The sequence below is a fragment of the Mycobacterium paraintracellulare genome (genome assembly GCF_000276825.1).
Classification (GTDB): domain Bacteria; phylum Actinomycetota; class Actinomycetes; order Mycobacteriales; family Mycobacteriaceae; genus Mycobacterium; species Mycobacterium intracellulare.
Genome location: NC_016948.1, coordinates 2226859 through 2457544, shown reverse-complemented (window position 1 = coordinate 2457544; position 230686 = coordinate 2226859). Strand labels below are relative to the sequence as shown.

The 230686-nt window shown below is 69.0% G+C and carries 173 protein-coding genes, 1 tRNA gene and 5 pseudogenes (1 of these 179 cut by a window edge); 65 read left to right on the top strand and 114 right to left on the bottom strand.

The window, feature by feature from the left end:
• The 6 genes from OCQ_RS11335 to OCQ_RS11310 all read left to right on the top strand — a co-directional run.
• Positions 1-50, top strand: the end of a protein-coding gene (locus tag OCQ_RS11335) for a hypothetical protein (RefSeq protein WP_009956407.1). The gene continues 676 nt to the left of window position 1, outside the view; 50 of the gene's 726 nt are visible here — the last part of the coding sequence; its start codon lies off the left edge, out of view; its stop codon occupies positions 48-50.
• Positions 51-63: 13 nt separating this feature from the next.
• Positions 64-495 (top strand): hypothetical protein, encoded by a 432-nt coding sequence (locus OCQ_RS11330; protein ID WP_014380057.1) that lies wholly within the window; start codon positions 64-66, stop codon positions 493-495.
• Between the two features lie 13 nt (positions 496-508).
• Entirely contained in the window at positions 509-1558 is a 1050-nt protein-coding gene (locus tag OCQ_RS11325; protein WP_009956409.1) for an NAD(P)H-dependent amine dehydrogenase family protein, read from the top strand.
• The gene (locus tag OCQ_RS11320; protein WP_008256385.1) at positions 1555-1977 is read left to right on the top strand and encodes a hypothetical protein; all 423 of its coding nucleotides are present in this window, start codon (positions 1555-1557) and stop codon (positions 1975-1977) included. The genes OCQ_RS11325 and OCQ_RS11320 overlap by 4 nt, the downstream gene beginning before the upstream one ends.
• A gap of 211 nt (positions 1978-2188) precedes the next feature.
• A complete protein-coding gene (locus OCQ_RS11315; protein WP_014384628.1) occupies positions 2189-3148 on the top strand; it encodes an SDR family NAD(P)-dependent oxidoreductase in 960 nt (319 codons plus the stop codon).
• Positions 3149-3167: 19 nt separating this feature from the next.
• On the top strand, positions 3168-4394 hold the full coding sequence (locus OCQ_RS11310) for a cytochrome P450 (protein ID WP_014384627.1): 1227 nt from the start codon (positions 3168-3170) through the stop codon (positions 4392-4394).
• On the opposite strand, the gene OCQ_RS11305 is transcribed toward OCQ_RS11310, so the two are convergent.
• The 3 genes from OCQ_RS11305 to OCQ_RS26885 form a co-directional block, all read right to left on the bottom strand.
• Positions 4391-7000: a sugar epimerase family protein gene (locus OCQ_RS11305; protein ID WP_041784970.1), complete on the bottom strand. Its 2610-nt coding sequence runs from the start codon at positions 6998-7000 to the stop codon at positions 4391-4393. The genes OCQ_RS11310 and OCQ_RS11305 overlap by 4 nt on opposite strands.
• Positions 7001-7026: 26 nt before the next feature.
• Positions 7027-19569: a type I polyketide synthase gene (locus OCQ_RS11300; protein WP_041785585.1), complete on the bottom strand. Its 12543-nt coding sequence runs from the start codon at positions 19567-19569 to the stop codon at positions 7027-7029.
• A gap of 361 nt (positions 19570-19930) precedes the next feature.
• On the bottom strand, positions 19931-20281 hold the full coding sequence (locus OCQ_RS26885; protein ID WP_026071594.1) for a hypothetical protein: 351 nt from the start codon (positions 20279-20281) through the stop codon (positions 19931-19933).
• A gap of 172 nt (positions 20282-20453) precedes the next feature.
• On the opposite strand from OCQ_RS26885, the gene OCQ_RS11290 reads away from it, so the two are divergent.
• Positions 20454-20789 (top strand): RNA polymerase-binding protein RbpA, encoded by a 336-nt coding sequence (locus tag OCQ_RS11290; RefSeq protein ID WP_007770897.1) that lies wholly within the window; start codon positions 20454-20456, stop codon positions 20787-20789.
• A 9-nt stretch (positions 20790-20798) separates the two neighbouring features.
• Here the strand turns inward: OCQ_RS11290 and lnt are convergent.
• The 3 genes and pseudogenes from lnt to OCQ_RS11270 all read right to left on the bottom strand — a co-directional run bounded on the left by lnt (position 20799) and on the right by OCQ_RS11270 (position 26059).
• Positions 20799-23658: pseudogene (lnt, locus tag OCQ_RS11280) on the bottom strand (apolipoprotein N-acyltransferase).
• Positions 23651-25183, bottom strand: coding sequence for an amidohydrolase (locus OCQ_RS11275; RefSeq protein WP_085976846.1), 1533 nt, complete (start codon positions 25181-25183; stop codon positions 23651-23653). Before OCQ_RS11275 ends, lnt begins: the two are co-directional and overlap by 8 nt.
• Before the next feature lie 354 nt (positions 25184-25537).
• Positions 25538-26059, bottom strand: a complete 522-nt coding sequence (locus OCQ_RS11270) for an FxsA family protein (protein ID WP_008256375.1) — start codon at positions 26057-26059, stop codon at positions 25538-25540.
• A gap of 73 nt (positions 26060-26132) precedes the next feature.
• Here OCQ_RS11270 and OCQ_RS11265 point away from each other — a divergent pair, with 73 nt between their 5' ends.
• Entirely contained in the window at positions 26133-26840 is a 708-nt protein-coding gene (locus OCQ_RS11265; protein WP_008256373.1) for a dienelactone hydrolase family protein, read from the top strand.
• Between the two features lie 3 nt (positions 26841-26843).
• Here OCQ_RS11265 and OCQ_RS11260 read toward each other — a convergent pair whose 3' ends face one another.
• Both OCQ_RS11260 and cobN read right to left on the bottom strand, forming a co-directional pair.
• A complete protein-coding gene (locus OCQ_RS11260) occupies positions 26844-27224 on the bottom strand; it encodes a PPOX class F420-dependent oxidoreductase (RefSeq protein ID WP_008256371.1) in 381 nt (126 codons plus the stop codon).
• Positions 27225-27458: 234 nt separating this feature from the next.
• Positions 27459-31034 (bottom strand): cobaltochelatase subunit CobN, encoded by a 3576-nt coding sequence (gene cobN / locus OCQ_RS11255; RefSeq protein ID WP_014384622.1) that lies wholly within the window; start codon positions 31032-31034, stop codon positions 27459-27461.
• Positions 31035-31090: 56 nt separating this feature from the next.
• Between cobN and OCQ_RS11250 the strand changes: the two genes are divergently transcribed.
• A complete protein-coding gene (locus OCQ_RS11250) occupies positions 31091-31291 on the top strand; it encodes a hypothetical protein (protein ID WP_014941854.1) in 201 nt (66 codons plus the stop codon).
• 4 nt (positions 31292-31295) lie between these two features.
• Here OCQ_RS11250 and OCQ_RS11245 read toward each other — a convergent pair whose 3' ends face one another.
• From OCQ_RS11245 to OCQ_RS11230, 4 genes are all read right to left on the bottom strand, one after another.
• Positions 31296-32846, bottom strand: a complete 1551-nt coding sequence (locus tag OCQ_RS11245) for a molybdopterin-dependent oxidoreductase (RefSeq protein WP_014384620.1) — start codon at positions 32844-32846, stop codon at positions 31296-31298.
• A gap of 100 nt (positions 32847-32946) precedes the next feature.
• Positions 32947-33621: an alpha/beta hydrolase family protein gene (locus OCQ_RS11240; RefSeq protein WP_041785582.1), complete on the bottom strand. Its 675-nt coding sequence runs from the start codon at positions 33619-33621 to the stop codon at positions 32947-32949.
• A 103-nt stretch (positions 33622-33724) separates the two neighbouring features.
• Positions 33725-34480: an ABC transporter ATP-binding protein gene (locus tag OCQ_RS11235; protein ID WP_041784969.1), complete on the bottom strand. Its 756-nt coding sequence runs from the start codon at positions 34478-34480 to the stop codon at positions 33725-33727.
• 11 nt (positions 34481-34491) lie between these two features.
• Positions 34492-35319: an ABC transporter permease gene (locus OCQ_RS11230; RefSeq protein ID WP_014384617.1), complete on the bottom strand. Its 828-nt coding sequence runs from the start codon at positions 35317-35319 to the stop codon at positions 34492-34494.
• A gap of 102 nt (positions 35320-35421) precedes the next feature.
• Between OCQ_RS11230 and cobG the strand changes: the two genes are divergently transcribed.
• The 3 genes from cobG to OCQ_RS11215 are packed head-to-tail and all read left to right on the top strand — an operon-like array spanning position 35422 to position 38658.
• Positions 35422-36522, top strand: a complete 1101-nt coding sequence (gene cobG / locus OCQ_RS11225; RefSeq protein WP_014384616.1) for a precorrin-3B synthase — start codon at positions 35422-35424, stop codon at positions 36520-36522.
• Between the two features lie 19 nt (positions 36523-36541).
• Positions 36542-37168 (top strand): precorrin-8X methylmutase, encoded by a 627-nt coding sequence (locus OCQ_RS11220; RefSeq protein WP_014384615.1) that lies wholly within the window; start codon positions 36542-36544, stop codon positions 37166-37168.
• Positions 37165-38658, top strand: a complete 1494-nt coding sequence (locus OCQ_RS11215; protein ID WP_014384614.1) for a precorrin-2 C(20)-methyltransferase — start codon at positions 37165-37167, stop codon at positions 38656-38658. Before OCQ_RS11220 ends, OCQ_RS11215 begins: the two co-directional genes overlap by 4 nt.
• 67 nt (positions 38659-38725) lie before the next feature.
• On the opposite strand, the gene OCQ_RS11210 is transcribed toward OCQ_RS11215, so the two are convergent.
• Positions 38726-40378 carry a PPE domain-containing protein gene (locus tag OCQ_RS11210; RefSeq protein ID WP_014384613.1) on the bottom strand — a complete coding sequence of 551 codons (1653 nt, stop codon included), beginning with the start codon at positions 40376-40378 and terminating at the stop codon, positions 38726-38728.
• A gap of 173 nt (positions 40379-40551) precedes the next feature.
• Between OCQ_RS11210 and OCQ_RS27050 the strand changes: the two are divergent.
• Positions 40552-41196 (top strand): annotated as a pseudogene (locus OCQ_RS27050) (DUF2275 domain-containing protein); the annotation flags it as partial.
• A 162-nt stretch (positions 41197-41358) separates the two neighbouring features.
• On the top strand, positions 41359-41913 hold the full coding sequence (gene sigC / locus OCQ_RS27045; protein WP_225324108.1) for an RNA polymerase sigma factor SigC: 555 nt from the start codon (positions 41359-41361) through the stop codon (positions 41911-41913).
• Here sigC and OCQ_RS11200 read toward each other — a convergent pair.
• The 4 genes from OCQ_RS11200 to OCQ_RS11185 are packed head-to-tail and all read right to left on the bottom strand — an operon-like array spanning position 41902 to position 45329.
• Positions 41902-42630, bottom strand: coding sequence for a cobalt-precorrin-6A reductase (locus OCQ_RS11200; RefSeq protein WP_014384611.1), 729 nt, complete (start codon positions 42628-42630; stop codon positions 41902-41904). The two genes, sigC and OCQ_RS11200, sit on opposite strands and share 12 nt — an antisense overlap.
• The gene (gene cobM, locus OCQ_RS11195; protein WP_014384610.1) at positions 42630-43385 is read right to left on the bottom strand and encodes a precorrin-4 C(11)-methyltransferase; all 756 of its coding nucleotides are present in this window, start codon (positions 43383-43385) and stop codon (positions 42630-42632) included. The genes OCQ_RS11200 and cobM overlap by 1 nt, the downstream gene beginning before the upstream one ends.
• Complete coding sequence (locus OCQ_RS11190; protein ID WP_014384609.1) at positions 43382-44548, bottom strand: bifunctional cobalt-precorrin-7 (C(5))-methyltransferase/cobalt-precorrin-6B (C(15))-methyltransferase; 1167 nt, start codon at positions 44546-44548, stop codon at positions 43382-43384. Before OCQ_RS11190 ends, cobM begins: the two co-directional genes overlap by 4 nt.
• Positions 44549-44579: 31 nt before the next feature.
• On the bottom strand, positions 44580-45329 hold the full coding sequence (locus OCQ_RS11185) for an SDR family NAD(P)-dependent oxidoreductase (protein ID WP_014384608.1): 750 nt from the start codon (positions 45327-45329) through the stop codon (positions 44580-44582).
• Between the two features lie 35 nt (positions 45330-45364).
• Here OCQ_RS11185 and OCQ_RS11180 point away from each other — a divergent pair, with 35 nt between their 5' ends.
• Positions 45365-45775: a F420-dependent biliverdin reductase gene (locus OCQ_RS11180; protein ID WP_008256343.1), complete on the top strand. Its 411-nt coding sequence runs from the start codon at positions 45365-45367 to the stop codon at positions 45773-45775.
• Positions 45776-45807: 32 nt separating this feature from the next.
• Here the strand turns inward: OCQ_RS11180 and OCQ_RS26010 are convergent, their stop codons facing one another.
• The 3 genes from OCQ_RS26010 to OCQ_RS11160 form a co-directional block, all read right to left on the bottom strand.
• Positions 45808-46344, bottom strand: a complete 537-nt coding sequence (locus OCQ_RS26010) for a TNT antitoxin family protein (protein ID WP_080588013.1) — start codon at positions 46342-46344, stop codon at positions 45808-45810.
• Positions 46341-49400, bottom strand: a complete 3060-nt coding sequence (locus OCQ_RS26005; protein ID WP_014384606.1) for a glycohydrolase toxin TNT-related protein — start codon at positions 49398-49400, stop codon at positions 46341-46343. Before OCQ_RS26005 ends, OCQ_RS26010 begins: the two co-directional genes overlap by 4 nt.
• 106 nt (positions 49401-49506) lie before the next feature.
• Positions 49507-50634: a M24 family metallopeptidase gene (locus tag OCQ_RS11160; protein WP_014384605.1), complete on the bottom strand. Its 1128-nt coding sequence runs from the start codon at positions 50632-50634 to the stop codon at positions 49507-49509.
• A 163-nt stretch (positions 50635-50797) separates the two neighbouring features.
• Here OCQ_RS11160 and OCQ_RS11155 point away from each other — a divergent pair, with 163 nt between their 5' ends.
• On the top strand, positions 50798-51754 hold the full coding sequence (locus OCQ_RS11155) for a 5'-3' exonuclease (protein WP_020188912.1): 957 nt from the start codon (positions 50798-50800) through the stop codon (positions 51752-51754).
• A 7-nt stretch (positions 51755-51761) separates the two neighbouring features.
• Here the strand turns inward: OCQ_RS11155 and OCQ_RS11150 are convergent, their stop codons facing one another.
• The 11 genes from OCQ_RS11150 to dop form a co-directional block, all read right to left on the bottom strand.
• Positions 51762-52541 carry a DUF4333 domain-containing protein gene (locus tag OCQ_RS11150; RefSeq protein WP_014384604.1) on the bottom strand — a complete coding sequence of 260 codons (780 nt, stop codon included), beginning with the start codon at positions 52539-52541 and terminating at the stop codon, positions 51762-51764.
• Between the two features lie 65 nt (positions 52542-52606).
• The gene (locus OCQ_RS11145) at positions 52607-55387 is read right to left on the bottom strand and encodes a DEAD/DEAH box helicase (RefSeq protein ID WP_014384603.1); all 2781 of its coding nucleotides are present in this window, start codon (positions 55385-55387) and stop codon (positions 52607-52609) included.
• 19 nt (positions 55388-55406) lie between these two features.
• A complete protein-coding gene (gene tatC / locus OCQ_RS11140) occupies positions 55407-56363 on the bottom strand; it encodes a twin-arginine translocase subunit TatC (RefSeq protein WP_008256322.1) in 957 nt (318 codons plus the stop codon).
• 55 nt (positions 56364-56418) lie between these two features.
• Positions 56419-56697: a Sec-independent protein translocase subunit TatA gene (tatA, locus tag OCQ_RS11135; protein WP_009953370.1), complete on the bottom strand. Its 279-nt coding sequence runs from the start codon at positions 56695-56697 to the stop codon at positions 56419-56421.
• A 94-nt stretch (positions 56698-56791) separates the two neighbouring features.
• Positions 56792-57763 (bottom strand): helix-turn-helix transcriptional regulator, encoded by a 972-nt coding sequence (locus tag OCQ_RS11130; protein ID WP_014384602.1) that lies wholly within the window; start codon positions 57761-57763, stop codon positions 56792-56794.
• Positions 57760-58758, bottom strand: a complete 999-nt coding sequence (locus OCQ_RS11125) for a helix-turn-helix transcriptional regulator (RefSeq protein WP_014382456.1) — start codon at positions 58756-58758, stop codon at positions 57760-57762. The genes OCQ_RS11130 and OCQ_RS11125 overlap by 4 nt, the downstream gene beginning before the upstream one ends.
• A gap of 75 nt (positions 58759-58833) precedes the next feature.
• Positions 58834-60192, bottom strand: coding sequence for a Pup--protein ligase (gene pafA / locus OCQ_RS11120; protein ID WP_008256314.1), 1359 nt, complete (start codon positions 60190-60192; stop codon positions 58834-58836).
• A gap of 216 nt (positions 60193-60408) precedes the next feature.
• The gene (gene prcA / locus OCQ_RS11115; protein ID WP_014382455.1) at positions 60409-61188 is read right to left on the bottom strand and encodes a proteasome subunit alpha; all 780 of its coding nucleotides are present in this window, start codon (positions 61186-61188) and stop codon (positions 60409-60411) included.
• Positions 61185-62060 (bottom strand): proteasome subunit beta, encoded by an 876-nt coding sequence (gene prcB / locus OCQ_RS11110; protein WP_014380035.1) that lies wholly within the window; start codon positions 62058-62060, stop codon positions 61185-61187. The genes prcA and prcB overlap by 4 nt, the downstream gene beginning before the upstream one ends.
• Positions 62057-62251 carry a ubiquitin-like protein Pup gene (locus OCQ_RS11105; protein ID WP_009953377.1) on the bottom strand — a complete coding sequence of 65 codons (195 nt, stop codon included), beginning with the start codon at positions 62249-62251 and terminating at the stop codon, positions 62057-62059. Before OCQ_RS11105 ends, prcB begins: the two co-directional genes overlap by 4 nt.
• A gap of 117 nt (positions 62252-62368) precedes the next feature.
• Positions 62369-63877: a pup deamidase/depupylase gene (dop, locus tag OCQ_RS11100; RefSeq protein ID WP_008256308.1), complete on the bottom strand. Its 1509-nt coding sequence runs from the start codon at positions 63875-63877 to the stop codon at positions 62369-62371.
• Positions 63878-64000: 123 nt separating this feature from the next.
• On the opposite strand from dop, the gene OCQ_RS11095 reads away from it, so the two are divergent.
• Positions 64001-64606 carry a hypothetical protein gene (locus OCQ_RS11095; protein ID WP_009953378.1) on the top strand — a complete coding sequence of 202 codons (606 nt, stop codon included), beginning with the start codon at positions 64001-64003 and terminating at the stop codon, positions 64604-64606.
• Positions 64607-64613: 7 nt separating this feature from the next.
• Here OCQ_RS11095 and OCQ_RS11090 read toward each other — a convergent pair whose 3' ends face one another.
• Positions 64614-66419, bottom strand: a complete 1806-nt coding sequence (locus OCQ_RS11090; RefSeq protein WP_014384599.1) for a hypothetical protein — start codon at positions 66417-66419, stop codon at positions 64614-64616.
• 34 nt (positions 66420-66453) lie between these two features.
• Positions 66454-68283, bottom strand: coding sequence for a proteasome ATPase (gene arc, locus OCQ_RS11085; RefSeq protein ID WP_008256304.1), 1830 nt, complete (start codon positions 68281-68283; stop codon positions 66454-66456).
• 309 nt (positions 68284-68592) lie between these two features.
• On the opposite strand from arc, the gene OCQ_RS11080 reads away from it, so the two are divergent.
• Both OCQ_RS11080 and OCQ_RS11075 read left to right on the top strand, forming a co-directional pair.
• Positions 68593-69204 (top strand): hypothetical protein, encoded by a 612-nt coding sequence (locus OCQ_RS11080; RefSeq protein ID WP_014384598.1) that lies wholly within the window; start codon positions 68593-68595, stop codon positions 69202-69204.
• An 8-nt stretch (positions 69205-69212) separates the two neighbouring features.
• On the top strand, positions 69213-69512 hold the full coding sequence (locus OCQ_RS11075; RefSeq protein ID WP_008256301.1) for a DUF503 domain-containing protein: 300 nt from the start codon (positions 69213-69215) through the stop codon (positions 69510-69512).
• A gap of 187 nt (positions 69513-69699) precedes the next feature.
• On the opposite strand, the gene trmI is transcribed toward OCQ_RS11075, so the two are convergent.
• A complete protein-coding gene (gene trmI / locus OCQ_RS11070; RefSeq protein WP_041784964.1) occupies positions 69700-70545 on the bottom strand; it encodes a tRNA (adenine(58)-N(1))-methyltransferase TrmI in 846 nt (281 codons plus the stop codon).
• A 73-nt stretch (positions 70546-70618) separates the two neighbouring features.
• On the opposite strand from trmI, the gene OCQ_RS11065 reads away from it, so the two are divergent.
• Positions 70619-71515 carry a RecB family exonuclease gene (locus tag OCQ_RS11065; RefSeq protein WP_014384596.1) on the top strand — a complete coding sequence of 299 codons (897 nt, stop codon included), beginning with the start codon at positions 70619-70621 and terminating at the stop codon, positions 71513-71515.
• 3 nt (positions 71516-71518) lie between these two features.
• Here OCQ_RS11065 and OCQ_RS11060 read toward each other — a convergent pair whose 3' ends face one another.
• From OCQ_RS11060 to OCQ_RS11040, 5 genes are all read right to left on the bottom strand, one after another.
• Positions 71519-72889, bottom strand: coding sequence for an FAD-containing oxidoreductase (locus OCQ_RS11060; RefSeq protein WP_014384595.1), 1371 nt, complete (start codon positions 72887-72889; stop codon positions 71519-71521).
• Entirely contained in the window at positions 72886-73404 is a 519-nt protein-coding gene (locus OCQ_RS11055) for a membrane protein (protein WP_026071592.1), read from the bottom strand. Before OCQ_RS11055 ends, OCQ_RS11060 begins: the two co-directional genes overlap by 4 nt.
• Positions 73405-73523: 119 nt before the next feature.
• Positions 73524-74378 carry an ATP phosphoribosyltransferase gene (gene hisG / locus OCQ_RS11050; RefSeq protein WP_026071591.1) on the bottom strand — a complete coding sequence of 285 codons (855 nt, stop codon included), beginning with the start codon at positions 74376-74378 and terminating at the stop codon, positions 73524-73526.
• 2 nt (positions 74379-74380) lie between these two features.
• The gene (locus tag OCQ_RS11045; protein WP_009953388.1) at positions 74381-74662 is read right to left on the bottom strand and encodes a phosphoribosyl-ATP diphosphatase; all 282 of its coding nucleotides are present in this window, start codon (positions 74660-74662) and stop codon (positions 74381-74383) included.
• Positions 74663-74708: 46 nt separating this feature from the next.
• Positions 74709-75311 (bottom strand): TetR family transcriptional regulator, encoded by a 603-nt coding sequence (locus OCQ_RS11040; RefSeq protein WP_014382447.1) that lies wholly within the window; start codon positions 75309-75311, stop codon positions 74709-74711.
• A gap of 304 nt (positions 75312-75615) precedes the next feature.
• Here OCQ_RS11040 and OCQ_RS11035 point away from each other — a divergent pair, with 304 nt between their 5' ends.
• From OCQ_RS11035 to OCQ_RS10990, 10 genes are read left to right on the top strand one after another with little or no spacing between them, the layout of a single operon-like run.
• Complete coding sequence (locus tag OCQ_RS11035; protein ID WP_008256279.1) at positions 75616-76458, top strand: MlaE family ABC transporter permease; 843 nt, start codon at positions 75616-75618, stop codon at positions 76456-76458.
• Between the two features lies 1 nt (position 76459).
• Positions 76460-77323, top strand: a complete 864-nt coding sequence (locus tag OCQ_RS11030) for an ABC transporter permease (protein WP_014380031.1) — start codon at positions 76460-76462, stop codon at positions 77321-77323.
• 23 nt (positions 77324-77346) lie between these two features.
• Entirely contained in the window at positions 77347-78930 is a 1584-nt protein-coding gene (locus OCQ_RS11025; protein WP_014384594.1) for an MlaD family protein, read from the top strand.
• Positions 78927-79982 carry an MlaD family protein gene (locus tag OCQ_RS11020; RefSeq protein ID WP_014384593.1) on the top strand — a complete coding sequence of 352 codons (1056 nt, stop codon included), beginning with the start codon at positions 78927-78929 and terminating at the stop codon, positions 79980-79982. The genes OCQ_RS11025 and OCQ_RS11020 overlap by 4 nt, the downstream gene beginning before the upstream one ends.
• The gene (locus tag OCQ_RS11015) at positions 79975-81030 is read left to right on the top strand and encodes an MCE family protein (protein ID WP_029384402.1); all 1056 of its coding nucleotides are present in this window, start codon (positions 79975-79977) and stop codon (positions 81028-81030) included. Before OCQ_RS11020 ends, OCQ_RS11015 begins: the two co-directional genes overlap by 8 nt.
• Positions 81027-82166: an MCE family protein gene (locus OCQ_RS11010; protein WP_009953396.1), complete on the top strand. Its 1140-nt coding sequence runs from the start codon at positions 81027-81029 to the stop codon at positions 82164-82166. Before OCQ_RS11015 ends, OCQ_RS11010 begins: the two co-directional genes overlap by 4 nt.
• A complete protein-coding gene (locus tag OCQ_RS11005) occupies positions 82163-83404 on the top strand; it encodes an MlaD family protein (protein ID WP_014384591.1) in 1242 nt (413 codons plus the stop codon). Before OCQ_RS11010 ends, OCQ_RS11005 begins: the two co-directional genes overlap by 4 nt.
• On the top strand, positions 83401-84660 hold the full coding sequence (locus tag OCQ_RS11000; protein ID WP_014384590.1) for an MlaD family protein: 1260 nt from the start codon (positions 83401-83403) through the stop codon (positions 84658-84660). The genes OCQ_RS11005 and OCQ_RS11000 overlap by 4 nt, the downstream gene beginning before the upstream one ends.
• A gap of 30 nt (positions 84661-84690) precedes the next feature.
• The gene (locus OCQ_RS10995; protein WP_009953402.1) at positions 84691-85365 is read left to right on the top strand and encodes a YfgM family protein; all 675 of its coding nucleotides are present in this window, start codon (positions 84691-84693) and stop codon (positions 85363-85365) included.
• Entirely contained in the window at positions 85362-86129 is a 768-nt protein-coding gene (locus OCQ_RS10990; protein ID WP_009953403.1) for a mannan-binding family protein, read from the top strand. Before OCQ_RS10995 ends, OCQ_RS10990 begins: the two co-directional genes overlap by 4 nt.
• Before the next feature lie 248 nt (positions 86130-86377).
• On the opposite strand, the gene metH is transcribed toward OCQ_RS10990, so the two are convergent.
• A complete protein-coding gene (gene metH, locus OCQ_RS10985; protein WP_009953405.1) occupies positions 86378-90172 on the bottom strand; it encodes a methionine synthase in 3795 nt (1264 codons plus the stop codon).
• Positions 90173-90651: 479 nt separating this feature from the next.
• Here metH and OCQ_RS10980 point away from each other — a divergent pair, with 479 nt between their 5' ends.
• On the top strand, positions 90652-91554 hold the full coding sequence (locus OCQ_RS10980) for a PAC2 family protein (RefSeq protein ID WP_014380025.1): 903 nt from the start codon (positions 90652-90654) through the stop codon (positions 91552-91554).
• A 75-nt stretch (positions 91555-91629) separates the two neighbouring features.
• On the top strand, positions 91630-93075 hold the full coding sequence (locus OCQ_RS10975) for an amino acid permease (protein WP_009953407.1): 1446 nt from the start codon (positions 91630-91632) through the stop codon (positions 93073-93075).
• Here OCQ_RS10975 and OCQ_RS10970 read toward each other — a convergent pair.
• The 17 genes from OCQ_RS10970 to OCQ_RS10890 all read right to left on the bottom strand — a co-directional run bounded on the left by OCQ_RS10970 (position 93072) and on the right by OCQ_RS10890 (position 136902).
• Complete coding sequence (locus OCQ_RS10970) at positions 93072-93950, bottom strand: SDR family oxidoreductase (protein ID WP_008256256.1); 879 nt, start codon at positions 93948-93950, stop codon at positions 93072-93074. The two genes, OCQ_RS10975 and OCQ_RS10970, sit on opposite strands and share 4 nt — an antisense overlap.
• Before the next feature lie 808 nt (positions 93951-94758).
• Positions 94759-96498, bottom strand: a complete 1740-nt coding sequence (locus OCQ_RS10965) for an AMP-binding protein (RefSeq protein WP_008256254.1) — start codon at positions 96496-96498, stop codon at positions 94759-94761.
• A 2-nt stretch (positions 96499-96500) separates the two neighbouring features.
• The gene (locus OCQ_RS10960; RefSeq protein ID WP_029384411.1) at positions 96501-97268 is read right to left on the bottom strand and encodes a siderophore-interacting protein; all 768 of its coding nucleotides are present in this window, start codon (positions 97266-97268) and stop codon (positions 96501-96503) included.
• Between the two features lie 48 nt (positions 97269-97316).
• Positions 97317-97646 (bottom strand): hemophore-related protein, encoded by a 330-nt coding sequence (locus OCQ_RS10955; RefSeq protein WP_176476793.1) that lies wholly within the window; start codon positions 97644-97646, stop codon positions 97317-97319.
• On the bottom strand, positions 97643-98941 hold the full coding sequence (locus tag OCQ_RS10950; RefSeq protein ID WP_014384588.1) for a cytochrome P450: 1299 nt from the start codon (positions 98939-98941) through the stop codon (positions 97643-97645). Before OCQ_RS10950 ends, OCQ_RS10955 begins: the two co-directional genes overlap by 4 nt.
• Positions 98942-98959: 18 nt before the next feature.
• On the bottom strand, positions 98960-105310 hold the full coding sequence (gene pks2 / locus OCQ_RS10945; RefSeq protein WP_041784962.1) for a sulfolipid-1 biosynthesis phthioceranic/hydroxyphthioceranic acid synthase: 6351 nt from the start codon (positions 105308-105310) through the stop codon (positions 98960-98962).
• A 380-nt stretch (positions 105311-105690) separates the two neighbouring features.
• On the bottom strand, positions 105691-107199 hold the full coding sequence (locus tag OCQ_RS10940) for an MFS transporter (RefSeq protein WP_139826522.1): 1509 nt from the start codon (positions 107197-107199) through the stop codon (positions 105691-105693).
• Positions 107199-125042, bottom strand: coding sequence for a non-ribosomal peptide synthetase (locus OCQ_RS10935; RefSeq protein ID WP_167324039.1), 17844 nt, complete (start codon positions 125040-125042; stop codon positions 107199-107201). Before OCQ_RS10935 ends, OCQ_RS10940 begins: the two co-directional genes overlap by 1 nt.
• Before the next feature lie 17 nt (positions 125043-125059).
• Positions 125060-125293, bottom strand: a complete 234-nt coding sequence (locus OCQ_RS10930) for an MbtH family protein (protein WP_008256233.1) — start codon at positions 125291-125293, stop codon at positions 125060-125062.
• Between the two features lie 486 nt (positions 125294-125779).
• Positions 125780-128395, bottom strand: a complete 2616-nt coding sequence (locus tag OCQ_RS10925; RefSeq protein WP_014380013.1) for a helix-turn-helix transcriptional regulator — start codon at positions 128393-128395, stop codon at positions 125780-125782.
• A 480-nt stretch (positions 128396-128875) separates the two neighbouring features.
• Positions 128876-131533, bottom strand: coding sequence for a helix-turn-helix transcriptional regulator (locus tag OCQ_RS10920; RefSeq protein ID WP_014384582.1), 2658 nt, complete (start codon positions 131531-131533; stop codon positions 128876-128878).
• A 549-nt stretch (positions 131534-132082) separates the two neighbouring features.
• Complete coding sequence (gene mshC / locus OCQ_RS10915) at positions 132083-133318, bottom strand: cysteine--1-D-myo-inosityl 2-amino-2-deoxy-alpha-D-glucopyranoside ligase (protein ID WP_008256229.1); 1236 nt, start codon at positions 133316-133318, stop codon at positions 132083-132085.
• A gap of 163 nt (positions 133319-133481) precedes the next feature.
• Entirely contained in the window at positions 133482-134249 is a 768-nt protein-coding gene (locus tag OCQ_RS10910; RefSeq protein WP_085976493.1) for a 3'(2'),5'-bisphosphate nucleotidase CysQ, read from the bottom strand.
• A 75-nt stretch (positions 134250-134324) separates the two neighbouring features.
• On the bottom strand, positions 134325-135140 hold the full coding sequence (locus tag OCQ_RS10905; RefSeq protein WP_263646723.1) for an SCO1664 family protein: 816 nt from the start codon (positions 135138-135140) through the stop codon (positions 134325-134327).
• On the bottom strand, positions 135124-135711 hold the full coding sequence (locus tag OCQ_RS10900; RefSeq protein WP_008256222.1) for a DUF3090 domain-containing protein: 588 nt from the start codon (positions 135709-135711) through the stop codon (positions 135124-135126). The genes OCQ_RS10905 and OCQ_RS10900 overlap by 17 nt, the downstream gene beginning before the upstream one ends.
• Before the next feature lie 61 nt (positions 135712-135772).
• Positions 135773-136525, bottom strand: coding sequence for a histidine phosphatase family protein (locus OCQ_RS10895; protein ID WP_041784961.1), 753 nt, complete (start codon positions 136523-136525; stop codon positions 135773-135775).
• Between the two features lie 74 nt (positions 136526-136599).
• Positions 136600-136902 carry a hypothetical protein gene (locus OCQ_RS10890; protein ID WP_014384579.1) on the bottom strand — a complete coding sequence of 101 codons (303 nt, stop codon included), beginning with the start codon at positions 136900-136902 and terminating at the stop codon, positions 136600-136602.
• Between the two features lie 136 nt (positions 136903-137038).
• On the opposite strand from OCQ_RS10890, the gene OCQ_RS10885 reads away from it, so the two are divergent.
• The 3 genes from OCQ_RS10885 to OCQ_RS10875 are packed head-to-tail and all read left to right on the top strand — an operon-like array spanning position 137039 to position 139442.
• On the top strand, positions 137039-138079 hold the full coding sequence (locus tag OCQ_RS10885) for a YncE family protein (protein ID WP_225336872.1): 1041 nt from the start codon (positions 137039-137041) through the stop codon (positions 138077-138079).
• Positions 138076-138345, top strand: coding sequence for a DUF5703 family protein (locus OCQ_RS10880; protein WP_008256210.1), 270 nt, complete (start codon positions 138076-138078; stop codon positions 138343-138345). Before OCQ_RS10885 ends, OCQ_RS10880 begins: the two co-directional genes overlap by 4 nt.
• A gap of 32 nt (positions 138346-138377) precedes the next feature.
• A complete protein-coding gene (locus OCQ_RS10875) occupies positions 138378-139442 on the top strand; it encodes a quinone-dependent dihydroorotate dehydrogenase (protein ID WP_162130210.1) in 1065 nt (354 codons plus the stop codon).
• Positions 139443-139444: 2 nt separating this feature from the next.
• Here the strand turns inward: OCQ_RS10875 and OCQ_RS10870 are convergent, their stop codons facing one another.
• A complete protein-coding gene (locus tag OCQ_RS10870) occupies positions 139445-139975 on the bottom strand; it encodes a YbhB/YbcL family Raf kinase inhibitor-like protein (protein WP_008256205.1) in 531 nt (176 codons plus the stop codon).
• Between the two features lie 36 nt (positions 139976-140011).
• Positions 140012-141385 carry a M20/M25/M40 family metallo-hydrolase gene (locus OCQ_RS10865; RefSeq protein ID WP_263651575.1) on the bottom strand — a complete coding sequence of 458 codons (1374 nt, stop codon included), beginning with the start codon at positions 141383-141385 and terminating at the stop codon, positions 140012-140014.
• Between the two features lie 112 nt (positions 141386-141497).
• Here OCQ_RS10865 and OCQ_RS10860 point away from each other — a divergent pair.
• Together OCQ_RS10860 and OCQ_RS10855 are read left to right on the top strand one after the other, a co-directional pair.
• Positions 141498-141583 (top strand) — tRNA-Leu (locus OCQ_RS10860).
• 239 nt (positions 141584-141822) lie between these two features.
• Positions 141823-142506: pseudogene (locus tag OCQ_RS10855) on the top strand (phosphoribosyltransferase); the annotation flags it as partial.
• Between the two features lie 3 nt (positions 142507-142509).
• On the opposite strand, the gene OCQ_RS10850 reads toward OCQ_RS10855, so the two are convergent.
• From OCQ_RS10850 to OCQ_RS10775, 16 genes are all read right to left on the bottom strand, one after another.
• The gene (locus OCQ_RS10850) at positions 142510-142848 is read right to left on the bottom strand and encodes a phage holin family protein (RefSeq protein WP_014379976.1); all 339 of its coding nucleotides are present in this window, start codon (positions 142846-142848) and stop codon (positions 142510-142512) included.
• A 92-nt stretch (positions 142849-142940) separates the two neighbouring features.
• The gene (gene wag31, locus OCQ_RS10845; protein ID WP_008256153.1) at positions 142941-143738 is read right to left on the bottom strand and encodes a DivIVA-like cell division protein Wag31; all 798 of its coding nucleotides are present in this window, start codon (positions 143736-143738) and stop codon (positions 142941-142943) included.
• Positions 143739-144001: 263 nt separating this feature from the next.
• Entirely contained in the window at positions 144002-144292 is a 291-nt protein-coding gene (locus OCQ_RS10840) for a YggT family protein (protein WP_003878110.1), read from the bottom strand.
• 165 nt (positions 144293-144457) lie between these two features.
• Positions 144458-145102: a cell division protein SepF gene (locus OCQ_RS10835; protein WP_014384576.1), complete on the bottom strand. Its 645-nt coding sequence runs from the start codon at positions 145100-145102 to the stop codon at positions 144458-144460.
• A 66-nt stretch (positions 145103-145168) separates the two neighbouring features.
• On the bottom strand, positions 145169-145945 hold the full coding sequence (locus OCQ_RS10830) for a YggS family pyridoxal phosphate-dependent enzyme (RefSeq protein ID WP_041785576.1): 777 nt from the start codon (positions 145943-145945) through the stop codon (positions 145169-145171).
• A gap of 5 nt (positions 145946-145950) precedes the next feature.
• Entirely contained in the window at positions 145951-146658 is a 708-nt protein-coding gene (pgeF, locus tag OCQ_RS10825; RefSeq protein ID WP_036455209.1) for a peptidoglycan editing factor PgeF, read from the bottom strand.
• A gap of 100 nt (positions 146659-146758) precedes the next feature.
• The gene (ftsZ, locus tag OCQ_RS10820) at positions 146759-147916 is read right to left on the bottom strand and encodes a cell division protein FtsZ (RefSeq protein ID WP_041784960.1); all 1158 of its coding nucleotides are present in this window, start codon (positions 147914-147916) and stop codon (positions 146759-146761) included.
• Between the two features lie 268 nt (positions 147917-148184).
• On the bottom strand, positions 148185-149147 hold the full coding sequence (locus OCQ_RS10815) for a cell division protein FtsQ/DivIB (protein ID WP_036458811.1): 963 nt from the start codon (positions 149145-149147) through the stop codon (positions 148185-148187).
• Positions 149147-150625 (bottom strand): UDP-N-acetylmuramate--L-alanine ligase, encoded by a 1479-nt coding sequence (murC, locus tag OCQ_RS10810; protein ID WP_008256144.1) that lies wholly within the window; start codon positions 150623-150625, stop codon positions 149147-149149. The genes OCQ_RS10815 and murC overlap by 1 nt, the downstream gene beginning before the upstream one ends.
• On the bottom strand, positions 150622-151839 hold the full coding sequence (murG, locus tag OCQ_RS10805) for an undecaprenyldiphospho-muramoylpentapeptide beta-N-acetylglucosaminyltransferase (protein WP_008256143.1): 1218 nt from the start codon (positions 151837-151839) through the stop codon (positions 150622-150624). Before murG ends, murC begins: the two co-directional genes overlap by 4 nt.
• Positions 151836-153533, bottom strand: a complete 1698-nt coding sequence (gene ftsW / locus OCQ_RS10800) for a putative lipid II flippase FtsW (protein WP_014384572.1) — start codon at positions 153531-153533, stop codon at positions 151836-151838. Before ftsW ends, murG begins: the two co-directional genes overlap by 4 nt.
• Before the next feature lie 8 nt (positions 153534-153541).
• Positions 153542-154999 carry a UDP-N-acetylmuramoyl-L-alanine--D-glutamate ligase gene (gene murD / locus OCQ_RS10795; RefSeq protein ID WP_041784959.1) on the bottom strand — a complete coding sequence of 486 codons (1458 nt, stop codon included), beginning with the start codon at positions 154997-154999 and terminating at the stop codon, positions 153542-153544.
• On the bottom strand, positions 154999-156078 hold the full coding sequence (mraY, locus tag OCQ_RS10790; protein ID WP_009956117.1) for a phospho-N-acetylmuramoyl-pentapeptide-transferase: 1080 nt from the start codon (positions 156076-156078) through the stop codon (positions 154999-155001). The genes murD and mraY overlap by 1 nt, the downstream gene beginning before the upstream one ends.
• A complete protein-coding gene (locus tag OCQ_RS10785) occupies positions 156075-157622 on the bottom strand; it encodes a UDP-N-acetylmuramoyl-tripeptide--D-alanyl-D-alanine ligase (protein ID WP_014384570.1) in 1548 nt (515 codons plus the stop codon). Before OCQ_RS10785 ends, mraY begins: the two co-directional genes overlap by 4 nt.
• Entirely contained in the window at positions 157619-159187 is a 1569-nt protein-coding gene (locus OCQ_RS10780; protein WP_041784958.1) for a UDP-N-acetylmuramoyl-L-alanyl-D-glutamate--2,6-diaminopimelate ligase, read from the bottom strand. The genes OCQ_RS10785 and OCQ_RS10780 overlap by 4 nt, the downstream gene beginning before the upstream one ends.
• Before the next feature lie 65 nt (positions 159188-159252).
• A complete protein-coding gene (locus tag OCQ_RS10775; RefSeq protein ID WP_179960071.1) occupies positions 159253-159858 on the bottom strand; it encodes a TetR/AcrR family transcriptional regulator in 606 nt (201 codons plus the stop codon).
• Positions 159859-159921: 63 nt separating this feature from the next.
• On the opposite strand from OCQ_RS10775, the gene OCQ_RS10770 reads away from it, so the two are divergent.
• On the top strand, positions 159922-161052 hold the full coding sequence (locus OCQ_RS10770; RefSeq protein ID WP_008256133.1) for an FAD-dependent monooxygenase: 1131 nt from the start codon (positions 159922-159924) through the stop codon (positions 161050-161052).
• Here OCQ_RS10770 and OCQ_RS10765 read toward each other — a convergent pair.
• The 6 genes and pseudogenes from OCQ_RS10765 to OCQ_RS10745 all read right to left on the bottom strand — a co-directional run bounded on the left by OCQ_RS10765 (position 161049) and on the right by OCQ_RS10745 (position 166939).
• Entirely contained in the window at positions 161049-163052 is a 2004-nt protein-coding gene (locus OCQ_RS10765; protein WP_009956031.1) for a peptidoglycan D,D-transpeptidase FtsI family protein, read from the bottom strand. The two genes, OCQ_RS10770 and OCQ_RS10765, sit on opposite strands and share 4 nt — an antisense overlap.
• A gap of 68 nt (positions 163053-163120) precedes the next feature.
• A complete protein-coding gene (locus OCQ_RS10760) occupies positions 163121-164371 on the bottom strand; it encodes a hypothetical protein (RefSeq protein ID WP_014384567.1) in 1251 nt (416 codons plus the stop codon).
• Positions 164371-165348 carry a 16S rRNA (cytosine(1402)-N(4))-methyltransferase RsmH gene (gene rsmH / locus OCQ_RS10755; RefSeq protein ID WP_014384566.1) on the bottom strand — a complete coding sequence of 326 codons (978 nt, stop codon included), beginning with the start codon at positions 165346-165348 and terminating at the stop codon, positions 164371-164373. Before rsmH ends, OCQ_RS10760 begins: the two co-directional genes overlap by 1 nt.
• Before the next feature lie 215 nt (positions 165349-165563).
• Positions 165564-165690 (bottom strand): annotated as a pseudogene (locus tag OCQ_RS27335) (16S rRNA (cytosine(1402)-N(4))-methyltransferase RsmH); the annotation flags it as partial.
• The gene (gene mraZ, locus OCQ_RS10750; RefSeq protein ID WP_008256120.1) at positions 165665-166096 is read right to left on the bottom strand and encodes a division/cell wall cluster transcriptional repressor MraZ; all 432 of its coding nucleotides are present in this window, start codon (positions 166094-166096) and stop codon (positions 165665-165667) included. The gene mraZ and the pseudogene OCQ_RS27335, both read right to left, overlap by 26 nt.
• 438 nt (positions 166097-166534) lie before the next feature.
• Entirely contained in the window at positions 166535-166939 is a 405-nt protein-coding gene (locus OCQ_RS10745; RefSeq protein ID WP_008256119.1) for a DUF3040 domain-containing protein, read from the bottom strand.
• Between the two features lie 326 nt (positions 166940-167265).
• Here OCQ_RS10745 and OCQ_RS10740 point away from each other — a divergent pair, with 326 nt between their 5' ends.
• Positions 167266-167874, top strand: a complete 609-nt coding sequence (locus OCQ_RS10740; RefSeq protein WP_008256118.1) for a GNAT family N-acetyltransferase — start codon at positions 167266-167268, stop codon at positions 167872-167874.
• 166 nt (positions 167875-168040) lie between these two features.
• On the top strand, positions 168041-168691 hold the full coding sequence (gene lppM / locus OCQ_RS10735) for a lipoprotein LppM (RefSeq protein WP_009953480.1): 651 nt from the start codon (positions 168041-168043) through the stop codon (positions 168689-168691).
• A 10-nt stretch (positions 168692-168701) separates the two neighbouring features.
• Here the strand turns inward: lppM and OCQ_RS10730 are convergent, their stop codons facing one another.
• Positions 168702-169598 (bottom strand): mycobacterial-type methylenetetrahydrofolate reductase, encoded by an 897-nt coding sequence (locus tag OCQ_RS10730; protein WP_008256116.1) that lies wholly within the window; start codon positions 169596-169598, stop codon positions 168702-168704.
• 261 nt (positions 169599-169859) lie between these two features.
• On the opposite strand from OCQ_RS10730, the gene idsA2 reads away from it, so the two are divergent.
• Together idsA2 and OCQ_RS10720 are read left to right on the top strand one after the other, a co-directional pair.
• Positions 169860-170909, top strand: coding sequence for a bifunctional (2E,6E)-farnesyl/geranyl diphosphate synthase (idsA2, locus tag OCQ_RS10725; RefSeq protein ID WP_008256115.1), 1050 nt, complete (start codon positions 169860-169862; stop codon positions 170907-170909).
• 4 nt (positions 170910-170913) lie between these two features.
• Complete coding sequence (locus OCQ_RS10720) at positions 170914-172461, top strand: alpha-(1->6)-mannopyranosyltransferase A (RefSeq protein ID WP_008256114.1); 1548 nt, start codon at positions 170914-170916, stop codon at positions 172459-172461.
• Here the strand turns inward: OCQ_RS10720 and OCQ_RS10715 are convergent.
• Complete coding sequence (locus tag OCQ_RS10715; RefSeq protein WP_008256113.1) at positions 172455-172859, bottom strand: Rv2175c family DNA-binding protein; 405 nt, start codon at positions 172857-172859, stop codon at positions 172455-172457. The genes OCQ_RS10720 and OCQ_RS10715 overlap by 7 nt on opposite strands.
• A gap of 80 nt (positions 172860-172939) precedes the next feature.
• Between OCQ_RS10715 and OCQ_RS10710 the strand changes: the two genes are divergently transcribed.
• A complete protein-coding gene (locus tag OCQ_RS10710; protein WP_008256112.1) occupies positions 172940-174229 on the top strand; it encodes a protein kinase domain-containing protein in 1290 nt (429 codons plus the stop codon).
• Positions 174230-174235: 6 nt separating this feature from the next.
• Here OCQ_RS10710 and OCQ_RS10705 read toward each other — a convergent pair whose 3' ends face one another.
• From OCQ_RS10705 to OCQ_RS10695, 3 genes are all read right to left on the bottom strand, one after another.
• Positions 174236-175624: a class II 3-deoxy-7-phosphoheptulonate synthase gene (locus tag OCQ_RS10705; RefSeq protein ID WP_008256111.1), complete on the bottom strand. Its 1389-nt coding sequence runs from the start codon at positions 175622-175624 to the stop codon at positions 174236-174238.
• Between the two features lie 74 nt (positions 175625-175698).
• Positions 175699-176193: a polyadenylate-specific 3'-exoribonuclease AS gene (locus OCQ_RS10700; protein WP_008256110.1), complete on the bottom strand. Its 495-nt coding sequence runs from the start codon at positions 176191-176193 to the stop codon at positions 175699-175701.
• 9 nt (positions 176194-176202) lie between these two features.
• Entirely contained in the window at positions 176203-177063 is an 861-nt protein-coding gene (locus tag OCQ_RS10695) for a hypothetical protein (protein ID WP_172417573.1), read from the bottom strand.
• 117 nt (positions 177064-177180) lie between these two features.
• Between OCQ_RS10695 and OCQ_RS10690 the strand changes: the two genes are divergently transcribed.
• Positions 177181-178473, top strand: coding sequence for a glycosyltransferase 87 family protein (locus tag OCQ_RS10690; RefSeq protein WP_193375232.1), 1293 nt, complete (start codon positions 177181-177183; stop codon positions 178471-178473).
• Here OCQ_RS10690 and OCQ_RS10685 read toward each other — a convergent pair.
• From OCQ_RS10685 to OCQ_RS10665, 5 genes are all read right to left on the bottom strand, one after another.
• Positions 178470-179192 (bottom strand): lysophospholipid acyltransferase family protein, encoded by a 723-nt coding sequence (locus OCQ_RS10685; protein ID WP_008256099.1) that lies wholly within the window; start codon positions 179190-179192, stop codon positions 178470-178472. The two genes, OCQ_RS10690 and OCQ_RS10685, sit on opposite strands and share 4 nt — an antisense overlap.
• 87 nt (positions 179193-179279) lie before the next feature.
• A complete protein-coding gene (locus OCQ_RS10680; protein WP_014384562.1) occupies positions 179280-179663 on the bottom strand; it encodes a hypothetical protein in 384 nt (127 codons plus the stop codon).
• Positions 179660-180919: an ArsA family ATPase gene (locus OCQ_RS10675; RefSeq protein ID WP_193375027.1), complete on the bottom strand. Its 1260-nt coding sequence runs from the start codon at positions 180917-180919 to the stop codon at positions 179660-179662. Before OCQ_RS10675 ends, OCQ_RS10680 begins: the two co-directional genes overlap by 4 nt.
• The gene (locus OCQ_RS10670; protein ID WP_009953491.1) at positions 180912-181349 is read right to left on the bottom strand and encodes an SRPBCC family protein; all 438 of its coding nucleotides are present in this window, start codon (positions 181347-181349) and stop codon (positions 180912-180914) included. The genes OCQ_RS10675 and OCQ_RS10670 overlap by 8 nt, the downstream gene beginning before the upstream one ends.
• 116 nt (positions 181350-181465) lie before the next feature.
• Complete coding sequence (locus tag OCQ_RS10665; RefSeq protein ID WP_009953492.1) at positions 181466-181855, bottom strand: hypothetical protein; 390 nt, start codon at positions 181853-181855, stop codon at positions 181466-181468.
• Positions 181856-182002: 147 nt separating this feature from the next.
• Here OCQ_RS10665 and OCQ_RS10660 point away from each other — a divergent pair, with 147 nt between their 5' ends.
• Positions 182003-183805, top strand: coding sequence for an AMP-dependent synthetase/ligase (locus tag OCQ_RS10660; protein WP_014384560.1), 1803 nt, complete (start codon positions 182003-182005; stop codon positions 183803-183805).
• Between the two features lie 12 nt (positions 183806-183817).
• On the opposite strand, the gene pimB is transcribed toward OCQ_RS10660, so the two are convergent.
• The 4 genes from pimB to OCQ_RS25990 all read right to left on the bottom strand — a co-directional run bounded on the left by pimB (position 183818) and on the right by OCQ_RS25990 (position 187463).
• Entirely contained in the window at positions 183818-184948 is a 1131-nt protein-coding gene (gene pimB, locus OCQ_RS10655; RefSeq protein ID WP_014384559.1) for a GDP-mannose-dependent alpha-(1-6)-phosphatidylinositol monomannoside mannosyltransferase, read from the bottom strand.
• A 55-nt stretch (positions 184949-185003) separates the two neighbouring features.
• Entirely contained in the window at positions 185004-185819 is an 816-nt protein-coding gene (locus OCQ_RS10650) for a DUF4157 domain-containing protein (RefSeq protein WP_009953495.1), read from the bottom strand.
• A 58-nt stretch (positions 185820-185877) separates the two neighbouring features.
• Positions 185878-187029 (bottom strand): peptidoglycan hydrolase RipC, encoded by a 1152-nt coding sequence (ripC, locus tag OCQ_RS10645; RefSeq protein ID WP_041784956.1) that lies wholly within the window; start codon positions 187027-187029, stop codon positions 185878-185880.
• 179 nt (positions 187030-187208) lie between these two features.
• On the bottom strand, positions 187209-187463 hold the full coding sequence (locus OCQ_RS25990) for a hypothetical protein (protein ID WP_263646885.1): 255 nt from the start codon (positions 187461-187463) through the stop codon (positions 187209-187211).
• A 107-nt stretch (positions 187464-187570) separates the two neighbouring features.
• On the opposite strand from OCQ_RS25990, the pseudogene OCQ_RS10640 reads away from it, so the two are divergent.
• A pseudogene (locus OCQ_RS10640) lies at positions 187571-189439 on the top strand (DEDD exonuclease domain-containing protein); the annotation flags it as partial.
• Here OCQ_RS10640 and trpD read toward each other — a convergent pair.
• Positions 189377-190459: an anthranilate phosphoribosyltransferase gene (gene trpD / locus OCQ_RS27040; protein ID WP_162130197.1), complete on the bottom strand. Its 1083-nt coding sequence runs from the start codon at positions 190457-190459 to the stop codon at positions 189377-189379. The pseudogene OCQ_RS10640 and the gene trpD overlap by 63 nt on opposite strands.
• Positions 190460-190598: 139 nt before the next feature.
• Between trpD and ctaE the strand changes: the two genes are divergently transcribed.
• The 4 genes from ctaE to qcrB are packed head-to-tail and all read left to right on the top strand — an operon-like array spanning position 190599 to position 195026.
• Positions 190599-191210: an aa3-type cytochrome oxidase subunit III gene (gene ctaE, locus OCQ_RS10635; RefSeq protein ID WP_008256075.1), complete on the top strand. Its 612-nt coding sequence runs from the start codon at positions 190599-190601 to the stop codon at positions 191208-191210.
• A gap of 29 nt (positions 191211-191239) precedes the next feature.
• Positions 191240-192103, top strand: coding sequence for a cytochrome bc1 complex diheme cytochrome c subunit (qcrC, locus tag OCQ_RS10630; protein ID WP_026071573.1), 864 nt, complete (start codon positions 191240-191242; stop codon positions 192101-192103).
• Positions 192100-193326, top strand: coding sequence for a cytochrome bc1 complex Rieske iron-sulfur subunit (gene qcrA, locus OCQ_RS10625; protein ID WP_008256067.1), 1227 nt, complete (start codon positions 192100-192102; stop codon positions 193324-193326). Before qcrC ends, qcrA begins: the two co-directional genes overlap by 4 nt.
• Positions 193323-195026, top strand: a complete 1704-nt coding sequence (gene qcrB / locus OCQ_RS10620; protein ID WP_014384554.1) for a cytochrome bc1 complex cytochrome b subunit — start codon at positions 193323-193325, stop codon at positions 195024-195026. The genes qcrA and qcrB overlap by 4 nt, the downstream gene beginning before the upstream one ends.
• A 167-nt stretch (positions 195027-195193) precedes the next feature.
• Here the strand turns inward: qcrB and OCQ_RS10615 are convergent, their stop codons facing one another.
• The 4 genes from OCQ_RS10615 to ctaC form a co-directional block, all read right to left on the bottom strand.
• Positions 195194-195838, bottom strand: a complete 645-nt coding sequence (locus OCQ_RS10615; protein ID WP_008256063.1) for a DUF2561 family protein — start codon at positions 195836-195838, stop codon at positions 195194-195196.
• Complete coding sequence (locus tag OCQ_RS10610) at positions 195838-196770, bottom strand: MmpS family transport accessory protein (RefSeq protein WP_008256057.1); 933 nt, start codon at positions 196768-196770, stop codon at positions 195838-195840. Before OCQ_RS10610 ends, OCQ_RS10615 begins: the two co-directional genes overlap by 1 nt.
• A 188-nt stretch (positions 196771-196958) precedes the next feature.
• Complete coding sequence (locus OCQ_RS10605) at positions 196959-197378, bottom strand: cytochrome c oxidase subunit 4 (protein ID WP_008256055.1); 420 nt, start codon at positions 197376-197378, stop codon at positions 196959-196961.
• Positions 197379-197391: 13 nt separating this feature from the next.
• Positions 197392-198486, bottom strand: a complete 1095-nt coding sequence (gene ctaC, locus OCQ_RS10600; protein WP_026071572.1) for an aa3-type cytochrome oxidase subunit II — start codon at positions 198484-198486, stop codon at positions 197392-197394.
• Positions 198487-198631: 145 nt separating this feature from the next.
• Here ctaC and asnB point away from each other — a divergent pair, with 145 nt between their 5' ends.
• Positions 198632-200590 carry an asparagine synthase (glutamine-hydrolyzing) gene (gene asnB / locus OCQ_RS10595; protein WP_008256053.1) on the top strand — a complete coding sequence of 653 codons (1959 nt, stop codon included), beginning with the start codon at positions 198632-198634 and terminating at the stop codon, positions 200588-200590.
• A 150-nt stretch (positions 200591-200740) separates the two neighbouring features.
• Here the strand turns inward: asnB and OCQ_RS10590 are convergent, their stop codons facing one another.
• Positions 200741-201715, bottom strand: coding sequence for a carbohydrate kinase family protein (locus OCQ_RS10590; RefSeq protein ID WP_008256052.1), 975 nt, complete (start codon positions 201713-201715; stop codon positions 200741-200743).
• A gap of 183 nt (positions 201716-201898) precedes the next feature.
• Here OCQ_RS10590 and OCQ_RS10585 point away from each other — a divergent pair, with 183 nt between their 5' ends.
• Entirely contained in the window at positions 201899-202585 is a 687-nt protein-coding gene (locus tag OCQ_RS10585) for an Rv0361 family membrane protein (RefSeq protein WP_008256051.1), read from the top strand.
• 79 nt (positions 202586-202664) lie between these two features.
• Here the strand turns inward: OCQ_RS10585 and OCQ_RS10580 are convergent, their stop codons facing one another.
• Entirely contained in the window at positions 202665-203021 is a 357-nt protein-coding gene (locus tag OCQ_RS10580; RefSeq protein WP_008256050.1) for a HesB/IscA family protein, read from the bottom strand.
• A 79-nt stretch (positions 203022-203100) separates the two neighbouring features.
• Positions 203101-204177 (bottom strand): glycerate kinase family protein, encoded by a 1077-nt coding sequence (locus OCQ_RS10575; RefSeq protein ID WP_008256049.1) that lies wholly within the window; start codon positions 204175-204177, stop codon positions 203101-203103.
• Positions 204178-204419: 242 nt separating this feature from the next.
• Here OCQ_RS10575 and OCQ_RS10570 point away from each other — a divergent pair, with 242 nt between their 5' ends.
• From OCQ_RS10570 to OCQ_RS10555, 4 genes are read left to right on the top strand one after another with little or no spacing between them, the layout of a single operon-like run.
• Positions 204420-205052, top strand: a complete 633-nt coding sequence (locus OCQ_RS10570; protein ID WP_225331213.1) for a DUF3043 domain-containing protein — start codon at positions 204420-204422, stop codon at positions 205050-205052.
• Positions 205053-205079: 27 nt separating this feature from the next.
• The gene (locus OCQ_RS10565) at positions 205080-205616 is read left to right on the top strand and encodes a bifunctional adenosylcobinamide kinase/adenosylcobinamide-phosphate guanylyltransferase (protein WP_014382384.1); all 537 of its coding nucleotides are present in this window, start codon (positions 205080-205082) and stop codon (positions 205614-205616) included.
• Positions 205616-206677 (top strand): nicotinate-nucleotide--dimethylbenzimidazole phosphoribosyltransferase, encoded by a 1062-nt coding sequence (gene cobT, locus OCQ_RS10560; RefSeq protein ID WP_014384553.1) that lies wholly within the window; start codon positions 205616-205618, stop codon positions 206675-206677. Before OCQ_RS10565 ends, cobT begins: the two co-directional genes overlap by 1 nt.
• Complete coding sequence (locus tag OCQ_RS10555) at positions 206674-207435, top strand: adenosylcobinamide-GDP ribazoletransferase (RefSeq protein WP_014384552.1); 762 nt, start codon at positions 206674-206676, stop codon at positions 207433-207435. The genes cobT and OCQ_RS10555 overlap by 4 nt, the downstream gene beginning before the upstream one ends.
• A 79-nt stretch (positions 207436-207514) precedes the next feature.
• Here OCQ_RS10555 and OCQ_RS10550 read toward each other — a convergent pair whose 3' ends face one another.
• The gene (locus OCQ_RS10550; RefSeq protein WP_008256044.1) at positions 207515-208621 is read right to left on the bottom strand and encodes a branched-chain amino acid aminotransferase; all 1107 of its coding nucleotides are present in this window, start codon (positions 208619-208621) and stop codon (positions 207515-207517) included.
• 55 nt (positions 208622-208676) lie between these two features.
• On the bottom strand, positions 208677-209780 hold the full coding sequence (gene gcvT, locus OCQ_RS10545; RefSeq protein WP_014384551.1) for a glycine cleavage system aminomethyltransferase GcvT: 1104 nt from the start codon (positions 209778-209780) through the stop codon (positions 208677-208679).
• A gap of 50 nt (positions 209781-209830) precedes the next feature.
• Between gcvT and OCQ_RS10540 the strand changes: the two genes are divergently transcribed.
• Positions 209831-211378 carry a leucyl aminopeptidase gene (locus OCQ_RS10540; RefSeq protein ID WP_041784955.1) on the top strand — a complete coding sequence of 516 codons (1548 nt, stop codon included), beginning with the start codon at positions 209831-209833 and terminating at the stop codon, positions 211376-211378.
• An 8-nt stretch (positions 211379-211386) separates the two neighbouring features.
• Here the strand turns inward: OCQ_RS10540 and OCQ_RS10535 are convergent, their stop codons facing one another.
• Positions 211387-212982: a phytoene desaturase family protein gene (locus OCQ_RS10535; RefSeq protein ID WP_014384549.1), complete on the bottom strand. Its 1596-nt coding sequence runs from the start codon at positions 212980-212982 to the stop codon at positions 211387-211389.
• Entirely contained in the window at positions 212979-213428 is a 450-nt protein-coding gene (locus OCQ_RS10530) for an SRPBCC family protein (RefSeq protein ID WP_008256037.1), read from the bottom strand. Before OCQ_RS10530 ends, OCQ_RS10535 begins: the two co-directional genes overlap by 4 nt.
• Before the next feature lie 141 nt (positions 213429-213569).
• Here OCQ_RS10530 and OCQ_RS10525 point away from each other — a divergent pair, with 141 nt between their 5' ends.
• Positions 213570-213911 carry a hypothetical protein gene (locus OCQ_RS10525; RefSeq protein WP_008256029.1) on the top strand — a complete coding sequence of 114 codons (342 nt, stop codon included), beginning with the start codon at positions 213570-213572 and terminating at the stop codon, positions 213909-213911.
• A gap of 5 nt (positions 213912-213916) precedes the next feature.
• On the opposite strand, the gene OCQ_RS10520 is transcribed toward OCQ_RS10525, so the two are convergent.
• Positions 213917-215695 (bottom strand): SDR family oxidoreductase, encoded by a 1779-nt coding sequence (locus OCQ_RS10520; protein WP_014384548.1) that lies wholly within the window; start codon positions 215693-215695, stop codon positions 213917-213919.
• A gap of 195 nt (positions 215696-215890) precedes the next feature.
• Between OCQ_RS10520 and sucB the strand changes: the two genes are divergently transcribed.
• Genes sucB through OCQ_RS10495 form a run of 5 tightly spaced genes read left to right on the top strand, consistent with a single transcriptional unit; the run spans position 215891 to position 221079 of the window.
• Positions 215891-217684, top strand: a complete 1794-nt coding sequence (gene sucB, locus OCQ_RS10515) for a 2-oxoglutarate dehydrogenase, E2 component, dihydrolipoamide succinyltransferase (RefSeq protein WP_008256027.1) — start codon at positions 215891-215893, stop codon at positions 217682-217684.
• 8 nt (positions 217685-217692) lie between these two features.
• The gene (locus OCQ_RS10510; RefSeq protein ID WP_014384547.1) at positions 217693-218610 is read left to right on the top strand and encodes a TIGR01777 family oxidoreductase; all 918 of its coding nucleotides are present in this window, start codon (positions 217693-217695) and stop codon (positions 218608-218610) included.
• A gap of 48 nt (positions 218611-218658) precedes the next feature.
• Positions 218659-219360 (top strand): lipoyl(octanoyl) transferase LipB, encoded by a 702-nt coding sequence (lipB, locus tag OCQ_RS10505; protein WP_008256025.1) that lies wholly within the window; start codon positions 218659-218661, stop codon positions 219358-219360.
• Positions 219357-220298: a lipoyl synthase gene (lipA, locus tag OCQ_RS10500; RefSeq protein WP_008256024.1), complete on the top strand. Its 942-nt coding sequence runs from the start codon at positions 219357-219359 to the stop codon at positions 220296-220298. Before lipB ends, lipA begins: the two co-directional genes overlap by 4 nt.
• Before the next feature lie 28 nt (positions 220299-220326).
• Positions 220327-221079, top strand: coding sequence for a DUF4191 domain-containing protein (locus OCQ_RS10495; RefSeq protein WP_008256022.1), 753 nt, complete (start codon positions 220327-220329; stop codon positions 221077-221079).
• A gap of 23 nt (positions 221080-221102) precedes the next feature.
• On the opposite strand, the gene OCQ_RS10490 is transcribed toward OCQ_RS10495, so the two are convergent.
• Positions 221103-221525: an RDD family protein gene (locus OCQ_RS10490; RefSeq protein WP_008256021.1), complete on the bottom strand. Its 423-nt coding sequence runs from the start codon at positions 221523-221525 to the stop codon at positions 221103-221105.
• Between the two features lie 244 nt (positions 221526-221769).
• Here OCQ_RS10490 and glnA (OCQ_RS10485) point away from each other — a divergent pair, with 244 nt between their 5' ends.
• The gene (glnA, locus tag OCQ_RS10485) at positions 221770-223206 is read left to right on the top strand and encodes a type I glutamate--ammonia ligase (protein ID WP_008256020.1); all 1437 of its coding nucleotides are present in this window, start codon (positions 221770-221772) and stop codon (positions 223204-223206) included.
• Between the two features lie 128 nt (positions 223207-223334).
• Here glnA (OCQ_RS10485) and OCQ_RS10480 read toward each other — a convergent pair whose 3' ends face one another.
• Positions 223335-223967 (bottom strand): NAD(P)-dependent oxidoreductase, encoded by a 633-nt coding sequence (locus tag OCQ_RS10480; RefSeq protein ID WP_009954921.1) that lies wholly within the window; start codon positions 223965-223967, stop codon positions 223335-223337.
• 338 nt (positions 223968-224305) lie between these two features.
• Between OCQ_RS10480 and OCQ_RS10475 the strand changes: the two genes are divergently transcribed.
• Complete coding sequence (locus OCQ_RS10475; protein ID WP_008255975.1) at positions 224306-224749, top strand: MarR family winged helix-turn-helix transcriptional regulator; 444 nt, start codon at positions 224306-224308, stop codon at positions 224747-224749.
• 23 nt (positions 224750-224772) lie between these two features.
• Here the strand turns inward: OCQ_RS10475 and OCQ_RS10470 are convergent, their stop codons facing one another.
• Genes OCQ_RS10470 through glnA (OCQ_RS10455) form a run of 4 tightly spaced genes read right to left on the bottom strand, consistent with a single transcriptional unit; the run spans position 224773 to position 230646 of the window.
• A complete protein-coding gene (locus OCQ_RS10470; RefSeq protein WP_014384546.1) occupies positions 224773-225633 on the bottom strand; it encodes a TIGR03619 family F420-dependent LLM class oxidoreductase in 861 nt (286 codons plus the stop codon).
• Entirely contained in the window at positions 225630-226274 is a 645-nt protein-coding gene (locus tag OCQ_RS10465) for a PaaI family thioesterase (protein ID WP_008255971.1), read from the bottom strand. The genes OCQ_RS10470 and OCQ_RS10465 overlap by 4 nt, the downstream gene beginning before the upstream one ends.
• Positions 226271-229255, bottom strand: coding sequence for a bifunctional [glutamine synthetase] adenylyltransferase/[glutamine synthetase]-adenylyl-L-tyrosine phosphorylase (locus tag OCQ_RS10460; protein ID WP_014384545.1), 2985 nt, complete (start codon positions 229253-229255; stop codon positions 226271-226273). The genes OCQ_RS10465 and OCQ_RS10460 overlap by 4 nt, the downstream gene beginning before the upstream one ends.
• Positions 229256-229305: 50 nt before the next feature.
• Complete coding sequence (glnA, locus tag OCQ_RS10455) at positions 229306-230646, bottom strand: type I glutamate--ammonia ligase (RefSeq protein WP_008255967.1); 1341 nt, start codon at positions 230644-230646, stop codon at positions 229306-229308.
• Positions 230647-230686: the final 40 nt, after the last annotated feature.

Genomic DNA, 230686 nt, shown 5'->3' with positions numbered 1-230686 from the left:
TCGCGATCCCGTACCTGCACACCGTCAATCGCGAAATCTTCTCCGACTAAAAGGAGCAGTGCCATGACTAGTCCGTCCGTACCGTCCCCCACCGAAGACAAGGACCCGGCAGCCGATCTCGAGCCCGGGACGACGCCGTACTACGCGCGCATGCACACCTGGATCAAGCGCGCCGTGTTGGTGTGCCTGGTAGCGCTCGTGATCGAGGGCGCCTTCACGCTGCCGTTCATGGCGGTCTACTACGGGTACCCGACGCTGAGCCTCACCCAAATCTGCAGTGAGCTGCTTAAGATCCGGTACTCCAACGACACCTTGGAGTGTAAGTACCCCTACCCGCCGTTCGGGCCCCCGGAGGGCGCCGAGGGCAAAGCCACCGCGCAGGACGTCTGGGGCATCCAACCGATACCGAAGTACCACCGGCTGGGGTTCCGCGAACTCGTCAAGATCCACGACGAACGACTCGCCCGCCAAGCGCAGGCGGCGACGCACCCATGACGGGGCCGGCACGGTGACCTATCGGGTCGTCCAATGGACGACCGGTAACGTCGGCAAGAGCTCGGTCCGGGCGATCGCCGCGAACGCGACGCTGGAGCTGGTCGGATGCTATGCCTTCTCGCCGGAGAAGGCAGGGCGCGACGTCGGCGAGCTGTGCGGGATCGAGCCACTGAATATCAAGGCCACCAACGACATCGAGGCGCTGCTCGCGCTCAAGCCGGACTGCGTGGTCTACAACCCGATGTTCGCCGACGTCGACGAGCTGGTCCGCATCCTCAAGGCCGGCATCAATGTGGTGGGCACCGCCGAGTTCATCACCGGCCACTTTCTCGGCGCGGGACGCGAGCGCATCGCCGAGGCCTGCGAGGCGGGCGGATCGAGCATCTTCGGCACCGGCATCAACCCAGGCTTCGTCCAACTGTTCACCATCGTGTCGGCGGGACTCTCGGAGCGGGTGGACAAGGTGTCGGTGCTGGAGTCCTTTGATACCACGATCTACAACTCGCCGGCGACCGAAATCCCTATGGGCTTCGGCTATCCCATCGACCGTCCGGACCTGCCGGCTGTCACCGAGAAAGGATCCGGCATCTTCCGCGACGGCGTGTTGCTGCTCGCCGACGCCCTCGGCGTCGAGCTCGACGAGGTCCGTTGTGAAGCCGAGTACGCCCAGACCACAGAGGATCTGCACCTGCCCGGGGACTGGACCATCGCGACGGGCTGCGTGGCGGGCATCCACGTTCGCTGGAAAGGGATTGTTGCCGGCCGAGAGGTCATCGAAATCGGCGGGCAATGGCGGAAGGGGCAAGCGCTGGAACCGGATTGGCCGCTGGACATGGGCTACACCGTCGAGGTGCAGGGCCGACCGACGATCAAGACCACGCTGAGCTTCCTGCCACCGCCGGACTTCGAGGGCACCACCTTGGACGACTACATCATGTTGGGCCTCACTATCACCGCCGTGCCGGCGATCACCGCGATACCCGCCGTCGTCGCCGCACCTCCCGGCATCGTCACCTACAACGACCTGCCCCTGCTACTTCCCCGCGGAGTCCTGACGACATGACGACAACACAAGAACCCTCGCTCCATCACGTCGTGTTCGCCGTGGCACCGGAACGACATGCGGCCGTGACCCAGATGTTCAGCGATCTGGGGTTCGTCTTCGAGCCGCTGCAGCTGGCCGAGCTCGGTCTGGACATTCACCTCGACTGGAATCGGGGCATCGAGCTGATCAGCCCGATCCCGGGATCGACCGGGGAGGTCGCCGTTTCGGTGACCGAGTTCCTCGAGCGCCACGGCGACGGCGTGTTCACCGTGGTCATCGGGGTCCCGGAAGCTTCCAGGGCCGACGCCGTCGCCGAGCGCTACGGTGCGACAACGCGTTTCCGGCAACGCATGGAGGGCGAGGGCACCTTTCTCGACGAAAACGACGTGTCGATCCTGGGACTGCCACTGACATTCCTGGCGACCAACATTCCGTGATTGGAGACGGCATGGCCCAACATCGTGAGCCGAACGGAGTTTGCGAGCTCGCCTCGGACGAGCTGCCCATGGCTCTCGGCCGCGGCGTCGTGACCGAGTGGTCAAGGCGGATACCCCATTCCAAGCTGCCACCGGGACCCTGGAACACGTGGCCGTCCCCGACGTGCACCCTGCCGCTATTGCCGCTGCGGATACTCGCCACGGAGAGGTCATGACCGAGCTCCGGTTCGACGGGCGGGTCGCGATCGTCACCGGGGCCGGCGGCCAGGAGCCGAGCCTGGGGCGCTCGCACGCCAAGCTGCTCGCTCAGCGAGGGGCCAAGGTCGTGGTCAACGACCTCGGCGTCGGGCCCGACGGCCGAAACATCCTGCGGGCCAATGCGGAACAGGTGGCCGACGAGATCTGCGCGGCCGGTGGTGAGGCGGTTGCCGACCTGCACAGCGTCGCCGACGAGGACGGCGCGCGCCGGGTCGTCCAGACCGCGATGGACGTGTGGGGCCGCGTTGACATCCTGGTGAACAATGCCGGTGTCTGCTTCATGGCGCACTTCGACGAGATCTCCGACGCCGACATTCGCAATGTCATCGACGTGCACCTGATGGGGACCGTGTGGATGTGCCGGGCGGCGTGGCCCCACATGCGCGATGCGGGTTACGGCCGCATTGTGAACACCACCTCCGGGGCGATGTTCGGACTGGAAAATCTTTCCATCTACGGTGCGGCAAAGGGCGGAATCTTCGGGCTGACACGCGGTCTCGCCGTCGAAGGGGCACCGCTGGGCATCAAGGTCAATGCGTTGGGGCCTGCCGCCGACACGACCGCCGTGCGCCATTTCAACAACCCGTCCGCGTTCACCAGGCTGATGGAGGATCACTTTCCGACCGGCCTGGTGTCACCCGCGGTGGCGTTCCTGGTTCACGAGAGTTGCCCGGTATCCGGAGCCAACCTCGAGGCGGGTGGGGGAAACGTGGGCATCCGGGTGTTCGGTCAGACGACGGGTATATACGACGCCGATCTCACCATCGAGAAGGTGCGGGACACCTTCGCGGCGATCACCGACACGTCGACGGCCAGGTTGATACCGGATTTGCCCGACTCCGGTGAGTTAGCCCCGGGCGAGGCCATTTCGGCGCCTATCGAGGTACTACCGAAGCGCTACCAACCGAGTTGATTTCGGCCAAGGAGACATCATGACCGTCGACACCGCAGCACCCAGCGTCTTCGACGCAGGCCTGCCCACACTGCACTACGACATCGCCGACACCGTGCACCAGGTCGCCCCGCGGATCCACGAGGCGCGCAAGCGATCTCCGATCGCCCTCGGGCCGTTGGGACCCGAGGTGCTCGGCTACGAACTCGCCCGAGGGATACTTCGCGATCCCCGGTTCGTCTTCCCGCCCGGCATGCACATGACGGCTCGCGGGATAACCTCCGGCCCGCTCTATGACCGGGTGCTGGGCACCATCCTCGGCATGGAAGGCGAGGAACATCGGCGCCTGCGCGGTCTGGTGTCCAGGGCCTTCACGCCGCGGGCGTCCGCGCGCATGGAAGACACCATCGACAGGGTGATCAACGATTTGATCGATCAGGTCGCCGGGGCCGGCCGCTGCGACTTCGTCGCCGACATCGCCCGGCCCTACCCGATCCCGATCATCTGCGCGTTGTTGGGCGCACCACCTGAGGACTGGGAGCAGTTTTCCCTATGGGCGGAGGACATTTTCAAGATCGTGCGGTTCGACTCCGACCTGGCGAACGAGCAGCACATCGTGATGCGGGCGTGGGACGAGTTCGACGCCTACATCGACGACATGATCGCCGAACGGCGGAGCCGGTTGACCGACGACTTGATCTCCGAACTGATCCGCGCGCAGGACGACGGCGACCGGCTGAGCAACGCGGAGATGCGCATGCTGGCGTTCAGCATCCTGTCCGCCGGCACCGACACCACCCGCAATCAGCTGGCCGCGTGCATGCACGCGCTGTGCGATCACCCCGAGCAACTGGCGATGCTCCGCAAAAACCCCAACCTCGCGATGCCGGCCGTCGAGGAATGCATGCGCCATTCGCCCGCGGTCTGTACCACCCTGCGCACCGTCCTCGACGATGTCACATTCGCCGATTACACCTTTCCGGCCGGCACCTTCATTTCAGTGAATACCTTTGCCGCCAACTGCGATCCGGAGGTCTATGCGCACCCGGGCAGGTTCGACATCACCCGCGAGGACCCGCCGCCCATTCTGACGTTCGGCGGCGGTGCCCACTATTGCCTGGGCGCGAACCTCGCCCGAACGGAACTCGCCGGAGCGCTCAAAGTCCTCGCCCGGCGCATGACCAACCCGCGGCGCGTGGCGACGGCGCAGTGGAAACCGATGCTGGGACTGAGCGGGCCGGTCGGTCTGGAGATGGAATTCGACTAGCTCAGCGCGTCGTCCGCGGCCAGCTCCAGGACGTGGATTTCGCCCGTCGCGCCGTCGACCTCGACCAGGGCGCCCGGTGGCAACGACTTGGTCGCCCCCTGAACGTCGACGACACAGGGGAAGCCGAATTCGCGGGCCACCACCGCGGCGTGGGACATCGGGCCGCCCAGTTCGGTCACGACGGCGGCGGCGTAACAGAACGCCGCCGTGTATCCGACGTCGGTGACCTCGGCGACGAGGATCTCGCCGGGCTGCAGGTCGTCGATGGTGTCGGGGCGCACGATGCGTACCCGGCCGCGCACCCGCCCGCCGCACACCCCGACCCCGCGCAGGGTGTCCCCGCCGGCCAGGGCGGGCGACGAGGGCGCGGTTGGCTGCCAGCTTCCGCTGAACACCGTCGGCGGCGCCACCGCGACCAGCCGGCGTTGCTCGGCCCGGCGCCGGGCCACTAGCGCGCCCACATCCGCCGGCAGGGCATCCAGTTCGTCGACGAGCAGATAGAAGACATCATCGGCGGCTTCGAAGACGCCCGACTCGACCGCCCTGCGCCCGTACTCGCGCAGCAGCGTGCGCAGAACCCAGTTGGCCCGCACCACCTTGTCGCGGCGGACCTCACGGTCGCGCAGTTGCTGGGTGGCCAGCACCGCAATTGGCTTGGCGTGCAACGGAATCTGGGGGCGCTGGGGTTGCTGCGCCGACGGCGCGCTCATCGCCCTGGTCACCATCCGGACCAGCAGCTCGGGGTCGTCGGCGTAGCTGGTTGACAGCATCTCGAGCTCGGCGGGCCCACGGTGGCCGATGAGCGCCAGCTCGGCCAGCAGCGCGGCATGGAATTCCGGTGCCTCGACGGCCAGCTTGTCCAGCCGGTCCCCCGGTTCTGCCAGTAGCGCCGTCACTTTCGGATCGCGCTGCGCGGCAACCACCAACCGCTGCATCGCCTCGACCGAACGCGCGCTGACCAATTCGGGCCCACCGGGGGCGGCGACGTCCCGCCCGCACAGACCACGCAGCAGCACGTTGAACGCCGCGCACAGCAGGAATGAGCCGGCGGCCAGCACCCAGCCGTGCACCACCTGGTCCCGCGCCAGAAAGATCAGGCTCAGCAGGCGGCGATCGTCGATTCCGGCGAGGTCACCTTCGGTCAGGCGTTCCAGGCGATCGACGTCGGCAACGAATTCGCGGGTGTCCAGGGGCGCGCCGGCCGACAGGCCGATCAGGTTGACGCCGAATACCCCGATGTTGCGGACGGTGCGCAGTCGCTTGCGGATTCGATCGGTGTCGGAGTGCGGATGTTCCTCACCGAAGATCGGCAGGGCGGCCATGCTGGGGCCGAAAAATCCGCTGTTGCTCACCACCGTCGTGGGCTTCACGAAAGGCACCGTCTCGGCCATGAAATGCGCGGTCGTGATCGCGCCGTACAGGCGGTGGGCGAACACCGCGACCATGCGCATCGCGATTTCGCGCTGGATCGTGCCCCCCGGGCGCAACCGCTCGGCAACGCACACCGCGCTGGCCCGCAGTCCCCGGACCGTCGCCGACGCCGACGCCGGCGAGAACGGGCCGGGTAGTGCCTCCGACAGGTTCGTGGCCAAAAACGTCGGAAAGCGCGGGTCGATCGGTGTGTCGAATTCCCCGTTATCCCCCGCTGCGCCCGCCAAATTCGGCTTGACGCCGTCGTCGCTCGGCGCGTCGACCGAGGGTAGGTCCTGGATGGTGGCCAGGCGCCAGGGCAGCGATATCACCCGCTTGCCCACGGTGACCCGGCCGCGCACGGCCAGCGCGAAATCGTCGATGCATTCGGCGGATTCCCACGCGGGCCGAAATCCCCACTCGTGCTGCAATCGCGAGAGATCCATGAGCGGGGCGCAATGCGCCCGTTGCAGTTCGCCCGGCTCGAAGCCCAGCCTCACGACCGGGCGCCCGAGAGCGGCGGCGATCTGCCGCAAGGTCACCTGTCCGGCAGCGGCGAGATTGACCGGGCCGCTGTCGATTCCACCGTCCACGATTGCCTGGTTGAACAGCCGAAGCGCGTCGTCGAGATGGACGACTTGCATGCGGTGATCGCTGGACCGGGCGGGAAACACCGGTAGCGCCAGCATCCGGCGCACCCAGTTGTCGACGCTTCGGCCGAGAATCAGCGCGGAGCGGATCGCGACCCATTCCGTGCCCGCTCCCGCGACCATGCGTTCGACCTGGGCGTTGAGTTGGCCGTCGACGGTGACCGGGGTCAAGGCATCGTGTTCGGCCTTGGGCGCACCGCCGCCGCCGTAGACGTGCGCCGAAGACGCGAAAACGATTCTCCTGGACCCGGTCTCGACCATCGCGTCGAGCACGTTGCGGGCGCCGTCGATGTTGACCTCGTGACCGATCCGTTCGTCTGGTCCGGGAGTGTTCGCCCACGCGCAGTGCGCAACCACTTCCGCGCCCGCCAGGGCGCGCTTGACCGCGGCGGCATCACGGATGTCGGCGTCGACGAAGTCGGCTGCGCTCGGCCAGCTTTCGGGGCGGTGGCGGGCAAGGCCGACGACATCGTGGCCCTGGGTGAGCAGCCGCATGGCGAGTCCGCGGCCGAGCACTCCGCTGGCCCCGGTGACAGCAATTCTCACTGAATGCCTTTGGTGGTCATAGGTGGCTAGTCGTCGTCGTCCAGCAGCGCCGCGTTGACCAGGTCATCGAGGTCCATGTCGGCGATGTCCTTTTCGGTGGTCGCCGGCGCCGCGGACTGCGCGTTGCCGTTGGATTCGTCGGCCAGCGCCAGTAGCAGTTCCAACACGCCGGCCTGTCGGAGCCGCTTGACCGGAATCGACCCGACGACGCGCTGGATCTCGGCTTCGCCCGGCGCCGCGCCCCCCGGGGTTTGTTCCGACGCCCCCACGAGTTCTCGGTGCATGTAGCCCGCCAGCGCCGCGGAGTTCGGATAGTCGAAGATGAGCGTGGGTGAAAGCGCCAGCCCGGTCGCGGCTTTGAGCCGGTTGCGCATCTCGACTGCGGTCAGGGAGTCGAAGCCAAGCTCCTGGAACGCCCGGTCCGGGTGGATCGCCTCCGGGCTGGAGCTGCCGAGCACGGTGGCGATGTGCGAACGCACCAAGTCCAGCAGTATCGCCTGCTGCTCGTCCTCGGGGAGCCCCTCGAGGCGTTGCAGCAGAGCGGATTTCGACTTGGCGGCGGCCAGCGAGTCGTCGACCTGGCGTCGCGTCGGCGCGTTGATCAGATCGACGAACATGGGCGGCAGCGTGCCCGAGTCGAACTTGACCCGCAGCGCCGCGAGGTCGATGTGGGCGGGCAGCATGAACGGCTCGTCGACGATGAGCGCGGTGTCCATCAGCTCCAGCGCCTGCTCCGAGGACATCGCGACGATCCCGTCCCGGCCGAACCGGGCGAGGTCGGCGGCGCCCAGCCCGCCGGTCATGGCGCTGGCCTGATCCCACAGCCCCCAGCCCAACGAGATCGCCGGCAGGCCGTGGGCGCGTCGATGCGCGGCCAACCCGTCCAGGAACGAGTTGCCGGCGGCGTAGTTGGCCTGTCCCGAGGCGCCCGCCAGGCCGGCGATCGACGAAAACATCACGAAGGCCGACACATCCAGGTCGCGGGTCAACTCGTGCAAGTTCCATGCCGCATCGACCTTGGAACGCAGCACCGCGGCCATCCGCTCGGGATTCAGCGACGTCACCACCGCGTCGTCCAAGACGCCGGCGGCATGGATCACCCCCGTCAGCGGGCGTTGCATCGGGATGTCGGCGATCACCTTGGCCAAGGCCTCGCGGTCGGCGGCATCGCAGGCCACCGCCTCCGCGTGCGCGCCGGCCGCCCTCAGCTCGGCCACGAGCTCCGCCGCCCCCGGCGCATCAAGACCGCGCCGGCTGACCAACACCACGTTCCGCGCGCCGTGGCGGGTCACGACGTGCCGCGCGACCGCCGAACCGGCCATCCCGGTGGCGCCGGTGATCAACACGGTGCCCGCCGTCCACGCGTCCGGCATGGTCATGACGACCTTGCCGACGTGGCGGGCCTGGCTCAGATAGCGCAGCGCGGCGGGCGCACGGCGCACGTCGAATCGGGTCACCGGCAGCGGCCTCAACACGTCTTCGGCGAACATGGCGGCCAGCTCGTCGAGCATCTGGGCGATGCGGTCCGGTCCGGCTTCGAAGAGATCGAAGGCGCGGTAACGCACCCCGGAGTGGTCGCGCGCGACGACCTCGGGGTCGCGGATGTCGGTCTTGCCCATCTCCAGGAACACCCCGCCCGGCGCGACCAGCCGCAGGGAGGCGTCCACGAATTCGCCGGACAGCGAGTCGAGCACGATATCCATCCCGGCCGTGCCGGTCCTGCCGGTGACCGCGCGGAACTTGTCCTCGAACTCAAGGCTGCGCGAATCTCCGATGTGGTCGTCGTCGAACCCCATGGCCCGCAGCGTGTCCCACTTGCCACGGCTTGCCGTCGCGAACACTTCCAGCCCGATCTGGCGGGCCAGCTGGACCGCGGCCATTCCTACCCCGCCGGCGGCGGCGTGCACCAGCACCCGCTGACCGGGCTTCGCGGCGGCCAGATCCACCAGGGCGTAGCGCGCCGTGGCGAACACCACCGAAGCAGTCGCCGCGGCGGTGTGTGACCATCCCGCCGGCACCTTGACAAGCAGGCGCTCGTCGGTTTTGGCGATCGTTCCGGTGCCGTCAGGGAACAGCCCCATGACGCGGTCGCCGACCTCGAAACGCCCGTCCTGCGAGGCGGTTTCGGTGATCACGCCGGCTGCCTCGATGCCCATGATCGCGTCCGGGTCGGGATACAGGCCCAACGCGATCATGACGTCACGGAAGTTGGCGGCGATGGCCGACAGCGCCACCCGCACCTGCCCGGGTCCCAGCGGCGCGTCGGCGTCGGGAATCCGCTCTATCCGCAGATTCTCGATCGTGCCGTAGCTGCTCATGCCCAACCGCCACGGGCCCTGCTCGGGCGGCGTCAGCAGGCCGCCGACCGCGCGGCTGCCGAGCACCCGCGCGGTGTAGACCATCCCGTTGCGCCGCAACGCCTGCGGCTCGCCGACCGCCAACACGGCGGCGATCGCGTCGGGATCCAGCGGCGCGTCCGTGTCGACGAGCACGATGCGGCCGGGGTGTTCGGTCTGCGCCGACCGCACCAGGCCCCACACCGCCGCGCCGGCCAAATCGGTGACGTCCTCCCCGGGCAACGTCATCGCGCCCCGGGTCGCCACCACCAGCGTCCCCGTGACGTCGCGGGACAACCAGGACTGCAGCACCGGCAGCACCGCTCGCGTCGCCGCGTACACCTCGGTGATCACGTCGCCCGACACCGGCTCCGATTCGAACAGCACCACGGATAGTCCGGCCTCGCCGTTGTCGGATTCCGCGGATTCCGGTGCACCCCAAGCGCTTACCGACACCGGCTGCACCGTCGATGTCGGCTGAGCGGACCAAATCAGCTCGAAGAGCCGGTCCGGTCCCGAGTTAGACACCGCGGCCAGGAGCTGCTGATCGGTCACCGGACGGGCCACCATCGATGCCACCGAGAGCACCGGCAGTCCGAGCCCATCGGCCAGTTCGATCGATACCGCCGAGGCGCCCACGGGCATGATCCGGGCGCGCACCGCCGCCGCCCCCGCGGCGTGCAACGACACCTGCTGCCAGGAGAACGGCACCAGTATCGAACCCGGGGCGAGCTCGTCGCTCTCGGACGACAAGATGACCGCGTGCAGCGCCGCGTCCAGCAGCACCGGGTGGACCCCGAACCCGCTCACCGACACCCCGGCGTCGGACGGCAGGGTCACTTCGGCGAAGATTTCGTCGCCACGGCGCCACATCGAGGTCAGGCCACGGAACGCGGGCCCGTACCCGTAACCACGCTCGGCCAGTTGCTCGTACCCGTCGCCGACCTCCACCGGGACCGCACCCACGGGCGGCCACGCGGACAGGTCCGCGCCCGGCTCCACCGACCCCGCGCGCAGCACGCCTTCGGCGTGCAACGACCAGCCCGAGCCCGCTTCGGCGCGTGAGAACACCGACACCGCGCGCGCACCCGAGTCGTCCGGGCCACCGACCACGACCTGAACCGCGACCGAGCCACCGGCCGGGAGCACCAGCGGCGCGGCCAGATTCAACTCGTCGAGGATTCCGCAGCCCACCTCGTCGCCGGCGCGGATGGCCAACTCGACGAATCCCGCACCCGGGAACAGCACGACACCGCCGACGGCATGATCGGCCAGCCAGCCTTGCGTACCCGGCGACAACCGACCGGTCAACACCACCCCACCCGACGCCGGCAGTTCGACCACCGCGCCCAGCAGGGCGTGTTCGCCGGGGGCCAGGCCCAGACCCGCGGCATCGGCGGGGGCATCGTCGCGCGAGAGCCAAAAGCGCCGCCGATCAAAGGCATACGTGGGCAGTTCGACGAGATTCGCCGTGCCGATGGCGCCGCGCCAGTCCACCGCCATGCCGGCGACGAACCCGTGCGCGACGGCGTTGACCAGGGCCGTCGGCTCCGGCCGGTCCTTGCGGAGCGCGGACATCGTCGTCACCGGGTTGTCGGCCAGCGTTTCCTCGATCGACGCCGTCAGACCGCTGCTCGGGCCGACTTCGAGGAATCGGTTGCCGCCAGCCGCATGGACGAATCGGACGCTGTCGGCGAATCGCACCGCCTCGCGGACGTGCCGCTTCCAGTACGCCGCGGTTCCGAAGTCATCGGTGGCCAGCCCGCCGGTCACGTTGGACACGATCGGGATGGTCGGCTTGCCGATGGTCAGTCCCGCCGCCACGGTGCCGAATTCGTCGATCATGGCGTCCATCAACGGGGAGTGGAACGCGTGCGAGACGGCGAGTTGATGGACGCGGCGGCCCTCGGCGCGGAGCTGGTCCGCGATCGCGGTCACCGCGCCTTGCGTTCCCGAAATCACCACGGAGGCAGGCCCGTTGACGGCAGCGATGCCCACGCTGTCTTGTTCGGAGGGCACGAGCAGCGGCCGCACCTCGTCTTCGGTGGCCTGCACGGCGACCATCGCCCCGCCCGAAGGCAGCGCCTGCATGAATCGGCCGCGGGCGGCGACGAGGACGGCGGCGTTCTTCAGCGACAGGACGCCGGCGGCGTGGGCGGCGGACAGCTCGCCGATCGAATGGCCCATCACGAAGTCGGGGTGTATGCCCCAGGATTCGAGCAGCCGGAACAGCGCGACTTCCACCGCGAACAGCGCCGGCTGCGCGAATTCGGTGGTGTTCAGCAGGCTTTCGTCGCTGCCCCAGATGACGTCGCGCAGGGGGCGCAGCAGGTGCTGGTCCAGTTCGGCCAGGACGGCGTCGAAGGCCTCGGCGAACATCGGGTACGCGTCGTGCAATCCCCTACCCATGCCGAGTAGTTGGGAGCCCTGACCGGGGAAGACGAACACGGTCTTGCCGCCGGGCGCCGCCGTCCCGCGAATGATTGATTGGGCCAGTTCGTCTGCGGCCAGCTCGTCCAGCCCGGCCAGCAGGCGGTCACGGTCGTCGGCGACGATGACGGCCCGCTGTTCGAAGGTCGACCGGCCCGCCAGCGTCCAGCCCACATCGACGGCGTCCAGATCCGGGTGGGCGCGCAGATGGGTCGCCAGCCGGGCAGCCTGAGACCTCAACGCCGACGGCGATTTCGCCGACACCACCCACGGGAGGACCGGCACCTCGGGGCGCTCGGTGACCTGAACGGTTTCGGCGGGGGCGGCCTCGATGATCACGTGGGCGTTGGTGCCGCTGATGCCGAACGACGACACCCCGGCCCGCCGCGGACGATCCGCACCCCACGGCTGGGCCTCGGTGAGCAACGACACCGCACCCGCCGACCAGTCGACATGCGGGCTGGGCTCATCGACATGCAGTGTCGCGGGCAGCGTTTCATGGCGCATGGCCTGCACCATCTTGATCACACCCGCCACACCCGCGGCGGCCTGCGTGTGACCCATGTTCGACTTGATCGACCCCAACCACAACGGCCCGCTAGTACCCCGATCCTGCCCGTACGTGGCCAACAACGCCTGCGCCTCGATCGGATCACCCAGCGTGGTCCCAGTGCCGTGCCCTTCCACGACGTCGACCTCCGACGCGGCCAGGCCCGCGTTGGCCAGCGCCGCACGCACCACCCGCTGCTGCGAGGGACCGTTGGGCGCAGTCAGCCCATTGGAGGCACCGTCCTGATTGATCGCCGAGCCCCGCACCACCGCCAACACCGGATGACCCAACCGCTGCGCATCCGACAGCCGCTCCACCACGAGCATGCCGCCGCCCTCGGAGAATCCGGTGCCGTCGGCCGCGCCGGCGTACGCCTTGCACCGGCCGTCGACGGACAACCCGCGCATGCGGCTGAACTCGACGAAGATGTCGGGCGTCGCGTTGACCGTGACGCCGCCGGCCAGCGCCAGATCGCACTCCCCCGAACGCAGCGACTGCACCGCCATGTGCAACGCCACCAACGACGACGAGCACGCCGTGTCCACCGACACCGCCGGACCCTCCAGCCCCAGCACATACGACACCCGCCCCGAGGCCACACTCGAGGACTGACCGGTCAGCCGGAAGCCCTCCGCGGTGGGCGCGGCGTCGATGCCGTAGCCCTGCGTGTACACGCCGGCGAACATGCCGGTGGCGCTGCCACGCAGCGCGCCGGGTTCAATTCCCGCCCGCTCCAAGGCTTCCCAGGACAGCTCGAGGAACATGCGTTGCTGCGGATCCATCGCCAGGGCCTCACTCGGCGCGATGCCGAAGAAGGCCGGATCGAAATCCGCGACACCGTCGACGAAACCGCCGGTCCGGGTGTAGCAGGTGCCCGGGACGTCGGGATCCGGGTTGTACACGCCGGCCAGATCCCAACCGCGATCGGTCGGGAAATCGGAGAGGACGTCGCGGCGCTCGGTGAGCATCTGCCACAGATCCTCGGGGGAATTCACCCCGCCGGGATAGCGGCACGCCATGCCGACGATCACGATCGGATCGTCCTCGGTGGCGCGCGCGACCGGGGCGTGCTTGATCTCCTGCGGGGCCCCGGCGAGTTCGGTGCGGATGTAGCCGGCCAGGCCGTTGGGTGTCGGGTAGTCGAATATCAGCGTGGGCGAAAGCGCCAGTCCCGTCGCGGTTTTGAGCCGGTTGCGCATTTCGACCGCGGTCAGCGAGTCGAAGCCCAACTCCTGGAACGCCTTGTCCGGGTCGATCGCCTCGGCGGAGGTGTTGCCCAGCACGGTGGCGATGTGGGAGCGCACGAGGTCCAGCAGCACGGCGTGCTGCTCGGCCTCGGACAGGCCGTCGAGGCGATGCGCCAGAGCCGATTTGGACTTCGCGGCCGCGAGCGAGTCGTCGACCCGGCGCCGCGTGGGCGCGTTGACCAGGTCGGTGAACATCGGCGGCACCGCGACCGCGTGGGCGCGCAGCGCGCCGAGATCGATGCGGGCGGGCGCCAGGAAGGGTTCGTCGACGATCAATGCCGTGTCGAACAGTTCCATGGCCTCGTCCGAGGACAGCGCCAGGATCCCGTCGCGGCCCAGCCGGGCGAGGTCGGCGGCGTCGAGCCCGCCGGTCATGGCGCTGGCCTGGTCCCACAGGCCCCAGCCCAGCGAGATCGCCGGCAGCCGGTGCGCGCGCCGATGCGCCGCCAGCGCGTCGAGGAACGAGTTCGCGGCGCCGTAGTTGCCCTGGCCCGACGAGCCCACCAGCCCGGCCATCGAGGAAAACATCACGAACGCCGACAGATTCAGGTCGCGGGTCAGTTCGTGCAAATTCCAGGCCGCGTCGATCTTGGCCCGCAGCACCGCGTCGATCCGCTCGGGTGTCAGCGAGGTGAGCATCGCGTCGTCGAGCACGCCGGCCGCGTGGATCACGCCGGACAGGGGCCGAGTCGCCGAGAGTTCGGTGATCACCGCGGCCAGCGCCGTCCGGTCGGCCGCGTCGCAGGCGATCACTCGCGCCCGGGCGCCGGCCGCTTCCAGCTCGGCGATCAGCTCGGCGGCTCCCGGCGCGTCCGGTCCGCGCCGGCTCAGCAGCGCCAGGTCCTCGACGCCGTGGTGCGCCACCAGGTGACGCGCCAGCGTCGATCCCGCCATGCCGGTCCCGCCGGTGATCAGCACGGTGCCCGAGGCCAGGCCGGCACCCGGTCCGGTAGGCACAGTCATGACGACCTTGCCGATGTGGCGGGCCTGGCTCAGATACCGCAAGGCCGCGCGACCGCGCCGCACGTCAAAGGTGGTCACCGGCAACGGTTTCAGGACCCCGGCGTCGAACAGGCCGGCGAGCTCGATCATCCACTGATGCATGCGGGGACGTCCGGGCTCGAACAGGTCGAAGGCGCGGTAGCGGACGCCCGGGTATTCCTGGGCCACTGCGCCCGGGTCGCGGATGTCGGTCTTGCCCATTTCCAGGAACATGCCGCCGGGGGCGACCAGGCGCAGGGAGGCGTCGACGAATTCGCCGGCCAGCGAGTCCAGCACCACGTCCATGCCGGCCCCGCCGGTGACCGAGCGGAACTTGTCCTCGAACTCGAGGCTGCGGGAGTCCGAGATGTGGTCGTCGTCGAAGCCCATGGCCCGCAACGTGTCCCATTTGCCGCGGCTCGCGGTGGCGAACACCTCCAGGCCGAGGTGCCGGGCGAGCTGGACGGCGGCCATCCCGACCCCACCCGCGGCGGCGTGCACCAACACTCGCTGCCCGGGCTGGACCTCGGCCAGGTGGATGAACGCCATGTAGGCGGTGGTGAAAACCGCTGAGATGCCGGCGGCTTCGGCGTAGGACCAGTCGGCCGGCTTGCGCTGCAGCAGACGGACGTCGCCGGGCACCAGGGTGCCGCTGCCGTCGGGGAAGAAGCCGTACACCGAATCGCCGACCTCGAATTCGGTGACTCCCGGTCCGACCTCGACCACGACTCCGGCGCCTTCGCCGCCGAGCAGCGCCTCGTGGGTGAACATGCCCAGGGTGATCATGACGTCGCGGAAGTTGGTGGCGATCGCGCGCAGGGCCACCCGAACCTGACCCGGCTCCAGCGGAGCGTCGGCGTTGGGAACCGGCTCGAGTTGCAGGTTTTCGAAGGTGCCCGCGCTGCTGATGCCCAGCCGCCAGGGGCCGCTTTCCGGGGGTGTCATGATGCCGTCGACCGCACGGCTGCCCCGCACCCGTGCGGTGTGGGCCTTGCCGTCGCGCAGCAGCACCTGCGGCTCGCCGACGGCGAGAGCGGTCGCTATCGCGCTATCGTCCAGCGCGACATCGGAATCCACCAGCACGATCCGGCCGGGATGCTCGGTCTGCGCCGACCGGACCAGCCCCCACACCGCCGCGCCGGCCAGGTCGGGGACGTCCTCCCCCGCCAGTCCCATCGCGCCGCGCGTCGCGACGACCAGCACCCCGGAGTCGTGCTCGGACAGCCACGACCGCACGGCGGCCAGGGCCTCATGCGTGCGACGATACGATCCCGTGACCGGGTCTTCCTCGGCCGCAAGGGATTCGAAGACTTCGTGCGGGGGCGTCTCGCCCGCGCCGGCGGTCGCCGGCGACCACTCCACCTCGAAGAGCCGGTCGGGACCCGAGGCCGACACCGCCGCGCGCAGCTGCCGCTCGCTCACCGAGCGCGCCACCATCGCGCGCACCGACAGCACCGGCAATCCGAGGCCGTCGGCCAGTTCGATCGACACCGCACTGGCCGCGGCCGGCGCGATCCGTGCGCGCACCGCCGACGCGCCCGCGGCGTGCAGCGATACGCCCTGCCAGGAGAACGGCAACACCACTTCGTCGGTGTGGTCGGCCATTTGGTGCCCGATGACCAGCGCGTGCATGGCCGCGTCCAGCAGCGCCGGGTGAACGCCGAACCCATTGACGCTCCCGGCGGCGTCGGGCAGCCGCACCTCGGCGAAGATCTCGTCGCCGCGCACCCAGGCCGCGGTCAGGCCCTGGAACGCCGGGCCGTAACCGTAACCGCGGGTGGCCAATTGCTCGTAACCGTCGGCCGGGTCGACCGCGACGGCGCCCGCCGGCGGCCAGGCCGACAGGTCCGCGCCCGGCTCGACCGAGCCGGTGCTCAGTGTTCCCTCGGCGTGGCATACCCAGCCCGAACCGGTGTCCGGCCGCGAGAAGATCGACACGACGCGCTGACCGGTTTCCGCGGCCGGACCCACCACGACCTGCACGGCCACCGATCCCGCTCCGGAGCCCTTGGCGGGCAACATCAATGGCGCCTGCAGGGTCAGTTCGTCGACCGTCGAACACCCGACTTCGTCGCCGGCGCGGATCGCCAATTCCACAAAGCCGGCCCCGGGGAACACGACCGCACCGGACACGGCGTGGTCGGTCAGCCAGCCCTGCAGGCTGGGCGACAGGCGGCCCGTCAGCACGACCCCGCCCGAGGACGGCAGTTCGACCACTGCGCTCAGCAGCGGGTGCTCGCTGGCTCCCAGGCCCAGGCCGGTGGCGTCGGCCGCGGCTCCTTCGCCGGACAGCCAAAACCGCCGGCGGTCAAAGGCATACGTGGGCAGCTCGACGAAGCCGGCCCCGTCCAGCACACCACGCCAACCCACGCTCACTCCCGCGACGAACGCGGTGGCAGCGGACGTCAGGAATCGGTCGAGCCCGCCGTCGTCGCGGCCCAGGGTCGGAATGACCTTGGCTTCGGAGGCCTCGGCGTCGCGGCCGGCATGGTGGTTGGCGGTGTCCTCGATGCCCGCGACCAGGGCCGGGTGCGGGCTGGATTCGATGAACGTCCGGTATCCGTGCTCGCTCGCGCTCCGCACGGCCTGGTCGAACTGCACGGTCTGCCGGATGTTGCGATACCAGTAGTCGGCGTCCAAACCCGCTGTGTCCAGGCGGTTTCCGGTCACGGTGGAAAAGAAGGCGATGCGCGAGGAACGCGGCTCGATGCCGGACAGCGCCTGGGCGAGGTCGTCGCGGATCGCCTCGACCTCCACCGAGTGCGAGGCGTAGTCCACGTCGATGCGCCGGGTCCGCAGTTCGAGGTCGGCGCAGAACCCGACGAGTTCGTCGAGCGCGGCCACGTCGCCCGACACCACGACCGCCGACCGGCCGTTGACGGCGGCGATGCTGACCCGACTACCATAGGGCGCCAACAACTCCCGGGCCCGCTCGGTGCTGCAGGCGATCGACAGCATGCCCCCGGGGCCGGCCAGCGAGCGCAGCAGCTTGCTGCGCAGCGTGACCACCCGGGCGGCGTCTCGCAACGACAAGGCTCCGGCGACGTAGGCCGCGGCGATTTCGCCTTGCGAGTGGCCGATCACCGCGTCCGGGCTAACCCCGACCGATTTCCACAGCTCGGCCAGCGACACCATCACCGCGAAGAGCACCGGCTGCACCACGTCGACGCGATCCATTCCCGGTGCGCCGGGTGCGCCGCGCAGCACGTCGATCAGCGACCAGTCGACGAATTCGGAGAACGCCTCTTCGCACGCCTGGATCTGTTGTGCGAATACCGGTGCGGTATCGAGCAGTTCGATGCCCATGCCCAGCCATTGGGAGCCCTGTCCGGGGAAGACGAACACGGTCTTGCCCGCCGGCGTCGCGATGCCCCGCAGGACGGTCCCGGTCGGGTCATCGTTGGCCAGCTCGTCCAGCCCGGCCAGCAACCGGTCCCGGTCGTCGGCGACGATGACGGCCCGATGCTCGAACGTCGCGCGACCGGCCAGCGTCCATCCCACGTCCGCGACGTCCAATTCGTCGTGGGCACGCAGGTATTCGGCCAGCCGCGCCGCCTGGGCCGCCAGCGCCCTGGCCGATTTCGCCGACAACGCCCACGGCACCGCGGGCACCGTGGGCACCGTGGGGCGCTCGGTGACCTCAACGGTTTCGGCGGGTGCGGCCTCGATGATCACGTGGGCGTTGGTGCCGCTGATGCCAAACGACGACACCCCCGCCCGCCGCGGACGATCCGCACCCCAGGGCTGGGCCTCGGTCAGCAACGACACCGCACCCGCCGACCAATCCACATGCGGGCTGGGCTCATCGACATGCAGTGTCGCGGGCAGCGTTTCATGGCGCATGGCCTGCACCATCTTGATCACACCCGCCACACCCGCGGCGGCCTGCGTGTGACCCATGTTCGACTTGATCGACCCCAACCACAACGGCCCGCTAGTACCCCGATCCTGCCCATAAGTCGCCAACAACGCCTGCGCCTCGATCGGATCACCCAACGTCGTCCCGGTGCCATGCCCCTCGACCACATCCACCTCGGCCGCCGACAACCCCGCATTGGCCAACGCCGCACGCACCACCCGCTGCTGCGAGGGACCATTGGGCGCGGTCAACCCATTGGAGGCACCATCCTGATTGACCGCCGAACCCCGCACCACCGCCAACACCGGATGACCCAACCGCTGCGCATCCGACAGCCGCTCGACGACCAGGATCGCCCCGCCCTCCGACCAGCCGACGCCGTCGGCCGCGCCGGCGTACGCCTTGCATCGCCCGTCGGGTGCCAGTCCCCGGTGCCGGCTGAATTCGACAAAGACCGTCGGCGTGGCGTTGACGGTCGCGCCGCCGGCCAGCGCCAGATCGCACTCCCCCGAACGCAGCGACTGCACCGCCATGTGCAACGCCACCAACGACGACGAGCACGCCGTGTCCACCGACACCGCCGGACCCTCCAGCCCCAGCACATACGACACCCGCCCCGAGGCCACACTCGAGGTCATGCCGGTCAACCGGTAGCCCTCGATCTCCTCGGCGAGCATGCCGTAGCCCTGCACGATGAGCCCCGCGAACACCCCGGTGGCGCTGCCACGCAGGCCGCTGGGGTCAATCCCGGCCCGCTCCAACGCTTCCCAGGACAGCTCCAGCAACATCCGGTGCTGGGGATCCATCGCCAGGGCTTCACTGGGCGCGATGCCGAAGAAGGCCGGATCGAAATCCGCGACACCGTCGACGAAACCGCCGGCGTTCACATAGCACTTGTGGCGGGCGTCGGGATCGGGGTCGTACAGCGCCCCGAGGTCCCATCCTCGGTCGGCGGGAAACTCCGAGATCACGTCGCGGCCGTCGGCCACCATTTGCCACAGCGACTCGGGGCTGTCGACGCCGCCGGGAAAGCGGCAGGACATGCCGACGATCGCGATCGGCTCGCTTGACCGCTCCAGTAGCGCGCGATTGGTGCGCTTCAGGCGTTCAACCTGGACCAGCGCTTTCCGCAGCGCCTCGGTCGCATGCTGGAGTTGGTCCACCATCACTAAACCTCGCCCTAACCCTCACCTAATGTCTGGCCGTCTTGTCCCGCCGGCTGCGGTTGTCGCCGATTCACGGGATTCGCTGCACGAGGCGACGCCGTGTTTCGTTCGACCAGCGTCGTGCAGCTTTCCGACCCAAGAATGTTGCTGGTGAGTATGGCCAACTCCGACTGGATTTCAAAACGTCCGCTGCTCCCGATTGCTACAGGAGGACCGGCTTGGACAGGTGCGGCGCCCGCTCAGGCGAGGTGCGCCGCGCCCAGCCCGGTGAACTCGATGGACCACGGCCCGCTGCAGACGTGGCCCGTGGTCCATGGCGAGACTGTACCCGTCTAGCCATAGTCGGTGGTCAGGCGCAGTGTCAGACACCCGCTCGGCGCCAGCCGTCGGCGGCGCGGGCCGCGTGGATCAGCGCGTCGCATAACTGGCGCAGTTCGGTGGCCTCGGCGCCTTCCTCGAGGGCGGTGGCGACATCCTCTGCGGCGCACCGCACCTGGTAGACGCGGTCGGAGAGGTCGGCCGCGTCGTCGGCCGACAGCACCACCGCGTCGTCGGGCACCGCCGCAGCGCCGTGCCGGTTCAACGAGGCACGTTGCTCGTAGGCCCGCTGCCGGCACGACTGCCGGCAGTACTGGCGGCGGCGGCCCATCCCCACGTCGGCGACGTCTCGACCGCACCAGCGGCAGGGCTGCGGGTGGGTACGGCGACTCACGCCTGCCGACTTTAGTCGGGGATCTCCTGCGATCCCGGTATCATTGAAGGTCGCGTCGCGTACGCCGGCTGTACGCCGGGAACTGCGCAGATCGCCACAGCGTTGCTAATCGAGAGAGAATTGCACCACAGGGGGCCGCAGGGCTCCGAAACGACTTAAAGGAGTAGCACCCATGGCTGATCGCGTACTGAGAGGCAGTCGCCTCGGAGCCGTGAGCTACGAGACCGACCGCAACCATGACCTGGCGCCGCGCCAGCTCGCGAAGTACCGCACCGAGAACGGCGAGGAGTTCGAGGTCCCCTTCGCCGACGACGCCGAAATCCCCGGCACCTGGCTGTGCCGCAACGGGCTGGAAGGCACCCTGATCGAGGGCGACCTGCCCGAGCCCAAGAAGGTGAAGCCGCCGCGCACGCACTGGGACATGCTGCTGGAGCGCCGCTCGGTCGAAGAACTCGAAGAGCTGCTCAAGGAGCGCCTCGAGATCATCAAGACCCGTCGACGGGGCTGACCGCGCGGTTTAGCTGCGGTTGTCCGCCCTGGTGGCCCGCGCGCCCGACCGGCGGCCCTGAATGCCCCATCGGGTCACTTTGACCAGGGCTTCGCGGATGTTGGATCCGCTCATCTTGGACACGCCGAGCTCGCGTTCGGTGAACGTGATGGGCGCCTCGACGATGGTGAACCCGTTGCAGATGGTCCGCCACGTCAGGTCGATCTGGAAGCAGTAGCCCTTGGAGTCGACGCCGTCGAGGTCGATCGCCTCGAGGACCTCGCGCCGGTAGGCGCGGTAGCCGGCGGTGATGTCGTGCACCCCGATGCCCAGCGCCAGCCGCGCGTAGGTGTTGGCGGTCCAGGACAGCGCCCACCGCCGCCAGGGCCAGTTGCGCACCGTCCCGCCGTCGACGTAGCGCGAGCCGATGGCCAGATCGGCGCCGCCGTCGACCGCGTCCAGCAGGCGGTGCAGCTGTTCGGGGGCGTGGCTGCCGTCGGCATCCATTTCGACGAGCACCGAGTAGTCACGGCTCAGTCCCCAGGCGAAGCCCGCCAGGTACGCCGCGCCCAGGCCGTCCTTGGCGGTGCGGTGCATGACGTGCGTGCGACCGGCGTCGGCCGCGGCCAGTTCCTCGGCCAGCTGGCCGGTGCCGTCGGGGCTGCTGTCGTCCACGATGAGCAGGTGCACGTGCGGGCACGCGTCCTTGAGCCGCCGGTGGATCACCGGCAGGTTCTCCAGCTCGTTGTAGGTCGGGATGATCACCAAGACGCGCTGGCTGGGACGATTGCCCGGGGCGTGGGGCGCCGGCTGGCCGGTGGTCATGTAGCTCCTCTGTGTCGCCCGAATTGAAAGCAAGTCGGCCGTCCCCGGGTGGGACGGAGTGTCGTCACCCGCCGTTGTCTGCCGGCGTGCGATCCCCGCCCTCGTCGGGCGCGGTGTCTGAGTCGTGCTCGTCGGGCGGGGATGTGCCCGGGGTCGCACCGGCCGTTTTGGAAGGACGTGCCGATCGACCCGAGGACCTGGTCCTGAGACGACTCGGACGCGGGAACCATCCATTGTGCCGTATCCCTGCCAAAATGACCGCCCCGGCCGCTGCCGCCATGATCCACTGCAACAGCGGCGCCCAGCGGGTTGCCGGCGTCAACTTGGTCTTGAGGCGCACCGGCATGTCCAGGTAGGCGGGCTGGAAGAAGTCGGTACGCGCCAACTCGCCGCCGTCGGGGGCGATCACGGCGCTGATCCCCGTCGTGCCCGCGACCACCACGTATCGGTCGTGTTCGACGGCCCTGACCTTGGCGAACGCCAGCTGCTGTTCGCTCATCGTCTTGTTGAAGGTGGCGTTGTTGGCCGGCACCGTCAGCAGCTGGGCGCCGCCCAGGACCGCGTGCCGCGGGACGCGGTCGAAGATCACTTCCCAGCACGTCGCGACCCCGACGGGGACCCCCGCCATGTGCACGACGTCACTGCCCGGCCGGGGCACCATGCTCCCGGCGCGGCCGGCGTACCCGGACAGATGCTTGAACAGCCAGGGCATCGGCAGGTACTCGCCGAACGGCTGGACGATTTCCTTGTCGTGGCGTTCGGCCGGGCCGGTGGCCGGGTTCCACACGATCATCGTGTTCGTGTAGTGCGGATCCTCCGGGGGGCGTCCGGGGACTTCGAGCACGCTGCCGATCAGGATCGGGGCGCCGATCGCGGCCGCGGCCTGCGATATCTCCAGCGCGGCGTCCGGGTTCACCAGCGGGTCGATGTCGGATGAGTCCTCCGGCCAGATCACGAATTGCGGTTGCGGCGCGGCCCCGGCGCGCACGTCGTCGGCCAGCGCCAGCGTCTCGCGGACATGGTTGTCCAGCACCGCCCGTCGCTGCTCGTTGAACTCGAAACCCAGCCGCGGCACATTGCCTTGCACCGCGGCGACGGTCACGGACGGCTCGCCTCCCGAGCCGGTGCCGGCGTGCCGCACCTGCGGCCAGACCATGGCCGACGCGAACAGCACCAGGCAGATGCAGACGCCGGGCAGCACCACCGCGGGCGGCGGCGGCTCGGTTTCCGCTCCCTCGGCCGCGCCGCGCACCGGGTGGCCCGCGCGCCACCACTTCACGATCTCCCGCGCGATGGCGGTCGCGCTGAAACCCACCAGCATGATGGCCATGGACAGCAGCGCGACGCCGCCGAGCTGAACCAGCGGCAGGAACGGTCCGTGCGTCTGGCCGAACGCCACGGAGCCCCAGGGGAAGCCGCCGAACGGGAAGACCGACTTCAGCCATTCCTGTGCGGCCCACAGCAGCGCGAACCAGATGGGCCAGGCGGGCAGCCGGCGCACGACGACGGCGCACAGACCGAAGGCGGCGGGAAACAGCGCCGACACGGCCGACAGGGCGACCCACGGCACGGAACCGACCAGGAGCCCGACCCACGGCAACAGCGGCAGGTAGAAGGCCAGGCCGAACAGGAACGCGTAGCCCAGCCCGCCCGCCGGCGTCGTCGCGGGATCGGTCAGCACCCACGCCAGCAGCGCCGCGGCAATCACGGCAGCCCACCACCAGTTCAGAGTCGGGAAGCTGGCGCACAGCAGCAGGCCGCCCACCACGGCGCAGATCAGCCGGGTCAGCCGGGGCAGCAGTGCGGCCTGGGCGGCGGGCAGCCTCGCGATCACCGCGGTCACCAGCCCGGTCGCCGCCCGGCGGGCCACGGTCCCCAGTCGGTCGGTCAGCCGCGCGCGCTCGCGGGGCCGTTTCGGGTGCGCGTCGGCGGGCTCGTCGTCGCGCTCGGATTCGGCGTCGTCGCTGATCGGGTCGGGCCGTTCCTCCACCGGGTCGGCGGCGGCGGTTTGGTCCGGTTCGTCTTGGTCCGGGGGCTCCTCACCGCCCGACCAGTGCCTAGCCATGGATGACAGCGCCCCGATGCACGGTTCGCCGGCACCGCGGCAGGGCGTCGTCCGGGCCCAGGCGCGGCAACGCGGGCACGCGGGACCGCGGGTCGGTCGACCACCGCTGCACGGTGTCGCGCGGGGCGTGCACCTCCAGCGCCCCGGCATCCCAGATGGCGTACGACGCCGGCGCACCCGGCGTCAGGGTGCCCGCCTTGCCGTCGCGGTCACCGGCCCCGCGCCAGCCACCGCGGGTGGCCGCAGCAAACGCGGCCCGCGCCGAGACGGCGCTGCCCGCGGTGCGATGGTTGACGGCCGCGCGCACGCTCATCCACGGGTCGAAAGCCGTCACCGGGGCGTCGGAACCTAGCGCGAGGGGCACGCCTTGGGATGCTAACAGCGCAAACGGGTTGAGCCGACTGCCCCGCTCGGCGCCGAGCCGGCGCGCGTACATGCCGTCGGCGCCGCCCCAAAGGGCGTCGAAATTGGGCTGCACGCTGGCGACGACGCCCCAGTGACCCAGTTTGGTGGCCTGCTCGGCGTCGATCATCTCGACGTGCTCGAGGCGGTGCCCGCAACGCGCGACGGCGACCGGCCCGAGGTCCGCGGCGACCCGCTCGAAGGCGTCCACGACGGTGGCGACGGCGGCGTCCCCGATGACGTGGAACCCGGCGGTGATCTCGGCCTCGGTGCACGCCCGCACGTGGGCCTCCACGGCGTCGGCGTCCAGATAGCAGGTGCCCGCGCGGTCCGGCGCGTCGGCGTAGGGCTCGTGCAACCAGGCGGTGCGCGACCCGATCGCGCCGTCGACGAACAGGTCACCGGCCAGGCCGCGCGCCCCGGTCGCGGCCATCAGCTCGCGGGCCTGCGCCGGGGTGCGCACCGCCTCGCCCCAGTAGCCGATCACCTCGACACCGTGCTCGAGAGACCGCAGCTGCAACCAGTCGTCGATCCCGCCGATCTGGGGACCGGCGCACTCGTGCACCGCGACGATGCCAGCCGCCGCGGCGGCCTCGAGCGCCGCGGCGCGGGCATCGGCGAGCTGCTCGGGGGTCAGCAGGGCGCGGGCGGCGGCGCGCACCAGATGGTGCGCGTCGCCGGCAAGGGGCCGCTGCTCACTGAAGCCGGGCGCCGAAGGAAGTTCCGCGACGAGGCGTCGCAGGCCCGTCGAGGCCGCCGCGGAGTGCACGTCCACGCGTGCCAGGTAGGCGGGTCGGTCGCCGAGAACGGCGTCGAGGTCGCTGGTGCCGGGCGGGGTGTTGTCCGGCCACGAGGTTTCATCCCACCCGTGCCCCCATACCGGTTGGCCGGGGTGGGCGGCGGCGTAGTCGGCGACCATCTGAATGCATTGCGCGCGCGAGCCGGCCCGGCGCAGGTCCAGCCCGCTCAGTGTCAGGCCGGTCGCAGTCAGGTGAATGTGGCTGTCGACGAATCCCGGCGCCACGAAACCGCCGTCGACGTCTTCGACGTCGGCATCGGGAAACATGCTGCGCCCCACCTCGTCGCTGCCCAGCCAGGCGATGACGCCGCCGCGGACCGCCATCGCGGTCGCGTCGGGGTGCGAGGGGCTGTGCACCCGGCCGTTGACGAGCAGAGTCACCGGGCTATTGAGACCATCGGTCACGTGCCCTGACGATGCAGGCCGCGAAACGGCCTGAGGAGGAAGGGGACCATCGGTCACGTGCCGTGACGATGCAGGCCGCGAAACGGCCTGAGGAGGAAGGGGACCATCGGTCACGTGCCGTGACGATGCAGGCCGTGAAACGGCCTGAGGAGGAAGGGGACCATCGGTCACGTGCCGTGACGATGCAGGCCGTGAAACGGCCTGAGGAGGAAGGGGACCATCAGCCACAGCCCAAAGCTACGTGCAAAGGCAACTGTGGTCGGCCCCGCCGGCTCAGCGCCCGTCGAAGCGCTGGGTTCGCACCGGTTCGACGTCCTTGACGTCGATGACCTCGCCGTCGATGTAGTCGCCCTGGCCGCGGACGTCATCCGGGTAAGGACCGGCCGGATAGGGATCGGCGCGGAAGGTGGTGGCGTAACTGATTCCGGGCACCCGGCGCCGCAGCGTGCGCACCGCCATGGCGCCCAGCCCGGGGCCGGCGGCCGACCGCACCGGCGGAATGAGCAGCAACAGGCCCAGCGCCGTGCTGACTAGCCCGGGCATGAGGACGAGCAGCGCGGCCAAACTGACCACCGCGCCGTCGCCGGCCGCGTCGCGTGAGCCGGCCGGCCCGGAGCGCAGTCTCCCGATTCGACGGATGAGGTGGGACCCTGCCATCGGAGCGACGATGCCCCACCCGAGCAGGAACGTCGCCAACAGCATCAGCAGGGTCCAACCCCATCCGATCGTCGACACCAGCGCGAAGATCACCGCCAGTTCGACGACGGCATAGACGAGCAACAGCCGCGACACCATGTCAGGCCAACGTCCGCGGACCGCGTTGGAGTTCCCGTGGTGCTCGTCCTCGCGATTGCAGTTAGATGACGCTATGACGACGATTCAGATCGATACCCCCGACGGACCGATCGATGCGTTATTGAGCACGCCGTCGGGACAGGGCCCGTGGCCGGGCGTGGTGGTGATCCACGATGCGTTCGGTTACGGCCGGGACAAGCAGTCGGCCAACGACCGCATCGCCCGGGCGGGATATCTGGCTCTCACCCCGAACATGTATGCCCGCGGTGGCCGGATCCGTTGCATCTCGCGGGTCATGAAGGAATTGCAGACGCAGCGCGGCCGGGCCCTCACCGACATCCTGGCCGCGCGCGATCACCTGAAAGCCATGCCGGAATGTTCCGGTCAGGTGGGCATCGCCGGTTTCTGCATGGGCGGCCAGTTCGCACTTGTCATGTCGCCCAAGGGTTTTGGTGCCGCCGCGCCCTTCTACAGCACTCCCCTGCCCCGCAACCTCGACAAGACGCTCGATGGGGCGTGCCCGATCGTGGCCAGCTTGGGCGGTCGTGACCCATTGGGACGGGGCGCGCCCGAGAAGCTGCGCAAGACGATCGCCGACAAGAACATCACCGCCGATGTGAAGGTCTACCCCGGCGCCGGGCACAGCTTCGCCAACGAACTTCCCGCCCAGGGTCTGCTTCGTATCACCGGCTTCGGCTACAACGAGGACGCCACCGAGGACGCCTGGCGCCGCGTGTTCGCGTTCTTCGGCGAACACCTGGCGGCCGGCGCGACGGCCTAGCGTTCACGCCACTTTCAGCTCGAGCCCCACATTGTTTTCCATGCCGCCGCGCAACTTGCTGAAGAAGTTGAACACCTTGCCCACGATGCCGTAGCGCTTGCCGATCGCGTCGTAGACCGCGGCGGTGTGCGACTTGTCGAGGATGACGGCGGTCCCCTCGACGGCCTCACTGGTGGGGCGGCCGTTCATCGTGCAGGTGGCCAGCGTGACACGCGGGGTGTTGCGGATGCGCTTGACCTTCCACGACTGTTCCTGGGTGATGACCAGGAGCCGGCCTTGATCGGCGGCGGCCCAGATCGGCGTCGGCTTGGGCCTGCCGTCCTTGGTGAACGTGGTCAACAGGATGTATTGCGCCTTGGCGAGATCGGCGAACGTCGGTGTCACGGTGCCAACCTACCGCTCGTGGCAATTCGACGTTGACATCCTTGCCGCCGACGACAACTTTCACCAGCACTGCGACCTCGGCCGTGCCGGCCTCCCCGAAGGGGTCGCCGCCATCACCGCCTACCGGATGGCGGATCGGATTGCATCTGACGGCTCCGCCGGCTCGTGCCCAGCGTGCTGCCAGCCGCACATTGAGTGCCGGGTGTGCGGGCCGCCGCACACCCGCGGGAGGGGTCAGCCCTCCAGGTCGCCCTCGGATTCCAACAGTGCCCGGCGCAGCCCGTCGAGGGTTTCCGGTTGCGGCTGCGCCCACATGCCGCGCCCGGCCGCCTCCAGCAGCCGTTCGGCCATGCCGTGTAGCGCCCAGGGATTCGACTCGGCCATGAACTTCCGGTTCTCCGGGTCCAAAACGTAACGCTCGGTGAGCTGTTCGTACATCCAGTCGGCCATCACCTGAGCCGTCGCGTCGTAGCCGAACAGGTAGTCCACGGTCGCCGCCATCTCGAACGCGCCCTTGTATCCGTGCCGGCGCATCGCCGCCATCCAGCGCGGATTGATCACCCGGGCCCGGAACACGCGCGTGGTCTCCTCCGACAGGGTGCGGATGCGGATCGCATCGGGGCGGGTGTTGTCGCCGATGTAGGCCGCGGGCGCTTGGCCGGTCAGCGCCCGCACGGTCGCCACCATGCCGCCGTGGTACTGGAAGTAATCGTCGGAGTCGGCGATGTCATGTTCACGGGTGTCGGTGTTCTTGGCGGCCACCGCGATACGCCGATATTGCCGGTTCATGTCGTCGACTGCCTCGCGGCCGTCCAGGTCGCGCCCGTAGGCGAACCCGCCCCACGCGGTGTAGACCGCGGCGAGGTCGGCGTCGTCACGCCAGTTGCGGCTGTCGATGAGCTGCAGCAGTCCGGCGCCGTAGGTTCCCGGCTTCGATCCGAAAATCCTTGTGGTCGAGCGGCGTTGATCGCCGTGCTGAGCCAGGTCGGCCTGGGCGTGGGCGCGCACGAAGTTGTCGTCGGCGGGTTCGTCGAGGCCGGCGACCAGCCGCACCGCGTCGTCGAGCATCGTCACCACGTGCGGGAAGGCGTCCCGGAAGAAGCCGGAGATCCGGACCGTCACGTCGATGCGGGGGCGCCCGAGCTCGGTCAGGGGAATCGGGGCGAGGTCGACGACACGGCGTGACGCGTCATCCCACACGGGCCGAACGCCCAGCAGCGCAAGCACTTCGGCGATGTCGTCGCCGGCCGTGCGCATCGCCGAGGTCCCCCACACCGACAGTCCCACCGATTGCGGCCACCGGCCGTGGTCGTCGCGGTAGCGGGCGAGCAGCGAATCCGCCAGCGCCACACCGGCTTCCCAGGCCAGCCGGGAGGGCACGGCTTTGGGGTCGACGGAGTAAAAGTTGCGCCCGGTGGGCAGCACGTTGACCAGGCCACGTAGCGGGGAGCCCGAGGGGCCGGCCGGGATGAATCGTCCGTCCAGGGCGCGCAGCACCTGCTCGATTTCGGCGGAGCTGCCGGCCAGCCGGGGCACCACTTCGGTGGCGGCGAACCGGAGGACCCGTGCCACCTCTGGGTTGTCGCTGAGCCGTTCGGCCGCATCGGGATCCCAGCCGGAGGCCTGCAGCGCCGCGACCAACTCCCGCGCCACCGTCTCGGTCGCGTCCACCCTGGTTCGTTCGTCGGTGCCGTCCTCGGCCAGACCCAACGCCTGGCGCAGGCCGGGAATGGCGTGCTCGCCGCCGAAGAGCTGACGGGCACGCAGGATCGCCAGCACGAGGTCCAGTTCGGGCTCCCCCGTGGGCTTTTGGCCCAGGATGTGCAGGCCGTCGCGGATCTGGACATCCTTGATCTCGCACAGCCAGCCGTCGACGTGCAACAGCATGTCGTCGAACGAGTCCTCGGCGGGACGTTCGGTGAGCCCGAGATCGTGGTCCATCTTCGCGGCCCGGATGAGGGTCCAGATCTGCTGGCGGATCGCGGGCAGCTTGCCGGGATCCAGCGCGGCGACGTTGGCGTGCTCGTCAAGCAGCTGTTCCAAACGGGCTATGTCGCCGTAGGTTTCGGCGCGCGCCATCGGCGGGATGAGGTGGTCGATGAGCACCGCGTGCGCGCGCCGCTTGGCCTGGGTGCCCTCGCCGGGGTCATTGACCAGGAAGGGGTAGATCAGCGGCAGGTTGCCCAGCGCGGCATCGGGCGCGCAGCCCGCCGACATGCCCAGGGTTTTGCCCGGCAGCCATTCCAGGTTGCCGTGTTTGCCCAGATGCACCACGGCGTGCGCCCCGAACCCGGTGTCCAGCCAGCGGTAGGCGGCCAGGTAGTGGTGGCTGGGCGGCAGGTCGGGATCGTGGTAGATGGCGACCGGGTTCTCGCCGAAGCCGCGGGGCGGCTGCACCATCAGCACCACGTTGTCCGATTGGATTGCGGCGATGACGATTTCACCGTCGGGATCGTTACTGCGGTCGACGAACAGCTCCCCCGGTGGCGGTCCCCAATGCTGGACGACGGCGTCGGTGAATTCGGCGGGCAGGGTCGCGAACCAGGCGCGGTAGTCCGTGGCGGACACGCGGATCGGGTTGCCGGCCAATTGGCCTTCGGTGAGCCAGTCGGGGTCTTGGCCGCCGCGTTCGATCAGCGCGTGAATCAGGGCGTCGCCGTCGTTCGCCTCGACGCCGGGCAGGTCACCGACGTGGTACCCGCGGTCGCGCATCGCCCGCAGCAGCGCGACGGCGCTCGCGGGCGTGTCCAGGCCCACCGCGTTGCCGATGCGGGCGTGCTTGGTGGGGTAGGCCGAGAACACCAGGGCGACCCGTTTGTGGGGCGGGGCGACGTGGCGCAGCTGCGCGTGCCGCACCGCCAGCCCGGCGACCCGGGCGCAGCGTTCCGCGTCCGCGACATAGGAGATCAGGCCGTCCTCGTCGATCTCTTTGAAGGAGAACGGGACCGTGATGATGCGGCCGTCGAACTCGGGTACGGCCACCTGACTGGCCACGTCGAGCGGGCTCAGGCCGTCGTCGTTTTCGCACCACTGGGCGCGCGGGCTGGTCAGGCACAGCCCCTGCAGGATCGGAATATCCAGCGCGGCAAGGTGTTCGACGTTCCAGCTGTCGTCATCGCCGCCCGCGGACGCGGTGGCCGGTTTGAGTCCCCCGGCGGCCAGGACGGTCACGACCATCGCGTCGGCGGCGCTGAGCCGTTGCAGCAGTTCGGGTTCGGCGGTGCGCAGCGATGCGCAGTAGACGGGCAGCGGCCGTGCGCCGGCGTCCTCGATGGCCCCACATAGCGATTCGACGTAGCCGGTGTTGCCGGCCAGGTGCTGAGCGCGGTAGTACAGCACGGCGATCGTCGGCCCATCGACATCCTTGGCATTCGGCCGCGCCAGCTCGCCCCACGTCGGCGTCACGACCGGCGGGGTGAACCCGAACCCGGTCATCAGCACGGTGTCCGAGAGGAAGGCGTGCAGCTGGCGCAGGTTGTCCACGCCGCCGTGGGCCAGGTAGATGTGCGCCTGGACCGCGATGCCGGCCGCCAGCGTGGACAAGCCGGTCAGCTCGGCGTCGGCGGCCTGCTCGCCGCTGACCAGCACCGTGGGCACGCCGCTGGCGATCACCGTGTCGATCCCGCCCTGCCAGGCCCGGTAGCCGCCGAGGATCCGGACCACCACGATGGCGACGCCGGCCAGCAGGTCGGGCAGGTCGTCCTCCGAGAGCCGCGAGGGGTTGGCCCACCGGTAGTTTTTCCCGCTGGAACGGGCGCTGATCAGGTCCGTGTCGGATGTCGACAGCAGCAGGATGGTCGGTTCAGCCACCCGTCATTCGTACCGCAGCGGCTTCGGACGGCCGAATCGGCACGTAGGGTCCCTCTATGAGCAGAGGATTCGTCGTCACTTTCGCGGTTGGGCTGATCGTCGCGTTGTTCGGGGTGATCTGGGCATTGCAAGGGTTCGGGGTGCTTGGCGGCAGCCCGATGAGCAACACCACCACCTGGTCCGTCATCGGGCCGATCACAGCGCTCGTCGGCATAGTGATCGCGGTGATCAGTTGGCGGAAGCTCTCGTCGAAATAGGTTGCTACGCCGGCACGACGGCGAAGTTCACCGTGTGCCAGCCGGTGGCGCCGTCGGGGACGGGATTGGCGCGCTCTTCGGTCTGGACGGCACCGGTGTTGTCGATGGCTCTCACGGTGATGGTTTCCCGCCCGGGGCTTTTCGCCTGCCACGGGAAGCGCCACAATCGCCATGTCTCATTGGAATAACTCGCGCCCAGTTCGGCCGGTTGCCAACCGCCGTCGCCAATGCGGACTTCGACCGCCCGCACGCCACGATTTTGTGCCCACGCAACGCCGCCGAACACCACCGGCCCCACCGGCACCGTCTGGCCGCCCCTGGGCACGTCGATGCGCGACTCCGTCTTGATGGGCGCTTGCGCCGCCCAGCCCTGCCGCGTCCAGTAGGCCTTGGCCCGATCGAACCGGGTCAGCTCCAAATCCACCACCCACTTGGTGGCCGAGACGTAGCCATAGAGTCCCGGCACCACCATGCGGGCCGGGTAGCCGTGCTCGGCCGGCAGCGGTTGACCGTTGAGGCCGACCGCCAGCAACGCGTCGCGGCCGTCCGTGACCGCCTGAACGGGGGTGCCGACGGTGAATCCCTCGATCGACGTTGAGAGCACCATGTCGGCATCGCGGTGTACACCGGCCGTCGCCAGCAGCTCCGCCAGCCGGTAGCCGGTCCAGATGCCCGTTGAAATGAGATCTCCACCAACGGGATTGGATACACATGTCAACGTGGTCACCGTCTCGACGATGTCGAAGCGGGCGAGGTCGTCGAAGCTCAAGGTGATCTCGCGGTCCACCATCCCATGGATCCGCAGGCGCCAGTCGCCGCGGCTGAGCTGGGGAACGCTGAGCGCGGTGTCAACCCGGTAGAAGTCAGCACTTGAAGTGATAAAGCTCGGCAACGCAACGCCTTTCGGCTGCACTTCGGCCGGTATCGGACGCGCCGGGGATCGTGGCCGGGGTAGGGCGAACGTCTTACGGTCGGCTTCCACCGAATGCGCCAGCCGGGTACCGAACGCCCCCGCTACCCCACTGACGACGCCCAGTCCGAGCAACCCGTACATGACCAGCCTGCGCCGGCTTGGATGTGCCACCTCCTGGTCGTCTGCGTCGTCGTCCGGCTCAGCCGAGAACCGCCGGGTGAGCACCCGCAGCACCCCTACGCCACACGCGGCACCGACGATGGTGGGGAGGGTGTCGAGCGCCGTCCCGCCTGGCCGCGACAGCACGGCGATGCAGCCGAGGACGCCCGCCGCGGCGATCACCACGCTGCCGAACGGGCGGCGCCGCGTCTCGAGGGTCCCGGCGATCGCCGCGATCGTCGCGATCACCACGAGCACGACGACGGCCAGGAAGGGTTTGTCCAGCGGGCCAAGCGTTTGGATGGCCCACTCTTTGAGGGGGCCCGGCGTCAGGTCGACGACCGCAGAACCCACGGCGGCGCGGGGTTCGGCTCGCGCACCGAACGGGATGCTGGCCAGTTGGATGACACCGAGCGCGACGGAGGCAGCGGCGACCCCGGCGATCATCCGGTCATTCGACGAAGCCGCGGCCACCGACGTCACTTTACTCGCGCTTCCGCACCACCCGGAAAACTCTTGCGGCACAGCGCTGGTGGCGTCGACGGGGGGCGTCTGAGCCTCGCGGACGGGTGATTCGCGTCGGTCAGTGACCGATCAGGGCCGCAATCCGCGTGGCGACCTCCCCGGCGACGCGCAGCGCCTCCTCGCTCGTGCCGGGCTCGTAGCGATCCGCCACCGGGTCGTAGTCGGCGCCGGCGATCGAACCATGGTCGGCGTCGAGCTCCACCAACTCGACCGGCCAGCCGACGCGGCGCAGGGCGGCGGCGAACTCCCGGCTGGCACTCACGGGGACGGCGTCGTCGGCCAGCCCGTGCAGCAGCGTGAACGGCGTGCCGGCGCGGCCATCCGATAGCGCCTCGGTCGGCGCCTGACCGGAGAGCGGATCGGGCACCATGAACGCGCCGGCCAGGCACACGGTGTGGACGAGGGTGACGTCGAACCGCGCCGCGTTGAGCGTCAGACCCGCCGCGGCGCAACCGCCCATGGACCACCCGACGAGCACGATGCCGTTGCCGGGGCCCGCGAAGTCGCGGGTGAAGTCGAGCGATCCCAACAGATCCGCCCGGCCGCCGTCGTCGGCATGGGAATTCCAGTCCGGCGCCACGACGGCCGCGCCGCGGTCGCTGAGCATGCCGGCCAGGGGTCCGAAGGCCGCGCGGGCATCGGTCTGCATGCCGTGCCACAGCAGGACGGTGGGACGTCGGGAGTCGCCGAAGACGTCGGCTAGGCGTCCGGGGGCGTATTCCACCGTGTCCACGGCCACGAGTGTGCCCCGGGGGCCGTGATCCCAAACGGCGAGCCGGGCGATGCCGTTGCGGTGGAGTTCGATTCGACGTCGCAAGGATCGGCCTGTTCTCGGTTCACGATTGCACACCTAGTCGATCCAGCAACTCGGCGCGATGCCGCTCGGTATGGGCACCGGGATGACCGGGTGTGCGGCGCGGCTCGTCGATCGTCACCGTGTGGATGATGCGCCCGTCCTCGAGCACCAGCACGCGGTCGGCCAACGCCACCGCCTCGTCGACGTCATGGGTGATCAGCAACACCCCGAACCCGTGCCGGCGCCACAGATCCAGCAGCAAGGCGTGCATCGTCAACCGGGTCAACGCGTCCAGCGCCCCGAACGGCTCGTCGAGCAGCAGCAGCCGCGGCTCGGCGACCAACGCCCGCGCGAGCGAAACCCGTTGCGCCTGCCCGCCGGACAGGGTCAACGGCCAGGACCCGGCGTGGTCGGTCAGCCCGACGTCGGCCAGCGCACGCTCGGCGCGCTGTCGCACCTGCGGCCGCGGGAGGCGGCTGCGGGTGAGGCCGTAGCCGACGTTGGTGCGCACGTCGCGCCACGGAAAGAGCCGCGGCTCCTGGAAGGCCAGGGCCAGGGCGCCGGCCACCACGCGCTCGCCGCTGTGGTCACGCGAGAGCCCGGCCAGCACCCGCAGCACCGTCGACTTGCCGGAGCCGCTGCGCCCGACCAGCGCGACGATCTCGCCGCCGCGCACCCGCACCGAAACGTCTTTGAGGACATGGCGGTTCCCGTACCACTTGTCGACGTGGCGCAGCTCCCCCGCGACCTCGGTCCGCACCCGCGGGTGGGCGTCGGATTCTGCGATGACTGTCAACCGTGAACCTTTCAGTGTCGATAGCGCAGGGCGCGGCGCTCGATGAGGCGGACGATCGCGTCGGTGACGATGCCCAGCAGCGCATAGATGGTCAGTCCGAAGATGATGATGTCGATCCGCAGAAAATCTCGGGCGTTGTTGATCAGGAAGCCAATTCCCTTGTCGGCGTTGATCTGCTCGGCGACGATCAAGGTCAGCCACGCGATCGCCAGCGACTGCCGAAAGCCGACGAGCACTTGCGGCGCCGTGCTGGGGACGAGAATGCGGGTGAACCGCTGCGCGAACGAAAAGCCCAGCACCTGAGCGGTTTCCACCATTTTGGGATCGACCTGGCGGATCGCCGAGAAGGTGTTCAGGTAGAGCGGGAAGACCACCCCCAGCGCCACCAGCAGGACCTTGGGCAGCTCGCCGATCCCGAACCACAGGATGAACAGCGGGATCAGGCCCAGGTGCGGCAGCGCGCGGATCATCTGCATGGGCGGATCCACGGTGGCCTCGAGCCAACGGGACAGCCCGACCGCCGCGCCCGCGCCGACGCCGATCACCCCACCCAGGACCAGCCCCTCGACAACCCGGACGGAGGAGACCTGCAGCGCGGCGGCGAGCTGGCCGTCACGGATCAACTCGACTCCGGCCTCGACGATCAGCGACGGCGCGGGCAGCACATCTTGCGGGATGACACCGACCGCGCTGCCCAGCTGCCACAGGGCCAGCAACGCCAGCGGGGAAGCGATGCGCACGATTTCCCATTTGCGGCGCGCCCATAACCCGCCAGGTGCGCCGGTTTGGGCGCTCGCGGGCTGTTTCGGCGCAGCGTCGAGCGCGGTGGCAATGCTCACCGTGCCGACGGTAGGGCGCGACCGTTGCCGTGGATAAGGGTTTACGTCTGCCTGAAGCCAATGTCGACCGCCGTGTTCAGCCGGTGGCCGTACCGTGGACGGGTGGCCAGGACGCGTGACACCGACGCTTGCCCGGGTGCGCTGCAGGTGCACCAGGCCGCCGACGGCGCTTTGGCCCGGGTGCGGTTACCCGGGGGCATGCTTACGGCCGCGCAGCTGGCGGCGTTGAGCGCCGCCGCCACGCAGTCAGGGTCGGGAACGCTCGAACTCACCGCGCGGGGCAACGTGCAGTTGCGCGGGCTGACCGACGTCACCGCGGTGGCCGAGACGCTGGCGGCCGCAGGCCTGTTGCCGTCGACGACGCATGAGCGCGTCCGCAACATCGTCGCGTCGCCGCTGTCGGGGCGGGCCGGGGGCGACGTCGACGTGCGCGGCTGGGTCGGCGACCTGGACGCCGCGATCTGCGCGGCGCCACGCCTCGCGGACCTGGGCGGCCGGATCTGGTTCAGCCTCGACGACGGGCGGGCCGACGTGTCCGGTCTGCGCGCCGACATCGGCGTGCACGCGTCGCCCGACGGTTGCGCGCTGCTGCTCGCCGGACGTGACACCGGCGTGCGGCTGGCCGCTAGCGAGGTGGTGGAGACGCTCGTCGCTCTCGCGACGCGCTTCGTCGAGATCCGCGAAACCGCCTGGCGCGTCCAGGAATTGGATGACCTCCGTCGGCTAGTACCCGACGCCGAGCCGGGTGGGACACCTTTTCCCGTCGTCACCAAGGCGCCGGTGGGCTGGATTGGTCAGGATGACGGTCGGGTGACGCTGGGGGCCGCCGTGCCGCTGGGTGTCCTGCCCGCGCGGGTCGCGGAGTACCTGGCCGCGATCGAGGCGCCGCTGGTGATCACCCCGTGGCGCTCGGTGCTGGTGTGCGATCTGCAGGAATCCGTCGCCGACACCGCGCTGCGCGTGCTGGCCCCGTTGGGGCTGGTGTTCGACGAGAACTCCCCCTGGCTGACCGTGAGCGCCTGCACGGGCAGCCCCGGGTGTGCGCACTCGGCCGCCGACGTGCGGGCCGACGCCGCCCAGGCGTTGGACGCCGACGTCGCGCAGCACCGGCACTTCGTGGGCTGCGAGCGCGCCTGCGGCAGCCCGCCGGCCGGTCAGGTGCTGGTCGCCACCGGCGACGGATACCGGATGCTGCGAACCTGACAAGCCTTAGGGTGAGCGGGTGCTCGACTACATCCGCGATGCCGCGGAGATCTATCGCCAGTCGTTCGCGACCATTCGCGCCGAGGCCGACCTGGCCCGATTCCCCGCCGACGTGGCCCGCGTCGTCGTCCGGTTGATCCACACGTGTGGCCAGGTCGACGTCGCCGAGCACGTCGCGTTCACCGACGACGTCGTCGAGCGCGTCGGCGCGGCCCTGCGCGGCGGCGCCCCGGTGTTGTGCGACTCGTCGATGGTGGCCGCGGGGATCACCACCGCACGGCTGCCCGCCGGCAACGAGGTCGTGTCGCTGGTGGCCGACCCGCGGGCGGCCGAGCTGGCCGCGCGCCGGCAGACCACCCGTTCGGCGGCCGGGGTCGAGCTGTGGGCCGACCGGCTCGACGGCGCCGTGCTGGGCATCGGCAACGCACCGACGGCCCTGTTCCGACTGCTCGAGCTGATCGACGAGGGGCTTGCGCCGCCGGCCGGGGTGTTGGGTGGGCCGGTGGGATTCGTCGGGTCGGCGCAGTCCAAGCAGGAGCTCGTCGACCGTCCGCGCGGAATGTCGTATCTGGTGGTGCAGGGCCGCCGGGGCGGCAGCGCCATGGCCGCCGCGGCCGTCAACGCGATCGCGAGCGACGCCGAATGACCGCCCGGGGGACGCTGTGGGGCGTCGGGCTGGGGCCTGGCGACCCGGAACTGGTGACCGTCAAGGCCGCGCGGGTGATCGGCGAGGCCGACGTGGTCGCCTATCACAGCGCCCGGCACGGCCGCAGCATCGCGCGCGGCATCGCCGAACGGTATCTGCGGCCCGGCCAGATCGAGGAGCACCTGGTCTACCCGGTGACGACCGAGGTGACCGACCATCCGGGCGGCTATGCCGGCGCGCTCGAGGACTTCTACGCCGAGGCCACCGAACGCATCGCCACGCACCTGGACGCCGGGCGCAACGTGGCCCTGCTGGCCGAGGGCGACCCGCTGTTCTACAGCTCCTACATGCATCTGCACACGCGGCTGACCGAGCGATTCGACGCGGTCATCGTTCCGGGCGTGACGTCGGTGAGCGCCGCGTCGGCGGCCATCGCCACGCCGCTGGTGGCCGGCGACGAGGTGCTGTCGGTGCTGCCGGGCACGTTGCCGGTCGCCGAACTGACCCGCCGGCTCGCCGACGCCGACGCCGCCGTGGTCCTCAAGTTGGGGCGCTCGTATCACGCTGTGCGGGAAGCGCTTTCGGCGTCAGGACAGCTCGACGACACGTTCTACGTCGAACGCGCCAGCAGCGCCGGTCAGCGCATCCTGCCCGCCGCGGAGGTCGACGAGACCAGCGTGCCGTACTTCTCGCTGGCCATGCTGCCGGGCGGCCGCCGGCTGCATCGGCGCTCCCCCGAGGGGCAGGCGGCGGGCAGTGTCGCGGTGGTGGGCCTGGGCCCCGGCGACGTGGACTGGATGACGCCGCAGAGCCGGCGGGAGCTGGCCACCGCGACCGACCTGATCGGCTACGGCGGTTACCTGGATCGCGTCCCGGTGCACGAGGGCCAGCAGCGGCACCCCAGCGACAATCGTGACGAGCCCGAGCGCGCGCGGCTGGCCTGCGCGCTGGCCGAGCAGGGCCGGGCCGTGGCGGTGGTGTCGTCGGGCGACCCGGGTGTCTTCGCGATGGCGACCGCGGTGCTGGAAGAGGCCAAACAATGGCCGGGCGTGCAGATCCGGGTGATCCCGGCGATGACCGCGGCCCAGGCGGTGGCCAGCCGGGTCGGCGCGCCCCTGGGCCACGACTACGCGGTGATCTCGCTGTCCGATCGGCTCAAGCCGTGGGAGGTGATCTCCGCGCGGCTTGAGGCCGCCGCGGCCGCCGACCTGGTGCTGGCGATCTACAACCCGGCGTCGAAGACGAGGACCTGGCAGGTCGGGGCGATGCGTGACATTCTGCTGGCCCACCGCGAGCCGGGCACGCCGGTCGTGATCGGCCGCAACGTGTCGGGCGACGACGAAGACGTCCGCGTCGTCCGGCTGGCCGATCTCAACCCGGCCGAGATCGACATGCGCTGCCTGCTGATCGTCGGGTCATCGCAAACGCAGTGGTACTCAGCCGATTCCACCGAGGACCGGGTCTTCACTCCCCGGCGCTATCAGCCGTAGGGCTCAGGGCTCAGTCTGATTGCCCTACTCCTCCGCACCCCGCTACGCCGGCTGCATCGTCGTAGGGCTAGTCGCGGTCCCAGGTGCTCGGCATCATCGGCACGCTGGGGCCGTCGCTGAACCCGTCGCGGGTCAGCGTCGCCAATCCGGCGGCCCGGGCCGCGTCGGATTTGGCTGCGGCACCGGCGAATCCGAGCGGCCCCGCACTGTCCTCGGAGGGCCGTGCGACGTCCGGATCCTCGGCATCAACGCCCGGATCCAAATCCTGGTCTAGGTCCATGAATTCGTAGCGGTAGGCGCGCTCGGTGGCGGTTCCGCCGCGGCGCCGACGGGCCCGGGCCTTCTTCTTGGCCGCGGCGGCCGCGGCCGCGCCGGCGGGCGCGTCGACGTCGTCCGAGGACGGTTCCTCCGACTTGCGCCGTGACCGGCTGCTCGCGCTGCCGCGCGCCGACAGTCCCGACAGCCCCACCGCATACAGGGCGTTGGAGAGGCCCGCGCCGATTCCGTCGGTCGCCGTCGGACCGAAACCCACCCCGGGTCCGCCGCCGACCGGTCCGCCGCCGGCCGACCCGGCGACCGTCGTCGCGGGGGTGGTGGACGGTGCCGACACGTGGCTGACACTGGCGGGCGCGGTGGCAATCGTCGGCGCCGGAGCAACCACCGGTGCGGGCGCCGCCGCGACGGCCGGCAGGGGCGGGGCAGACGCGAGCGGGATCCCGACGCTGATCGCGGTGACCGCCGCAGCCGCCCCACCGGCCGCGGCCGCGCCGATGGCGGCAACGACGACCGGCGCCAGCACCACGGCCATCTGGATCGCCAGCTGGATGAACGGCCAGAAGATCATCAAGGTGTGGAAGATGGCCCAGCCCAGCGCCGTCGACAGGGCCGGGGACAGTCCCAGCTGCCCGAAGAACGAGGCGAGACTGTTGACCCACGGCACCGGCGGGAACGGCCACCCACCGGGGTTGAGGTCCTTGGACACCGGCCACGCGAAATTCTGCGTGTACTGCTGCAGCCACTTGGTCAGCTGGTCCATCCACGACGGGTACTGCGTCGTCGTGGTGGCCTGCTGCTGGGCGCTCGAGGTGTCGGCGTTGTTAAGGTTGGAGCCGGAATCCGTCGCCGGCGCCACGGCGGCCGCTTGCATCGACGCGGCGCCGGCGGTCCCCGCCTCGGCGCCCGGGACGACGATCGGCGGCGCGGGGGTGGTCGGCGGGACCGCGGCCAGGGCGGATTCGCTGACGGCCTGGTAGGTGGTCATCGTCGTCGCGGCCTGCACCCACATGCGCGCGTAATCAGCTTCGTTGACGGCGATCGGGATGGTGTTGATGCCGAAGAAGTTCGTGGCGACCAGCGCCCCGTGCACCGCGTGGTTTGCCGCGAGTTCGCCCATCGTGGGCATGGCGGCTAACGCGGCGGTGTAGGCGGTGGCCGCGGTCTCGTGCAGGCTGGCCGCGGTTGCGCTCTTGGCCGCGCTCTCCACCAGCCAGGCCTGGTAGGGGACGTGCGCGGCCACGTACTGGTCGGCACTGGGCCCGTCCCACGCGCCGGCCTGCACGGCGCCGAGCAACCCGCTGAGCTCGGCCGCGGCGGTGGCGTAGTCGGTGCTCATCGACGACCATGCCGTCGCCGCGGCCAGCAGCGGGGCGGGGCCGGGACCGCTGCTGAGCAAGGTCGAGTGCACTTCGGGCGGAAACGCGGCAAAGATCGGGGCGGTCATCGTCTAGGGCCTTCAGGCAAGAACACGAATACCTCTTCGGAATCTCGTGGATGGGCTGCGATGCGTACGACCAGAGGTCGGTTGCGGCGGCCGTTTAGTTCCCCGCCATTTCGTTCGGGTGCCAAAAGCCGGGCTTCTTTGCGCGCGAACCGTCGTGCTGCAACGATGCAGGGATGCGGTGTGACGTTGCGCGTGAAGCGCTGTCGGCTCGATTGGATGGCGAGCGACCCCAGGTGCTCGCGCAGCAGGTCGACGCCCACCTTGAATCGTGCCGCAGTTGCCGTTCCTGGCTTATCGGGGCGGCGGCGCAGACCCGTCGGTTTGCCTCGGTGGCGCCCGGCGAGGGACCCGACCTGGTCGACAAGATCATGGCCAGCATCGGCGACCAAGCCTCCGGACACCCGGGGTGGATGCGCTGGTTGCGGTCGCACTACCGGCGCTGGGGTTTGATCGCGGTGGGCCTGTTCCAGGTGGCGATCGCCGCGGCCCAGATCAGTGGGGTCGATTTCGGCATGGTGTCGGGTCACATGCACGGCGCGATGTCGGGCGAGCACCTGATGCACGAGTCGACGGCGTGGTTGTTGGCGTTGGGCCTGGCGATGGTCGCCGCCGGAGTCTGGCCCGCCTCCGCGTCGGGGGTGGCGGCGATCACCGGCGTGTATTCCGTTGCGCTGCTTGGTTATGTGATCGTCGACGCGTTCGACGGACAGGTCACGGCCACCCGGATCGCCAGCCACATGCCGCTGCTGTTGGGCCTGGCATTCGCGTTGTTGGTGGCGCGCGAGCGCGTGGGCTCGCACCGGCGGCACGGCTCCGACGGCGCGGCCGACGCCGACTACCCCGCCTCGGCGGCCGACCCGTCGAGCGGTCGACGGCGCGGGCACCTGCGGCCGATCAACCACGCCGCCCCCGACCACGCCGCGCCCTCTACGACGACCCGTCGTAGGATCGGAAAACCCGCGCAACTAAGGTGGTTGAGCATGATCGCGCCGAGCGACGACGAGGCGGTAACCGAGCTCGCTTTGTCCGCCGCGCGCGGGAACGCGCGAGCGCTCGAGGCGTTCATCAAAGCCACCCAGCAAGACGTGTGGCGGTTCGTCGCCTACCTCTCCGATGCCGGCAATGCCGACGATCTGGCCCAAGAGACTTTCCTGCGCGCCATCGGCGCCATCGAGCGGTTCTCCGGACGCTCGAGCGCCCGGACGTGGCTGCTGTCCATCGCGCGCCGGGTCGTGGCCGATCACATCCGCCAGCTGCAGTCGCGGCCGCGTGCCGCGCTGGGCGCCGATCCCGAACACGTGGTGCGCGGCGACCGCAACGCCCGCGGGTTCGAAGACCTCGTTGAGGTTACGACGATGATCGCCGGCCTCAATCCCGAACAGCGGGAAGCGCTTTTGCTCACCCAGTTGCTCGGGTTGCCTTACGCCGACGCCGCCGCGGTGTGCGGTTGCCCGGTGGGCACCATCCGCTCCCGGGTCGCGCGCGCCCGCGACGCGCTGCTGGCCGACGGCGAGCGCAGCGACCTAACCGGCTAGCGCGCCAACCCATTCCGCGGCCTCGGCCACGGTGCCGACGGTGGTGACGCCCTCCGGTAGCGGCGGGCGCGCCACCATCACCACCGGCACCTTGAGCGCCGCGGCGGCATCCAGTTTGGCCCGCGTCATGTGCCCGCCGCTGTTCTTGGTGACCAGCGCGTCGATGCGGTGCTCGCGCAACAGCGCGACTTCCTCGTCGTAGCGGTACGGGCCACGCGAGAGCACCAGCCGGTGATGGCGCGGCAGCGAGGCGCTGTCGGGTTCGGTGACCGCCCGGATCAAAAACCACGCGTCGCTGCCGGCGAAGGCGTGGACGCCGGAGCGACCGGTGGTGAGGAAGATGCGCGAATAGCCCTGCCGGGCAACCGTTTGCGCCGCATGCGTGTCCGACCCGACGACAAGTGCCTTGCCGGGATCCCAGGCCGGGCGCGCCAGGATCAGATGAGGTATCCGCAATTGGCCGCATGCGGTGGCGGCGTGCGCTGTCATGGTGGCCGCGAACGGGTGGGTGGCGTCGACGACGGCGTCGATGCCCTCGTCGCGCAGCCAGCGCCGCAGGCCGTCCACGCCGCCGAAGCCGCCGATGCGCACGGGGCCGACGGGCAGCGCCGGGTCCGGCACCCGGCCCGCCAGGGAGCTGATGACGTCGACGCCGGGGTGCAGGGTTTTCGCCAGCGCGCGCGCCTCGCCGGTGCCGCCGAGCAGCAAGACGCGCATCAATGCCTGCTCCCCCGGGCCCGCCCGGTCGAATACAGATAGCTGTCGGTGAATTCCCCCGCGGTCAGCGCGTCGCCGACGAGGATGACCGCGGTCTTGGTGATGTCGGCCTCGTGCATCTGGGCGGCGATGTCGGCAAGCGTGCCGCGCAGCACCGTCTCCTGCGGCCAGCTCGCGAAAGCCACGGCGGCGACGGGTGTTTCGGGGCGGTAGCCGCCGTCGAGCAGTTGCGGAACGATGGCGTCGATCTGGGCGGCCGCCAGATGCAGGACCAGGGTGGCGCCGGATCGGGCGAGCGTCGCCAGGTCTTCGCCGGGCGGCATCGCCGTCGACAGGGTCGCCACCCGGGTCAGCGTCACCGTCTGCGCGACGCCGGGGACGGTGAGCTCGCGCTTCAGGGCGGCCGCAGCGGCGGCGAAAGCCGGTACGCCCGGTACGATTTCGTAGTCGATGCCCAGCGCGTCGAGCCGGCGGCACTGTTCGGCCAGCGCGCTGTACAGCGACGGGTCGCCGGAGTGCAGCCGCGCCACGTCGTGTCCTGCGGCATGCGCGTCACGTAGTTCGGCGATGATCTGTTCCAGCGTGAGCGGGCCCGTGTCAACGATTTTCGCGTCCTGCGGGCAGAGCGCCAGCAGGTCGTCGGGCATGATCGACCCGGCGTACAGGCACACGGGGCAGGTTTGGAGGAGCCGTTGACCGCGGACGGTGATCAGGTCGGCGGCGCCCGGCCCGGCGCCGATGAAATATACCGTCATTTGGTCATCACCCACTGGGTGACCGGGTAGTGCGGCTGCCAGCCCGTGAAGGCGCCCAGGGCCTTGCCGTGATAGTGCTGGAAGCGTCGCAGCTCACCGCCGAGGCGCGTATATGCCTGTGTGACAGCGGCTTCCGATTCGGTGGTGACCGCGTTGGCGACAAGCCGCCCGCCGGCGGGCAGGTGGTCGAGGCAGGCGTCGAGCAGGCCGGGCTGGGTCAGGCCGCCGCCGATGAACATCGCCGACGGCGGCGCGGCGCCGTCAAAGTCCTCGGGGGCGTCGCCGCGCACCTCGATGCCGACGCCGAAAGCCTCGGCATTGCGCTCGAGGTTGTGACGGCGTTGTTCGTCGCGTTCGAAGGCTATTGCGCCGCAACCCGGTCCGCTCAGGCACCACTCGACGCCGATGCTGCCCGAGGCCGCGCCGACGTCCCATAACCGCTCCCCCGGCCGCGGCGCCAGGGCGGCCAGCGTCACCGCGCGGATGCCCTGTTTGGTGATCTGGCCGTCGTGGGTGAATGCGTCGTCGGGTATTGGGGAGACGCGTTCGTCGGGCAGGTAGCGCACGGCGATCACGTTGAGGTCGTCGACGTGGCCGGGCGCGCCGCCGGCCCAGTCGCGGGCGGTGCCGTCGCGGCGGTGTTCGTCTGGGCTGCCGAGCCTTTCGAGCACGATGAGCTGCGAATCACCGCGGCCGTGCGCGTTGAGCAGGGCGGCCAGCTCGGTGGGGGTGGATCTGCCTTGCGACAGCACGATCGCCTGGCCGCCGCGGCGCACCGCGGTGTGCGGTTGCGCGGTGACGAGGCTGATCACCTCGGTGTCGTGGACGTTCCAGCCCATCCGCGCGCACGCCAGTGTCACCGAGGACACGTGCGGCAGGACGCGTACCTTCTCGGGGCCGTGCAGGCGGATGAGTGTGCCGCCGATGCCGTGCAGCAGCGGGTCGCCGCTGGCCACCACGTGGATGTCGTCGTCCACCGGCAGCGCTTCCAGGGCCGGCAGCATCGGCGAGGGCCACTCCCGGCGGCGCGCGGGCACCGTGTCGTCGAGCAGGTCAAGTTGGCGCTGGGAGCCGTAAATAACTGTGGCCCTTCGTAATTCGGCTCGCGATGCTTCGGCGAGACCGGCCATGCCGTCGGCGCCGATACCGACGACGACGATCACGAGCGCGGCCCCTCATCGCCGCGGGCGCGCATCATCGCGGCATCCTGCGCCAGACGAACGCGGGCAGCAATCGCATCACGGCGGCCGCGGGTCCCAGCGCCCATGGGATCCACACGGTGCGGCGGCCTTTGGCCAGTGCCCGCGCGGTCGCGGCGGCCACCTTCGTGGGCGTGCTGGGCAGGGGCGCGGGCGTCATGCCTTCCGTCATACGCCCGATGACGAATCCCGGGCGGGCGATCAGCACCCGCACCCCGGTGCCGTGCAGCGCGTCGGCCAGACCGTTGGCGAAGCCGTCCAGGCCGGCTTTGGCCGAGCCGTAGACGTAGTTGGCGCGCCGCACCCGGGCACCGGCGATCGAGGAGAACACCACCAGTCGGCCTTTGCCGGCGTTGCGCATGGCGGCGGCCAGGTGGGTGAGCATGCTGACCTGGGCGACGTAATCGGTGTGCACGACGGCGACCGCGTGCGCGGCGTCGGTCTCGGCGCGAGCCTGGTCGCCCAGGATTCCGAAGGCCAGCACCGCGGTGCCGATGGGCCCGTGGTCGGCGACGACCGAGGCGACCAGGGCGGCGTGCGAGGCCAGGTCGTCGGCGTCGAACTCCCTGGTGTCGACCGCGGCGGCGCCGGCGGCTTTCAGCGCGCTGACCTGGTCAGCGAGCTGATCGGCGCGGCGCGCGGCCAGCACCACCGTCGCCCCGGGGGCCAGGCGTCGCGCCAACTCGACCCCGATTTCGCTGCGTCCGCCCAGGATTAGTACCGGACCCGCGCCCGTGTCGTCCACGGCTGCGATTATTACCTGCGCTAGCGTGAGCGGTGATGGCGAATACCACGACCCGGCTCACCGACGAGGCCCTCGCGTTTCTGTCGGAACGCCATCTGGCCATGCTCACCACGTTGCGAGCCGACAATTCGCCGCACGTGGTGGCGGTCGGGTTCACCTTCGACCCCAGGACGCACATCGCGCGGGTGATCACCACCGGCGGGTCCCAGAAGGCGGTCAACGCCGATCGCGGCGGGCTGGCCGTGCTGAGCCAGGTCGACGGCGCGCGCTGGCTGTCGCTGGAGGGGCGGTCCAAGGTGAACAGCGACGCCGACGCGGTGCGCGACGCCGAGTTGCGCTACGCCCAGCGGTACCGCACGCCGCGCCCCAACCCGCGGCGCGTGGTCATCGAGGTTCAGGTGGAGCGGGTGCTCGGGTCGTCGGATCTGTTGGACCGAGGCGCGTAGCGCGGGATCGGAACTACAGAGCATCAATTAAGTTATCGACGCTCGAAAAGCGGCTTTCCGTCCGGATCGATCGATGACGATTCAATTTGGTCGATTGTCGCCGACAGATACACCGCGAGTTTCTTTAGTTCCGCTGTTGCAGTTATTTTGTCGGCGCTACCGATTGCTACCGTCGAGCCGTCAGCACCGATTAGCGCAAAGCGCTCGACGCCTTCGTATTCGCGAGTTTCGATACTGAAATTCGAGCATACTGTGTTGGCTGGCATTGGCACGCCCACCCGAGGCAGACCCCTTGCGCTACGGATGTACATCCCGAACCTTCCGAACAGGTACTTCTCGATCGTATCGATCGATGGAGCTGCTAAAACGAAGGTTTCGGATCCCATTCGGTCGGAATCAGTAATGACTAACCAACCGTCTTGCTTTCTGCCAATGAAGAGCCGAGTCTCGCCTAGAGCCGACCAAAATACGGGTCGCCCGTCAGGTGTACTCGGACCAGATGTGAGTGCGTAATCAGCCAATTTAGCCCATTGCTCAAGGCGCTGGGAGACGTCTACGCCGCTTGTCATTTCAGCACTCCAATGTCAGGATCAGTGAGCTCTTCGACCGTCATTGGCCTGCCTTCGGAGTTGAATACCCGTACCTGTAGCGAGCCACCCGGTTGACCTGCTCCGGGCGCGACCTCCGACACTTCAATCGTCCAATTATCCGGCAGGTGGTCAAAGGTATAAGCGTGGTAGGGATCGTGAAGTGAGTTTACATGGAGGGCGCGCTGCTCCCATGATGCCGGTTGTCCGTCCTCTATAACGGCCAAGTATTTTCCATCCGCCTTGCCGATACGATCCAGCAAAGAACCATAATCTCGCAAGTAGGTTGCGGCATCGGTGTAGGCGACTCGCGTGTGGGGGACGGCGCCATGGTTGCCAGGAAAGTTCATCCAAGGTTGACCTTGATCCCCAACCTTATTAAAGCGTTCTGCGTATTGGTCCGCGGTGTAAGCGTGCCCATTGGGGTCGCGACCGAATGGCGCTTCGGGATCACGAATCAGCTTGGCAACAGCGCCGTCGATCTTAGAAGGGTCGACTGGATCGTCGGTGAAATCCCAATGATCGTCCAGCGGCTCACCATAGTGGGGATCAATTTCCTCGTCCGGCAACCGATGCCAACCGTCTCCAGACGACTCGTGCGAATGGACGGGATCCTGGCGTTCGCCGCCCGAGAAGGCACCATGACCGTGCCCCGACGGGTCGTCACCGTCCGGGGCCTTGCCTTCCGGCCGATCGCCCGGCGGGCCCCCATTGTCATCGCCACGTCCGGTTCCATCGCCGCCGCGCGGCTCTCCCGGCGTGTGTCCACCCGGAGGGCCGCCGTCGCCAGGCCCATGCGCGCCACCGCCGCTCGGCGTTGGTAGTTCTGCCGGGCGGCCGCCTGGAGCCTCTACATGCGGCGCCGGCGAGTGGGCGGAGACAGCTGCGGCCTCCCCGGAAGATCCGCTCGGCGACACCGGCACCTGTGCTGACGAATGCTCGAGCAGTTGCGGAGTCGCAGACGGCAGCCCGTCGCCAGCAGCCTGCATGGGCGTAAGGCGTGAACCGGCCGCTGACACCGAGGCCAGTCCATGCGAGCTACCCGCGGGTTCCGCGACTGGATCATGGGCGCCGCCGGCGGGCACGGATACCGGCTCACGCGGCTCCTCCGCCGGCACCGACACCGGTTCGCGCGGACCGCCAGATGGCGTTGACACCGGATCGTGCGGGCCGCCAGATGGCGTTGACAGCGGATCGTGCGGACCGCCCGGGGCGACGGGCGCAGCTGGAGGCGCGGGCTCAGCCGCTGGTTCGTGCAGACCAGAACCACCTGGCGGAGCGCCCGCTGCGGGCGCGGGCGGAGGCGCTGGGTCGTGCAAACCACCAGAACCACCCGGCGACGTCGCGGGGGTGGGCGACGAATCCGGCCCATGGGGACCGCCGCTGGGGCCACCCGAAGGAGTAGGCGAACCGCCGGCCGATCCCGGGGAGGTTGTCGCGGGCGTTGACCCTTGAGGAGCAGGCGGGGCGCCATCGGCGGGCCGCGGCGCCGATTCGACCGGCGACTCAAGCGGCTTGCCGGGTGGCACTGCCACCGGGCTGCCGCTCGCAGGAGGCTTGATCTCGGGCAGATTCCCGGAGACGCCTTCGAGCTTTGTGGGCAGATCGGCGCTCGCCTTGGTGATGTCGGTCAGGGCTCCCCGGGCGCCGGTGATCCCACCAAGCCCTTCGGCGCCTTTCCCAGTGACACGTCCAGCGGCGCCGACGGCCTCGGCCTCCGCTTCGGCGCCGCGTGCGGCCGCACCCGCACCGTCCGTCGCGGCGCCCGCCTCACCAAGACCGGGCGCGATCAACGTGGCGATGTCGAACACGTTTTCCCCGGCACCCAATCCCGGCCGGTCGCCGGTCCAATCCTCGGCATGCACAATGCCTTTCAGCTCCGCAAGCTGTGTGTCCGCGAATTCCTCGGGATTGATGGCAGCGTTGAACAAACTCCCTTTCCACGCGGTCTTCGCCAGCCCGGTCCAGGTGGCGCCCACACCCTGAGGGTCGACGGCGAGCCAATGCGGGCTCAGGTCCACGAGGCCTAACCCCATGCCGACCGCAGCCTTCAGAACACCCTCATGGGCATTGATATAGGTATCGAATACAGTCGCCACCGGGTTACCGACGTCCTCACCCAAGAACTGGACGAGACCGCGCCGCGCGTACTTCTCGCAGGTGACGATCTGGCGATCGGCCGCTTGCATGAGCAACCTGCTCCCCTGTTCGCAGGCCCGCGCTTCCTGTCCCAGATGATGCAGTACGTCGTTGATGTCCTTGGCGATCTTTTTGATCTCGTCCCATGCGTCGCCGTCGATTATCAGCATGATGTCGTGACCCAGGTCGCCCAAAGACCCGATCCGGTGGAGCAGGTCCCGGATCGCGTGCTGGGCATGGTCGACCTGGTCGGCAAACTTGTCGATCGTGGTCGCCAATTTGCCGCACTGCTCTCCGATAGCCGCTGCGGCAGAACCTATTTCGCTTAGCGCATGATCGAGCTTCTCGCCTTCAGGAATGTGTTGGCTATCGAACAGCGCCTTCGCCCCGTTGAGAGTTCCCTGAACCCCTTTGGCCGCCGCGGCGAAGCCACGCCAACGAGATGCGGCCGCACGCAAACCCGCTACATCGCCATCGGGCCACAACTCGAGAACAAACGACTGCACGACCGCCCACAGCAGCGGTGGCGGCTCGCCGGGCCCCATCGTTCCCGGGGCTTTGGGCGCGGCGAGCTCGGCCGGCGGGGACGGCGACTGCAATACGCCGCCACCGCCGCCCAGCGTCGAAGCCGCGTCGACGTTCGAATAGTTCGCCGCGCCCTGCTGGATGATGGCCCCGCATTTCCGGCACGCGTTGACGGCCGCCGCCGCCGCCTTCAGCAGCGATTCCGCCGTGTCTTGATACCCCAAGCCGAACACCTCGCCGGCGCGGTCCACCCCGGTGTGGGCCGAGAAACCAGCGGTCAGGATGGTCAGACTTGCGGCAAGGCCATCACCGGCGGCAACGACCGCGCTGCCCGCGGCGTACATCGCCTCCGGATCAACCGCCAAGGGAGCCACGCGGGAAATTTTCGCTCAGGCCGGTTCGTCGCCGCTACTCACCCAATGATCGCTGCCGCCAAGCTAGCCGCGCCCCCGAGCCGCCACAACTCACTCATCCCCAGCGTCAGCCGACCGGAACCACGATCAGTTCGTGCGGCCGGTTGTTGACGGCCAGGGCGCCGTCCTCGGTCACGACGACGATGTCCTCGATGCGCGCGCCCCAGCGGCCCGGGAAATAGATGCCCGGCTCGATGGAAAACGCCATGCCCGCGGTCAACGGCAGGTCGTTTCCGGCGACGATGTAGGGCTCTTCGTGCACCGACAAGCCGATGCCGTGCCCGGTACGGTGCACGAAATAGTCGGCGAGTCCTTCGGCGGCCAGCACATCGCGGGCGGCCGCGTCGACCTGCTCGGCCGTCACGCCCGGGCGCACCGCCTCATAAGCGGCGCGCTGGGCGCGCTGCAGCACCGAATACTGTTCAGCCACTTCTGGATTCGGCTCACCGATGCTGTAGGTGCGCGTCGAGTCGGAGTTGTACCCGGGTTCATAGGCGCCGCCGATGTCGACGACGACGATGTCACCGGCCTGCAGTTCGCGATCCGAATATTCGTGGTGCGGGTCGGCGCCGTGCGGCCCGGATCCGACGATGATGAACGCCACCTCCGAATGCCCTTCGGCCACAATGGCGTCCGCGATGTCGGCGGCGACGTCGGCCTCGGTGCGGCCGGGCACCAAAAACTCCGGCACCCGGGCGTGCACCCGATCGATGGCGGCACCGGCTTTGCGCAACGCGTCGACTTCGCACTCCTCCTTGACCATTCGCAGCGTGCGCAACACCTCGGTGGCCAGCACCGGCAGGGCGCCGAGCACACCGGCCAGCGGGAGCAGATGTAGCGCCGGCATCGCATCGGTCACGGCGGTCGCCGCGGGGGCACCGCCCAGCGCGGCGCCCACCAGATCGTAGGGATTGTCACCGTCGACCCAATCGCGCACCGCCAGGCCGAGTTCGGCGATGGCCGACCCCTTCAGCGAGGCCAGCTCCAGTCGCGGCACCACCACCGTCGGATCACCGGACGCGGGCAACACCAGCGCGGTGAGCCGCTCCAAGGTCTGGGCGCGCGACCCGACCAGGTAGCGCAGGTCATACCCCGGCGTGATCACCAGCCCGGCCAGACCGGCATCGGCGGCCGCGGCGGCGGCCGCGGCCAATCGACGGGCATACACGGCTGCGTCGAAGCGGTGTGACTCCATGGCAGTCAGGCTAACCCGCCCGCCGAACGTCGACTCGTTGCGCCGATTTCGCCCGCCGGCCGACAACAACTCGACGTTCGACGGGGTGGGGTTGGCCGGCCGACAACAAGTCGACGTTCGACGGGGTGGGGGTTGGCCGCGGCGGCGTGAGACCATATTCGGCATGCCAGGACCACTAGTGCTGCTCGATGGCGCCAGCATGTGGTTCCGTTCGTATTTCGGGGTCCCGTCCTCGATCACCGCGCCAGACGGCCGGCCCGTCAACGCCGTTCGCGGATTCATCGATTCCGTCGCCTTCGTGATCACCCAACAGCGACCAAGCCGGCTGGTGGTCTGCCTGGACCTGGATTGGCGGCCGCAGTTCAGGGTCGACCTCGTGCCGTCCTACAAGGCCCACCGCGTGGCCGAGCCCGAGCCGCCGGGCGAACCGGACATCGAGGAGGTCCCCGACGACCTGACGCCCCAGATAGACATGATCGCCGAATTGCTTGACGCCTTCGGGATTCCGACGGCGGGCGCGGAGGGTTTCGAGGCCGACGACGTGCTGGGCACGTTGGCGGCGCGGGAACGCGACGACCCGGTCGTGGTGGTCAGCGGTGACCGCGACCTGATGCAGGTGGTGTCGGACGATCCGGTCCCGGTGCGGGTGCTCTACCTCGGCCGCGGGCTGAGCAAAGCCACGTTGTTCGGGCCGGCCGAGGTGGCCGAGCACTACGGCGTGCCGGTCGAGCGGGCCGGGCCCGCCTACGCCGAACTCGCGTTGCTGCGCGGCGACCCGTCCGACGGCCTACCGGGCGTTCCGGGCGTCGGCGAGAAGACCGCGGCCTCGTTGCTGGCCCAGCACGGCTCGCTGGAACAGATCCTGGCCGCCGCCCACGATCCGAAGTCGAAGATGCCCAAGGGCCTGCGGGCGAAACTGCTGGGCGCGCTGGACTACATCGAGGCGGCCGGCGACGTGGTGCGGGTGGCCACCGACGCGCACGTCACGTTTTCGACGGCCAGCGACGAACTACCGCTGGTCGCGGCCGATCCGCAACGAACCGCCAAGCTGGCGACCGAACTGGGCGTCGGATCGTCGATCGCGCGCCTGCAGAAAGCGCTCGACGCGCTGCCGACCTGAGGGTCCGCTACTGCGGGCGGCCGACCTCGTAGGTGCCCTTGTTGTCCTGGAACGTCACCGTCACGTGCTTCGGCGCGCCGTCGATGCTGACGTCGCAGTCGAACGTGGCGCCCTTCTTGACGGTCGGGTTTTGCCCGTGGTTGCACTTGACGTCCTTGACGTTCTTGGCGCCGTAGCCGTTCGTTTCGTCGCTGAGGACCTGCTGAACCCCGGCCTGCGCCTTGCTGACGTCGAGCTTGGTGGTGACGAAGAAGCCCGGCTGCCAGAATCCCAGCACCAGCACGACGACGACGAGCAGCAACGCGATGCCGCCGCCCACGCCGGCGATCAGCCCAACCGGTCGCTTCTTGCCGGGCTGCTCATAGGGCGGGTACTGCTGCGGGTACTGGCCCGGCTGGCCGTATTGACCGTACTGCCCGTATTGACCCGGCGGTGGGTATTGGCCCGGCTGCCCGTACTGGCCGGGCTGCGGGTACTGGCCCGGCTGCCCGTACTGACCCGGCTGGGCGTATTGACCCGGCTGGGCGTATTGACCCGGCTGCCCGTACTGCCCGGGCTGGGCATAGCCCGGCTGCTGGAGGTACTGCTGCGGATAGGCCTGTTCAGCCGGCTGCTGGTACTGCGGGTATTCGGCCGGCGGCGTGTAGGCGGGCGCCTGCCACGAGGCCTCCTGGGTCTGCTGGTCGTGCCAGGACGGCGCCACCTGGGTCGGGTCCGACGAGTGGTCGCTGCCTTGACCTTGGCCGGGCGGTTGCCACTGCTGGTCCGATCCCTGCGGTCCGCTCATCTTTCTCCTCAGCCCCTTGTGTCTCGGCATGAACTATCGGCGTTTAACGGTAGCTCCGGCCTAGCCTACCCGGCGTCAACTGCAACGACGCCGCGCCGAATGTCGTTGATGGCCCGCTTCGCGGTGGCCCGAACCTCGGCGTCCGGGGCGGCGTTGCGCACCTGATCCAGCAGGTCAAGCGCCTGCCGGCACCAGCGCACGAAATCGCCCGCCAGCAGGGGCGAGCCGCTGCCCGCCGGGTCGGCCGCCGCCAGCGCCGCCGCCAGATCGCCCGTCCGGGCCCAACGGTAGATGACGTTGACGAAGCCGTCGTCGGGTTCGCGGCTCGGGGCGATCCGGTGCGTCTGCTCGTCGGCGCGCAACGCCATCGACAGCCGCGATGTCTGCTGCAACGCCTGGCGTAGCGGCTGTGTGGGGGCGTCGGCGGCAAACGCCGCGCCCGGCCCGTCCCCGCCCCGGCTCTCGTACAGCACCGACGAGACCACCGCCGCCAGCTCGGCGGGCTTCAAACCGGACCACGCGCCGGTGCGCAGGCATTCGGCGACCAGCAGATCGCTTTCGCTATAGATGCGCGCCAGCAGCCGCCCGTCGTCGGTGACGCGAGGATCGCCGTCGCGGCCTTCGATGAAGCCACGCTCGGTGAGCAGCCCGACGATCCGATCGAAGGTCCGGGCCAGCGAATTGGTCGCTGCCGCAACCTTTTTCTCCAATTGCGCGTTGTCGCGTTCGATCCGCAGATAGCGCTCGGCCTGCCGGACCTGTTCTTCCCGGCCGGGCGTGTTGTGCGACGGGTGCCGGCGCAGCTGTTCGCGCAGCTTCGCCAGCTCGGGGTCATGAAATTCGCCGTCGGCGTCCCCGCGGCCGCGGCGCTTCGCCGGAATGGCCAGCCCGGCGGCGGCCGACCGCAGCGCCGACGCCAGATCGCGGCGGACGCGCGGCTGCCGGTGCTCGACCCGCTTCGGCAGGGGCATCGACCCGACCGGCGCCGACATGCCCGAATAGTCGGCCGAGGAAATCCTTCCCGCCCAACGGTTTTCGGTGAGCACCAGCGGCCGCGGGTCGGAGCTGTCGCGGGCGGATTCCAGCACCACGGCCAGCCCACCGCGCCGGCCGTGGGTGATGTTGATGATGTCGCCCCGGCGCAGCGCGGCCAGCGCGTCGCTGGCCGCCTGCCGGCGTTGTAGACGCGAGGCACGCGACTGGGCGCGCTCCATCTCGGAGATGCGCGCGCGCATCCGGGCGTATTCGAGGATCGGCGCCTTGGGGCCGCCCAGCTCGCCGGCGATCTCGCCCAGCATCGCGTCGCCCCGCTCGATGCCGCGCACCAGCCCGACGACGGAACGGTCGGCCTGATACTGCGCAAATGACTGCTCCAGCAACCGATGTGCTTGCTCGGGGCCCATCTGCTGCACGAGGTTGATCGTCATGTTGTACGACGGGGCGAACGAACTGCGCAGCGGGAAGGTGCGGGTGGAGGCCAGCCCGGCCACCGCGGAGGGTTCGGTGGTTTCTTCGGTGGGATTCCAGAGCACCACCGCGTGGCCCTCGACATCGATGCCGCGCCGGCCGGCGCGCCCGGTCAACTGCGTGTACTCCCCCGGCGTCAGCGCCACGTGCTGCTCGCCGTTGAACTTGACCAGCCGCTCGAGCACCACGGTGCGGGCGGGCATGTTGATCCCCAGCGCCAACGTCTCGGTGGCGAACACGGCCCGCACCAGCCCGGCGGTGAACAGCTCTTCGACCGTGTGCCGGAAGGCGGGCAACATGCCGGCGTGGTGGGCGGCCAGACCGCGCAGCAGCCCCTCGCGCCACTCGTAGTAGCCGAGCACGGCGAGGTCGGCGTCGGCGAGATCGCCGCAGCGATGCTCGATCACCTCCGCGATCTGCGCCCGCTCTTCCTGGGTGGTCAGCTGCAGGGGGGAACGCAGGCATTGCTGGACGGCGGCGTCACAGCCGGCCCGCGAGAACACGAACGTGATCGCCGGCAGCAGCCCTTCGGCATCCAGGCTCGCGATCACGTCCGGACGCGCCGGCGTGCGGTAGAGCCGGGGCCGGCCCGACCGCGCCGGCGGACGCCCGCGTCCGGCACTTCGCCGCGGCTGCCAATCCGACATCCGATCCGCCTCACGGCGATGGGTGATGTGCCGCAACAGATCCGGGTTGACGCGGGGCTCGCGCGGGGCGCCCGGCTGCTCGGGGGCGTCCGAATGCCGGTAATCGAAGAGGTCGAAAAGTCGCTTGCCCACCAACACGTGTTGCCAGAGCGGCACCGGCCGGTGTTCGTCGACGACGACCGTCGTATCGCCGCGCACGGTCTGGATCCAGCCGCCGAACTCCTCGGCGTTGCTCACCGTCGCCGACAGGCTGACCACGCGGACCTCGTCCGGAAGGTGCAGGATCACCTCTTCCCACACCGGGCCCCGCATCCGGTCGGCCAGGAAGTGCACTTCGTCCATTACCACGTAGGAAAGGCCCCGCAGCGCAGGCGAATCCGCGTAGAGCATGTTGCGCAGCACCTCGGTCGTCATGACCACGACGGGCGCATCGGCGTTTACCGACATGTCCCCGGTGAGCAGGCCGATGCGGTCGCGGCCGTAGCGCGCCGTCAGGTCGGTGTGCTTCTGGTTGCTCAGCGCTTTGAGCGGCGTGGTGTAGAAGCACTTGCCGCCGGCCGCCAGCGCCAGGTGTACCGCGAATTCCCCGACGACGGTCTTGCCGGCGCCGGTCGGCGCGCAGACCAGCACGCCGTGGCCGCGTTCGAGCGCCACACACGCCCGATGCTGAAAGCCGTCGAGCGAAAAGGGCAGATCCATGGCGAATCGGGTGAGTTCGACCAGCTCCGCCACCTCATGGGGCGCCGACGGTTCAGGTGACATCGTCGTGTTGCCCGGCGGTGACCGACGGCTCCGGTATCGCGGTGGGCCGATCGATGACCGATGCTTCGTCGTCGGGGATCTCCGTCTGGGCTTCGCGTTTGGCCTTGCGCTTGTCGTGGAGGCGGGCGATCTGGATGGCGAACTCGAGGAGGACGGACAGCGCCAAGCCGAGTGCGGTCATCGAAAACGGATCGGAGCCTGGTGTGAATACCGCCGCGAACACGAACATCGCGAAGATCAATCCGCGCCGCCACGACTTGAGCCGCTGGTAGGTCAGCAGGCCGACGGTGTTGAGCATGACGATCAGCAGCGGGAATTCGAAGCTGACGCCGAACACCACCAGCAGATTGATCAGGAACCCGAAATAGCGGTCACCGGACAGGGCGGTCACCTGGACGTCGCTGCCGACCGTCAGCAAAAAGCCCAGGGCCTTGGACAGCACGAAGTAGGCCAGCGCCGCGCCCGCACCGAACAGCACCACGGCCGGGACCACGAACGCGATCGCGAAGCGGCGCTCCTTCTGGTAGAGCCCGGGGGTGATGAACGCCCACAGCTGGTAGAACCAGACCGGGCAGGCCAGCACCACCCCGGCGGTCAGTCCCACCTTGAGCCGCAGCATGAACTGGTCGAACGGCGCGGTGGCCAGCAGCCGGCATTGCCCGTTGGCGCTGATGTCCGCGCGCGCCGACTGCGGCAGCGAGCAGTAGGGATGACGCAGCCACTCGCCGAGGCTTTCCAGCCCGAAGATCGGATGCGAGTACCAGACGAACCCGAAAATCGTGGTCAGCACGATGGCCGCCAGGGAAATCAGCAGCCGCCTGCGCAGTTCGGTGAGGTGGTCGACCAGCGACATGGTCGCGTCCGGGTTGGTGCGACTGCGTCTGTTGCGTGGGTTGAGGCGCTTCAGCAGGCCAGAAGTGCGCGCTGAAACCTTGAGTGATTTCACGATGCTCGTCTAGGGCTCGGTCAGGGGCGCTCGGGCACCGCGACGATGACGGCGGCTACGCCGGGCGTGCTTCGCTGTGCCCCTGCTCGCTGGGCGCCGGAGGGTCGACCCGCTGCGACTGCACGGGCGTGGGGTTCGCCGCGGGGGCGTCGCTTTGGGTCCCCAAAGCCGAGTTCTCCGGCTTGTTCTCGCTCTGCATTTCCCGGATCTCGGACTTGAAGATCCGCATCGACTTGCCCAACGAACGCGCCGCGTCGGGGAGCTTCTTGGCACCAAACAGCAAGATCACCACGACCGCGAGGATCGCCCAGTGCCACGGACTCAGACTGCCCACTTTGATTACCTCCAGACGTTGACCCGATGCTACCGCAGCAGCGCCGCGTGGCGGTGGGCCCGCGCCGCGCCGAGGGGCCGCGTTGCCTGGACTTTTATGAGCTCAGGGCGTCATACGACGCCACCGCGGCGGCCGCGGCGTCTCGCACCCGCTGCGCCAGCGACTCCGGTGCCAGCACCCGCACGGCCGGCCCCAGGCCCAGCACCAGCCGCGTCATCCAGTCCTCGGAGGCGTAGGTCATCACCGCCTCGCAGGATCCGTCGGGCAACTCGCGCACGTCGCGCATCGGGTAGTACTCGAACATCCAGGACGCCGTGGGCGCGACCCGTAGCTTGGCGAACGGCAGCGAGGGATCACCGTCGAACAGCGAGGTGTCGGGGGGCGCATGCAGCGCCGGCTCGGGCGGCGCGGCGGGCTCGTCGAGTTCGCTGGCCTCCACGATCCGGTCGAAGCGGAACAGCCGGACCCCTTCGGCCTCCCGCGACCAGGCCTCCAGGTAGCTGTGGCCGCCGATCAGCAGCACCCGGATGGGATCGACGACCCGGCTGGTGAGGGTGTCGTGCGAGGCGGAGTAGTAGTCGATGGCCAGCGCGTGTCGCGACTGCACGGCGGCGCGCACCGCGGCGGCGGCCCGGCTTTCCGCCGGCGCGGGCTCGTCGACGGCCGTCGCGGCGGGTGTGGTGTCGTGGCCGAGGGCTCCCGCGGCGTCCTCGATCTTGGCGATCGCACTGCGCGCGGCTTCCGGGTCGACGACGCCGGGGATGTCGGCCAGCGCCCGCAGCGCCACCAGCAGGCCCGTGGCCTCCGGCGAGGTGAGCTTGAGCGGTCGGTCGATGCCGGCGGAGAACGTCACCTCGATGGTGTCCCCGGAGAACTGGAAATCGATGAGGTCGCCCGGGAAGTAGCCGGGAAGGCCGCACATCCAGAGCTGGTTGAGGTCCTCTTCGAGTTGCTTGGCCGAGACCCCGAGGTCGGCGGCGGCCTTGGCCCGGGTGACCCGCGGGTTGGCCTGGAAGTACGGGACCATGTTCAGCAGCCGGACCAGGCGGGTGGAGATGGCGGTCATGCGGACACGCCCGCATGCGCCCGCAACCGGGCCAGCACGTCGTCGCGCAGCGATTGCGGCTCGAGCACCAGGGCGTCGGCGCCGTAGCCGGCGACGTCACGGGCGAGCTGGTCGGTGGATCGGATGTCGAGCTCGATCACCTCGCCGTCGCGCTCACCCAGCCGCCGTTCGCCGACGTGCCTGCCGGCCCGGCGCAGCGCGGTGGCCCGCCCGGCGGCCACCCATACCTGGGCCACCCCGCCGGCCGGTGTCGCTGCAACGTCGGTGACCGTCTGGGCCACGATCCGGCGCAGGTCAATGCCTTCCGGCACGGTGACCGCGCCTGCCGGGCCGATCGGCGTGACGTCGGGACCGATCCGGGAGAGCCGGAAAGTCCGGGTGGCGTCGCGGTCGCGGTCGTGGCCCACCAGATACCAGCGGCCCTTCTCGGTGACGACGCCCCAGGGCTCGACGGTGCGGGTGGCGTAGGGCTCGGCCCGCGACGGCCGGTGCGGAAACTGGACCGCCCGTCGGGAATCGATGGCCGACAACAGGATTCCGAGAACATCCTCCGAGCCACGCAGGCCCGGCACTCCGACCGGCGACGCGATGGCGACCGGCGCGTCGGGATCGACGTCGACGCCGGCGGCGCGCAGTTTGAGCAGCGCCCCCTGGGTGGCGGTGATGAGCTCGGGTGACTCCCACAGCTGGGTCGCGACGGCGACCGCGGCCGCCTCGTCCGGGGTCAGGTCGACCGGCGCGAGCGAATAGGCGTCGCGGTTGATCCGGTAGCCCTCGGTGGGGTCCCACGCCGACACCCTGCCGACCTCGAGCGGGATGCCGAGGTCGCGCAGCTCGTTCTTGTCGCGCTCGAACATGCGGGAGAACGCCTCGGCGCTCGCGCTCTCCGAGTAACCCGCCACACTCGACCTGATCTTTTCCGCCGTGATGTACCCGCGGGTGGACAGCAGGGCGATGACCAGGTTCACCAACCGTTCGACTTTTGACGTCGCCATTGGCACCAGATTATTCGATGGTCGCCGCCCGGCGCTTCCACCCGCGCACCGCGTCGCGCACGCGCGTCGGAGCGGCTACATGCTGGCGATCAGCCGCTTGACCCGCTCGTCGACCGCACGGAAGGGGTCCTTGCACAGCACGGTCCGCTGCGCCTGGTCGTTGAGCTTGAGGTGCACCCAGTCGACGGTGAAGTCACGGCCGGCGGCCTGGGCGGCGCTGATGAACTCGCCACGCAGCCGCGCCCGGGTGGTCTGCGGCGGATTGTCGACCGCCTCGGCGATGTCCTCGTCGGTGGTGACGCGGGCCGCAAGTCCCTTGCGCTGCAGCAGATCAAAGACGCCGCGCCCGCGCTTGATGTCGTGGTAGGCCAGGTCGAGCTGGGCGATCTTCGGGTCGGACAGCTCCATGCTGTAGCGGTCCTGGTAGCGCTGGAACAGCTTGCGCTTGATCACCCAGTCGATCTCGGTGTCCACCTTGGCGAAGTCCTGGCTCTCGACGGCGTCGAGCTGGCGACCCCACAGGTCGACGATCTGCTCGATCTGGGCGTTGGGTTCGCGGGTCTGCAGGTGCTCGACCGCGCGACTGTAATACTCGCGCTGGATGTCCAGGGCGCTGGCCTGACGCCCGCCCGCCAGCCGCACCGGCCGCCGGCCGGTGATGTCGTGGCTGACCTCGCGGATGGCGCGGATGGGGTTGTCCAGCGAGAAATCCCGGAACGGCACGCCCGCTTCGATCATCTCGAGCACCAGCGCGGCGGTGCCCACCTTGAGCATGGTGGTGGTTTCGCACATGTTGGAGTCGCCGACGATCACGTGCAGGCGCCGGTACTTCTCGGCGTCGGCGTGCGGCTCGTCGCGGGTGTTGATGATCGGCCGGCTGCGGGTGGTGGCCGACGAGACGCCCTCCCAAATGTGCTCGGCGCGTTGGGAAAGGCAGAACGTCGCGGCCTTCGGGGTCTGCAGCACCTTGCCGGCCCCGCAGATCAACTGGCGCGTGACCAGGAACGGCAGCAGGACGTCGGAGATCCGGGAGAATTCGCCGGCCCGCACGATCAGGTAGTTCTCGTGGCACCCGTAGGAGTTGCCCGCCGAATCGGTGTTGTTCTTGAACAGGTAGATGTCGCCGCCGATGCCCTCGTCGGCGAGGCGCTGCTCGGCGTCGACGAGCAGGTCTTCGAGCACCCATTCCCCGGCGCGGTCGTGGGTGACCAGCTGCACCAGGCTGTCGCACTCGGCGGTGGCGTACTCGGGGTGGCTGCCCACGTCGAGGTAGAGGCGGGCGCCGTTACGCAGGAAGACGTTGGAGCTGCGCCCCCACGACACGACCCGCCGGAACAGGTAGCGGGCCACCTCGTCCGGGCTGAGCCGGCGATGGCCGTGGAATGTGCAGGTGACCCCGAACTCGGTCTCGATGCCCATGATTCGTCGCTGCACGTAATCGAGCGTACTGGTTGTCCGAGCATGACGGTGAGCAAGCCGCGCGTATCGATCGACGAAGTTTTGCGCGGGCGGGTTCCAGAGCCGCGCCGCGCCCCCTCGTGATGACGCGGCCGCGGCGCGCACGCCGGGGAGATGCGAAGCCTCATCGGCACCTTGAGCACCGGCAGCCACACCAGCACCACCGCGTCAGACGCCATGCCCGACGGTGGTCTAGCCGGGCGAGCCGCCGTTCGACTCCGACTCGTCGCCGTCGCCGTCGCCGTCGGAGGATCCGTTCGAATCCAGTTCGCGCAGCAAATTCTCCAGGGTGGCGCGGTTGATCCGCCGGAACGCCCGCCGCGGGCGGTTGACGTCCAAGATGGCGACCTCCAGGCTGGCCACGTCCAGGGTGGACTGGTCGCCGTTGGAGGATTCGCTGCCGGCCCGCAACGCTTTCACCGCGATGCGGGTGGCCTCGCGCAGGTTGGCGTTTTCGGCGTACGAGTCCTTGAGCGCCGTGGTGATCGGTTCGGTGGTGCCACCCATCACCACGAAATGCGGCTCGTCGGCGATCGATCCGTCATAGGTAATGCGGTACAACTCAGGCGGTTTCGACTCGCCGTAGTGCGCCACCTCGGCGACGCACAATTCCACCTCGTAGGGCTTGGCCTGTTCGGTGAAGATGGTGCCCAGCGTCTGCGCGTAGACGTTGGCCAGCTGGCGGCCGGTGACGTCGCGGCGGTCGTAGGCGTAGCCGCGGGTGTCGGCGAATTGGATTCCGCCCCGGCGCAAATTGTCGAATTCGTTGAACTTGCCGGCGGCGGCGAAGCCCACGCGATCGTAGAGCTCGCTGATCTTCTGCAGCGACCGCGACGGGTTCTCCGCGACGAAAAGAACCCCGCCGGCATAGACCAGGGCGACCACGCTCTTGCCCCGCGCGATGCCCTTGCGCGCGAGCTCGCTGCGCTCGCGCATCGCCTGTTCGGGCGAGATGAAATACGGGAAGCTCACTTCTCACCACCATCGGGGCCGAAAGTGTCAGCGCGCGAACGGCTTTGGATCACCTCGCGAGCCAGCTCGGCGATGCGGCCCTCCGGCACTTCCAGCGCCCCCTCGGGGCCGATGGTGACCGCCGTGGGATAGATGCCGCGGACCAGATCCGGCCCGCCGGTCGCGGAGTCGTCGTCGGCCGCATCGTAGAGCGCCTCGATCGCGACCCGCACCGCGGAGTCGGCGTCGGTGACCTGCGAGTACAACTTCTTCATCGACGACTTGGCGAAAATGGAGCCCGAGCCCACCGACTGGTAGCCCTCCTCCTCCAGGTTCCAGCCGCCGGCGGCGTCGAACGACACGATGCGGCCGGCGCCTTCCGGATCGGGCGCGTCGATGTCGTAACCCACCAGCAGCGGCAATGCCACCAGCCCCTGCATGGCGGCGGCCAGGTTGCCGCGCACCATGATCGCCAGCCGGTTCACCTTGCCGGCAAACGTCAGCGGCACGCCTTCGAGTTTCTCGTAGTGCTCGAGTTCCACGGCGTAAAGGCGGGCGAACTCCACCGCGATGGCGGCGGTTCCGGCGATGCCGGTCGCGGTGTAGTCGTCGGTGATGTACACCTTCTTGACGTCGCGCCCGGCGATCATGTTGCCCTGCGTCGAGCGCCGGTCGCCGGCGAGCACCACACCGCCCGGGTACTTCAGCGCGACGATGGTGGTCCCGTGGGGCAGCTGCGCCCCGGCGCTTTCCGACTGGACGGCCCCGAAGGAGGCCGGCAGCAACTCCGGCGCCTGACGGCGCAGGAAGTCGGCGAACGACGAAAGGTCTACGGCGGGGTTTCCCGGAAGTGCGGAGTTGATGGGTAGGCGATCAGAGAACTGCCAGGTCACTGGCCGCCCTTTTGGACGTATGCCCGCACGAAGTCCTCGGCGTTCTCCTCGAGAACGTCATCAATCTCGTCGAGCAAATCGTCAGTCTCCTCGGCCAGCTTCTCCCGGCGCTCTTGGCCCGCGGCCGTGCTGCCGGCGAAGTCGTCCTCGTCACCGCCGCCGCCGCCACGCTTGGTCTGCTCCTGAGCCATCGCCGCCTCCTGCGTTGTCTGGGCTTGTTGAATGGCCTTTCAATTGTCCAGCCACGCCGCCCGTTGGTCTTTCCTACCCTACCGGTCAACCCCGACGTTCCCCGGCCGAACCGGCGGCTAGCTGGTGAGTTGTTCGACCAGTTCCGCCGCGCTGTGCACCGAGTCCAGCAGCGCTCCCACGTGCGCTTTGCTGCCCCGCAGCGGCTCCAGCGTGGGAATGCGGACCAGGGAATCGCCCCCCAGGTCGAAGATCACCGAGTCCCAACTGGCCGCGGCGATGTCGGCGCCGAACCGGCGCAGGCATTCGCCGCGGAAGTACGCGCGGGTGTCCGTCGGCGGGCTGTCCACCGCTTCGAGCACCTGGTGCTCGGACACCAGGCGCTTCATCGAGCCCCGCGCGACCAGCCGGTTGTACAGGCCCTTGTCCAGCCGGACGTCGGAGTATTGCAGGTCGACCAGGTGCAACCGCGGCGCCGACCAGCTCAGGTTCTCCCGCTGCCGGAACCCTTCGAGCAGGCGCAACTTGGCGGGCCAGTCCAGCAGCTCGGCGCACTCCATCGGATCGCGCTCGAGTTGGTCGAGCACGTGCGCCCAGGTTTCGACGATGTCGGCCGCCCGCGGATCGGGGTCGCGGCTGTCGACGAGCTTCGCCACCCGATCGAGGTAAACCCGTTGCAGCGCAAGCCCGGTCAGCTCTCGACCGTCGGCCAGGGCCACCGCGGCGCGCAGCGACGGGTCGCGGCTGATCGCGTGGACCGCGTGCACCGGCCGCGCCAGGGCCAGATCGCTCAGGTCGATTCCGTGCGCCGGGCCCTCTTCGATCAAGTCCAGCACCAGCGACGTGGTGCCCAGCTTCAGATAGGTCGACGTCTCCGCGAGGTTGGCGTCGCCGATGATGACGTGCAGGCGCCGGTACCGGTCGGCGTCGGCGTGCGGCTCGTCGCGGGTGTTGATGATGCCGCGCTTGAGGGTGGTCTCCAGGCCGACCTCGACCTCGATGTAGTCCGAGCGCTGCGACAGCTGAAAGCCGGGCTCGTCGCCGGAGGGTCCGATGCCCACGCGTCCCGACCCGGTGACCACCTGCCGCGAGACCAGGAAGGGGGTCAGCCCGGCGATGATCGCCGAGAACGGCGTCTGCCGCGACATCAGATAGTTTTCGTGCGACCCGTAGGAGGCGCCCTTGCCGTCGACGTTGTTCTTGTAGAGCTGCAACTTCGCGGCCCCGGGCACGCTGGCGACGTGTCGGGCGGCGGCCTCCATCACCCGCTCGCCGGCCTTGTCCCAGATCACGGCGTCGAGCGGGTCGGTGCATTCGGGCGCGGAGTATTCGGGGTGCGCGTGGTCGACGTAGAGCCGTGCCCCGTTGGTCAGGATCATGTTGGCCGCGCCGACCTCGTCGGCGTCGACCACCGGCGGCGGGCCGGCCGAGCGGCTCAGGTCGAACCCGCGCGCGTCGCGCAGCGGCGATTCCACCTCGTAGTCCCACCGGGTCCGCTTGGCGCGCTGAATGCCCGCCGCGGCCGCATAAGCCAAGACCGCCTGCGTCGACGTGAGGATCGGGTTCGCCGTCGGGTCCGATGGCGAGGAAATGCCGTATTCGACCTCCGTCCCGATAATCCTTTGCATGCTTCAAAGACTAGGCGAGGTGCGGAATTGACCTTCTCCCGGGCGTCGGCGCCCTGGCGCCGCCGGTCATCGGTGATCGCGTTTGCTGTTGACGCCGCCGACGACGGTGATTAGCTTCACGGGATGACCGACCTATCCGGGAAGCGTTACGGCGAAGTGCTTCTCGTGACCCCCGGGGAGGCGGGACCGCAGGCCACGGTGTACAACAGCTTCCCGCTCAACGACTGTCCGGCCGAGCTGTGGTCGAAGCTCGACGCCCAGGCCATCGCCAAGGAGCACGGGGCGGCCACGGCGCTGCTCAACGGTCCGCGCTACTGGCTGATGAACGCCATCGAGAAGCAACGGCAAGGTCCGCAGATCACCAAGACCTTCGGCGGGATCGAGATGATTCAGCAGGCCACGGTCCTGCTGTCGTCGATGAACCCCGCGCCCTATACCGCCAATCAGGTCAACCGCCACACGGTTTTCGTCTTCAACCCGGGTGAAGAGGTCTACGAACTCCTCGATCCCGGCGGGCAGCGCTGGGTCATGCAGACCTGGAGCCAGGTCGCAGACCCCACCTTGTCGCGCGCCGACCTGCCCGGCTTGGCCGCCCGGCTCAACCTGCCGCACGGGTGGGCCTATCAGCCGCGCGTGCTGACCGAGGAGTTGCGGGTGGACACCCGCACCCGTTCCGCGCATGTCACGCAGGACGATCTGACGAACAGCTACTCGCTCCAGTTGGACTGACGCCGCGTCACAGGCGGTTTGCCATCCAACTCTGGTGCCGCACTGCCGCTTTGCGCGCGGCCTTGGCCAGTGCTCGGTCCGGCAGGTGACGGCCGAGCGCGTCGAGGACGAGCGCGGTCTCCGGCGCCGGATGACGCCAGATGTCGTCCAGCAACTGGGACGGGTCGGATAAACCGGCGAAGAGGCTGCACAACTCCTCGGGCGACTCCAAGGACTCCGCGAGGACGTCGACGAGCACGGCAACGTCGACGAAGCTCGCGAGCGTCTCGGCGTCGGCGCGGTCCCGCTGGATCAGCCAGAGCGCGGCGTGGCCGGCGACCGGGCTGTCCAGCAGCTGACGAACGAAGGGTTCGGCGACGTCGATGTCGAACTCGTTCAGGGCGACGAAGCCCATCGTCCGGCCGGCCGCGGTCTCCATGGCCGCGGCCGCCTCGGTGACCATCTGCACCCGCTCGGCGGCCGGCCGGTCGGACCGCCAGTTTGCTATCAACGGCACATGAGTGTCCTTGCCCACCAACAGCATTGCGCCGATCAGGTCCGTCGCATCCCAGTCGTTGATTCGGTCGAGACGGCGCAGCGCGAATCCGGCGTCCTCCAGGTATTCCGGCACGACGTGACGCCCCAGCGCGGTCAGCGCCACAGTCCCACCGGTCCAATTGCTAGGCCCAAGCGGCTGCGGCCGTTCGAGGGCGTCGGTCCAGCGCACCACACCGGCCTGCCGCAGCACGTCGAGGAGTCGGCCCATGTCGTCCTCGACGTATGCCTCCAGCGTGTCCTCCTCGTCGGCATACCAGCGCGGCGACGGCCGTTGCGCGGCAACCAGCGCGTGCACCCACTCCAGCAAGGATTCGAAGGGAAGTTTCGCGCCGTCTTGCAGCAGCGGCGCCAGCCAACACGCGATCCCGTCGTCGAGCAGGTCGTGCATGACGTGCTGCTCGGGATAGAGCTGCGCCGAATGCAACGACCGCAACGGACGTGACAAGAGGATCGCCGCGAACAGCGACTCCGCCCGCTCCACGGGCGAGCGCGTCCCCCACTCCTGCCCCGGCAGCACCCGGTGGCGATGCACGTCCACCGCGCCCGCCTCGATAGCCACTTGGACGAGGAAATTCAGACGCCGCAGCGCCGCCGTCGACCGCGCCGGATATTTCAGCTCGCCCAACTCGAAATCCAACACGTCGCCGGTGTCGAGGCGTTCCACCAGCGCGCGACCATCAGCCAGTTCGAGTTCGCCCTTGTCGGTGAGCGGCTTGCCGTCCGGCCCGAGATAGTCGCGCAAGGCATCGAGTTTGGCGAGCAGCGGGACCGCCGTCGCGGCGGCCGCCAGATCGGTCGCGGACGGCGGAACGTAGAGGAACGGCAGTTCGAAGGGCTCCGGCGCGTCGCCCGGGACCGGAAGATCCTCGACAACGGTACGGTCGCGTGCTTCGGCCAGCAGAGTCGGCGCAAGGTCGTCGGCCAGCCTGCGCAACCTGGCGGCGCGGTCGGCACCGCCGACCAGACGCCCCGTTGCCTCCATGAAGTCGACGTATACGCCGACCGCGAAGCACAGACTGGCGGCGTCGTCTGGCCGGCCTTCGAACCGCCGCGGACACCACTCCAGCAGAAATTCCGCGATATCGGCGGGCGCGAAATCGTCGAGCACACCGGTGGAGTCGAAGTAACGCCAGTCCAGAAAGACGGCGACGTCGGAGACGACCGCTTCCCGATCCGAATCGACTCCGGACCACCAACCGTCGAGCTCGTCCAATAGCACGCCACGAACCTGGTCGTAGGCGTCGTCGTCACCCGGAGCCTCAAAGCGGAGCCGCACGGGTGCGACGCTAGCCGGTGGCGCCGACAAATGTTTACAAGTACTGACCCAGGTTCGACTCGGTGTCGATGGCCCGCGACGCGCTCGAGCTCTTGCCGGTGACCAGCGTGCGGATGTAAACGATCCGCTCGCCCTTCTTGCCCGAAATCCGCGCCCAGTCATCGGGGTTGGTGGTGTTGGGCAGGTCCTCGTTCTCGGCGAACTCGTCGACGATCGAGTCGAGCAGATGCTGGATGCGCAGGCCCGGTTGACCGGTTTCCAGCACCGACTTGATCGCGTTCTTCTTCGCCCGGTCGACGACGTTCTGGATCATCGCCCCGGAGTTGAAGTCCTTGAAGTACATGACTTCCTTGTCACCGTTGGCGTAGGTGACCTCCAGGAACCGGTTGTCGTCGATCTCGGCGTACATCCGCTCGACGACCTTCTCGATCATCGCCTTGATGCAGGCCGTGCGGTCGCCGCCGAACTCGGCGAGGTCGTCGGCGTGCAGCGGCAACTCCTCGGTCAGGTACTTCGAGAAGATGTCTTGCGCCGCTTCGGCATCCGGGCGCTCGATCTTGATCTTCACGTCGAGCCGGCCCGGCCGCAGGATCGCGGGGTCGATCATGTCCTCGCGGTTGGACGCGCCGATCACGATGACGTTCTCGAGCCCCTCGACGCCGTCGATCTCGCTGAGCAGCTGCGGGACCACGGTCGTCTCGACGTCCGAGGACACCCCCGTGCCACGGGTGCGGAAGATCGAGTCCATCTCGTCGAAGAACACGATCACCGGGGTGCCTTCCGACGCCTTCTCGCGGGCGCGCTGGAAGATCAGCCGGATGTGGCGCTCGGTCTCGCCGACGAACTTGTTCAGCAGCTCAGGGCCCTTGATGTTGAGGAAGTACGACTTGGCCTCGCGCGCGTCGTCGCCGCGGACCTCGGCCATCTTCTTGGCCAACGAGTTCGCCACCGCCTTGGCGATCAGCGTCTTACCGCAGCCGGGCGGACCGTAGAGCAGCACACCTTTGGGCGGCCGCAGCGCGTACTCCCGGTAGAGCTCCTTGTGCAGGAACGGCAGCTCCACGGCGTCGCGGATCTGTTCGATCTGGCGGGTCAGGCCGCCGATGTCCAGGTAGCTGACATCGGGCACCTCTTCCAGCACCAGGTCCTCGACCTCGGCCTTGGGGATGCGCTCGAACGCGTAGCCGGCCTTGGTGTCGACCAGCAACGAGTCGCCGGGCCGCAGCTTGCGGGGCCGGGTGTCGTCGTTGAGGGCGTCGGGATGACCGTCCGGCAGGTTCTCGGCGACCAGCGGCTCGGCGAGCCAGACGATGCGTTCCTCGTCGGCGTGCCCGACCACGAGCGCCCGGTGCCCGTCGGCCAAGAGCTCACGCAGTGTGGAGATCTCGCCGACCGACTCGAAGGTGCCCGCTTCCACGACCGTCAGCGCCTCGTTGAGGCGAACGGTCTGGCCCTTACGCAGCAACGCGACTTCGATGTTCGGCGAGCACGTCAGGCGCATCTTGCGGCCGGACGTGAACACGTCGACGGTGTCGTCCTCGTGCGTGCCGAGCAGGACGCCGTAGCCGCTGGGCGGCTGCCCCAACCGGTCGACTTCCTCCCGCAACGCCAGCAGTTGCTGGCGGGCCTCTTTGAGGGTCTCCATCAACTTCGAGTTACGGGACGCGAGGGAGTCGATGCGCGCTTCGAGCTGATGCACGTCGCGGGCAGAGCGGGCGCCGCCTTGCGCACCGACCGTGTGCTCGAGCTGCTCGCGCAACATCGCCGCCTCGCGGCGAAGCTGCTCCAACTCGGCCTCGTCGCCGCTGGACATGTCTGATTCGTGGGGGGTTCCGAAAGCTTCAGAACGCTCTGAGCTACCCATCTTGCGCTCCTTTCCCACACCGAATTGGCGCGGCGGATACTTCAAAGCTACCGGCGATTGACGATTGATGTGCGTAGTCAAATACCCACGAAAAGTTAAGATTTTCGTCACGCTGGTAATCTCGGCCACTAATCGTGATGATCGAAACGGCCTCGGGAGGTGGCACAGTGACCGCAAAAAGCCTCGCCACCGGCTCGGCTCGCGTCGCAGTCACCGCCGGTGTGACTTCAGTTGCACCCATCGGCCCGACCTTAGCGACATCGCTCCCACCCGAAGCGGCCAGAGCCGTTTAGCCGGCCGACCCACTGGATGCATCGACCACTGTCCGTAGCGCTCAGCACCGCCACCGCCCTGGCGGTGGTCGGTCTTGCGGCGTGTTCGTCGAAGCACCCCGCAAGCGAGTCGTCGACCGTCTCGTCGCTGCCGCCGGCCATGTCCAGCCAAGTTGCTGCGCCCGTCACGGCTCCCCTGCCACCGCCCGAAGCCCTCACCGATGTCCTGGCCCGCCTGGCCGATCCGAACGTCCCCGGCGACGCCAAGGTGAGTCTGGTGGAGGGCGCCACCCCGGAGAGCGCGGCCACGTTGGACAAGTTCACCAACGCGTTGCGGGACAACGGCTACCTGCCGATGACGTTCGCCGCGAACGACATCGCGTGGTCGGACAAGAACCCGTCCAATGTGAAGGCCAGCGTCGCCGTCCACACCGCCCAGGCCGACAAAGCGAACTTCACCTTCCCGATGGAATTCGCTCCCTTCCAAGGCGGTTGGCAGCTATCCCGGCACACCGCCGAAACGCTGTTGGCCCTGGGAAAGTCGCCGGCGGCCCCGTCCTCCGGCGCCCCCGCGAGCCCGCCCGAACCCGCACCGCCGCCGCCACCGCCGGCTCCCGAACCCGGTCCGTCCCAAAACCCGCCGGGCTGACGCGCCGGATGTGGATCGGCTGGCTCGAGTTCGACGTGTTGCTGGGCGACGTTCGCTCGCTCAAACAGAAGCGATCGGTCGTCCGTCCCGTCGTCGCCGAACTGCAGCGCAAGTTCAGCGTCTCGGCGGCCGAGACGGGTTCGCACGAGTTGTATCGACGGGCCGGCATCGGGGTCGCCCTGGTTTCGGGTGACCGCGGCCACGCGGTCGACGTGCTGGACGCGGCCGAGCGGCTGGTGGCCGCGCATCCCGAGTTCGAGCTGCTGTCGGTGCGACGCTCGCTGGTGCGCCCCGAAGATCTGGCCTAGTGGAGACCCGCTGCGATCGCGACTAAGTCGACGGTGGCGACCCGCTGCGCCCGGCAACGCCGCGCTTGCGATCGCCACTAAGCCGATGGTGGCGACCCGCTGCGCCCGGCAACGCCGCGCTTGCGATCGCCACTAAGTCGACGGTGGCGACCCGCTGCGCCCGGCAACGCCGCGCTTGCGATCGCCACTAACCGTCGCGGCCTTCGCGCTTGCGGCCCAGCGGCGCGGGCGCAACCACCCCGGGGGCGAGCCGTCGCGTGAAGATCAGGAACGCCGTGTGCCCGCGCATCGAATGCTGCGGGCGCACCGCGAGCCCGACGACATTCCACCCGCGTTGCAACGTCTCCCACGACCGCGGCTCGGTCCAGCACTGCTGCGCCCGCAGCGCCTCGACGGCGCGCGACAGTTGGGTGACGGTGGCCACATAGATCATCAGCACGCCGCCGGGGATGAGCAGCCGCGCGACCGACTCCAGCACCTCCCACGGCGCGAGCATGTCGAGCACGGCGCGATCGAAGGATCCGTCCGGCAGCTCGGAGTCGGCCACATCGCTGACGATCAATTCCCAGTTGTCCGGCGCCTCGCCGCCGGCGAACACCGACACATTGCGTTGGGCGTGCTCGGCATGGTCGGCGCGCTGCTCGTAGGAGACCACCCGCCCGCCGGGCCCCACGGCGCGCAGCAGCGAACAGGTCAGTGCGCCCGAACCGGCCCCGGCCTCGAGCACCCGGGCGCCGGGGAAGATGTCGCCCTCGTGAACGATCTGAGCCGCGTCCTTCGGGTAGATCACCTGCGGGCCGCGGGGCATCGACATCACGTAGTCGATCAGCAGCGGCCGCAGCACCAGGTACGCGGCGCCGTTACTGGACTTGATCACGCTGCCCTGCTCGAGCCCGATGACCGCGTCGTGCGGGATCGACCCGCGATGGGTGTGGAACTCGGCGCCCTCGGCGAGCACCATCGTGTAATGCCGGCCCTTGGCGTCGGTGAGCTGCACACGCTCGCCCACGGTGAACGGGCCGGTTACGGACACGCGGTCTAGCGTGCCAGTCGACTCGCCCCCACGGGTCCTTGGGGTTGTCGGAGCCCGGTCATAGGCTTTCGACATGATCGTCCAGCCGGAGGCTCCGCAGTCGGTGACGGGCCCGGCGAGGCAGGTGTCCCGCCCGGCGCTGTCACCGTCGCGGGCGGCGGACTTCAAGCAATGCCCACTGCTGTACCGCTTCCGGGCCATCGACCGCCTGCCCGAGGCCCCGTCGCCGGCGCAGCTGCGCGGGTCCCTGGTTCACGCCGCCCTGCAGCAGCTTTACGAGCTGCCCGCCGCGCAGCGCGGCCCCGACACCGCCCTGTCGCTGGTGCAGCCCGCCTGGGAGCAGGTGATGGCCGCGACGCCGGAGATGACTGCGGGATTGGACCCGGCACAGCGCTCCCAGCTGCTGGCCGAGGCCCAGGCGTTGCTCGCCGGCTACTACCGCCTCGAGGACCCGACGCGTTTCGACCCGCAATGCTGCGAAGAACGCGTGGAGGTCGAACTCGCCGACGGCACGCTGCTGCGCGGATTCATCGACCGCATCGACGTCGCCGCCACCGGAGAGCTCCGGGTGGTCGACTACAAGACCGGCAAGGCGCCACCGGAAGCGCGGGCCCTGGCCGAGTTCAAGGCCATGTTCCAAATGAAGTTCTACGCGGTGGCCCTGTTGCGTTCGCGCGGCGTGCCGCCCACCCGGCTGCGGCTGATCTACCTGGCCGACGGTCAGGTCCTGGACTATTCGCCGGATCACGACGAGCTGCTGCGCTTCGAGAAGACCCTGATCGCGATCTGGCGCGCCATCCAATCCGCCGGCCAGACGGGCGATTTCCGTCCCACCCAGTCGCGATTGTGCGACTGGTGCCCCCACCAGCAGCACTGCCCGCTTTTCGGTGGGACACCGCCGCCCTACCCGGGCTGGCCGGAATCGTTTGACCCGCGAAGCGATTCGCGCTCGAGCGAGCCGGCGGCGTAGCGCCTAGTCCAGCGGCGACAACTCCTGCAGCACCGTCGGAATGAGCTCGCTGACCGTGGGATGGATGTGCATGGTGCGGGAGAGCGTGGTGTACGGCGCGTTGGCCGACATGACGTCCAGGATGCAGTGAATGGCCTCGTCGCCGCCGACCCCGAAGACGGCGGCGCCAAGGATCTCCTTGGTTTCGGCGTCGACCACGACTTTCATGAAGCCTTGTGTCTCACCCTTTTCCACCGCACGGCCGACTCTGGTCATCGGCCGCTTTCCGACGAGCGCCTTGCGCCCCGACGCGCGGACCTGCTCGACGGTCAGGCCGGCGCGCCCCAGCGGCGGATCGATGTAGAGCGCGTAGGTGGTGATGCGGTCGCTCACCCGCCGCGGGTCGCCGTCGAGCAGGTTGGCGGCGACGATCTCGAAGTCGTTGTACGAGGTGTGGGTGAACGCGCCCTTGCCGTTACAGTCGCCCATCGCCCAGATGTGCTCGACGCTGGTCTTGAGCTGATCGTCGACGACGATATAGCCGCGGGCGTCGGTCCGCACACCGGCGGCCTGCAGGCCCAGGTCGTCGGTGTTGGGGCGCCGGCCCGCCGCCAGCAGCAGATGACTCCCGCGGATGGGCGTGGCGCCATCGCGCGGGATGAGTTCAAATCCGTTGTCAGTCTTGGTGACCCGCACGTCGTCGGCGTCGACGACGATGTCGATGTCCTCGGCTTGCAGGATTTCTTCGATGGTGGCCGAGACATCCTCGTCTTCGCGCGACGCCAGCCGCGGACCCCGCTCCACCACCGTCACCCGCGCCCCGAAGCGCCGGTACATCTGCGCGAACTCCAGCGCGATGTAGCTGCCTCCCACGATGACGAGATGTGTTGGCAGTTCATCGAGTTCGAGGATCGACGCGTTGGTGAGGAAGTCGACCTCGTCCAGGCCCGGAATGTCGGGCACCACGGCGCGGCCGCCGACGTTGAGGAAGATGCGGTCGGCGTGCAGCACGTCGTCACCGACCCGCACGGTGTGCGGATCGGTGAATACCGCGTGCCCGCGGACGACGGTGCAGCCGTCCATGCCCTCGAGCCAGTCTTCGACACCCTTGCGGTCGTCGAGCATGATCTCGTCCTTGCGGGCCTTGACTTTCGCCATGTCCACGCTGATCTCGCCGGTGCCGACGCCGTAGTCGGCGCCGCGGCGCGCCAGGTGCGCGGCATGCGCGGAGGCCACCAGCGTCTTGGTCGGGATGCACCCGGTGTTGACGCACGTGCCGCCGATCAGTTTGCGTTCGACGATCGCGACGCGCTGCCCGGCTGCCGTCAGCCGCCCCGCCAACGGCGGGCCCGCCTGGCCCGCTCCGACGATGATCGCGTCGAAATGTTCTGTCACTTAACCGCCGTCAGCAGGTACTCCGTCAGCACGTGGCCCGTCACGGCCACGATGACGAGTCCCCCGACGATCGCGACCGCGTCCTCGAGCAGCGCGATGGGCAGGTCCCGGCCCGCCGCGGCGGCCAGCCGCTTGCGCGCCTGGTAACCGCCGAGCGTGCCCAGCACCGCGCCGATGACGCCGGCGCCGAGCGCGGTAAAGGTCCAGTGCGGCCAGGCGCCCAGCGCCGCGCCCGCGAGGCCACCCATCACGATGCGGCCCGCGAAGATCGGTGCCGCCGTGCGCGGCGGGGTCTTGGGCAGCTTGTCGTTGATCAATTCGCCGACGGCGAGGACCGTGAAGACGACCACCGCGACGATGCTGGCCATCCAGGACGCCCACGTGCCGTGCAGGTCGATCCACCCCAGGAGGGCGGGGGCGGCGGCCCAGGCGACCACCGCGGGCGCCGTCAGCGAACGCAACCCGGCAACGACACCAATCAACAAAGCCAGCAACACAACAAGCGCGTGAGTCACGAAGACCTCCTGGAGGACGAAACAGCCGGCGACCTTTTCAGGGACGGCCCATACGCCAACCCGGGCAGTCCCCCGAGGCGGACGCTAACACAGCCGCGGCGATCGCACCGCGTGTGCAATCAGAACCGGCAAAACCTGATATCGGACGCCAGGATCGCCTTGGCGCCGATGGCGGCCAGCTCATCCATGATTTCGTTCACTCCCCGGCGCGGGACGAGCGCCCGGATGGCAACCCAATCCGGATCGGCCAGGGGCGCAATCGTGGGCGACTCCAGCCCCGGCGTGATCGCGGTGGCCTTGTCCACCACCGAGCGGGGGCAGTCGTAATCGAGCATCAGATACTGCTGGCCGAACACCACACCCTGGATGCGCGCCACCAGCTGATCGCGCGCGGCCTGCGTCCCGGAGCGGCTGGCCTGGTCGCTCTCAATCAGCACGGCTTCCGAATCGCACAGCGGATCACCGAAGGCCACCAGGTTGTGCAGGCTCAGGGTGCGACCGGACCCGACCACGTCGGCGATGGCGTCGGCGACGCCGAGTTGCACCGAAATCTCCACCGCGCCGTCGAGTCTGATGACGGTCGCCTCAATGCCGCGGCCCGCCAAGTCTTTTCGGACCAGGTTGGGATACGCCGTAGCGACCCGCTTGCCGGCCAGATCGGCGATCTTCCAGTCCCGCCCGGCCGGGGCGGCGTAGCGGAAGCTCGACGAACCGAATCCCAGCGCCAATCGTTCCCGCACCGGGGCGTCTGAATCGCCCACCAGGTCGCGCCCGGTGATGCCGAAATCCAGCTCCCCCGAACCCACATAGATGGCAATGTCTTTGGGCCGCAGGAAGAAGAACTCCACCTGATTGGCCGGGTCGATGACGGTCAGATCCTTGGAGTCGGTACGGCGACGGTAACCGGCCTCCGCCAAGATCTCGGTGGCCGGCTCGCTCAGCGTGCCCTTGTTGGGAACCGCAACCCGCAGCATGGTCACAGCTTCCGATACACGTCGTCGAGGGACAGCCCGCGGGCGACCATCAGCACCTGTGTCCAGTAGAGCAACTGGCTGATCTCCTCGGCCAGCGCGTCGTCGGGTTCGTGTTCGGCGGCCAGCCACACCTCGCCGGCTTCCTCGAGGATCTTCTTGCCCAGCCCGTGGATGCCGCCGTCGAGCGCGGCGACCGTCGCGCTGCCGGCCGGCCGGGTGCGGGCACGCTCGCCCAGTTCGGCGAACAGATCCTCGAAGGTCTTCACGGCCAGCGATTGTTTCACGCGGCGGTCGGCAAAGTCACGGCGGTTTCGTTCAACACTGCCTGGTTCAGTCGAATCCGGCGAGGGTGAGCCGCAGCGCTTGCTCCAATTGCTCGTGAAAAGGCGGACTTTCGCCGACATCGGAGGTCAGCCATCCGTCGAGGACGAATTGGACTGTGGCCAAACTGGTGTGGACCAACAACGCGGGTCGAATGTCGGCCATCGCATCGACACCCATCCGGTGAGCGACCTGCTGGATCAGGTTGCCGTGGTCGGTTTCGCTGATCAGCACGGATTTACTCAACAGGTGCGGCGCGGTGGCCACGGCGAGGCGCCAGGTGTCCAGGTTGTCAACGTCGCTGACGTCCCTGGCGTGCGTGACGAACAGTTGGATCAGCGCCTCTACGGGCGACTCGTGTTGCGGTCTCGCACTGTAGGAACCCACGATCTCGGCGGCCGCATCCCGGACGGGGTCGACCAGCAGGCCCTCCTTTGTGGGCGCGTACCGAAAATAGGTGCTGATGGAGATCCCGGCGGCCGACGCGATGTCCTCGGTCGTCACCGCCTCGAATCCCCGTTCGGCGAAGAGCTGGTGCGCGGTCTGCTGGATCTGGGACAGCAGCTCAGCACGGCGTCGGTCCCGCAACGAACCCGTGTTTGCTGAGGGCATGCCATCACCTTCGTCAATCCGACAAAACAACCCCGCGGTGCGTCCAGCGACGAACTCAGATGAGGGACTCTACACTATTGAAAGTCCCTATCAAATAGGCTAGTGTGATGCAGCACACACCGATGAACTGCAGAGACTTGGCGCTTGTTGACACTATTTTAATAAAGTTAGCGTCCAACGGCCGCCCAACGGCCTCTGCTCGGCACTCAGGACTTAGGGGTGGGAAGAGGGCCGATGACAGCGGTAGCTGGTACGCGATGACCTGTGCCATGGGTTTGCTAGGCCGACCGCAGGTCGCGCCGCTATGACGACGGCACAGCTTGACGGCGTGGTCGCCATCCGGGACTGGTCCGTCGGATACGTCAAACGTCATCCGGTCGCCTCCCTGACGACCGTGGGCGAACAGTTCGTCCTGGGTGTGCGCACCGTTCAATATTTCTTCGTCGACCTGATCACCGGGCGGTTCCAATGGCACGAATTCGTCCGGCAGGGCGCGTTCATGGCCGGCACCGCCGTGCTGCCGACGATCCTGGTCTCGCTGCCGATCAGCGTCACCCTGTCCATCCAGTTCGCACTGCTGGCCGGCCAGGTCGGCGCCACCTCGCTGGCCGGCGCGGCCAGCGGACTCGCTGTCATCCGCCAGGGCGCGTCGTTGGTGGCGGCGGTGCTCATGGCGTCGGCGGTCGGGTCGGCGATCACCGCCGATCTGGGTTCGCGCACCATGCGCGAGGAAACCGACGCGATGGAGGTGATGGGGGTCTCGGTGATCCGGCGCCTGGTCGTCCCCCGCTTCGCAGCCGCGGTGATGATCGGTGTGGCCCTGACCGGTGTCGTGTGCTTCGCCGGATTTTTCGCGAGCTACATGTTCAACGTGTACTTCCAGAACGGCGCGCCGGGCAGCTTCGTGTCGACGTTCGCGTCGTTCGCGACGACCGGTGACATGGTCCTGGCGCTGCTGAAGGCGATCGTGTTCGGCGCCATCGTGGCCATCGTGTCAAGCCAAAAAGGGTTGTCCACCAAGGGCGGACCGACGGGCGTCGCGAACTCGGTGAACGCCGCCGTCGTCGAGGCGATCCTGCTGCTGATGATCGTCAACGTCGCCATCAGCCAGCTCTACATCATGCTGTCGCCCAGGACGGGGCTCTGACGTGACGGCCTCGGCGTATGTGCCTTTCGCACCGATTTCGACACCGCTGGTCCGGCTCTACCGCAGGGGCAAAGTGCCGATCATCCGGCTCGGCCATCTGCTGGTCTTCTTCGTCCGGGCGGCGGTCGCCGTGCCGCTCGCCGTGCGCCAGTACAGCGGCGAATTCTTGCGGCTGCTGTCGAACATCACCTGGGGCAACGGCTCGATCGTGGTCGGCGGCGGCACCGCGGGCGTGGCGGTGGTGCTGGGCATGACGGTCGGCGCACTCGTCGGGATCGAGGGGTATAACTTCTTGGACCTGCTCGGTCTGGGGCCCGCCACCGGGTTCGTCTCGTCGTTGGTCAACACGCGCGAGCTGGCTCCGCTGATGGCGTCGCTCGCCTTCGCCATGCAGGGCGGCTGCCGCTTCACCGCCCAACTGGGATCCATGCGCATCGCCGAGGAGATCGACGCGCTGGAGTCGATCGCGATCCGCCCGATCCCCTACCTGGTGACCACCCGGCTGATCGCCTCGGTGGTGGCGATCATTCCGCTCTACGCCGCCTGCCTGGCGATCGGCTACCTGAGCACGCAAGTCGTGGTGGGCATCGGCAGCGGCGGTTCGACCGGGTCCTACCTGCACTACTTCACGCTGATGCTGGCCGGCCAGGACATCGTCTATTCGTTGATCAAGGCCGTCATCTTCGTGTGGATCGCCTCCACCATCCAGTGCTACTACGGCTATTACGCCAGCGGCGGACCCGAAGGCGTCGGGGTCGCCGCGGGGCACGGCATGCGGGCCAGCATCACGGTCGTGATCATCGTGAACATGCTGCTCACCATGGCGCTGTGGGGTGTGGACTCCGGCGCAAGGTTCGGCGGGTAGGCCCGTGGCGAGGTCGGTGGAAGATGCCCAATTCCCTTGAGCTGGACGGACGCGGCCCCTCCGAGCGCCAGCTGTTCGGCGTCGGCATCGCCGTGGTGGTGGTCAGCGCCCTGGTCACGGCCATGATGTTGGTCAAATCCACCGGCAGGCTGAACGATTACGTGCGGGTGGTTGCCGATCTGATCAACGTGGGCGATGGCCTTCCGCAGAAGTCGGACGTCAAATACCACGGCGTGCTTGTCGGGATGGTCAACGACGTCGTCCCGGCGGAGCACGGCAAACCCAACTATGTCCACATCGACCTCAAACCCGAATACGCCCAGGCGATTCCGGCCGCCGTGACCGCACGCGTGGTGCCCAGCAATGTATTCGCGGTGTCGTCGGTGCAGTTGGTGGGCTCCCCAAACCAAAAGGGACCGGGGGCGAAAATCCGCCAGGGCGCGCATATTCCGGAGGACAAGCAGTTGCCGACCGTGCTGTTCCAAACCACCGTCAGCAAGTTGCGCGACCTGCTGGCCGCCGCGGGGCGCGGTCGCGACGACAGGTCGGTGGGGATCTTGGCCGCCCTGGGCGCGGCCACCGACCACCGTCGCGTCAGCCTGCTCAATGCCGGCGCGCAATTGAATCGCCTTCTCGACCAGCTCAATTCGATTGTCAGCACCGATACCGGCCCGTCGACGGTGTCCGCCCTGCTGGATGCGACCACGGGGCTCGCGCAGACCGCCCCCGATCTTCTCGACGCATTGCATCAGGCCGTCGAACCGATGCGGACCTTCGCCGAGACGCGCGAGCAGCTGGCTTCACTGGTGTCGGGTGCGGACTACACGGTCGGCACGACGCGCCAGTCGTTCGACAACCACATCGACCAACTCATCCGGATCACCACCGATTTCACGCCGGTGCTCGGCGTGCTGGCGCAAAAGTCGAACAACTTCGTTCCCGCCGTGACCAAGCTGGACGACCTGGCCAACCAGTTCATGGAGCAGGTCTGGAACCCGGAGAAGAACCTGGGCAACATGCACGCGATGCTGACGTTCACGCCCAGTTCCACCTACACACGCGCCGACTGTCCGCACTACGGCGAACTCAAGGGGCCCAGCTGCTTTACCGCGCCGCTGATTCCGGTGCGCCCCGACCTGCCCGAGGTGCTGCTGCCGCAGAACTATCATCCGCCCAAGGATCTGGCGCCCCCGCCGGGCACGGTGATCGGGCCGGACGGAAACCTTGTCGCGGTGGGCCCGCCGCTGATCAACCCGACTCCCAACCTGACCGATCCCAATCCCCCGCTGGCCCCGGGGATCACGCCGTCGCCGCCCGTGCCAGGGAGCGCGAATCCCGACAACCCGTCGCCGGGGGCTCCGGCGACTCCGCAGCCGCACCAGCCGTGGGTCGCCCCGGTGGCGCCCAAGGCGCCGTGGATTCCGCAGTCCGCCTTCGGGGGCTCTCGATTCGGGGGGAACGTGGGGCCCGTCGGGAGCCAGTACGAACGAAACATGTTGGGCGTGATCACCGGAACGCCCGCCTCGCCGGCCACCGAGCTGCTGCTCGGACCGGTCGCCCGTGGCAGCACGGTGTCACTGGGCCGTCCGGCCGGGGAGCCCCCATGAAGTTTCGCGGTCCACTCATCGCGCTGGCGCTGTTCATGGTCGTCTCGTTGGCGCTGACCTGGCTGGTGTATGTGAGCCTGCGCCGTGACGTGGCCGGCGACACCGCACGGTATTCGGCGGTGTTCACCGACGTGTACGGGCTGCGCGAGGGCGACGACGTCCGCATGGCCGGGGTGCGCGTCGGCCGCGTCGAAAAGGTCGAGCTCGACGGGAAACTGGCGAAGGTCTCGTTCGTCGTGCAGCAAGAACAGCGGTTGTTCGGAAACACCCTGGCGTCGGTGACCTACCAGAACATCGTCGGCCAGCGTTACCTCGGACTGTCGTTGGGCAAGGAAGGGAGTCCGGAGCTGCTCGCGCCGGGCAGCACCATCCCGGTGGAACGCACCGAGCCGTCGTTCGACGTCACCACGTTGCTCAACGGCTACGAGCCGTTGTTCAGCCTGCTGAACCCGCACGACGCCGACAACCTGACCAAGGGCATCATTCAGTCGCTTCAGGGCGACACCTCGTCGCTGGCCACGCTGGTCGGCCAGACGTCCACGCTCACAGAGACATTCGCGGGCCGGGATCAGGCGCTGGGCAGCGTGATCACCAACCTCAACAAGGTGGTGGGCAACCTCGCGGCCCAGAACGACGATCTCGACGGCGTCATCACCGAGACCCGCAGCGTCGTCGGCGAGCTCGACCGACGGCGCCCCGACCTGGTCGCCTCCGTGGGCTCGCTGGCGCGGGTGACCGGCCGCCTGTCGACCTCGGCGTCCGACGTCTATCCGGCGCTGCGCGAATTCATCGATCGCAAGCCCGGCGTGGCCCGGCACATCATGGACGTCGAGCCGCAGGTGGCGTTCTTCGGCGACAACATCCCGCTGCTGCTGAAAGGACTTGTCCGGGTCGGCAATCAGGGCGCCTACGGCAACGCCTACGTGTGTGACGTGAACTTCCTGGGGTTCTTCCCCGGGCTCAACGATGTCGTGCCGATCATCATCAACGCCGCCACGCCGGGAAACAGGGCGTGGCACACCCCGAGATGCAGGAGCACCGTCGATGGCTGACAAGACTGTGCGGCAACGGCTTTCGGGGATGAAGCGACGCCCGCTGGAAAGCTACAACAAGACGTGGCTCGGATTCATCGCGGTCGCGGTGGTGGCGGTGGTGATCGGCGTCATGCTGCTGGTGCACGCCATCGGCGCCGGCTATCGGCACTACACCGCCGAGTTCCTGCAAGCCGCCTCGCTGCGGGCCGGCAATCCGATCGTGGTCGCGGGCATCCCGGTGGGCAACGTCACGAGCATGAAACTCGTCGGCGACCACGTCGAGGCCGGGCTGAAGGTTCGGGACAACATCGCGCTGGGCAAGGACTCCCGCGCCCGGATCAAGGTCACCACCATCCTGGGGTCGCGGTACCTCGCGCTGGAACCCAGCGGCCCGGCGCACCTGCCCCACAACACCTTCGACCTGGCTCACACCGAGGTGCCCTACGACCTGCAAGCCGCGCTGCAGGACGCGACCACGACGTTCGAGCAGGTCGACTCCGACCGGTTCGCCCAATCGCTGGCGGTGCTGGGCAAGCAGCTCGAGGGCCTGCCCGCGGTTGTGCCGCAGGCGATCACGAACATCAACACGCTGTCGTCGATCATCGCGGTGCGCCGTGATCAGCTGGGCCAGCTACTGCGCAGCACCGAGCAGGTGACGAACACCCTGCGCCGCCAGCAGGCCGGCATCGGCAATCTGGTCAACCAGGGCCAAGACCTGCTCGGCCAATTCGTCGCGCGGCGCGCCGTCTTCCACGCGATGATGCAGTCGTTGACGAGTCTCGTTGACACCATGAGTCAGGTCGTGGTCAACGACCGGGCGGGTCTGGACGCGCTGATCAAAGACATGCGGGACTTCACCGCCTTGATGTCCGCGCACGACGACCTGCTGCACAGCATGCTGCAAATCAGCCCGATCTTCTTCCGCGAGGCGGCCAACCTCACGGGCGAGGGCAACGCGGTCAACTTCAACGCCCCCAACGTTCCGCTGATCGACTCGTGGATGTGCGCGATCAGCGGTCGCGCCAAGCAGTTCGGCATGATCCAGTACTTCAAGGACTGCAAGTGAAGGGCCGCACGAACAACCCCGGCGCCCCGCTCGTCGTCAAGGTGGTGGCCATCGTCGCTGCCGTGGCGGCGATCGCGGTGGTGGCCGTCGCCGGTTGGTGGTTCCTGCGCTCCGACGAGGACACGATCACGGTGACCGCCCAATTCGACAGCGCCTCGGGCCTTTACGAGGGCAACGTGGTCGCGGTGCTGGGCATGCCGGTGGGCAAGGTCACCAAGATCAACGCCAAGGGCGGCTATGTCGAGGTCGACTTCACCGTCGACCGCCACGTCAAGATTCCCGCCGACGCGCAGGCCGTGACGGTGTCGACCTCCATCCTCACCGACCGACAGATCGAACTCACGCCGCCCTATCACGACGGGCCGACCCTGCAGAACCACGACACCATCGGGTTGCCCCGCACCAAGACGCCCGTCGAATTCAGCAGCGTCCTCAACGTTTTGGACAAGGTGACCAAATCGCTCGAGGGCGACGGCCACGGCGGCGGCCCGATCGCCGACGTGCTGAACGGTGGCACCGCGGTGGTCAGCGGCAACGGCGAGAAGATCAAAGCCGCTCTCGGCGAGCTGTCCAAGGCGCTGCGCCTGTCCAGCGACGGCGGGACGACGACCCGCGAGCAGATCACCACGATCGTCAAAAACATCAGCACGCTGTTCGACGCCGTGGCCGCCAACGACACGAAATTGCGCGAATTCGCCTCCACCATCCACCAAGTCAGCCAGATCATGGCGGACGAGGACCTCGGCAGCGGCAGCACCGGACGCAAGCTCGACCACCTGATCCAGCGGGCGGGCGACCTGCTCGACGCCAACCGCGACAACGTCAAGCAGGCCGTCGGCAGCGGCAACACCACGCTGAAGACGGTGGCCGACCAGCGGCGCGACCTGGCCGAGCTCCTGGATTTGGCCCCGCTGCTGGCCGACAACGCCTACAACATGATCGACCGGGCCAACGGCGCCGTGCGGGCCCGCTTCCTCACGGACCGTTTGATCTTCGACAGCCAGTACACCAAGGAGATCTGCAACCTGATGGGTCTTCGGCAACTGGGCTGCAGCACCGGGACCATCCAGGACTTCGGCCCCGATTTCGGGTTGACCTATGTGCTGGACGGTATGGCCGCCATGGGGCAGAAATGATGACCACCCGCGGGCGGGCAATGCCGTTGCTGCTGGCCGCGGTCATGGTGAGCGCCGGATGCGCCACGAATGGCCTTGCCAGCCTGCCCCTTCCGGCGCCGGGGCTGGGTTCGGGCGGCTATTCGCTGAACGCGGTGTTCTCCAACGCACTCAACCTGCCGATGAACGCCAAGGTCAAGCTCGCCGGCGCCGACGTCGGGCAGCTCGAATCGATGATCGCGCGCAACTACACCGCGCTGACCCGGCTGCGGATCAGGGACGGCGTGCAGCTCCCCCGCGGCAGCACCGCCGAATTGCGCACCGCGACACCGCTGGGCGACGTGTTCGTCGCCCTGAAGCCACCGGCCGCCGGTGAAACGGATGCGCCGCTGCTGCGCAACGGCGACACCATCGGCCTGGATTCCACGGCCGCCGCCGCGACGGTCGAGTCGGTGCTGAGCTCGGCGGCGATTCTGGTCAACGGCGGGGCGGTCCGCAATTTCACCAACATCATCAACGGTTTCGGCAAGGCGACCGGCGACCAGGGCCAGGCGTTCGGGGACATGATCCGCAAATCCAACGAGCTGCTCGGGACGCTGGATTCGCGGTCCGATCAGATCAAGAACGCATTGACCCAATTGTCGCACCTGGCCGACCAACTCGACGCCAAGAATCACACCATCAGCGACCTGATGTCGGCCGCCCGTCCCGCCACATCGGCCCTGGCCGACAACACCGCCCAGCTCTCCAATCTGGCCGTGCAGGTGGGCGACACCTCCCGGCTGCTGGCCAGGTTCCCGTCGATCGGCGGAACCGACACCAGCGGCCGCAGCCTGATCCGCGACCTGAACACGGTCGCCGGGGCCGCCAACGATGTGGCGGTGAGCCCCGACACCAGCTGGCTGTCGGTGAATCGACTGATTCCCCCGTTAATCAAATCGACTGCGGGGAACTCGATTTCGGTGAACGTCAGCGTGGACAAGATTCTGCTCGGGTCGCTTCCCGATATCGGATACCCCGGTGACATCGGGCTGCACGGCCCCCACCACTACAACGTGAACCTGCTCGTCGGCACGCTGAAGTACACCCTGTGGCGCCTGCAGGAGCGCGTGGTGGGCCGGGGGCCGGATTCGCCACAGGTTCCGGTGATTCCGGACCCGACCATCCCGGGCCAAATCGACGTCGCCCCCGGTCCCCCGCCTGGGGCTGCCCCGCCACCGGGGCCGCCCGAACCGCCGCCGCCGGGACCCCGCCCATGATCCGCACCATCGCCACGTTCGCGAATTTCGTTGTCCGGGTGGTGCGCAGGGGCCACCGGCAACAGGTTTGGTTGTCGGTGGCCGGATTGGTGCTGATCCTCGTCGTCGCCACCGCCTACCTGCTCGTGGGCGCGTTGCGGGTTAAGCCCTTCACCTCGTCCTACCGGGTCACGGTGCAGTTGCCGGAATCCGGCGGGCTGCTCCCCAATCAGGATGTCGCGCTGCGCGGGGTGCGCATCGGCCGTGTGGAGTCGCTGCAGATCACCGACGACGGGGTGAACGCCGTCGCCAGCATCACCTCGAAGGTGCGGATCCCCGCGAACGCCGTCGTGCACGTCTCGGCGCTGTCGCCGGCCGGCGAGCAGTACATCAACTTCGAGGCCGCGTCCGACGCCGGACCGTATCTGCACGACGGCAGCCGTATCGCCCTGGACCACACCACCGTTCCCGTCAGCCTGGCGCGGTTACTGGGCGACGCCGACGGGCTGCTGTCCCAGGTCGATCCCCACAAGATCGAATTGATCAAGAAGGAACTGAGCCTGAGCAAGGAGGGCCCGGCGAAGCTGACCGCCATCGTCGACGGCGGCACCTTCCTGCTGTCCACGCTCGACTCGGTGCTGCCCCAGACGACCAGCATCATCAAGACCAGCCGGGTGGTGCTCACTCTGGCAAGCGACAAGAACTCCGGCTTGGGCGCGGCCGCAACGGAACTCAACCGCACGCTGTCCGGGGTGGCCAGGATGCAGGCGGGCTATCGCCGGTTGACTGCGCAGACGCCGCGCACCCTGTCGGCCGTCGACAATCTGTTCGCCGACAATTCCGACACGATGGTGCAGTTGCTGGGCAGCATGGCGACCGTGTCGCAGCTGCTGTATCTGCGGGTTCCGGCGCTCAACGCGCTGTTCCCGGACTACCGTGGGTCGGTGTTGGACGCAGTGACGAGCGCGTTCCACGACAACGGGGTGTGGGCGATCGCCGACCTGTACCCCCGCTACGTGTGCGATTATGGGACACCGTCGCACCCGCCGTCGGCCGCCGACTATTACGAGCCCTTCATGTACACCTACTGCCGCGACGGCGACCCCGCCGTCTCGATCCGGGGCGCCAAGAACGCGCCGCGGCCGGGCGGCGACGACACGGCCGGCCCGCCGATGGGGGCCAACCTGGGCCGCCGGACCGATCCGACCCCCAAGGGCCGCTTCACCATTCCGACCCCCTACGGCGGCCCGCAGCTGCCGATCGAACCGCCGCACTAGGCCCCGAACCGTCCGCGCCGATCCTAGGAGATGACCGTGATCGTGACCTCCCAAAAGAATCCGAAATCCGAGGCCGTCAAGACGGAGCCGGACGCCGAATCGACGCAAGACGTGTCTGACGATGTCGACGACGTGACCGCCGACGAGGCCGAGGATCAAGACGAGGGCGGTCTGCTCAGGCGCAAGCGTCCGGACGCCGAGCGCCGCAAGCGGCCTCGGAAACAGGATCTGAGGCAATATCTGCGCCGCAGCATCCTGCCGCTGTTACTCGTTGCCTCGCTTGCCGTTTCGGGATTCCTGGGATGGCGGCAGTGGCAGGACCATCGGGTCAGGCTGGCCGGCGAACAGGCCCAGCAGGCGGCGATCTCCTACGCGCAGGTGCTGACGAGCATCGACTCGAACAAGGTCGACGAGAACTTCCGGCAGGTGCTCGACGGCGCGACGGGCGAATTCAAGGACATGTACACCCAGTCCAGCGTGAAACTTCGGCAGCTGCTGATCGACAACAAGGCGACCGCGCATGGGGTGGTGGTGGACTCGGCCATCCAGTCCGAATCCATGAACAAGGTCGTCGTGCTGGTGTTCATCGACCAGACCGTCACCAACACGGCCGCACCCGATCCGCGCATCGACCGCAGCAGGATCAAGATGACCATGGAAAAGGTCGACGGCCGCTGGCGGGCAAGCAAGGTGCAGCTGTTGTGACGCGCCGGCTCATCGCGGCGTTCGTATTGGTCGCCGCCGCAACGCTTCCCACCACCGCCCGTGCGCACGCCTCGGCGCCGTCGTTCTGCGGCGAGCTCGGCGGGAACTGGGACGGCCAATACTGCCACACCTCGGTCACCTCGGAACGCAACGCCGTGCGCGACATCAAGGTCGCGGTGCCCGAGGACCTGGTCGACAATCCGACCACAGGACCGGTGATCCGCGACTACCTGCACACCCTGGTCAACAACTGGCGAAACGCCAACTCCAGCATGGCCGCCGACAGCTACGGCGAGGAGAACTTCGAAGTCTTCCGGCACGCCAACCTGCTCAGCGCGGTGTTTCACGAGGACTATCACGCCGATGGCCCCCAGTCCAACAACGCCTATCGGACCTTCACGTTTGACATGTCGAGCGGCAGGCGGGTGCAGCTGTCGGACCTGACGACGTCAGACCCGCTGACCGCCATTCCCCCACTGGCTCAACCGTTTGTCCAAACCGCGCTCGATCAGGCGCCGCCGCCGCACGACCCCGGCACCTACCCCTTCACCGTCGACCGCTGGACCCCGGACAAGGTCTATTCCGGGGCGTACAAGGCCTGGGCGGTGACCCCCGACGAGTTGATCCTCTACATGCCGGACTACCCGGTCGGCCACGACAGCCCGATCAACTTCACACCCGGTGTCATGCAGTGGTACATGGACGGCGGCACGGTGCAGGCGCACATCCCGCTGTCGGCGCTCAGTTCCGTGCTGCGCATATGAGCCCCGTGTAAGTCGTTGCGCCACAGGCATACCGCCAGTCACAGGAGTATCTGGACCGGGGTACTGCCGACGTGCCCACCTCCGAGCGACAACGTCAGATGGAGGCGGGCGTTGTCGCTCGGAGGCGGGCAAAAGGTGTGATGCCATTGCGGCCGGACTCTGGCCACAGTCCGAGCCCGCCGGGCGCGCCGCGCGCCAGACGTTGACGTACTCGGCTTCGCGGTGACGCGGCACGAAGGCGCCGGAGCTCAGTCCTCCGGGTTGTAGGCGAGGTTGGAGCTGAGCCAGCGCTCACCTTCCTTCAGGGTCCAGCCCTTGCGCCTCGCGTAGTCGGCGACCTGGTCCTGGGCCATCCGGCCGACCACGAAGTACTGCGACTGCGGGTGCGAGAAATACCAGCCGCTGACGGCCGCGCCGGGCCACATCGCCATCGACTCGGTGAGCTCGATTCCGGTGCGCTCGTGGACGTCCATCAACTTCCAGAGCGTCGCCTTCTCGGTGTGCTCCGGGCACGCCGGGTAGCCCGGGGCGGGGCGGATCCCCTGGTACTTCTCGGCGATGAGTGCGTCGTTGTCCAAGTGCTCGTCGGGCTTGAATCCCCAGAACTCCTTGCGGACCCGCTGGTGCATCCGTTCGGCGAACGCCTCGGCCAGCCGGTCGGCGAGCGACTCCAGCAGGATCGCGCTGTAGTCGTCGAGGGCCGCCTTGAACTCCGCGATCTTTTCACCGCTGCCGAGCCCGGCGGTGACGGCGAACGCGCCGATGTAGTCGGCCAGGCCGGTGTCCTTGGGCGCGATGTAGTCGCTTAGCGACCGGTTCGGGATGCCCTCCCGGTGCTCCCCCTGCTGACGCAGGTGGTGCAGCGTGGTCAGCACCTCGGTGCGGGTGTCGTCGGTGTAGACCTCGATGTCTTCGATACCCGAGCCGACCGCGTTGGCCGGGAAGAACCCGATCACCGCGTTGGCGGTCAGCCACTTCTCCTTGATCAGGGTGTCGAGCATCTCCTGCGCATCGTCGTACAGCTTGCGGGCGGCCTCGCCGGTGGCCGGGTTGTTGAGGATATCGGGGAAGCGGCCCTTCATCTCCCAGGCATTGAAGAACGGCTGCCAATCGATGTACTCGCGCAACTCGGCGAGGTCGTACTCCTTGAACTCCCGCACCCCGAGGCCCTGGGCGGGCACCGGCGGCGTGTAGCCGTCCCACTCGATCGGGGTCCGGTTGGCGCGGGCCTTCTCCAGCGTGAGCATCGGGCGCTCGTTCTTCTGAGCGTGCCGCTCTCGCAGCGATGCGTAGTCCTTCTCGGTGGCTTCCAGCAGGCCCGGCCGCTGCTTGTCATCGAGGAGGGCCGCGGCGACCGGCACCGAGCGGGACGCGTCCTTGACCCACACCACCGGACCGGACCGGCGCGGCGATATCTTCACGGCCGTGTGAGCGCGCGAGGTGGTCGCGCCGCCAATGAGCAGCGGGATCTCGAGGCCTTCACGTTCCATCTCGACGGCGAAGTTGGACATCTCATCCAGGGACGGGGTGATCAGTCCGGACAGTCCGATGATGTCGGCGTCGTGCTCCCTGGCCGCGGCCAGGATCTTCTCGGCGGGCACCATCACCCCAAGGTCGATCACTTCGAAGTTGTTGCACTGCAAGACGACCCCGACGATGTTCTTGCCGATGTCGTGGACGTCGCCTTTCACGGTCGCCATCACGATCGTGCCGTTGGTGTCCTTCGCCGCTGCCGTACCGTTCTGTTCTTTCTCTTTCTCGATGAACGGCAGCAGGTACGCCACGGCCTTCTTCATCACCCGGGCCGACTTCACCACCTGGGGCAAAAACATCTTGCCCGAGCCGAACAGGTCACCGACGACGTTCATGCCGTCCATCAGCGGGCCCTCGATCACCTCGATCGGGCGGCCCCCGGCGGCGGCGATCTCGGCCCGCAATTCCTCGGTGTCGTCGTCGACGTGGGCGTCGATGCCCTTGACCAAAGCGTGGGTGATCCGCTCGCGGACCGGAAGGCTGCGCCATTCGGCCGCGGCGGGGTCTTCGGATTTCTCTGACTTGTTGAACCGCTCGGCGATCTCGAGCAGCCGTTCGGCCGCGTCCTCGCGGCGGTTCAGGACGACGTCCTCGATGCGGTCGCGCAGCTCGGGGTCGATCGAGTCGTAGGGCACCAGCGCGCCGGCGTTGACGATGCCCATGTCCAGGCCGGCCTTGATGGCGTGAAACAGGAACACCGCGTGGATCGCCTCGCGGACCGGGTTGTTGCCGCGGAACGAGAACGACACGTTCGAGATGCCGCCGGAGATGTGCACCCCGGGAAGGTTCTCCTTGATCCAGGCGCAGGCCTCGATGAAGTCGATCCCGTACGTCGCGTGCTCCTCGATTCCGGTCGCCAGCGCGAAGCAGTTCGGGTCGAAGATGATGTCCTCGGGCGGGAAGCCGACCTCCTCGGTCAGGATCCGGTAGGCGCGCCCGCAGATCTCCTTGCGGCGCTCCAGGTTGTCGGCCTGACCCTGCTCGTCGAACGCCATCACGACGACGGCGGCGCCGTACTTGCGGCACAGCCGCGCCTCACGAATGAATTTCTCCTCGCCCTCCTTCATGGAGATCGAGTTGACGATCGGCTTGCCCTGCACGTTCTTCAGGCCGGCCTCGATGACCTCCCACTTGGAGGAGTCGATCATCACCGGGACGCGGCTGATGTCCGGCTCGGCCGCGATCAGCTTGGTGAACCGGTCCATCGCGGCGACGCCGTCGATCATGCCTTCGTCCATGTTGATGTCGATGACCTGCGCACCGACCTCGACCTGCTGCAGGGCGACCGACAGCGCGGTGTCGTAGTCCTCGGCCTTGATCAGGTTGCGGAACCGGGCGGAACCGGTGATGTTGGTGCGCTCACCGATGTTCACGAACAGGGAATCGTCGGTGATGTTGAGCGGCTCCAGGCCCGACAGACGGGTGGCCACCTCGATCTTCGGCACCTCGCGCGGCGGTTTGCCCTCGACGACCTTGGCGATCTCGGCGATGTGCGGCGGCGCCGTTCCGCAGCACCCGCCGACCAAGTTGACCAGGCCCGCCTCGGCGAAGTCGGCGATGTAGCCGGCCTGACGCTCCGGGGTCTCGTCGTACTCGCCGAAGGCGTTGGGCAGGCCGGCGTTCGGATAGCAGGAGACAAAGGTGTCCGCGATCCGCGACATCTCGGCGATGTAGGGCCTCATCTCCGGCGCGCCCAGGGCGCAGTTGAGGCCGACCGCGATCGGCTTCGCGTGCCTGATCGCGTTCCAGAATGCTTCGGTGACCTGACCGGACAGCGTCCGCCCGGAGGCATCGGTGATGGTGCCCGAGATGATCACCGGCCAGCGGCGTCCGCGGTCCTCGAACAGCGTCTCGACGGCGAACACCGCCGCCTTGGCGTTCAGCGAGTCGAAGATCGTCTCGATGATGAGCAGGTCTGCACCGCCGTCGACCAGGCCGTTGGCGGCTTCCAGGTAGGCGGCGACCAGCTGGTCGTAGGAGACGTTGCGGGCGCCGGGATCGTTGACGTCCGGCGAGATCGACGCGGTCCGCGTCGTCGGCCCGATCGCGCCGGCCACGTAGCGGGGCTTCTCCGGGGTGCTGTACTCGTCGGCCGCCTTGCGGGCCAGGGCGGCGCCGGCGTAGTTGAGCTCGTAGGCCAGGTCGGCCATGTCGTAATCGGAGAGCGAGATGGCGTTCGCGTTGAACGTGTTGGTTTCCAGGATGTCGGCGCCCGCCTCGAGGTACTCGCGGTGGATGCCCTCGATGATCTGCGGTTGCGTCAGGTTGAGCAGGTCGTTGTTGCCCTGCAGGGCGGTCGGCCATTCCGTGAACCGATCGCCGCGGTAGCCGGCCTCGTCCGGCCGGTCCCGCTGGATCGCCGTGCCCATCGCGCCGTCGATCACCATGATCCGCTGGCGCAGGGCCGCCGTCAGTTCGTCGGTGCAGTCGGGGCGGATGTTCGGCGCGAAGGCATCCGACGCGGAAGTGTTCGTCGCGGAAGTCTTCGTCTCAACGGCCGTCATGTGCATTCCTTCCGTAGCGGAAGGCGTCCTTGACTCTGCCGAGCGTGGCGGAGACCGGCAGGGGACCAGGCCCCCTCCAGAAACCGTTGCAACGCCTCTCGACCAGAAAAGTCTACGTCGTCACCCGACGCCTGGACGCCCTGGCTCGACCCGACCCGCGCTGCCCCGGCTCGCCAGCGCACGGGTCTTGTCGGCAATGGAGTAGTTACCAAGGTTAACGAGGTTGCAGCCGGCCGTATTTCGCCTTGACCGCGGCGACGCCGTTGTAGCGATCGTCCAGCACAAAGTCCACGGCACGGCCTTCGTCAGCGGCAGTCACGCCATAAGAATAGTCGGCCTATGTAAAGCCCCCGGTGAAACGCTCGGCGGGCGCCAATTCACCGCCACCGCGCCCCGAAGATGGGGGCTAGATCCAATTGCCCGACTCCTCATCGAACCGCGCGCGGTCCGCATCGTCGTCGCGCGGAAGGCCGTACGCTAATTCTGTGACCCCGCCCGATGGCCCTCCCTTTGGCCTCCCTAGTGGTAAGGCCGCTCTGCCCGAACTGCATCAGACCATCGTCGTGGCCGCATTCGAGGGCTGGAACGACGCCGGCGACGCGGCCAGCGACGCGCTCGAACACCTCGAGGCCATCTGGGAAGCCGACCCCATCTTGGAGATCGACGACGAGGCGTACTACGACTACCAGGTGAATCGCCCGGTGATCCGGCAGGTGGACGGCGTGACCCGCGAGCTGGTGTGGCCGGCGATGCGGATCTCGCACTGCCGGCCCCCGGGCAGCGACCGCGATGTCGTGCTGATGCACGGGGTCGAACCCAACATGCGCTGGCGCACCTTCTGCGCGGAGTTGGTGGCCATCGCGGACAAGCTCAACGTGGACACCGTGGTGATCCTGGGCGCCCTGCTGGCCGACACCCCGCACACCCGGCCGGTTCCGGTCTCGGGCGCGGCCTACTCCCCCGAGTCGGCGAAGCGCTTCGGCCTTGAGGAGAGCCGCTACGAGGGGCCCACCGGAATCGCCGGGGTGTTTCAGGACGCCTGCGTGGCCGCCGGGATCCCGGCGGTGACGTTCTGGGCGGCCGTGCCGCATTACGTGTCGCAGCCACCGAATCCGAAGGCGACGGTAGCCCTGCTGCGCCGCGTCGAAGACGTGCTCGACATCGAGGTTCCGCTGGCGGACTTGCCGACCGACGCCGAGGAATGGGAGCAGGCGGTCACCGAGATGACCGCCGAGGACGAGGATCTCGCCGAATACGTGCAGTCGCTGGAACAGCGCGGCGACGCCGAGGTCGACATGAACGACGCGCTGGGCAAGATCGACGGCGACGCCCTGGCCGCCGAGTTCGAGCGCTACCTGCGCCGTCGCCGTCCCGGCTTCGGGCGTTAATGACGCGGTCGCCGAACTTGCCGGCGACCGATCAACTACGGAAACATCGCTTCGCACCCACCGATTGGACGTTTCATGCCCTCGTTGCCCGATGACGGCAACCCCAACCCAGGAGCCGGCGACTTCGGCGAAGACGCCGGCTACCGCAAGGGCCTCAAGCCCCGGCAAGTGCAGATGATCGGCATCGGCGGCGCGATCGGCTCCGGGCTGTTCCTGGGCGCGGGCGGTCGGCTGGCCAAGGGCGGCCCCGGGATGTTCCTGGTGTACGCCGTGTGCGGGTTCTTCGTCTTTCTCATCCTGCGGGCGCTGGGCGAGCTGGTCCTGCATCGCCCGTCGTCGGGCTCGTTCGTGTCGTACGCGCGCGAATTCTTCGGCGAGAAGGCCGCTTACGCGATCGGCTGGATGTATTTCCTGGGGTGGTCGATGACGGCCATCGTCGACACCACCGCGATCGCCACCTATCTGCGGCGGTGGACGAGCTTCGAATCGATCCCCCAGTGGGTGTTGGCGCTACTGGCCCTCATCGTCGTGCTGTCGATGAACCTGATCTCGGTGGAATGGTTCGGTGAGCTGGAGTTCTGGGCGGCCCTGATCAAGGTTTTCGCCCTCATCGCCTTCTTGGTCGTGGGCATCATCTTCCTGGCGGGGCGCTATCGGATCGACGGCCACAGCACCGGACTGAGCGTGTGGGCCGACCACGGCGGCATGTTCCCCTCCGGCGTGCTGGCGATGCTGCTGACCACCTCGGGCGTGGTATTCGCCTATGCCGCCGTCGAATTGGTGGGCACGGCCGCCGGGGAGACCGCGGAGCCGGAAAAGGTCATGCCGCGCGCGATCAATTCGGTGATCGCTCGCATCGCGATCTTCTACGTCGGGTCGGTCGCGCTGCTGGCGTTGCTGCTGCCGTACACCTCGTACAAGGCTACCGAAAGCCCTTTTGTCACTTTCTTTTCCACGATCGGCTTCCACGGCGCCGGGGACGTGATGAACGTGGTGGTGCTCACCGCCGCGCTGTCGAGCCTGAATGCGGGGCTGTATTCCACCGGCCGCATCATGCACTCGATGGCCTCCAGTGGCAGCGCCCCCGGCTTCGCGACCCGGATGTCCAAGAACGGGGTGCCCTACGTCGGCATCACGATGGCGGCCGCCATCTGCCTGTTCGGCATTGCCCTGAACGCGGTCAATCCCGGCGAAGCCTTCGAGATCGTGCTCAACATCGTGGCGCCGGGCATCATCGCGTGCTGGGCGACCATCGTGCTGTGTCAGCTGCGCGCCTACCGGATGGCCAAGGCCGGGCTGTTGCAACGGCCCCGGTTTCGCATGCCGTGGGCGCCCTATTCGGGCTATCTCACCCTGGCGTTCTTGGCCGGCGTCCTGGTCATGATGGCCTTCGACAAACAGACCGGCACCTGGACCATCGCCACGGTCGTGGTGGTCATCCCGGCGCTGAGCGCGGGGTGGCTCCTGGTGCGCAACCGGGTGGCGGCCATCGCGTCGCAGCGCGCGGCCCAGACCGGCTAGGACTTGCCAAGTCCCTGGTTATAGGCGCTGGTGGAACGGCCGAGCGCCGCGACCTGGGCGTCCAGTTGGGGTAACAGCTCGGCGGTCGATTTGTGCAGGGGCGCTTCGCCGACCGCGCTGGACAACACCGGCTTGACCCACCGGAACAGGGCCACCCAGCGCGGGCAGTAGACGCGGGTGCGCCGGCGCCGGATGCCCTTGACGAACGCGGCGGCGCATTTGTCGACGGTCGTCGTCTTGTTCAGCGGCCACGGGAAGCTGGCCAGCAGTTGGTTGAACGCGGACAGGTCGGTTTGGGTGTCGCGGACCAGCGCGGTGTCGATCCAGGACATGTGCGCCGAGCCGACCCGCACGCCGTGGCGGGCCACCTCCAGCCGCAGCGCATTGGCGAACATCTCGACGGCGGCCTTGGAGGCGTTGTACGGCGCCAGCCCGGGGCAGGCCGTGTAGGCGGCCAGCGAGGAGACGATCAACACGTAGCCGCGGCGCTCGGTCAGGGCGGGCAAGGCGGCGCGGACCGTGTGAAAGACGCCGAGCACGTTGATGTCGAGGACCCGCTTGAACGCCTCGGGGTCGACTTGGGTCACCGACCCGTAACTCATGATGCCGGCGTTGGCCACGACGACGTCGATGCCGCCGAACCGCTCGACGGCGCGGGCGGCGGCCGCCTGCATCGCCGACAGGTCGCGCACGTCGGCCACCGCGGTCAGCACCCGGTCCTCGCCCAGCTCGTCGGCGAGCGCCGTCAGGTCGGCCTCGTTGAGATCGGTGAGGACGAGCTTGGCGCCCTTGGCGGCCAGCCGGCGCGCGACCTCGGCGCCGATCCCCCGCGCGCCGCCGGTGATGAAAACGACTTGGTCCCGCAGCGATGTCATGGCCGACAACGTACCGCGCTGTGGACCGGAGTGACTGCGGCCGCCCGCGCGGGACGGTCGCCATCGGCCTCGGCGGCGCGGGCCGAGGACGCCGATCGGTCGGTCGAGGCTCTCCGCGGATCACCAGGCGGACGAATTACGCACGAATGGAATTAGCGTCCACGAAATTGATTACAGAAAGCGGGCGGTATTTAGCGCGCGTCTCATAAAGTGTCGCGGGGCGATGGTTATCTCCGCCCACTCTTTGCGGATCGACGAGTCTGTGTAAACACTACGCTAACTTGCCGCCCCCACTACTCTATTCGTTCGCACCTTGCCCGCCGACACCAATGCCGACCGTAGGCTCCGGGCATGACACGCAGTTGCGCATGTCGGCGGGGGCCACGGGATGACAGTCGACAGCTCTGCCCCACCGCCAGTGACCCTTGTAGAAGTCGAATTCGGCCATACCCGATAAGCCACCGGCGCGCGGTGGCCCCGCCAACCCAGCCACCGCGCGCCGGATTTAACAACGCATCCACCCTCGGCCTAGTCGGCTTCAGTAATTGACGGGAGGGATGATGCACAGAAAATCGACTCCATCGAATCTACCCGTGTGGAAATTTGTGTCCCATGCCAGCTTCGGTGACGTGGACACCTATCTCTGGCATCGTCAGGGCAGCAACCTATTCTGCTGGCGCCCGGTGGGAAAGACATGGAATGCGGCGACAAAGAAGAACGTCGCGTAATGACGGGCGTAACCTAATTCGCCGGCTAAAAGACGGAGAAATAAGGCGATCAACGCTGTGTCGGCGGCGTGGGTGGTCCCCTACGCGTTCAAGCGGGCGAACTGACCTTGCCGATACTGCTCGACGCACGCCGAGCGCCGCACCTTGCCACTGGTGGTGATCGGTATCGACCCGGGTGCCACCACAACCAGATCCGCGACGCCGACGCCGTGCGAGTGGGAGACCGCGGAGGTGACGTCACGCTCCACGACGGCGAGCGTGTCCACCGCCTCGGCGCGGGACGCGGCCTTGTTCTTGACTTCGGCGATCACGACGAGCTTTTCCATGCCCTGATGCGGAACCGCAATCGCCGCGCACCGGCCCCGGGTGATCTCCTGGACCGTCGCTTCGATGTCGTCGGGCGAGTGGTTACGCCCGTAGACGATTAGCAGATCCTTGATGCGGCCGATGATGAACAGCTCGCCGTCGAAGAAGAACCCCGAGTCCCCCGTTCGCAACCACGGCGCTTCCGGTGCGCCGGCCGACGGAGCGACAAGCTGACCGCCGAAGGCGCTTTCGGTCTCCTGGGGCTTTAGCCAATAGCCCATGGCGACGTTGTCACCATGCACCCAGATCTCACCGACCGTTCCCTGGGGGCACTCAATCCTGGTGTCGGGATCAACGACACGAATCACCGGAGACCGCGACGCCCCGTAGCTGACCAGTGGTGTGCCGGTTGAACTTTCGCACTGCTGCGCAATCCCGGTGGCCAGTTTCTCGGAGTCGAAGTGGGCGATTTTGGGTGGTTGCGCCGGTGTGCGGGTCAACGCGTACACCGTTGCCTCCGCGAGCCCATAGGCGGGCCGCACCGCTTTGTCGGGCAGATTGAAGCGCGTGAACCGCCCGGTGAAACGCCGCAAGGTCGCCGGATGCACCCGTTCGCTACCACTGAGGATGACCAGTACATCCCCGAGATCCAGTCCGGCCATGTCCTCGTCTGAGGTTTTGCGGGCCGCCAATTCGAAAGCGAAGTTCGGCGACGCGGAAAATGCGTGACTTTCCTTGGCCAGCAATTGCATCCATCGGGCCGGTCGCTGCAGGAACGACACCGGACTCATCAGCACCGTGTGAATACCGCCCAGGACCGGTGCGCACACCCCCAGTACCAAACCCATGTCGTGGTAAAACGGCAGCCACGACACGATGGTCGTATCGGGTGGAGCGACGCCGCCGTACTCCACACAAAAGTCGGACATCACCTGCCCGAAATTGGCCAGCAAGTTCCGATGCGAGACCATGACCCCGGCGGGCTGACGGGTCGACCCGGACGTGTACTGCAAATACGCAAGATCTGCGTGATTCTCGCTCCCGGCGCCGGATCCTGTGCGGGCGTCCAGGCCCAGCAGGTCGACCTCAACCACCGACGGCACGGGCCCGCCGGACTCCGACTTGACATAGTTCGCAACGGTTTCCGCAGCGGCGGACGTGGTGAGGACGACCGTCGGTGACGCATCGCGCAGCACCGAACTGACCCGCTCATCGCTGACGCCACCCAGCGGAACCGAAAGCGGAACCGCGACCCGCCCCGCCTGCAGTGTGCCGAGAAACGCCACGACGTAGTCGAGGCCCTGCGGGGCCATGATGACGGCGCGATCACCCGTCGACCCGCAATCGTGAAGCTGCCGGGCAAGGTTCACCGTTCGCCGCTGCAGCTGAGACCACGTCAGGCTTTCGGCAATTCCGTTCCAGTCCTGCTCGTAGTCAATGAAGGTGAACGCCGTGTCGTTGGGCTGCAAGCTGGCTCGTTCACACAGCAGGTTCGAAATGGACGTCTCAACCATGATCACTCCATGCCGGCTCGGCCGGGGGTCCAAAAGGGTTTGGTGCATATCTGGCGTCGATCCCAGCCACGTTCGGTGGTCAGGATCTTGCGCAAGGTTTGTATGGTGCGGGCCTCGCCGGCGAGGTAGGCGACGCCGGGATGGGCGGGTAGCGGGAGGCTACGTAGGGCATCGGCGAGCACGGCAGAGTCTGCCGCTGGAGCGTCACCGCGCTCGACCCGGGTCAGGGGGGTGGCGAGGGGAAGGTGGTCGGTGTCGGTCGCGGCCTCGACCACGCCGTAAACCTCGGCGGACGGGTGCAGAGAGCGCAGCATCGCGGCGAACGCGACCGACGCGGTTTCTTCGCCGGCGAACACGTGGTAGGGCGCGCCGCGGCGGATGACGAATTTGCCCTGGGGGCGGGTGAACTGGGCCTGGTCTCCGACGGAGGTGGCCGTCGCCCAGCGTCTGGCGGGCGTCGCGTTCTTCGGGTCGCCGTCGTGGTCGACCATCACGATGTCGAGCGCACCGAGGTCGGGGTCGACGTCGTAGATGGAATACGTGCGGAGCACCGGGTACGGGCGCAGCCGAACAACGGAATCACGCAGGTTCGCGACCTGCAGCCGGACATGCTGACCCGGCGTCCAGGTCAGTCCCTGCAGCCGCGGGCCGCTGAACCGGATGCGGCGCATTCTTGGTGTCAGACTTTCGATCTCGCTGACCGTCGCGGAGAGGAAAACAGCGTCTCGCAGCGTGCTGATCAGTGGGAAACGATCGATGAGGGTGGCCACAAAGAACTCCAAAACACTTTCGGTGGTCGACGGTGGGTGCCGGTCTGCTCAGTAGTTGTTGCAGGTGCCGAAGACGCGCTGGACGAGTTCAAACTGCTGGTCGGCCCCCGGCTGGCCGGCCAGCATCTGGGCCATCTGCTGGCGTTGACCCGGCGGCGAAGCGAGGAACTGACGCAAGAAGGCCCCGCTCTCCGGCGAAGAGTTGAATTGTGCGGCGGCTTGCGGATCCGCCGCCTGCAGCGCCGATATCACCTGTCCGTAATTGCAGGTGGTGTTGACGAACGGACTCAGGTCCCGATCGGCGGACGCAAGACCGGCACCGGCGGTCAACGACAATGCGAGGGCGCAAACGCCGACAGCCACTCGGGTCGTGGTCAATTGGACACCTCCTGAACGGATGCGAACTCGAGGTGCAATTCCTTGAGGCGCCTGAACAACAGGGTGCGGTCCCAGTCGAGCCGGCGAGCGCCCGGGGGACCGTGCTCGGCCTCGGAAAGCCGAATGTCGCGCATCCGAGCCAGGATTCGTTCCAGGCTCACCCGCACTTCGGCGCGGGCGATGGGCGCGCCCGGGCACGTGTGAACACCACGGCCGAACGCCATGTGATGCAGTATGTTCGGGCGGCCGAGGCGGAATTCGTCGGGATCGTCGAACCGCCGGGGATCGCGGTTTGCCGCACCGTTCATCACCAGAATGCTGGTACCGGCTCGCACATCGACGTCTCCGATCCTGGTGCTACGCCGCGCCAGGCGGAAGTTCGATTTGATCGGGCTCTCGATGCGCAGCATCTCCTCGATGAAGGCGGGAATCTTTGAATTGTCCTCGCGCAGCTGCTCTTGCAGGTCCGGTCGCTCCGCCAACGTGAGCATCGACAGACTCAGCAGGTCGATCGTCGTGCCGTGGCCCGCGGCGTACATGAAGGTGGCAACGCGGGCGACGTCTAACGCGTCGGGGGTCGTGCCGTCGGGAAACTTTGCCAACGCAAGCTCGGTGAGGACGTCGTCGCGCGGATTGCGCCGCCGTTCCTCGATGTACTCCACGAACCACTCCTCTTTCACGCCGACGAAACCGCTGCGGTCGCCTTCGAGCCTGCTGGCTCTCGCCGCGTGGCGGAATCGCTCACGATCGGCCTCGGGTACGTCCAGCAGGTCGGTGATCGCGTCGAGCGTGAACGGGAAGTTGTAGTCGAAGACGATCTCGCACTTACCCTTTGCGACGAAGCGGTTGAGTTGTTCATCGGCAAGGCGCCACAGGAAGTCCTCGTTGTTCTTGAGCTGTTTCGGCGTGAACAACCGGCTCAACAGCGAGCGGTGCGCGGTGTGCTTCGGTGGATCGAACGTGATGAAGTAGTCGCCGAACGTAACCTTCTTGCGGTGCCGCTCGATCACGTCCGAGATGTCATCGCTGTCGGTTTTGGTCGGAATCCCCGACCATGGCCCGCTGACGATGTTGCATACCGACAGGGCCTGCTCGGTGTCGCGTTGCACCGCGAGGGCCTCGTCGTACCCCGACACCATCACCACACCGTGCGCCGGCTCACGCCATACCGGGCAACGCCGGATCGCGTCGTAGTAGTCGTAGGGGTCGTCGACGAGCGCCTTGTCGGTGAAGAAGTCGAGGTGCTCGGGTCCGCTCGGAGCGGACTTTCCTGTGACCATGTGATCGGAAGCCATGATGAAATCCTTTCCGCCTCACGCCGCGTCCGCGGGCGCCAGCTTTGAGCACAGCAGTTCCGCCAGACCGCGAATGGTGCCAATGCTGGCGATGTCGGCGGGCGTCACGCGTATGCCCGTTTCGGTCTGGATGCGGGTAAGTAGTTCGAGACCGCCCAGCGAGTCGAGTCCGTACTCGGACAGCGGACGGTCGGGGTCAATGTTGCGGCGCAGGATCAGGCTGACCTGGTCGGAGATCAATCGCCGCAGCCGGGTGGGCCACTCGTCCAGGGTCAGCTCTTCGAGCTCGGCGCGCAGTCTGCTTGTGCCCGTGGCGCTTTGCCCGTTGGAGCGGAACGCTTCGGCGAAGGGGCTGCGTTGGGCGAAAGCGGCCAACCACGGTGTGGCCGTTATCGGGGCGTAGCCGGTGCAGGCGCGGTCATGGCGCAGCAGCGCTTCCAATGCATAAGCGCCTTCGTCGGGAGCTATAGCAGCGTCGGCGCGGTCGGCCAAGGCGGTGGCGCGTCCTATCTGCGCCCAGGCGCCCCACGCGATCGCGGTGGCCGGCAGACCTCGAGCCCGGCGCCAACGGGTGAAGGCGTCCAGCCAGCTGTTGGCGGCGGCGTAGGCGCCCTGACCGGGCGAGCCGACCAGCGCGGCGGCCGAGGAGAACGAGCAGAACCAGTCCAATGGCTGCGAAGCGGTCGCGGTGTGCAAATTCCATGCACCGTAAACCTTTGGTGCCCAGTCACGCTCGATGAGCTCGTCGGTGATATTGGTCAGCGTGGCGTCCTCGATCACCGCCGCCAGGTGCAGCACACCGCGCACCGGAAGCCCGGTGGCGGTTGCCGTGGCCACCAATCGCCGGGCCGTCTCGGCCTCGGTGATGTCGCCGCAGTCGACCACGACGTCGGCACCGATCGCGCGGATGCGCTCGATCATCTCCAGCGCCTCGGGAGTTGGTTGCGAGCGCGAGGACAGCACGATACGCCCGCAACCGGCTCCCGAACCGGGAGTAGCCATCTTCTCGGCCAGGAACAGCCCCAAGCCTCCCAGCCCACCGGCGACGATGTAAGCCCCGTCGCTGCGGAAGACCCCGACCTGCGCGGGCGGCACCATCACGCGGCTGCGGCCCGTGCGCGGGACATCGAGCACGAGTTTGCCGGTGTGCTGCGCGCCGCTCATCACCCGAATCGCGGTGGCGGCGTCGGCAAGTGGGTAGTGCGTGCTCTGCGGCATCGGCAACGAGCCGTCCGCGGTGAGCCGGTACACCGTGTTCAGCAGGTCTCGCAGCCTGTCCGGGTGGCTGAATGACATCAACCCCAGGTCGAGGGCGTAGAACGTCAGGTTTCGCCGGAACGGGAAGAGTCCCAACCGGGTGTCACCGTAGATGTCGCGTTTGCCGATTTCGACGAATCGGCCACCGAACGCCAGCAATTCGACGCCCGCGCGCTGGGCGGCGCCGACGACCGAGTTGAGCACGATGTCCACGCCATAGCCGTCGGTGTCGCGACGTATCAGGTCGGCGAACTCCACGCTTCGCGAGTCGTAGACATGCTCAATACCCATGTCGCGCAATAATTGTCGACGTTGCTCGCTGCCCGCGGTGGCGAAGATCTCGGCCTTTGCGGCCCGGGCAATGGCGATTGCCGCCTGTCCAACCCCACCGGTCGCGGAGTGGATCAGCACCCGCTCGCCGGCTTTGATTCGGGCCAGCTCATGCAGGCCGTAATAAGCGGTGGCATGTGCGGTGGTGACCGCCGCCGCCTGGTCGTCGGCAAGGCCGGGCGGCAGCGTGACGGCCAGGCGCGCGTCGCAGGTGAGGAACGTAGCCCAACAACCGTTGGCGCTCAGGCCGCCGACATGATCCCCCACCCGGTGGCCGGTCGCGCCCGGTCCGACCGCGGTCACCACGCCGGCGAAGTCGGTGCCCAGCGCAGGCAGCCGGCCCTCGAAGGCGGGGTAACGGCCGAACGCGACGAGGACGTCGGCGAAGTTGATGCTGGACGCGCTGACGGCGACCTCGATCTCTCCGGGTCCCGGTGGAACGCGGTCGCAGGCAACGAGTTCGAGTGACTCCAGGTCGCCGGGCGTACGGATCTGCAGCCGCATCCCGTCGGACTCGTGGTTGGCGACGGCGGTTTTCCGCTCCTCGGCAAGCAGCGGAGTGGGGCACAACCGCGCGGTGTACCACGCGCCGTTTCGCCAAGCGGTCTCGTCCTCGTCCGAATCGGCGAGCAGTTGCCGTGCCAGCTGCTCGGCGTCGGTAGTTTCGTCCACATCGATCAGACTGGCGCCCAGATGCGGGTGTTCCATGCCGATTACCCGGACCAGGCCCCGCAGCCCGGCCTGCGCGAGGTCGGGCACGTCGTTGGACACCACCGTTTGGGCGTTGCGGGTGACGACGTACAAGCGCGGCGGTTCGCCGGGAACGTCCACCAGCTCGCGGGCAATGCGCGCCAGATGTTGCACGTAGTCCCGGCCCAAAAGCGCACACTGCTCTTCGGATTCACCGTTGTCCGGCCCGGTGAGGATCACCACTGCGGCGAATCCACCGGTACGCAGATGATTTCCGAGCTGACCCACGGTGGAGCTGTGGTCGGCGTGCCGCGGCCAGGACATGGTCGTGCACTGCATCCCGTGGATTTTCAACGCGTCGGCGAGCGAGCTGGCGGCCACGTCCGCGGTGGCGGAAGTGCAAAGCAATAGCCAGCTTCCGGCGTCGGTGCGGTCCGGCTCCGGCAATTCGCGTTGCCGCCATTCGACGGTCAGCAGCCGCTCGGCCAGCACCCGATCTTTGTTGCCGCTCTCGGATGCGCTGGTGCCCACCCGCAGGCCCTGCACGGTGAGCAGGACTGCCCCGTGCTCGTCGAGCACGTCGATGTCGGCCTCGACCCCGGAAGTGTCGGCCTTGGTCACCCGTGTGTAGCAGTAGTGGGCATTGCGGGCGGCGCCGTAGGCGCGGAGTCGACGAATACCCAATACCAACCCCAGCGCGCCGTCGCCCAGGGCCCGGACGTCCGGATGAGCTTCAACGGACTGGAAACAGGCATCCAGCAATGCGGGGTGTACGCCGTAAAGAGCCTGTTGCGAGCGGATTTGGCGGGGCAGCGCCACCTCGGCCAGGACGGTGCCGGGCGCCTCCTTGCCGGTGTGGACGACACCCAAACCGGCGAATGCGGGACCGTACTGAACGCCACGTCGGTCCATGCGCGCGCGCACCTCGTCGCCATCATCGCTACCCGTATGCGCGGCGAGGAGCGCGCACATGTCGTACGCGGGGGGCCGGTCATCCTCTGCGGCACGGAGGATTGCGGCGGCATGCCGCGCCTGTTCGCCGCCCCGATTCGACTCGACGGTGAACTCGACGACGCCCGGTGAGGACAACGACGCCAAGGCGCCGATCGTGGTCTGCTCATCCAGCAGGAGCGCCTGCTCGAACCGGATGTCGCGAACCTCGGCCGTCTCGCCCAGCACGGTGCGCGCGGCGGCCAACGCCATCTCGCAGTACGCGGCTCCCGGGAGCACAACCACATTGCGGATCTGGTGGTCGGCGAGCCACGGCTGCGCGGCGGTGCCGACCTCGGCCTGCCACACGTGGCGCTCGGGCTCCTCCTGCAGGTGCACGTGCGAACCCAGCAGTGGATGCACGGAAACGGTGCAGCCGCCGTGTGTTGGGGATTCCTGGCCGCCGCCGCTCAACCACAGCCGGCGGTGCGTCCAGGTCGGCAGCGGCGCGTCCACCAGCCCCCCACTCGGGTAGAGCACGGAGAAATCGACCGCCGCGCCCGCGCTGTGTAGATCCGCCACAAAACCACGCAGCCCGTGGGGAAGCGATTGTTGACGGCGCATCCCGGCCAGAGCGGCCATCGGCATCTCCCGACCGCGCGCGGTCTGCTCGAGAGCGCGGGTAAGCAGCGGGTGCGGCGCCAGCTCGGCAAAGACCCGGAAGCCGTCCTCCAAAGCGGCCTGCACGGCCGTGGCGAACCGCACCATACGGCGCATGTTGTTCGCCCAATAGCGGGCGTCGCACACGGGCTGCTCGCGCGGGTCGAACAGGGTCGCCGAGTAGTACGGAACCTCCGGTGTCATCGGGCTGATCTCTGCGAGCATCGCGGTCAGCTCGTCCATGATCGGATCGACTTGAGGCGAATGAAAGGCGACGTCCGTGGGGACCTCGCGGGCCATCACATCGCGCTGCTCCCAGGCCGCGACCAGGTCGCGAACCGTTTGGGCGGCACCGGCAATCACGGTGGACTGCGGCGAGGCCACCACCGCCACCACGACGTCGTTGACGCCACGCGCCGTCAGCTCCGAAAGCACTTGCTGGGCGGGCAATTCCACCGATGCTGTGGCACCCGCACCGGCGATGCGGGACATCAGCCGCGAGCGGCGGCAGATCACCCGCGCCCCGTCTTCCAGCGACATCGCACCCGCGACGACAGCTGCCGCGGCCTCGCCGAGGGAGTGCCCGATCACCGCGCCCGGGCGCACTCCATATGCCTTCATCGTGGCCGCCAGCGCGACCTGCAAGGCGAACAGGGTCGGCTGGACACGGTCTTGGCCGGCCACGGTCTGCGGCGCCGACATGGCTGCGATCACCGAGAATCCGGACTCCCGCGCGATCAGCGGTTCGACTTCCGCGACGGTGGCGGCAAACACAGGTTCGGTCGCCAGCAGGTCTGCGCCCATCGCCGCCCATTGCGAACCCTGCCCGGAGAACACCCAAACCGGCCCGCGGTCGTCCTGTCCGACCGCGGGCTGATACGGAGCATCGCCGTCGGCAACCTCGCGCAGCGCCACGACGAGCCCGGCCCGGCTATCCGCGATGACCGCGGTACGTACCGGGCGGTGGACGCGCCGGCGCGCCAGGGTGTAGGCCAGGTCGGGCAACGCCAGATCGTCATGTGCTCGCACCCAGCCGGCCAGCCGGCCGGCCGTGCGGCGCAGTTCATCGGCCGAGGTGGACGACAGCGGAAATATCAGCGGTTCCGTGGTCGACGATTCGGCCTGGGATACAACGGTTTTCAGGGCTTGTTCGGGTGCTTGTTCCACGATGGCGTGCACGTTGGTTCCCGACAGGCCGTACGACGAGACCGCCGCCCGTCGTGGGTGGTCCCCGTTGGTAGTCCACGGCGTAGTCTCAAGGGGCACAAAGAGTTTCGTATCGATCTTGGCCAGGTCATCGGGTAGCCGGGTGAAATGCAGATTCCGGGGAACCACACCGTGCTGCAGCGCCAGGATCGCCTTCATCATCCCGAGGGCTCCGGAGGCCGCCTGCGCATGGCCGAAGTTGGTCTTCACCGACGCCAGCGCGCAGGGCCCCTCGACGCCGTAAACGTCGGCCAGGCTGGCATATTCGATCGGGTCACCCACCGGGGTGCCGGGCCCGTGGGCCTCGACCATGGCAACCGTTCGGGCGTCGACACCCGCGGCGGCCAACGCCGCCTGATACACCGCGGTCTGCGCGGTCTTCGACGGGGTGGCGATATTCACGGTGTGACCGTCCTGATTGGCGGCGGTCCCCCGCACGACGGCCAGAATCCGGTCGCCATCGCGCAGCGCGTCGGACAGCCGCTTGAGTAACAGCAGGACGCTGCCCTCGCCGCCCACGAACCCGTCGGCCGCGACGTCGAAGGCGTGGCAGCGCCCGGTCGGCGACAGCATGCCCTCGGCCGACCCCGCGGCGAATTTCCGCGGGTCCAACGCCAGCGTGGCGCCGCCGGCAAGGGCGAGGTCGCTTTCGCGCTCGTGCAGGCTGCGGCAAGCCAGGTGGATCGCGGTCAGGCCGGAAGAACAGGCGGTGTCCACGGTCAGTGCGGGACCGTGAACCCCCAGGGCGTAGGCGATGCGCCCGGAGGCCAGGCTGAAGTTGCTGCCGGAAAAGCCGTATGCCCCCTCGACGGAGTGCGCGTCGGCGGCCAGCAGTTGGTAGTCACCATGCGTCAATCCCATGAACACGCCGGTGCGCGAGTCGGCGATTCGCTCCCGCGTAAGACCGGCGTGTTCCATGGCCTCCCACGAGGTTTCCAGAAGTATCCGGTGTTGCGGATCCATCGCGGTCGCTTCCCGCTCGTTGATCCCGAAGAACTCGGGATCGAAGCCGGCGACGTCGTCGATGAATGCGCCCCACCGCGAGACCGACCGGCCCGGCACACCCGGCTCGGGATCGTAGTATTCGTCGGCGTCCCAGCGGTCGGGCGGGATCTCGGTAACCAGGTCGTCGCCGCGCAGCAACGCCTCCCACAACTGCTCCGGGGAATCGATGCCTCCCGGTAGCCGGCACGCCATGCCGATCACAGCAATGGGAGTGACAGGTGTGGCGCCGATCGGCGGCGAGTCGGCCGACGGCCAGCGCTGCATGACGTCGTCGATCGGGTAGGTAGTCATTTCGCGCCCTCACAGCAACGACTGAGTTGGCTGCCAGGGTCGTCGTCGAACGGATTGATACTCACCGGTCCTCCAAATCTCGCGTGGGCAAGGGCCGAACACATCGGTGCACAGCTGTTGCAAGCGCTCTGGGGCATCGCCCGGAACGGCTCGACAAGGTGCATGATTCAGAGCGTTGTGGTTTTGCAATCCTGTTGTCAGGCTTATCAAGTCGGTAGCGTAGTCAGGACCCGCACATAGAGTGGTCGACGCGAGCCAACAGAGTGGTGGCTGCGCCGGCGGCGGGCAGTACTCCACCAGAAACCGGATCGCTGCGCGGATCACGCTCTGCAACAGCATTTTTCGTCGACGCCGCACACTTCGGCCGTGGCCGCGACGAGCTAGATCTCCCCCGCGTCGACGGCTTTCCTGACTTCCTGCGCGCGGGCCACCTGCGCTGCCGTGTACCCGATCAGCAGCGCCACCGCGCCGAGCAGCACGACGACCCCGGCCAGCCACAACAGGCCGTAGGTGTAGCCGCGGTCCAGCGCATGTAACTGCGCGACGTTCATGGACTTCACCGGACCCAGGGTGCCGCCCAGCCGCAGCGTGTGCGATGTGATGGCGGCCTGGATGATGACCAGTACCAGCGGCCCGCCCAAGGTCTGCAGCATCACGGCAATCGCCGAGGTGGGCCCGATCCGGTCGGAGCCGACGCTGGCGATCACCGACAGCGTGAGCGGGACGAAGATCGCGCCGATACCAAGGGCGCCGATGCTGAGCGGCACAAGCAGGTTCGGGAAGTACGGGATCCCGGCGTTGAGTGTCGCGCCGTACAGCGTTGCGATCAGAATCAGGCCGCTGCTGGCGAGCACCACCACCCGCGGCGGGAACCACATCACCAGCTTCGACGCCGCGCCGACCCCGATGGCCACCCCGATGCCGAACGGGATGAAGGCGACACCAGCGCGCAGCGGGCTGTAGCCCATGATGGTCTGCACATACATGCCGACCAGCACGGTCAGGCTGAACAGCACGCCACCGCCGAGGAACATGGCCGCGAACGCGGCCAGCCGGTTGCGGTCGAAGAACAGGCCGAACGGCACGATGGGGTTCTCGGCGGTGCGCTCCGCCACGACGAACGCCACGAGGGCGGCCAGGGCCACCAGGCCCGAACCGATCGTGATGGCCGACTGCCACCCGTGCTCCGGGCCCATCGACAGGCCGAACACCGCGGCGGTACAGCTCAACGTGGCCAGCGCGGCCCCGGTGGCGTCGAGCTTCATCCGCTCCTTCTGGGTTTCCTGCAGCATGATGACGGCCAGGCAGATCACCGCCAGCCCGATCGGCACGTTCACCAAAAACGCCAGCCGCCACGACACGTCGGTCAGCGCGCCGCCCACCACCAGGCCCAGCACCCCGCCGAGACCGGACATCGCGCCGAACACCCCTGTTGCGACGTTGCGTGCCGATCCCCTCGGGAACGTGGTCGCTATCAGCGCCAAATTGGTCGGCGCCATGATCGCGGAAGCCGCGCCGTGCAGCAGCCGCGCCGTTATCAGGGTCCCCCCGTCCCAGGCGATGCCGCACAAGGTCGAGGCGAAAGTGAACAGCGCGACCCCGACGATGAAAGCGCGCTTGCGGCCGATGGTGTCACCCAGGCGGCCACCCAGCAGCATCAGGCCACCGAAGGTCAGCATGTAGGCGGTGATCACCCAGCTCCGCCCGGCATCCGACAAGCCCAGCTCGTTCTGGATCCTGGGCAGCGCGAAGATCGCGACGGGGCCGTCCATCGCCACCATCAGTTGCATGCCGCCGATCGCGACAACGACGGCGACGAACGGGCGAGACCGCAGCAAAGGCGGAAGGCGCCTCTTCGCGGGGCGCGGCGCGCTCGGTTTGACGGCCATCATTCTGTGCGCGCACCTTCGAGTTCTAATAGAACTTTGAGTTGTTGGCCATACTGGATGAGCGATTCTGTATTCAGCATTTCTTGATGCCTGGAATCGACCGCGTAGCAATGGGTTTCGCCAGTAATGTGAGGTCGCCAACTTTGCAGCGGAGACGAACTCTGGTCGTCGTCATCCCCCACGGCAGCGAAAACGTCCACGTCACCGTTGAAAACCCCTGGTTCATGGTCTCGGGCCAACGCCAGATTCGTGTCGTCGTTGCGGACGATCGAATCGAGGAGCGGCTTGTATCGAGCCAATTCGACGATTCCTCGTTCGCGGAGTAGTTCTTCTGCAAGCTCGTAGGTGAGCGGCTCATCGGGAATGTCGATGCGGCAGAACCGCAAAACTTCTTCCAGCGCCTTCTCGACCAACACATCGCTGTTCAGGACGTCGCTGTTCGGGACGGTCAGGAGGGCGTCGAGAAGGATCAGGCGTGCGATCGAGCATCCGCGTCGCTGGAGCTCGATGGCGATCTCATGGGCGACGACGCCTCCGAAAGACCAGCCGAGAAGGTTGTAGGGCCCGGTCGGATCGACCCCCTGAATCCGGTCGGCATAGTTTTTCGCCATGTCGCGGATTGACGCGGGTTCGGCCTCGCCGTTTTGCGGGGCTTGCTGAATTCCGATGACCGGGCAGTCCAGGTAATTTCCGAGGGCGTGATACGGCCAGCTCAGCCCGCTCGCGGGATGGATGCAGAACAGCGGAATACCGGTGCCCTCCTTGAGGAACTCGACGGGCACGACTTCCACCTCGCCGGCATCTTGGCCCAATTCCCGGCTCAAGCTCCTGACGGACGGCGCGTGGAACAGCGTGCGCACCGCGAGGCCGGCGTCCAGGGATTTGTTGATGGCGGCGATGACTCGCATCGCTGACAGGGAATCCCCGCCCAGGTCGAAGAAGGAGTCGTCGACCCCGACGCGCTCGAGCCCGAGCACCCGGGCGTAGATGCCGGCCACGATCTCCTCGGTGGGCGTGGCCGGGGCCCGGTAGCGATCGCCCTCGCAGTACTCGGGCGCCGGAAGGGCCCGGGTGTCCAGTTTGCCGTTGACCGTCAACGGCAGCGCGTCGATCACCACCACCGCCGCCGGGACCATGTAGGCCGGCAGCCGCTGACCCAGCCGGGCCCGAACATCGGCCGGGTCAGCGGCGCCGGTGACATAGCCGACGAGGCGCTTGTCACCGGGGCGGTCCTCGCGGGCGATCACCGCCGCCTGCTCCACCCCATCCAGGGCGGCCAGCGCCGCGCGGATCTCACCGAGTTCAATGCGATACCCGCGGACCTTGACCTGCTCATCGGCCCGACCCAGATAATCCAGCTGCCCGTCAGGCCCCCAGCTCACCAGATCCCCGGTGCGATACATCCGTTGTCCCGGCGCGCCGAACGGGCACGCCACAAACCGCGACGCCGTCAACCCCGGGCGGCGCACATATCCGACACCGACCCCGGTACCGGCCACATACAACTCCCCGACCACCCCGACCGGCACCGGACGCAGCCACCGGTCCAGCACGAAGAACGCCGCGCCGGGCACCGGCGAACCGATCGGCACGACATCCGACCCGGCGGTCAGCGGCGCGCTCAAGGCCACCCACATCGTCGTCTCGGTCGGGCCGTATTCGTTGATCATCACGCGCCCGGGTGCCCACCGTTCGGTCAGCTCGGCCGGGCAGGCCTCGCCGCCCACCAGCAGGGCCACCGACTCCAGACCCTCCGGCGACAACGTCCCCACCGCCGAGGGCGTTTGGCATAGGACGCTGACCTGTTCGGTGATCAGCAGCGCGCGGAAGTCTTCCGGTGCGGCCGCCACCGACTCGGGCACCACCACCAACCGCCCACCGTGCAGGAGGGCGCCGTAGATCTCCCACCCCGAGATGTCGAAGCTGTAGGAGTGCCACTGCGACCACACCTGCTCGGGCCCGGCCAAACTCGGATCAAGAGACCCGAGCAGCTCGGTGACGTTGCGGTGGGTGATGGCGACGCCTTTGGGCACACCGGTGGTGCCCGACGTGTAGATCACGTAAGCGATGTCATCGGGATCCGGCGTCGGCAATCCCGTGTCGGGGAGGCCGTCAATGCGGGGATCGGCCACATCGATGACCGTTAGGTCGCGCCCATCCAGCCGCCCGGCCAGCGCCGCGGTGGTGATCGCGGCGATCGGCGCGGCATCGGCCACGACGAACGCGATCCGCTCCGCCGGATGCGCGGGGTCGATCGGCAGATACGCCGCTCCGGTCTTGAGCACCGCCAACATCGCTACGACTGCCTCGGCGCAACGGTTGAACAGCAGCGCCACGCACTGTCCCGGACCCGCGCCTTGGGCGGTCAGCAGGTGCGCCAGCAGGTTCGACGCCTCGTCGAGCTCCCGGTAGGTCATCGACCGGCCGTCGGAGCTGATCGCCACGGCCTCCGGGGCGCGGGTGAGCTGCGCGGCGAACACCGCCGGAATCGACGGCGAGGGTGACGCCGTCGGGGTCAACGCCGCCCGGTTGCCGATCTCATCCAGCCGAGCGTGCTCGCCCGCGTCCAGCACGTCCACGGACGACAACACTCGAGACGGCTCGGCGGTGACCGCGATCAGCACTCGCTCCAGCCGCTCGATCAGCGCCTCGATGGTGGCCGCGTCGAACACGTCGGTGCGGAACTCCACCGACCCGCCGATGCCGGCGGGATCACCGGCGGAAGTCCAGCGTTCGCCCAACGTGAAGGTCAGGTCCATCCGGGCAACCCGGGTGTCCGCCGCCAGCGGTGTGACCTGCAGATCACCCAGGGTCAGCCCGGCGGGGACACCGTCCTCCCGCGCAAAGTTCTGCCAGGCCAATACCACCTGTATCAGCGGGTGGTGGGCCAGGCTTCGGGTCGGGTTGAGCCGCTCCACGAGCACCTCGAAAGGCACGTCCTGATGCTCGTAGGCGGCCAGACTGCGCGCCCGCACCTGATCCAGCGATTCGGTGAAGCTCGGGTCGCCGGCCAGGTCGACCCGCAACACCAGGGTGTTGACGAAAAAGCCCACCAATCCATCGAGTGCGGGATCATCGCGCCCGGCGATCGCAAATCCGACCGCCACGTCACTGCTGGCGGTCAGCTTGGACAGCAGTGCGGCCAGGGCGGCCTGGATCACCATGAAGCTGGTCGCGTTGTGCTCGCGGGCCACCGCGCGCACCCGCTGCTGCAGCTCGGGCGGCCACTCCACCATCACGCTGGCACCGCGGTAGTCGGCCACGGGCGGATAGGGCCGATCGGTGGGCAGCGCCAGGCGCTCGGGCAGCCCGGCCAGCTCCTGCTCCCAGTACGCCAGCTGGGCGGCGATCGGGCTGTCGCTGTCGGTGACATCACCGAGCTGCGCACGCTGCCACAGCGTGTAATCGGCGTACTGCACCGGCAACGGCGCCCAACCGGGTGCCTGCCCCGCACACCGGCTGGCGTACGCCACCGCCAGATCAGCCACCAGCGGCGACATCGACAAGCCGTCGGCGGCGATGTGGTGCACCACCGCCACCAGCACGTGTTCGTCCTCCGCGATACGGAAAAGCCGTGCCCGCAAAGGAATCTCGGTGGCCAGATCGAACGAGTGACGCACCGTCGGGTCGATGGCCTCCTGCAGCCGGGTTTCCGGCCAGCCGGTGGCATCGACGACCTGCCAACCGAAGTCGGCCTGCTCGATCGGGATAACCACCTGTTCGGGTATCCCGTCGATCGCCGGGAAGAGGGTGCGCAGGGTCTCCTGGCGGGCTACCACATCGGCGAGCGCCGCCCCTAACGCCTCGGCATCCAGCCGTCCGCTGAGCCGCAACGCCACCGCCATGTTGTAGATCGGCGAAGGCCCCAGCAACTGGTCGATGAACCACAAGCGTTGCTGGGCAAACGACAACGGCACCACCTCGGGCCGCTCCAGAGCCACCACCGGCTGGCGTCGACCGCCGCCTCCGCCGACGCGGAGCGCCAACTGGGTCACCGTGGGCGCCTCGAACACGGTGCGCACCGAAAGCTCTGCCTTCAGACCCATCTCGATCGCGGCGACCAAGCGCATCGCCAGCAGCGAATCCCCACCCAGATCGAAGAACGACTGGTCGACCCCGACGCGCTCAATCCCGAGGACCTCGGCGAACGCGCCGGCCAGGATCTCTTCGACCGGGTTGGCCGGCGCGCGATATCCGGCATTTTGGTATTCGGGTGCCGGCAGGGCGCGGGTATCGAGTTTGCCGTTGACCGTCAACGGCAGCGCGTCGAGCACGACCACCGCGGCCGGCACCATATATTCCGGTAGCCGCTCGGCCAGCGCGGTTCGCAGGTCGGCCGGGTCCGCGGTCCCAGTGACGTAGGCGACCAGGCGCTTGTCGCCGGGGCGGTCCTCGCGGGCGATGACCACCGCCTGATCCACCCCACTCAGCGCGGTCAGGGCGGTCTGGATCTCCCCGAGCTCGATGCGATAGCCGCGGATCTTGACCTGCTCATCGGCGCGCCCCAGGTAATCCAGCTGCCCATCGGCGCGCCAGCGCACCAGATCCCCGGTGCGATACATCCGTTGACCCCGCGCCCCCTCACCGGCGAATGGGCAGGCCACAAACCGCGACCCGGTCAACCCTGGTCGGCCCACATAGCCGCATCCCACGCCGCGACCGGCCACATACAGCTCGCCGACCACACCGGCCGGCACCGGGCGTAACCAGCCGTCCAGCACGAACAACGCCGCCCCCGCCACCGGCGCACCGATGGGCACCACACTCGAGCCGGCCTTTAAGGGCGCGCTGATCGCCACGCACATCGTGGTCTCGGTCGGGCCATAGGCGTTGACCATCACCCGATCGGGTGCCCACCGATCCACCACCTCGGCCGGACACGCCTCACCCACTACCGCCAAAGCCACCGACTCCAGCCCCTCGACCGGCAGCGCCGCCACCGCCGACGGGGTCTGGGTCAACACGCTGACGCCTTCGGCGACCAGCACCCGATGCAGATCCTGCGGTGAGGCGCTGACCGCCTCGGGCACCACCACCAGCCGGCCACCGCGCAGCAGGGCCCCGAAGATCTCCCACACCGACACATCGAACGCCAACGAATGACACAGCGCCCACACCCCCGCGGCCGGCAGCCCGGCCTCCAACGACCCCAACAACTGAGTCACGTTGCGATGGCTGATCCCAACACCTTTGGGCACCCCGGTGGTGCCCGAGGTGTAAATCACATACGCGATATCCTCAGGCTCCGGGCCCCGCAACCCCGTACACGGTTGCGCGTCGATGGCGGGATCGTTGACGTCGATGACCGCCACGTCATGGCCGTCGAGCCGCCCGGTCAGCGCCGCGGTGGTGATCGCCGCGATCGGCGCGGCATCGGCGAGCACGAAGCCGATCCGCTCCGCGGGCAGACCCGGGTCGATCGGCAAATACGCCGCCCCCGTCTTGAGCACCGCCACGATCGCCACTACCGCCTCGGCCGACCGCGACAACACCACCGCCACAGTCCGCCCCGGCCCCGCACCCCGCCCAACAAGCAGGTGCGCCAGCCGATTCGACGCCTCATCAAGCTCGCGGTAGGTCACCGACAGTCCTTCACTGACCACCGCCACGGCATCCGGAATCCGGGCCACCTGGGTCGCGAACAATTCCGGCACCGACACCGCAACACCGTGCGGGCTGGCCAAAACCGCTTTATTACCAAGCTCTTCCAGGCGGGCGCGCTCACCCTCACCCAGCACATCCACCGACGACAACCGCCGGGCCGGATCGGCGGCCATCGCCACCAACACCCGCTCCAACCGACCGATCAACGCCAAGACGCTGTCCGCGTCGAACACGTCGGTGCGAAATTCGACTTGCCCCGAAATCCCGGCGGGCTCACCGGCGTCGGTCCAGCATTCTTTGAGGAAGAAGACGAGATCCATTTTCGCGGTCTGGGTGTCCCCGAGCAGCGGCGTGACCTGAAGGTCACCCAAGCTCAGCCCGGTCTCGGGGACGCTGACCTGTCCCGGGAAGTTGTTCCAGCCCAACATCACCTGGACCAGCGGGTGGTGGGCCAACGATCGGGTGGGGTTGAGCCGCTCGACGAGTACCTCGAACGGCACGTCCTGGTGCTCGTAGGCGGCCAGGCCGCGTGATCGCACCTGCGCCAGCAGCTCGGCGACGGTGGGATCGCCGGCAAGATCGACGCGCAGCACCAAGGTGTTGACGAAGAATCCCACCAGCTCGTCGAGCGCGGGATCGCGGCGCCCGGCGATCGCGAATCCTACCGCCACATCGCTGCTGGCGCTGAGCTTCGACAGCAGCACCGCCAGGGCGGCCTGCGTCACCATGAATCCGGTCGCGTTGTGTTCGCGGGCCATCCGCGCAATCTGCTGCTGCAACAACGCCGGCCACTCGACGGTCACCCTGGCGCCGCGCTGATCGGCCACCGGCGGATAGGGCCGGTCGGTGGGCAGCTGCAGCCGCTCGGGCATCCCGGCCAGCGTCTGCTCCCAGTAGGCCAGCTGCGCGGCGATGCGGCTTTCACTGTCGTCGAGATCGCCAAACTGCGCGCGCTGCCACAGCGTGTAGTCGACATACTGCACCGGCAATGGGGCCCAGTCGGGGGCCCGGCCCGCGCACCGGCTTGCATAGGCCACACTCATGTCTCGCACCAGGCGGGTCGTCGACCAACCGTCGGCGGCGATTTCGTGCAGCACCGCCACCATCACGTGTTCATCGTCGGCGACGCGGAAAAGCCTTGCCCGCAACGGGATCTCGGTGGCCAGGTCAAACCCGTAGCGCACCACGGCGCCGACGGCGTCCTCCACCTGGCCAGCCGGCCATCCGGTGGCATCAACGACGTCCCAGCCGAAATCGGCCTGGTCGGCGGGCATCACCAGTTGCTGCGGTATCCCGTCGACCGCCCGGAACAGGGTGCGCAGGCTCTCATGGCGGCCGACCACATCGACCAGCGCCGCACCCAGCGCGTCCGCATCGAGGCGCCCACTCAGCCGCAACGGCACCACCACGTTGTAAAGCGGTGAAGGCCCTTGCAATTGGTCGATGAACCACAACCGACTCTGGGCAAACGACAACGGAATCACCGCCGGCCTCTCCGCCGGCACCAGCGGCTCCAGGCCCCCGCCCTGACCGATACGGGGCGCCAATTCGGCAACCGTGGGGGCCTCGAAGACCGCACGCACCGACAGGTCGGCATCCAGAACGTTGTTGACCGCGGCGATCAGCCGCATCGCCGACAGCGAATCCCCACCCAGGTCGAAGAACGAGTCGTCGGCCCCGACCTTGTCGATCGCCAGCACCTCGGCGAACAGGCCGGCGACGATCTTTTCGGTCTGGGTCTGCGGCGCTCGGAAGGCTGTGGTGGCAAAAACGGGCGCCGGCAAGGCCTTACGGTCGATCTTGCCCGAGGACGTCATCGGGAACTCGTCGAGCACCACGATGTGCGTCGGCACCATGTACTCGGGCAACCACGCGCTCAACTGCTGACGCACGGCGGTGATTTTGGTGTTGGTCTGCGGGTCGTTGGCGTGACTGGTGACTCGGTGGGCCGCGTCGGGCGGCAGATACAGATCGGTCAGCGCCCAGGTCCGCTCAGCGTCGGCGGCAGTGACGAACACCGCGTCCACGGTGCCCGGTTGGGCTCCCCAGGTGACCGCGACGCGGTATCCGGCACTCTCGCCAAGGCGGTGGAGCTGTTCGGGGACAACGGCGTCCGCGCTCTCGGCCAGGGCCAGCGCGTCGGACAGGGCGAGCCCGTCGGCGAGGGCGTGTTCGACGTGCACGTCGCTGATCACTCCCGCGCGGGGGATCTCGGTGACGCGAACAATGGCGGGACGCTCGGCCACCAACCGGTCGTGCAGCCCGCCCAGGCCCGCGCACTGGGCCCACGCCCAGCTGTCTGCGCCGGCCAGTGAGCGCACCGGCGCCGGGGTTTTAAAGACGACGAGGTCGTAGCGATACCGGTTGAGTTCGTTGTCGGCCGCGCCGCGCTTGACTTCAATATCCAGCCCGGCCACCGATGCATGGCCAGCGGCCCAGGCGGTGAAAAACTCTGGGGCCAATAGTAATTCGGCTTCGCCGAGCATGGCGCGCTGAACTCGTTGGCGAATCTCGTCAACGTCGGCGGTGTCGTTGGCGGCCCGGACAAGCGCGACGCCGGTTTGAAACGCGCCCTGCAGACTGTGATTACGCACGTCGCCGACGAACAGTGCCCCGCCTGGTGCCAGCAATCGCATCGCGACCGCCAGCACGTCGGTGAGATAGCGCGCGCTCGGGAAGTACTGGACCACCGAGTTGAGCACCACCACATCGAAATGGCTCTCCGGCAACGCATCTGCCACATCGGCGGGCTGCACCCGCAACCGCACCCGATCCCCCCACGGCTGCCCGGCCACGGCGGCCTGCAGCGTCTGGATCGTCGGCGCGGAGAAGTCCGTGGCCCAGTACTCGGCACAGACCGGCGCCAACTGGGAAAGCAATAGCCCCGAACCCACGCCGATCTCCAGCACCCGCGCGGGATGCAACTCGAGGATCCGATCCACCGTGGCCGAACGCCACTCGATCATCTCCTCGAGCGGGATCGGATCGTCGGTGTAGCTGCTGTTCCAGCCGCGGAAATCCATGCCGAATTCCGGCGCGTCCACGTCGGCGCCGTACGCCTCGTCATACAGGTGTTGCCACGCTTGGACGGTTTCGGCGTCGTGCTCGGCGGTGGTGGCCTGCTCGAGGGTGACATAGGCGACGAGGTGCGAGCCGGTTCTGCTTTCGTGCACGGTGGCGGCCGCCCGGGCGACCTGCGGGCAGCCCAGCAAGGTGTTTTCGATTTCGCCCAGTTCGATGCGGTGCCCGCGCAGCTTGATCTGAGCGTCGGCACGGCCGAGGTAGTCCAGGGTTCCGTCGAGCGTCCAGCGCGCCAGGTCGCCGGTGCGATACAGCCGCGCGCCCGCGGGCCCGTAGGGATCGGCCACGAACCGTTCCGCGGTCAGATCCGCGCGGCCCAGGTAGCCGCGCGCCAGCGCCGGTCCGCCCAGATACAACTCGCCGATCACCCCGATGGGGGCGGGGTTCAGCCGCGCGTCGAGCACCAGCGAGCGCATCCCCGGGAGCGGGCTGCCGATGCGGACCGGCTGCCCCGCCACGAGCGGCACCGTGGTGGCCCAGATTGTGGCCTCGGTCGGGCCGTAGCCGTTGAACATGCGCCGCCCCGGCGCCCACGCGGCCACCAACTCGTCGGGGCAGGCCTCACCGCCGACGATCAAGGTGGACAACGCATCCAGCCGGCTTCGATCCAGCGACGACAGCAACGTCGGGGTCATCACGGCCGCGTTGACCCGTTGCTCCTGCAGCAATGCGGTCAACGTCTCGCCGGCATACACCTCCGGCGGCGCGACCACCAACGCGCCGCGCGATCCCACCGCGACCAACAACTCACCGAGCGCGGCGTCGAATGTCGGGGAGAGCACCGCCAGCATTCGGGTGTCCGCGCCGAGCCCAAACGCCTCGCGGTGCGCCGCGGCGACCCCGGGCAGACCGCCGTGGGTGACCGCCACGCCCTTCGGGGTGCCGGTGGACCCCGACGTGAAGATCACATACGCGGTGTTGTCGGGTCCCAACTCCGCCAGCCGGTCGGCGTCCGTGATCGGTTTGGCGCACCGCCCGGACAGGTCCAGGCCGTCGATGCGCAGCACCGGGCGCGTGCCGGCGCCGGCCACCGTGTCTGCGTCGCGGGTCAACACGCACACCGCGCCGACGGCGTCCAGCACCGTCGCGATCCGCTCGACCGGGTGAGCGGGATCCACCGGCACATACACGCCGCCGGCTTTCTGCACCGCCCACCACGCCACCACGAGTTCCGTGGACCGGCCCATCGCCACGCCCACCGCGCGTTCGGGGCCCACCCCCGCCTCGATCAGCACCCGCGCCAGCCGGGTCGACCACGTGTCGAGCTCGTGGTAGGACAAGCTCCGGGCCCGATCGACGATCGCCACCGCGTCCGGGTCGGCGGCCACCGCGGCGTCCAACAACTCCGGCGCCACCCCCGCCGGCGCCCCAACTCCGGCGCCAGACCACCGCGACAGCACCAGATCACGCTCGTCGCGATCCAGCAGCGCCAGGTCGCCCACCACCACCGACGCATCCGCGACGACCGCTTCGATCACCCGCGTGAACCAGGTGACGAAGCGCTCGATGGTGGCCCGTTCATACAGGTCCGTGGCATAGGTCACGACCCCGGCGGCCATCGGTGCGGCCGGGTCGTCGGAGGGCACCTCCCGCAGGTCGACATCCAGATCGAATTTGGCGGTGCGGCTGTCCACCGCCAGCGGCTCGACGCTGAGCCCGTCGAGCGCCACCTCGGGGCGCACATTGTTCTGGAAGGCCAGGGCCACCTGAAACAGCGGATGGTGCGCCGTGGAGCGCACCGGGTTGAGCTGCTCGACCAGTCGCTCGAACGGCACATCCTGATTGGTGTAGGCGTCCAGCGCCTTCTGGCGCACCTGCTCGAGCACATCGCTGAACCGGTGCGCAGGCCTCACACCCACCCGCAGCACCCAGGTGTTGACGAAGAACCCGACCAGCTCATCCAGCGCCGCATCCATCCGCCCGGCGATCGGGGTGCCCATGGTCACGTCCTCGCCGACCCCGGCCCGGTGCAGGACCACCACCATGGCCGCCTGCAACACCATCGAGGCGGTCGCGTTATGCGCCGCCGCCAACGCCTTGATCCCCGCCCACAGGGGCGGGTCGAGGTGCATGTCCACCGCATCGCCGCGGTAGCTGGGCACCGGCGGGCGCGCCCGATCCGTCGGCAGCGACACCACCTCGGGCAAATCGGCCAACTCCTGTCGCCAATAGGCCAGCTGCCCGGCGATCACACTGTCGGGATCGGACTCGACGCCCAACCAATCCCGTTGCCAGAGCGTGTAATCGGCGTACTGCACCGGCAACGGCGCCCATTGCGGGGCCCGGCCCCCCCGCCGCGCCAGATAGGCCTCGCCGATATCCCGGGCCATCGGAGCCAGTGACCAGCCGTCAAATGCGATGTGGTGCACCACAATTCCCACGACATGCTGCTCGGGGCCCACCTCATAGATCTGCGCGCGAATCGGGATCTCGGTTGCCAGATCGAACCGATATCCCGCCAGTTCCACCAACTCGCCGAGCAGATCCTGTTCGGTCAACGACACCACTGCCGCGTCGCCACGCCGCCACATCCCGGCCTCGGCCGGCAGCACCTGCTGGAACGGCACACCGTCCATGTCGGGAAATATGGTGCGCAGCGCCTCGTGGCGGGCGATGACGTCATCGACGGCCGCCGTCAACGCCTCGACGTCCAGCGCCCCGCTGATCCGAAACGCGGTCGGCATGTTGTAGGTCGCCACCCCGCCCTCGAACCGGTCGAGGAACCACAACCGGCTCTGCGCATACGACAACGGCACCATCGGCGGCCGCGTGCCGGCCACCAACGGCTGACGCGTACCGCCGTCCCCGCCGATACGGGGCGCCAACTGGGCAACGGTGGGTGACTCGAACACGGTGCGCACCGCGAGGCCGGCGTCCAGGGATTTGTTGATGGCGGCGATGACGCGCATGGCTGATAGGGAATCCCCGCCCAGGTCGAAGAAGGAGTCGTCGACCCCGACGCGCTCGAGCCCGAGCACCTGGGCGTAGATGCCGGCCACGATCTCCTCGGTGGGCGTGGCCGGGGCCCGGTAGCGATCGCCCTCGCAGTACTCGGGCGCCGGAAGCGCCCGGGTGTCCAGTTTGCCGTTGACCGTCAACGGCAGCGCGTCGATCACCACCACCGCCGCCGGGACCATGTAGGCCGGCAGCCGCTGACCCAGCCGGGCCCGAACATCGGCCGGGTCAGCGGTGCCGGTGACATAGCCGACGAGGCGCTTGTCACCGGGGCGGTCCTCGCGGGCGATCACCGCCGCCTGCTCCACCCCATCCAGGGCGGCCAGCGCCGCGCGGATCTCACCGAGTTCAATGCGATACCCGCGGATCTTGACCTGCTCATCGGCCCGACCCAGATAATCCAGCTGCCCGTCGCGCCCCCAACTCACCAAATCCCCGGTGCGATACATCCGTTGTCCCGGCGCGCCGAACGGGCACGCCACAAACCGCGAACCGGTCAAAGCGGCCCGGCCCAGGTATCCGTACGCCAGCCCGCCGCCGGCCACATACAACTCCCCGACCACCCCGACCGGCACCGGACGCAACGACGCGTCCAGCACAAAAAAGCCAAGGTGCACCAACGGCACCCCGATGGGGCTGACACTGCGGTCGACGTCGGCGACGCTGATCTCGCGGAACGAGGCATGCACGGTCGTCTCGGTGATGCCGTACATGTTGATAAGCCGCGGTGACCGGCGGTGGCGGTCCAACCAGGTTCCCAGGCGCTGGGGTTCTAGCGCCTCGCCGCCGAACACCACCGTCTCGAGCTTCAGCTGAGATCCCCGCTCGGGTGCCCGCGCATCGGCGGTTTGCAGCGCATAAAACGCCGACGGCGTCTGGCTCAATACGCTGACCTGTTCGGCGATGAGCAACGCGTGCAGGTCTTCGGGTGAGCGCGTCACGGACTCCGGTACCACCACCAGCCGCCCGCCGTGCAACAGCGCACCGAAGATCTCCCACACCGAGTAGTCGAAGGCCAGCGAATGGCACTGCGTCCACACCTGCTCCGGCGACAGCTCCAGGTCGGCGCTCAGTGCCGTCAGCAGGCGGGTCACGTTGTGGTGGGGAATGGCAACGCCTTTGGGAACCCCGGTGGTGCCCGACGTGTAGATCAGGTAGGCGATCTCCTCGGCAGCCGGCGTCGGCAGGCCCGTGCACGGGCAGCCCAGGATGCGCGGATCGTCGACATCGATGACCGGCAGGTCACGGCCGTCGAACCGGTCAACCAGCCCTGTGGTGGTGATCGCCGCGATCGGTCCGGCATCGGCAACCATGAACTCCATTCGCGCCGTCGGGTGCGCCGGATCGATCGCCAGATACGCCGCCCCGGTCTTGAGCACCGCCATTACCGCCACGACCGCCCCGGCCGACCGTGGCAAGAGCAGCGCCACACACTGTCCCGGGCCGGCGCCCAGGGCGGCCAACAGGTGCGCCAACCGGTTCGACGCCTCGTCGAGCTCCCGGTAGGTCGTCGACCGGCCTTCAAAAGTGATCGCCGCCGCCTCCGGCGTGCGCGCCACCTGAGCGGCGAACACCGCCGGAATCGACGCCGCGGTTGGCACCGGCCGGGCCAACACCGCCCGGTTACCGATCTTGTCCAGGTGTGCGCGCTCAGCGGCATCCAGGACATCCACCGACGACAATCGCCGGCTGGGATCGGCGGTCATCGCCGCCAGCACCCGCTCCAACCGCTCGATCAATACCTCGATGCTGGCCGCGTCGAACACGTCGGTGCGGAACTCCACATCCCCGGCGATCCCGGCGGGCTCACCAGCCTCGGTGAACCGTTCGGCCAGCGTGAATGTCAGATCCATGCGCGCCGACTGAGTGTCCACCGGCAAACGCGTGACCTGTAGCTCACCCAAGTCCAGCCCGGCGGCGGGATCGCTGGTGTGGCCGGGGAAGTTCTGCCAGGCCAACACCACCTGTATCAGCGGGTGGTGCGCCAGGCTTCGGGTCGGGTTGAGGCGCTCCACGAGCACCTCGAAGGGCACGTCCTGGTGCTCGTAGGCGGCCACGCTGCGCGCCCGCACCTGAGCGAGCAACTCGGCCACGGTGGGATCCCCGGCCGCATCGACCCGCAGCACGAGGGTGTTGATGAAAAACCCCACCAGCTCGTCGAGCGCCGGGTCGCGCCGCCCGGCGATCGCGAACCCGACCGCCACATCGCTGCTGGCGGTCAGCTTGGACAGCAGTGCGGCCAGGGCGGCCTGGATCACCATGAACCTGGTCGCGTTGTGCTCACGGGCCACTTGAGCAATCCGCAGCTGCAGCTCAACCGGCCAGTCCACGACCACGCTGGCGCCGCGGTAATCGGCCACGGGCGGATATGGCCGGTCGGTGGGCAATGCCAGGCGCTCGGGCAGCCCGGCCAGCTCCTGCTCCCAGTACGCCAGCTGCGCGGCGATCGGGCTGTCGCTGTCGGTGACGTCACCGAGCTGGGTGCGCTGCCACAGCGTGTAATCGGCGTACTGCACGGGCAATGGCGCCCAACCGGGTGCCTGCCCCGCATACCGGCTGGCATAAGCCAGTCCCAGATCACGCACCAGAGCGGTGATCGACCAGCCGTCGGCGGCGATGTGGTGCACCACGGCCACCAGCACGTGTTCGTCGTCGGCGATGCGGAAAAGCCGTGCCCGCAAAGGAATCTCGGTGGCCAAATCGAACGTGTGGCACGCTGTGGCTTTGACGGCCTCACTCAGCCGGCTTTCCGACCAGCCGGTGGCATCAATGATCTGCCAGCCGAAATCGACTTCTTCCCTTGGGATAACCATCTGCTGCGGTGTTCCGTTGGGCGCCGCAAAGAGCGTGCGGAGGCTCTCATGGCGGGCCACGACGTCGGACAGCGCCGCCCCTAACGCCTCGGCATCCAGCGGTCCGCTGAGCCGCAACGCCGCCGGTATGTTGTAGATCGGTGAAGGCCCTTGCAGTTGGTCGATGAACCACAAGCGTTGCTGGGCAAACGACAACGGCACCACCGCGGGCCGCTCAACCGCCACCACGGGCTCGCGTCGACCGCCATCCCCGGCGACGCGGAGCGCCAACTGGCCAACCGTGGGCGCGTCAAACAGGGCGGGTACCGAAAGCTCGGCATCGAGGCTGGTGTTGATTACGGCGACCAGGCGCGTCGCCAGCAGCGAGTCGCCACCCAGATCGAAGAACGACTGGTCGACCCCGACGCGCTCAATCCCGAGGACCTCGGCGAACGCGCCGGCCAGGATCTCTTCGACCGGGTTGGCCGGCGCGCGATAACCGGCGCTCTGGTATTCGGGTGCGGGCAGGGCGCGGGTATCGAGTTTGCCGTTGACCGTCAACGGCAGCGCGTCGAGCACGACCACCGCGGCCGGCACCATATATTCCGGTAGCCGCTCGCCCAGCGCGGTACGCAGCTCGCCGGGATCGACGGTGCCGGTGCCGGATTCGGTGATGTAGGCGACCAGGCGTTTGTCGCCGGGGCGGTCCTCGCGGGCGATGACCACCGCCTGATCCACCTGACTCAGCGCGGTCAGGGCGGTCTGAATTTCGCCGAGCTCGATGCGATAGCCGCGGATCTTGACCTGCTCATCGGCGCGCCCCAGATAATCCAGCTGCCCATCGGCGCGCCAACGCACCAGATCCCCGGTGCGATACATCCGTTGGCCCGGCGCTCCGAATGGGCAGGCCACAAACCGCGACCCGGTCAACCCTGGTCGGCCCACATAGCCGCATCCCACGCCGCGACCGGCCACATACAGCTCGCCGACCACACCGGCCGGCACCGGGCGCAACCACCCATCGAGCACGAACAACGCCGCCCCCGCCACCGGCGCACCGATGGGCACCACACTCGAGCCGGCCTTTAAGGGCGCGCTGATCGCCACGCACATCGTGGTCTCGGTCGGGCCATAGGCGTTGACCATCACCCGCCCCGGCGCCCACCGATCCACCACCTCGGCCGGACACGCCTCACCCACTACCGCCAAGGCCACCGACTCCAGCCCCTCGACCGGCAGCGCGGCCACCGCCGACGGCGTCTGGGTCAACACGCTGACGCCTTCGGCGACCAGCACCCGATGCAGATCCTGCGGTGAGGCGCTCACCGCCTCGGGCACCACCACCAGCCGGCCACCGCGCAGCAGGGCACCGAAGATCTCCCACACCGACACGTCGAACGCCAACGAATGACACAGCGCCCACACCCCCGCGGCCGGCAGGCCGGCCTGCAACGACCCCAACAACTGGGTCACGTTGCGATGGCTGATCCCAACACCTTTGGGCACCCCGGTGGTGCCCGAGGTGTAAATCACATACGCGATATCCTCAGGCTCCGGGCCCCGCAACCCCGTACACGGTTGGGCGTCGATGGCGGGATCGTTGACGTCGATGACCGCCACGTCATGGCCGTCGAGCCGCTCGGTCAGCGCCGCGGTGGTGATCGCCGCGATCGGCGCGGCATCGGCGAGCACGAAGCCGATCCGCTCCGCGGGCAGACCCGGGTCGATCGGCAAATACGCCGCCCCCGTCTTGAGCACCGCCAGGATCGCTACCACCGCCTCGGCCGACCGCGACAACACCACCGCCACAGTCCGCCCCGGCCCCGCACCCCGCCCAACAAGCAGGTGCGCCAACCGATTCGACACCTCATCCAGCTCGCGATACGTCAGCGACTGGTCCTCGCACACCACCGCCACGGCATCCGGAATCCGGGCCACCTGGGTGGCGAACAATGCCGGCACCGACACCGCAACACCGTGCGGGCTCGTTAAAACCGCTTTATTACCAAGCTCTTCCAGGCGCGCGCGCTCACCCTCACCCAGCACATCCACCGACGACAACCGCCGACCCGCATCGGCCGCCATCCCCACCAACACCCGCTCCAACCGACCGACCAAATCGCGGATGTCACAACGAGAAAGCCACTGCCCAGCGCCGCCGAACCCACTCGTCTTCGCGCCGGGTTGCAGGCCGAGGAAGAGCCGATCGTGGTCGCTGAAGAAGTCCAGCCCACATTGATCGACGAGATTCGTATGGGTCAGGGTGCCAGAAATCTTGGCACCGGCGATATTCGCCAGATTTGTAGTCGGGATGAAATTGAGGATTACGCGATTCGACCTCTGCGCGGAGCCGCGGGGTCGCCTGTACTCGATGAGATGCACCGGGAACCGCTGATGGTCCAACGCTTCTCGCAGTCGCCTGTCGACATGCTCACAAAAACTGGCAATCGTGGATTCCGGCGAAGCCTTCAAGACTAATGGGACGAACCCGGTAACCATTCCGGGCACCGTCTGTGTCTCCGGACGGACCCGCCTGCTTACCGGAAAATCGAAAACCACCTCCGAGCCCTCGACGTCGCACCCTCCCACCAGGAGCGCGCATGCCGCGGCAATCACCGACGAGCGACGCACCCCCAACGCCTGCGACAACTCTCGGATCCCAGAGACAGCAACAGGGTCCAATTCCACCGGTGCAGAAGATTCGTAGGGTTCACGGCCGTCCGCGGCGGGCGCCAACCCATAAGGCGGTTCGCTTTCGGCCGGCAGGTTCTTGGTCCAATAGGCCTGATCGTCGAGATAATCGGTGGACGCTTCGTATTCCGCCTCGCAAGCAATCAGATCACTCAGCGATCCGAAAAAAGCGGGGGGAATCGGCGCGCCCGACGCCATGGCATTGTAGACATCGCCGATCCGATGACAAATAAGAGCGAGGCCGATTCCGTCCGCCACTATATGGTGGCAGCAGACGAACAAATAAAATTCATCTGCCCGCGTCTGCAACAACGCGAATTTGAACAGCGGCCCGCTGAGCGGCATCACCGTGCGCTGAATCGAGGATGCCAGCCGATAGGCTTCCTGGACAGGATCCTGCGAGCCCATCCGCTCATAGCGAGCAAGCTCGACATCCGGGTAATCAACCGCCGCTTGGAACACCTGGCCATCCACCTGGAAAAAGGCGGCTCTAAATGGTTCGGCCTCGCGCACCACTTGACGGATCGTGTGCTCCAGCAACCAAGGGTCGAGCGTGCCCTCGATTCGCAGAAGATAGCCCAGTTGCCACCTCGCGCCTCCGCGATCGGTTTCCTGCGCAAGCCATATATCCAGTTGCCCGCGTGTCAGCGGGAATGGCCCACCGTCAGATTCCGTCAGTCGTTCGCGCCCAACCGACAGCGCCCGGTCATCGATCGTCATCGGATTCCCTTTGCCGTCTACCTGTCAGAAGCCTGGCGCGCTGCCGCCAGCCTGTTCCGCAGCGTCTTCGGCCGGATATCGGGCCAGTTCTGTTCGATGTACTCCAGGCACGCGGCGCGATCCGCTTCGCCATAAACCGTCTGCCAGCCGGCCGGAATATCGGCGAACGCAGGCCATAGGCTGTGCTGCTCTTCGTCGTTGATCAAGACGAAAAAGCTGCAAGTGTCGTCGTCGAACGGATTGGTACTCACCGGGCCTCCAAACGTCGTTGTCGCATGGGTCGCGCACTTCACTGCACGTGCTGTTTTGGACCGGGCGCCAGGGGGCTTGACCCAGCATCGGTCTCGACATGACCGGGAGCGTATGGGTTTCAATCCTGTTGTCGGCCTTATCAAGCCGGGTAGCGTAGTCCGGACGCGCACATAGAGTGGTGAGCGCGATTTGCGAGAGTGACCGTTGGTAGCGTCAGGCAGAGTTCGCCGAGAATTCGCGTGGTAGCGCGGATTTGATTCTGCTGCAGCGTGTTTCGCGATATTGCTGCCTTTGTTGTTCGGCGAAGACGCGGGCGCCGGCCTGTGTTGACGGCCGCAGGGAGAGACAGAGGGGCGTGCCGCAGACGACGGGCTACGGCTCCCCCGCGGCGATGGACCCGCAAATGCGGCAGCCGGGCCGGGAAAGGTCGGCTTGAGCGGCCAGCGCGGCCTGTTCGATGGCCATCCGCCGGCGCGGAACCGTCGTCATGACGTGCTCGAATCGTCGTCGTGCGTCGCGGACCAATCCAGGTTCAGTAGCTGAACGAGCTGGTCGCGATTGTTGACGCCGAGTTTGGTGAAAAGCCGGTACAGGTGCCCCTCGACGGTGCGCACCGAAATAACCAGCCGGTCGGCGATCTGACGATTGGACAATCCGGCCGCGACCAGCAGCACGATCTGACGTTCACGCCCACTGAACGGAAGGGGGCGCGCCGCGGCCTCGAGCGCCGGTGTACGCACGCCGCACTGGCCCGCCAAAGCATGGGCCCAGCTCGACGACTCGACCTCCTTGCGCCGCTCGCCGCGCCGGGCATGCTCGCCGGCCGCCTGGGCCGACGCGTCGGCGGCAAAAGCCAACGCACCGAGATCGGCGAATTTGTGCGCGGCGACATCGAGCAGATCACCGTCGTGCTGCGCCAGACCGCGGGCTTGGTCAGCGACCGCTTGCGCCGATGAAGAGCCCAGCATTCGGGCGAGCTCATCCACCCGGGTGGCCTGTGACCGGTCCCCGAAGCGAACGGCGGCATGGCGCGCCCGCATTTCCGCCACGTGCATCGCGGCCGCTCGCGCGATCTGCGCCGCCTGCATCGCATGCGATTGGGCGGCCGACGTGTCACCGGCAGCTGCCCGCTCCCAGGCCCGGGCAAGCTCGAGTTCGGGCAAAAACACCCCGACGTGGGGTCCATACGTTTCCTCCGCACGCCGCAACGCCGCGCCAGCCGCCGCGCCGTCGCCCCGCGCCCCCTCGGCCTGGGCCAGCAGGGCAGCCACCACCAGCAGCCACGGCGACGGAAAGCCTTGGGACAGCTGCGAAATGGATCGGTCAAGTGTGGCGCACGCCGACGACAGCTCGCCGCGGCTCACCTGCACGAGCCCGAGCATGGCGTCAACCATGGCCTTCGCCGCGGGGAGACCGGTGGCCAGCGCGGCGTAGCGCCTATGGATTCGGTCGGCCGCCGGGTAGTCGCCGGCCGCGGTCGCGACCATGACCTCGGCCATTCCGATGGCGAATCGCTGCGCGCCCGCCCTGCAGAGTGCCGTCGCGCGCACACCGGCAGCGGCGATGCGGCTGACTTCGGAAAAGCGCCCGGCCGCCATCAAGGCGCCGCATGTCGCGACGGCCGCCCACACGGTCGCCATCGGCACTACGTCGGCCTCGCACAGACGCGGCCCGAGCTCGATCGTCGTCTCAATGTCGCCGCAGAAGAACCCGATTGATATCTCCAGCGCGGCGAGCAGCTGGAGGGCGCCCTCGGCCACGAGGCGCTGCCTCGCCTCGGCCACTACGCGCGTCGCGGTTTCGGCGTCACCGCAACCCCACGCCAAGTTGGCGGCGCGCAGGCAGCCCCACCGCGCGATCAGCCAGTCGTCGGCGTCACTGAGGTCGACGTCCAGCAGAATGGATTCGGCCTCCTCGCCGCGCCCCTGCCAACTCACCGCCTCGGCAAGCACCAGAGCGGCCGGCAGGCCACCACCGCGTTCGACCGCGAACTTGGCCAGTTCCTCACCAAGCGCCACGTTCGACATCGCCAGTGCGCTGGCCGCCGCATCGATGACCACCTCTAGGTCGGGCTCCAGGTCGCTGCGCAACATGAACTGAGCCAACCGGATTCGGCCTCGCGGATCGGCGAAGTGCGAGCGCCGCCCGCCCGCCCTCAGGTGCCTCCGAAGGGTTTTCGCCAGGATGCCGTTGAGCTGCCGCGAGCGCACTATCCCCGCGTGGCGGGTGGCCGCTTCACCGAGCATGGGGTGATTGAGTTGCGCCAGGGTGTGGGTTCCGTCGGCGACCAACTGGATCAGACCACGACGCTCGAGGTTTGCCATCGCGTCGGCATCGCAGATGTCGCGCAGGATCTCCCACTCCAACACCTCGGCGGTGGCCAAGACCTCGACCACCTCCAACTCCTCTGGAGTCAGCGACTGCAACCGGAATTCCAAAGCGTCGCGCAGTTCGCGATCCGCCCGCAGCGGGCCTTGTAGTTGCCAGCCATGCTCGGCGTGAACCAAGGTCCCGCTTTCGCGGCCGGCCGTCAGAAAGCCCCGCAGTAGCAACGGGTTGCCGGCGCTGCGCTCGAACAACTCGTCGACCAGTCGCGGGTCGACCGGACCACCCAGAACCGTGCCGGCCAATAGCTCGGTCTGCTCGCGCGTAAACGGGTCGATGTGAACGGTCAACAACAGGCGCTCTTTCAGCAACACCGTCAACGCGTCCAGCACCGGCTCACCGGATCGGATCGTCACGATCAACCGCGCGCCGCCGCCGGCCGCAAGCTGATTGACCAAGGTGGCCGACAGCGGATCGAGCAGCTGCGCGTCGTCGACCACCACCACCAGGTTCTTGTCCTGGCTCAGGGTGTTATGGGCGGCGGCCAGCATGATTGCCGGTTCATGCCCCACCCCGAGGCTCACCGCGCGCGAAAAGGCGCCCAGCGGCACGGCCCAGCCCGTTTGGGTGCCCAGTGCAAATCGCACCGTGCGCCCGGCCGACTCCACCGTCTTCGCGAGCATGCGCGCCAAGGTCGACTTGCCCACGCCACTGTCGCCGATCAGCGCCACACCGTGGAAGTCCCCGTTGTTCAGCGCGGCCAGCGACCGGCGCAACTCCGCATCGCGTCCGACGATGGGCCACGTCGACCCATTTGCCCTCTGTGTCAAACGATGTATCTCCCCGCTCCCCCAAGCCGGCGACGTCGCGGCCAGACTGCTGCTGGTCCGTGACGGGCGCGAGCCAGTGCCGTTGTCGTCCACCGGACGACGCCCTGGGCCGCCGCTACACAAACCCGGACCGCGCGCCCGCCAGATAAAGCCTGAAGGCGTCCAACGAAGTCGAGGCCGGCGCCAACGGCTCCGATGCGCGTCGGTCCTCGACTATCGGCGACTCACACGGCGAGGCCGTCTCTGCGGGTACGGACGGGCCGACATCGTGATTAACGATCGCGACCGCGCGCTTGCGACTGCCACTCATGTGCCGGAGGGTATGGTCCCTCGAGCAGGCATCGCCGGAATCCGGATACAAGTCGAGTGGTGCGCGCCTGGAGATCGAGTGGCGGCCCGTCGAATCGATCGGTTGCCGACGAAGACTCAGCCGGTCCGCGGGTGATCGTGGCGCTCGTAACGCAGCGACTCGTCGCCGCGACGTGACAACTCGCTTCGCATGGACGGCTCCCTGCGCATCAGGCAGATGAGCTGCTCGCGAGTGTTGATCCCGAGTTTGGCGAAAAGCCGATACAGGTGTCCCTCCACCGTGCGCACCGAGATGACCAACTGGTCGGCGATCTGCCGGTTGGATAAACCGGCCGCGACCAGCATGACGATCTGGCGCTCACGGCCGCTGAAGGGAAGTGGGCGTGCCGCGCTCTCGACCGCCGGTGTGTGCAACTCGCAATGGCTCGCCAAAGCGTGCGCCCGGGTCGACGACTCAAATTTCTTGCCGCGATCGCCTCGGCGGCCATGCTCGCCCGCCGCCTGCGCCCACGCGTCCGCGGCAAGCGCCAATGCGCCGAGATCAGCGAACCGACCCGCAGCGGCATCGAGCAGGGCACCGTCGTGTTTCGCCAGAGCGCAGGCATGGTCGGCGACCGCCGCGGCCAACGGGGTGTTCAGGATACGAGCGAGTTTCTCCAGCGGCGTGGCCTGCGAAGGATCGCCGAAGCGCACGGCCGTGTGGCGTGCCCGCATCTCCACCGCATGCATCTTGGCCGCTCGCGCGATCTGCGCCGCTTGCGTCGCGTGCGCTTGGGCGGCCGACGTGTCACCGGCAGCTGCCCGTTCCCAGGCCCGGGCGAGCTCGAGTTCGGGCAGGAACACCGCGACATGCGGTCCGTAGTTTTTCTCCGCTCGCCGCAGCGCCGCGGCGGCCGCCGCACTGTCGCCCCGCGCCCCCTCGGCCTGGGCATGGAGGGCGGCCACCACGATCAGCCACGGCGACGGAAACCCCTGGGCGAATACCGCAGTGGCATTGGTGAATACAGCGCACGCTGACGCCAGCTCACCGCGGGCTACCTGCACCAGCCCGAGCATCGCGTCGACCATGGCCTCCGCGGCAAGAAGGCCGGCGGCCATCGCGGCGTAACGCTCGTAGATCTGCTCCGCCGCCCGATAGTCGCCGGCGGCCGTCGCCGCCATGACCTCGGCCATGCCGATGTTGAATCGATGCGGTCCCAATCCGCACAGCTCGGCCGCGCGCGCCCCGATGGCCGCCAAGCGGGGAACCTCGGAAAACCGCCCGGCTCCCGCCAACGCACAACATGTCGGGAAAACCGCCCACACGGTCGCCATCGGCAGTGCATCGGATTGGCATAGGCCCGGCCCGAGTTCGATCGTCGTCTCTACGTCGCCACGGAAGTACGCCATGGAGACCTCCAGCCCGTTGATGAGGCGGAGGCACAACTCGGACGAGACAAGCTTTTTCACGTCATCGAGTACCTGGGTGGCGGATTCGACGTCCCCGCAACCCCAGTACAAGTTGGCAGCGCGCAAGCAGCCCCACCGCGCGATCAGCCACTCGTCGCCGCCGTCGGGCTCGGCGTCGACGAGCACGGCGTCGGCCTCCTCGCCGCGCCCCTGCCAGCTCACCGCCTCGGCGAGCACCAGAGCGGCCGGCAGACCGCCGCCGCGATCGACCGCGAACCTCGCCAACTCCTCGCCCAACCCCACATTCGACATCGCCATCGCGTCCATCCCCGCCTTGATGACCATCTCCAGGTCGGGCTGTAGATCGCTTCGCATCATGAACTGGGCCAGCCGAATTCGTCCCTGTGGGCCGGGCAACCCCGGCAGCCGGCTCCCTGCCCGCTGCTGCTTTTGAAGGGCTCGCGCCAATTCGCCGTTGAGTTCCCGGATGCGCACCATCCCGGCGTGGCGGGTCGCCGCTTCACCAAGCATCGGGTTGTTCAACTGCGCCAGAGCGTGGGATCCGTCGGCGACCAACTGGATCAGACCACGACGCTCCAGGTTCGCCATCGCGTCGGCATCGCAGATCTCCCGCAGGACCTCCCACCCCAGCACCTCGCCGGTGGCCAAGATCTCCACGACCTCCAGCTCCGCTGGGGTCAGCGAGCGCAGCTGAAACTCCAGAACGTCGTAAAGTTCGCGATCTGCGCGCAGCGGGCCTTGGAGTTGCCAGCCGTGTTCGCCCTGAACCAGGGCCCCATTTTCGCGGCCGGCGGTCAGAAATCCGCGTAGGAGCAACAGGTTTCCCGCACTGCGCTCGGACAACTCGTCGACCAAGCGTGGGTCTACCGGACCACCCAGAACCGCACAGGCCAATAGCTCGGTCTGCTCGCGCGTGAACGGATCGATGTGAACGGTCAGCAACAGGCGCTCTTTCAACAATGCGGTCACCGCGTCCAAGACCGAATCGCCGGACCGGATGGTCACGATCAACTTCGCGCTGCGGCCGGCCGCAAGCTGATTGACGAAGGTGGCCGACAGCGGATCGAGCAGCTGCGCGTCGTCGACCACCACCACCAGGTTCTTGTCCTGGCTCAAGGTGTGATGCGCGGCGGCCAGCATGATCGCCGGCTCGTGTGCCACCCCAAGGCTCACCGCGCGAGAAAACGCGCCCAACGGCACAGCACGACCCGTTTGAGTGCCCAGCGCAAATCGCACCGTGCGCCCCGCCGACTCCACCGTCTTCGCCAGCATCCGCGCCAGCGTCGACTTGCCCACGCCACTGTCGCCGACCAACGCGACGCCTTGGAACTCGCCGTTACTGAGCGCCCCCAGCGATCGTCGCAACTCGACATCGCGCCCAACTACAGGCCACGCTGACCCCCTACCCCCGTGCATCTGAAGCCCTACTTAATTCAAGGGCGCAGTGCGCGTATTTCGTGCATACATATCAGGCAGCTTCCGTGGGTTCGGTCGTAAATCTCCATCGGGGCCGGCACGGCCCAGCGGTAGCCGCCACACGTTGTTTGTGCCGCCGACTACGATCGCGACTTGCCGGTCAGCCTCGCCGTCTGCCCGATATCCACCGAGCTGACCCGCTCCTCGTACGCACGGGACCTCACCCCTCTAGAACCAGTATTACTTGAAATATACTCGGGTAGGCCGCGGACAGCAAATTATTTTCTACCCCTCAATTCACACATATGTAAATTAAATATGCTGATTGTACAGCTGTTTCATAAGTTTCCCGGGGCACCGGCCGAGGCCCCCTTAGCAAACTCATAGGAACGGCTTGAATCGGCTCAGGCGCCGTCCGCGGATGCATGACTTTCGCGTCGACTCCGCTAGAGGTTGCAGAACGTGCGAGCGGTTTTCCTCGCGATAGGTTTACCGCGACTACAGGGCCACGCCCAGGAGCGCATCGACCGCGGTCGCCACCAAGCGGGGCGCCTCGGCGTCGTGGCCACCGTACTCGAGCGCATCGGTTGACCAACCATCAAGCGCCGCAAGCGCTTTGGGCGTGTCGAGGTCGTCGGCCAGATATTGGCGCACCCGCGCGATCACGTCGGCGGCGTCGGGGCCGGTCGGGAGCGCGGTCGCGGTGCGCCAGCGCTGCAGCCGGGCGACGGCCTCGTCGAGCACCTGCTGGCTCCAGTACCGGTCGCCGCGGTAGTGGCCGGCCAGCAGGCCCAGCCGGATGGCCGCCGCCTCGACGCCTTGGGCGCGCAGCGTCGACACCAGCACCAGGTTGCCTCGGCTCTTGGACATCTTGTGCCCGTCCCAGCCGATCATCCCGGCGTGCACGTAGTGGCGCGCGAATCGCCTTTCGCCGCGGACACATTCGGCGTGCGCGGCGGTGAATTCGTGATGCGGAAAGATCAGGTCGCTGCCCCCGCCCTGAATGTCCAGGCCGCTGCCGATGCGGCTGAGGGCGATCGCCGCGCACTCGACGTGCCAGCCGGGCCGTCCGTCGCCGAACGGCGAGGGCCAGCTGGGCTCCCCGGGCCGCGCCGCCCGCCATAGCAGGGCGTCGAGCTGATCGGTCTTGCCGGGCCGCTGCGGGTCGCCGCCGCGCTCGGAGAACAAGCGCAGCATGGTTTCTCGGTCATAGCCCGACTCGTAGCCGAACTGGGGCGTGGCGTCGGCGCGGTAGTAGATGTCGGGGTATTCGCCCTCGACGACGTAGGCCGCCCCGGACGCCAGCATCTTCTCGACCAGCTCGACGACCTCGGCGATCGCCTCGGTCGCCCCGACGTACTCGCGGGGTGCCAGCATGCGCAGCGCGGTCATGTCCTCACGGAACAGCGACACCTCGCGCTGCGCCAGCTCCCGCCAGTCGATGCCGTCGCGCTCGGCGCGCTCCAGCAGAGGGTCGTCGACGTCGGTGACGTTCTGGACGTAGTGGACGTCGTGGCCGAGATCCAGCCATTGGCGGTAGATGAGATCGAACGCCAGATAGGTTGCGGCGTGGCCCAGGTGGGTCGCGTCGTACGGGGTGATGCCGCAGACGTACATCGTGGCGGTCGACCCGGACGCCACGGGGCGCACCTGCCGGTCAGAGGTGTCATACAGCCGAAGCTCCGGGCCGCGCCCCGCCAATACGGGGACCTGTGGGGAAGACCACGACTGCATGGCAATCAGCCTAAGCGCGTCGACGAAGCGGCCCGCGCAGTGGGCCGCGGAGGAGCCGCGCAATCAGCCCCAGCGCGTCGACGATGCGGCCCGCGCAGTGGGCCGCGGAGGAGGCGCGCAATCAGCACAGCGCGTCGACGAAGCTGCCCGGAATCGCCCACCCTTAGCGCCAGGCGTCGCGGATGGCTCCCAGCAGGATCGGGGCCAGCTCGGCGCGGCACATGACGAAGTCGGGCAGGTACGGGTCGAGCTGGTTGTAGCGCATCGGCGATCCGTCGAGCCGCGAGGCGTGCATCCCGGCGGCCATCACCACCCCGGCCGGGGCGGCCGAGTCCCACTCCCACTGGCCGCCGGCGTGCACGTAGGCGTCGACGTCGCCGTCGATGATGGCCATCGCCTTGGCGCCCGCCGAGCCGATCGCGACCGGCTGAATGGGCAGCGTCTGCCGCATCCGGTGCAGGACCGCCGGGGGCCGGGTGGCGCTGACGGCGATGCGGATGGTGTCGGTGACGCCGGCGCGGGCGGCGCCGGCCGTCACGGTGTCGCTGCGGTAGACGATGTTGCCACGCGCGGGCAATGACACCGCCGCGTCGGTGATCTCGCGTTGGCCATCGCTGGGTCGCTGCCACAGCGCGATGTGGACCGCCCAGTCGTCGCGGCCCGGCGTGGAGAACTCGCGGGTGCCGTCCAGCGGGTCGATGATCCACACCCGGTCGTGCTGCAGCCGGGACAGGTCGTCGTAGGCCTCCTCGCTGAGCACCGCGTCGCCGGGCCGCTCGACGCGCAGCCGCCGCAGGATCAGGTCGTTCGCCAGGCTGTCACCCGCGTCGCCCAGCGCCCAGGGATAGCCGAACCCGACCTCGTCGCGGACCTTGAGCAATAACTCCCCCGCTTCGGCGGCGAGATCGGCGGCCAGCGCGGCATCGGTCATCTCGTCCGACTCGTCGTCGGGGGCATGGCTCACCGGTTCAGTATCGCCGACGCCGTGCCGCGCTTGCGATCACCGCTAGAAAGCCGGCCACGGGATCGGGCGATGCCGGTTGGGTCCCGGCATCACCGGATTGTCCAGCAGCGCGTGCGCGCGCATGCGCAGCGCGGCGATCTCCGCGGACGTGATGTGCTCGGCCAGTTCGTCGCCGAACGAGCCGGTGAGGGCCTCGGCGAGGCCGGCGACGGCCTTGCACGTCTGACTGTCGATCGGCTTGCCGGCCCACCCCCACAGCACGGTCCGCAGCTTGTCCTCGACGTGCAGGCACACACCGTGGTCGACCCCGAAGATGTGGCCGTCGAGGTCGCGCAGGACGTGGCCGCCCTTGCGGTCGGCGTTGTTGACCAGCACGTCGAACACCGCCATCCGCCATAGGCGAATGTCGTCGGCGTGCATCAACACGACCTCGTCGCCGGCGTAGTCGTAGGCGCGCAGCACCGGCAGGTAGCCGGGCTGGGCCTTGCCCGCGGGAAACAGGTCGACCAGATCCGGGCCCGGCCGCGGCTCGGTGTCCACCGTGTCGCCGGGTTGCTGCACCCACTGCTGCAACATGCCCGGGCCCGCCGGCCCGTGGCGAATGATCGTGTAGGGCACGATGTTCCAGCCCAACTGCGCCGACACCAGGTATGCGGCCCGCTCGCGGCCGGCCAGCGTTCCGTCGGGAAAGTCCCATAGCGGCGCCTCGCCGGCGACCGGCTTGTAGACGCAGTGCACCGCGCGCTCGTCGAGCGTAGATTCGCACAGGAAGGTGGCGTTGCTGGCCGAGCGGATCCGTCCGATGACCGTCAGCTCGCCGTTGCGCAACACCTCATGGTCGTCACACCTCGGGGTCATCGTCAGACCCGAGAAGCGCATTGCGCCGATAGCCGTTGGCGCGCGCGCAGATATGTCCCTCCGGGTCCAACGGTTCGTCGCACAGCGGGCACGGCGGACGCCCGGCCGAGATCACCCGGTTGGAGCGGCTGGCGAACTGCCGCGCCGACTCCGGCGTCAGGAACACCCGCACCGCGTCGGGACCCTCCTCGGTGTCGTCGAGCACCACCGACGCATCGAACTCGGCGTCGGTGACGGCCAGCAGCTCGACCACCACGGTCTGGGCCTCCGAATCCCAGCCCAGACCCATGGTCCCGACCCGGAACTCGGCGTCCACGGGCGTGATCAACGGCTTGAGGTCCTCGACCTCGGCGGGCTCGGGCGGAACCGGCGTGCCGAACCGGCGATTCACCTCGAGCAACAGCGCGCCGATGCGTTCGGCCAGTACGGCAACCTGCTGCTTTTCCAGGATCACCGACACCACGCGCGCGTCGTGCACCGCCTGGATGTAGAACGTGCGATTTCCGGGCTGGCCAACGGTCCCGGCCACGAAGCGGTCGGGGGTGCGGAAGACGTGAATTGCGCGGGACATGGCACCTCCAAAATACCGGCTGTTGCCGTCGCCGTGCGATCCGATAGTGGTGGCAGTCGAATTAATCCGTCGAACCGCCGACCACGGCGTCGCTGGACGGGACTCCGGCGGCCGGTGGTGCCTGCGCCTCGCCGTTGGGCTGCCCGTCGGTTTCCGCCTTTGCCTCTTCCTTCGGCTGCGGTCCGGCCCGCAGTGCGGCGGACAGCCGCGCGCCGGTGTGGTTGACGTGCAACACAAACGGGCGCAGTTCGGTGTACCGGATCACACTGACCGACGCCGGGTCGGCGGTGACGCGCTGGAACCCGTCCAGGTGTATGCCGTACGCGTCGGCGATCACCGCCTTGATGACATCACCGTGGGTGCAAGCGACCCACAGCGCGTCGCCACCGTGCTCCGAGGCCAGCCGGCGGTCGTGCTCGCGGACGGCGGCGACCGCCCGGGCCTGCACCTGCGCCAGGCCCTCGCCGCCGGGAAAGACCGCCGCGCTGGGATGGGCCTGCACGACCTTCCACAACCGCTCGCTCACCAGCTCGGCGATCTTGCGGCCCGTCCATTCCCCGTAGTCCACTTCGGCGAGCCGGTCTTCGACGAGCGGCGCGAGACACAGCGCGTCGGCCAGTGGTTCGAGGGTGCGACGGCAGCGCAACAGCGGCGAGGTGATCAACTCGCGGATCGGCAGATCACCGATCCGGTCGATCAGCGCGGCGGCTTGCTCGCGGCCCTTGTCGTCGAGGTCGACGCCCTCCGAACGTCCGGCGAGGATGCCGGCGGTGTTCGAACTGGATCGGCCGTGTCGCAGCAGAATGACGGTCATGTCGACCACGACGCTACCCGGTAGGAGGCCCCGAGACCGCAGCTGAGTGGCCCGACGCCGGCGACGCGCGCGGCCTAGCGGGAAACCGGCTCCGCGTGCGCCACGGAGTCGCGCACCGCCGCGCTCAGGCTGCGCTCGTCGGTGAGGTCGATATCGACCAGGCTGCGGACTGCGGTGGCGACCACCTCGTCGGCCTGCGGAACGGGCCCGGCCAGGCGTGGCCGGTAAACTTCCACGACAAGTGATCGGTTCTCGATGTGGAACGAGAAACTTCGCCCATCACCGACTTGTCCGTATCCGCTAGCGAAAATACCTGTCGACATGTCTTCGACAGCAAACTCTTCCTGCGTCATATGACGGTCAGCGGTGACGGCCATGAGCCGACGATACCTCGCCGGTCCGGCCAGACGCGGGCAGCATGGCCCTGTGGGACCGACCTCGTTCCTTAGAATTTGTGTTCCACCGCCGCACCACGAGGGAAAGCACTTGCTGTCACAACCATGGCGCCACAAGCTGGCAGCTCAAGGCGGTGTGTTGAGCCTCGCGGTTTTGCTCGGTGCGACGGTCGGTTGCTCGTCGAATCCGCTCGCCGGCGCGCCGCGCACCATCGAACCCGCGGCGGCGGCCGTGTCGCCGCCGCCGTCGCAGTCGCCGGCCGGCGCGGTGCGGCCGCTGCCCGCCCATGCCGCCGCGGCGGTGTTCGATGCCGGCACCCGCCGGCTGGCGGTCCTGGCGCCGGGCAGCGACCCGGCAGCGCCGGGCAGCATCACCGTTTTCGGTGAGGCGCAGGCCCCGCCGCGCGTCGTCGACCTGCCGGGGCCGGCCAGCGCGTTGACCGACGACGGCCAGGGCACCGCCTATCTGGCCGCGCGCGGCGGCTACTTCGCGGTCGACCTGTCCACCGGCCACACGGCGCAGGTGAGCGTGAGCGACGCGGCCCAGACCGAGTTCACCGCGGTGGCGCGACGCGCCGACGGCCGGCTCGTGTTGGGCAGCGCCGACGGCGCCGTCTACACCCTCGCCTCCCCCAAGCCGGGCGCGGTGAGCGCCGCGAGCGTCGCCAGTCGCAACAAGGTCTTCGCGCGCGTCGATTGTCTTGTCACACAAGGCGATACGACGGTGGTGCTGGATCGCGGGCAGACGTCGGTGACGACGATCGACGCCGACGGCCACGTCCAGCAGGCCCTGCGTGCCGGCCGGGGCGCCACCACCATGGCCGCCGACGCGCTGGGCCGCGTTCTGGTCGCCGACACCCGCGGCGGTCAGCTGCTGGTCTACGGCGTGGACCCGCTGATCCTGCGGCAGGCCTACCCGGTGTCGCAGGCGCCCTACGGCCTGGCGGGTTCCCGCGCGTTAGCCTGGGTTTCGCAGACCGTTTCCAATATCGTCATTGGTTACGACCTGTCCACCGGAATCCCCGTCGAAAAGGTGCGCTACCCGACCGTGCAGCAACCCAACTCACTGGCCTTCGACGAAGCGTCGGACACCTTGTACGTGGTGTCGGGATCCGGTGCGGGAGTTCAGGTCATCGATCACGCGGCGGGTAGGCGTTGACCGCGGCGCGGCACAGCCGCCTGCCCGCGGGCTGGGACACCGAGATGTCCGACGAATACGAATGGGTGCCGCTGCGCCTACCCCCGGAAGTGACCCGGGTCAGCGCGTCGACCCGATTGTCCATCGAGGCCGAATACCGCGGCTGGGAGTTGACCAGGGTGCGGCTCTACAACGACGGCAGCAGACGAGTGTTGTTGCGCCGCAAGAAGTCTCGCCTGGACGGTACCGGTTACGAGGGGCGGCGGCCCGACCAGCCGCAACTGTGACACCCGACCGGCCACGCGCGGGCGGCCACCGGCTGTACGGCCTGCTGCGGCAGCTGTTTTTCGTGATCCCGCCCGAGCGCATTCACACGCTGGTCTTCGGCTTCCTGCGCGGCGTCACGGCCGTCGCCTGGGCGCGCCGGGCCTTGCGCCGGTTGCTGGGCCCGACCGATCCGGCGCTGGCCAGCACGGTGTTCGGGGTGCGTTTCCCGGGTCCGCTGGGCCTGGCGGCCGGCTTCGACAAGGACGGACTGGGCGTACTCACCTGGGGCGCGCTGGGTTTCGGGCATGCCGAGGTCGGAACCGTCACCGCCCACCCGCAGCCCGGCAACCCGGCCCCCCGCATGTTCCGGCTGCCCGCCGACCGGGCCCTGCTCAACCGGATGGGCTTCAACAACCTCGGCGCCGGCGCGCTCGCGATGCGGCTCGCGCGCCAGCGGCCGGAGGTGCCGATCGGGGTCAACATCGGCAAGACGAAGGCAACGCCGGCCGATCAGGCAGTCGACGACTACCGGGCGAGCGCGCGGCTGGTGGGCCCGCTGGCCTCCTACCTGGTGGTCAACGTCAGCTCGCCGAACACCCCCGGGCTGCGTGACCTGCAGGCGGTCGAGTCGCTGCGGCCCATCCTGTCGGCCGTGCTCGCCGAGACGACCACACCGGTGCTGGTGAAGATCGCGCCGGACCTCTCCGATGCCGACGTGGACGCCATCGCGGACCTGGCGGTCGAGCTGGGCCTGGCCGGCATCGTCGCCACCAACACCACGATCTCGCGGCAGGGTTTGCGGACGCCCGGCGTCGACGAGCTGGGCGCTGGCGGCATCTCCGGGCCGCCGGTGGCGCGCCGCGCGGTCGAGGTCCTGCGCCGGCTCTACGGCCGGGTCGGCGACCGCCTGGTATTGATCAGCGTCGGCGGCATCGAAAACGCCGACGACGCCTGGGAGCGGATCACCGCGGGCGCCTCGCTGCTGCAGGGCTACACCGGCTTCATCTACGGAGGAGGCTTGTGGGCCAAGCAGATTCACGACGGCGTCGCCCGGCGGCTGCACGACGGGGGGTTCGCCTCGCTCAGTGAGGCGGTCGGCGCGGCGGCTCGGGGCTGAGCCTACTTCTGTTCGTAGGTGGCGTGGATGACCGCGCGGGCGATGGCGTGCTGGAACAGGTTGAACCCGAGGAAGGCCGGGCTGGCGTCCTCGGGCAGATCCAGCTTGTCGGTGTCCACGGCGTGCACGGCGATGTAGTAGCGATGCGGGCCGTGCCCGGCCGGCGGCGCGGCGCCGAGGTAGCGGCGCAGCCCGGCATCGTTGACCAGCGTGAGCGCGTCACCGGGCAGGTTGCTGCCGTCGCCGGCGCCCTCGGCCAGCTCGGTGACGTCGGCGGGCAGGTTCGCGACCGCCCAGTGCCAGAACCCGGAGGCCGTCGGCGCGTCGGGGTCATAGACGGTGACGGCGAAACTGCGGGTCCCGTCCGGGAATCCCGACCAGCTCAGCTGGGGGCTGACGTCCTCACCACCGGCGCCCATGATGCCGCTGACCTGGGGCTTGGCCAGGGGCTGACCGTCGGTGACCGATTGCGAGGTCAACGTGAACGTCGGCAGCTTGGGCAGCGATGCGTATGGGTCGGGCGCAGTGCTCATGGCGGTCCTCTCGGGTGATCGGCTTGCGTTCGTCAACTAGCAGTGGGTCAGGAAGTGGGTCAGCACGTCGGTGCCGAACCGCAACGCGTCGATGGGTACCCGTTCATCGACGCCGTGGAACAGCGCGGTGAAATCCAGGTCCGGCGGCAACCGCAGCGGGCTGAAGCCGAAACAGCGAATACCCAAGCGCGCGAAGGATTTCGCGTCGGTACCACCGGAGAGCATATACGGCACGGTGCGGGCGTCCGGGTCGAGCGCCAGCACGGCGGCGTTCATCGCGTCGACGAGGTCACCGTCGAAGCTGGTCTGATAGGACGAGAAGTCCTTGATCCATTCGCGGGTCACGTCCGGCCCGAGCAGCTCGTCGATCTCGGCCTCGAACGCCTCCTTGCGACCGGGCAGGATCCGGCAGTCCACCACCGCCTCGGCGATCGCCGGGACGACGTTGGCCTTGTACCCGGCCTTGAGCATCGTGGGGTTGGCGGTGTCGTGCAGCACGGCCTTGAGCATGCGGGCCATCGGACCCAGCTTCTCGACCGCTCCCCGCAGGTCGCCCGACTCGGTGTCGAAGGTCAGCCCGGTTTCCTCGCTGACGGCCGCGAGGAACTGCGCGACGGTGTCGGTCAGCACCAGCGGAAACTGGTGCCGGCCCAGCCGGGCGACGGCCTCGGCGACGGCCGTGACGGCGTTCTGGTCGTGCACCATCGACCCGTGACCGGCGGGGCCACGGGCGGTGAGCCGCATCCACGACAGCCCCTTTTCGGCCGTCTCGATCAGGTAGAGCCGACGTTCTCCCCCGTCGCGGCGCGGCACGGTCAGCGAGAACCCGCCCACCTCGCCGATCGCCTCGGTGACCCCGTCGAACAGATCCGGCCGGTTGTCGACCAGCCACTGCGCCCCGAAGGTGCCGCCGTGCTCTTCGTCGGCGATGAACGCGAAGACCAGGTCACGCGGGGGGACGATGCCGGCCCGCTTCAACTGCCGGGCCACCACGATCATCATCCCGACCATGTCCTTCATGTCGATCGCCCCGCGGCCCCAGACAAAGCCGTCTTTGACCGCGCCGGAGAACGGGTGCACGCTCCACTCGGTGGGCTCGGCCGGCACCACGTCGAGGTGCCCGTGGATGAGCAGGCCACCACGCGAGGGGTCGGCGCCGGGCAGGCGGACGAAGACGTTGCCGCGGCCGGGGGCGCCGGATTCGACATACTGGGGGGCGTAGCCGACCTCGGCGAGCTGCTCGGCGACCCATTGGGCGCACTCGGCCTCGCCCTTGGTGGTCTCGGGTTCGCCGGTGTTGGTGGTGTCGAACCGGATCAGCTTGCTGACCACCTCGACGACGTCGTCACTCGGGTTGGTCGGCTCCTCGGTCGCCCCGCTCTGAATGGTCACAACCCCCTTTCCTACCATTGCCGCGGCCGGACGGCCCGATGCCGAGCATCGCGGCGTCACGAGGAGTCGGATTGGGTTCGCGGCAGGCAATCCGATAGCCTTAGCTGCCAACCCATGCTGGTTTGGCCTTGTCCGAGTGGCGGAATGGCAGACGCGCTAGCTTGAGGTGCTAGTGCCCTACTAATGGGCGTGGGGGTTCAAGTCCCCCCTCGGACACACGACTGAGCCGAATGGAATGAATGCTCGCATTCATTCCTGAGGCGATGGAGTGTGTTGAGCGGCGAAGCCGCGATCACACCCGAGCCGATGGACCATGTTGAGCGGCGAAGCCGCGATCACACCGATACTGCGCCGCCGGCCAAATCCAATCGCCTTCCCGCGCAACCGTATTGCGCTTGCGCCGGCCGTCCCACCGGGCATGCACCGCCGAAGTGAGCTTTCCCACGTAGGCTGGTATACGACCAATGAATCGACCGAACGGCTTTCTCCGGCGAACGGCGACGCGCAACTTCCGTGACCGCCGCGAGGCCGGTCGCGCGCTGGCCGAGGAACTGACGTCCTACCGTGGGCGCGACGTGCTGGTGTTCGGGCTGGCGCGCGGCGGCGTGCCGGTGGCCTGGGAGATCGCCGCGGCCCTGGGCGCCCCCTTGGACGTGTTCCTGGTGCGCAAGCTCGGGGTGCCGAACTGGTCGGAGCTGGCGATGGGCGCCTTGGCCAGCGGTGGCGGCCTGGTGATGAACGACGACGTCGTGGCCAGCTTGCGCGTCACCGATGAGCAGGTGCGCGAGGTGATCGACAGCGAGACCACCGAACTGCTCCGGCGCGAGCACGCCTACCGGGGCGGCCGGCCGATCGCCGACCCGCGCGACCGGGTCGTGATCCTGGCCGACGACGGGATCGCCACCGGCGCCAGCATGTTGGCCGCCGTGCGAGCGGTGCGCGCCGCGGGGCCGGAATCAATCACCGTCGCGGTCCCGGTGGGGCCGGAGTCCGCCTGCCGCGACCTGGCGCGGGAGGCCGATGACGTGGTGTGCGCGACGATGCCGCCCGGATTCGAAGCCGTCGGGCAGGTCTACGACGATTTTCATCAGGTCAGCGACGACGAGGTGCGCGAACTGCTCGCCACGCCGACGGCCTGAGCGTTACTTGGCGGACTCGTCGCCGCGGCCCTCGGCCGCGACGCTGGATTCCCCCGTCGGCTCGGGCCCGTCGGTGACCGCCTCCGCTTCGCCCTCGGCGGAAGCCTCCTCGGGATAGTCCACGTAGTCGTCCTCGTCGGGACGGGCCTCACCCGCATCCTGGTCTTCGGCACCACCGGGCTCGCGGTGCTGGCGCTCGCGCAAGGCGTCGAGGATCAACAGGACCACACCCACCACGCTGGCGGCGATGCACAGCCAGGCGACCAGCTCGTTGCTCGTGACGACGGCGAACACCAACGCGACGAGCCCGATCAGGGCCAATACCAGCGCAATGACGAGCATCGGGCATCCTCCAGGCGACGAGCGGGACTGCGGTGTTCAGGACCTAGTGTGCCAACCCCGAGCTCGGCGAGCGTCCGGCACAGCTGAAAACGCTAGTTGTTGCCCCGGTTGAATTGGTCGAACCCGCCGGCATCGGCGCTGGAGTCCACGGGGGCCGCCGACCCGCGCTGGCCGAGTTCCTCGAGCTGAGACTCCAGGTAGGTCTTGAGCCGGGTCCGGTATTCGCGCTCGAAGGTGCGGAGCTGTTCGAGGCGACCCTCCAGGACCGTGCGCTGCTGGTTGATGGTGCCCATGATCTCGGAATGCTTGCGTTCGGCGTCGGCCTGCAGGGCGTCGGCCTTCTCCTGGGCCTGGCGCAACTGGGTCTCCGAGCGGGTCTGCGCGTCCGCCAACATCGCGTCGGCGCGCTGCCGGGCCTCGGCGACCGTGGTCTCGGCGGTGCTGCGGGCCTCGCTGAGGATCTGGTCGGCGTTGGCGCGGGCGTCGGACAGCATCTTCTCCGACTCGGCCTGCGCGGTGCTGGTGAGCCGGTCCGCGGTGTCCTGGGCCAGGCTCAGCACCCGAGCGGCCTTCATGGCCTGTTCCTCGTTGTTGACCGCGGCGGCCGGCGCGGCCGCGGCCTTGACGGGCTCGGGCTCGGGCTCGCGGACCGGAATGGCCTGCGTGGGCGCGGCGGCCGCGGCCGGGGCGGCGGCCCCGCCGCCGGAGGCCAGCTCCTGGTCGAGCTCTTCGATCCGTTGGCGCAGATCGCTGTTCTCTTCGATGAGTCGCGTCAGCTCGGCTTCCACCAGATCGAGGAAGGCATCCACCTCGTCTTCGTTGTAGCCCCGCTTGCCGATCGGTGGCTTACTGAACGCCACATTGTGGACGTCGGCTGGTGTAAGCGGCATTGTTTCGTCCCCTCAAGTTCCTGTCGAACGTTCTGGAAAGTGTAGAACGCAGTGGTAGCCGTGGTGCAACTGCCGTCCATCCTGTCACACCAGGCGCGACGGTTGCTGATTAGCCCAATAAATAAGAGCCAATTTCAAACATTGAGGCCAATAAAATCCGAAACCTTAGAAATTTTAAATCGCGGGAACCAAACCGACGCTAAAACGTGTCCGAACCGTCTCCGGGGGCGGCGCGGGGCCTCAGGCGGCGGGCCGGAACGGGGTCACGCCGCGGCGCCGAACGCCAGCTGCATCCCGATGAACGCGACCAGTAACAGCACCATGATCGACAGGTCGAAGCGGACCGCTCCGATGGTGAGTTGGGGGATCAGCCGGCGCAGCAGTTTCACCGGCGGATCGGTGATCGACATGATGATCTCCAGCACCACCACGGTGATCCCGGTGGGATGCCAGTCCCGGCTGAACGAGCGGATGAACTCAACGACGACCCGAGCGATGAGCAGCAGCCAGAAGATGAACAGCGCAAACCCAAGGATCTGAAAGAACAACACCAACTGAAGTGCCCCGACCTTATCGATGAGATGCCAAGCGCCGCGGACGTGCGCGGCGCCTGCCAGCCTACCGACTCCGGGTCAGCGGCCCCACCTCACGTGGTCTCGGGACTCGTTCAACCGTTCGAGGGTGCGGTCAGCTCTCGCTGCCGAGCGCGGCGGGTGCGCCTATTGGTAAGCGTAGAAACCGGTTTCGGCGATCCGGCGACGCTCCTCCGGGGACACGTCGACGTCGGCGGGCGACAGCAGGAACACCTTGGTCGCCACCTTGTCGAAGGATCCGCGCAGCGCGAAGGCCAGGCCGGCCGCGAAGTCGACGAGCCGCTTGGCGTCGGCGTTGTCCATCGACACCAGGTCCATGATGACCGGGGTGCCGTCGCGGAAGCGCTCGCCGATGGTGCGGGCCTCGCTGTAGTCCTTGGGCCGCAGCGTGGTGATCTTCGACAGCGGGTGGCCCTCTTCGAACATCATCGCCATCCGGCGGGGGTCCATCGCCAGCGCGCCGCGGGTGGAGTTGCGCAACCACGAGCCGAAGCGTGGCCCGCCCCGCTCGGCCCGGTCGAATTCGCGGGGGTGCACGGAGCCGTAGCGGGGTTCGTCGGCGTAGCCGCCGCGGTAGCCGGCGGGCGGCGGGTAGTCGGCGGTCTCGCGACGCGGGTCCTCGTAGTCGTCGCCGTCGTAGCGGCCGTAGCCGTCATCAAATCGGGGGCGCGGGAAACCGCGGGACGGCGCGCGGTCATCGTAATACTCGTCCTCGTAGTCGTCCATTGGGGCCATACCGAAATAGGCCTTGACTTTGTGCAGTGTGCTCATTGCGTTGACCCTTCTAGCCCCTGGGATTCCTGGTGTTAGTGATAAAGCTGTTACTGCAGTGACTACTTACGGTGACGGTAACCTCCGACGGCCCAATAGGGCGGTACCGACACGCACACATGTCGATCCGTGTTTGACCGCGATTTCGAAGTCGTTGGACATGCCGGCGGAGAGCCCGACCGCGTTCCGGTGCGACTCCAGGACCCGCCGATGTTCCGATTGCAGCCGGTCAAAGGCCTCGTCGGGATCGGAGTCCAGCGGCGGGATGGCCATCAACCCGGCCAGGTCGAGATTGGACGCCTCCTCGACCTGGGCGCACATCTGGTCGACGGCCCCCGGCCGGGAAATGTCCACACCGCCGCGGGACTCGTCGCCGTCGAGGCTGACCTGGACGTAGATCCGCATCGGGTCGGTGCGGCGCCCTTCGGCCAGCGCCGCCGCCACCCCCCGGTCGAGGGCGGTCACCAGCTGGGCGCTGTCGACCGAGTGCGCGGTGTGGGCCCAACCGGCCACCGACCGAGCCTTGTTCCGTTGGATATGACCCACCATGTGCCAGCGCGGATTTCCCACGTTCGCCCGTTCGGGAGCCGCCAGGAGCCGAGTGACTTCGGCCACTTTTGCGGTCGCTTCCTGGTCCCGCGATTCGCCGACGGCCCGGCACCCCAATCGGGACAAAGTCACGACGTCGATTGCTGGAAAATATTTGGTAATCGGCAAAACCTCGATTTCCGCGGCATTGCGGCCCGCGGCTTGTGCTGCCGCGGCAAGGCGGGAGCGCACCGCCGCCAATGCGTGGGTCAATTCCGATTCGCGGTCTCCCCCATTGGACATGTCCACCGCCATCGCGGTCACTCCATCCAGACCAGCGAGGCCAGCCGGCCGGTGGGCGCCTCCCGGCGATGACTGAACAACGTCGGGTCGGCGACCGTGCACCGCGGATCGATATCGATCGCGGTGACGCCCAAACCCTTGAGCTGGCAAGCGATTCCGGCCCGCAGGTCAAGCCCGGGGGTTCCGGCACCGGTGATGGTGCGACTGCCCGGCAGCGCAGCTTCGACCTCGTCGGCCATCGCCTCCGGCACCTCGTAGTTGTGGCCGCTGACCGCCGGGCCCAGCAGGGCCGAGATGTCGTCGGGCTGCGCCCCCAGCTCGAGCATCGCCTCCACCGTGCGCGCCACCACGCCGCGCTGGGCACCGACCCGGCCGGCGTGCACCGCCGCGGCCACCCCGGCGCGCGCATCGGCCATCAACACCGGAACGCAGTCGGCGGTCACCACCGCCAGCGCCAGTCGCGCCGTGCGGGTCACCAGCGCGTCGGTGCCCTCCACGGCGGCCTCGCGTGGCCCGTCCACCACCTCGACCCGATCGCCGTGGACCTGGTTCATCCACACCACGCGGCCGGGGCGCAGACCGACGGCGGCGGCCAACCGGGCCCGGTTCTCGGCGACCGCGGCCGGGTCATCGCCGACGTGGTCGCCCAGATTGAAGGTGTCGAAGGGCGGCTTCGAGACACCACCGGCGCGGGTGGTGGTCACCCGTCGGACGCGAACGCTCACGTGATCAGTATCCGGAAGTTGTTGCCTGCCAGGCTGCATCGACGTAGGGCCACTATCTTTCGAGGCCGGTTCGTCGCGCAGTGGCAAGCAAATCGAGACCTCAGCGGCGCATGAACGGCGGCACGTCGACGTCGTCGTCATCGCCACCGATATTCAAGGTCGAACCGTTCGTGTGCACCGGCACGCTGACCGCGTCGACCGGTTCGAACAACGTCGAGGTGAGCTTGCCGGCCTTTGCCGACTCGATGCGGTGCGGGCCGACTTTCTCTTCCTTGTCGGCATTGCCGCCGATGACGGGTTTGCGGCCGGGGCCGGTGGCATCGAAGCCCGCCGCGATGACGGTGACGCGCACCTCGTCGCCCAGCGAGTCGTCGATGACGGTACCGAAGATGATGTTGGCGTCCTGGTGCGCGGCGTCCTGCACCAGCGAGGCCGCCTCGTTGATCTCGAAGAGCCCCAGGTCGCTGCCACCGGCGATCGACATCAGCACGCCCTGCGCACCCTCCATCGACGCCTCCAGCAGCGGCGAGTTGATGGCGATCTCGGCGGCCTTGAGCGAGCGGCCCTCGCCGCGCGCCGAGCCGATGCCCATCAGCGCGGTGCCGGCGCCGGACATGATGCCCTTGACGTCGGCGAAGTCGACGTTGATCAGACCCGGGGTGGTGATCAGGTCGGTGATGCCCTGGACACCGTTGAGCAGCACCTCGTCGGCGCTGCGGAAGGCGTCCATGAGTGACACCGCGGCGTCGCCCATCTGCAGCAGCCGGTCGTTGGGGATCACGATCAGGGTGTCGCAGCTCTCGCGCAGCGCCGCGATGCCGCTTTCGGCCTGGTTGCCGCGCCGCTTGCCCTCGAACGAGAACGGGCGGGTGACCACACCCACGGTGAGCGCGCCCAACTTGCGGGCGATGCTGGCGACGACGGGAGCCCCGCCGGTGCCGGTCCCGCCGCCCTCGCCGGCGGTGACGAACACCATGTCCGCCCCGCGCAGCAGCTCCTCGATCTCGTCCTTGGCGTCCTCGGCGGCCCTGCGCCCGACCTCCGGGTCGGCGCCGGCGCCCAGGCCACGGGTGGAGTCGCGCCCGACGTCGAGTTTGACGTCGGCGTCGCTCATCAACAGCGCCTGCGCGTCGGTGTTGATCGCGATGAACTCGACGCCTTTGAGGCCCTGTTCGATCATTCGGTTGACGGCGTTGACGCCGCCGCCACCGATACCCACGACCTTGATCACGGCCAGGTAGTTGTGCGGGGGGGTCATCATTCGTCTTCCTCCCTGATGGGCTCGGCTCTCCCGGTGGTGGGCTCCTCCGGACGGTGGCGGTCCTCCCTGGCAAACCCTCAACCTCAACCATAGAGTTAGAGTTATGTCAAGTAGTTCCGCGCAACCAGAACGGTATGGGCATGGCGCGCGCGAACCCCGCAGGCGCGCCGACGCGCGTCCCGCAAATTTTGCGCATTTTTCCGCGGCTGAGCGGGCGTGAGCGCTGTTCGGCGGCGCCGCGGCGCGCGCGACGTGACGAAGATCGCTACTTGACCGTCGGCAGGTCCGGGCTGGACACGTCGTAGGTCTTGCCGGGCTGGGTCAACAGCGCGGACAGCTTCTCGGCCTTCTCGTCCGTGCGGTCGGTGGTCCCCCAGATCACCACCCGGCCGTCGCCGAGTGTGAGCGTGATCGAGGCCACCGAGGGCGCCGCGACCCGGCCGACCTGGTCGGCGACCTCGGGACGCAGCGCGGTGAGCACCTGCAGGGCGGCCTTGGTGGCCGGGTCGTTGGGCCCGGGGTCGGCGACATCGAGGTAGGGCAGCGCCGGTGGCGGCGGTCCGGTCGCAAAGTCCACGCCGTCCCGGTCGAACAGGTGTGGCCCGTCGGGAAAATCCTTGACCGCCACCGGGACTCGCTCGACGATGGTGATCCGCAGCGCGGACGGGTACTGGCGCTGCACGCGCGCGCTGGCCACTCGGCGGATCGCCGCCACCCGGTCGGCGACCTGGCTGGTGTTGATCTGCAGCAGCGGCGTTCCGAGCCGCACCTGAGCCGCATCCAGGACCTCTTCGCGGGTCACCACCCCGGTCCCGACGACGACGATGTTGCGGGCCGACATCGCCGGCGTGAAATAGAGGACCAATGCCAGGCCGATGCCGACGATCACCAGCAGGATGGTGACCAACAGCATCTTGAGCCCTCGAACAACGCCGCGCGCAACGGGTTTGGGCTCGTGGACCGGCCGCCCGGTGGCCCTGCGCTTGGCCTCCCGGCGCGCCTCTTCGATGGCCATGGCGCGGGCCTGGGCGGCGCGTCGTTCGGCGCGCTCCCGGCGGGCGCGCCGGCGCGGCCCCTCGACCTCGGCCGGATCGGGCTGTTGATCGGTTGCCGTCGGCTCGGTGCCCGTGCCGGTGACCAGCGGTTCGGTGGCGGCGTCGTCCGGGACCGGGTCGTCGGCCTGGCCGGCCCCGCCGCCCGGCGTGCCCGGGTCGAGCGGCTGGGTCATCACAGGGCTCCCGGCGCGCCGCGGTTGGCCCGCGCCCGCAGCGCCGTGACGATCTCGGGTCCCAGCAGGGTCACGTCGCCGGCCCCCATGGTGACGATGACGTCGCCGGGCCCGGCGACCGCGGCCACCTGCTCGGCGGCGGCGGAGAAGTTCGGCAGGTAGCGCACCGGGACGCTGACGTGCTCGGCGACGCTGGCACCACTGACGCCGGCCAGCGGTTGTTCGCGCGCGCCGTAGACGTCGAGGACGAAGACCTCGTCGGCGGCGTCCAGCGCGTGACCGAACTCCTCGGCGAAAGCCTTTGTCCGCGAATACAAATGGGGCTGGAACACCGCGATGCTGCGGCCGTCGCCGCTCTGCTCGAGCAGGGTTCGGACCGCCGCCAGCGTGGCGACGATCTCGGTGGGGTGATGGGCGTAGTCGTCGAACACGCGCACCGGCTGCCCGTTGCCCGCGGTGCCGACCAGTTCGAATCGGCGCCGCACCCCCTCGAAGCCCGCCAACCCGTCCAGCACCGCGTCGACGGGGGCGCCGATCTCGAGGGCCGCCAGCAGCGCGCCCATCGCGTTGAGCGCCATGTGGCGTCCGGGCACCGACAGCCGCATCACCCGCGGGCGTTGCTCGGGGTCCAGGTCGGGCGCCAGCTGGATCTGGGCGACCGCCTCGGTGCCCTGCTGCTGCCACGACAACAGGGTGGTGGCCAGGGGTTCACCGGGTAACGAGGTCCCGGATCCGTAGCGCAGCACCCGGATTCCCAGTTCGGCCGTACGTCGGGCCAGCGCCGCGGCCCCGGGGTCATCGACGCAGACCACCAGCGCCCCGCCGGGGGCCAGCCGGTCCACGAACGCGTCGAACACGTCGACGTAGGCGCCGGCGCTGCCGTAGAAGTCCAGGTGGTCGGTCTCGATGTTGGTGACGACGGCGACGTTGGGCGTGTACTCGAGTAGCGACCCGTCGCTTTCGTCGGCCTCGGCGACGAAGCAGTCGCCGCTGCCGTGGTGCGCGTTGGTCCCGGCCTCCCCCATCTCGCCGCCGACCGCGAACGACGGGTCGCGCCCGCAGTGTTGCAGCGCCACGATCAGCATCGACGTCGTCGTCGTCTTGCCGTGCGTGCCGGTGACCATCAGCGTGGTGCGCCCGTCCATCAGCTTGGCCAACACGGCGGGCCGCAGGATCACCGGGATGCCGCGCCGCCGGGCCTCGACTAGCTCGGGGTTGGTTTTCGGGATGGCTGCGTGGGTGGTGATGACGGCGGTGGCGCCGCCGGGCAACAGGTCCAGCGACGACGCGTCGTGCCCGATGTTGATCTGCGCGCCGCGGGCCCGCAGGGCATGGATGCCGCGCGACTCCTTGGCGTCGGAGCCGGAGACCAGCCCGCCGCGGTCGAGCAGGATGCGGGCGATGCCCGACATGCCGGCTCCCCCGATGCCGACCATGTGCACCCGCTGCAGCTCCGGCGGCAGCTGCTCGGTGGTCATGGCTGCCCTCCGGCCGACAAGCGGCCGAGCTGCGCCTTCCTGGCGATGTCCAGCGCCGCCTGGGCCACCTGGCGGGCCGCGTCGGGGTGTCCCACGCGCGCGGCGGCCGTCGTCATCGCCGCCAGCCGCGGCGGGTCGCCCACCAGGGCGGCCACCTCCCGGGCGACCAGCCCGGGGGTCAGGTCGGCGTCGGCGACCACCATGCCGCCGCCGGCGTTGACCACCGGTAGTGCGTTGAGCCGCTGCTCGCCGTTGCCGATCGGCAGGGGCACGTAGATCGCCGGCAGGCCCACCGCCGAGACCTCGGCGACCGTCATCGCCCCGGACCGGCAGATCACCAGGTCGGCGGCGGCGTAGGCCAGGTCCATCCGGTCGAGGTAGGGCACCGCCACGTACGGCGGGTCGCCCGGCAGTGGTTCGCGCAGGTCGAGCGTGTTCTTGGGGCCGTGCGCGTGCAGCACCGCCACGCCCGCGGCGGCCAGCCCGGCGGCCGCCCCGGCGACGGCGCGGTTCAGCGAGGCCGCCCCCTGCGAGCCGCCGAACACCAGCAGCACCCGGGCGTCGTCGGCGAAGCCGAAGTGTCGGCGCGCTTCGGCGCGCAGCGCCGCGCGGTCCAGCGAGGTGATGGCTTCGCGCACCGGCACCCCGACGACCTCGGCGCCCGGCAGGCCGCAGTCGGGCACCGCGGAGAGCACCCGCTCGGCGCTGCGGGCGCCGACCCGGTTGGCCAGCCCGGCGCTGGCGTTGGCCTCGTGGATCACCACCGGAACCCGGGATCTGCGCGGCGAGACACCACGCGCTGCGAGATAGGCCGGCAGCGCCACGTATCCGCCGAAGCCGATCACGACGTCGGCGTCGACCGACCGCAGCACGGCGCGGGTTTCCCGGACGGCCCGCCACACCCGCGAAGGCAGCCGGGCCAGGTCACCGCTGGGCTTGCGGGGCAGCGGCACCGGCGTGATCAGCTCGAGGTCGTAGCCGCGCGCGGGCACCAGCCTGGTCTCCAGCCCCCGCGCCGTGCCCAGCGCGGTGATCCGGACCTTGGGATCCAGCGCGCGCAGCGCGTCGGCGACGGCCATCGCCGGTTCGACGTGCCCGGCCGTTCCCCCGCCGGCCAGCACGACCGACAAGGGCCTAAAAGCCGACAACGCGGCACCGGCGGGCAGAGGGTCTGCCCCCCGCCCGCCGGTCGGCTCGTTGACCGTGTCGTTCACCCGTAACGCTGACCTTCCAATGCGCGTGTGCGCCGTTGCTGGCGCCGGCCGGCGGCCTGATTGGCTCCCAGGGTCGCATAGCGCTGGCCAGATCCATGATGCCCCGCCCGTGAGCGGGGGTTACCCGCAGACCGGCGGACCGGGCGGCCGGCCGCCCGCGGGGGCGCCCCGCGCAGCGGCGCCTCGCCGTTGCGGGGCGCCTTGCGCCCGGGCGACCCGGCGCCCTTGCGCGGCGCGGCGGCCGATTGCGGGCGCGACCGCTTGCGGTCGCGGAACGCCTCCAGGCGCGTGGGCGAATAGGGCTCGGGCAGCGGCAGCCGCAGCAGCCGGTTCACCTTGTCGTCGCGGCCGGCCCGCAGCGCGGCCACCGCCTCGGGTTCGTGACGGGCCGCGTTGGCCATGATCCCGATCATGAAAAGCGTTGCCGCCGTGGAGGTTCCACCGGCGGAGATGAGCGGCAGCTGGATGCCCGTCACCGGGAGGATCCCGATCACGTAGCCGATGTTGATGAACGCCTGACCCAGGACCCACATCGTCGTGGTGGCGGTCAGCAGCCGCAGGAACGGATCGGCCGACCGGCGGGCGATCCGCATCCCGGTGTAGGCGAACAGCCCGAACAGGACCAGTAACCCGAAGGCGCCGATGAAACCGAGCTCCTCGCCGATGATCGCGAAGATGAAGTCGTTGTGGGCGTTGGGCAGGTAGTTCCACTTGGCGGTGCCCTGGCCCAGGCCGTCGCCGAAGATGCCGCCGTGGGCCAGCGCGAATTTCGCCTGCCGGGCCTGGTAGCCGGTGTCCTGCGGGTCGTTCTCGGGATTGATCCAGGACCGCACCCGGTCGGACCGGTAGCCGGCCGACATCGCCAGGATCGCCCCGGCCATGAAGACCGCGAGCAGCGAGGTGGCGAAGACGCGCAGCGGCAGGCCGGCGTACCAGAGCAGGGCGAGCAGGATGATGCCCAGCGACACGGTCTGCCCGAGGTCGGGCTGCGCGACGATCAGCGCCAGCGCGATCACCGCCGCAGGCACCAGCGGGATGAGCAGTTCGCGCAGGCTGGCGCGCTCGAGTCGGCGGGCCGCCAGCATGTGCGCGCCCCAGATGGCGAAGGCGATCTTGGCCAGCTCGGAGGGCTGCATGGAGAAGCCGGCGACCACGAACCACTTGCGGGAGCCGTTGGCCAGGTTGCCGATGCCGGGAACGAGGACCAGGACCAGCAGGATCACGGTGACGACGTAGCCGGTGAAGGCGACGCGGCGGATGAACCGCACCGACATCCGCAGCGAGGTGTAGCAGGCGATGAGGCCGATCACCGTCCACAGGACCTGCTTGCCGAAGATGATCCAGGCCGACCCGTCGGCGTCGTAGGACCGCACCCCCGATGCCGAGAGCACCATGATCAGGCCGAGCGTCGTCAGCAAGCCGGCGATGGCGATGATCAGGTGAAACGAGGTCATGGGGCGGCCGAGCCAGGCACCGAACCGGGTGGGCGAACCGCCATCGCCACCGGCGGCCTTGTCCTTTTTCGCCTTGGGCGCCTTCGCGGGCTTGGCGGGCTCGTCGGCCTTGTCGCCGTCGTCCGCGGCCGCGTCGGTGACCTCGGCCGTCGCGTCCGCGTCCTCCGCCGGCCCCGGCTCGGTCGCGGTTCCGCCGGTCGCTTTGCCCCGGCCCAGCAGCCGGGTCAGTGCGTTACCCACGCCCCGCCCTACCGGATCGCCGCGCGCACGGCGGCCGCGAACGCGTCGCCCCGGTCGGCATACCCGGCGAACTGGTCGAACGATGCGCCCGCCGGTGCCAGCAGGACAGTGTCACCGGGTGCGGCCAGGCCACGAGCCGCGGCGACCGCCGCGGTCATGACGGCGGCGCCGAGATCTCCACTCGAATGTTTCACTTCTGTCACATCTGCACCAAGAACCACTGCAGTCGCATCCATATCAGCATCCTCGCCTGTCACAACGTGGAGGACGGGGACATCCGGCGCGTGTCGCGATAACGCCTCTGCAACCTCTTGCCGATCTCGGCCGATGAGCACCGCCCCGACCAGCCGCGACGCGATCCTGGCGACCTCGGCGTCGACCGAGGCGCCCTTCAGCAGGCCGCCGGCGATCCAGACGACGCGGGGGTAGGCGAGCACGGACGCCTCGGCGGCGTGGGGATTGGTGGCCTTGGAGTCGTCGACGTAGGTGACGCCCTCGGCGACGGCCACCACCTCGGCCCGGTGCCGCCCGACCCGGAAGGCCGCGAGCGCCGACGCGATCGCCTCGGCCGGCACCCCGACGCTGCGGGCCAGCGCGGCGGCGGCGAGCGCGTCGAGCACGCCGACGGGGCCCGGCACCGGTATCGAGTCGACGGGCGCCAGCGTCAGGTCGTCGGCGAACGCGCGGTCGATCAGGTGTCCGTCGCGCACGCCGAGCTCCCCCGGGCCCGGTTCGCCCAGCCGAAAGCCGGCCCGCACCGGCGCCCGCGCCGTGCTCAGCAGCGCCGCGGCCCGGGCGTCGTCCAGCCCGACGACGGCCACCCGGCCGTCGAGCACCCGGGCCTTGGCCGCGGCGTAGTCGGCCAGGGTGCCGTGCCAGTCCAGGTGGTCTTCGGCGATGTTGAGCACCGCGCCGCCCTCGGGCCGCAGCGACGGCGCCCAGTGCAGCTGGAAGCTGGACAACTCGACGGCCAGCAGCTCGGCGGGTTGGTCCAGCACGTCGAGCACCGGGCTGCCGATGTTGCCGCACAACAGGTTTGGAAGCCCGGCCGCGGTGAGCATGGCGTGCAGCATCGACGTCGTCGTGGTCTTGCCGTTGGTCCCGGTCACCACCAGCCAGCGTCGCGGCGGGCCGTAGTGGCCGGCCGCGTCCAGCCGCCAGGCCAGCTCCACATCGCCCCAGACGGGCACGCCCGCCGCCGCGGCGGCGACCAGCAGCGGCGTGGTCGGCGAGAAGCCGGGGCTGGTCACCACCAGGGCGTAGCGGGAGACCTGCTCGGCGGCCACCGACGTCGGCGCGGTCGCCACCCCCGCGTCGGCGTACCCGCGCAGGGTGGCCGGGTCGTCGTCGCACAGGGTGGGCACCGCGCCGAAGCGGGTCAGAGCCGCCAGCACCGCCTTGCCCGTCACCCCGCCGCCGGCCACCAGCACCGGGGCGCCCGGCGCCAAGGGGTCAAGCCCACTCATCAGGCACCGATCGCGGCCAGCCACTCACCGTAGAAAAGGGCCACGCCCAGCCCGCAGGCGATCGCGGTGAGCAACCAGAACCGGATGATGACCGTGGTCTCGGCCCAGCCGGCCAACTCGAAGTGGTGGTGGAACGGCGCCATCCGGAACACCCGACGCCCGGTGGTGCGGAAAGTCAGGATCTGCAACACCACCGAGCTGACCTCGGCGACGAACAGCGAACCCAGCACGACGGCGAGGATCTCGGTGCGGCTGGTGACCGAGATGCCGGCGATGATGCCGCCCAACGCCAGCGATCCGGTGTCGCCCATGAAGATCTTGGCGGGCGCGGCGTTCCACCACAGAAAGCCGATGCAGGCGCCCGCGGTGGCGGCCGCGACGATCGCCAGGTCGAGCGGATCGCGCACGTTGTAGCAACCCAGCCCGGGCGCGGTGACGCACGCGTTGCGGTACTGCCAGAACGTGATCAGCACGTAGGCCGCGGTGACCATCGCCATGCTGCCGGCGGCGAGTCCGTCCAGGCCGTCGGTGAAGTTGACGGCGTTGGACCAGGCGCTGACGACGACCACGCAGAACAACACGAACAGCGCCGGGGCCAGCGCGACGGTCGCGATCTCGCGCACGTAGGACAGGTCCGCGCTGGCCGGGGTCAGGCCGTTGGCGTTGCGGAATTCCAGCACCAGCACGCCGAACAGCACCGCGGCGGCGACCTGCCCGACGGTTTTGGCCGTCTTGTTCAGCCCGAGATTGCGCGACCGGCGGATCTTGATCAGGTCGTCGAGAAAGCCGACGCCGCCGAGCACCGTGGCCAGGCCCAGCACCAGCAGACCCGACGCGGAGACGCCCTCGCCGTCGAACGCCAACCCGGCCAGGTGGGTCCCCAGGTAACCGGCCCAGATGCCGGCCAGGATCGCCACGCCGCCCATCGACGGCGTGCCGCGTTTGGCGTGGTGGGTCGGCGGGCCGTCGTCGCGGGTGTGGTGGCCGAATCCCTGCCGGGTGAACAGCCGGATCAGCGCTGGGGTCAACAGGATCGACACGGTCAGCGCGACGGCGACGGCGATGAGGATCTGTCTCACGGGCGGGCACCGCCCTGCGAGCCTTGTGATACCAGGGCGTCGGCCAGCGCCCCCAGCCCGGCCGCGTTGGAGGCCTTGACCAGCACGACGTCGCCGGGTTGCAGCTCGGCCCGCAGCAACGCCAGGGCGGCCTCGCTGTCGGCCACGTTGACGGCCCCCTTATCGGCCGAGCCCCACGAACCCTCCATGACCGCTCCGTGGTGCATGGCGCTCATCGACCTCCCACTTCCCACGACAACGAGTCGAGACACATCTAAGCGCACGGCCAGCCGGCCGATGCGATCATGCTCGGCGATCGCGTCCTCGCCGAGTTCGGCCATCTCACCGAGCACCGCCCAACTCCTGCGCTTTTCGGCCGGCCGGTCCCCCCCGCCGTGGGCGATCCAGGCCAACGCCTGCAGCCCGGCGCGCATCGAATCGGGGTTGGCGTTGTAGGCGTCGTCGATCACGGTGACGCCGTCGGCGCGCGTGGTGACGTGCATCCGGTGCCGTGAGACGGGGCCGGCGCCGGCGAGTGCGGCCGCCACCTGGTCGACGTCGGCGCCGCATTCCAGCGCGACCGCGGCGGCGCACAGCGCGTTGGTGACCTGGTGGTCGCCGTAGACGCCGAGCCGGACCTGCGCCTGCGTGGTCCCGGAGGCGTCGCGGTGGTGCAGCGTGAAGCATGGCCTGGCCACCTCGTCGAGCGAGACGGGCCCGGCCCACAGCTGGCTGGGGCCCGCGCTGGTGTTCTCGGCGCGGCTGACCCGCACCACCCGGGCCGCGGTCACGCCCGCCATGGCCGCCACCGCCGAGTCGTCGGCATTGAGGATCACCACCCCGGATGCCGGAACAGATTGGGGCAGTTCGGATTTCGTCTGAGCGATGGCCTCGCGCGAGCCGAACTCGCCCAGGTGCGCGGTGCCGACGTTGAGGACGACGCCGATCGCCGGCGGGGCGATCTCGGCCAGCGCGGCGATGTTGCCCGGGTGGCGCGCCGACATCTCGAGGACCAGGAAGTCGGTCTCGGGCGTCGCGCGCAACACGGTCCACGGATGCCCCAGCTCGTTGTTGAACGAGCCGGGCGGGGCGACCACCTCGCCGAGCGGTTTCAGCACGGCGGCCACCAGGTCCTTGGTCGACGTCTTCCCCGACGATCCGGTGATCCCGACGATCCTGAGCCCGCCGGCGACCAGTTCGGCGGCCACCACCTGGGCCAACTTGGCCAGCGCGGCGAGCACCGCCGCGCCCGAGCCGTCCGGGTCGTGCTCGAGCACCCCGGCCCGAGATCCCGACGCGGCCGCGGGGGCGACGACGACGGCGGGAACGCCGACCGGCCGGGCGGCCAGCACCGCCACCGCACCGGCGGCGATCGCCGCGCCCGCGTGGTCGTGGCCGTCCGAGCGCGCGCCCGGCAGCGCCAGGAACAGTCCCCCGGGTCCGACGGCGCGCGAGTCGAATTCCACCGTCCCGGTGACGCGGCGTCGCGCGGCGTCCTGCGGCGAGATGTCGGCCAGGGTGCCGCCGACGATGTCGGCGATCTCGGCGACGGTCAATTCGATCATCGCGGTGCCCCGTCGAGGTCCCGCAGCGCCTGCGCCAGCTCGACCCGGTCGTCGAAGGGGCGGATGTGCCCGCCGGCGCTCTGGCCGGTTTCGTGGCCCTTGCCGGCGATCAGCACGACGTCGCCCGGGCCCGCCCAGGCGACGGCGTGCCTGATCGCGTCGCGGCGGTCGGCGATCTCGACAATGTCTGCCGCACAACCGCTTTCGGTCGCCCCGGCGAGGATTTCGCGACGAATCGACGCCGGGTCCTCACCGCGCGGGTTGTCGTCGGTGACGACGACCAGATCGGCCAGCTCGGCCGCCGTCGCGCCCATCGGCGCCCGTTTGCCCGGGTCGCGTTCGCCGCCGGCGCCGAACACCACGGCCAGCCGGCGATCCGGACGCGCCAGCGTGGTCAGCACCGCGCGCAACGCGCCCGGTTTGTGGGCGTAGTCGACCAGCGCCAGGAAGTCCTGGCCGGCGTCGATCTCCTCCATGCGTCCCGGCACGCGGGCCTGTAGCAGGCCCGTCGACGCCTGCTCCGGGGACACCCCGACCGCGTCCAGAATAGCCAGTGCGACAAGGCAATTGGCGACGTTGTAATGGCCGGGCAGCCGAACACCCAGCTGATGGCGCGCTCCGGCGGGATCGATGGCGGTGAACCGTTGTCCCGCGGCGCCCATCGGGGCCACGTCGGTGGCGCGCCAGTGGGCGGGCCGGCCCTCGGCGCTGACGGTGATCGCGTCGCCGGCGCGGGCGGCCATGGCGCGCCCGGCGTCGTCGTCGACGCAGACCACGACGCGCCGGGCCCGCAGCGGGGAGCTCGGGTCGAAGAGCATCGCCTTGGCCTCGAAGTAGTCGGCCATCGTCGGGTGGAAGTCGAGGTGGTCGCGGGACAGGTTGGTGAAACCGCCCACCGCGAACCGGGTTCCGTCCACGCGGCCCAGCGTCAGGGCGTGACTGGAGACCTCCATGACGACGGTGTCCACCCCCTGTTCGGCCATCGCCGCCAGCATCGCCTGCAGGGCGGGGGCCTCCGGGGTGGTCAGCGCGCTGGGAATGTCGGCGCCGTCGATGCGGATCCCGATGGTGCCGATCAGCCCGGCGGTGTGGCCGGCGGCGCGCAGTGCGGACTCGATGAGATACGTCGTGGTGGTCTTGCCGGACGTGCCGGTGACGCCGACGACCGTCACCCGCTCGGACGGGTTCCCGTACACCGTGGCGGCCAGCCCGCCGAGCACACCGCGGGGGTCCGGGTGAACGAGGACCGGCACGGATTGCCCTAGGGCGCCCATCTCGGCGACCCCGCCGGCGTCGGTGAGCACGGCGACCGCGCCGCGTTCGATCGCGTCGCCGGCGTAACGCGCGCCGTGGGTGGTGGAACCGGGCAGCGCGGCGAACAGATCGCCGGGCCGCACCTCCTGGGCGCGCAGCGTGACCCCGGTGACCGGCAGGTTCGGGACGGCCCGATCGCCGGCCGGCGCGGCTCCGATGTCAGCCGCCAACGCCGGCAAGCGCACGCCCGCTGCGGCGCTGGGCCGCAGCGCACTGGGCACCGACACCCCGTCACCACCTCCGTCAGCCATGATCGGCCATGACACCCTACCTAGGAGCACCGGCCGACGGATGTTCCCGCGCCCGGGCGCCGGTGTCACGACCCGCTGCGCCGCTCGAGCAGGGGGAGCCAGACGGTGTCGACGATCTCTTCGATGGCTTCGTCGGGCAGGGGCCGCAGCGTCATCAGGACCTCGTAGCGAAACAGGTCCACGGGCAGGCGCGCAATGCGCTCGGTCAACTGGTCGGGCTCGATTTCACCGCGATCGATGGCGCGCTGGATCACCTGATCCAACGCGGCATCGCGCCGCCCTCGCACCAGCGTTTCGAGATCGGCCAGGCTGCTGCCGGTCTGCTGGTAGAAGCCGCCCAGCCGGGTCAGCAACGGGACCACCAACCCCACCCTGACCTTGTTCGCTTGCCGCAGCAATGCGATCGCGTCACCGCGCAGGCTGCCGGTGTCAGGGGCGACCACGACGTCCTTGGCGACCTCATGTGCCACCGCGGCGAGCACGAGTTCCTGCTTGTTCGGCCAGCGCCGGTAGAGCACCGCACGGCTGGTGCCCGCCCGCACGGCGACGCCGTCGATCGTGAGCTCGTCGTACCCGCGTTCGGTCAGCTCCGTCCACGCCGCATCCAGCAACGCCTCCTCCAACGCGGGACCCCGGCGCCGCCGGGCCACGCCGGTCGAGTTAAGAGACATTGCGTTTCCTAACGGTCGGGTCTACGTTCTTTGGATACAGAACGTATCTTATAGCGAACAGGAGTGGAATCGATGCGCATTCTCGTCTCCGGTGCCGGAATCGGCGGCCTGAGCGCGGCGATAAACCTCGGCGCCGACGGCCACGACGTCACCTTGGTCGAACGCGCCAACCACCTGCGGGTGAACGGCTCCCCGATCGACATTCGCGGGGACTCCATCGGTGTCGCCGACAAGATGGGCGTGCTCGCACCGATCCGCGCGCACCGGGTCGATATGACCGAACGCGTCCAGTTCGTCGACGAAAACGGCACCGTGGTGGCCGAACCGCCGCTCGACGAGATCAACGACTCCGCCGGCGACATCGAAATCCCGCGGGAAGACCTCACAACCATCCTGCGCGACCGCCTGGGGCCGACGGTAGAACTGCGGTTCAACGAATCCATCGGCGAACTCGACGACGATGACCGTCGCGTCGATGTGCGGTTCAATTCCGGCGACCGCGAGCGCTATGACCTGGTTGTCGGTGCCGACGGGATGCACTCGGCCGTGCGACGCCTGACGTTCGGTCCCGAGCAACGGTTTCTGCGCCATCTCGGCTTCTATGTCGCGCTGGCCGACTTGCCCGGCTATACGCCGTCCGGGCGCGACAACCCGATGTACAACTTCCCCGGGCACCTTGCCGGCATCGCCGCCTACAACGACAAAGCCTTGGCGGTCTTCATGTTTCGATCGCCCTGGATCGACTACGACTACCACGACCTCGCGGCCCAGAAACGATTACTCGTCGACGCGTTCGCCGGCCACGGCGAGTGGCGGGTACCCGAACTGCTCGACGCCGCGATCGCCGACCCGGAACTGTACTTCGATTCCGTCAGCCAGATTCACATGCCCGGCTGGCATCGCGGTCGCGTCGTCCTCGTCGGGGACGCGGCGCATTGTGCCTCGAGCCTGTCGGGCCGCGGCACCTCCCTGGCCCTGACCGGGGCCTGGTTTCTCGCGCGAGCGCTGCGCGACCATCCCGGCGATCTCGGCCACGCGTGCGAGCAATACGAACGCGACCAGCGACCCCACGCCCTGCGCTGCCAGGCCACGGCGGCACCCGGCGGCGACCTCCTGATTCCGGCCACTCAGGCTCAAATCGACGCGCGCAACAACGATTTCACCGTCGCAACCGGCCGCGGCCGGGAAGTCTAGGTGGCCTGCAGCGTCAGCGGCGGGCCCGGGTCCGGCGACAGCGGCACGTTCTCGCGCTGCATGAGCCAGCCGGCGATGTTGTGGAACAGCGGGGCCGCCGAGTGGCCCGGCGTGCCGTCGGCGTTGCGCTCCGGGTTGTCCATCATGATGCCGATGACATACCGGGGGTTGTCGACGGTGGCCATGCCGGCGAACGTGATCCAGTAGACGTTGTCGAAGTAGCAGCCGCAGGCCGGGTTGATCTGCTGGGCGGTGCCGGTCTTCCCGGCCATTTGGTAGCCCGTCACCGCGGCGGCGGGGCCCGTGCCCTGCTGATAGCCCATCGGGTCGTGTTGCACGACGGCGCGCAGCATGTTGCGCACGGTCTGAGCCGTCTGCGCCGACACCACCCGCACGCCGTCCGGGCGCGGTTCTTCGGTGCGGGTGCCGTCGGGCGCGATGGTGGCCTTGATGATCCGCGGCGGGATCCGCACCCCGTCGTTGGCGATCGTCTGGTACATGCCCGTCATCTGCAGCAGCGTCATCGAAAGGCCCTGTCCGATGGGCAGGTTGGAGAAGGTGCTGCCCGACCATTGGTCGATGGGTGGCACCAGCCCGGCGCTCTCCCCAGGCAGGCCCACATTGGTGCGCTGCCCGAGCCCGAACTTGCGGACCATGTCGTAGAAGCGCTCCGGCCCCACCCGCTGTGCGAGCATCAAAGTGCCGACGTTGGAAGACTTTCCGAACACGCCGGTGGTCGTGTAGGGCATCACGCCGTGGTCCCACGCGTCGTGGATGGAGACCCCGCCCATCTGGATCGTGCCGGGAACCTGCAGCACCTCATCGGGATTGGACAGGCCGTACTCGATGACCGACGACGCGGTGATCACCTTGTTCACCGAGCCGGGCTCGAACGGCGAGGACACCGCCAGGTTGCCCAGCTGTTTGTCGCCCTGACGCCCGATGTCCTGGGAGGGGTCGAACGTGTTGTCGTTGGCCATGGCCAGCACTTCACCGGTCTTCGCGTCGAGCACCACGGCCGAAACATTGTGCGCGCCAGACACATTCTTGGCCTGCTGAACCTGCTGCTGCACATAGAACTGGATGTCGTCGTCGAGGGTCAGCTGCACCATCGAGCCGTTGACCGCCCGATGCCGGTTGCGGTAACTGCCGGGGATGACCACACCGTCGGATCCGCGGTCATAGGTGACCGAACCGTCGGTCCCGGACAGCACGGAGTCCATGGCCTCTTCCAAGCCCAGCAGCCCGTGGCCGTCCCAGTCGATGCCGCCCACGATGTTGGCGGCCAGCGATCCGCCCGGATACTGGCGCAGATCCTGGCGTTCGGAACCGACCTCGGGAAATTTGTCCGAGATCGCGCTGGCGACGGCGGGATCGACGGCACGCGCGAGATAGACGAAGTTCTCGTCGCTTTGCAGCTTCTTCAGCAGGGTCGCCGAGTCGGGTTTGTTGCCGAGGCGCCCCGAGACGTCCTTGGCGATGTCGCGCAAGCGCTGCTGCGGGTCGGGGGCGGCCGAATTCTTGGCCTTGGCCTCCTCCAGCTGCTTGTGAATGCGTTTCGGTTGAAACGTCAGCGCACGAGATTCGATGGTGAACGCCAGTTGATCCTTGCGGCGGTCGATGATGCTGCCCCGCACCGCCTTTTCCACATCGGTGACCTTGAGCTGCCCGGCGGCCTGGGCGCGCAGCGTCGGGGCCTTGGTCACCTGCAGGACGAACAGCTGGGCGGCGGCCACCAGCATCAGCACCAGGATGACCACGTTGCCGGCGCGATGGCGGAAGACGAACGACCCACCGCGGCCGGCCATTTGCACGATCTGACGGGTGCGTCGCTCCCGCGCCGAATGCCCGGCCCCCACCGGCTCGGGGCGCTGCGCACCCCGGCTGGCCTTGGGCTGCTTGGCTTTCCGGAGTCGTTTCGGTTCGCGAACGTCACGGCCCTGGTCCGCCTGCTGCGGCTTCGCGCGGCGCTTGGGCTGCCGGACGGCGTTGTCCGCCATGTCCTTACGGGGACCGCGTGTCGGGCGTGCGGCCTGCGACCGGCGTGCCCGTGGGGTGTCGCCGCGGCTCACCTGGGAGCACCTGGCACCGCGCCGGGGGGCCCGGGCAGGGAGCCGGTACCCGGTTGCGGCATCGGGGCGGGCGCCGGAGCGGCGGGGGCGATCGGCTGGGGGGCGGCCGCGCGGCCCAGCGGCACCGGGACGGAAACCTCCGGTGGCAGGGGCGCGGGTAGCTGGCCCGGGGCCGGAATGGGCAGGCCGCCCAACGGGATCGGGACCTCGGCGGGCACCGGGGGGGTCGCGGGTCTGGCCGGCATCGGCAGCCCCGGCGTCGGCAGCGCGCCGGTCACCGGCCCGCCGGGCATGCCGGGGAGCGCACCGGTCACGGGGCCGCCTGGCATGCCGGGCAGCGTACCGGCAGGGGGTGCGCCGGCGGCGCCAGGCGCGCCGGGCACCGGCGGAACTGCCGGCGGGAAGTGTTGACCGCCCACCGTCGAGGCGCCGTCGGGTGCGCGCAGCAGCGCTTCGGGCCCCGACCTGGCCGGGGCGGGGGCGCCGGGGACCGGCTCGAGCCGCATCGGGACCTCCGCGGCGGGCGCCGCGGGTTTCGGGGGCTGCGGCGCTTCGTCGGGGAGCTTGGTGTTCAGCGGCGGCGGCGGAACACCGTCGGCGGGTTTGGGGGTGCCCACCACCACCCAGTTCCCGGACGGGTCCTGGACCAGGTGCGCGGTGTCCCGGGTGGGGATCATGCCCTGCTTGCGGGCCGCCTCCGCCAGCGCGGGGGCGGCTTCGGCCTCACGCACGTCGCGCTCCAGGGCCTCCTTCTGTTGCTGCAGCAACCGGGTCCGCTCGCGGGCGTGGCTCAACTTGTAGGAGCGTTCGGCGGAGTCGGTGGACAACCACAGCGTGAGCCCGAGCCCGACGCCCAGCGCTCCGATGACCAACACGACGAACGGAACCTTGCTCGCAAGTGTCCGCGGCCGCAGGTCGATCGACGCCAGCCGGGCGGCCAGACGCTCGGTGAGCTTGGGCCGAACGACCTTGGGCGCCTTGGCTTTGCGGGCCTTGGCGCGCGCCTTGGCCTGGCTGGCGTTCTTCGGCCGCGCCGACCGCTCGACCGGCCGGGCGACGGGGCTGCTCTGCGGACCGGCCTTGGGCGCGCGGGATTCGCGGGCGGGCGCCGTGGTCCTGGCGCCGCGGGCGCGCCGCGCCGCGCCGGGTTCGGGCGCCGGGCGCCTGCCCCGTCGGGCAGCACCGTCGCGGGCGCCCCGGCGGTCGCTGCCGCCGCGTCGTTTCGACGTCTCGCGGTCCGCTTTCATCAATCGCCTTTCCCGGTTGCCTGCTGTGATTCCATTCGCTGCAGGGCCCGCAGCCGCACCGCGGCGCTACGCGGGTTGCGTTCGATCTCGGTGGCGTCGGCCCGTCCGGCACCCTGCGTCAGGGCCCGGAATCGCGGCTGGTGACCGGGGAGTTCGACCGGCAGGTCCACCGGGGTGCGGGACGCGACCGCCTCGGCGAACAACCGCTTGACGATCCGGTCTTCCAGCGATTGGTACGCCATCACCACGATGCGCCCGCCGACGGCAAGCGCGTCCAGGGCGGCCGGGAGCGCGGCACGCAGCGAATCCAATTCGTCGTTGACCGCGACCCGCAGCGCCTGGAAGGTGCGCTTGGCCGGGTGGCCGCCGGTGCGGCGTGCCGCGGCCGGAATCGCTTCGTAGAGCAGGGCCACCAGGTCCGCGGTCGACGCGAACGGCTGGCGGGCCCGCCGGCGCACGATGTGCGCGGCGATGCGCCGCGCGAAGCGCTCCTCGCCGTAGCGGTGCAGGATGTTCGCCAGCTCGGCCTCGTCGTAGGTGTTGAGGATGTCGGCCGCGGTCAGCGGCGCGTCGGGGTCCATCCGCATGTCCAGCGGCGCGTCCTGGGCGTAGGCGAAACCGCGTTCGGCGCGGTCGAGCTGCATGGACGACACGCCGAGGTCGAACAGCATCCCGTCGACCGATTCGGTTGCGGCATAGCCGGATTCGGCCAGCGCCGTGGCGACGCCGTCGTAGCGGGTGCGCACCAGCGTGACCCGGTCGGAGAATCGCGCCAACCGCGTTCGGGTGATGTCCAGGGCGGTGGGGTCGCGGTCGAGTCCGATCAGCCGCAGGCCGGGCAGTTCGGTGAGGAACCGCTCGGCGTGCCCTCCCGCGCCGACGGTCGCGTCGACGAGGGTCGCCCCCGTCCCGTCCGGGTGGTGGCGGGTCAATGCGGGCGTGAGCAGCGCGACGCAACGCTCCAGCAGGACGGGCACGTGCCCGCCTGACCCCGATGGCGGCGACCCGCTGCGCCCGGCTACATCCTTTAGTGGCGACCCGCTGCGCCCGGCTGCGCCGCGCTTGCGGTCACCACGGCCGCGCTTGCGATCACCGCGCCCTGAATTGTCAGCCACCGCAACGCCTCCCCGGTTCTGCCGCCACCCGTGGGCCGCACGCCCCGGTATGGCCCGAGCGTGCCGGAAAAGGTGTGGCGCCCTTGCATCGAGGTCCCTGTCCGAAGGCACGAACCTGGCGTTGGGGAAGTACGCCAGGGTCGGTTCGGGCAGAGGCCACGTTGCACGGGCATGCGCCTCAGATGATGTCGCCGAGTGCTTCATCGCTGGCCGCGGAGAAGTTCTCTTCGTGGGTCTGCTGGTAGTCCTGCCAGGCCTGCGCATCCCAGATTTCGAGGTAGTCGACCGCGCCGATCACCACGCACTCCTTGGACAGGCTGGCGTAACGACGGTGGTCGGCCGACAACGTGATGCGGCCCTGGGCGTCGGGGTGCTGCTCGTCGGTGCCGGCGGCGAGGTTACGCAGGAAGGCCCTGGCGTCAGGGTTGCTTCGCGACGCCTTGCTCGCCCGGCGGGCCAGTTGCTCGAATTCCGCCCGCGGGTAGACGGCGAGGCTGTGGTCCTGGCTCTTGGTGACCATCAACCCCCCTGCCAGCGCGTCACGGAACTTGGCGGGCAACGTCAGCCGCCCCTTGTCGTCGAGTTTGGGCGTGTAGGTGCCAAGAAACACCAGCTCACCTCCCGTTCGAGGTCACCCAAACACTGCAGCCACCATACCCCACAATCCCCCACTTCGCCCCATTCATGGCATGTCGCCGTGGCGTTTTCCGGGTTCTCCGTCGTCACGGGGCCCTCGACGCGCTACGAGAGGCGTGTCGGGCGGCCCTCGCACCGGGATTCAGGGCGGCCCCGGCAGCGCAGCTAGCAGGGAAAATGTCGCCGGTGGGGCGTAGTGGGGAACTCTAGTGGGGCCCGGTGGGGATTAACCGCCGGCCCGCGCGTCGGCTAGGGCTCGGTTGGGGCGCAAAACGGTATCGACGGTTGCGCGGCGTCAGTCAGCCGGCCGGAAGCTGCGACGATGACGGCCGGGGCGGCGCGAGGCGCGGACGACGCGGGAGAAATGCAAAACGGGGCAGCCAGCGGCTACCCCGTGCGGGTGGGTCGGCGCTCAGTCGTCGAAGCGGCGGCGGAACCGATCCTCCATGCGACTGGTGAAGGAGCCCCCGCCCTTGTTGCGGCGCTGGCGCAGCGAGGTGGGCGCGGAGCCGGAATGGTCTGGCCTGCCTGACAATCGGGGACCGGTGATGCCGAACACCACGCCGCCGAACATGACGATGAACCCGAAAATGCTGAGAATGGGGACGCTGCCGCCGATCCAGGTGGCCTTGAACGCCACCCCCGACACCAGCATCGCCAGGCCGACGACGAACAGCGCCACTCCCTGCAGGCGCCGGCGGGCCGTGGGCGCGCGAAAGCCCCCGCCGCGGACGCTTGACGCGAATTTGGGGTCTTCGGCGTAGAGAGCGCTCTCGATCTGATCGAGCATTCGCTGCTCATGATCGGAGAGTGGCATTCGTCCCTCCTTGCCGACAGTTTGGCACGTGACTATCGATAGCACGCGATGCCCGTTGCGCGGGCAACTAATTGAATGATACGAGGTCAATCTGCCCCATACCACTGGTTCCGCGCCGATTCTATCCCGGCCGGATCGCGGCAATCCGCCAGACCGGAACGCCCGTGCGCTACAACCGGCTTCCCGACCCGGGGGCGTCCGTTGGTTCGGTGCCACGACCGCTCGTCGCGCCGGCCCGTGGGGGTCCGATAATGATTCTTAGCAGCCGGGTCAGAACGCCGCAGCATCGAACGAGACCGATCACCGGATGAGGAGGGCACCGCGAGTTGGGGATATTCCTCATCGATCTGCTCCCCCACGACATGGAGCGTCGCCTCACCGACGCCCTGACGGTGTACGTCGATGCGATGCGCTACCCGCGCGGCACCGAGCAACAGCGCGCCGCGATGTGGCTCGAGCACATCCGCCGCCGTGGCTGGCAAGGCGCCGGGGTCGTCGAAGCCGACGGGCCCGATGACGAGGGCGCGCCGATGCCCTCGGCGGAGGATCTGACCAGCGCCCCACTGCTCGGCGTGGCCTACGGCTATCCCGGGGCGCCCGGCCAATGGTGGCAGCAGCAGGTGGTGCTGGGCATGCAGCGCGGCGGCTCGCCGCCCCACGAGATCGCCCGGCTGATGAACAGCTATTTCGAGTTGACCGAGCTGCACATTCATCCCCGCGCCCAGGGCCGCGGCCTCGGCGAGGCGCTGGCTCGGCGGCTGCTCGCCGGGCGCGCGGAAAAGAACGTGCTGCTGTCGACGCCGGAAACCAACGGCGAGCCCAACCGCGCCTGGCGGCTGTACCGCCGGCTGGGCTTCACCGACGTCATCCGCCGCTACCACTTCGCCGGCGACCCGCGGGCGTTTGCGATCCTGGGCCGCGAACTACCGCTGTGACACCGCGGAACCGGGCGCGCATCGGACGCCCGCGCTCCGGAGTGGCCTTGTTCAAGTGGCACATCGGATCTGGCACGATGACCTGGTGCGCGCCAGCTCTCCCCCAGCCCGCGGCCGCGGCGTGAAAGCCCCCCGGGCCCGACGGCGCCGTCTGCTGGCCATCGCGATGTTGCTGCTGCTGGTGCCGCTGGCCACCGGATGCCTGCGGGTCCGGGCCTCGCTCACCGTCTCCCCCGACGACCTGGTCTCCGGGGAGATCGTCGCCGCCGCGAAACCCAAGACCCCCAAGGACACCGGCCCCCAGCTCGACAGCAACAACCTGCCGTTCAGCCAGAAGGTGGCGGTGTCGAACTACGACAGCGACGGCTACGTCGGCTCCCAGGCGGTGTTCTCCGATCTGACGTTCGCCGAGCTGCCGCAGCTGGCCAACATGAACTCCGACGCCTCCGGCGTCAACCTGTCGCTGCGCCGCAACGGCAACCTGGTGATCCTGGAGGGCCGCGCGGATCTGACGTCGCTGACCGATTCGGAGGCGGACGTCGAGCTGACGGTCGCCTTTCCGGGGGTGGTCACCTCCACCAACGGCGACCGGGTCGAGCCCGACGTGGTGTCCTGGAAGCTCAAGCCGGGCGTGGTGAGCACCATGACCGCCCAGGCCCGCTACACCGACCCCAACACCCGTTCCTTCACCGGCGCCGTGGTGTGGCTGGGCATCGCGTCCTTCGCGGCCGCCGGCGTGGTGGGGCTGCTGGCGTGGGTCGGCCGGGACCGCTCACCGCGGCTCACCGCGCCGCGCGACCAGCCGCCGCCCACCTAGCCTCGCCGCGCTAACCCTGCTGGGTGGGTGACCAGTACGCGAGCATCTCCGCGAAGGTCTGGAACGCGGGACCGGAGATCCCGTAGGTCGCCTCGAGATGGATGCTCAGCGGGAAACCGAGGTCGGCCACCCCGTCGATGACGCGCTTGTAGAGGTCGACCATCAGCTGACGCTTCTGCGGGGGCTCGCATTCGGCGAGCTTGCGGACGAACTCCTGCTCGGCGGCGACCGCGGCGTTGCCCGGGTCCTGGATGAGCCAGTTGATCAGTCCGACGCGGCTTTCCATCTTCGGCACGAAACCGAAGGACAGCAGGATCTCGGGCCGGTGATCGGTTTGCCTGGCGAACTCGCTCAGGAACCCCACGATCGCGTCGGAATACAGCAACTGGGTCATCCCGTAGGTGGCGCCCTGGTCGCACTTGAAGTTGAACCGGCCCTGTTCGCCGTCGCGGGTGGGGATCAGGATCACCCCGCGGTTGGTCACCAGCTCGCGATAGATCGACAGGGCGTCGGTCGGGGCGACGCCGGAGCCCTCGCCGTCGTTCATGGTGCGCGGCACGCCGACGAACACCACGCCTTCCATTCCGGCCGAGGACAACTCGGTCAGCCGGCCCCGCAGCGACGGCTCGTCCATGAACGCGGTGACCTGCGTGCACAAGCCCCTGATCCCGGTCAGTTCCGGCTTGACCACCGACCAGAAGTCGAGCACATCCAGCTTGGGCTTCATCTGAATGGGACGGTCGTCGTCCTCGGCGATGATCCCGGGGATCATCACGTGCCGGATCCGGCCGTCCAAACCGGCCTCGGCCGAATGCCGCACCACTTTGTGCGCCTCTTCGAGTGCCCGCTCCCGACCTTCGTCGGCGTTTGGTGGCACCAGTTCGAGCGCAATGGTGTTGAGGGTCACGCGGCTTCTCTCCGTCCGACGACTATGGGCCCGGGGCGTCTCTTGGCCGCGCAGCATCCGCGCGAGCCCCAGCGCACCCGCAAGCATAGGGGCGGGTTAGTGAGGCAGTCGAAGCAACTGGGTGCGCCCGGCGACCTCACGCGGGACCCACCCCGGGCCGCGCGACGAATACACTGGTCGGGCCTGGAACACCCAGCCAGCCGAGCAGAAAGGGGCGCCGCGCTGAGCGTCAAAGCCACAGCAGCGGCGGCAACCGTCGAGTTGACCGGCGCCATCACCGAACAGTTGCGGCGGTATCTGGACGAGCGGCGCGCCGAGACCGCCTACATCGGCGACGACTACAACGGCCTGATCGCCGCGCTCGAAGATTTCGTGCTGGGCGGCGGGAAGCGGCTACGCCCCGCGTTCGCCTACTGGGGGTGGCGCGCCGTGGCCACCGACGAACCCGACGAGCAAGTGCTGCTGCTGTTTTCCTCGCTCGAGCTGCTGCACGCCTGCGCGCTGGTGCACGACGACGTGATCGACGACTCCTCCACCCGGCGGGGACGGCCGACCACCCACGTCCAGTTCGCGACCCTGCATCGCGACCGGGGCTGGCAGGGCTCGCCCGAGCGGTTCGGCGCGTCGGCCGCCATCCTGCTCGGTGACCTCGCCCTGGCCTGGGCCGACGACATCGTCTTCGGTGTCGACCTGACGCCGCAGGCCCAGCGCCGCATCCGCCGGGTGTGGGCCAACATCCGCACCGAGGTGCTCGGCGGGCAGTACCTCGACATCGTCGCCGAAGCCAGCGCCGCCGCCTCGATCGCGTCGGCGATGAACGTCGACACCTTCAAAACCGCCTGCTACACCGTGTCGCGCCCGCTGCAGCTCGGCGTGGCCGCCGCCGCCGACCGACCCGACGTCCACGACATCTTCAGCCAGTTCGGCACGGACCTCGGGGTGGCGTTCCAGCTGCGCGACGACGTCCTGGGCGTCTTCGGTGACCCCGCGGTGACCGGCAAGCCGTCCGGGGACGACCTGCGATCCGGCAAGCGCACCGTGCTGCTGGCCGAGGCGGTGGAGTTGGCGGAGACGTCAGACCCGGTGGCGGCCAACCTATTACGGACCTCGATCGGCGCCCAGCTGACCGACGCGCAAGTGGATCGGCTGCGTGAGGTCATCGAGTCGGTGGGTGCCCTGGCCGCGGCCGAACAACGCATCGCCACGCTGACCCAGCGGGCGCTGGCGACGCTGGCCGCCGCCCCCATCAACACCGCGGCCAAAGCCGGGCTGTCCGAATTGGCCAAGATCGCCACGAACCGGTCCGCCTGAACCGATGACGACTCCGACCGACACCCCGGCCGACGACGCGCCGGCAGCCAAACCCCCTCGCGGCGAACGGTTTTCCCAGCTGAGGGCGTTCGTGGCGGCCGACGAATCGCGGCCGGCCAAACTGGGCCTGCTGGGGTCGGTGCTGATCACCCTGGGCGGGCTGGGCGCGGGCAGCACCCGCCAGCACGACCCGCTGCTCGAGTCGATTCACATGTCCTGGCTGCGTTTTGGCCACGGCCTGGTGCTGTCGTCGATCGTGCTGTGGACCGGCGTCGGCCTCATGCTGATCGCCTGGCTGGGCCTGGGCCGCCGCGTGCTGGCCGGCGACGCGACCGAGTTCGTCATGAAGACCACCACCGGATTCTGGCTGGCGCCGCTGCTGGTGTCGGTGCCCGTCTTCAGCCGGGACACCTATTCGTATCTGGCGCAGGGCGCACTGCTGCGCGACGGCCTGGACCCCTACGCCGTCGGCCCGGTCGCCAATCCAAACATCTTGTTGGACAACGTCAGTCCCATCTGGTCGATCACGACCGCCCCCTACGGTCCGGCGTTCATCCTGGTGGCGAAGCTGATCACCGTCCTCGTCGGCAACAACGTGGTGGCGGGCACCATGTTGCTGCGGCTGTGCATGCTGCCCGGTTTGGCGCTGTTGATCTGGGCCACTCCGCGAGTGGCGCGGCACCTGGGCGCCGACCCCTCGACGGCGCTGTGGATCTGCGTGCTCAACCCGCTGGTGCTCATCCACCTGATGGGCGGCGTGCACAACGAGATGCTGATGGTGGGCCTGATGGCCGCCGGCATCGCGCTGACGTTCGGCGGTCGCCACGTCGCGGGCACCGCGCTGATCACGGTCGCCATCGCGGTCAAAGCCACCGCCGGCATCGCGCTGCCCTTCCTGGTGTGGGTGTGGGCGCGGGATCTGCGCGACCGGCGGGGATATCGTTCCGCGCGAGCGCTTCTCGCGGCCGCGGCGGCGTCGCTGCTGGTCTTCGCGGTGGTGTTCGCGATCCTGTCCGCGGTGGCCGGCGTGGGGCTGGGATGGCTGACCGCGCTGGCCGGTTCGGTGAAGATCATCAACTGGCTGACCGTGCCGACCGCGGCGGCCAACCTGATCCACGCGATCGGCAGCGGGCTGTTTCCCGTGAGCTTCTATCCGCTCCTGCGGGTCACCCGGCTGGTCGGCATCGCGATCATCGCGGTCTCGCTGCCGCTGTTGTGGTGGCGGTTCCGGCGTGATGACCGGGCCGCGCTCACCGGCATGGCGTACTCGATGCTGATCGTGGTGCTGTTCGTCCCGGCCGCGTTGCCCTGGTACTACTCGTGGCCGCTGGCGATCGTGGCTCCCCTGGCCCAGTCACGACGGGCGGTGGCGATCATCGGCGGCGCGTCGACCTGGGTGATGGTGATCTTCAAACCCGATGGCTCGCATGGGATGTACTCGTGGCTGCACTTCTCGCTGGCCACCGCCGTCGCGCTGATCGCCTGGTACACCCTGTACCGGACACCCCGCCCTCGGACCGGCCCGGCCGAGGTCGCCGCACCGGCTCAGTAGGCCATCGCCTGCGCCCGGCGCACGACTTCGCGGGCCTGGTGGGCATGCAGCGCGTCGACGGGGCGGGCATTGCTGATGGCGTCCTTGGTGCCGTCGCGGGTCACCGTCAGCGACGGGTCGGGGGTGAACAGCCAGCGCACGATCTCGGTGTCGTGGTAGCCGCCGTCGTGCAGGATCGTCAACAATCCCGGCAGGCTCTTGACCACCTCACCGGACTGGGTGAAGAACACCTGCGGCACCACCACGCCCTCGCCGCGCCGGACCGCGACCAGATGGCCATCGCGGAGCTGTTGGTGGACCTTGGTTACCGGGATTTTAAGCAATTCGGCGACCCGCGGGAGGTCGTAGATCGGCTCGTCGGGATCTAGCACATCGTCGCCGGCAGGAATACTGCTCATCCGCGCAAGTGTAAGCCTTGATACGCGCCGTGAGCCCGTGTTCTTCCGCCCAATCATGGCGCCGCACCTACGATGGCCCCGTGGCCCAAGCTCATCCGCCCGGCCGGGCCGGTCCGCATCGTCCGCCGGCGGAGGCCGGGACGGCGGACCCGTTGGACAACGCGTTGCTGGACGGCCGCTACCTGATCCAGGCGAAGATCGCCAGCGGCGGCACCTCGACGGTGTACCGCGGTCTCGACACCCGGCTCGACCGTCCCGTCGCCGTGAAGGTGATGGATTCTCGCTACGCGGGCGACGAGCAGTTCCTCACCCGCTTCCAGCGCGAGGCCCGCACCGTCGCACGCCTGAAGGATCCCGGGCTGGTCGCGGTCTACGACCAGGGCTCCGACGCTCGGCACCCGTTTCTGGTGATGGAGCTCATCGAGGGCGGCACCCTGCGCGAGCTGCTGGGCGAGCGCGGACCCATGCCGCCCTACGCCGTGGCGGCGGTGCTTCGTCCGGTGCTCGGCGGGTTGGCCGCCGCGCACCGCGCCGGTCTGGTGCATCGCGACGTCAAGCCGGAGAACGTGTTGATCTCCGACGACGGCGAGGTGAAGATCGCCGACTTCGGGTTGGTCCGCGCCGTCGCCGCCGCCGGAATCACCTCTACCAGTGTGATTTTGGGCACCGCGGCGTATCTGTCGCCCGAGCAGGTGCGCGACGGCGACGCGAGCCCGCGCAGCGACGTGTACTCCGCGGGCATCCTCGCCTACGAGCTGTTGACCGGGCACACCCCCTTCACCGGCGACTCGGCGCTGTCGATCGCTTACCGGCGGCTGGACACCGACGTGCCGGCGCCCAGCGCGTCCATCGACGGTGTGCCCGTGCAGTTCGACCAGTTCGTGCAGCGGGCGACGGCCCGCGACCCGGCCGACCGGTACGCCGACGCGACCGAGATGGGTGCCGATCTCGACGCGATCGCCGATGAGCTTGCGCTGCCGGACTTCTCCGTGCCGGCGCCACGCAACTCCGCGCAGCACCGCTCGGCCGCGCTGCAGCACAGCCGGATGGGCCAGCGCCCGGCCACCGCGCAGCAGCCCGGGCCCGCCCCGGTGCGCCAGCCCACCCGCCAACTGACCCGGGGCCCCGAGGATTGGCCGCGCCCGCAGCGCCCGGCCGCGGCCGTCGACGAACCCGACGAGGACGACGATGACTACGAATATGAGCCTGTCGCAGGCGAATTCGCGGGCATCCCGATCAGCGAATTCGTGTGGACCCGCCAGCACAATCGGCGCATGGTGCTGGTGTGGGTGGCGCTGGTGCTGGCGTTGACCGGCCTGGTGGCGACCGCGGCGTGGACCGTCGGAAGCAACCTCAACGGGCTGCTGTAGGCGCGCTCAGTCGCGCAGCATCTCGGCGACCAGGAAGGCCAACTCCAGCGACTGTTGGGTGTTCAGCCGTGGGTCGCACGCGGTCTCGTAGCGGCCGACCAGGTCGGTGTCCGAAATGTCTTGCGCCCCACCAAGACACTCGGTGACGTTCTCCCCGGTGATCTCGACGTGGATGCCGCCGGGATGGGTGCCCAGCGCGCGGTGCACCTCGAAGAAGCCCTGCACCTCGTCGACGATGCGGTCGAAGTGGCGGGTCTTGTACCCGTTGGACGACTCGTGGGTGTTGCCGTGCATCGGGTCGCACTGCCAGATCACCTGGTGACCGGTGGCCTGGACCTTCTCCACGATCGGGGGCAGCAGATCGCGCACCTTGTTGTTGCCCATCCTGCTCACCAGTGTCAGCCGGCCGGGCTTGTTGTGCGGGTCGAGCCGCTCGACGTATTCGACGGCCAACTCCGGGGTGATCGTCGGGCCGATCTTGACGCCGATCGGGTTGGCGATCACCTCCGCGAAGGCGATGTGCGCCCCGTCGAGCTGGCGGGTCCGCTCGCCGATCCACACGGTGTGCGCCGACAGGTCGTACAGCTGGGGCTCGCCGCTGTCGTTCTCGGACAGCCGCAGCATCGACCGCTCGTAGTCGAGCACCAAAGCCTCGTGGCTGGCGTAGATTTCGGCGGTCTGCAGGTTGCGGTCGGCCACCCCGCACGCGCTCATGAAGCGCAGGCCGCGATCGATCTCGGTGGCCAGCGCCGTGTAGCGGGCGCCCGCCGGCGAGGTCCGGACGAACTCGCGGTTCCAGTCGTGGACCAGATGCAGCGACGCCAACCCCGACGACGTCAGCGCACGAACCAGATTCATCGCCGCGCTGGCATTGGCGTAGGCGCGCACCAATCGCGACGGATCATGCTCGCGCACCGCGGCGTCCGGGGCGAAGCCGTTGATCATGTCGCCGCGGTAGGACTTCAACCCCAGCGCGTCGATGTCGGCCGATCGCGGTTTGGCGTACTGCCCCGCGATGCGGGCCACCTTGACCACCGGCATGCTCGAGCCGTAGGTCAGCACCACCGCCATCTGCAGCAGGGTGCGCACGTTGCCGCGGATGTGGGGTTCGGTGTTCTCGGTGAACGTCTCCGCGCAGTCACCGCCCTGCAGCAGGAACGCCTCACCCCTGGCCACCTGGGCGAGCTGCTCCTGTAGCCGCACGATCTCCATCGGCACCGTGACCGGCGGCACGCTCTCGAGGACCGTGCGCATCGCCGACGCCTGATCGGCGGGCCAGCTGGGTTGCTGGGCGGCCGGCTTGGCCAGCGCGGCGTCCAATCGCGCCCGCAGATCGGTCGGCAGCGGCGGCAGCGGCGGCAGCTGGTCGATCGGGATGTCGACGGTCCAGTTCATCGGTCCATCGTAACCGGGTCGCGGACGCCCCCGGTCAGGGTTGATCAGCGTGAACGCCGTCGAGCGCGGCCGTCTTAGTCTCCCGCCGTGATCAACCGGAAGCGGCGGAGCTGATCGCGGGCGTCGACCAACGCGTCGTGGGCATCGGGCGACCGCGGGGGCATCCGGGGGCTGCCCCGGTCTTCCCAGAGTTGCCGCAGCTCGCGGGTGAAACGCGGGATGGCCCGCGGCAGGTCCGGCATCGGGCCCCACAACTGGCACAGGGCGACGTGGTCGTAGGCCGCCACCCACGCCCACAGTTCGATCGGCTCAGCGGCCGCCCGCCCGGAATTGACGCCGAAGAACTCCTCCAGGTCCTCGCGGATCCGCCTGCGTGAGCGCCACACCTGCGACGCCGGGGGCGGCAGCTTGGGCAGCACGTTGGCGCGCACCCACGGGCCGGCGCGCTCGGGATCGAATTCCGTGGACACCGCGTAGTACTCGCGGCCGTCCTCGGCGGCCACCCCGATCGAGATGAGCTCGATGGTGCGGCCGTCCTCGATGAATTCGGTGTCGTAGAAGTACCGCACGAAGGGAGATTATCTGCTGATCAGGATCGGACCGGTGGGCGCCGGGGCGGGATGAACCTCGTCGTCCAACCTGGCGTCCACCGCACGTTGATCCGGAAACCGCGGCGTGCCCGCGATGGCGCACTGCAGGTAGAGCTTGGCCCGCACCACCGGGCGGCGCAGCCGCCGTTCGCGCTGCAGCGCGCGGCGCATCTTGTCCGGCTGCGTGGCGTACCGCCAGCGGGCCCAGGGCGCGTGCGGGCGCGACAGCCGGACCGCCCCGATCACCAGCAAGATGACCAGGAACATGCCCAGCAGGCCGGTCCAGACCTTGCCCTTGAGCACCACCACGACGGCCAGCGGCAGCGTCAACGCCATGGCGCCCCCCACCACGGCGCGCAGCGCCCACGAGTTGGCGTCGTGCCAGATCGGCAGGAAGAACATCAGCGGGTGCAGGCCCATCATCAGCAGCCCGGCCACCGCGACCGCGGCAAAGACCGCATCGACCGAGGTGCGGCCGTCCTCGGACCAGTAGACGTCGGACAGGTGCAGGATCAACGCGTACTCGTCGAGGACCAGGGCGGCCCCGATCCCGAAAAACGTGGCGGCCATCATGAACTGGGGCTCGTGCCCGTCGATCGACAGGGTCACCAGCGTCAGCCCGGAGAGCAACGTGAGGACCACCCCGAACGTGACGTGGTGGATGTGCACTCCCCCGACGTGGACGTTGCGCGGGTGCCACCACTTGGTGGGCCGGCCGTTTTCGACGCGGTGCCGGATCAACCGCACGAACGTCCGCGTGACGAAAAACGTCAGGATGAAGGCCACCAGGCAGCACAACAGTGGCAGGTGGCCCCGGTCGTGAATGTCATGTTCGAACCATCGGGACATCTCGTCCACGAACGAGTGGAGCACCCTTGAAACCTACGCCTCCCCGCGCCGCGGCCGTGGGAGCCGCGCTGCACCAGGGGTGTCCGGGCGCGGGCACCCATTACGCTGTTGTGCGACATGAGTACACGGCAGGCGCCCGGGGCGGGCTTCTCAGGTAAGCGTGCCCCCGGGCGGGCGCTGGTGTGGGGCGCGGCTTGGCTGGCGGCCGCGGCGGGGCTGGGTTACGCGGCGTGGCAGCTGTTCGGGCACATCCCGTATCGCATCGACATCGACGTCTATCAGATGGGCGCCCGGGCCTGGATGGACGGCCGCCCGCTGTACCGCGGCGACGTGTTGTTCCACACGCCGATCGTCGATCTGCCGTTCACCTATCCGCCGCTGGCCGCCATCGTGTTCTGCCCGTTCGCCTGGATGCACATGCCGGCCGCCAGTGTCGCGATCACCGCCCTGACGCTGGTTTTGCTGGTCGTGTCGACCGTGATCGTGCTGACCCGGCTCGACGTCTGGAGCGCGTCGGCCGTGCTGCCCGGCCCGGCCTGGCTGCGCCGGTGGTGGCTGGCCGTCGTCGCCGCCGCGGCCGCGACGGTCTGGCTGGAACCCATCAGCTCGAACTTCGCCTTCGGCCAGATCAACGTGGTGCTGATGACGCTGGTGATCGCTGACTGCGTGCCGCGCCGCACGCCGTGGCCGCGCGGGCTGCTGCTGGGGGTGGGCATGGCGCTGAAGCTGACGCCGGCGGTTTTCCTGCTCTATTTCCTGCTGCGCCGCGATCACCGTGCGGCGTTGACCGCGCTGGCCTCGTTCGCTGGGGCGACGCTGCTGGGTTTCGTGCTGGCCTGGAACGACTCCTGGGAGTACTGGACGCACACCGTGCATCACACCGACCGGATCGGTTCGGCGTCGTTGAACACCGACCAGAACATCGCCGGCGCCCTGGCCCGGCTGGGGCTGGGACAGCAGGAGCGCTTCCTGCTGTGGGTGGCGGCGTCCCTGCTCGTGCTGGCGGCGACGGTGTGGGCGATGCGCCGGGTGCTGCGCGCCGGCGAGCCCACGCTCGCGCTGGTCTGCGTCGCCTTGTTCGGGCTGGTGGTCTCGCCGGTGTCGTGGTCGCACCACTGGGTGTGGGTGCTGCCCGCGGTGCTGGTGACGGCCGTCTTGGGCTGGCGGCGCCGCAACGCACTGCTGATGGTCGTCAGCGCCGTGGGGGTGGCGCTGATGAGGTGGACGCCGATCGACCTGCTGCCCAAGCATCACGAGGCGAGCGCGGTGTGGTGGCGCCAACTCGCCGGGATGTCGTACGTGTGGTGGGCGCTGGCGGTCATCGTCGCGGCCGGCGTCACCGTGACCGCCCGCGGCGTTTCGCGGGAGGCCGCGCCGGAGCCGCTGGCGCCGGCTACCGCCGTCGGTTAACCGGCCGCGGTCTCGGGAATCCGCGCGGCCTCACCGTCGGCCGCGTCACCGCCCTTTTTCAGGCTGGCCGCGTAGATGTCGACGTATTCCTGCCCGGACAGCCCCATCAGCTCGTAGATCACCTCGTCGGTGACGGCCCGCTCGATGAAGCGGTTGCCGGCCAGCCCGTCGAAGCGCGAGAAGTCCATCGGCTTGCCGAAGCGAACCGTGACCCGGCCGAACCGCAACATGTTGGTCCCGGGCGGGTTGACGACGTTGGTGCCGATCATCGCGACCGGGATCACCGGGACCCCGGTCTGCAGCGCCAGCCGCGCCAGCCCCGTCTTGCCCTTGTAGAGCCGGCCGTCCGGGGACCGCGTGCCTTCGGGATACATGCCCAGCAGCTTGCCCTCACCCAGCACCTGTTGCGCGGTGGTCAGCGCGGCCCGGGCGCTGTCGGCGTCGGTCCGGTCGATCGGCACCTGCCCGACGGCGGTGAAGAACCACCGCTGGAACCACCCCTTCAAACCGGTGCCGGTGAAATATTCCGACTTGGCCAGGAAGGTGATTCGGCGCCGCACCACCAGCGGAAGATAGAAGCTGTCCATCACGGCCAGGTGATTGCTTGCCAGTATCGCCGGCCCGGAGCTCGGAACGTGTTCTAGGCCTTCAACTTTCGGCCGCCCCAGCAGTGACAGCAACGGGCCGAGGAGCACGTACTTGAATAGCCAGTACCACATGGCCCTCCCTCTCGGCTACACCCCGCTGATGTACTGCGCCAACTGTACCTATCCCCACGGGAAGGGACCACCTGCGACGCAGCGCCCTCACTCGTCCAGCGTGACGGGGATGGGCTGATAACGCGTCCGCGCTTCGGCGTCGCCGCTGTCGGCCGCGCCGCCGGGCGGACCGTCGGGCGGCGGTTCCGGCGTCGGGCGCGACGCCCGGTCGATGTCGTCGACGATGTCGCGGATCACCTGAAGCAGGGCGATGCTGTGGTCGGCGATCGCGGTGAGCAAGGGGTGCTGGTCGCCGGTCGCCAGCGCGGCCAGGGCGCACACCGGGCACCACACCTGCTGGCACTTGCCGGTTCCCGGTCCGGCGCCGGCCGTCAGCGCCGCGGCCGCGCGCACCGCGGGGTCGATGCCGTCCAGGATCGTCTGGGCGAGCCTGCGTAGCTCCGGACCGATTTCGGGATGAGCCCCACTCACTTAGGCCACACCTCCGGATCTGGTCGAAAACGCACTGTCAGCTCACTACCCCGCAGGCGCGCGTCCAGCACGATGCAGCGCCGAAGCACCGACGCCAGCCTCACCCTGCGCCGCAATCCGCCGGCGCTGATGATGAGGTCGTCATCGACCCGCCCGAGGGTCAGCGCCGACGCATCGAGTTGCGGCAACGCTAGCCGCATCCGGTAGACGGACCCAAGTCCCGTCCCGGATTCGAGGTCGACGACGGGCCGCAACGGGCCCGGCGGCGCGGTGCCTCCCCGGCGGCGGGCGGCGTCGAGCAGCGCGCCCAGCGCCTTGGCGCCGATCGGCTCGCCGGACAGGTGTGGGGTCATCACGAGGGCCACCTCACCGATGGTGGCGTCGAGCTCGTCGAGCACACTGCGCTGCTCGGCGATGCGTTCGGTGTACCAGTAGAAGGCCGGGTGCTCGGGCAGGTTGCGGTACTCGTATGAGTCGTCTTGCGGCAGAACCTGATTCACGATCAGCTCTTCGACGCGCACGCCCATCAAGGCCAGCGACCCCAGTGTGCGGGCCGCCTCCGCGGCGACCACCCGCTCGGGGGTCAACACCAGGTGCGCACTGACCAGCTCGCCGTCGGTGAGCAGCGCGCCGAGCGTCTCCACGCTCGCGCTGATGCGCTCGAGCAGCTCGACCACCGCCGCCGAGCGGCCGTCGTCGGCGGTGACGGATAGCCGGCGATGCCGCGGCCACGCCCGCTCGACGTACAGCCCGAAGGTGGCGGGCAACGTCAACATCCGCAACGCGTCCGCGGTCGACGCGCAATCGACCACCACGCGGTCCCATCGTCCCGAGCCGGCCAGCTCACCGACGGCGTAGAGGCCGAGCACCTCCTGGACGCCGGGTAACGCCGAAAGCTCTTCGGGCGCAATGGTGCTCAATTCGGAGTCGGGGAACCGCCGGTCCAACGTGGCGACGGCCTCACGCCAACGGACCTCGAGCAGGGCAAGGGTGTCCAAGGCCAGCGCATCGAGAAATCCGCCGCCGGCCTCCGCGTCATCGGCGAGCACCCGCACCAGTTCGTCTTGGCTGGGCGGGACGGGGGTGCCCAGCACATCACCCAGCGAGTGCGCCTGGTCGGTGGACACCACCAGCACCCGCTGTCCCGCGCTCGCGGAACTGACCGCGGTGGCGCAAGCCAGGGTGGATTTCCCTACCCCGCCTTTCCCAACGAAGAGACTGATCCGGGCCGGGGCGGGCGCAGCCGTCTCACTCAGCCTCGACTCGTTTCTTCAGATCCTTCAACGCTGTGTCGGTCAGACGACGCTCGGCCTTGCGCTTGAGCAGGCCGATCATCGGCATGGCCAGGTCGACGGAGAGTTCGTAGGTGACCTCGGTGCCAGATCCCTTGGGCGCCAACCGATATGAGCCCTCGAGGGAACGCAGCAGCGAGCTCGAGACCAGCGTCCAGCTCACCGATTGGCGATCCTTGGGCCATTGGTAGGACATGACCATGGTGTCCTTGAGGACGGTGGCGTCCATGACGATCCGCGCCACCTTCGGGTAGCCGTCGGCGTCCTTCTCCTGAACCTCGGCTTCCTTGTACTCCGAGATCCACTGCGGGTAGGAATCGATGTCCGCGATCACCCGCATCACGGTGCCCGGGTCGGCGTCGATGTAGATGGTTTGCGTCGTCTTCTCCGCCACCTGGTTGCTGCCCTCTCTCCCGCGAGCGGATGGGTCCCGGCTGCTCCGAACCGGCCGTGCGGGGACCCCCGTGGGTCTCGGTCCGAAACGGTACTCTCCGCGCGGACCCGACCCGGCTAAACTACCGGAGAAACTCCGACCGGACGTGACCGTTCCAGTGTCGTCTTGACCTCGAAGGCCATTTTCTTGCCCGCCACTCGGCGGCGGTGTGTCATTTTCGCCAGATTCAGCTTGGCCAGCTGCCAGGCCGCCACGCCGGTGGGCTCGGCGTGCAGGAAGTAGTGCAGCACCACCCCGTCCAGCGACGGTTCCAGCCAGACCTCCATGGTCCCCGTCAACGCGCCGGTGACCGACCACCGGATGCCCTTGTCGGCGCGATCCTCGACGACCTGCAGCCGCAGGTCCGGCCACCAGCGGCGCCAACTCGCCCGATCTGCGACCGCGGCGCCCACCCGTGCGCCGTCGGCGGCGACAAACGTCTCATCCGCGATCTGGATGCTGTTCATGCCCACAGCTTCACACACCCGCGTGCGGCGGGCGTCGGGGTCCCGGCCGCACGGACTGTGGCCGTGCAGGCTCGATGCTCGGATTAGGCTGGTCGACAGCAACCCGGGCTGCCGGGAAACGTCACGAGGTCAATTGAGGTCATAAGAGTGCGTGAGTACAGCGTCCCCGCCCGCTTTCCGGTCGACGATGACGACAACATCGCGGCGATGGTCTTCGAGCACGAGCGCGATGACCCGAACTTTGTCATCTACCAACGCCAGGTCGACGGCGAGTGGACCGACGTCACCTGCGCCGAGGCCGCCGGTCTTATCCGCTCTGCCGCACTGGGTTTGATCGCCCTGGGGGTGCAGGCGGGCGACCGGGTGTCGATCTTCTGTGCCACCTGCTACGAATGGGCGATCCTCGACCTGGCCATCCTGGCGGTCGGTGGGGTCACGGTGCCGATCTATGAGACGTCGTCGGCCGAACAGGTGCGCTGGGTGCTGCAGGACTCCGAGGCGGTGCTGGCCTTCGCCGAAACCGACGAGCACGCGGCGATGGTCACCGAGCTGACCGCCGAACTGCCCGCCCTGCGCCGGGTGCTGCACATCAACGGGTCGGGCCCCAAGGCGCTCGACCAGCTCGTCGAGGCCGGCGAGTCGGTGGAACCGGCCGAGCTCACCGCACGCCTGGAGGGCCTGCGGGCCGCGGACCCCGCGACGCTCATCTACACCTCGGGCACCACCGGGCGGCCCAAGGGCTGCCAGCTGACGCACTCCAACCTGCTGTACGAGACCCGCGGCGCCAAGGAGAGCCTGCCGACGCTGCTCGATGAGGGCCAGCGGCTGCTGATCTTCCTGCCCCTGGCCCACGTGCTGGCGCGCTCGCTGACCCTGTCCGCGTTCGCCAACAAGGTGACCGTCGGATTCACCAGCGACATCAAGAACCTGCTGCCGATGTTCGCGGTGTTCAAACCGACGGTGGTGGTGTCGGTTCCGCGGGTGTTCGAGAAGGTTTACAACACGGCGGAGCAAAACGCCGCCAACGACGGCAAGGGGCGCATCTTCGCCATGGCCGTGCAAACCGCCGTCGACTGGAGCGAGGCCTCCGACGGGGGCCGGCGGGGGCCGGTGCTGCGCGCCAAGCATGCGCTGTTCGACCGGCTGGTGTACCGCAAGCTGCGCGCGGCGCTGGGCGGCGACTGCCACGCGTCCGTGTCGGGCGGGGCGCCGCTGGGGTCGCGGCTGGGGCACTTCTACCGGGGCGTCGGCCTGACCATCCATGAGGGCTACGGCCTGACCGAGACCAGCTCCGCGATCACGGTCAACCAGGTCGGCAACGTCAAGATCGGCACGGTCGGAACGTTGTTGCCCGGCAACAGCATGCGCATCGCCGAGGACGGCGAGCTGCTGGTGCGCGGCGGCGTGGTGTTCAGCGGCTACTGGCGCAACGAGCAGGCCACCGCCGACGCGTTCACCGACGGCTGGTTCAAGACCGGCGACCTTGGTGTGCTCGACGACGACGGGTTCCTGAAGATCACCGGGCGCAAGAAGGAGATCATCGTTACCGCGGGCGGCAAGAACGTCGCCCCCGCTGTGCTGGAGGACCGGCTGCGGGCCCATCCGCTGATCAGCCAGGCCATGGTCGTCGGCGACGCCAAGCCGTTCGTCGGCGCGCTGATCACCATCGATCCAGAGGCGTTCGACGGCTGGAAACAGCGCAACCAGAAGGGATCCGGCGCGTCGGTGGCCGATCTGGCCACCGATCCCGACCTCGTCGCCGAGGTGGACGCGGCCATCAAGGACGCGAATCAGGCGGTGTCGCACGCCGAGTCGATCCGCAAGTTCCGCATCCTGCCCGTCGACTTCACCGAGGACACCGGGGAACTGACGCCGACGATGAAGGTCAAGCGCAACGTCGTGGCCGAGAAGTTCGCCTCCGACATCGAGGCCATCTACGAAAAGGACTGACCGCGCGCACCGCTAGCCGAGCAGCCCGGCCAGCCGTGTCGCCAGGGTGTCCCAGCGCCACTGGGCCGTCACCCAGTCGCGCCCGGCCGCGCCCATCGCGGCCGCCCGGTCCCGATCCGTCAGCAACTCGGTGACGGCGTCGGCGATCTCGGTCACCGAGCAACCGTCGACGACGAGCCCGGTTTCGTTGTGCCGCACGGTTTCCGGGGCTCCGCCGGACTTTCCGGCGACGACGGGCACGCCACTCGCGGAGGCCTCCAGGAAGACGATGCCCAGTCCCTCGACGTCCAGTCCGGCGCCGCGGGTGCGGCAGGGCATCGCGAACACGTCCGCCAGCGCGTGATGCGTTGGCAGTTCGGCGGCCGGCACGCCGCCGGTGAAGATCACGTCGTCGGCCACCCCGCAGTCGCGGGCCAGCGTCCGCAGTGATTCCAGGTAGGGTCCGCCGCCGACGATGACCAGGGCGGCCCCGTCGACGCGTCGCCGGATCGAGGGCAGCGCCTTGATGAGCATGTCCTGGCCTTTGCGGGGCACCAGCCGAGACACGCACACCACCGTGGGCCGCTCGCCCAACCCGTAGCGCCGACGCAACGCGGCGCGCCCGGCGGGATCGGGCCGGAACTTGTCGGTGTCCACCCCGGACGGCAGGTATTCCAGCGAGGCCTTGGGCCCGAAGGCGGGTGCGAACCGGGACCGCGTGTAGCGGCTGACGAACGTGACGATGTCGGTGTCGTCGCCGATGCGCCGCAGCACGGACCGCGCGACCGGCAGCATCGACCAGCCGACCTCGTGGCCGTGCGTGCTGGCCACCACCCGCTTCGCCCCCGCGCCCCGCGCTCGCCGGGCCAGCAGCGCCAGCGGCGCGGCCGCCCCGAACCAGACGGTCTCGATGCCGTCGTCGGCGATCAGCCGCCGCATCCGGGCGTCGACCGCCCGGCCGGGCAGCATCAGGGTCCCCGGATGGCGCACCACGCGGTAGCCGGCCGCCTCGTCGTAGGCATCGGAGCCCTTCCAGTGCGGCGCGTACACCGTCACCGAATGCGACCCGGCTTCGACGAGTCGGCCGACGAACTCACCGAGGTACGACTGGATGCCGCCCGGGCGGGGCGGAAAGTCGTTGGTTACCAGCAGGACCCGACTCACCTGCGACAGGCTAGCGTGGCGGCGGCGCCGTGCGTGCACACGGCCCGGTGCGTCGTTAGTGGGTCAGCCACTGGCGCCAGGCGGTGAGCAGGCCCGCCTCGCTGGTGTCCAGCACGTCGTGGGCGGCGGTCGCCATGTCGGCGCGCCTGAGGCCGCAGGTCGCCAGGTAGAGATCGTGCAGCTTCGGCGCCCCGAAGGTGTCGGCCACGAACCGGGCGAACCACCAGGCGCGGTCATAGGCCAGCGAGCGCGGCGCCCCCGGCACATCCAGGTCGGCGTCCGAGGGCAGCGTCATGGGCAGCAACCCCTCCTTGGGCACCGGCGTCGGGGGGCGGCCGACGAAGTCGGCGACGCCCTCGGTGAGCCAGCGGGGCGCGTCGGCGACGGTGTCCGCGCGTGCGGCGTAGTGAAAAAGCTCGTGGGCCAACACGATTCGCAGGGACGCCGCGCTCATGTTGGCCGCACCCGGCGCGAACACGATCCGCTGGCCCAGGGCGACCCGGCGAACGGGATCGATCCGGTCGGAGACCGTCGCGGCGGCGATGTCGGCCCACTGCGCCGCCGGTCCCCCGCCGGCGGCGGCGCGAAATTCCTCGTCGGTGCCGGCCGCGACGATCGAGATTTCCCGTGGCCAGTCGAGGCCCCAGAACGCCTCCACGGCGCCGATCGCGGCGCCCATGTCCGAGGCCACCCGAAACAACAGGCGCTCGCTGGACGGGCCGCCGAGGCCCAGCAGCCGGACGGTGCGGTCGCCGACGACGATCGACTTCGTCGAAGCGCTGGCCTGGCTGCGCGCGGGCGTGATCAGCTGCGGGGGCCGGATCCGGCTGCTGCGTTCGGCGTCGAACGGCACGGCCGCGGCCACAATCAATTCGACGACGAAGACCCAGGCCAGCAGTAGCGGAAGCCGCCGACGCAGCGTGGATTGTCTAGTAACGGCGGGCGTCGTAGATCGGGCCCGAGGAGTTCATCGGCACGACCTGTACCGGCACACCGTAGGTGGAGGAATGGATCATCATGCCGTCACCGATGTACAGGCCGGCGTGCGAGGCGTCGGAGTAGAAGGTGAGCACGTCACCGGGCTGCAGGTCCGACAGCGAAACGGGTTGACCGCCGTGGGCCATCGCCTGGCTGGAGTGCGGCAACGAGATGCCGGCTTGCTGGAACGCCCACATCACCAGTCCGGAGCAGTCGAATCCGCCGGGCGCGGCGCCGCCCCATACGTAGGACGAGCCGACCTGGGTCAGCGCGGCCTGCACGACCGTGGCACGGTCACCGCCGCCGACCCCACCGCCGGGAGCCATACCGGGCATGCCGCCTGGAGCCGGAGCCTCACCCGGCGCCTGCCCGGGTCCCGGGGGTGCCGCTTCCGGCGCCGGGGCACCGGGCGCCGGCGCCGCCGCCGCGGGGACGGCGACGGGTGCGGGATTGGCCAGCGCGGTGCGCTGGTCGGCGGTCAACGACATGTATTGCGACTTGACCACCGCGATCTGCACCTGCAGCTGACTTTGCTTGGACTGCAAGCTCGCTCGCACCGCCGCGGCCTGCTCGGCCGCGCTCTTGGCGTCGGCGGCGGACTTCGCGGACTCCCGCTCGGCCTTGGCGGCCTGCTCGCCGGCGATGCGGTAGCTCTTCATCTGGCTGGCCATCTGCGTGGCCATCACGCGTTGCACCGCGAGCTTGTCGATCAGCCCCTGCGGCGAACCGGCGGTCAGGATGGCCTGCATGCCGTCGACGCGACCACCCATGTACGCCGCCGCGGCCAGGTTGTTGACGGAGTTCTGGTACGACGCCAGATGGGCCTTCGCCGCGTCGACGGCGGCCTGGTCGTCGTTGTGCTTCTTGTCGGCGGCGCGCTGAGCGGCCAGCTTGTCATTCAGGTCGAGCTGGGCGCTGTGCATCGCCTCGGTGGTCTGCTCCGCCTGGCGCGACAGCTCGTTGAGTTTTGCCATGGCGTCCTGGGCCGGGTCCGCCCACGAGGGGGCGATCACCACACTGCACAGAATCGCGAAGCCAGCTAGCGTCCCTAGGGCCGAACGTGTCAGGACACGCGCAACCAGGCAACTAGAATCAAGCCTCAAGATTTGCTTCCTTAAACGGCCATCGACGAACACTGGTCGTCGAGCGGGTTTAGGTCTCAAACAGGTTACGAAACGATATCGGCGTTTGTCCAAAGCGGGCGGTTAAGAAATTAGAAAGAATTCTGTCATTTTCATGTGATCCATTCCGCCTGACCGAGGGCCGTTGGCGGACAAGGCATTTACGCTACACCAGATCCGCGGTCCCGACGAATCGGCACCAGACGAAGTCGCGGAGCCAGGCCGACCTCGGCGAGAACCTCCAATGCCGCTTGTTCGTCCTGCAATAAAGTATCCGGGACCCCGAGTATCACGCTGACCACGCAGTCGCGGCATCCGGGTCCGCGCACCGCGCAGTCGTCACAGTCGATCACCACCGGCGCGCCCGGCTCGGGCGGCGGCATGGCGACGTCGGTGGGTCCAGTTCTTGGTGCCATCGGGATCGGTCCTCTCGGTCTGGCTCCGACGAACATCACGCCGGTCTGCCCGAACGGTAACCGCGGGCACCGACATCTCCCCGGGGCCGCGGCGTGGGACGCCGCGGATGTCAGCCGTCGTGCTTAACGTCACCCCCGTGACTGCACGCGGGGCGACTCAGCTGAGCTTCGCCGACGTGGGATCACCCTTCACGCCCGACGAACTCTCGTTGCGCGACACCACCTTCGTCGTGGTGGACCTCGAGACCACCGGCGGACGCACCAAATCCGCCGCGGGAACCGAGCCGGACGCCATCACCGAAATCGGGGCGGTCAAGGTGCGCGGCGGCGTGGTGCTCGGCGAGTTCGCCACGCTGATCGATCCGCAGCGCAGCATCCCGCCCCAGGTCGTGCGGCTGACCGGCATCACCACGGCCATGGTGTCCGACGCGCCGACCATCGACGCCGTGCTGCCGATGTTTTTGGAGTTCGCCCGCTTGGATCAGGGGGCCGTGCTGGTCGCGCACAACGCCGGTTTCGACATCGGCTTCCTGCGGGCCGCCGCGCAGCGGTGCGACATCGCCTGGCCGCGGCCGCAGGTGCTGTGCACGGTGCGGTTGGCCCGCAGGGTGCTCAGCCGCGAGGAGGCGCCCAGCGTGCGGCTGGCGTCGCTGGCGCGGCTGTTCGCCGTCACCACCCAGCCCACCCACCGCGCCCTCGACGACGCACGCGCCACCGTCGACGTGCTGCACGCCCTCATCGAACGCGTGGGCAACCAGGGCGTGCACACCTACGCCGACCTGCGCTCCTATCTGCCCGACGTGGCACCGGCCCAGCGCCGCAAACGCGTGCTCGCCGACGGGCTCCCGCACCGGCCGGGTGTCTATTTGTTCCGCGGGCCGTCGGACGAGGTGCTCTACATCGGCACCGCGGTCGACCTGCGGCGGCGGGTCTTGCAGTACTTCACCGGCGCCGATCCGCGCGGCCGCATGAAGGAGATGGTCACGCTGGCCTGCGCGGTCGACCATGTCGAGTGCGCCCACGCGCTGGAGGCCGGTGTGCGCGAGCTGCGGCTGCTGGCCGCGCACGCCCCGCCGTACAACCGGCGATCCCGGTTCCCGCAGCGCTGGTGGTGGGTGGCGCTGACCGACGAGGCCTTCCCCCGCCTGGCGGTGGTGCGCGCCCCGCGCCACGACCGCGCCGTCGGCCCGTTCCGGGCGCGCGCCGACGCCGCCGACACCGCCGCCCTGCTGTCCCGCTTCACCGGGCTGCGCACCTGCACGAACCGGTTGGGGCGCACGGCATTACACGGGCCGCTGTGCGCCGAGGCGGAGGTCTCACCGTGCCCGGCCGCCCGCGACGTCACCGCCACCCAATACGCCGCGGCCGTCGCGCGCATGGCGGCGTTGGTCGACGGCGCGGACAACGCCGCCCTGACGTCCGCCGTGGCCCAGGTCGCCGCCCTCGCCGAGCGGCGTCACTTCGAGAGCGCCGCGCGGCTGCGCGACCGCACCGCCGCCGCGGTCGAGACGCTGTGGCGCGGTCAGCGGCTGCGCGCCCTGGTCGCCCTGCCCGAGCTGGTCGCCGCCGCGCCCGACGGCCAGGGCGGCTATCACCTCGCCGTCATCCGCCACGGCCAACTCGCCGCCGCGGGCAACGCCCGACGGGGGGTGCCGCCGATGCCGGTCGTCGACGCGATTACCGCTGGGGCACAAGCGATTCTGCCCGGGCCGGCCCCGCTGGGCGGGGCGCTGGTCGAGGAGACCGCGCTGATCGCGCGCTGGCTGGGCGCTCCCGGCGTGCGCATCGTTCGGGTCGAGGCAACCGGGGACGGCGCGGGCTGGGCGTCCCCGCTGCGATCGGCCGGCGGGTGGGCGGCGTGGGCGGAGGCGGCCCGCTCGGCGCGGCTGGCCGCCGAGCAAGCCCTGCGCGATTCAGACCTGCTGGCCGAACCGCACCCAACGCGCGAGCAGCTGTTCGGCCGCGCCGGAGTCGATGGCCTTGCCGGCGCGGGCCAACCCGTCCTCCCACGCCGGCAGCCATTCGGCGCGACTGGATAACCCGGCGTGGGCCACGATCGCGCCGGCGGCGTTGAGGACGACGGCGTCGCGCACCGGGCCCTTGGCTCCGGCCAGCACCGCACGCACCTCCGCGGCGTTGGCCTGCGCGTCGCCGCCCAACAGGTCGTCGAGGTCGGCGCGGGGAAAGCCGAACCCGGCCGGATCGAACGTCAGCCGGTCCACGGTGCCGGCCTGTACCCGCCAGATCGTGCTGGTGGTCGTGGTCGTCAACTCGTCGAGCCCGTCGTCGCCGTGCACCACCAGCACGCTGGAGCGGCGGGCGGCGAACACCCCGGCCATCACCTCGGCCAGGTCGGCGAACGCGCAGCCGATCAATCCGGCCCGGGGCCGGGCCGGATTGGTAAGCGGCCCAAGGAGATTGAACACCGTCGGCACGCCGAGCTCGCGGCGCACCGCGGACGTGTGCCGGTACGACGGGTGGAACAACGGCGCGAAGCAGAACCCGATGCCGACCTCGGCGAGGCTGCGCGCCACCTCGTCGGGTCCGAGGTCGATGCGGATGTCGAGCGCCTCGAGCGTGTCGGCGCCACCGGACAACGACGAGGCCGCCCGGTTGCCGTGTTTGACCACCGGCACACCCGCGGCCGCCGTCACGATCGCCGCCATCGTGGACAGGTTCACGGTGTTGACGCCGTCGCCGCCGGTTCCGACGATGTCGACGGTGTCCTGGGGCATACCGGAATCGGGCATCGGCAGCGCGTGGCCGAGCATGACCTCGGCCAGCTCGATCACCTCGGCCGACGTGGGCACCTTCACCTGCATCGCCACCGCGAAGGCCGCGATCTGGGCGGCGCTCGCCGCGCCGGTCATGATCTGGTCCATGGCCCAGGCGGCCTGGCCGCGGGTCAGGTCCTGACCGCCCGTCAGCCGGCCCAGCACCCGCGGCCACGACGTCGCGGACCCGCCGGACGGCGAAACCTCAGATGACAAAGCCACGCGCCGATGGTCCCACGAGCACCACAGCGGCCCCAACCGTCGGCCGCGGGCGGCCCGAACACACGCGCGCGCGACGCGCGAGGCATCAAATTGCGCCCCGGGTGGAGATCAACAACTACAAAGCGTCATACTTGCGGATGTGACCAGCGCTGTCGGGACCTCAGGTACTGCAATCACGTCGCGCGTTCATTCGCTGAATCGACCCAACATGGTCAGTGTCGGCACCATCGTCTGGCTCTCCAGCGAGTTGATGTTCTTTGCCGGCCTGTTCGCGATGTACTTCACCGCGCGTGCCCAGTCCGGCGGAAAATGGCCGCCGCCGCCGACCGAGCTCAACCTGTACCAGGCCGTCCCCGTGACGTTGGTGCTGATCGCGTCGTCGTTCACCTGCCAGATGGGCGTGTTCGCGGCCGAGCGCGGTGACGTGTTCGGGCTGCGCCGCTGGTACGTCATCACCTTCCTGATGGGCCTGTTCTTCGTTTGCGGGCAGGGGTATGAGTACTTCCACCTGGCGACCCACGGGACCACCATTCCCGGCAGCGCCTACGGCAGCGTGTTCTATCTGGCCACCGGGTTCCACGGCCTGCACGTGACCGGCGGCCTGGTCGCCTTCATCTTCTTGCTGGCCCGCACCGCGATGAGCAAGTTCACGCCGGCGCAGGCTACGGCCAGCATCGTCGTCTCGTACTACTGGCATTTCGTCGACATCGTGTGGATCGCGCTGTTCACCGTGATCTATTTCATCCGATGAGCAGGCGCTGGACGAACAGGAGTGCTCGGTTGAAGAAACTGGGGTCTACCCGATCCGGTTCGCGGCTTCCTCAGTCGCACCAGGGGCAGCGTGACCGTTCGCGACGGCGGTTGCGCCGCCGCTTGTCGGGCGGCCTGCTGCTGCTGATCGCGCTGACCATCGCCGGTGGTGTGGCCGCCGTCCTGACCCCCCGCCCGCAGGTGGCCGTCGCGGACGAGTCGAACTCGGCGCTGCTGCGGACCGGCAAGCAGCTGTTCGACACGTCGTGCGTGTCCTGCCACGGCGCCAACCTGCAGGGCGTGCCCGATCGCGGGCCGAGCTTGATCGGCGTCGGCGAGGAAGCCGTCTACTTCCAGGTGTCCACCGGCCGGATGCCGGCGATGACCGGCGAGGCGCAGGCGCCCCGCAAGGAACCGATCTTCGACGAGGGCCAGATCGACGCCCTGGGCGCCTACGTGCAGGCCAACGGCGGCGGCCCGACGACCGTGCGCAACCCCGACGGCAGCCTGGCGATGCACTCGCTGCGAGGCGAGGACCTCGGCCGCGGCGGTGACCTGTTCCGGCTCAACTGCTCGTCCTGCCACAACTTCACCGGCAAGGGCGGGGCGCTGTCGTCCGGCAAGTACGCGCCGGACCTGGAGCCCGCCAACGAGCAGCAGATCCTGGCGGCCATGCGGACCGGTCCGCAGAACATGCCGAAGTTCTCCGACCGCCAGCTGTCCTTCGAGGCCAAGAAGGACATCATCGGCTACATCAAGGCGGTGACCGAAGAGCGCCAGCCGGGCGGCTACGGCCTCGGCGGATTCGGACCCGCGCCCGAGGGGATGGCCGCCTGGATCATCGGGATGGTCGCCGCGATCGGGCTGGCACTGTGGATTGGGGCACGGGCATGAGCGACTCAGCTGACCACGGAAACGTTCGCGGCTCGGACACCGGCGGAAACCCGCACGGCACCGGCGAGCGGGAGCCCGACGACGCCGCGCTGGCCGCGATGTCTCAGCAGGAGCTGGTGGCGCTGGGCGGCAAGCTCGACGGCGTCGAGACCGTGTTCAAGGAAAACCGTTGGCCGGTCGAGGGCACCAAAGCCGAGAAGCGCGCCGAGCGTGGCGTTGCCCTGTGGCTTTTGCTGGGCGGCGGCGGTTTCGGGCTGGCGCTGCTGCTGATCTTTTTGTTCTGGCCGTGGGAGTACAAGCCCAAGGAGGCCGCGGACAGCTGGCTCTACTCGCTGACCACCCCGCTGTACGGCCTGACCTTCGGGATGTCGATCCTGTCGATCGGGATCGGCACCATCCTGTACCAGAAACGCTTTATCCCCGAAGAGATTTCGATTCAGGACCGGCACGACGGCGCCTCCCGCGACGTCGACCGCAAGACCGTCGTGGCGAACCTGGCCGACGCCTACAGCGGCTCCACCATCGGGCGGCGCAAGCTGGTCGGGCTGTCGCTGGGCGTGGGGCTGGGCGCGTTCGGCCTGTCCACGTTGGTCGCGTTTGCCGGCGGCCTGATCAAGAACCCGTGGAAGCCGGTGGTGCAGACCGCCAACGGCAAGAAGGCGGTGCTGTTCACCTCCGACTGGACCCCGCGCTACCACGGCGAGACCATCTACCTGGCGCGCGCCACCGGCAGCTTCGCCGGGTCGCCGTTCGTCAAGATGCGGCCCGAGGACATCGACGCCGGCGGCATGGAAACCGTCTTCCCGTGGCGGGAGTCCGACGGTGACGGCACCACCCCGGAGTCGCAGGAAAAGCTGCGCGCGATCAACCAGGGCGTGCGTAATCCCGTGATGCTCATCCGGATTCGCCCCACCGACATGCACCGCGTGGTCAAGCGGCAGGGCCAGGAGAGCTTCAACTTCGGCGAGCTGTTCGCCTACACGAAGGTCTGCTCGCACCTGGGCTGCCCCGCGTCGCTCTACGAGGAGCAGTCCTACCGAATCTTGTGCCCTTGCCACCAGTCGCAGTTCGACGCGCTGCACTTCGCCAAGCCGATCTTCGGGCCGGCGGCACGTGCGTTGGCGCAACTGCCGATCACCATCGACACCAACGGGTATCTGGTCGCCAACGGTGACTTCATCGAGCCCGTCGGACCGGCATTCTGGGAGAGGACGACATCATGAGTCCCAAACTGAGTCCCCCGAAGATCGGCGACGTCCTGGCCCGCCAGGGCGAGGACATCGACACGCGCTATCACCCCTCGGCTGCCGTACGCAGACAGCTCAACAAGGTGTTCCCCACCCACTGGTCGTTCCTGCTGGGCGAGATCGCGATGTACAGCTTCATCGTGTTGCTGCTCACCGGGGTGTACCTGACGCTGTTCTTCGACCCGTCCATGGGCGAGGTCACCTACAACGGCGCCTACCAGCCGCTGCGCGGGGTGGACATGTCGAAGGCGTTCGCGTCGACCCTCGACATCTCCTTCGAGGTGCGCGGCGGCCTGTTCGTTCGTCAGGTCCACCACTGGGCCGCGCTGATCTTCTCGGCGTCGATCATGGTGCACCTGGCCCGCATCTTCTTCACCGGCGCGTTCCGTCGGCCGCGCGAGGCCAACTGGGTCATCGGTTCGCTGCTGCTGATCCTGGCCATGTTCGAGGGCTACTTCGGCTACTCGCTGCCCGACGACCTGTTGTCGGGCATCGGGTTGCGCGCGGCCCTGTCCTCGATCACGTTGGGCATGCCGGTGATCGGCACCTGGCTGCACTGGGCCCTGTTCGGCGGTGACTTCCCCTGCGGCGGCGTCGGAAACGAATGCGCCACAGCGGGTTACATCATCCCCCGCATGTATGCCCTGCACATCCTGCTGCTGCCCGGCATCATCCTGGCGCTGATCGGGCTGCACCTGGCCATGGTGTGGTTCCAGAAGCACACCCAGTTCCCCGGACCGGGCCGCACCGAGCACAACGTGGTCGGCGTGCGGGTGATGCCGGTGTTCGCCGTGAAGTCCGGCGCGTTCTTCGCCGCGATCGTCGGCGTGCTGGGTCTGCTCGGCGGTCTGCTGCAGATCAACCCGATCTGGAACCTGGGGCCCTACAAGCCATCTCACGTCTCGGCGGGCTCGCAGCCGGACTTCTACATGATGTGGACCGAAGGTCTGGCCCGTATCTGGCCGCCATGGGAGTTCTACTTCTGGCACCACACCATCCCGGCGGTGGTCTGGGTGGCGCTGATCATGGGCGGGGTCTTCGTCCTGCTGATCATCTACCCGTTCCTGGAGAAGCGGTTCAGCGGTGACTACGCGCACCACAACCTGCTGCAGCGCCCGCGCGACGTGCCGGTGCGCACGTCGATCGGCGCGATGGCGATCGCGTTCTACATGGTGCTCACGCTGAGCGCGATGAACGACATCATCGCGTTCAAGTTCGACATCTCGCTGAACGCGACGACGTGGATCGGCCGCATCGGCATGGTGATCGTCCCGCCGATCGTCTACTTCGTCACCTACCGGTGGTGCATCGGGCTGCAGCGCAGCGACCGCGCGGTGCTCGAGCACGGCATCGAGACCGGCATCATCAAGCGGCTGCCGCACGGTGCCTACATCGAGCTGCACCAACCGCTGGGCCCGGTCGACGACCACGGCCACCCGCTGCCGCTCGAGTACCAGGGCGCGGCGCTGCCCAAGAAGATGAACAAGCTGGGCTCGGCCGGGACGCCGGGCAGCGGCAGCTTCATGTTCGCCGATCCGGCGTCCGAGGACGCGGCGTTGCGGGAGGCGGCGCACCGCTCCGAGCAGCGTGCCCTGACCGCGCTGCGCGAACACCAGGACAGCCTCAACGGTTCGACGAACGGTTCGTCCAACGGCTCGACCAACGGCGCGCACTGACCCGCTCAGCCCGGCTCCCCATCGGCCCCCTGGCCGACGCGGGAGCCGGGCAATCGAGCACCCGCAATCACCCACGAGCGCGCGCGACACATAAGCATTGCGACGACGCACGACGTGTCGTCGCAATGCTTATGTGTCGATGGTTTACACCTCGACGGCGATACGCGTCAGCGCTCGTCGACCACGCGGCGCAGCTGGCGGATATGCAGCCACTCGACCGCCGGCATCGCCGCGGTGATGGCACCGGCGAATACATACGCCGTCCAGGACGCGCCGTCGTGGCCGACGGCCATCAGGTAGGTCGCCGTCGCGACCGCGATCAGCGCCGCACCCATGGTGCCGGTCAGTATGACCGTGCCGCGCAACCAGACTCGGTCCACCGTCTCCCCTGACCACTCGGCATCCGTCTTCGCCGGCGCCGCCTGCACCGTGGCCTGCCGGGCCCGCTCGGCCGCCGTGCGCGGCGCCTGAGACATCAGGCGCACCGGCGGCCGGTTCGGCGCTGTCATCGCCCGGGCGGCCGGCTCGGACTGAGACATCCGCCGGGCCCGCAACAGTATTGGGATCGCGCCCGCGATGATCAGCGCGGAAACGATGATGACCGCATACAACACCCAGGTGGTGTGCGGGCTGCTGGCCGATTTGTGAAAGCCCCGGCCCAGATCGGTGAGCGCGACGGCCGCGGCCACGCTGACGCCCAACAGCACCAGGTAGATGGCGGCGCAGGCGCCGAGCAAAATGCGGTCGATCACCTCGGGCGAAACGGTGTCGTCGCCGATTCCGCGCCGGTATGCCGAATATCTGCTGACCATCAGCAGCTCGTCTGCGGCGAGTCGTTGCTGTTCGACGACAGCACGGTTCCGTCGCTCGTCGTGATCGAGCAATTGAGCCTGCTGACCCGGAACAGGCTGGAGGCCTCCACCGAGCCCACGTCGGATTGCGAGATCGGGGTGACGGTCATCGACCAGGGGATGTACACGTTGTGCTGGGTGCGCCGGCGGCCGGACGCGTCGACGTAGGTCACCGAAATGATGTCGCCCGGGGCCTTGGTGCCGGTCACCGAGTAGGTGACCTGCCGCGGCCCGGCCGGCGTCGTCGGCGGCGGTGGCGCCGCCGCGGTGGAGGTCGCCGGCGGTGCCGGAGCGGGTGCGGGCGGGGGCGGCGGTGCCGGAGAGGGCGTCACCGTCACAGTCTGTGTCTCCGTTGCTGTCGGGGGCGGCGGCGGTTCGGTCGTGGGTGGCGGTGGAGGCGGCGGCGGTGGTTTGGTGGTCGTGATCTCGTCCTGCATCGGCGGCGTGGACGGGGCGGTGGTGGTGTTGGGGTTGGCCAGCTTGGTGGTGTCGGTCCGGGCGAACAGCAACGACACCGATACGACGAGCGCGATCGCGGCCACGATGGCGGCGATCCCCACCACCCACGGCCAGCGCGCGGTGCTGCGTTCGTCCTCGTCGGCGGACTCGTCGTAGTCCTCATAGTCGTAGAGCCGCAGATCGGCGGGTAGGTAGGGGCCGCTGGTGAAGTGCTCGGACTCCGGGGCCGAGTAGGCACGCGAGTATGCGTCCGTCTGGTCAGCGGCGGCCAGTTCGGCGCTGTCGTCGAAGGGTTCCGCCGCGCCCTCGACGTCGTGGTCGCCGCCGGGCTCCCCGTCGTCAGCGGGGTCGTCACCGGCGTCCGCGTGGTGGCTGATCGGGTCGACAGGATCGGATTCGTCAGGTTCCCATCCCGGGGGTTTCGACCCGCTCATCTCTGCCCTTTGCCTACCCTGTTCGACTGCATCACCTGCGCGTAAAACTCCGCAATCACCTCGTTGCCGGGCGCGCTGGGAACTTCTCATTGCCTGCGCGAAACACTACCGAACCCAAAACGGGCAGAGCCGCCGTGGCGATCGGCGCAAGCGATCACGTGATCGGATTGTGACCTTTATGCCGCGAATCAGTGCTTCTCAGGACCCAGGTAGTACTCGAAGACCAGTCCGGCCACCGACGACAGGACGAACATGACGCCGGCGAAGATCAGCCACGGCAGCCACAGCCCGATGCCCACCGCCACCACCGAGCCCGACAGCGCGATCAGGATCGGCCACCAGCTGTGCGGGCTGAAGAAGCCCAATTCCCCTGCTCCGTCGCTGATCTCGGCGCCTTCGTAGTCCTCGGGCCGGGTGTCGAGCCGGCGCGCCACGAACCGGAAGAAGGTGGCCACGATCAGCGCCAGCCCACCCGTCAGCGCGAGCGCGGTGGTGCCCGCCCACTCTTCCCCGCCGGTGGCGAACAGCGCGGTCAAAACCCCGTAGAGCAGCGCAACCACAAAGAAGAACCCGGCGATGAACTCGAATAGCCTGGCTTCGATATGCATTTGGTGTCCTAACCTACTGGCTTAACTGGCCGCGGCGGGTGTCGAACGGGTGCGTGGTCACCGCGGCGGGAGGTTGTCCGATCGCCTGCAGCGCCGCGGCGTTGCTCTTGCCATCCATCCGCTGCTGCAGGTAGGCCTTGAAGTCGTTGGGCGACACCACGCGAACCTCGAAATTCATCATCGAGTGATAGGTGCCACAGAACTCGGCGCAGTGGCCGACGAACGCCCCGGGCGTGTTGATCTCTTCGACCTGGAAGACGTGCACGGAGTTGTTCGCGTCGGCGTTCGGGATGACGTCGCGCTTGAACAAGAACTCGGGAACCCAGAACGTGTGGACGACGTCGGCGGACGCCAGATCGAATTCGATGCGCTTGCCGGTCGGGAGCACCAGCACCGGGATCTCGTCGCTGGTTCCCAGCGTCTCGACCTTGTCGTAGTTCAGGTAGGTGCGGTCCGAGGTGTTGAGGCCGCGGACGGGCCCGACCAGCTCTTCGCCGTGCTCGTCCTTGCCTTCCGGCTTGGACACCATGGCCTTCTTGCGCGCCGCGTCCGCCCCGTCGTAGGTCAGCGTGCCGTCCTTGAAATCGACGCGCTGATAGCCGAACTTCCAGTTCCACTGGAATGCCGTGACGTCGATCACCACTTCGGGATCCTTGGCGATGTGCAGCATCTTCTCCTGCACCACGACGGTGAAGTAGAACAGCACCGAGATGATGAGGAACGGCGTCACGGTGAGCGCCAGCTCCAAGGGCATGTTGTAGCCGAACTGGCGGGGCAGCTCGGTGTCGGTCGCCTTTTTGCGGTGGAACGCCGAGGACCAGAAGATCAGGCCGTAGACGATGACGCCGACGACCAGCGAGGCGATCACCGCGCCGATCCACAGCTCCCGGTTGAGCTGCGCCTGCGGCGTGATCCCCCTCGGCCAGCCCAGGGCCAGCGCGTCGGCCCAGCTGCTGCACCCGCTCAGGAACATCGCCAGCACACCCAGCGTCACGGCCAGCGCCAGCGGCCGGAGACGGCGGGAAAGACCGGTGGCGGAGCCCCCAGGACGGCGCTGAAACCTACCCTGCGACAAAGATTGCGAACGGTCCTGCTCGCGAGGGGTCACGTTGGCGCCTCCTGCTCGGATATCGAATACTACGCAGCGTAGACCACGCGCCTGAGGCGGGCGACGAAACCCCGGCCCGCCAGTCTCGCGCCGTGCCGGGTGCGACGTCCACGAGCGGTCGCCAAGTGCGGCATACTGGGGCGCCGTGTGTGGTCTGCTGGCGTTCGTTGCCGCCCCCGAGGACGGGGACAAGGAGGCGGCCGCCGCCCGCGCCGACGACGCGATCGCGCGCGCGTCGCATTCGATGCGCCACCGCGGGCCCGACGAGCCCGGCACCTGGGTCGACCCGGACACCGACGGTTCGGTGGTGTTCGGCTTCAACCGGCTGTCCATCATCGACATCGCGCATTCGCACCAGCCGCTGCGCTGGGGGCCGCCGGAGGCGCCCGACCGCTACGTGCTGGTGTTCAACGGCGAGATCTACAACTACCTGGAGTTGCGCGACGAACTGGCCACCTCCCATGGGGCCGTCTTCGCCACCGATGGTGACGGCGAGGCCGTCGTCGCCGGCTACCACTACTGGGGCACCGATGTCCTGACCCGATTGCGCGGCATGTTCGCCTTCGCGCTGTGGGACACCGTTACCCGCGAATTGTTTTGCGCCCGAGACCCTTTCGGCATCAAACCGCTGTTCATGGCGACCGGTGCCGGCGGCACCGCGGTGGCCAGCGAGAAAAAGTGTCTGCTGGATTTGGCCGAGCTGATCGGGTTCGACACGCGCATCGACGAGCGGGCGGTGCAGCACTACACCGTCCTGCAGTACGTGCCCGAGCCCGAGACGTTGCACCGCGGGGTGCGCCGGCTGGAATCGGGCTGCTACGCCCGGATCCGCCCCGACCGCCTGCAACCCGAGGTCACCCGGTACTTCGTGCCCCGGTTCGCCGCCACCCCGATCGCCCGCGGCAGCGAGCAGGCCCGGTACGACGAGATCACCGCGGTGCTCGAGGACTCGGTGGCCAAGCACATGCGCGCCGACGTGACGGTCGGGTCCTTCCTTTCCGGCGGCATCGACTCCACCGCCATCGCGGCGCTGGCCATCCGGCACAACCCGCGACTGATCACGTTCACCACCGGCTTCGAGCGGGAGGGATTCTCCGAGATCGATGTCGCGGTGGCCTCGGCGGAGGCGATCGGCGCGCGCCACATCGCCAAGGTGGTCACGCCGGACGAGTTCGTCGCCGCCCTGCCAGAAATCGTCTGGTACCTCGACGAGCCGGTCGCCGACCCGGCGCTGGTGCCGCTGTTCTTCGTCGCTCGCGAGGCCCGTAAGCACGTCAAGGTGGTGTTGTCCGGCGAGGGCGCCGACGAGTTGTTCGGCGGCTACACGATCTACCGGGAGCCGTTGTCGCTGAAGCCCTTCGACTATCTGCCGCGTCCGCTGCGGCGGTCGATGGGCAAGGTGTCGCGCCCGCTGCCCGAGGGGATGCGGGGCAAGAGCCTGCTGCACCGCGGCTCGCTGACGCTCGAAGAGCGTTACTACGGCAACGCCCGCAGCTTCTCCGACGCGCAGCTGCGCGACGCGCTGCCCGGCTTCCGCCCGGAGTGGACCCACACCGACGTGACCGCGCCGCTGTACGCCGAGTCGGCGGGCTGGGACCCGGTGGCCCGCATGCAGCACATCGACCTGTTCACCTGGCTGCGCGGCGACATCCTGGTCAAGGCCGACAAGATGACGATGGCCAACTCGCTGGAGCTTCGGGTGCCGTTCCTGGATCCCGAGGTGTTCGCCGTGGCGTCCCGGTTGCCCGTCGACGCCAAGATCACCCGCACGACCACCAAGTACGCGTTGCGCCGCGCGCTCGAGCCGATCGTCCCCGCGCACGTCCTGCACCGGCCCAAGCTCGGGTTCCCGGTGCCGATCCGGCACTGGTTGCGCACCGGCGAGCTGCTGGAGTGGGCCTACGAGCTGGCGGCGTCGTCGCAGGCGGACCACCTGGTGGACCGGGCGGCCGTGCACCGGATGCTCGACGAGCACCGCAGCGGCGCCGGCGATCACAGCCGCCGGCTGTGGACGCTGCTGATCTTCATGCTCTGGCACGCGATCTTCGTCGAGCGCAGTGTGGTGCCGCAGATCAGCGAGCCGATGTATCCGGTGCAGCTCTAGGCCACGCCCGGGCTTCGCGTGTGAATCCTGGGCTTTCATCGTGAACCCTGGGCGCGGTGTGTCGGCGTGTCGGCGCCGTCAGCGCACACGCGACGCCGTGGGTTCACACTCGATGCGGCCCGGGCGAGAAAGGGCGTCGGGGAAACGGCGCTAACCCAGCACCGCGGCGATCTCGGCGGCCGCCTCGTCGCCGTAGGCGTCGGCCAGACGGGTCTTGGCGACCTCGCGGTCCCACGCCCATTCCTGGGTTCCGGTCGACTCCAGCACCAGCACGGCCACCAGCGAGCCCAGCTGTGCCGAACGCTCGAGGTTCAGCCCGGCGCTGCGCCCGGTGAGGAAACCGGCCCGGAACGCATCGCCGACACCGGTGGGGTCGGTCTGGCTGGTCTCGGGGACCACGCCGACGTGCGTGGTGGTGCCGTCACGCTCGACGATGTCGACGCCCTTGGCGCCGAGCGTGGTCACCCGCAGGCCCACCTTCTGCTGCACGTCGGCCTCGGACCAGCCGGTCTTGGAGAGCAGCAGCTCCCACTCGTAGTCGTTGGTGAACAGGTAGGCCGCGCCGTCGACCAGCTTGTCGATCTCCTCCCCGGACAGGCGGGGCAGCTGCTGGGACGGGTCGGCGGCGAACGGCAGGCCGAGCTTGCGGCACTCCTCGGTGTGCACCACCATCGCGTCGGGGTCGTTGGCCCCGATGATCACCAGGTCGGGTGTGCCGACCGACGACGCGACGTCGGCAAGCTTGATGTTGCGGGCCTCGGACATGGCGCCGGGATAGAACGACGCGATCTGGGCCATGTCCTCGTCGGTGGTGCACACGAAGCGCGCGGTGTGCGCGGTCTTCGAGATCAGCACGTGGTCGCAGTTGACGCCGTGGCTCTGCAGCCAGTCGCGGTACTCGCCGAAATCGTCACCGGCCGCGCCGACCAGCGCGACGTCGCCGCCCAGCACACCGATGGCGAAGGCGATGTTGCCCGCCACGCCGCCGCGGTGAATCACCAAGTCGTCGACCAGGAAGCTCAGGGACACCTTCTGCAGGTGCTCGGCCAGCAGGTGCTCGGAAAACCGGCCGGGGAACCGCATCAGATTGTCGGTCGCAATCGAACCTGTCACCGCGATCGTCACGAAATCTCCATCCTTCGTTAGTAAGGTTATCTAGCTTACTCAGGCGCCTCCGACCGTCGTCGCGTGCACGGTCGCCGCAAGGTCTGCGCTAGCCTCCCTAGGGAACTCACTCAAGTCGCCGGGATCACAATGCGTGCGCCGCAACCCGCTTGCAGTCCCGTCTACCACCGTAGGAGAACCACGATGGCAGGCCCGCACTCGCCGAACCACGCTGGCGGCGGCAACGGACCGAGCGGACACGAGCCCCCACGCGAATCCGAGCCACTCGAGTTCCCCGATGACCCCGCCACCGGCGGCCCGGGCTTCACCCCGGCTCCGCAGGCGGGACCCCCTTCGGGCAATTATGCCGGGCCGCCCCCGGGGCCGGCGCCGTATCCGCCGCCACGCTCCAGGCGGCGGCTGATCGTCGGCGTGGCGCTGGCCATCGCGCTCGTCGCGGTGATGACGGTGGCCATCGTCTACGGGGTGCGCACCAACGGGGCCAACACCGGCACCACGTTCTCCGAGGGCGCGGCGAAGACGGCGATTCAGGGATACCTGGACGCGCTCGAGCACCGCGACATCAACGAGATCGCCCGGAACGCGCTGTGCGGCCTCTACGACGCCGTCCAGGACAAGCGATCCGACCAGGCGCTGGCCAAGCTCAGCAGCGACGCATTCCGCAAGCAGTTCTCCGAGGTGGAGATCACCTCGATCGACAAGATCGTGTACCTGTCGCAGTACCAGGCTCAGGCTTTGTTCACCATGCGGGTGTCGCCGGTGAGCGGGGGACCCATGCGCGGGCAGGTGCAGGGCATCGCGCAGCTGCTCTTCCAGCGCGGCCAGATCATGGTGTGCTCATACGTGCTGCGCACCGGGGGCTCGTACTAGAGCTTTTCTTGCCGCGAGACCGCAACCGCCGACGGCCCTACTCGGGGAACGCGTCGGTAGTCGCAGTCTCGCGGTGAAATCAGTTGAACGAGTCGCCGCAGGCGCACGACCCGCCGGCGTTGGGGTTGTCGATGGTGAACCCCTGCTTTTCGATGGTGTCCACAAAGTCGATGGACGCGCCCTCGACGTAGGGCGCGCTCATCCGGTCCACCGTCAGGGTCACACCCCCGAACTCCGCGATCAGGTCGCCGTCCAGCGACCGGTCGTCGAAGAAGAGGTTGTAGCGCAGCCCAGCGCACCCGCCCGGCTGGACCGCGATGCGCAGCGCCAGGTCGTCGCGACCCTCCTGGTCCAGCAGCGACTTGGCCTTGGTGGCGGCGGCCTCAGTCAGGATCACGCCGTGGGTCTTGGCGTTCGACTCGTTTTGCACCGTCATTGCTTCTCCTACATGCCTCATTTGTTGAGCGGGGACCGATCACGCCCGGCGCCGCCGGACTGCCGGAAAGTCCACACCATCAACGGTACCTTGCAGGACCGCTATTCCCGAGTCGCGCCGCCACAACGGAGGCCAGACCCATGAGCTGATTGGCGGCGTCGGCCTGGGCCAGCCGCACCGATCCTGCGTGCTCGGCGATCGACAACGCGGCCATGATCCCCGACGAGCGCACCGTCGCGTTGTCCAGATCGACCTGGCCGGCCAGGACCACCACCGGGATGCCCCGCGGCCGGGCCGCGTCGGCCAGAAAGCCCACCACCTTCCCGTGCAGGGACTGCTCGTCGAAGCGGCCCTCGCCGGTGACGATCAACTCCGCCGTGTCGAGATCGTCGGAAAGCCGGGTGTGTTCGGCGATGATGGCGGCCCCGGACTCACACCGCCCGCCGAGCGCGAGCAGCCCGGCGCCGATGCCGCCGGCGGCGCCCGCGCCCGGTTCGGCGCTCACGTCGCGCCCGGCCACCGCCTCCAAAATGAGCGCCCAGGCCTGCAGCCGAACTTCCAGCGCCGCGACGGTGGCCGTGTCGGCGCCCTTCTGCGGCCCGAACACTCGGGCCGCTCCCCACGGACCGAGCAGGGGGTATTCGGTGTCGGAGGCGGCGATCAGCTCCACGTTGCCCAGTTGGCGGCGGGCGGTGTCCAGGCCGCCCAACTCGGCGATCATGCCCTGGCCGCCGTCGGTGCACGCACTGCCACCCAACCCGACGACGATCCGCGTCGCCCCCACCCGCAGCGCCTCGGCGATCAGCTGCCCCACGCCTTTGCTGTGGGCCGCCATCGCGGTCTCTGGGGTGGGCGGACCGCCGAGCAGCGCCAAACCGCAGGCCTGGGCGCACTCCAGGTATGCGGTCGCCGACCCGGGATCGAAGACCCATTCGGCCTCCACCATGGCCTTTAGCGGCCCCGACACCCGCAATCGCCGCATCTCCCCCAGCCGGCTGGCCAACACCTCGACGAAGCCGGGCCCACCGTCGGACTGCGGCGCGACGATGAACCGGTCGCCCGGACGCGACCGTGTCCAGCCCGTCGCGATGGCGGCGGAGGCTTCCAGGGCGGACATGCTGTCGGCGTAACAGTCCGGGGCCACCAAAACCTGCATCGCGGGTAGCTGAAGGCGGCCGGGCGCCAGGCCGGGGGCAGCATCATCCGAGGCCATCGACCCGTCGTCCATCAAAGGCAGCCATTCATCACGTGTAAGAGTAGGGCCAAGTGCGGCACTAACGCAGGTCTAATAGCAAGGCATTCCAGGCGAATTCCGGCGCGCGTCATCCGCGAAGTAACCTGGCCCCTGTGAAGCTTTTGGGTCGCAAGAAGGGCCAGGACACCGACCTCGACGAAACCGTGGCCGTGTCGGCCGCCTCCGACGTTGCTGGCGGCCCGGACGCCGCACCCCGCCGGACCGGACCCAAGGGGCGCCCCACGCCCAAGCGCAACGAGGCCCGCCGGAACGCGAAGAAGGGCCCCGTCGCGCCCGCACCCATGACCTCCGCCGAGGCGCGGGCCCGGCGCAAATCGCTGGCCGGCCCCAAGCTCAGCCGCGAGGAGCGCCGCGCCGAAAAGACCGCCAACCGCGCGCGCATGTCGGAGCGCCGCAATCGCATGATGGCCGGCGAAGAGGGCTACCTGCTGCCGCGCGACCAGGGCCCGATCCGACGCTACGTGCGCGACGTGGTGGATTCCCGGCGCAACCTGCTGGGCCTGTTCATGCCGTCGACCCTGTTTTTGATGTTCGTCATGTTCGGCGTCCCGCAGCTGCAGCTCTGGATTTCCCCGGCGATGCTGGCGCTGATGGCGGTGATGAGCGTCGACGGCCTGATCCTGGGCCGCAAAGTCAGCAAGCTGGTCGACGCGAAATTCCCCGACAACACCGAAAGCCGTTGGAAGCTAGGCCTTTACGCCGCCGGCCGCGCCTCCCAGATGCGCCGGCTGCGGGCGCCGCGGCCCCAGGTCAAGCATGGCGCCAGTGTCGAATAACCGTTACCCGAAGGCCGGCTGACGCCGGTGCGCACCCTGGTGCTCGGCGGGATCAGGTCAGGCAAGTCACGGTGGGCGGAGGACGCCATCGCCGCGGGGTTGCCGCCCGGCCGGCCGGTCCATTACCTGGCTCCCGGGCCGGCCGGTGCCGACGACGCGGCCTGGGCGCACCGGGTCGCCGAGCATCGTGAGCGCCGGCCCGCGCATTGGTCGACGATCGAAGCCTGCGACATCGCAACGCAATTGCGCCAATCCGCGGACACCCCCACCCTGGTCGACGATCTCGGCACCTGGCTGGCCGGCGCGATGGACCGCGAGAACGCATGGGAGGGCGGCTCGGTGGCGGCGCCGGTCGACGACGTGCTGTCCGCGGTCGAGGGCTTCGCCTCCACACTGGTGCTGGTCAGCCCGGAAGTCGGGCTGACCGTCGTGCCCGCCACCGCCGCCGGGCGCCGGTTCGCCGACGAACTCGGCGGCCTCAACCAGCGCCTCGCCCGGCTGTGCGATCGGGTGGTGCTGGTGGTGGCCGGGCAGGCGGTGCCGATCAAACCGTCGGGGGCCTAATGGAATTCGCCGTCGTGTCACCGCCCGACGCGGGCGCCGCGGCCGCCGCCCGCGCGCGCCAGGACGCCCTCACCAAGCCGCGCGGCGCGCTGGGCCGCCTCGAGGACCTGTCGGTGTGGATCGCGTCGTGCCAGGGGCAATGCCCCCCGCGACAGTTCGAGCGCGCCCGGGTGGTGGTGTTCGCCGGTGACCACGGCGTCGCCCGCTCGGGGGTGTCGGCGTACCCGCCGGAGGTGACCGCGCAGATGGTCGCCAACATCGACGCCGGCGGGGCAGCGATCAACGCGCTGACCGGCATCGCCGGGGCGAGCGTGCGCGTCGCGGACCTGGCGGTCGACGCCGAGGCGCTCAGTCCACCGATCGGCGCCCACAAGGTGCGGCGCGGCAGCGGCGACATCGCGGTGCAGGACGCGTTGAGCGACGAGGAGACCGAGCGGGCCCTGGCCGCCGGCGCCGCCATCGCCGACGAGGAGGTCGACGCGGGCGCGGATCTGCTGATCGCCGGCGACATGGGCATCGGAAACACCACGGCCGCAGCGGTTTTGGTGGCGGCTTTGACCAACGCCGAGCCGGTCGTGGTGGTGGGCTTCGGCACCGGGATCGACGACGCGGGGTGGGGACGCAAGACCGCCGCGGTGCGCGACGCCCTGTTCCGCGCGCGGCAGGTGCTGCCGGACCCGGTCGCGCTGCTGCGCTGCGCGGGCGGGGCGGATCTGGCGGCGATGGCGGGCTTTTGCGCGCAGGCCGCGGTGCGGCGCACGCCGCTGCTGCTCGACGGCATGGCGGTGACGGCGGCCGCGCTGGTCGCCGAGCACCTGGCTCCCGGCGCCCGGATGTGGTGGCAGGCCGGTCACCGGTCCACCGAGCCGGGCCACGCGTTGGCGCTCACGGCACTGGATCTGGAGCCGATCCTCGACCTGCGCATGCGGCTGGGCGAGGGAACCGGCGCCGCGCTGGCGGTGCCGGTGCTGCGCGCCGCGGTGGCCGCCCTGTCGTCGATGGCCACGTTCACCGAGGCCGGCGTGTCCAACCGCCCCGACCAGGCCGCTCCCCCATCGTGATCCGTTCGCTGGCAACGGCTTTCGCGTTCGGGACGGTGCTGCCCGTCCCGGGTGCGCGGACCGCGCCGATGGGCCGCGGCGCCCTGACGGCGCTTCCGGTGGTGGGCGCGGGCCTGGGGGCGTTGGCCGCGGCCATCACCTGGGGCGCGGAGCTGGCCTTCGGCCGGTGCACCCCGCTGGCGGGGGTGCTTGCGGTCGTGGTGCTGCTGCTGATCACGCGTGGCCTACACGTCGACGGTGTCGCCGACACCGCCGACGGCCTGGGCTGCTACGGGCCGCCGCAGCGGGCGCTGGCGGTGATGCGGGAGGGATCGACCGGGCCGTTCGGGGTGGCCGCCGTCGTCGTCGTGGTGCTGCTGCAGGGGCTGGCGTTCTCGGCGCTGGGCGCGGGCGGCGGGGTGCGCGGCGTCGTCGGGATCGCCGTGGCGGTGTTCGCCGGGCGGGTCGCCGCGGTGCTGGCCGGTCACCGCGCGGTGCCGGCCGCCGAGGGCAGCGCGCTGGGTGCCGCGGTCGCCGGCAGCCAGCCGACGGCGGTGGTGACGGCCTGGGTCGCGGTGCTGCTGGCGATTTCACTGGCGGCCGGGCCGCGGCCGTGGCACGGACCGGCGGCGGCGTTGCTGGGCCTGGGCTGCGGCGCGGTCCTGGTGCGGCACTGCGCGCGCCGCTTCGGCGGGATCACCGGCGACGTGCTGGGCGCCGCGATCGAGCTGACGACGACGGTGTGCGCGGTGGCGCTCGCGGCCCTGGTGCGGTTCTAACGCGCCGAGCGCCCGGCCAGCCGGGCGCCGACACCCGAGCGCCCGACTGGCCGGGCGATCGGGCGGCTACCCGAGCTGCCTACCCGAGCCGGGCCATCCAGCCGTGGGTGTCGGCGAAGGTGCCCCGCTGAATCCCGGTGAGCGTGTCGCGCAACGCCATCGTCACCTCGCCGGATTGGCCGTCGGCGATGGTGAATTCGGCGTCGCCGTACTTGACGTGGGAGACGGGTGTGATGACCGCGGCGGTGCCGCAGGCGAACACCTCGGTGATCTCGCCGGCGGCGGCCTTCTTCTGCCACTCGTCGATGTCGATCTTGCGTTCCTCGACGGAGAACCCGGCGTCAATGGCCAACTGCAGCAATGAATCCCGCGTGATCCCGGGTAGCAGTGAGCCGGACAGTTCCGGGGTGACCAGCCGCGCCGACCCGCCGCTGCCGAACACGAAGAAGATGTTCATGCCGCCCATCTCCTCGACGAAGCGTCGCTCGACGGCGTCCAGCCACACCACCTGGTCGCAGTCGTGGGCCGCGGCTTCGGCCTGGGCGGACAGCGAGGCGGCGTAGTTGCCGCCGAACTTGGCCGCGCCGGTGCCGCCGGGGCTGGCCCGCACGTACTCCGTCGACACCCAGACCGTGACGGGGTTGATGCCGCCCTTGAAGTAGGCGCCGGCCGGCGAGGCGATCAGCAGGTAGCGGTATTGCCGGGAGGGCCGCACGCCCAGACCGGGCTCGGTGGCGATGACGAACGGGCGCAGATACAGCGCCTCTTCCCCACCGGCGGACGGGACCCAGGCGTTGTCGACGGCGATGAGCTGGCGCAAGGATTCCATGAACAGCTCTTCGGGCAGTTCGGGAATCGCCAGCCGCCGCGCCGACGAACGCAGCCGGGCGGCGTTGGCCTCGGCGCGAAACGAGACGATCGAGCCGTCCGCCCAGCGGTACGCCTTGAGGCCCTCGAAGATTTCCTGGGCGTAGTGCAGCACGAGCGCCGACGGGTCCAACTCGATCGGGCCGTAGGGGATGACGCGCGCGTCGTGCCAGCCCCGGCCCTCGTCGTACTCGATCGCCACCATGTGGTCGGTGAAGTATTTACCGAAACCCGGCTCGGCCAGGATGGTTTCGCGTTCGGTGTCGGTCGCCGGACGTGTCGAGCGCGAAACCGTGAACTCGAGGGAGCCACTGGTCATCCGCCGATTGTATATCCGCCCGCCGAATCGGATTTCGCCCGCGCGGGCGGCGTGGCTAGCGGGTTTTCACCGCGACGAACGGCGGGCGCACGACTTCGCAGGCGGCGAGACGGCCGCGGACGTCGACGGTGATCTCCTGGCCGTCCTCGACCCCGGCGTCGGTGTCGACGAGCGCCAGCGCGATGCCGGCCTGCAGCGTCGGGGAGAAGGTGCCCGAGGTGGTCACCCCGACCGGGGTGTCGCCGGCCAGCACGGTCTGCCCGGCGCGCAGCACCCCGCGGCCGGTCATCCGCAGCCCGCGCAGCAGCCGCCGCGGCCCCGCCTCCTTCTCGGCCAGCAGGGCGTCGCGGCCGAAGAACGCCTCCTTCTTCCAGCCGATCGCCCAGCCGCAGCGGGCCTGCAGCGGGGAAATGTCGAGCGACAGTTCGTGCCCGTGCAGTGGATAGCCCATCTCGGTGCGCAGCGTGTCGCGGGCGCCCAAGCCGGCCGGCTCGCCGCCGGCCGCCTTGACCGCGGCGGCCAGCGCGTCGAACACCACACCGGCGGACTCCCACGGCGGCAGCAGCTCGTAGCCGTGCTCGCCGGTGTAGCCGGTGCGGCAGACCCGCACCGGTACCCCGGAATACGAGGTGTCGGCGTAGGCCATGTAATCCATGTCGGTGGGCAGGCCCAGCTCGCCGAGCACGTCGGCCGAGCGCGGGCCCTGCACGGCCAGCACCGCATAGGAGCGATGCAGGTTGGTGATGGTCAGTTCGGGTGGCGCGGCCGCCTGTAGCGCGTCGACCACGGCCGCGGTGTTGGCGGCGTTGGGCACCAGAAAGATCTCGTCGTCGTCGACGTAGTAAGCGATCAAATCGTCGACGACCCCGCCGGATTCGGTGCAGCACAGGGTGTATTGCGCCTTGCCGGGCCCGATCCGGTTCAGGTCGTTGGTGAGCGCGGCGTTGACGAACCGCGCGGCGCCCGGCCCGCGCACCAACGCCTTGCCCAGGTGGCTGACGTCGAACAGGCCGACCGCGTTGCGCGTCGCGTTGTGCTCGCTGACCGTGCCCGCATACGACACCGGCATCAACCAGCCGCCGAACTCGGCGAAGCTGGCACCCAGGTCGCGGTGACGGTCTTCTAACGGTCCGTGCAGAAGGTCGGCTTCGTTGCTCACGACTCTTCACCCTAAGGGGCCGCGACGGGCGGCCCGTTAGGGTGATGCGGATGAGCACAGAACCCGGTTACGCCTCCCCCGCTGTCACTGTCGCCTCCTCGCTGCCCCGGCGCGCCGCCGCGTCCACCGTGCTGATCGTGCCCGTCGTCTCGACCGGCGACGACGACAAGCCGGGCGCGGCCGTCACCGAGGCCGGGCCGTTCCTGTCCTCGGATGCGGTCGCCGAGATCGAGTCCGGGCTGCGCGCGCTGGAGGCCACCGGCGGCGCCGACCAGGTGCACCGGCTGGTGGTGGGTTCGCTGCCGGTGTCCAGCGTGCTGACGATCGGGCTGGGCAAGCCGCGGCCGGAGTGGCCGGCCGACACGGTCCGCCGCGCCGCCGGGGTGGCCGCGCGGTCGCTGGGCAGCACCGCGGCCGTGATCACCACGCTGGGCGAGCTGCCCGGTGACGGCGTCGTCTCGGCCGCCGTCGAGGGCCTGATCCTGGGCAGCTACCGGTTCACCGACTTCCGCAGCCCCAAGTCCGCACCCAAAGACAAAGGGCTGGGCAAGATCACGGTGCTCGCCACCGCCAAGGACGCCAAGAATGAGGCCGCGCACGGTGCGGCCGTCGCGACCGCGGTCGCCACCGCCCGCGACTTCGTCAACACCCCGCCGAGCCACCTGTTCCCTGACGAATTCGCCAAGCGCGCAAGGGCTTTGGGCGAGTCGGTGGGGCTCGAGGTCGAGGTGCTCGACGACAAGGCGCTGCGCAAGGGCGGTTACGGCGGGATCATCGGCGTCGGCCAGGGGTCGTCGCGGCCGCCGCGGCTGGTGCGGCTGACCCACCGGGGCGCGAAACTGGCCAAGCGGTCCAAGCAGGCGAAGCGAGTCGCCCTGGTGGGCAAGGGCGTCACGTTCGACACCGGCGGCATCTCGATCAAGCCGGCGGCCGGGATGCACCACATGACCTCGGATATGGGCGGGGCCGCGGCGGTCATCGCGACGGTCACGCTGGCCGCGCAGCTGCAGCTGCCCATCGACGTGATCGCCACCGTGCCGATGGCCGAGAACATGCCGTCGGCGACGGCGCAGCGCCCGGGTGACGTGCTGACGCAGTACGGCGGCACCACCGTCGAGGTGCAGAACACCGACGCCGAGGGCCGGCTGATCCTGGCCGACGCCATCGTGCGCGCCTGCGAGGACAACCCGGACTACCTGATCGAGACGTCCACGCTGACCGGCGCGCAGACGGTGGCGCTGGGCAGCCGGATCCCCGGGGTGATGGGCAGCGACGAGTTCCGCGACCGCGTGGCCGCGATCTCGCAGCGGGTCGGCGAAAACGGTTGGCCGATGCCGCTGCCCGACGAACTCAAGGAGGACCTGAAGTCCACGGTGGCCGACCTGTCGAATATCAGCGGGCAGCGCTTCGCCGGCATGCTGGTGGCGGGCGTGTTCCTGCGCGAGTTCGTCGCCGACGGCGTGGGCTGGGCGCACATCGACGTGGCCGGCCCGGCCTACAACACCGGCGGGCCGTGGGGGTATTCGCCCAAGGGCGCCACCGGCGTTCCGGTCCGCACCATGTTCGCGGTCCTCGAGGACATCGCCGAAAACGGCTGACGCACAGACTATTTCGTCAGCAGCGACATCGCGGCGCGGGTCAGCCTGCGCCGCGGCCAGCCGCTGACCCCGCCCGCGGCCAGCGCCGCGTTGGCCGCGTTGCGCCCGCAGGCGCCGTGCACCGAACCGCCCGGGGTGGCCGACGCGCTGCCCAGATACAGCCCGTCGACCGGGGTTTCGGCCCGGCCCATCCCGGCCGCCGGTCGAAAGATCAGCATCTGCTGAAGCTGCGCGGTGCCGCCGTTGAGCGCGCCCAGGTGCAGGTTGGCGTCGCTGGCCTCCAGGTCCGACGGCCGCTGCACGAACCGGTCGATCACCGCCGCGCCGAAGCCGGGCGCATGCTCCTCGATGACCCGGTCAACCGAGCCGGCGAGGCGCTCGGCAGAGGAGTCGTCGGCGACATTGCGGGGCAAATGCGTGTACGCCCACACACTTTCGGTGCCCGGCGGCGACCGGGTGGGGTCGGCGGTGGTGGTCTGCCCCAGCAACATGAACGGATGATCGGGCACCGTCTTGGTGTTCAGGTCGGCCATCCAGCGCACCAGCCCGTCGCCGTCGGCCCCGAGGTGCACGGTGCCCACCCCGCGCAGCCGTTGCGCCCGCCACGGAACCGGCTCGCGCAGCGCATAATTCACCTTGACCACCGGCGGATCCCACGCGAAGTGCTCGAGGTCGCGCCGCACCTTGGGCGGCACCGCGTCGGCGGGCAGCATGTCGCAGAACAGTCGCGGCGCCGTCACGTCGGCCACCACCGCCCGACGCGCCCGCACCGTGCGCCCTCCGGCCGTCGTCACCGCGACCGCCCGGCCGCCCCGCACCTCGATGCGAGAAACGTTCTCGTTGCACTCGATTCGCGCGCCGGCGGAGCGGGCACGGCTGACCAGCGCGGCCGTTAGCTGACCCGACCCGCCGACCGGCACCGGCCAGCCGCAGTCCTGGGCCAGCATCGTCATCAAAAAGCCCATGGCGCCACTGATCGGCGCATCGGGCGGGGCGTCGGCGTGCATGGCGTTGCCCAACAACAAGACTCGCGGTGCCTCCCCGGCGAACAGCTCGCTCGCCATGGTGTTGGCCGGCTGCACCAGCAGGCGCGCGACCCGGATCGCTTCCGACGTACCGAGTTCGGCCAGCAGCCGCAGCAGCGGGCGCACAGGTGGGAACGGCGCCAGCATGGCGTCGAGCAGGGGCGCCTTGATGCGCTCCCACAACTTCACGACGCGCCACCAGTTTTCGCCGTCGGCGGGCTCGCGGCGCGCGAATTCCGCGGCGGTGCGAGCCGGGTCGCGGTAGATGATGGGCGGGTCGTCGTCGGCGGCGCCGCGGGGGTGGCCCACCACCGCGGGCGCGTGTGACCATCGCAGGCCGTGGTCCTCGAGCCGCAGCGCGGCGATCGCGGGCGAGGCCACCGTCATCGGGTAGTACGAGCTGAACAGGTCGGTGATGTAGCCCGGGGTCAACTCGGCGCTGCGCACCGCGCCGCCGGGCTCCGGCTGGGCCTCCAGCACCAGCACGTCCCACCCCGCGTCGGCCAGCATCGCGGCGGCAACCAGCCCGTGGTGCCCGGCACCGATGACGACCGCGTCGGCAGCGTCGTGCACGGTCACTTCACCTGGCTCGGCTCCAGACGTTCCGCTAGTGCCGCCAGCCGCAACAGGCACTCCTTGTTACGCGGGTAGGCCGCGGCCAACGCGACCGAATCGGGAACGAGGCTCATCGGTCCCTCGACCGGCACCTCGATCATTTCGATCCGGCACCCCTGCGGAATCTCGTGCAGCAGCATCGTGATCCGCGCGGCGCCCATCGGCCCCAGGCGGGCGCACAACACCAGCCTGTGCGGCGGTTCGCTTTCCTCCACGATGGTGGCGTCGTCGATCACCAGCGGCCAGATCCCGATGGAATGCCTGATCGAGGAGCCGGCCTCCGGCCAGTTCGGATCCACGGCGCGCATGCGGCTGTTGCCGACCACCCACTGGGTGTAGGTCCAGCCCTGCGCAAGCACCTCCCACACCCGCTCGCACGGGACGGGCACCTCTCGCGTCGCAGTGATCACCGCACATCCTTTCCGCTCGTGACTACTGCGGCGGGATACCCACCCACGGGCGCTGTATCCGTCCGGGTTTATCGGCGCTTCGCTCCGGTTAATCTGCAAGCGGTCGTAATCCCCGGCAGGAAATGGCGAGAAAGGCGGACCATGACGGCGCGGCGGTTGATCATCGGTGTGGGCGCGGTGCTGTTGCTGGCCGGGGTCATCGGTTTGTTGGCGCCGGTGTCGGTCACCGACAGCAATGGCCACTCGGTGGGGTGCGGCAACGCCGTCGCGACGGATCTCTCCGAGGCCAGAAGCGCGAACAACAGCAATGGCGCGAATATCCCGATCCTCAACCAGATCGTCCCGCACACCGACTTTGTCGCGCAGTGCCAGTCGTCGGTGGGTGGCCGCCGGGCGTGGGCCATCCCGCTGGCCGTGCTCGGCGTCATCGCGATCGGCGCCACCCTGCTGACCGGGCGCCGCGGCGCGGCCACGGGCCCGTAATCGCCTCAGATCACCCGCATCCGCGCGGCGTTGCGCAGACCCTGCGGCGCCACCCGCGAAAGTCCGTACAGCGCATAGGCTTCCGGCGCGACCGGGCGGATCGGTTTCTTCTTCCTGACCGACGACAGGATCGCGTTGGCGACCTTGTCGGGGCCGTAGCGCCGCAGCGCGAACATCGTGCCCAGCTGCCCGCGGCGCCCGTCGACGGCCTCGGCCAGCTTTCCCGCGGGCGCGTCGAAGCGGGTGGTCTTGATGATGTTCGTGTCGATGACGCCGGGACAGATCGTGGTCAGGCCGACGCCGGCGGTGTCGAGTTCGGCGCGCAGGCAGTCCGAGAACATGTAGGTGGCCGCCTTCGACGTGCAGTACGCGCTCAGCGACTGCAGCGGGGCGTAGGCGGCCATCGACGACACGTTGACGATGTGGCCGCCGGTGCCGCGCTCCACCATCCGCCGCCCGAACGAGCGGCAGCCATTGACCACCCCGCCGAGGTTGACGTCGAGCACCCGGTCGAACTGCTCGGCCGGGGTGTCCAGGAACCCGCCCGCCTGCCCGATGCCGGCGTTGTTGACCACGATGTCGGGTACGCCGTGCTCGGCGCTGACCCGCTCGGCGAACGCCTCCACCGCCTGCGCGTCGGACACGTCGAGCACGTAGGCGTGCGCGACGCCGCCGCGGGTGGCGATCTCGGCGGCGGTGGCCTTGACGGCCGCCTCGTCGATGTCGCTGATCACCACCTCGGCGCCCTCGCGCGCGAACGCGAACGCGGTCTCGCGCCCGATGCCGCTGCCGGCGCCGGTGACCGACACCAGGGTGTCGCCGAACGATCCGCGCGGGCGCCCGATTTGCGCGCGCAACAGGGCGCGGCTGGGCTGCTTGCCCTCGGTCAGGTCGGCGAAGTCGTGCACCGCCGCCGCCATCACCTGCGGGTGCGACATCGGGGAGAAGTGACCGGCCCGGATGTCGCGGCGCCACAGCCGCGGCACGAAGCGCGGGGTGTGGTCGTACCCGTACGGCCGCACGTACTTGTCCCTGGTGTTGACGATCAGCTGCACCGGCACGTCGATGACCGCGACGCCGCCCTTGCGACCGGAGAACGAGCGAAAGTAGTTGGCGGGATAGGTTTTCACGGACTGGGCGGCGTCGCGCGCGAGCTTGTCGGAATGATGGATCTGCTCGACGGGAATGTTGTCGACCGCGTTGCGGCGCAGCGCCGGCACCGACAGCGTCAGCCGCAGGAACAACGGCGCCAGCACCGGGATCGAGAACAGCAGCATGTACGTGAACCGCAGCGCCTGGCTGAGCGCCCGGAGGAAAGTACGCGGACGCCACGGCGCGCGCAGGCCCGTGAAGATGTAGTCGACCAGTTGGTCCTGAGCGGGTCCGGACACCGACGTGAACGTGGCCACCCGGTCACCCGCGCCGGGGCGCTTGAGGTAGTGCCACACCCCCACCGAGCCCCAGTCGTGGGCCAGCACATGCACGGGCGCGCCCGGGCTCAGCTCGCCGGTCACCGCCGCGAAGTCGTCGGCGAAGCGATCCATGCTGTAGGCGGATACCGGCTTGGGCACCGAGGACAGGCCGACGCCGCGGTTGTCGTAGCGGATGATCCGGAACCGCTCGGCCAGCAGCGGCACGACCCCGTCCCACAGCACGTGCGAGTCGGGAAAGCCGTGCACCAGCACCACGGTGGGGCCCTCGCGGTTGCCCTCTTCGTAGACGGCGATGCGCGCGCCGTCCGCGCTGTCGACGAAATGCCGGGGTAGTTGTTGTGATGGCGGCATCGGACCTCCCGCTCTGGCTGCCGTGGCCACACGGTAGCAAGCGTGATCGGGGTCACCCGGCCAGCGCGCGGTATCTGCCCTGGCTGCGTGCCGGCGCGGCCGCAGTGACAGGATAGTTTTGGATTGCTACTTCGCCTTCCACAAGCGAGCTGCACGACCCGCCCCGACCCACGAGCGATCGAGGAGTCAGAAAAGATGGCCTTCTCCGTCCAGATGCCGGCACTCGGTGAGAGCGTCACCGAGGGGACGGTCACCCGCTGGCTCAAGCAGGAAGGCGACACGGTCGAACTCGACGAGCCGCTCGTCGAGGTGTCGACCGACAAGGTCGACACCGAAATCCCGTCGCCGGCCGCGGGTGTGCTGACCAAGATCGTCGCCCAGGAAGACGACACCGTCGAGGTCGGCGGCGAGCTGGCCGTGATCGGCGACGAGGACGGCGGATCCCAGGCGCCGAGCCAGCAAGAGCCGCAGGCGCAGTCGGCGCCCCCCGCCCAGCCCGAGGCGCAACCCGAGCCCGAGCCGCAGCCCCAGGCCCAGCCCGAGCCGCAGCCGGCCCAGCAGAGCTCCGGCGGCGGCGACGCCACCCCGGTGCTGATGCCCGAACTGGGTGAGTCGGTGACCGAGGGCACCGTGACCCGCTGGCTCAAGAAGGTCGGCGATTCGGTCCAGGTCGACGACGCGCTTGTCGAGGTGTCCACCGACAAGGTGGACACCGAGATCCCGTCGCCGGTGGCCGGTGTGCTGATCAGCATCACCGCCGAGGAAGACGCCACCGTGCCCGTCGGCGGCGAGCTGGCCCGCATCGGCAGCGGTTCCGAGGCCGCCGCCCCCGCCGCGCCGCAGCCGCCGCCCGCGCCCAAGGCCGAACCCAAGCCGGAACCCGCGCCACAACCGCAACCACAACCACAGCCCCAGCCCCAGGCGCAGCCGAAGCCCGAACCGACGCCGGCCCCCGCACCGCAACCGAAGGCGGCACCCGAGCCGAAAGCCCAACCCGCACAGGCCCAGCCGGCGGACGCGAGCGGCGACGGCACCCCCTACGTGACGCCGCTGGTGCGAAAACTGGCCGCCGAGAACAACATCGACCTCAGTTCGGTCACCGGCACCGGAGTGGGCGGCCGCATCCGCAAGCAAGACGTGCTGGCGGCCGCCGAGCGCAAGCAGCAGGCCGACAAGGCGCCCGCCGCCGCTGCTGCTCCCACCCCCGCTGCCGGCGAGGCCCGCAAGGCCGCTCCCGCGCCCACCCCGGCGCCGGCGCTGGCGCACCTGCGCGGCACCACCCAGAAGGCCAGCCGGATCCGTCAGATCACCGCCAACAAGACGCGCGAATCCCTGCAGGCCACAGCCCAACTCACCCAGACCCACGAGGTCGACATGACCAGGCTGGTCGGGTTGCGGGCCAGGGCCAAGGCGGCGTTCGCCGAACGCGAAGGCGTCAACCTGACCTTCCTGCCGTTCATCGCCCGCGCGGTGATCGACGCCCTCAAGATCCACCCGAACGTGAACGCGAGCTACAACGAGGAAACCAAGGAGATCACCTACTTCGACGCCGAGCACCTCGGCTTCGCGGTCGACACCGAACAGGGTCTGCTCTCCCCCGTCGTGCACAACGCCGGCGACCTGTCGCTGGCCGGGCTGGCCAGGGCGATCGCCGACATCGCCGCGCGCGCCCGCTCGGGCAACCTGAAACCCGACGAGCTCTCGGGCGGCACGTTCACGATCACCAACATCGGCAGCCAGGGGGCGCTGTTCGACACCCCGATCCTGGTCCCGCCGCAGGCCGCGATGCTGGGCACCGGCGCCATCGTCAAACGCCCCCGGGTGATCGTCGACGAATTCGGCAACGAATCGATCGGTGTCCGATCGATCTGCTACCTGCCGCTGACCTATGACCACCGGCTGATCGACGGCGCGGATGCCGGGCGGTTCCTGACCACCATCAAGCACCGGCTCGAAGAGGGAGCGTTCGAGGCCGACCTCGGGCTCTGAGCGCGAACGTGGCTGGTCAAAAGTTCGTCGTCGCGGTCGCAGGGTCGTCCGGCCTGATCGGCTCCGCCCTCACCGCGGCCCTGCGGGCCGCCGACCACCGCGTGCTGCGCATCGTACGTCGCGCGCCGAGCAACGCCGACGAGGTGCACTGGAACCCCGAGAGCGGCGACCTCGACCCCGACACGCTGGGCGACGTCGACGCCGTCGTCAACCTGTGCGGCGTCAACATCGGCAAGCGCCGCTGGTCGGGCGCCTTCAAGCAGAGCCTGCGCGACAGCCGCATCGCCCCCACCGAAGTCCTGGCGCACGCGGTCGCCGACGCCGGGGTGGCGACCCTGGTCAACGCCAGCGCGGTGGGTTTCTACGGAAACACCAAGGACCGCGTGGTCGACGAAAACGACCGTGCCGGAAGCGGTTTCCTGGCCCGGCTGTGCGAGGACTGGGAGACCGCCACGCTGCCGGCCCAATACGGCGGCGCCCGCGTGGTGCTGGCCCGCACCGGGCTGGTGTTCTCCCCCGCCGGTGGCGCGCTGGGGCGGTTGCGGCCGCTGTTCCGCACGGGCCTCGGGGCCCGGCTGGGCAGTGGTCGGCAGTACATGTCGTGGATCACGCTGGAGGACGAAGTGCGCGCGCTGCTGTTCGCGATATCGAACACCGCGCTGTCGGGGCCGGTGAACATGACCGGGCCCGCGCCGGTCACCAACGCCGAGTTCACCACCGCGTTCGGGCGGGCGGTCAACCGTCCGACGCCGTTGATGCTGCCCGGGTTCGCGGTGCGGGCCGCGCTCGGGGAGTTCGCCGACGAAGGCCTGCTGACGGGCCAGCGGGCCATCCCGTCGGCGCTCGAGCGCGCCGGTTTTCTGTTCCACCACAACACGATTGGTGAGGCGCTCGGCTACGCCACCGCCCGGCGAGACCACGACTAGCGGCACGTGCGTCGCCCTCGCGCGGGCGGGCCGAGTACCGTCGCGAAGGTGATCGATTCCATCCGGTCCAGCCGGTCCCTGATCGACGTCCGCCAGCTCGGAACCGTCGACTACCGCGTGGCCTGGCAGCAGCAGCGCGACCTGGCCGACGCCCGCGCCGCGGGCGGCGCCGACACCCTGCTGTTGCTCGAGCACCCGGCGGTCTACACCGCGGGACGGCGCACCGAGCCGCACGAACGACCGGCCGACGGCACCCCCGTCGTCGACACCGATCGCGGCGGCAAGATCACCTGGCACGGTCCCGGTCAGCTGGTCGGGTATCCGATCATCGGCCTGATCGAACCGCTCGACGTGGTCAACTACGTGCGGCGGCTGGAGGAAGCGCTGATCAAGGTGTGCGCCGACCTGGGCCTGGACACGGTCCGCGTCCCGGGCCGGTCCGGGGTGTGGGTGCCGGGCACCGACGGCCGGCCCGACCGCAAGGTCGCGGCGATCGGCGTGCGGGTGTCGCGCGCCACCACCCTGCACGGGTTCGCGCTCAACTGCGACTGCGACCTGGGCGCCTTCAACGCCATCGTGCCGTGCGGCATCAGCGACGCCGGGGTGACGTCGTTGTCGGCCGAACTGCGCCGCCCGGTGACCGTCGACGACATCCGCACGAGCGTCGCCGACGCCGTCTGCGACGCCCTGGACGGGGTGCTGCCGGTGCGCGAGCACGACAGCGCCGCGCGCGTAGCATCAGCGATGTGACTGTCGCACCCGAGGGACGCAAACTGCTGCGCCTGGAGGTGCGCAACGCCGAAACCCCGATCGAGCGCAAACCGCCGTGGATCAGGGTGCGGGCCAAGATGGGCCCGGAATACACCGAGCTCAAGAGCCTGGTCCGGCGCGAGGGCCTGCACACGGTCTGCGAAGAGGCCGGGTGTCCCAACATCTTCGAATGCTGGGAGGACCGCGAGGCGACCTTCCTGATCGGCGGTGACCAGTGCACCCGTCGCTGCGACTTCTGCCAGATCGACACCGGCAAGCCAGCCGAGCTGGACCGCGACGAGCCCCGGCGGGTGGCCGACAGCGTGCGCACGATGGGGCTGCGCTACGCCACGGTCACCGGCGTGGCCCGCGACGACCTGCCCGACGGCGGCGCGTGGCTCTACGCCGAGACGGTGCGCGCCATCAAGGAACTCAACCCGTCGACCGGCGTCGAGCTGTTGATCCCCGACTTCAACGGCGAGCCCGCCCGCCTGGCCGAGGTGTTCGAGTCGCGCCCGGAAGTGTTGGCGCACAACGTCGAAACCGTGCCGCGGATCTTCAAGCGCATCCGGCCGGCCTTCACCTACCAGCGCAGCCTGGACGTGCTCACCGCGGCGCGTGACGCCGGGCTGGTCACCAAGAGCAACCTCATCCTCGGCCTCGGCGAGACCCCCGACGAGGTGCGCACCGCCCTGGCCGACCTGCGTCACGCCGGCTGCGACATCATCACCATCACCCAGTACCTGCGGCCCTCGGCGCGGCATCACCCCGTCGAGCGGTGGGTGAAGCCGGAGGAATTCGTCGAGTTCGCGCAGCACGCCGAGCAGCTGGGGTTCTCCGGGGTGCTGTCGGGGCCGCTGGTGCGCTCGTCGTATCGCGCGGGGCGGCTGTATCAGCAAGCGGCCGCCGCCCGCGCCTCGGACGCCGCGGCACGGTGACCGTCGGGGCGCTACGTATTCTTTGACTATGGCTAAATCCCGCACTGCCGCTGAGAACAAGGCCGCCCGAGCGCAGGCGCAGGCCGCCCGCAAGGCCGCCGCGCGGGAGCGCCGCACCCAGTTGTGGCAGGCGTTCAACCTGCAACGCCAGGAGGACAAGCGCCTGCTGCCGTACATGATCGGCGCCTTCGTGCTGATCGTGGGCGTCTCGGTGGGCGTCGGGCTCTGGGCCGGCGGGCTGACGATGATCACCTTGATCCCGCTCGGCGTGGTGCTGGGCGCGCTGGTCGCGTTCATCGTCTTCGGGCGCCGCGCCCAGAAGTCCGTCTACCGCAAGGCCGAAGGCCAAACCGGGGCGGCCGCATGGGCATTGGACAACCTGCGCGGCAAGTGGCGGGTGACCCCCGGCGTGGCCGCGACCGGCCACTTGGACGCCGTGCACCGCGTCATCGGCCGTCCCGGCGTGATCCTGGTCGGCGAGGGCTCGGCGACCCGGGTGCGCCCACTGCTGGCGCAGGAGAAGAAGCGCACCGCCCGCCTGATCGGGGACGTGCCGATCTACGACATCATCGTCGGCAACGGCGAGGACGAGGTGCCCCTGGCCAAGCTGGAGCGCCATCTCACCCGGTTGCCGGCCAACATCACCGTCAAGCAGATGGACACGCTGGAGTCCCGGTTGGCCGCGCTGGGGACGCGGGCCGGGGCCGCCGTCATGCCCAAGGGTCCGCTGCCCAACGCCGGCAAGATGCGCGGCGTGCAGCGCACGGTGCGCCGCAAGTAATCGCAGCGGGTCGAACTCGGCGCTCAGCGCCTCACCACGGCCGTCGCGGTCAGCCGATCCTGCAGCCCGCGACCGTCCCAGTCGGTGAACAGCGCCGGGACCACGGTGCCGACGAGGAGGCCGCGCACCACCGCGCGGCCCGTGCCGACCAGCCCGCGCCCGTCCACCGTCACCACCTGCAGACCCAGCGCCAGCTGGCCGGGCGTGAAGCCGAACAGTCGCACCGAGACCACGCCCAGCACGAACCAGACGACCAGCTCGGCGGTCGCCAGCGCCCCTTCGGGTAACCACCCGAGCCGCATGGCCAGCGCCGCCAGCCCCAACGCGATGAGCCAGTCGATGGTCAGCGCGCCCAGCCGTCGTCCCATCCGCGCCAGCGAGCCCGGCCCGCTCTCAGGCAATCCCAGCTTTTCACCGGGGTAGGCGGATCGCGATTCCGGCATCATCGCCGCGGACCGGGGTCCGAATAAACCGACGGCCGGGTCCGGAACGGTGGGCGGACGGTGCGCTCTGCCACCAGAAAAGATACGATCTTGCGATCCATGGCCCCACAATAGAACCCGCCGCCAAAGCGGCCACTTTTTGCGTGTGGCATGGTCACGTAACGTGCGCGCAACATCGGGTTGACTGACGGGCAACATCTGCTCCCTAGCGTCAGGCCGCGGATCTCACCAAGTAAAGGAGCACTCTGTGACGGAAAAGACGCCCGACGACGTCTTCAAACTCGCGAAGGACGAAAACGTCGAGTTTGTCGACGTGCGGTTCTGTGATTTGCCCGGCATCATGCAGCACTTCACCATTCCGATTTCGTTTTTCGACGAGAGCGTTTTTGAGGACGGCTTGGCATTCGACGGCTCGTCCATTCGCGGATTCCAGTCCATTCACGAATCGGACATGTTGCTCCTGCCCGACCCCGCGACGGCGCAGATCGACCTGTTCCGCGAAGCCAAGACCCTGAACCTGAACTTCTTCGTGCACGACCCCTTCACCCTCGAGCCGTACTCGCGCGACCCCCGCAACATCGCCCGTAAGGCCGAGAACTACCTGATCAGCACCGGCGTTGCCGACACCGCGTACTTCGGCGCCGAGGCCGAGTTCTACATCTTCGACTCGGTGAGCTTCGATTCGCGCACCAACGGCTCGTTCTACGAGATCGACGCGATCTCGGGTTGGTGGAACACCGGCTCGCCCAACGAGCTCGACGGCAGCCCCAACCGCGGCTACAAGGTCCGCCCCAAGGGCGGCTACTTCCCCGTCGCCCCCGTCGACCACTACGTCGACCTGCGCGACAAGATGCTGTCCAACCTGATCACCGCCGGCTTCAGCCTGGAAAAGGGTCACCACGAGGTGGGCACCGGCGGCCAGGCCGAGATCAACTACAAGTTCAACACGCTGCTGCACGCGGCCGACGACATGATGCTCTACAAGTACATCGTCAAGAACACGGCCTGGCAGCACGGCAAGACCGTCACGTTCATGCCCAAGCCGCTGTTCGGTGACAACGGCTCCGGCATGCACACCCACCAGTCGCTGTGGAAGGACGGCAGCCCGCTGATGTACGACGAGACCGGTTACGCCGGCCTGTCGGACACCGCCCGCCACTACATCGGCGGCCTACTGCACCACGCCCCGTCGCTGCTGGCGTTCACCAACCCCACCGTGAACTCGTACAAGCGTCTGGTTCCCGGCTACGAGGCCCCGATCAACCTGGTCTACAGCCAGCGCAACCGCTCGGCCTGTGTCCGGATCCCGATCACCGGCACCAACCCGAAGGCCAAGCGCCTCGAGTTCCGTTGCCCCGACTCCTCGGGCAACCCGTACCTGGCGTTCTCGGCCATGCTGATGGCCGGCCTGGACGGCATCAAGAACAAGATCGAGCCGCAGGCCCCGGTCGACAAGGACCTCTACGAGCTGCCGCCCGAAGAGGCCGCCAACATCCCGCAGGCGCCCACGCAGCTGTCCGCGGTGATCGACCGGCTGGAAGAAGACCACGAATACCTCACCGAGGGCGGCGTTTTCACGCCCGACCTCATCGAGACGTGGATCAACTTCAAGCGCGAGAACGAGATCCTGCCGGTCCAGATCCGGCCGCACCCCTACGAATTCGCGCTGTACTACGACGTTTAAGGACGCTTGGCGAAACCACCCGCGCGGTTCGGTTGCCGCGCGGGTGGTTTCGTTTCGGCCGCCGCGACTGCATCCGCGGCGAGTTCCGCCGCCGAAACTGCCCCTTGGGCAGTTGCCGCTGCGGCGACCTATTTGGCGTCGGTGACGACGACGACCTGACGGATGAACGTGTCCTCTAAGGCGGAGTGGAGGAGAAAGTCGGCGACGTTTCCGCGAGAGGTCGAGGGGAGCATCGGCAACGTCGTGACGTCATCGAGCGCCCTCGCGGTGTAACGGCCGCCGACCCCGTCGTTCAACGCCCCGGGGTATTCGAGGGTCCATTTCAGCCCGCTAGCTTTCAAGAGCACTTCGGACGCAGCTTTGTCTTCGTACTTCTTGCGCAGCGCCGTGCGAAATATCAGGCCGGCGAGAAACGATGCCTTGGCCAGGGAGTCGCCGACTCCGAATGCGGACACGATCACAAACCGGTCAACACCCGATGTTTTGGCGGACGCGATGACGGCGCGGACAGTGTCCGTGATCAGCGTCGGGGTTTGGCGGACGTTTTTGACTCCGAGTGCGCTGATGACCGCGTCGTGCCCTCGGGCTGCTGTTGCGATGACGGCGGCGTCGGTGACGTCGCCGCCGACGACGTGGGCGCGCGGGTCAACGGTGGCGTCGGCCCGCCGAACGAGGGCGGTGACCTGGTGACCCTGGTCGAGGGCCTTCGTGACGAAGAGACGGCCGGTGCGGCCGGTTGCTCCAAGGACAAGAAACTTCACAATATTTCGCTTTCTCTAGAACGGATGAAACGGATGAAAGGGCGGGATGGTGAGCGGGGCCCGCCTCGCGGTAGCCACCCCTCCATCGCCGGGGTATATCGTCAGGACCGTTGACTACTATCGTCCATGCTTTCGGCTAATGTCAAGAATTCATAACAGATTAGGACCAAGCCGACGTCTATGGTGGTCAATGATATTTACTACTCTGATGGTCGGAGGCCATGCCCGCAACAGCGGCAGGTAGCAAGTCACCCAGGTGATGCGCCGCCGAGCGCAGTAGCGGTGGACGTAGGGTGTGAATTTCGTTGGACCACGTGGGCGATGGAGCCGAGGGCGGCATGAACGACGAGCAGCGGATTGATCTAGGGGTGTCGTTGTTCATCCCGTACCGGTACACCGAAGACCGGATTTTCCGGGCGCTCCAGGATGCCGGATTCGACGACTGGACCCTTGCCCAGTGCCGCGTGTTCCAGCGCATCGCCCCGGACGGTTCGCGCCTCACAGACCTCGCTGAACAGGCGCAAATGAGCAAGCAGAGCGCGGGCGTCCTGGTCGATCAACTCGAACGCTTGGGCTATGTCCGCCGGGTCCCCGACCCCGCGGATGGCCGCGCCCGATTGATCGTCATCGAGCAACGTGGCCGGCGCGCGGTCGCGGTAGCCACGGCAACTCTCGACGAGATCCACTCGGAGTGGAAGGCCTACCTGGGTACCCGCAACTTCACACTGCTGCAGCAGATCTTGGATCAGCTCCGCGAGATCACCGACCCCTACGCACGGTAAACCCGCCGCAAAGCAGGTGTCTCCTACCCGTCGAGTGACAGGTCCTTCCGGAAGCGCTGCATGCCGTCGATCTTGTCGTCGAGGGTGGCGTCGGGCCCGGCGTAGAACATCCACGGCATCGTGATGATCCCGGTGATGCCGCCGGCCTCCGCGCGCCGATAGTCGGCGGTGGTGAACGCGTCGGCCAGCGGGGTCAACACAGTGAAATCGTCCATGGACAAACCGTTTTGGGCCCGCATCTCCCGCAGCCGGCCGATGGCATCGAGCGCCCGCTGGGTGTTGATCAGATCCCCGATCCAGCCGTCGTTGCGGGCGGCGCGGCGCAGCGCGATCTCGCTGAGTCCCCCGACGTACACCGGGATCGGCGGCGGGGTGGGCTGCATCTCGAGGCGCGGCGCGGTATAGAACTCACCCTCGAACTCCGTCCAGCCCGGCGACCACAGCGCCCGCATCAGCTCGATCATTTCGTCGGTGCGTTTGCCACGGGCCTCGAATCGCTCACCCATCAACGCGAATTCCTCGCGGCACCAGCCCACGCCGATGCCCAGCTCCACCCGGCCCGACGCCAAAACCGCCGCGGTGCCAATGGCTTTCGCCGCCGAATACGGGTTGCGCATCGCGGGAATGTAGACGGTGTTGACGAAGCGCAACCGCGTGGTGACCTGGGCGAGCGCGCCGACGAGCACCCACGGGTCGGGCCAGTCGGTGAAGGGCTGCCAGCGCCGCTCCCCATCCTTGGTGTACGGGTACGGCGTGTCCAGCGTCTCGAGGTTGACGACGTGGTCGGGAATGCCGATCCCGTCGTAGCCGAGTTCGTCGGCGGCCTTGGCCAGCTCGATGATTTCGCGGGTGTTCAAAAAGGCGCTGCTGATGTAGAACTTCACTGCTCCTCCGCCGCCCACGCCGGCTCGATGAAGACGCCGTCGGCCTCGACGGTGACGCCATTGGAATCCGAAATGGTGCCGCGCGCAAAGACTTTGCGGCCCTCCTTGCCGTCGACCCACGCCTCACAACGAAGCGGGCCCAGCGGCGTGCCGCGCAGATACTTCACGGTGATGGTCCCGGTGAACCGCGCCTTGGACAGGCCCTCGCTGGCCGCCTCGCCGAGCATGTGGTCGAGCACCAGGGCGCTGACGCCCCCGTGCACCAGCTTGGGCGGGCCCTCGTAGGCCGAGCCGAGGACGAACTCGCTCCAGCAGCGCCCGTCGCCCTCGTGGTGCACGACGATCGGCGGGGCGATGGGGTTGCACACGCCGATCGCGGCGTTGCCCAACGGCAGCGGGCGGCCGTCGACGCGGTAGCTCACCCCGATCGGGCGGGTGCGTTCCCGCAGCGATGCGGTGACGGCCTCGATCGCGCGCCGGGCCTCGGCGACGACGTCGTCGTCGGCCTCGGTGCGGATGGTCGCGTCGACGAGCTCGCGGACCGCATCGGCCAACGGTGCATACAGCGCGGTCACGCGATCGGCTTCCGTCGCGCTGAGCACCTCGAATATGGCGTCCAACGCGCCGGCCTCCTGACTCAACTTCCAAACACCTTGCGCACGACGGCCTTTGCGCGTCGCGTCACCCGTAAATAGTTGTCCAAGAATTCGCCGCCCTCGTCGGTCGGCCAGCCCGCGGCCACGGCGACCGCGTTCAGCTGGCGTCCGTGGCCCGGCAGCTGGTCGGTGGGCTTACCCCGGACCAGCACCAGCGCGTTGCGGGCCCGGGTGGCCGTCAGCCAGGCCTGCCGCAGCAGCTCCACCTCGTCGGCGGGCACCAGGTCGGCCTCGGCGATCGCGTCCAGGCACGCCAGCGTCGACGTGGTGTGCAGCGCGGGGATCTCGTGGGCGTGCCGCAGCTGCAGCAGCTGCACGGTCCATTCGATGTCGGCCAGTCCCCCGCGGCCCAGCTTGGTATGCGTGTTCGGGTCGGCGCCGCGCGGCAGCCGCTCGGCGTCGACGCGGGCCTTGATGCGGCGGATCTCGCGCATCGCCTCCGACGACATCCCGTCGGGTGGATAGCGCGTCTTGTCGGCCATCAGCAGGAACCGCTGCCCCAGCTCCGCGTCGCCGGCGACCGCGTGCGCGCGCAGCAGCGCCTGAACCTCCCACGGCTGCGCCCACTGCCCGTAGTAGGCGGCGTAGGAGGCCAGGGTGCGCACCAGCGGACCGTTGCGGCCCTCGGGCCGCAGGTTGGCGTCGACCTCCAGCGGTGGGTCGACGCTGGGCGTTCCCAGCAGCGTCCGGACCTGCTCGGCGACCGTCGTCGCCCAGCGCACGGCGACGGAATCCTCGACGCCAGAAGCCGGTTCGCACACGAACATCACGTCGGCGTCCGAGCCGTAGCCCAGTTCGGCGCCGCCCAGCCGGCCCATGCCGATGACGGCGATGGCCGCCGGCGCCTTACCGTCCGCGGGAAGGTTGGTCCGGATCATCGCGTCCAGCGCGGCCTGCAGCACGGCCACCCACACCGAGGTCAGCGCCTTGCACACGTCGACGACCTCGAGCATGCCGAGCAGGTCGGCCGACGCCACCCGGGCCAGCTCGCGGCGCCGCAGGGTGCGCGCCCCGGCGATCGCCCGCACCGGGTCGGAATAGCGGGCGGCCGAGGCCACCAGCGCGCGGGCCACCGCGGCGGGCTCGGTCTCCAGCAGGTGCGGGCCGCTCGGCCCGTCGCCGTAGTCCTGGATGACCCGGGGCGCGCGCATCAACAGGTCCGGCACGTACGCCGAGGTCCCCAGCACGTGCATGAGCCGGCGGGCGACGGCGGGCTTGTCGCGCAGGGTGGCCAGATACCAGCTTTCCCCGGACAGCGCCTCGGACAGCCGCCGGTAGGCCAGCAACCCGCCGTCGGGGTCGGGCGTGTACGACATCCAGTTCAGCAGCCTGGGCAGCAGCACCGACTGCACCCGGCCGCGCCGCCCGCTCAGGTTGACCAGCGCCGACATGTGCTTCAAAGCGGACTGCGGGCCCTCGTAGCCCAGGGCGGCCAGCTGACGCTCGGCGGCCTCGGAGGTCATGCCGTGCGCGATCTCCAGCCCGGCCGGGCCGATCGATTCCAGCAGCGGTTGGTAGAAGAGCTTCGCGTGCAGCTGCGACACCCGCAGGTTCTGGTGCCGCAGCTCCTCGCGCAGCACCCCGGCCGCGTCGTGGCGGCCGTCGGGCCGGACGTGGGCGGCCCGCGCCAGCCAGCGCACCGCCTCCTCGTCGTCGGGCTCGGGCAGCAGGTGGGTGCGCTTGAGCCGCTGCAGCTGCAGCCGGTGCTCGAGCAGGCGGAGGAACTCGTAGGAGGCGGTGAGGTTCGCGGCGTCCTCGCGCCCGATGTAGCCGCCCTGGCCGAGCGCGGTCAGCGCGTCCACCGTCGACGCCACGTGCAGCGACTCGTCGCTGCGCCCGTGCACCAACTGCAGGAGCTGCACGGCGAATTCGACGTCGCGCAGCCCGCCGCTGCCGAGCTTGATCTCGCGGCCGCGGACCTCGGCGGGCACCAGCTGCTCGACCCGCCGCCGCATCGCCTGCACCTCGACCACGAAGTCCTCACGCTCGCAGGCGACCCAGACCATCGGCATCAGCGCGTCCAGGTAGCGCTGTCCGAGCTCCGCGTCGCCCACCGCCGCGCGCGCCTTCAGCAGCGCCTGGAACTCCCAGGTTTTCGCCCACCGCTGGTAGTAGGCGATGTGCGACTCGACGGTGCGCACCAGCTCGCCGCTGCGGCCCTCCGGCCGCAAGCCGGCGTCGACCTGAAAGAACGCCTCGGAGGCCAGCCGCATCATCTCGCTGGCCACCCGGGTGGTGAGGGTGTCGGCGTGCTCGGCGACGAAGATGACGTCGACGTCGCTGACGTAGTTCAGTTCGCGGGCACCGCATTTGCCCATCGCGATGACCGCCAGCCGCGGCGGCGTCTTGTCGCCGCACACGGTGCTCTCGGCCACCCGCAACGCGGCGGCCAGCGCGGCGTCGGCCAGGTCCGACAGGTGCGCGGCCACCACGGTGAACGGCACCACCGGCTCGTCCTCGACGGTGGCAGCCAGGTCCAGCGCGGCCAGCACCAGCAGCTGATCGCGATACAGGGTGCGCAGGCGCACCATCGCCGAACCGGGGTCGGCCAGCGCCTCCTCGACGCACTCGGTGAACTTCGTGCGCAGCTGGTCGTGGGTGGGCAGGGTGACGTTGCCGCGCAAGAGTTTCCAGGACTGCGGCTGGGCGATCAGGTGATCCCCGAGGGCCAGCGACGCGCCGAGCACACCGAACAGGCGCCCGCGCAGGGGGCGCTCGGTGAGCAGGGCGGCGTTGAGCTCGTCCCACCCGGTGTCCGGGTTCTCGGCCAGCCGCACCAGGGCGAGCAGGGCGGCGTCGGGGTCCGCGGCGCGCGACAGCGACCACAGCAGGTCGACGTGGGCCTGGTCGTCGTGGTCGTGCCAGCCCAGTTGCGCTATGCGTTCGGCCGCTTGCGGATCGACCAACCCGAGCCGGCCCACGCTGGGCAGCCGGGGGCGCTGCGTCGCGGGTTTGGTCACGACCACGACGGTATCGCAACCCGCCGATCTTCAGGCGCGGGCGGCGCATGAAACCGCTACAGCGACAGGTACGTGCTCAGTTCGTACGGGGTGACGTGGCTGCGGTAGTTCGCCCACTCGGTGCGCTTGTTGCGCAGGAAGAAGTCAAAGACGTGCTCCCCCAAGGTTTCCGCGACCAGCTCGGAGGACTCCATGGCACGCAGCGCGCTGTCCAGGCTGGTCGGCAGCTCGCGGTATCCCATCGCCTGGCGCTCGGCGGGGGTCAGGTCCCACACGTTGTCCTCGGCCTGCGGCCCCAACACGTAGCCCTTCTCCACCCCGCGCAGCCCGGCGGCCAGCAGCACGGCGAAGGTCAGGTACGGGTTGCAGGCCGAGTCGGGGCTGCGGACCTCGACGCGCCGCGACGACGTCTTGTGCGGGGTGTACATGGGCACCCGCACCAGCGCGGAGCGGTTGGCCGCGCCCCAGGACGCGGCGGTCGGCGCCTCGCCGCCACCCACCAGTCGCTTGTAGGAGTTGACCCATTGGTTGGTGACGGCGCTGATCTCCGAGGCGTGCTCGAGGACCCCGGCGATGAAGGACTTGCCCACATCGGACAGTTGCAGCGGGTCGTCGGGGCTGTGGAACGCGTTGACGTCGCCCTCGAACAGGCTCATGTGGGTGTGCATCGCGGAGCCGGGGTGCTGCCCGAACGGCTTGGGCATGAAGGACGCGCGGGCGCCGTTCTCGATCGCCACCTCCTTGATGACGTAGCGGAACGTCATCACGTTGTCGGCCATCGACAGCGCGTCGGCGAAGCGCAGGTCGATCTCCTGCTGTCCGGGCGCGCCCTCGTGGTGGCTGAATTCCACCGAGATGCCCATGAACTCCAGCGCCTCGATCGCGTGGCGGCGGAAGTTCGAGGCGGAGTCGTGGATCGCCTGGTCGAAGTAGCCGGCGTTGTCGACCGGGACCGGCGGCGTCCCGTCGTCGGCGCCGGCCTTGAGCAGGAAGAATTCGATCTCGGGATGCACGTAGCAGGAAAAGCCCAGGTCGTTGGCCTTCTGCAGCTGGCGGCGCAGCACGTGCCGCGGGTCCGCCCAGGACGGCGAGCCGTCCGGCATCGTGATGTCGCAGAACATCCGCGCCGAGTGGTGGTGACCGTTGGGCGACGCCCACGGCAGCACCTGGAAGGTGGACGGGTCGGGGTTGGCCACGGTGTCGGACTCCGAGACCCGCGAGAAGCCCTCGATCGAGGATCCGTCGAAGCCGATGCCCTCCTCGAAGGCGCCCTCGAGTTCGGCCGGGGCGATGGCGACCGACTTGAGGAAGCCGAGCACATCGGTGAACCACAGCCGAACGAAGCGGATGTCTCGTTCCTCGAGCGTGCGCAGCACGAATTCCTTCTGACGATCCATAACTCGAACAGTATGCAACGGCTGTTAATTCTGTGTTACC

Excerpts from the sequence above, each read along its gene's own strand:
- OCQ_RS11330 (WP_014380057.1), top strand. The coding sequence starts at position 64 with ATGACTAGTCCGTCCGTACCGTCCCCCACCGAAGACAAGGACCCGGCA.
- OCQ_RS11320 (WP_008256385.1), top strand. The coding sequence starts at position 1,555 with ATGACGACAACACAAGAACCCTCGCTCCATCACGTCGTGTTCGCCGTG.
- OCQ_RS11315 (WP_014384628.1), top strand. The coding sequence starts at position 2,189 with ATGACCGAGCTCCGGTTCGACGGGCGGGTCGCGATCGTCACCGGGGCC.
- OCQ_RS11310 (WP_014384627.1), top strand. The coding sequence starts at position 3,168 with ATGACCGTCGACACCGCAGCACCCAGCGTCTTCGACGCAGGCCTGCCC.
- OCQ_RS11300 (WP_041785585.1), bottom strand. The coding sequence starts at position 19,569 with ATGGTGGACCAACTCCAGCATGCGACCGAGGCGCTGCGGAAAGCGCTG.
- OCQ_RS11290 (WP_007770897.1), top strand. The coding sequence starts at position 20,454 with ATGGCTGATCGCGTACTGAGAGGCAGTCGCCTCGGAGCCGTGAGCTAC.
- OCQ_RS11275 (WP_085976846.1), bottom strand. The coding sequence starts at position 25,183 with ATGGCGGTCCGCGGCGGCGTCATCGCCTGGCTGGGCAGCGACGAGGTG.
- OCQ_RS11270 (WP_008256375.1), bottom strand. The coding sequence starts at position 26,059 with ATGGTGTCGCGGCTGTTGCTCGTCTATGCCGTCGTCGAACTGGCGGTG.
- OCQ_RS11265 (WP_008256373.1), top strand. The coding sequence starts at position 26,133 with ATGACGACGATTCAGATCGATACCCCCGACGGACCGATCGATGCGTTA.
- OCQ_RS11250 (WP_014941854.1), top strand. The coding sequence starts at position 31,091 with ATGAGCAGAGGATTCGTCGTCACTTTCGCGGTTGGGCTGATCGTCGCG.
- OCQ_RS11215 (WP_014384614.1), top strand. The coding sequence starts at position 37,165 with ATGACCGCCCGGGGGACGCTGTGGGGCGTCGGGCTGGGGCCTGGCGAC.
- OCQ_RS11210 (WP_014384613.1), bottom strand. The coding sequence starts at position 40,378 with ATGACCGCCCCGATCTTTGCCGCGTTTCCGCCCGAAGTGCACTCGACC.
- sigC (WP_225324108.1), top strand. The coding sequence starts at position 41,359 with ATGATCGCGCCGAGCGACGACGAGGCGGTAACCGAGCTCGCTTTGTCC.
- OCQ_RS11200 (WP_014384611.1), bottom strand. The coding sequence starts at position 42,630 with ATGCGCGTCTTGCTGCTCGGCGGCACCGGCGAGGCGCGCGCGCTGGCG.
- cobM (WP_014384610.1), bottom strand. The coding sequence starts at position 43,385 with ATGACGGTATATTTCATCGGCGCCGGGCCGGGCGCCGCCGACCTGATC.
- OCQ_RS11180 (WP_008256343.1), top strand. The coding sequence starts at position 45,365 with ATGGCGAATACCACGACCCGGCTCACCGACGAGGCCCTCGCGTTTCTG.
- OCQ_RS26010 (WP_080588013.1), bottom strand. The coding sequence starts at position 46,344 with ATGACAAGCGGCGTAGACGTCTCCCAGCGCCTTGAGCAATGGGCTAAA.
- OCQ_RS11160 (WP_014384605.1), bottom strand. The coding sequence starts at position 50,634 with ATGGAGTCACACCGCTTCGACGCAGCCGTGTATGCCCGTCGATTGGCC.
- OCQ_RS11155 (WP_020188912.1), top strand. The coding sequence starts at position 50,798 with ATGCCAGGACCACTAGTGCTGCTCGATGGCGCCAGCATGTGGTTCCGT.
- OCQ_RS11150 (WP_014384604.1), bottom strand. The coding sequence starts at position 52,541 with ATGAGCGGACCGCAGGGATCGGACCAGCAGTGGCAACCGCCCGGCCAA.
- OCQ_RS11130 (WP_014384602.1), bottom strand. The coding sequence starts at position 57,763 with ATGACCGCCATCTCCACCCGCCTGGTCCGGCTGCTGAACATGGTCCCG.
- OCQ_RS11125 (WP_014382456.1), bottom strand. The coding sequence starts at position 58,758 with ATGGCGACGTCAAAAGTCGAACGGTTGGTGAACCTGGTCATCGCCCTG.
- OCQ_RS11105 (WP_009953377.1), bottom strand. The coding sequence starts at position 62,251 with ATGGCTCAGGAGCAGACCAAGCGTGGCGGCGGCGGCGGTGACGAGGAC.
- dop (WP_008256308.1), bottom strand. The coding sequence starts at position 63,877 with ATGCAAAGGATTATCGGGACGGAGGTCGAATACGGCATTTCCTCGCCA.
- OCQ_RS11095 (WP_009953378.1), top strand. The coding sequence starts at position 64,001 with ATGACCGACCTATCCGGGAAGCGTTACGGCGAAGTGCTTCTCGTGACC.
- arc (WP_008256304.1), bottom strand. The coding sequence starts at position 68,283 with ATGGGTAGCTCAGAGCGTTCTGAAGCTTTCGGAACCCCCCACGAATCA.
- OCQ_RS11080 (WP_014384598.1), top strand. The coding sequence starts at position 68,593 with ATGCATCGACCACTGTCCGTAGCGCTCAGCACCGCCACCGCCCTGGCG.
- OCQ_RS11075 (WP_008256301.1), top strand. The coding sequence starts at position 69,213 with ATGTGGATCGGCTGGCTCGAGTTCGACGTGTTGCTGGGCGACGTTCGC.
- OCQ_RS11065 (WP_014384596.1), top strand. The coding sequence starts at position 70,619 with ATGATCGTCCAGCCGGAGGCTCCGCAGTCGGTGACGGGCCCGGCGAGG.
- hisG (WP_026071591.1), bottom strand. The coding sequence starts at position 74,378 with ATGCTGCGGGTTGCGGTTCCCAACAAGGGCACGCTGAGCGAGCCGGCC.
- OCQ_RS11040 (WP_014382447.1), bottom strand. The coding sequence starts at position 75,311 with ATGCCCTCAGCAAACACGGGTTCGTTGCGGGACCGACGCCGTGCTGAG.
- OCQ_RS11035 (WP_008256279.1), top strand. The coding sequence starts at position 75,616 with ATGACGACGGCACAGCTTGACGGCGTGGTCGCCATCCGGGACTGGTCC.
- OCQ_RS11025 (WP_014384594.1), top strand. The coding sequence starts at position 77,347 with ATGCCCAATTCCCTTGAGCTGGACGGACGCGGCCCCTCCGAGCGCCAG.
- OCQ_RS11020 (WP_014384593.1), top strand. The coding sequence starts at position 78,927 with ATGAAGTTTCGCGGTCCACTCATCGCGCTGGCGCTGTTCATGGTCGTC.
- OCQ_RS11015 (WP_029384402.1), top strand. The coding sequence starts at position 79,975 with ATGGCTGACAAGACTGTGCGGCAACGGCTTTCGGGGATGAAGCGACGC.
- OCQ_RS11005 (WP_014384591.1), top strand. The coding sequence starts at position 82,163 with ATGATGACCACCCGCGGGCGGGCAATGCCGTTGCTGCTGGCCGCGGTC.
- OCQ_RS11000 (WP_014384590.1), top strand. The coding sequence starts at position 83,401 with ATGATCCGCACCATCGCCACGTTCGCGAATTTCGTTGTCCGGGTGGTG.
- OCQ_RS10995 (WP_009953402.1), top strand. The coding sequence starts at position 84,691 with ATGACCGTGATCGTGACCTCCCAAAAGAATCCGAAATCCGAGGCCGTC.
- metH (WP_009953405.1), bottom strand. The coding sequence starts at position 90,172 with ATGCACATGACGGCCGTTGAGACGAAGACTTCCGCGACGAACACTTCC.
- OCQ_RS10975 (WP_009953407.1), top strand. The coding sequence starts at position 91,630 with ATGCCCTCGTTGCCCGATGACGGCAACCCCAACCCAGGAGCCGGCGAC.
- OCQ_RS10970 (WP_008256256.1), bottom strand. The coding sequence starts at position 93,950 with ATGACATCGCTGCGGGACCAAGTCGTTTTCATCACCGGCGGCGCGCGG.
- OCQ_RS10965 (WP_008256254.1), bottom strand. The coding sequence starts at position 96,498 with ATGGTTGAGACGTCCATTTCGAACCTGCTGTGTGAACGAGCCAGCTTG.
- OCQ_RS10950 (WP_014384588.1), bottom strand. The coding sequence starts at position 98,941 with ATGGCTTCCGATCACATGGTCACAGGAAAGTCCGCTCCGAGCGGACCC.
- pks2 (WP_041784962.1), bottom strand. The coding sequence starts at position 105,310 with ATGACTACCTACCCGATCGACGACGTCATGCAGCGCTGGCCGTCGGCC.
- OCQ_RS10940 (WP_139826522.1), bottom strand. The coding sequence starts at position 107,199 with ATGGCCGTCAAACCGAGCGCGCCGCGCCCCGCGAAGAGGCGCCTTCCG.
- OCQ_RS10935 (WP_167324039.1), bottom strand. The coding sequence starts at position 125,042 with ATGACGATCGATGACCGGGCGCTGTCGGTTGGGCGCGAACGACTGACG.
- mshC (WP_008256229.1), bottom strand. The coding sequence starts at position 133,318 with ATGCAGTCGTGGTCTTCCCCACAGGTCCCCGTATTGGCGGGGCGCGGC.
- OCQ_RS10910 (WP_085976493.1), bottom strand. The coding sequence starts at position 134,249 with ATGACCGATGCCGCGCTGGCCGCCGATCTCGCCGCCGAAGCGGGGGAG.
- OCQ_RS10905 (WP_263646723.1), bottom strand. The coding sequence starts at position 135,140 with ATGACCCCGAGGTGTGACGACCATGAGGTGTTGCGCAACGGCGAGCTG.
- OCQ_RS10900 (WP_008256222.1), bottom strand. The coding sequence starts at position 135,711 with ATGTCCCGCGCAATTCACGTCTTCCGCACCCCCGACCGCTTCGTGGCC.
- OCQ_RS10895 (WP_041784961.1), bottom strand. The coding sequence starts at position 136,525 with ATGACCGTCATTCTGCTGCGACACGGCCGATCCAGTTCGAACACCGCC.
- OCQ_RS10890 (WP_014384579.1), bottom strand. The coding sequence starts at position 136,902 with ATGGCCGTCACCGCTGACCGTCATATGACGCAGGAAGAGTTTGCTGTC.
- OCQ_RS10870 (WP_008256205.1), bottom strand. The coding sequence starts at position 139,975 with ATGAGCACTGCGCCCGACCCATACGCATCGCTGCCCAAGCTGCCGACG.
- OCQ_RS10865 (WP_263651575.1), bottom strand. The coding sequence starts at position 141,385 with ATGGTAGGAAAGGGGGTTGTGACCATTCAGAGCGGGGCGACCGAGGAG.
- OCQ_RS10850 (WP_014379976.1), bottom strand. The coding sequence starts at position 142,848 with ATGCTCGTCATTGCGCTGGTATTGGCCCTGATCGGGCTCGTCGCGTTG.
- wag31 (WP_008256153.1), bottom strand. The coding sequence starts at position 143,738 with ATGCCGCTTACACCAGCCGACGTCCACAATGTGGCGTTCAGTAAGCCA.
- OCQ_RS10835 (WP_014384576.1), bottom strand. The coding sequence starts at position 145,102 with ATGAGCACACTGCACAAAGTCAAGGCCTATTTCGGTATGGCCCCAATG.
- OCQ_RS10830 (WP_041785576.1), bottom strand. The coding sequence starts at position 145,945 with ATGGCGGTGGACATGTCCAATGGGGGAGACCGCGAATCGGAATTGACC.
- ftsZ (WP_041784960.1), bottom strand. The coding sequence starts at position 147,916 with ATGACCCCCCCGCACAACTACCTGGCCGTGATCAAGGTCGTGGGTATC.
- OCQ_RS10815 (WP_036458811.1), bottom strand. The coding sequence starts at position 149,147 with ATGACCCAGCCGCTCGACCCGGGCACGCCGGGCGGCGGGGCCGGCCAG.
- murC (WP_008256144.1), bottom strand. The coding sequence starts at position 150,625 with ATGACCACCGAGCAGCTGCCGCCGGAGCTGCAGCGGGTGCACATGGTC.
- murD (WP_041784959.1), bottom strand. The coding sequence starts at position 154,999 with ATGAGTGGGCTTGACCCCTTGGCGCCGGGCGCCCCGGTGCTGGTGGCC.
- OCQ_RS10785 (WP_014384570.1), bottom strand. The coding sequence starts at position 157,622 with ATGATCGAATTGACCGTCGCCGAGATCGCCGACATCGTCGGCGGCACC.
- OCQ_RS10780 (WP_041784958.1), bottom strand. The coding sequence starts at position 159,187 with ATGGCTGACGGAGGTGGTGACGGGGTGTCGGTGCCCAGTGCGCTGCGG.
- OCQ_RS10775 (WP_179960071.1), bottom strand. The coding sequence starts at position 159,858 with ATGTCTCTTAACTCGACCGGCGTGGCCCGGCGGCGCCGGGGTCCCGCG.
- OCQ_RS10765 (WP_009956031.1), bottom strand. The coding sequence starts at position 163,052 with ATGGCGGACAACGCCGTCCGGCAGCCCAAGCGCCGCGCGAAGCCGCAG.
- OCQ_RS10760 (WP_014384567.1), bottom strand. The coding sequence starts at position 164,371 with ATGAAAGCGGACCGCGAGACGTCGAAACGACGCGGCGGCAGCGACCGC.
- OCQ_RS10745 (WP_008256119.1), bottom strand. The coding sequence starts at position 166,939 with ATGCCACTCTCCGATCATGAGCAGCGAATGCTCGATCAGATCGAGAGC.
- lppM (WP_009953480.1), top strand. The coding sequence starts at position 168,041 with ATGTTGCTGCTGCTGGTGCCGCTGGCCACCGGATGCCTGCGGGTCCGG.
- OCQ_RS10720 (WP_008256114.1), top strand. The coding sequence starts at position 170,914 with ATGACGACTCCGACCGACACCCCGGCCGACGACGCGCCGGCAGCCAAA.
- OCQ_RS10715 (WP_008256113.1), bottom strand. The coding sequence starts at position 172,859 with ATGAGCAGTATTCCTGCCGGCGACGATGTGCTAGATCCCGACGAGCCG.
- OCQ_RS10705 (WP_008256111.1), bottom strand. The coding sequence starts at position 175,624 with ATGAACTGGACCGTCGACATCCCGATCGACCAGCTGCCGCCGCTGCCG.
- OCQ_RS10695 (WP_172417573.1), bottom strand. The coding sequence starts at position 177,063 with ATGTCCCGATGGTTCGAACATGACATTCACGACCGGGGCCACCTGCCA.
- OCQ_RS10690 (WP_193375232.1), top strand. The coding sequence starts at position 177,181 with ATGAGTACACGGCAGGCGCCCGGGGCGGGCTTCTCAGGTAAGCGTGCC.
- OCQ_RS10685 (WP_008256099.1), bottom strand. The coding sequence starts at position 179,192 with ATGTGGTACTGGCTATTCAAGTACGTGCTCCTCGGCCCGTTGCTGTCA.
- OCQ_RS10665 (WP_009953492.1), bottom strand. The coding sequence starts at position 181,855 with ATGAACAGCATCCAGATCGCGGATGAGACGTTTGTCGCCGCCGACGGC.
- OCQ_RS25990 (WP_263646885.1), bottom strand. The coding sequence starts at position 187,463 with ATGGCACCAAGAACTGGACCCACCGACGTCGCCATGCCGCCGCCCGAG.
- qcrA (WP_008256067.1), top strand. The coding sequence starts at position 192,100 with ATGAGCGACTCAGCTGACCACGGAAACGTTCGCGGCTCGGACACCGGC.
- qcrB (WP_014384554.1), top strand. The coding sequence starts at position 193,323 with ATGAGTCCCAAACTGAGTCCCCCGAAGATCGGCGACGTCCTGGCCCGC.
- OCQ_RS10615 (WP_008256063.1), bottom strand. The coding sequence starts at position 195,838 with ATGGTCAGCAGATATTCGGCATACCGGCGCGGAATCGGCGACGACACC.
- OCQ_RS10610 (WP_008256057.1), bottom strand. The coding sequence starts at position 196,770 with ATGAGCGGGTCGAAACCCCCGGGATGGGAACCTGACGAATCCGATCCT.
- OCQ_RS10605 (WP_008256055.1), bottom strand. The coding sequence starts at position 197,378 with ATGCATATCGAAGCCAGGCTATTCGAGTTCATCGCCGGGTTCTTCTTT.
- OCQ_RS10585 (WP_008256051.1), top strand. The coding sequence starts at position 201,899 with ATGGCAGGCCCGCACTCGCCGAACCACGCTGGCGGCGGCAACGGACCG.
- OCQ_RS10580 (WP_008256050.1), bottom strand. The coding sequence starts at position 203,021 with ATGACGGTGCAAAACGAGTCGAACGCCAAGACCCACGGCGTGATCCTG.
- OCQ_RS10575 (WP_008256049.1), bottom strand. The coding sequence starts at position 204,177 with ATGCAGGTTTTGGTGGCCCCGGACTGTTACGCCGACAGCATGTCCGCC.
- cobT (WP_014384553.1), top strand. The coding sequence starts at position 205,616 with ATGGAATTCGCCGTCGTGTCACCGCCCGACGCGGGCGCCGCGGCCGCC.
- OCQ_RS10550 (WP_008256044.1), bottom strand. The coding sequence starts at position 208,621 with ATGACCAGTGGCTCCCTCGAGTTCACGGTTTCGCGCTCGACACGTCCG.
- OCQ_RS10540 (WP_041784955.1), top strand. The coding sequence starts at position 209,831 with ATGAGCACAGAACCCGGTTACGCCTCCCCCGCTGTCACTGTCGCCTCC.
- OCQ_RS10525 (WP_008256029.1), top strand. The coding sequence starts at position 213,570 with ATGACGGCGCGGCGGTTGATCATCGGTGTGGGCGCGGTGCTGTTGCTG.
- OCQ_RS10520 (WP_014384548.1), bottom strand. The coding sequence starts at position 215,695 with ATGCCGCCATCACAACAACTACCCCGGCATTTCGTCGACAGCGCGGAC.
- sucB (WP_008256027.1), top strand. The coding sequence starts at position 215,891 with ATGGCCTTCTCCGTCCAGATGCCGGCACTCGGTGAGAGCGTCACCGAG.
- OCQ_RS10495 (WP_008256022.1), top strand. The coding sequence starts at position 220,327 with ATGGCTAAATCCCGCACTGCCGCTGAGAACAAGGCCGCCCGAGCGCAG.
- OCQ_RS10490 (WP_008256021.1), bottom strand. The coding sequence starts at position 221,525 with ATGATGCCGGAATCGCGATCCGCCTACCCCGGTGAAAAGCTGGGATTG.
- OCQ_RS10475 (WP_008255975.1), top strand. The coding sequence starts at position 224,306 with ATGAACGACGAGCAGCGGATTGATCTAGGGGTGTCGTTGTTCATCCCG.
- glnA (WP_008255967.1), bottom strand. The coding sequence starts at position 230,646 with ATGGATCGTCAGAAGGAATTCGTGCTGCGCACGCTCGAGGAACGAGAC.